Consider the following 230,686-nt stretch of genomic DNA (forward strand, 5'->3'; position numbering starts at 1 on the left):
CCAAGAAGGTATTTGGGAGCGTAAATTTCTAAGATATACGGAAGATGATGGCATGGAGCCTTTGGAGGCCATTGACAAGATTATCGAATACTCTACCATTCCAGGGACGAGCAGACATCATTGGGGTACCGATATTGACATTATAGATGGATACCGCAAGGTGGAGGGGGATGTCCTTGATCCTTCCAAGTTTGAAAACAACGGTCCCTTTGTCGATTTGAAAAAATGGATGGACGAAAACTCCAATGACTATGATTTTTATTTGGTCTACACGGACAATCCCGGGAGAAGAGGTTTCAAATATGAACCTTGGCACTACAGCTACGCCCCCATATCCATCCCTATGTTGACCGAATTTCGAAGAAAGAATATTTTAAAATTACTGCAAGAAGAAGATTTTATAGGAAGCGAGCATTTCACCAATGGGTTTATCAAAAATTACGTCCAGGATAATATTCTGGACATTAATCCAACTCTTTTATAAGTTTTTTGGTATCTTGAAATTGAGATAGGACACTAATCATCATGAGAAGGGGAAGTTGGAAAATTCGTATTTTCATTGGTTTGGCCATTGTGGGCTTTGCCTTTATCCAGCGCTGCAACAACAAAGAAGAAAATCCGTATACAGGAAGGGTACAGACCATTGACATGACCGCGGAACAAGAAATTGCCATTGGACTGCAAAGTGCTCCCGAGATGGCCCAACAACACGGGGGGCTTTATCCTGATGAACGCCTACAGTCCTTTGTAGATGCCGTTGGCACCAAACTCATAAGCAATAGCATAGCGCGGGAGACACCCTACAAATATGATTTTCATCTCTTAGCAGATGACCGTACCATAAATGCCTTTGCCCTGCCCGGGGGGCAGATATTCATTACCTATGCCCTTTTCTCAAAATTGAACGAAGCCCAATTGGCCGGTGTTCTTGGGCATGAGATAGGCCATGTAATCGGTAGGCATTCAGCGGAAAGAATCGCGGAAAGTAGCTTCTGGCGGACTGTTTCCATGGGAGCATCAGTTGGAGCGGATGCAGGGGGAATCGTGGGCAGTATTGGGCAAAACACCCTTTTAAAAAATGGAAGGGGCGATGAATTGGAAAGTGACGAATTGGGTGTATTATTCATGATTCGGTCCGGGTATGAACCTAGGGAGATGATCAAGGTAATGGAAATCCTAAGAGACGCTGCCGGATCTAATCGAACACCAGAATTTCAAAGTACCCATCCCGATCCCGAGAATAGGATTCAAAAGATAAAGGAGGCCATCCAGAAGTACGAAGGACGGTAATAATGCCACTTCAACCTTAAGAAAGGTTAATTCAACCTGCAAGCCTAGGTTTTCACATCTGTTTTGTTATATTTGTTTCACAAATCTTTCCTGCCTCAGATTTAACCCCTTATAGCTTTAATTTAATAACTTGTGCTGGATTTGTTTCAGCATTTAAATGAAACTATATGGGAACACTTACACATTTTAAGAACCTTTACACGGAAGCTTTTGAGAATTGCAAGCCCGAAATAGTGGTGGTACTTCTTAAGGTATATTCCGTTTTTTGTGCCCTTATGATCCTTATGGCGGTATATGCTTTTATGCACAGAGCCTTAAATGGATTTGAATTTTAAACCCGGAATTTATTTGCTCTTTTACGTGAACACTATTTGAAGTAAATAATGGGAATTAAAAAACCCTTCGGCCTGTCGGCCGAAGGGTTTTTTCTTTTGATTGATGAATTATCTTAGCTTCCCATGGCTGCCTCAATAACGGCCAAGGCATCAGTGGCCTTTGAAAGTTGTGCATATTTTTTGGCGGTATAACCTTTGTCACTTTTTAACCTTAGGTTAGCTCCATTTGCAATAAGTAATTCAAGAATCTCCGCTTTATTGTAACGGGCGGCGAATATGGCCGGGGTCATTCCCAAAGATTTTTTGTTTACATCCTCGCCGAGCTCTATTAAGCGCTTAACGGTATCAATATCCCCTTGCATGATAGCTTTGCAAAAGGCACTGACTTCAACCTTGGCCACTACATTAGGGGTGGCTAGATTTGTTTGATGGGTTTCTGATTTGGCATTCGCGGTTGCGCCTACTAGCAATAATGCAGAGGCAAAGGTTAGAATTGTTTTTTTCATGATGAATACATTTAATTGATGAAATAAATTTTGATTATACAAAGATAGACTGCTCTTATGCCCTTTTGTTACGTAATTAACAGTTAATTAATTAAACTTTAACAAATTCAAAAAATCCTTTATGGATTTTTTCACATTCAATAAATCCGCTTATTTTCCTAGGGTTCATTACTTTATACATACAAAGCTCCACATTGGTTGCAATTTATGCAATCCGTTTATTGCGCAATTGTACATTTTCAAAACCATTGATCAGGTATTTCTTGTCCTTGCCCCAACCATATCCGCCCATTTCGCCCGTTTCTCTGATTACCCTATGGCAGGGTATCAAATAAGCAATAGGGTTCTTTCCTATGGCAGTTCCTACCGCGCGTACCGCATTGGGTTTGTTTATGGCCTTTGCAATATCCCCGTAAGCTACAAATTGAGCAGAGGGAACGGAAAGTAGAGCTTTCCAAACACTTACTTGGAACGGCGTGCCCCTAAGATCTAATACAATTTGTTTTTCCGGAATTTTCCAATTGGTAAAGTAATCCCTCACCATCTGGCCGTAGGTTCCCAATTCTTGACGAAAACAGGCTTCTGGAAATATGGACTCCAAAAGTTCAATAGGTGAAGTATTTTCCTTTAAAAATTCCATTTGGGTTATCCCCAAATCGGATTCCGCAATGACCAATTTACCAAAAGGAGAATCGATTACCTGATATTTCAAAACTAGTCCTTCTCCTCTTTTTTGAAACTCGCCTGGGGTACAAGATTCTATTTTAATGAACATGTCGTGCAAACGACCATTTCCCGAAAGTCCTACTTCGTAAGCAGTAGCCAGGGTAGATTGTCCTTCGTACAAGCACTTTTTTGCATGTTCCACCGTAATATATTGCAAAAACTGCTTCGGCGTAACGCCGGCCCATTCATGAAACAATCTTTGAAAATGATATTTACTTAAATGAACATGTTTGGAAACCTCCTCCAAACTGGGCTGAGACCTATAATTTTCTACGATATAGTGGATTGCTCTTTCTATGATATGTCCGTGATATGTTTTTTCCATGTTTCAAAAGTAACTGAATTGGCCGCGTTGCACAATCCGTTTCTTGCTACTTCATATAGGTAAAAAAGAAGGTCGTATTATTGGCAATTCGTACCAGATCATACTACTTTTGAAGCTCCTATAAAAATCGAGAGATGAACAAAAAAGTGATACTAATGATTTTGGATGGTTGGGGAAAATCCCCGGACCCCAAAGTCTCTGCCATAGATAATGCAAATACGCCATTTATTGATGGTCTTTATAAAAAATATCCCAGTGCCAATCTTCTTACCGATGGCATGAACGTAGGACTTCCCGAAGGCCAAATGGGTAATAGTGAGGTAGGCCACATGAATTTGGGTGCAGGAAGAATTGTATATCAGGATCTCGCCAAAATCAATTTGGCCGTAAAAGAGGATAAGCTTAAGGAAGAAAAAGTGTTACAAGAGGCATTTGCCTATGCTAATGCAAATAATAAGGCCGTACATTTTTTAGGGTTGGTGAGTGATGGAGGAGTACATAGCCATATATCCCACCTAAAAGGTTTGATCAATGCCGGGGAAAGTTACAACGTGCAAAATATGTATGTTCACGCCTTTACCGATGGAAGGGACGTTGACCCCAAAAGTGGTAAAGGGTTTTTACAGGATCTTGTGGATTTCTGTTCAGATAAAAATGCCTCATTGGCTTCTGTAATTGGCAGGTATTTTGCCATGGACCGCGATAAAAGATGGGATCGCGTAAAACAGGCCTATGATTTAATGGTTCATGCCAAAGGGGAAAAGTCGTCCCAAATATCGGTAACCGTCCAAAAGAGTTATGATGACGGTATAACCGATGAGTTTTTAAAGCCGATAGTAATGGTCGATAAGAACAATGCACCCCTAACCAAAATTGAGGAGGACGATGTTTTGATTTTCTTCAATTTCAGGACGGATCGCGGGAGGGAGCTTACACAAGTGTTAAGCCAACAGGACATGCCCGGACACCAAATGAATAAATTAAACCTGTATTATGTTACGTTAACCAATTATGACGATTCCTTTAAAGGTATCAAGGTGGTATATGACAAGGATAATATTAAGGAAACCCTTGGGGAGACCTTGGCGTTGGCAGGAAAAAAACAGATTCGTATTGCTGAGACTGAAAAATACCCACATGTGACTTTTTTCTTCAACGGTGGTCAGGAAGTTCCCTTCGAAGGGGAACAACGGATTCTATGCCCTTCACCCAAAGTGGCTACGTATGATTTAAAACCGGAAATGAGTGCCTATGAAATACGTGACGCTATTATACCTGAATTGGAAAAGATGGAAGCGGGTTTTATATGTCTAAACTTTGCCAATCCGGATATGGTAGGTCATACCGGGGATATGAATGCGGCCATAAAAGCTTGTGAGACCGTAGATCAGTGCGCGGAATCTGTAATTACGGCCGGACTAGAGAATGGATATTCTACCATAGTCATTGCAGACCACGGCAATTGTGATACTATGATTAATCCTGACGGCAGTCCCAATACCGCCCACACTACAAATCCTGTGCCCTTAATTATAGTTGATGAAGATATTAAGGAAGTAAAAGATGGCGTGCTAGGTGATATAGCCCCGACAATACTTAAACTCATGGGTATTCCCCAACCTCAATTGATGACCCAAAAGCCCTTAGTTTAAAGAACTTATTGCATTTGTTTACCTTTGCGGCCTATGGTAAAAACAAAAACATCGGAAGAAATAGAATTAATGCGCGAGAGTGCATTGATCGTTTCCAAAACATTGGGTATGTTGGCCGGGGAAATAAAACCCGGAATCACCTCTTTACATCTGGATAAACTTGCAGAGGAATTTATTCGAGACCATGGTGCGGAACCTGGTTTTTTGGGTATGTACGACTTTCCCAATACGTTGAATATGAGCCCCAATGCACAGGTCGTCCACGGTATCCCGAATAATGAGCCATTGCGGGATGGCGATATTATTTCAGTAGACTGCGGCGCACTTAAAAATGAGTTTTATGGCGATCATGCCTATACCTTTGAAGTTGGGGAAGTTGCCGTAGAAACCAAAAAGTTGTTGCAGGTCACTAAGGAATCCCTTTATATCGGTATTCGCGAGTTCAGGATGGGAAACAGGGTTGGGGATGTAGGTTTTGCCATCCAAAATTACTGTGAAAGTCACGGCTATGGTGTAGTCCGCGAACTGGTCGGCCATGGTTTGGGCAAGAAGCTACACGAAAGTCCGGAAATGCCCAATTACGGAAAACGTGGGCGTGGTAAAAAATTTGTGGAAGGTATGGTCGTTGCCATTGAGCCAATGATAAATATGGGTACACGCAGAATAAAACAACTTAACGACGGATGGACCATTTTGACCGCAGACGGAAAACCCAGCGCACACTTTGAACACAATGTTGCCCTAGTGAACGGCAAACCGGAATTATTGTCTACGTATCAGTATATCTACGATGCCCTAGGGATACAAAGTGATGAAGAAGCCGAGTTTCGGAGACACGAATTTCACTAATTCCTCGAATTTCCGTTATGTCCAACATCATTTACAAAGATGAATCCTATTATATAATTGGCCTTTGTATGGATGTCCATAATGAATTAGGCAAGGGCTTTAGCGAAGCCGTATATAGCTCTGCCCTTGAAATTGAACTGAAGTCAAATGGTGTTCCCTATCAGAAGGAGGTAAAGTTCAAAATTGATTACAAAGGACAAACCTTGTCGAGTCATTATTATGCCGATTATGTAGTTGAAAACAAAATTATATTGGAACTCAAAGCTATAGAAAAGCTGACCAGTAGTCATGTAAAACAAACATTGAACTATTTGGCTGCATCAAAACTAAAGCTCGGATTGCTAATAAACTTTGGAGAAGATAGTTTGAGCTATAAAAGAGTAGTATTATAAAGCATAATGACAATTCGCGTAATTCGTGTCAAAATTTTTCAAATACATTCTCAACATCTTGCCCAGACCCCTCTTAATACAATTGAGTTATTGGGTTAGGCCTATACTTGCCTTTTTTATGAAAGGTAGTTCCTATGTTGATCCCATAGACCAAAAATCCTTTAGGACATTTCTTCCCTATGGTTATGAAAATCCGAGGGAAAATGTTTTATCGCCCTCAACACTATCCCTGGAACGTCACCGTTTGTTATGGTTGTTCTTGCAAAATAAAACGGACTTCTTTTCCAAGAAATATAGCCTACTGCATTTTGCCCCAGAGCAGGCATTTCACAAACGCTTTCAAAAACTAAAAAACCTGGATTATGTTACTACGGACCTCAACTCCCCCTTGGCCGATGTAAAGGCCGATATTTGCAATTTACCTTTTGAGGACAATTCATTCGATGTTATTCTTTGCAATCATGTTTTGGAACACATCCCAGATGATACCAAAGCCATGCAAGAGCTTTATCGGATTCTTAAACCCAAAGGGTGGGGTATTTTCCAAATCCCCCAGGATCTGAAAAGGGAAAAGACCTTTGAGGATAATTCCATTACCGATAAGAGAAAGCGAGCAGAAATCTTTGGACAATACGATCATGTACGTATTTATGGGAGGGACTACTTTGACAAATTGCGCGATGTCGGGTTTATGGTGGACGAAATAGATTATACGGCATCCCTATCCGATGAGGAAATAGAACGATATCGCTTGGCCAAAGGGGAAATCATTCCCTTGGTAAGGAAATGATACCCCGCGACCAGATTTTTTTTGGACATAACCTTATTCAAAGGTTTCAAGCTTGGTTTTCAATTCTTCGGCGGTGATATTTTTTGCAATAATCCTACCCTCTTGATCTAACAAAAAATTCGCCGGAAGCGATGATAACAAATACTGCTTGTAAATGGTTTGATCTTTGTCTAGGATTTGATTCCAAACAATTCCGTCTTTCTGGATGGCTTTTTCCCATACGCCTCTGTCCGAATCTATGCTGATTCCAATGATTTCAAATTTTACTCCCTCAAAACTTTTGTAAAGTTCAAGCAGTTTTGGGTTTTCCACCCTACAAGGTCTGCACCATGATGCCCAAAAATCCACAAGTATATAACTACCTTCATAATCAGAAAGATTTACCAAAACTCCCTCTTTGTTCGTAGCCTTAAAATTTGTCATTTTACTACCTATCGCAAGTTGAGCTGCTTTGTTTATCCGAACTTTTAATGACTTGCTCATTCCACTTGATGGATATTCCGCTTCAAATCTTGTCATCATCTCTTCAAAAAAGTCGCTGTTTTTATTAAGATCAAAATAGCCCAGGGCATCGTAAGCTTTGGCCGATGGTCCCATTTGCATCACCAGATTCTCCATGGATCTTATAAACTGCAATAAAACTTTGTCTTTCTCTTTTTCAAGCTCTGCTATCCTTTGCTGATTGTTTTCTTTCATGGCCTTATCAAAATCCTGAATCATCCCTGCAAAAAACTGATTGTTAAGATTTTCAATGCTCTTGTTGAAATCCAGATTAGAGGCGATCTTTGATTCCAGTTTTATCCCATCCTCCATTTTGATATGTACCATTCCGCCTTGCTCAACTGCTATTTTTATCCCTTTTCCCGTATTCAGTTTTAGGGCATAGATAGATGGTTCTAAAAACTCATCCGTTGTTTGGTAGGTTTTTTGGGGAATGAGATTATCCAAGGATTTCCATTCAACCATTTTCTCCAAATCATAATTATACTTGGAAATGGTAACCGAAGTGATTTCTTCCGATTTTACTTCAAAGGAAAATGTAATTTCCGGGCCTTGTTGGGATCTACAACCATTGCTAAAAATGCATATCAATACTAAAATCTTGATCGTCCTCATAACTGATGTATTTAAAGTTTGCCCCAAAAATATGTGGATGGCAAACGCTAGTCGTCTGAAAACGCGAATCCGAACCCTTTTTAAAAGGTGATAGAAATGTTATTTGAACTTAGATTTAAACTCCGAAGGTGTAATTCCAGTCTTTTTCTTAAAAGCAGTGTTAAAAGATGATTTTGAATTGAATCCCACCTCATACAATACTTCCAATATAGTTTCGGCATGACTTTTAGGATTCATAAACCTCTCCTTGGCACTATTAATTCGATAAGTATTGATAAAATCCACAAAATTTTGATCATAATGGTCATTTATCAATTCGGAAAGTTTTCTTTTGGGTATATCCATCTCCTTGGCCAAGGTGGCAATCGTTAGGTCATAGTCTTTGAAGGATTCGTGGGTAAGCATATGATTTTCCAACTTCGCTATAAGTTTTTTGTTTTCTCCCAGCGTAGTGTTGATTCGTTTACGAGATGTTAAGGCAGCAGTAAACAACAGATCTTCCTTGCTGTAACCAAAAGGTTTTCTAGAGGAGGTAAATCCATAGAAATAGAGTAAATTAATGGTCACAAGTATCAAGAGAAACACTGTATTCTCCAAAAAATACGTATTCAAACCCAAAAAGAACGCAATGAATTGTGCAATATCCGTAAGAACAATGAGGCAAAATACAATAAAGACCCCATGCAGCCATCCTACATTCAACCACTCCAATTGTGAATAGTTGACCTTCATTATCTGCTTATATTTTTTTACCTGAATAAAACATAAAAAGATGTAAAAAAGAATATGGACCACATATCCGATATAGGTTTCTGGACTACATATCTTCCCATTTGTAAACCAAATACCAAAACAAACGACAAGGAAAGGAAAAAAATGAAGGAAGTTCATCTTTGAAAAAACAAACTGTTTTTGGGTTATGCACCTGATATAAAAAAACAGTAAAGGCCCGTACAAAAAGCCATATGCACAATTAACACTCTGAAAGAAATCATTGGCGACACCCCTATTCACGAAGAAAAGTCCTAAAATCTGTACGGTAAGGGCCCCAATTATTGTAGCCAAAAGACGATCTCCCTTGCTTTTTTTGTTACTTGAGACCAAAATATAAATGGCAAGTAAGGTCCCTTGAAAAATGATGATAATATGAATTACATTGGTAAAGGAAAACATGCTAAATAGCCCGAGTAAATAGATTGATGAAGGCTAAATATACAAAGGGTGTTCTAGACTATTGAAAACACCAATGGTTTTTCACACTTTAATCATTGGGGTTTACTACCATGGCTTCAAAACCCTCCGTCATAAATTCTTGGGCCTCCCCTTGTTCATCCAGATAAACAATATAGCCATCTAGTTCTCGCTGCTCGGTCAAAAAATTACGGGCATCCGCGAGATCCATGGCCATAAAAGCGGTTGCATAAGCATCCGCTTCACCACAGGTACTTGCCAAAACCGTGGTTCCCAAAGTGCTTCCGTTCTTAGTGAATCCGGACTTTGGATCTACTGTATGTACATATTTTTTCCCTGTAATGGAATCTATTCGAAACTTTCTATAGTTTCCCGAGGAAGCCAATGCCCTATCTTTTAATTGTATCAGAATTTTAAGGCGCCTTCCTTTTTCAATTTGCGGATCATCGATACCAACGACCCATGGTTTTCCCTTTATCCGATTTTCACCTTTGCCTACAAGCTCCCCCCCCACCTCAATGAGATAATTGGAAATTTCCTTTTCATCCAGAAAAGCGGCCAATCGATCAATTGCATATCCTTTGGCTATGGCATTGAAATCTATGTAAATATTGGGATTTGCTTTTTTGATTCGATTAGATTCTGTCAAATCTATCTTTTCAAATCCAACAAAGGTCAGAAGACTGTCCACAGCTGTACTATCCATTACGATTGCGGAGCTTGGACCAAACCCCCATGCATTGACCAAAACCCCAACAGTTGGATCAAAATAGCCATTCGTGTTATGGTTTACCGTTTTGGAAAGCTCAAATACTTCCCTGAACATTTTATCCACCACTATGGTAGTATCTCCCTGATTGATCTTGGATATATCCGAATCCGGGAGATAAGTGGATAGGGATTTGTTGACCGCCTTGAATACAGAATCGATTTCTTTTTGAAAATTCTGTTTTTCTACAGACAAATAAATGATGCTATACGAAGTACCCAAAGCACCCCCGGCATTTCTGTTCTCCACCAATTTGGAGTAGTCCGGTGCGCAAGAAACCATAAAAACGGCAGATGCAAAGAGTAATCCAATCCTATTCATCACAAATTTCAATAAGTCCGTCATAGTCCACTATATAGGCTTCATTTAAAAATACCGGTAATTTTTGATTGCTTGCATTGGAAAGCCCCACTCCGGCATAATAGGTACGTGCCTCAAACTTTTCGGCATGTGTCCGTACCTTATGCATTAACTTCAAGTCATAGTCCTTGGGGTCATTGGGGTAATCCACATTTCGGACTACTACAAAGTGTAATTTTTTCTCCTTAAGACAAACAAATTGGGGGTTTTTCTTAGGTTTACTATTGACTCCCATGAATTCATAACCATCAGATTCTAGCTGCCTACCCACAATGTTCATGGCAAGGTTGTGAAGTTCCTGTTCCGTCAATGGTTTGCCCATGTCTCAAAAAATATATCAAAAAAAACCTGACCGGTCCAAGGAGTCGATCAGGCTGCAAATTAATTCATTTAGTATATCGGTTATCCTCCAAAGTCGTCGAAGCGGATATGCTCATCGGGAATACCAAAATCCTCGCCCATTTTCTGTACAGCCTTGTTCATTAACGGCGGGCCACAGAAATAAAGCTCAATATCCTCCGGAGAATCATGCTGGCTTAAATAATTATCAATGACACAATTATGGATAAAGCCTACAAAACCATCCCCTGGGGCATCCAAGTTTTCCTTTACCTTCCAATTATCCTCTTCCAAAGGTTCCGAAAGTGCCATATAAAATTTGAAGTTAGGGAATTCTTCCTCCAATTGTTTGAAGTGATCTAGATAAAATAATTCACGTTTGGATCGGCCACCATACCAATACGTAACTTTGCGGTTGGTCCTTAATGTTTTAAAGAGGTGGTATAGATGAGAGCGCATGGGTGCCATTCCGGCCCCTCCACCTACATATAGCATTTCTGATTCCGATTCATTGATAAAGAACTCACCATAAGGCCCCGAAATAACAACCTTATCCCCTGGTTTTTGCGCGAAAATGTATGAAGAGGCAATTCCCGGATTTACATCCATCCAGCCATTTTTGGAACGATCCCATGGCGGGGTCGCAATACGTACGTTCAACATGATTTCCCTACCTTCTGCAGGATACGAAGCCATAGAGTAAGCTCTTTCCACGGTTTCAGTATTTTTCATTGCCAAAGGCCATAGATTAAACTTGTCCCATTCAGCCTGAAATTTATCCGGTGTTTCATGTTCTTCTGGGTGAGCGGTAATATCTATATCGGCATATTTTATTTCGCACGGTGGAATCTCTATTTGTATATACCCCCCGGCTTTATAGTTCATATCCTCAGGGATTTCCACAACAAACTCCTTGATAAAAGACGCAACATTGTAATTACGAACCACTGTAGCGTCCCATTTTTTGATACCAAAGACTTCCTCGGGAATGGTGATTTCCATATCCTGCTTCACCTTTACCTGACAGGCCAAGCGAGCCCCCTCGTTCAATTCCCTTTTGGAAAAATGTGGTGTCTCCGTTGGCAAGGCTTCGCCACCTCCGGCAAGTACATGGCACTCACATTGTATACAGGTTCCCCCACCCCCACAGGCAGATGGTAGAAACACTTTTTGATTACCCAATGTAGATAACAAAGAACTACCCGAGGCGACCTCTATTTGCTTTTCACCATTTATGGTAATAGTCACTGGACCAGATGGAGATAACTTTTCCTTGGTGAACAATAATAAGGCCACCAATAAAAGTAACAGAATCAAAAATGCAACTACGGTGATTAATATGGTCCCTCCTATGCTTGTAGCTAAAATCATTTGTATTCTTTTACGGCATCGTTATAGGAAATCTCTTTCTCATCGATTTCCTCTTTGATTTCTTTTTCTTCTTTCTCGGTTTTTTGCGCTGTAGTCTCCTCTACCGGAGCGGCTCCGTCGTCACCTCCTGTCAACATGCCTCCAAAACTTTGGAAACCAATGCCCATCAATCCAGTAATTATAAACGTAATGCCCAATCCCCGCAACGGAGGGGGAACGTTGGAATATCGGATTTTCTCCCGAATCGCGGCTATGGCCAAAATAGCCAGAAACCAACCAATGCCAGAACTTATACCATAGTTCACGGCCAATCCCAGTGTGGCAATTTCCCTAGACTGCATAAAAAGGGATCCTCCCAAAATGGCACAATTCACAGCGATCAGAGGCAGAAAGATCCCCAATGAATTATATAGCGAAGGCGAAAATTTTTCTACTACGATTTCCACCAACTGTACCATGGTAGCAATGGTAGCAATAAATAGGATAAAGGATAGGAAGCTCAGGTTATAATCCGCATATTCCGGGCCCAACCAAACCAAGGCACCATCCCTTAACAAATACTGATCCAAAAGCCAGTTCAAGGGTACTGTTACGGCCAAAACAAAAATAACCGCAGCTCCCAAACCTACAGCTGTGGCAACTTTTTTGGAAACCGCCAAATATGAACACATTCCCAAGAACACGGCAAAAACCATGTTATCTATGAAAATGGATTTAAAAAACAGCTCAATATGCTCCAACATAATTTCCTTTTTTAACTATTCTTCTAATTATCCTCTATTAGGGCCGTATTACGTGATCGTTGTACCCAAATTATGATACCCACCACAATTAATGCGGCTGGTGGAATTATCATAAACCCATTATTCTCATATCCCGTGGAATAAAGTCCAGTCATTTTAACAGGGTCGCCAAGTACTTTATATCCGAACAATGTACCAGATCCCAATAACTCCCTAAAAAAACCGACAATGATAAGAATTACACCATAGCCCAAAGCATTACCGATACCATCCAAAAATGATTTCCAGGGACCGTTACCAAGGGCAAATGCCTCGAAACGACCCATAATAATACAATTGGTAATTATCAACCCTACAAATACGGAAAGGGTTTTGCTCAGCTCATAGGCAAAGGCCTTGAGCACCTGATCAACAATGATTACGAGTGTTGCCACTACAATCAATTGAACAATAATTCGGATTTTTGAAGGAATAACGTTCCGCATCAACGAAATGACCACGTTACCCACCCCCAATACGAATATTACAGATATGGCCATGACCACGGATGCCTTTAATTCTGCTGTAATGGCCAATGCCGAACAAATACCCAAAACCTGAATAGTAATCGGATTATTGTCCGCTAAGGGATCTAATATAAGACTAGCATCTTTTTTAGTAAGTAAAGCCATAGTTATTTTGCTCTAATAGTTTCTAAATAGCCCTTGTATAGGTTCACGCTCTGGCTTATCATGGCGGATACCCCATTACCGGTAATTGTAGCACCGGCCAAGGCATCTACCTCGTTATCGTCCTTTGTGTTATTCAGCGGGTCGTTGTTTCCTTTGGCTACGGCAATACCCGAATATTGGGCACCATCTAAGATGGATTCTCCGGTAAAATCGTCCATGAAATAACGCTGTTTAATGTTGGCACCTAGACCAGGAGTTTCAGATTGATGATCAAAATATACCCCTTGGACTACCATTTGATCATCCAAGGCGGCAAAACCCCAAATAGGACCCCAAAGACCTTTACCATACAGCGGAATGATATAAAACTTTTTGTTCTCCTTTTCACCAATCAACAAGGGTAACCTTGGTGTTGTTCCATTCTTCATTTCGGAAAGCTGCTTTTTCATGTCGATAAGGTAGGCTTCATCATCCTGGGTAATTTGGTCTCCTTCAATGACCAATTGCTCCTTTATGTAATTGGAGAACTCCCCCTCTACCCTATCTGTCGGTATAAAATTCACACTTCCTTCGTCCTGGTTTTCATTTACCCCCATGGCATAAAGGATGTTCTGCTGTTTTTCAAAACGTTCGTTCTCCTTTATTTTATCACTTAGCGATGATGCCAAAAAAGCCAGGATAGAACCGACTACCACTACCATGATGCAGGCAAAAATTACGGTATACGTATTTTTTTCGGTATTAATGGCCATAATTATACTGTTTCAACTTTTAGTTCCTCTTCTTTACTATCTGAATCTTTTGGAAAAATAGTGGCGTTCTTCAACCGTTTCATTCGTCGTGCTACATTGCCCCGTATGACGTAATGGTCTATGGTAGGAGCAAAAACGTTCATCAACAATATGGCCAAGAAAACACCTTCAGGATAAGCAGGATTGAACACCCGTATCATTACGGAAAGGAATCCTATTAGGAATCCATAAAACCATTTTCCACGGTTGGTCTGTGATCCGGTTACGGGATCCGTAGCCATATACACAATACCAAAAGCCAATCCACCTACTATTAAATGTTTCCAGAATTCGAAACTCATCAGTCCATAAAAATTACTGGTCTCGGTAATCCATCCGGCATCCACAACTCCATTGAATATCAATCCCATGACCAAGGAACCGATAACGGCACTTAACATGATACGCCAGCTTGCTATTTTACTGAAAATAAGAAACAGACCCCCCAACAATATTAAAAAGGTAGAGGTTTCCCCAACTGAGCCAGGAATAAATCCGAAAAACATATCGGATATGGTATAGGAATACTCATCTACTTTATTCTGTGCGAGGTAGCCCAAAATGGTCTCCCCGGAAATGGCATCGGGTCCTCCAGCACGTTCTACCGCCTCATGCACCCAAACCTTGTCACCACTCATCCAAGTAGGATAGGCAAAAAACAAAAAGGCCCTAATGGTCAGAGCGGGATTAAGAATATTCATGCCTGTACCACCAAAAACCTCTTTCCCAATAATTACTCCAAAAGCCACGGCCACGGCCAGCATCCACAAGGGTGTATCCACAGGAACGATTAGAGGAACCAACATTCCGGTAACCAAGTAACCTTCTTCTACCTCGTGCCCTTTTATGACTGCAAAAATGAATTCAATGATCAAGCCTACTCCATAGGATACTATGACCAAAGGCAATACTTGGGTTATTCCAATCCAAAGGTTTTCCCAAGTGAAAAAATTACCCCATAGGGACAGTTCCCTTGCAACTCCATTGGCGGCATCGATGGCCGCATAATGTTGGTATCCCGTATTGAACATAGAGAAAAGCAATACTGGAACCAAAGCCATGATAACCGTGTTCATGGTACGCTTTAAGTCATCGGCACCTCGAATATGGGATCCGGAATGTGTTGTTTCATCGGGTGAGAATAAAAAAGTATGGAAGGCATTGAAGGCCGGTGCCATTTTCTTGCCCCTATACCTATGCTTTAAGATATGTAGTCTTTTCTTAAAGGTTAGTCTATTATCACTCATATTTTATCCTATTTCTTTATGTAATAAATCCAATCCTTCACGAATAATCCGTTGATGGGGCTGTTTTGATATGCAGACAAATTCAGTCAGGGAAAAATCCTCCGGAGCCACTTCGTAAAGTCCCAATTGTTCCATTTCATCCAGATCCTTTACCATACAAGCCTTCAATAACTGAAGGGGATAGATGTCCATGGGAAAGACCTTTTCATACATTCCCGTTACCACAAATGCCCTATGTTCTCCATTGGTATTGGTGTCCAGGTCATATTTTTTATTAGGCTGCATCCATGAGAATGTCAAGGCCCTAGTTGCGGATACCTTATTAAAAATAGGTTTGTTCCAGCCAAAAAATTCATAGTCGTCCCCTTCGGGAATTGCCGTTACTGTATTATTGTAAGAACCTAAATATCCATCAGGATTGCTTTTGGTCCCTGTAAGTACATCCCCATTAATGACCCTAAAATCATCGGAATTTACACCACTGGCATATAGAAACGTAGAAATCTCTGTACCTATTTTGGTTTTATAGTACTTCGGGGCCTTAATACAAGAGCCTGCCAAGGCAACGATGCGTTCGGGATTAAAAATACCGGTCAAAAGCAACTCGCCCATGATTACAAGATCTTGGGGAGTAACCGTCCAAACGATTTCCCCTTTATTTATGGGGTCTAATTTATTGATCTGCGTTCCGACCAACCCTGCCGGATGGGGCCCGGAAACTTTATGCAATTCAATTCCATGGAGTCCTGCCAAGGGAGAATTGGAGGATTTGCCAACCGAAACATGTATTTTTCCTGGAGTCATTTTGACCAAGGCGGTAATTGCCGTTTGTAGTTCCTTTTCCTTTCCTTGAAGTACAAAATCATAATCTGCCGCCAATGGAGCCGATGTGTAGCCTGATATAAAGATTGCTTTTGGAACAGTATCCGGATCGGCTATGATGTCATAAGGACGTTGCTTTATAAAAGGCCAACATCCTCCTTTTAGTAGATAAGCCTTTAGTTCTTGGGAAGAGGCACTGGAAACATCCAGGACATCGTGCTCCAAATTTTGTTGTGACTTATCTGCCAGTATCCTCAAGGTCAAAATGCGTCTTCGGGCACCACGCTCTATCTCAATTAGCTCTCCGCTTACAGGGGAAACAAACAACATGTCTTCCCTATTTTTATTATAAAAAAGCGCTTCGCCGGCCTTTATTTCGGCCTTTTCCTTTACCAACATTTTAGGTGTAATACCGTGAAAATCGTTGAGGTTTATCGCGTAAACATTGCTTAAAACGGCTTTGGAAATAGTTTGCTCTGCGGCACCGACAAGATTGATGTTCAAGCCTTTCTTAATCCGAATGTCTTTGGACATGTTATAGTAGAGCTTAGGTTAGCAAAATTAGGGGCAAAAATAGTATTTAAAAGAAAGTTTTCATAATAATTGCCTAGAAATTTGGGCATTACACCGATGTTAATTCCCTAGGCACGCTTTTTGTTTACCTTTGCCCAAAAAATAGCCTATAAATGCATTTAAATCTTAAACAGATTTTCTTGTTTTTTTTTGTGTCCTCCATGTTCGCTCAGGTTCAGGAAGAAATAGACCCGCCCTCAAATATCAAATCTATCATTTTTAAAGGGCCTACGGAAGATCAATTTCCCGTGGCCCAAATCGGTGAACCTATTTATTTGGAGTTTGATGACATCCTGGCCATTGAGCAAGATTACTATTATAAGATTGTTCATTGTGATTACGATTGGACCCCATCGGACCTATTAAAATCGCAATACCTCAGCGGGGTGGATAACCAGCGAATTATAGATTACGAGAACAGCTATACTACTTTGCAGCCCTATTCTAATTATCGCCTCACCATACCCAATGAAAATGTGCGCCTAAAAGTGAGCGGCAACTATCTTATAGAGATTTACAACAGCAGTTATGAGCTTCAATTCTCTAGAAGGTTTGTGGTCTACAAAGATCTGGTAAAGGTTGGAGGGACCATAAAACGTTCTCGCGACTTTAATTTTTTGAACGAAAAACAGGTAGTCCAATTCAATATCAATGCCGGTAATTTTCAATTGGTAAATCCTAAGAAAGAGGTAAAAGTGGCCATTATACAGAATTATTACTGGCCAACCACTTTATATAACATTAAACCGCAATTTACGATAGGCAACGAACTTGTGTACAAGTACGATCAGGAGACCAGTTTTTTTGGGGGAAACGAGTTTCTCAATTTTGACACCAGCGATTTAAGGGCGCCAAGCGCGCAGATATCGCGTATAGAAATCGGGGATTTATACCAGCATTATCTATTCAGTGATGATTATAGGTTTGACGAACCCTATACCTATTTTCCCGACATTAACGGGGATTTTGTGGTTCGTACCCTTCAGGGCACTGAAAATTCCCGTGAGGCGGAATATACCAATGTACATTTTAGCCTTCCTTACGACGCAATTTTGGAATTGGATGAGGTATATATTTTTGGCAAATACAACAATTACGCCCTGTTGGAAGAGAACAAAATGACCTACAACGAGGATACTGGAATGATGGAGGCCGAAATTGGATTTAAACAGGGCTTCTACAATTATAAATACGTATTAAAGCGGGAAGGCGGGATTATAGATTTAAACACAGTCTGTGGTAATTTCCACTTTACCGAGAACACATATCTAATTTTGGTATACTATCGAAATTTTGGCGATCTCTACGATAGTATTATTGGCGTAGGTTCTACAAACTCGCGCAATATCAGCAATTAACGTATATTTATTCTTCATTCCAAACCTATGATGAAGAACAAACCGGCCATCACTTCCAGAGGTAGATATCAACTTAAATATCGAGGAACCGAATGTTTAAACTGTGGACATCCGTTGGACCTCAGCGATAAGTATTGCCCAAATTGTTCGCAGGCCAATAGCACTAAAAAATTGACGATCAAGGATTATTTTGATGAGTTTTTTTCCAATATGCTGTCCTATGATTCCAAACTTCTAAAAACACTGTCCGCCCTATTAATTAGGCCTGGCAAAATTACAAGGGATTATGTGGATGGAAAAAGGATGTCCTATACCAATCCATTCCGATTTTTATTAAGCCTTGCCATTATCTATTTTTTGATTCAAAATTTTAGTGGAAATTTCTCGGAATTGGATAAATACGGGGTGGACAAACAGGCCAGTCCGATTGATTTTCAAGGTCCGTTTGGCATAGAGCTAGATGTTGGGGACGAGAATAGGGAAGAAGCAATAAAGGTTTTGGATTCCATAGGAATTTCAGAACAGTTGGATCGCGTAGTAGATTATAGGGATTCATTGATTATGGAAAATCCCCAGGCCCATTTTGCATCCCTAGATAGTCTAGATTTTAGTGATCGTTTCTACACAAAGGCAGAATTTTTCAATACGCTGATTCGAAAAGATGGGGTGTACACCCTTAAAGATGCTATAGGTAAATACCAAATTCCCGAATCTTTTGAGAATAAGATGTCCTTTGGTGCTGCAGCAGGTTTTGTAAGGGCCTCACGACAACCGGGAAGTTTTATCAGTTCCTTGATTTCCAAATTACCGTTTGCGGTTTTTTTCTTTCTTCCTGTGTTCACACTATTCATTGGGTTGGTATACATCAGGAAAAAATACACTTATACCGATCATCTGGTCTTTAGCTTTCACAATACTTCATTGTTATTTATATTGCTCATTATTAGCTATCTGATAGATTCTATACTCAACGTTAGCGGTAACTGGATTTTTATCACCGTATTTTCCATATATCTGCTAAAGGCCATGCGGAAATTCTATCAACAAGGCGCCTTTAAAACTATTGTTAAATATCTTTTTCTGAACGCGATTTTTTTTATTTTAGCAATGTTCGGTGTAGTGTTTCTCCTAGCGGGAAACATTTTTACATATTAGACAACTATGATTACTCAAGTAACCAAGGGAATAAAGATTTCGGTACATACTAGTTTTGAGGGTACTTTCTTCAAAAACTACAAAATGCATTTTGCTTTCGGTTATACCATCACCATAGAGAACCAAAGTAAGGATTCCGTTCAATTGACCTCCCGTCATTGGCAGATATATGATGCCCTTAACGATCTGGAAATTCTTGATGGCGAAGGGGTTATCGGCAAGAAACCCGTAATAAGGCCGGGCGAATCCCATACCTATAATTCAGGTTGTTTGTTGGCCTCCCCCATAGGTGCCATGAAGGGTCATTACAATATGGTGAATTTTAGTTCCACGGAGAAATTTAGGGTCTATATCCCTACCTTCAAATTTCATGCTCCCTTTGCGTTAAATTGAAACGTATATTTAAGTCTTTATTAGTTTTTAATCGACTTCCCATTTAGTACCTTTGCTGCGATTTTTAACACCTAAAAAATAGCATTATGGGCAAGGGTTTTTTTCAAGTACCTACAGCACTTAACGAGCCAATAAAAAGTTATGCTCCCGGCACTTCGGAAAGGGATGCAGTACTACAGCAATACCAAGCTTATTTTAACGGAAAAGTGGAAGTTCCGCTTTATATAGGAAGCGAAGAAATACGCACCGGAAACACCAAGCCTATGTCCCCACCTCATGACCATGGGCATAGTGTGGGCAAATATCATCTAGCCGAAAAACAGCATGTGGAAAAGGCCATCAAAAATTGTCTTGAGGCCAGAACCGCCTGGGCAGATCTGACCTGGGAACAGCGTGCGGCCATATTTTTAAAAGCAGCAGAACTTATTGCCGGACCCTATCGGGCAAAGATGAACACCGCCACCATGATCGCACAGTCCAAGACTATTCATCAAGCCGAAATTGATGCTGCCTGCGAATTGATAGATTTTCTAAGGTTCAATGTGGAATATATGTCCCAGATTTACGAGGAGCAGCCGGATTCTGCCGAAGGAATCTGGAACCGGGTGGAATATCGCCCTTTAGAAGGTTTTGTATATGCCATTACCCCTTTCAACTTTACGGCGATTGCCGGGAACCTGCCTGCGAGTGCAGCCATGATGGGAAATGTGGTAGTGTGGAAACCTAGCGATCATCAAATATTCTCGGCAAAGGTAATTATGGATGTCTTTAAGGAGGCAGGGCTTCCAGATGGGGTCATCAATATGGTTTATGGCGATCCTGTAATGATAACGGATACCGTTTTGGAAAGCCCCGATTTTGCGGGTATCCATTTTACCGGCTCCACCCATGTCTTCAAAGAACTGTGGAAAAAAATAGGGAACAATATCCATACCTATAAAACCTATCCAAGAATCGTTGGCGAAACGGGAGGAAAGGACTTTATTATTGCCCATCCCACGGCCAAACCAGAGCAAGTAGCTACTGCTATAACCAGAGGGGCATTCGAATTCCAGGGCCAAAAGTGTAGTGCAGCCTCCAGGGTATATTTACCAAAATCCACCTCAAAGGAAGTATTGGATTTGGTGAAGAAAGATATCGGGTCCTTTAACCAACCGGGTTCTCCAGAGGATATGTCCAACTTTATTACCGCCGTTATCCATGAGGGTTCTTTTGATAAATTGGCCAAATACATAGATGAAGCCAAAAAGGACGCGGAAGCCGAAATCGTTGCCGGAGGCGGATATGACAAATCCAAAGGTTACTTTGTGGAACCCACGGTTATTGTGACCTCAAATCCGCATTATACAACTATGAAAACGGAATTGTTCGGTCCGGTGGTCACCGTATATGTCTATGAGGACAAAGACTGGAGCAAAACACTAAAACTGGTAGATTCCACTTCGGAGTACGCGTTGACCGGGGCAGTTTTGGCAACGGATCGGTACGCCATCGATCAAGCTACCAAAGCCCTTCAAAATTGCGCGGGAAACTTTTATATCAATGACAAACCGACAGGTGCGGTGGTAGGCCAACAGCCTTTTGGAGGAGCACGTGCTTCTGGCACCAATGATAAGGCTGGTTCCGCCCAGAATCTATTACGTTGGGTTTCCCCAAGATTGATCAAGGAAACCTTTGTAACACCTGAGGATTACAGGTACCCCTTTTTGGGATAAGTCGGTCTAAAACGGTATTTCCAAATTTTATAGGAAATAGTGCTCGGTTTTTAATACCTTGTAAGCTACATAGTTATCCGCTATGTCTAGCGAACAATTTTTAACAACTCAAAACACTTAGAAAATGAAAAAATTAACTGTATTTGCTACGTTTCTGATGGTGGCCATGACGTATGCGCAAGATACTATGGTCCAAAGCACCATCCAGGGAATGCTTACCTACAACCAAGGGCAGGTAATATCACTTGCAGAAGCCTTTTCCGAGGAACAATACGACTGGCGTCCTGCTGAGGGCATTCGCTCAGTGGGAGAATCCCTTTTACATATTGCCGGAGCCAACTATTATTTGGCCTCCAAATTGGGTTTTGCCCCTCCAGAGGATGTTGATATGATGAACATTGAAAAAATCAAGGGAAAGGAAAATGTTTTGGCAGCCTTAAAAAAATCGAACGAGTTTATCCTTGAAAAGATGACCATGGTGGAGAATGACAAACTTAATGAGGAAGTTGATTTTGGTTTCGGTAAATTCAGCCGACTTTCCGGTCTTTTAATCGTCCTGGAGCACAATGGGGAGCACAAGGGGCAATTGATCGCCTATGCTCGATCCAATGACGTAACTCCTCCTTGGAGCAAATAACATAAATAAAAAGAATCAACTATTTAACCTCCAAGGGCATGGCCTTTGGAGGTTTTTTACGCAACCATTTGTCAGTAGGGTATCTACTATTAAAGAAAGATTCCCTATGAAAATAGCTCTAAATGTATTAGTCGCACTGCTTGTACTCCAGTCTTGTTCAGATGATGATGATATGATAAGACCGGCCTGTGGGGTGGACAATCCCGCAAAGGAGCTATCTTGGCTTAGAACAGAAATAGATAACAGGGAAGCCAACATTACCGAAGATACCAAATATTGCTACATTACCCAAGGTGAATACGAAGGGCAGACGGTATTTGTATATTGGGACTGTAACCCTTTGATTGACAAGAACATTCCTGTCTTTGACTGTGATGGCAATATGCTCGGTGGCACTCCGGAAAATCCAATTTCTCTTGATGATTTGGAAAATCAGATAATCATTTGGAAACCCGCTCTTTTTGTCTGTGAACCAATGCTCTAGTTTAAAGCGGATAAATCCATAGTTTTTAAAGAAGCAATGAAATTGCAAACTGTTATTGTGTTACTAAGTTGTTCGGTTATTCTGTAGGCTCGTCATAATAACTCAATAATCTTTAACTCAATAACGCTTAGGGCTAAAATGTTTATGGAAACTAAAGTAGCTGCAATGAAATTGCAGGGTTTTAACCCTTAACTAGAAAATAAATTTTTAGACGGCAAGATTTTGCCTGCATCCCCGAGCGGTATTCGATTTAAAACCGGCCGAAATAGATTCTTATTGCCCGGAAAAATCTTTGACAATGCGTTTCCGTACAATTTAAATGTAAATTTAACGTTAATTAATTGTAAATTAAAAGTAACTTATCTAATTTTATAATGCCTTAGACTTTGAATAATATGCAAGTAAAAAACAATCATAAAGCGAAAAATTCAGTATCCGATTCTATTTTTCAAAATATTTGGAACTACATGAAGAGTTACGCCAGAAAATGTAGGAACTCTTACTATCGCTTGTTAAGTCTATAGCCCGATTGTTGAACTTCAGCTGGAGTTATTTCGCTTATCGCATTGAAAAATCCCATTCAGAATTCTCCAACAATCCAAAAGTCTGCGCAATATTTATCCTTTCAATGCTTTTGACCATACTTCTCCTTTTTATCCAATAATACCACTATTTTTGAAGGCTAACACGTCACTTTTTTAGTTCAGAGAATAGAGTATTGCAAAATGATATAACCCATAGGGCTTACTTTCTTATCCCTCCTGAAGTTCAATTATTAGACATTGCAGGACCGATACATCTGTTCTATGAAGCCAATGAATACGGAGCTCAATTTGAGAACCATTATCTAAGTCTAAATCCCGGTACGGAGGAAATATCCAGTGCAGGTATAGCACTAGCCAAGTTGGAACCTTTTTGGAATTTCACTTTAGGTTCCCATGACTTGCTTTTTATTCCCGGTTTGGAGTCCCATTTATTTTTTGCAGAGGATTTTAAACGGAAAAACCAACATTTTTTTCGTTGGCTACGTGAACAGTGTCAAAACAATGCAAAAATCTGTTCCGTTTGTACCGGAACGTATCTCATGGCCTTTGCCGGACTTTTTGATGGAAAAAGCTGCACCACCCATTGGAAGTACTTCCGAGATTTCAAAACCCGCTTCCCCCAAGTGAAACTGCTATCGGACCGACTCATTGTAAAAGACGGTAATTTGTATTCCAGTGCCGGCGTTTCATCCGGTATTGATCTTGCTTTGTTTCTTTTGGAGGAAATATATGGTCCCGTTTTTGCGACCAAAATTGCAAAGGAAGTAGTCATTTATCTACGAAGAACAGAAAACGATCCACAACTGAGTGTCTTCTTGCAGTACAGAAACCATATTGACAATCGTATTCACCAAATACAGGATACATTGGCCCAAAACCTGGACAAAAAACTAAAAATCGAGGAACTTGCCGAAAACTCCCATATGAGTCCAAGAAATTTAACCCGGGTATTCAAAAAAACCACGGGTATTACCATCGGGGACTATTTGGCCAAGCTTCGTATTGAACATGCCCTACAATTACTTTCCAACGGTACAAAAGTGAACGCCGTCTCATTGGCATGTGGCCTACAAAGTAGTAATCAATTGCGGTCTTTGCTTAAAAAACATACCAAATCCCTCCCCTCCCAACTTCGGGAATAATTGTCCTGATGCTGCGTATTCTTGTCCTTTGCCAAATAGCATGGGCATGGTAGTTTTGAGGTAACATCAAAAATCAAAAAATGAACAGATTTGCAATACTAACCGCTCTGTTTTTTGGGACACTTTTTTCCTATGGACAGAGCGGTATCCAAGAATCCGGTGTATATGTTTGCCCGCCTTGCGGTTTAAGTTGTGATACTGACGAACATAATCGCCCTGGGAGGTGTTCATTTTGCAATATGGTACTCATGAAAAAAGAAGATGTGAAATCCATTGCTTTTTATTTACAGGACAGGGTTGAGGTTTTAGATTTCGCCGGGCCAATGGAAGTATTGTCCTATGCAGGTTTTGAAGTATTCACGGTCTCGGAAAAAAAGGAACCCATAAAGTCACAGGGAATTCTTAACATTATTCCGGATTACTCCATCGATACCGCTCCGGAAGCGGATATTTTGGCTTTTTTTGGAGGTAATACCTCGCCTACGGTAAAAAACCCAAAGGTCATGGAATGGGTCAAAAAACAAGAACATATCGAATATTATTTTTCAGTTTGCACCGGGGCCTTTATTCTGGCGGAAGCGGGCATACTGGATGGAAAAACAGCTACGACATTCCATAGCGCATTGGATGATTTACAAAACTCCTATCCTAAAATCAACGTAAATAAAAATGTACGTTTTGTTGATAATGGAAACGTAATCACTACGGCGGGAATATCCGCAGGAATAGACGGGGCCTTGCACTTGGTGGCAAAATTACATGGCCTTAAAGCAGCAAAGCGCATCGCCTATAATATGGAGTATGACAATTGGAAATTAGGCAATGGTCTAATTTTATCCAAGGACAACCCCTATACCGAAAAGGTTGAACCATCCTTTTTAAAACATTTTGAAGGCACCTATGAATACGGGGACAATTCACAAATAGAGTTGAAGTATGACAAAACGAAAGGCGATCTTTATGCCATGATAAACGAAATCGCTTATCCGGTTTATCATGAATATGAGGATGTATTTTCAAATATTGACCAAGAGCTTATCTTTTTCAAAAGGGACGAGTCCAATCAAATTAAGGGATATTCGCTTGCCGAGGACAGCACTTTTTCCAGAAAGCTGTGAGGTATCCAAATCTGTACCTCAATATATTTTTGGCCCTAGTTTACTTGGGTCTTATCCAAGCGCAACATACCACGGGGTATCGCTGTCCTCCATGCAATTCGAATTGCCATACCGTTCAATATGAAAATCCTGGGGACTGCCCTGTCTGTGCTATGCCCCTTATTAAAATCACAAACACACAATTTAAAGGATATGACAAAGAGGAAGTTGTTATTCAAAATGGGGGCATTCGGTTAAATGCCGCTTATTACACTCCCCAAAACAATAGTGAAATTCAAGGTGTCTTGGTCGTAGTTCACGGTTCCGCACCTTCAACTTATGAAGACGTAACATACTATACAAGAATTGGCACAAAACTGGTCATGGCCGTGCTTGCCTATGATAAAAGAGGTGTGGGTAAATCGGAAGGGCGTTATCAGTTCTTCAGTGTAGACGGAAGCGAGAAGTGGTTCAACCTACTCGCTTCAGACGCACTGGCCTGTGTATCCTGGTTAAAAAATAGGCCAGAACTTGGAAAGGCAAAACTAGGTCTTGTAGGAGGAAGTCAGGCTGGATGGATAATGCCCTTGGCTGCGTCAAAAAATGATACGATAAAGTTTATAATCATAGGAGAAGGAGTTGCCGTATCTGCCGGGGAAGAGCATTATTTTAGCCAGTTGACCGGCGATGGGGACGTAAAGAAGCTTACCATAGCCGAAGCACACTCAAAACTGCAATATTTTAAGGGGGCCAAGGGATTTGACCCAAGAAGTATCCTAAAAAACTTAAAGACCAAAACTCTGTGGATTCTGGGTACCAAAGATCCAGTAATTCCAGTAGATGCTACCATAAACGAGTTGAAACGGATAAATAATCCCAACTTTCAAATTCAATTATTGGAATACGGAAACCACGACTTTGTTAATACAAAAACCAGAAAATCTTATGATTTACTGGATTACCTAGTACCCTGGTTAACAGAAATCGGCGTTTTAAAATAGTAATAATGCCATGCCAAAACTACATGAACTTGTGCAATCAATGAACAAACCATTGAGGGCTCATTTAAACTTTTGAGGCAAATACACCACTTTTTTGGTCTCAAAAAATGCTTCTTCGAAATAATCGGTCAATTCAAAAATCTGGGCGGCCCTATATCCCTTTAGTTCTTCTTTAAGGTCACCGCCTTTAAGATAAAAAATCCCATTTCGCCTTTCATGTAAAGATTCCTTCTTGATTTTTCCCTTCACCCAGTGCACAAAAGTAGGCATTGCAGCCACGGCACGGCTTACTATAAAATCAAACTGTTCTTCCAGGCCCTCAACGCGCCCATTTATGGCCCTAACGTTTTTTAGCTCCAAACCTTCCACAACTTCCTGAACCACTTTTATTTTTTTTCCAATCGAATCTACCAAAGTAAAATGAACTTCGGGAAAAAGAATGGCTAGGGGAATTCCTGGAAAACCTCCCCCAGTACCTACATCCAAAATAGTGCTCCCAGGTTTAAACTTTTGGACCTTGGCAATGCCCAATGAATGCAAAACATGTCTCAAGTACAATTCAGCGATATCCTTTCTAGAGACAACATTTATTTTTACATTCCAATCCTTATAAAGTTCCTCCAACAATAAAAATTGCCTTTTTTGTATCTCGGATAAATTGGGAAAATATTTTAATACTATTTCACCACCCATACGTACATTTGTATTTCGTCAAAAATAGTATATTCACATCGCAAAGATTCCTTTTTAGTTGGATAGTAAGACTATTTAGGTTTGTATTTACGTTATATTTATCAAAAGATTGCATTACATGGATCAAAAGACCATTCGATTTTCACGAAAAGATTCCGCTCAATTTTTCAGGACGTTGAACAAGCGGGTGAATGATTATTTCCAAGAAAACAAAATAAAGAAGACCGGAAACTGGCGATTACACCTTAAAACGGTGATTATGTTCGCCCTATTCCTTACGCCCTACTTTTTGATCCTCACTTTGGGGCTTCCCAATTGGGCCAATCTGTTGTTGACCATTGTTATGGGCGTCGGTATGGCTGGGGTAGGTATGAATGTTATGCATGATGGCAACCATGGCTCCTACTCCAAGAAAAAATGGGTCAACAAATTAATGGGAGGTAGTATTTACATTCTTGCCGGGAACGTATACAATTGGCAAGTACAGCATAACGTGCTTCACCACACGTATACAAACATTCAAGACCATGACGAGGACATGGAAGCAGGACGTATTTTGCGGTTTTCAAGACATGCAGAATGGAGAAAACACCATAAATTCCAGCACTTCTACTCTATTTTTTTATATGGGTTGTTAACCTTCAATTGGGCCATCACTACGGATTTTCAACAGATGTACCGCTACATGAAGCGAAAGCTCAGTTATGGTAAGCTACCCAATCCGGTAATCAATTGGAGTACGTTGGTCGTTACCAAGGTACTTTACATCACCATATGGATAGTCCTGCCGCTTATTTTCATTGACATTGCCTGGTGGAAGGTGCTTCTGGGCTTTTTCATCATGCACTATGTGGCCGGGGTTATTTTAAGTGTGGTCTTCCAATTGGCACATATTGTAGATGAAGCGGAGACCCCATTGCCCGATGAAAGTGGAAACATGAAAAATACTTGGGCCATTCACCAGTTATTCACCACAGTGAACTTTGGTACAAAAAACAAAATTGTAAACTGGTTTACAGGTGGGTTGAACCATCAGGTAGAGCATCATATTTTTCCTAACATCAGTCATATACATTACACAAAAATTTCCAAAATTGTGAAACAGACGGCAAAGGAATTTAATTTACCCTACAACGAGTATAAAACTACCAGAAAAGCTATAATTTCGCACTTCAAACATTTAAAGGAATTGGGCAAAAGGCCCGCCCTACAGTACCAGTAAATTTATACCGCAAATGAGCAACCATTTATCCGAAAGAATCAACAGCATGTCTACTTCGGCCACTTTGGCTATGGCGGCAAAAGCTCGGGAATTAAGAAACCAGGGAAAAGATATTATTGGCTTAAGTCTGGGGGAGCCGGATTTTAACATCCCCGACTTCATAAAGGAAGCGGCCAAAAAAGCTATTGACGAAAACTATAGCAGTTATTCCCCCGTGGACGGGTATGCCGATTTAAAGCAGGCAATCTCCAATAAATTCAAACGGGACAACAATCTGGAATATGGATTGAACCAAATTGTGGTTTCTACAGGGGCCAAGCAGTCCTTGGCCAACATAGCCATGTGCATGTTGAACAAGGGCGATGAGGTAATTCTACCAGCACCGTATTGGGTAAGTTATAGCGATATTGTAAAATTGGCCGAAGGGGTTCCGGTTGAAGTGCCTACAAGTATCGAAACCGACTTTAAAATGACTGCAGCGCAGTTGGAGGCAGCCATTACGCCCAAGACCAAGATGCTCTGGTTTAGTTCACCTTGTAACCCTAGTGGTTCCGTATATAGTTTGGAAGAATTGGAAGGATTGGCCCAAGTATTACGCAACCATCCTAATATTTACGTAGTTTCCGATGAGATTTACGAGCATATCAATTTTCGTGGAGGACATGTGAGCATTGCCGGCATTGAAGGGATGTACGATCGTACCATTACCGTAAATGGAGTTTCCAAGGCCTTTGCCATGACGGGATGGCGCATAGGATACATCGGTGCGGCGGATTGGATTGCAAAAGCCTGTACCAAATTTCAGGGACAGAATACCAGTGGGGCCAATGCCATTGCGCAACGCGCCACGATTACTGCCTTAGAAGCGCCGATAAGCAAGATTCAGTTTATGATCGACAAGTTTCATGAACGCCGTGACCTAATCCTTGGACTTCTTGGGGAAATCGATGGTTTTAACCTCAACGTACCCGAAGGGGCCTTTTATGTATTCCCTGACATTTCCAGCTTTTTTGGAAAGACACTTAACGGGACCCAAATTGAAAATGCATCGGATTTTGCCTTGTATCTACTGGAAAATGCCAATGTAGCCACGGTTACCGGGCAAGCTTTTGGGAATCCCAATTGTATCCGTATTTCCTATGCCGCTTCCGAGGATGAGATTAGGGAAGCTGTAAAACGGATCAAGGCAGTGGTTTAAAATAAATCTTATTCAGATGAAACCCCTCCTTGATCAAGGAGGGGTTTTTTTGTACTCTAATGAAGGGCAAAAGATCAAAGTCTGGTCAAAAACTAGGGAATACTTATTCCCTTCACATATTTCAACAATGTTATTTTTTTGCAAAATGACCAAGGTCATGGTATGCGATTATTCTAGGATTTAGTTTTGGTTTTTAAATTAAAATGAAATTGGAAATAAGCATACGAGTTTCTTTTATGCTGTTTATGCCCATAATTGTGCTCGTTCAAAGTTGTACCATGGTAAAAATATCCATCAGCGAAAAAAGAAATCCGGCCCTCCAACAAATCAGCATAGGGGAAAATGCGGTGTTATCCACATGGGGAACGATTAAAGTGAACAAATCCCATTTCTTTCCCTCAAGCTTTCAACTCAGAACAAAGGATAAGGTAATTTACATTGACCCTGTTGGAATCGGAACCACTGAAAAAGCGGATTACATTTTGATTACGCATTCGCACCCCGATCACTTTTCCATCGAGGATATAGAAAAGGTTATCCAATCGGAAACAAAAATCATTTGTTCCAAGGGCGTCTCAAAAAAGCTAAAGGCCTATAATCCGCATTTACGGGTTATGAAACCCAGAGATGTCCTCAAATTTGAGAATCTAGATATAGAAGCTACTCCTGCCTACAATACAAAATCAGTTTTTCTATGGATAAAGGCTCACCCTAAATCAAAAGAGAATATAGGTTTTATCTTGAACCTGGAAGGAAATCTAAGGATATATCATGCCGGTGACACGGATTACATTCCCGAAATGAAAGGGTTAAAAGACATAGCGGTTGCTTTAATCCCTATAGGTGGTGATAACTTGACTATGGATGAAGAGGAGGCTGCCCAAATCGTAAACGAAATCGAACCTGAAAAAGTAATCCCCATACATTATGAAATTAAAAATAGGGAAATACTGAAACGTTTTGAAAGTCTAGTATCCTCGGGCACAAAAGTGGTAGTGCTAGATTAGTTAAAATAATATACCGCGCCTTAAATTGGGTTACGTACCTATATCTGCAATACTTTTAACAAACTATTACCAACACAGTAGCATACAAAATTAGAGGTCTACTCAACAAGCTGATACGTCTCCAGCTCAAACTTGATTTTGCCTTCTTTCATAAAGGCGGTCCATTGTACGGTAACCCCATCAAAATCCTTGCTTTCCATACAGGCCAAATGGGATTGCTGATTCTCCCATACGAGATAGGTAGATAAATGGGTTTCGTTCTCCGCTATCAATGATTTCATTTCGATCAATCCTGGTTGTTTCCTAAAAATCTCAGCGGATTCTTTGGACATCGCAAGAACATCCTCCTTTGAGGATTGATCTTCAATAATCGTTCTTGTAATCACATAATATGCCATAACTATTAAATTTACATACTCCTTTTTTCTACTTGGTACACCCAAAAGGTCATAAGAATGAAAAGTAAAGATACCGATCCAAATACTACCATCCCATTCATAAAAACCGCCAAGGAGGCAAGTACAAAGGTCGCCATCATAAGTAAGGCTCCATATTTCCTGGTTTGGACAGGGATTAACAATAATCCTCCCAATACTTGGACTATACCCAACCCAAATGTGAGTGTGGCGGTCATCCCCAATACTTTAAAAAGTTCAATATCCGCTTCTTGTCGAAGTATCTTGAATACCCCGGTGGCAAGACTCAATACAATGAGTAAGATCAAGTTAATTTTGTAGAGTAATTTCATGGTTTTTTACAAAAATGCAAGCTGTTGAGCGGAAAACCTTATCGAAAATTGCTATTTACTATAACGTCTTCTAAATTCAGAAGGGGTAAACGAGGTTTCTTTTTTAAAAAGATTGGAAAAGGAAGGTATACTCTCAAAACCGACTTGTGCACATACTTCCTTGATCGGCAAGCCTTTTCTGAGCAGTTTTTTGGCCTTTTCAACCCGCTTGCGTCTTAAGTATTGGTGAGGCGTAGTACCATAAGCTTCCTTAAAAAGCCTTAAAAAATGATATTTTGACAAATACACGCTCTCGGAAATATCACTGAGCTTTATGGGGTCGGAAAAGTGACGATCTATAAGGATTTTGGCATCCTTTATACGTTTGTACAAATAAATCTTCGGATACATGATACTCGCGAGTATAAATGATTTATCCCCAGCTTGGAAATGAAAATACTGAATTTCAACGAAAAACATATCGTAGAAAAGAAGGAATGCCAGCAAAGTCTATGTTAGATCCGCTTCCAGAAATAAGGGGTCAATAAAATCAATACCGTAAAAAGTTCCAATCGACCGGCAAGCATTAGAAAACCGCACCACCACTTTCCGGCATCGGGCAAGCCATTAAAATTGCTTACCGGATTGAGACTGCCCAGAGCCGGCCCTACATTGCCCAAGGAGGAGGCTGCCCCACCTATTGCGGATACAAAATCCAGTCCCAAGGCCCCTAGGACCAAAGCGCCAATAACGAACAACAACATGTAAAGCACAAAAAAAGCAATGATATTATAAACAATATGCTCGCTTACGGTTTTGTTATTGTATCGTACCGGGATGATAGCGTTCATATGCAAGGTGCGCTTAAATTCCAACAAACCGTTTTTAATGATGAGCAAATGCCGCATTACCTTGATTCCTCCTGCAGTAGAGCCAGCCGATCCGCCCAAAAACATCAATCCAAAAAAGAAAATCGTTAAAAAGGGTGTCCAGGCCGTAAAATCCGCCGAAACAAAACCTGTGGTCGTAACTACGGCAATGACTTGAAACAAGGCATGCCGAAACGCGCTTTCGCCCTCGCCCAAAACCATAGGGTGATAATCCGATATGGGAACGTTCGCTTTAAAATAAACTACCAAAGCAGCTATAATCATGAAGAAGAAAATGAACGCCGTGTAGAACTTAAACTCCTCGTCCTTGATTACCCGTTGCACTTTCCCCTTAAAGGCGAAATAGCTTAGTACAAAATTAGAGCCTGCCAAGAACATGAAGAAGATTACAATATATTGGATCAATGGCTGATCGTTCCAATAGGCCAGACTAGCGTTCTTGGTAGAAAAACCACCCGTGGACAAGGTAGCCAAGGCATGGTTTATGGCATCAAAAAAAGACATCCCGGCCAACTTTAACAAAAGTGTTTCTGCAGCGGTATATCCAAAATAAATCAACCATAACCGTTTTGCCGTATCCGTAATCCTAGGATGCAATTTATCGGCGTTGGGACCAGGAGCCTCGGCAGCGAACAATTGCATTCCTCCAATCCCCAAAAGCGGTAGTATGGCAATGGCCAAAACAATGATACCCATGCCCCCTATCCAATGGGTAAGGCTTCGCCAAAAAAGAATGCCCTCGGGCAAGGACTCTATATCTTCTAAAATGGATGCACCTGTGGTCGTATAACCGGATATGGTCTCAAAGAAAGCATTGGTTATTCCCGGTATGGCCCCAGAGAATATATAAGGCAACATTCCAGAGATAGACATCACGATCCATCCGAAAGTGACTATGATGTATCCTTCTTTGCGTTTCACCTCTTTTTTATGGCCTCTGGTGTAAAACATGGCAAACACGCCACCGAACATCGTGGAGATAGCCGCCGTGGTGATTTCCAAGGTAACCCCATCATCATAAATACCGCTCACTAAAGCGGCCAAAAGCATAAAACCTCCGTTGCAGACCAACAGGAGGCCCATGAGATGAAATATAATTCTGGAATTAAGGGTCATTACAGGAACAATCTTTCTATTCTGGGAATTACATCAGGTAGGCAACACACTACAACGCGGTCACCTTCTTGGATTTTGAAACCTCCCAAGGCAATAATGCCTTCTCCGTTCCTAACAACACCACCAATTGTAGCCGACTTTGGAAAATCCAGCTCACGTATGACACTTCCGGTTACCCGGGAATTCGGTTTTACCACAAATTCCAGTATCTCCGCATTTAGGTTGTTAAGACGCATCAGGGCTACCACTTCTCCCTTCCTAATATATCTAAAGATATTATTGGCCGCCAAGAGTTTTTTATTGATTAACGTATCGATACCAATAGAGTGCGAAAGCTGAAAATAATCCATATTCTCCACCAAAGCGATAGTTTTTTTAATACGTTTGGACTTAGCAACCAGGCAAGACATTATATTGGTCTCTGAATTTCCGGTAACCGCAATAAAGGCATCCATAGAATCCAAACTCTCTTCCTCCAAAAGTTCCACGTTGCGGCCATCTCCATTAATGACCAGGGCATTGGGCAAATCATCGGCCAAATCAAAGGCCTTTTCCTTATTTTTTTCAATGAGCTTTACATTGAATTTTTTGGCGCAAAGATCACGGGCAGCTTTGAACCCCACCTTACTTCCGCCTAAGATCATTACATTCTTAATGTCCGCCTTTTTCTTTCCGGTGAGCTTATAAAGCTCGTCCACTCCTTCCTTGACCGTTATAAAATAGACCTGATCTCCTTCCTTAAAAACGGTATCACCTCTAGGTATGACCGTAAACTGCGTGCCCAAACGTTGTAGGGCTATAGGCATAAAATGGAGTTCAGGGAAAATTTTTGCGGCTTCCTTTACCATTTTTCCAACAAAAGGAGCCGTTTTGATCAGGGACACACCGATCATGATCAACTTGCCATCTTCAAATTCATAGGTATCATTAAATGCGGATTTGTTCAACAAGAGTTGTATTTCAGTTGCTGCGAGCTCTTCCGGGGAAATCAATTCATCGATTCCCAAGTCCGAAAACTTGATGATTTCCCTATTATCCATAAATTCGGTATTGGATATCCGAGCTATGGTCCGTTTACTTCCCAACTGCTTTGCCAACATACAAAGCGTTAAATTGGTAGTCTCCGAGGATGTTACCCCAATTACCAAATCAGAGTTTTCAACTTTTGCGTCACGAAGGACAGTTATGGAAGTGGCATCTCCTTTGAGTACACGTATATCCAAATGGTTATCCGCATAAACTAAGCTTTCTTTATTGGTATCTATGAGCGTAATGTCCTGGGATTCGTACGAAAGAAGTTTTGCCAAATGAAAGCCTACTTCACCAGCTCCTGCAATTATGATTTTCATTTAATCGGATACATTGTTGTCATTGGCAAGAATAAAACATAAAACCACCTGATCGAAAGAAATAACACTTTGAGTGTCAATGCACATTTGTATAACCTGCTTGCCAATTCTGATGTGCAAAATTACATAAATTAATTGTGTTGCCAGTAAAAATAAAGCTTCAAGTACTCAAAATAAGTTCATTTCTCCATATTGAAGGTCGCAAATAGAGCCACCTGATATGTATGCGTTATATTTGCCGAAAATTGCCTGGAATGCAGAAAAAAATCACTCCATATTCCGATTCCGGTTCCGGAAAAAAGGAGCAGGTTACTCAAATGTTCGATACCATTTCCAAAAACTATGATGGGCTAAATCGGGTTATCTCCTTTGGATTGGACGTAAAATGGAGAAAACGGGTCGTAAAGATTCTGCAGAAAAAAAAGCCCGTCCAAATTCTTGATATTGCCACGGGAACCGGTGATCTGGCCATTAGTCTGGTCAAGACCGGAGCCACCAAAATTATAGGTTTGGATATTTCCCAAGGTATGTTAGAGGTAGGCAAAAAAAAGGTAATTGCAAAAAATCTAGGGAGCACTGTTGAGATGATCATCGGGGACAGTGAAAATCTTCCCTTCCCAGAAAATACATTTGATGCGGTTACGGTAGCCTTTGGAGTACGCAATTTCGAAACTTTGGAAAAAGGGTTGAGAGAGATTCATCGTGTTCTAAGGCCGTCAGGTACTTTTGTGGTGCTAGAGACTGCAGTTCCGAGCAAAACACCTTTTAAGCAGGGGTACCATTTCTATTGCAAATACATGCTTCCTGCCATAGGCAAACTCTTCTCCAAGGACAAATCCGCTTACTCCTATTTGTCCAAATCCGCATCGGTTTTTCCACATGGTATGGACTTCAACAATATTTTACGCAAAACGGGGTTTATAGATGTAGCGAACAAACCCCAAACATTTGGTGTCGCCTCTATTTATGTTGCTACAAAATAAGCATATGAAATACCTCTTTTTGTTGTGCATGGGTCTGCTTTTTATAGGTATACCCGTCAATGCCCAATTTAACGAAAAGCCCATCCTAAATCTGGAAAATGAGGATAAGGCACTGCTTAATTGGGGATATTTTCTAGGGTTCAATCAGTATGATTTTAAATTCAACTATAAAAACGATCCTGGGGATACCGATATCCTGGTCAGTAAGTCCATTGGTTTTAATGTAGGGCTGATCGGCGAAATGCGAATCAATGAGTTTTTGGACCTTCGGTTTGAGCCAGGCCTGTTGTACAATGCAAGAACTCTGGGTTTTCCTGGATTTACCGAGGAACAGGATGCCATTAGGGAGGTAAAATCCACCTATATCAATTTCCCTCTTTTGATCAAAGCAAGTGCACGGCGTTTTGGCAATTGGAAACCTTTTTTAATCGGGGGCGCCTCTACCTCATTAAATCTGGGCAGTAATGAAACTGCATTGGACGATAACAGTTCGGGTACTTTTCGGATGAAGAAGTGGGTTTACAACTATGAATTGGGCTTCGGAATAGATTTTTATTTGGAGTACTTCAAATTTACACCCTCTATTAGAGGAGTTTTTGCCATAAGCGATGAATTGGTTCCGGACAATGACCCCAATAGTCCATGGACAGGCAACATAGATGGACTTCGCACAAGAGGATTTTTTATCAACTTTACATTTGAGTAGTTGGGTTGATGGTTGATGGTTGATGGTAAAATGCAAAATTCAACAACCTTAAAAAATCAGACTCTTAATTATCCCTTCTCAGCTCATTTAAGAAAACAGCCGTAGCCGTAGCCACATTGAGGCTTTCTGCCGTCAACTTGCCAAATTGGGGGATACCTATCTTTTTATGACATACGGCTTTGATTTCTTGCGAAATCCCATGGGCCTCATTGCCCATGACCAAAATTCCGGTACCGGGCAACTTTTCACCATAAACACTTTGCCCATCCATGAACGCACCAAAAATCTGTTGTTTGGATTCCCTTAAAAACTGCAGTAGGTCCGTATAAATAACTTGTACTCGAGCAATGGAACCCATGGTGGCTTGAAGTACTTTGGGGTTATAACAATCCACGGTGTCCTTGGAACATACCAAATGGGATATCCCGTACCAATCACACAGCCGAATAATGGTTCCTAAATTTCCAGGATCGGACACATTGTCCAGGGCGAGGATCCAATCCCTAAAATCCACTTCCCGAGTTTGAGGCTTATAAAACACCCCGAGTACGGTGTTGGGGGTTTTTAGAGAACTCATCTGCTTGAGCTCCGATTCGGAAATCAGGATCTGGGAATCATGCCTGCCCTCCAAAACAGAATCATCCGTGGTAAATATCCCGTAGACTCCCAAGCCGGAATCCAAGAGTTCCCTTACAGTCTTGATTCCCTCGACCAAAAAAAGTCCATGTAAGTTTCGGCCTTTTTTTTGATGTAGACTTTTGATAAGTTTTATTTGGCTTTTAACAACCATGCAAATAATGTATTTTTGGCGTCTATGAGGATGTATTTGGGCACTACCGGAACCTGGGCTAAAATAAGCCTATTATCGATAGGTTTCGCAATCACTTCCTGTAACACCCTCAAAAGAGTTGGTGAAGATGAGCTTCTCCTTGTAAAAAACACTATTTACGCGGATAGTCTAAAAGTTACCGATGAAGATATAGAAAGCCTTATCGTCCAGAAACCCAATAGCAGAATATTAGGGTATCCACTTCGATTGAACCTCTATAATATTGCAAAAAAAAATCCGGATTCCTCCTATCAGGACTGGCTCTACAGAAAGCCAAAACGAAAAGATAGATTGGATAATTTTTTATCCGAAAAGCAGGTGGAGCGGCTTGGAGAATCTTTTTTGGTAAAAGGGCTAAGTGTTTGGCTAAAACGAATTGGGGAGGCACCGGTAGTTATTGATACTTCCAATACAAGAAAAAGCTTGGAAAGACTCAGCGTTTATTACGGGAGCAAAGGCTATTTTAATAACAACACCACATTTGAAATTGATAGTGTATCCAGAAAACAAAGAGCAAAAATCAACTACAAGATTTCGCTGGGAGAACCTTATATGGTAGATTCCATATCTCATTCAATTGCTTCTAGCGCTATAGATTCCCTTTATACACTGCATTCGGAAGAATCCTTCGTGGAACAGGGGAAACAGTTTGATCTTGTGGATTTCAATGCCGAGCGTGAACGTTTGGCGAACATTTTTAGAAATTCCGGTGTTTATGACTTTCAAGAAAGCTCCATAAGCTACAACATCATCCGGGACACTACAAAACTGGGTGAAGACCGTAAAATGGACGTGGAGCTTAATATCGATAATCTTAAAAGAAGAAGCGATACCACCTTGACCACCTCGGAATATAAAATCCATAGGTTTGATAAAATAAACATCTATACGGACTTTCTGTATAGCGAGCGTGACAGCGAACAACGATTTACACGGTATGGCGATTACACCATATTTTATCATGATAAGCTGCGCTTTAAGCCCAAAACATTAGCGGATGCCATTTTTTTTGAGAAGGACAGTATTTATAGGGATCTGGATAGGACCCGGACCTATCGTCAGATAAACAACCTCAACGTTTTTAAGTATCCTACCATTACTTTTGAGGAAGATAGTACACGAACAAAACTAACCACCAATGTTTATTTGGCCGCAAGACCAAAATATTCCTTGGGAATGGATTTTGACGTTACCCATTCCAATATTCAACGTGTGGGCCTTGCCTTTAGTCCCTCCCTACGGGCCAGAAACCTCTTTAAAGGCGCCGAGAACTTAAGCCTTACCGGTAGATTGAACGTTGGCTCATCCAGCGATCCTACCATTCTGGATAGCCGTTTTTTTAATATTCTGGAATTTGGGGCGGATATTAATTTGGACTTTCCCAGAATCTGGTTTCCCTTTATAAACACGAACAAAATTATCCCTAGTTACACTTTGCCAAGGACTCGAATATCCCTTGGGAGCAGTTTTCAGCAGAATATTGGTTTGGACAAACAGACCTTTAATTCCATCTTGAGCTATAACTGGACCCCGTCGGATTTTAGAAGAAATACCGTAGAACTTTTAAATATCCAATTCGTTCGTAACGTAAACACCGATCGCTTCTTTAACGTCTACAGGAATTCCTATGACAGATTGGACGAGGTAGCCGATGATTTTGAAGGAGACCCCACCTTGACCGAATTTTTCGAGACTCCGGATGGCTCAACCGACCCCCAGCTAATAATTCCCGAGGGGACCACAGGTTTTACCCAGGCCATATTGAGCAATGCGGTGACATCCACGGACGAACAATTGCAAGAGGTAAATAGTATTGAGGAACGTAGAATACGGCTCACGGAGAACAACCTCATCTTTGCCAGTAATTACACCTTTCATAAAAACAACAGGAACGGCCTCACCGACAATAACTTTTTTCAATTTCGATGGACTTTGGAAAGTGCGGGCAATCTGCTTTCCGGCTTGGCCAATTTCATCCCCTTCAACAAAAATGATGACGGTGATCTTTTGGTTTTTAGTGTTCCTTATTCCCAATATGTCAAGACCGATATCGATTTTGTGAAGTACTGGGATCTTTCTCGTTCAAAGGTATTGGCCTTCCATACATTTATTGGAATTGCCGTTCCTTACGGAAACTCTACCAACATTCCTTTTGTACGCAGTTACTTTGCCGGGGGATCTAATGACAATCGTGCCTGGTTTCCATATTCTTTAGGACCTGGAAAGACGAATGCCATAAATGATTTTAACGAGGCCAATTTTAAATTAGCGTTCAATTTGGAATATCGGTTTCCCATTGTAGGTGATATTAAAGGTGCCCTGTTTGCGGACGCTGGAAATATTTGGAATGTTTTTGATGACCAGGAAGACCCCGATGCCGTTTTTGATGGTCTTGATGATTTGGGAGATATTGCCTTAGGAACCGGATTTGGGCTCCGATATGATTTTACCTATTTTCTATTTCGCGTAGACCTGGGCTTTAAAACGTACAATCCAGCGGAAGAGCCGTCCAAAAGATGGTTTCGGGATTATAATTTCGGTAATTCCGTACTCCAAATTGGTATTAACTATCCTTTTTAGTACTTTAATATCGGTACTAAATGTAAAACATTCAACATCTGCAATGTGAAATTCCCCCTTAGTCTTATATTGGTTTTCTGTTGTGGCCTTTCAATTGCCCAATCTTCATTGATCGATCGATTACATTCGATGCAAATAGATTCTCGATTGAAAGAAAAGGTCTATGTCCATACCAATAAAACTTCTTATTTCCCCGATGATATCATTTGGTTTAAGGCATATGTTGGTGATTCTATTAATTACCCATCAACGAGAACCAAAATTTTGGAAGTAAGGTTATTTGATGAAAATGGTGATCAAATGTTTGCTAGGACTATTTCAATAACGGACGGGACGGGTTTGGGCCAATTTGAGCTAAATGATGCGATTGCCCCCGGCACCTATTACCTTCAAGCCCGCACCAACTACATGCGCAATTTCGGCGAAGAATACCAATACTTGCAAGAAATTACGATTCTAGGGGAAAAATCATTCAATATATCCAAAGAAGAAAGTCTTAAATACGACATACAATTATTTCCTGAAAGCGGCAATTTGGTTGAGGACATTGAAAACACTCTGGGCATAAAAGCCCTATTGAACGGTAAGAGTATTGATTTTCAAGGAAGTATCATCAATGGAGAAGGAGAAACAATAACCACTTTCCAAAGTGAACATGAAGGACTGGGACGATTTAGCTTTGTCTACAAAAAAGGTGAAACATACAGGGCAAGAATAAAGGTTAAGGATACAGTTCTTGAGCAAGCGGTCCCTGCCGCATCCGAAAAAGGTGTGGTATTAAGTATAGACAATTCAGATGAAGAGTTCCTACAAGTTAATTTAAAAGTTAATGAAGCAACTTTCTATAATCAAATCTATTCCAATTATACGTTGTTGTATCATCAGGATCGTCAGCTCTTCCAGCTCTATTCCGTTGCTCGATTGGATTCGGTTACCTCATTAATTAAGACCAGAAAAAACGTTTTTTTAGATGGTGTGCATACCTTAACCCTTTTTGCGGATGACCGACCTATAGCCCAACGAAAATTCTACATCGAAACGGGTCGAAAAAAGGCATTGATTTTTTTGGAAAAATCGAAAATCGATGCCGACTCTGTTTCGTATCGCCTTTTATCAAGGGGAAGGAAGAAAAATTTAAACGCCGATTTAAGTATTTCAATACTCCATAAAAAATCGAAGGCTGTACATCTAAAAAATACCATTAAAAGTGCCTTTCTACTAAGACCCCATGTAAGGGGTTACATTGAAAATCCCGCTTATTATTTCAACATTGAAAATGAAAAAAGAAAGGAACACCTGGACCTTTTATTACTTACGCAAGGCTGGACGGGGTACACTCTGGATGAAATAATCAAAGAGATCAACCCTATCGAAAAATACGCTTTTAAAACTGGTTTTGAACTTAAAGGGAAAATTAGTGAGGAGACCAAACGGAAAAAACTGGTACTAATTCCTGATGACCTACGTATTATTGACAAGGCCAAATTGCAGGATAAATCCACATTTGTTTTTCAAGACCTAAGCGTATTCAAAGGTGACACGGTAAGGGTAGCCTATCAAAATTGGTTGGGCAAAATCAGTAAGCCCTTAAAAATCGAATATGATACGGCCTCCAGTAGAAATAGATATAGGCTTTCAATTGCCGCCAATAAAAACTACAAAGCCGACCACTCTGGCAAAACAGCACAAAATGGAGTAACCGATTGGACTAATGACACCCCTTTCGGAAATGTGGATGGAACTATCGACTTGGATGAGGTAATAGTAACCGAAAGAAAACGTAGCGAACAATACGTACGAAGAAGAAAAACCATTGAGAAATATGAACCCTTGGTCAGCGATATTGGAAAATACTATGACTTACCTATTTCTCAGGTATTGAATAATTCCAGTAGCTATTTAATGGACTTCTTCGTTCAACAAGGTTATCATTTAAGAACGAAAGACAATGTAAATTACTATCTACAAGGCCTGGGTGGAGTGGGTTTCTTATTTATTAATGGCAGACCCGTTAGATCAACGGAATTGCTAAGCGTACAATTGCAAATGAAAGACATTGAAAACATCATGGTCAACAACCTTGGTTATAAGAATGGTACAGGCATTAGCTTTTTTCAAGTTTTCACATCGGATACTTTTGGTGAAAATAAAAATACACTTTTCAACAAATTCGTGATTAAAAATGGTTTTGACCGGGCCAAAAAGTATTATACACCTATGTATGCCTCTGAGCGGTCTAGGCCTATTGATTTCATGGAAGTTGACTGGAAACCCAATTTAATAACGAATAATAAAGGTGAAGCTAGCTTTAAAATCGCAAGAAAAGATTCGGAGAATGGTTTACTTTTTAAAATACAGGGTTTTTCAAGTGAAGGTCATTTGATTTCGAAAACAATACTGACCGATTAATTCATTTTTACAAAACTGCTTTTTTAAGCCTTGTTTATTTTATTACTTTTGTCCCGTTCAATACTAAACTAACAGACCAAAATTATGGCCCACAACATTAAACCGGGGGTTGCCACCGGAGACGAAGTCCAGGAAATATTAAACTACGCCAAGGAAAAAGGGTTTGCCCTACCTGCAGTAAATGTTATTGGTTCCAACACCATAAATAGTGTACTGGAAACGGCAGCCAGTTTAAATTCTCCCGTTATCATTCAATTTTCTAATGGGGGCGCCCAATTTAATGCCGGAAAAGGTTTATCCAATGATGGACAACGTTCCGCTATTTTGGGAGGAGTTGCTGGGGCCAAACATATTCACCAGTTGGCCGAAGCCTATGGGGCAACCGTTATCCTACACACGGATCATTGTGCAAAAAAATTACTGCCCTGGATCGATGGGCTTTTGGATGCCAGTGAAAAGCATTTTGCAGAAACCGGAAAATCCCTTTTCAGTTCCCATATGATAGACCTCTCCGAGGAACCTATTGAGGAAAATATTGAAATCTGCAAGGAATATCTGGCCCGAATGAGTAAGATGAACATGACCTTGGAAATAGAATTGGGCATCACCGGGGGCGAGGAAGATGGCGTAGATAATTCGGATGTTGATGATTCCAAGCTATATACCCAGCCCGAGGAAGTGGCCTATGCCTATGAAGAACTTTCCAAAATAAGCCCTAGGTTCACCATTGCTGCGGCATTTGGCAATGTCCATGGTGTGTATAAACCAGGTAACGTAAAGCTTACCCCAAAAATTCTAAAGAATTCCCAAGAATACATTTCAGAAAAATACGGTGTGGAGCATAACCATATTGATTTTGTCTTTCATGGAGGGTCGGGTTCTACTGTCGAAGAAATCCGGGAAGCTATTGGTTATGGTGTCATAAAAATGAACATCGATACCGATTTGCAATATGCCTTCTTGACCGGGGTACGGGATTATGTACAAGACAAAAAAGACTATCTTCAAGCTCAAATAGGCAATCCGGGAGGAGCGGACGAACCCAATAAAAAGTTTTATGATCCCAGGGTATGGCTCAGGGAAGGTGAAAAGACATTCGTTGAGCGCCTAAAGAAAGCTTTTGAAGATTTAAACAACGTTAACACATTGTAGTTCCGAAGATTACCTCTATTTAATATGGAAGATATGACGGCTTGGTTTAAAAGAAAGGAAAAGGGAATACAGACCGCCACGGAGCAAAAGAAGGATACGCCAAGGGGATTATGGTACAAATCGCCTACCGGAAAAATTGTGGAATCCGAGGAGTTGGCCAAGAACTTTTATGTAAGCCCGGAAGACGATTATCACGTAAGGATAGGAAGCAAGGAGTATTTTGAAATCCTTTTTGATGATAACAAGTTCACCGAACTGGATCCGAAACTTTCCTCAAAAGATCCGTTGAGGTTTGAAGACACCAAGAAATATTCCGATCGATTAAAGGCGGCACAAAAAAAGACAGGTCTAAAGGATGCCGTAAGAACGGCCATAGGTAAATCTATGGGCAAGGATTTGGTAGTGGCCTGTATGGATTTCAGTTTCATAGGGGGCTCCATGGGAAGTGTTGTTGGAGAAAAAATTGCCAGGGCCATTGACCACGCCATAAAAAAGAACATTCCTTTTGTAATGATATCCAAATCCGGGGGGGCAAGAATGATGGAAGCCGCCCTTTCCTTGATGCAGTTGGCAAAGACATCCGCTAAATTGGCCCAACTGGCCGAAGCAGGCATTCCTTACATTTCCCTGTGCACCGATCCGACTACCGGGGGCACTACGGCCTCCTATGCCATGTTGGGGGACATCAACATTTCAGAACCTGGTGCCCTAATCGGGTTTGCCGGGCCTAGGGTGGTAAAGGAAGCTACGGGCAAGGAACTTCCACCAGGATTCCAAACCGCGGAATTTGTACAGGAACACGGGTTTTTGGATTTCATTGTCCATAGAAGGGATTTGAAAAAGAACATAAACCTATACATAGACCTGATCCAAAACAAGCCGATCAGAAAATAAAAAGCCCCGACCAGATAGCCGGGACTTTTTAACCAAATCAATCAAAGATTCATCAATTCCTAAAACGTCTAAGGAAGATTTCCTCTGTGCTGCCGTCAGCATATGTTAAAACTCCTTTGGCATCACATTCCCCGTCCCCAAAATCCAAACTGGCGGTGAGGTCGTTCCGGGTAATTTCCAAAATACCGCTAACGATAAAACGACAGGACCATTCCCTGCGTAAAGGGGTTATGGTTTCCTTGATGAATACATTGCCCTGAGGCCCGGTATAGGTCCTTTTACCTGTAATCAAAAACACATTATCGCCCCAAAAGCCACTGCCATAACCTTCAATCCATTCACGTGTGCGGTTGCCGGTAAAATTCGAAGTGCTACCATCCGGCCAAGTACCATTGAATATGCCTGTGGCGTCTGCCTGCGGATTGCCATTTTTATTGGACCGCACCCTTTCTATTGTGGCCCCACCTTCCACAGCAACTCCATTAAATGTAAAATCTACCAAAGAAAGCGTAATAGTTTTCGTGGCCAACTCCATATCCTTTTCGTAGGAAAGAAAAATAATTCCACTGAGGACATTTCCGTTGGGCAATTCACATCCAAGACCGAAATCGATGGTTTTTTCCTTAGTGATATCGGTGACCACAGTGGTTATGGTTACACAATCCGGCAAGTAATCCGACCGGTACGAAGCTTTGGAAATTGTACTGATTTCATCTACGGAATATACATCCTCCGCCACAGTAATGACTTCCTCCGAAATAAGTTCAGCTTCATCACTAGCCGTTAATGCAACTACATCCAGACTTTCCTCGCCTTCCATACTGGGCGATTCCTCTTTGTTACAGGAAAAAAACAGCATTGTTGCCATCCCGATGGTCATCGGAAGTAACCTTGTAAAGTTCATTTTTTTGAGACTTTTCATTTTTTTAATTTTTAAATGGTTTAATAGGTAAAATGTAATTTGCCATTAAAGATTTAGTCCAAAACCAACACTCAAAATGGCTCATTTCACACTAACATTTTTTTAACATTACCTTCCTAGGACTGGAGTATGCCCCAAAAGGTTTAATGGAGCTCAAAAAAATAATCGACTTGGTTCAAAAAAGTCACTTAATCTAAAAATATTTCTATCTTTGCGCACTGATTGAAAATCAATCAAATACATAAAAATCATTTAATATAATATTGGAATGTATTTAACCAAGGAAATTAAAGCTGATATTTTCAAAAAATACGGCGGAAAAGACAGTAACACAGGCTCTACGGAGGGGCAGATAGCTTTGTTTACACATCGTATCAACCACCTTACGAAGCATCTCAAAAAAAATCACAAAGACTTTAATACGGAAAGATCTTTGGTACGTTTAGTAGGTAAGCGAAGAAGCCTTTTGGACTATCTAAAGAAAAAAGATATTGTAAAATATCGTGAATTGATTAAAGACTTGAATATTAGAAAATAAAAATAAAAGGGGAGTAATGCTCCCCTTTTTAATATGCCAGATTAGTTTTGGCATCCTTTTATGTTTAGAAGACCCTGAAACGATTTCAAGGTTAAAAAAGCTGCACACAGTTTTTCATTGGTCAACACACAACAACAACACAACCCTGGCCGTCCGGTAAGACGGTAGACCATTGTTTAACAAATCCACCACAGGTGGATTAAATCTAATGTATGATTCCAAAAACTTTTAAAGAGGTCATTGACCTCGGTGACGGTAGGGAAATCTCTATCGAAACCGGAAAATTGGCAAAACAGGCCCATGGGTCCGTTGTTGTCCAGTCTGGAAAGTGTATGCTATTGTGTACCGTAGTTTCCAATTACAAACAAAGTGATGTCGATTTTTTGCCCCTAACGGTAGATTATCGCGAAAAATTTGCGGCCTCGGGCCGTTATCCCGGTGGATTTTTCAAAAGAGAGGCCAGACCCAGCGATGGTGAGGTCTTGACCATGCGATTGGTAGACAGGGTACTACGCCCACTTTTTCCAAAGGATTACCATTCGGAGACTCAGGTAATGATTCAACTTATGTCCCATGATGAGGATGTTATGCCCGATGCCATGGCAGGATTGGCGGCATCCGCCGCTATTCAACTTTCCGATTTTCCTTTTGAATGTGCCATTTCCGAATGTCGTGTCGGTCGTATTAATGGGGAGTTTATCATAAATCCGACCCGAGCACAGTTGGAAGAAAGTGATATTGATATGGTCATTGGTGCCTCCGCGGATTCAGTAATGATGGTGGAAGGTGAGATGAAAGAAATCTCCGAGGAAGAAATGACCGAAGCCATCAAATTTGCCCATGAGGCGATCAAAGTGCAATGTGCCGCCCAAATACGGTTGGCCGAGGCATTTGGCAGAAAGGAGGTACGGGAATACGAAGGTGAGCGGGAAGATGAGGAATTGGCCCAAAAAATACACGACCTTACGTATGACAAGGTTTATGCCATAGCCAAAGCAGGTTCCGCCAAACAGGAACGGAGTGCTGCCTTTGATGCCATCAAAGAAGAGGTGAAAGCTACGTTTACAGAAGAGGAATTGGAAGAAAACGGCGATTTGGTTTCTAAATATTTTTATAAGGCCGAGAAAGCCGCGGTTCGTGATCTTACCCTAAATGAAGGTTTGCGATTGGACGGTAGAAAAACCGATGAGATCCGACCCATTTGGTGCGAAGTGGACTATTTACCTTCCACTCACGGCTCCGCTATCTTTACCCGTGGGGAAACCCAGGCATTGGCCACGGTAACTCTGGGAACCTCCAGGGAGGCCAACCAAATAGATATGCCTTCTTACGAAGGCGAGGAGACTTTTTATCTGCACTACAACTTCCCACCATTTTCAACCGGGGAAGCAAGACCTATACGTGGAACATCCCGTAGGGAAGTAGGCCATGGTAACCTGGCCCAACGTGCTTTAAAGGGTATGGTCCCAGAGGATTGTCCCTATACTGTTCGTGTAGTTTCCGAGGTATTGGAAAGTAATGGTTCATCATCCATGGCTACCGTTTGTTCGGGAACTATGGCCTTGATGGATGCCGGGGTACAATTAAAAAAACCGGTTTCAGGAATTGCCATGGGATTGATTTCCGATGCGGATAGTGGAAAATATGCAGTGCTTTCGGATATTTTGGGAGATGAGGATCATCTGGGCGATATGGATTTTAAAGTCACCGGTACAGCCGACGGTATTACGGCTTGTCAGATGGACATCAAAGTAAAAGGCCTATCCTATGAAATCTTGGTAAAGGCCTTGAAACAAGCCAGTGATGGTCGTCTACACATTTTGGAAAAATTAGTGGATACCATTTCCGATCCAAGACCGGACGTTAAACCGCATGCACCCAAAATGGTTACTACGGTTATACCAAACGAATTTATCGGTGCCTTGATCGGTCCTGGTGGAAAAGTAATCCAAGAATTGCAAAAAGAGACCAAGACAACAATCGTTATCAACGAGGATCCGGTAACCGAAGAAGGTATCGTAGAAATTTTAGGTACCGACCAAAATGGTATAGATGCCGTTTTGGCAAAAATCGATGCATTGATGTTCAAGCCGGAAGTTGGTAGCGTTTATGAAGTAAAGGTTATCAAAATGCTCGATTTTGGAGCCGTTGTAGAATACAACGATGCCCCAGGCAACGAAGTATTGCTTCACGTTTCGGAATTGGATTGGAAACGTACCGAAAATGTTTCCGATGTAGTGAACATGGGCGATGTTTTTGATGTAAAATACATGGGAACAGATCCAAGGACCCGTAAGGAAAAGGTTTCCCGAAAGGCCTTGCTTCCAAAACCGGAAGGTTTTGTGGAAAGACCTCCAAGAAACAATGACCGTAACCGTGGAAGGGACGACCGGCGTCGGGATAATCGGGATAGGAAGCCCAGACGCAATTAAGTTCTTTTATGGAATAAATTAAAAACCTCAACCTAGCAGTTGGGGTTTTTTTGGTTTTTAACGCAACCTTTTATCATCATTACGGACTACCAAATAAAAACATATCCCAATGAAAAAAATCAATGTACTACTACAAATGGCCTTTATCGGTTTTCTTTTAGTCTCTGTATCATGTTCCGTTGAAAGCGAACCAATTCTAACCGAAAACCTCCAGAATCCCGTACCAAAACCTGAGACAACTGCTGTAGGCGGTTCGGAACCCCAAGGCATTCATAGGTCCGTATCCTATAAATTATCCGGTAATTTTTCGGGAAAATTGGACGTAACCTTTCTTTCCAGTGATGGCTTTACTCCTCCAAACCCTTTTTTGGGTATGGAAATACCATGGGAAACGGAGTATGATATTCCGGGGCAAACCTATGCTATCGGTGGCTATGCCAATGGACTATACGGGGATGGAAATCCAGAAGAAACTGCTTCCCTACAAATGTTCCTGGATAATAAGCTCTTGGAAACCGTCATAAGAACGGCCGATGATGACGGATATATAACCCTGCCTCTAGAATCCTATAGTCTAGAATATGACACTTCGGAAAAAACCATTTCAGACAGTAATATCGGTAAAGAAATAACCTATAAAGTTGATGGCGATTTTTCGGGAAAAATCATATTGGTCTACAAGGTAGCGGACGGAAGCCGGGAGAATATTGAAATAAACACCCTTCCTTGGGAGTATACTTTCGAAACCACGGTGAACTCGGCAAGAGTGAGTATTTACGGATTGGGTACCCAAGGAATGAAAAACGAAAAAATCCAATATAGCCTATCTTTGAATGGCACGGTAGTAGATTCAGGTAACGTGGAGGCCTATGAAGATGGAAGCATATCCCTAACACCTGAATTCTTTATAGACTTCGATTAAAAATTCGAATTACTTGATACAAAATCGAATGGAACAATTCTAAAAATCCAACTTTTTTGAATTTAGACCAACTTATAAAAAGTTGCATCAAAAAAAATAGAGGGGCTCAGGAAACGCTTTATACATTATATGAAAAAAAGCTATTTCCCGTATGCCTTAAGTATTGTCGTTCTTATGCCGAAGCAGAAGATCACTTGCACGATGTATTCATTGAAATTTTTGAAAACATACAGAAATATAAGGGCAAGGGCTCTTTTGAGGGTTGGATAAAACGAATAGCTATCAACAAAGCCATAGACAAATACAAAAAAAATACTGTATTTGATTTAAAGGACTTCGAAGAGGAAAAAATCACCGAAGAGATTACTATTGTCGAAGATGATCTTCCTCCTTCCTTTGAAAGGTTGATTAAACTTATTCAGCAGTTGCCGGACCAATATCGCATAGTTTTTAGTATGTACGAATTGGATGGTTATTCCCATAAGGAAATTTCAAAATCGTTAAGAATAAGCGAGGGTACTTCCAAATCCAATCTACATCGCGCAAAGGCTATTCTAAAGAATAGGATCATACAGTTTAAAAAGGGGGCGAAACAAATTAAAAAGAGTCATGAAAGCTGAGAAAGACTTAGGAAAGCTCATAAGAGAACGCTTGGCGGACACTGAGGTAGCACCCGGATCCAACCTGTGGAACGCTATTGAAAAATCCTTGGAACGCAAAAGAAAAAGAAGATTTGGTTTCCTATGGTCTTTGGGGCTTTTGCTATTACTTTTGGGAGCTTTTTCGGTTCTACGATTTTCCCATGAACCCGAGATTCAAAAGCAACATATTAAGAATACCGATACTAGGATTCTACTGGAAGATTCCGTCAAAACCCATCCTTCAGACAGTGAAAAAAAAGGACTATCGTTTCCCCAAGCTTTCGAGAAAAACAAGGAAAGGGATAGCGTGCATTCATCATATACAGAGAAGGACAATACCCAAGGTACAAGCTCCCACAATCCTAAAATTGGATTATCCGAAGTACCCACGGAAAAATCAGACCCCACTTCCCAGGAGAATCCCAATGAAATTGATAGAAGACGTTCAAAGAGCAAATCGGTTAGAGAAAATGATGCGAACAAACCATCTTTATTTCCGGACAATTCAAAATCGGACAATGCTTCAGACGTATCAAATCCAAATCCTAAGATTACCGATATTGAAAAAAAACAGCCTAAGGGAAACTATCAACTTGATGAACCGCATCAAAATATAGTTGTTGACACATCTAAAATAAATGGAGCAAAAAACACAGCTCAAGATAATCCGTTTGTGGCCTCCAATGAAAATGAAAGTGCTACTTCCGAATCTGATGAAGAAGGCGTTCGGAAAACTACCAAAAAAGATTCCGTACCCTTGAAACGAGAAGAAACCTACTCGCAAAAAAAATATTACATCCATCCCTTTTTGAACTCATCCACCTATGGAGGACTTTCGGGGGCCTCAGCTATTGATGAACGACTTGACGGTAACCGAAGGTCAAATAATCTAAGTTACGGTTACGGCCTATATTTTGTCTTTAAACCAAATGAAAAATGGGGGCTTCGTGTGGGTGCGGCCTATAGTCAAGTAGAAAAAAATACTTTTGACGTACCTATACGGCCCAATGATTTGAGCACTAATTATTATAGGGACATTTCTTTTCAAAACGATCTCTCCTACTTAGCCCTATCCAATACCTTCTCACAATCGGAAAACATTACCCTACAGGAAAGATTATCCTATCTTCAGGTACCATTGGAAGTGACCCGTATGCTTCTAAAACGGGAAAAATTCGAGATTGATGCCATTGCCGGAATAGGTGTCATTTATCTAAAAAAGAATGAAGTAAGCGTTCTCCGAACGACGGGAACCACTATTGAATTGGGAAAAAATGACAACTATTCAGAAGGAAGTTTTGGAATACACTTCGGGTTTGGCTTAAATTATGAGTTAAATCAGTCACTTAAAATTCAATTGGAACCGATTATTAAACCCCAGATCGGATTTTATGAAAAAAGTATCGGGAACAAGCCTTTTATCTTCAATATACAATTGGGTGTGCTATACAGGTTATAAAAGCCTAAGGGAATCCACAAGCATCTAAATTAACCGAAAAATCAAGTTTTTTTGACCCAATTGTAACATTTCCATCTTTTTTACGTATAAGTATATGCAGCTTATGCGCAATGAACTTAACTAGAAAGGAAAATTGTAGATGAGACAACTAAAGATTACAAAACAGGTTACCAATAGGGAAACCGCCTCTTTGGACAAATATTTGCAGGAAATTGGTAAGGTAGACCTTATTACTGCGGACGAGGAAGTAGAATTGGCACAACGCATCAAGGCAGGCGACCAGATCGCTCTTGAAAAACTCACTAAGGCCAATCTTCGATTCGTGGTTTCCGTGGCCAAGCAATACCAAAATCAGGGTCTTACCCTACCTGACCTTATTAATGAGGGTAATTTGGGGTTGATTAAAGCGGCCCAACGTTTTGACGAAACACGGGGTTTTAAATTTATATCCTATGCCGTTTGGTGGATCAGACAATCCATTTTGCAGGCCTTGGCGGAGCAATCCCGAATCGTTCGATTGCCCTTGAATAAAATTGGTTCTATTAACAAAATCAACAAGACCTTTGCCTTTTTGGAGCAGGCGCATGAACGCGTGCCCTCTGCGGAGGAAATTGCAAAGGAATTGGATATGACTGTTGAAGACGTGAAGCAGTCCTTGAAAAATTCAGGACGGCACGTATCTATGGATGCCCCTTTGATCGATGGTGAGGATTCCAACCTCTATGATGTACTTCGTAGTGGGGAATCTCCAAACCCCGACAAGGATTTGTTGCACGAATCTTTGCGTACCGAAATTGAGCGTGCTTTGGAAACATTGACGCCGCGGGAAGCGGATGTTATCCGTCTCTATTTTGGTTTGGCAGGACAACATTCCATGACCTTGGAAGAAATTGGGGAAACCTTCGATCTTACCAGGGAAAGGGTGCGTCAAATCAAGGAAAAAGCGATACGAAGGTTAAAGCATACCTCCAGAAGTAAGATTCTAAAGACCTATCTTGGTTAATTATTTGATAAAATAACACGTTAAATATTCCATAAATTGGATTTATGGCATATAAATTGTAATTTTAAGGTTAACAACAGTTTATCATGACTGTTCGTTTTTTGATTGATGAATAAACTCCGGCTGATTACCGGAGTTTTTTCATTTAGACAGTTTCTTTTCTTTCAGAAAAAGCTCAATGTTTGTGGGCACCAAAAGCATCTAAAGATGTGATTTCCCCAAAAACTGAAGAAAAACGTACTGGCTACCGTACCGGATTACGTACCGAATTTGAAAGCCCAAAAAGACTATTCTACATAACTATATATTACAATGGTGTTATAGATTCCCGGAGCAATCTTAATATGGGGTAACAGAAATATATCTGATGCGGTATGGGTACGTAGGAATGATTTGCGAATTATTTGCCTTAAAAATCCGGATACTGTTAGTAGGTTTATTATAGACCTACTTGCTCTTGGAAAATGTGAAAGGCCTAAGGGATATTTGGAAAAAGATTAATATTAAAGAAAGTCAAAGATGACATCATTCAGAATCAATGATTTCAACAATTTTAGCTTTAATGGTTATGCCATACTCCATATTTGTTCCGGAAGGAGATTGATTAAATACCTTGCAAAGCACTTCCTTTCCATTTCTGAACTTAAATATCAACCTTACTTCTACTTTGGGATCACCATCTAATCCAGAGAAAGAACTGAAATTGTCGAAACTTGGGTTTTCCTTTCGCAATTTATCAATACGCGAACTCGAAGGTATAAATGTTGCATATCGCCTCGTTGGTTGTAATTTCCTTAAAGAAAATTCAAGGGTATCCCCAATTTCTATTTCATTGACCCCAAATTCCAATCTTAGAGCATTAAGCAAATAATTAACATGTACTACTTGCGGGTTGCTTTCCTCGGCTCCATAAAGATATGTCCCTGCATTAAAAAAATAGTCTTTCAATTCCCCAACATTTGGATCCACTTCGTCACTTATCCATATAAAGGTGTTATTATCCGAGACAAACTGGACAATTGAACCTTCTGGGGATTTTATCCTCAAGGAGTAATAATTGTCGTTTGTTAATAGATACATAAGGATATTAAAAAAAATGTGACGCTTGTCATTGGCTATTGCATTCTTATGATGAAAAGAGTATTTTGTTCGGACTAAAACTTCTTGATATTCTAAGTGATTCCCCAGTTTTTGGGTGGCTACTTCCAAAAGTTCGATCTGATTGGAAGTTTTATCGGCAAGGTCTTGGGCTTGTTGAATTATAGTGTCTACCGCGCCATCGGTTTTTAGTAAAAGGGTGTCAGTAGATGTTTTAAGTTCTTCTACTGTCTTCTGGACTGCTTCTTTGACTATAGAATCGGTTGCTCTAGTAATTTCTTCTTTGGTCCTTTTTGCACTTCTTTTTTCACCATATTTTACTAGCAAAAAGGTCAATCCCGTTAGTATTACTGCTATTATAAGATAGTAGTTCAATATAAAATCCATCACTCTTTTGAAATAAAATAATACTTTCCCCACAATACCAGCATGAAAATTTATCAAATCTTAAATGAAGATAAAACAAATCGAAGTTTTTCAAAAAATAATAAAGAACTAAAATCTGCTTCCTGCCCATTGATGAACCCCCAAAAAAAATTGAGGAAACTATCGCATTTATAGAGTATTCCATGGAACAAGTGGAAAATAAAACAGATTTGGTTTGGGTAATCTTAAACGAGGGTTTGTTTGCAGGTTGCTGCGGGATACATGGAATTCCCACCAAACAACCACATTTTGGGCTTTGGATCAAAAGTGGACAGCAAGGAAAAGGCATTGGTAAAAAAGTGGTCAACCATATGCTTCCATGGGGAATATCCAATTTAGATATCGAATTTATCAAGTACCCCGTTGATAAGCGAAATCAAAAGAGTATTCATCTCATATCCCAGCTAAACCTGAAACTTTCGGACAACTATGAAATGGGCAACCAAAAAAAGTTGGACGTGGATGAATATCGTTTGTATAAGATACCTCCCACCCATTAGAACAAAGGTACTAGGGACCCTTAAGTTCGGAACGATAACCTGGTGGGGTAAAACATACCACTATTGGGAGGAACATAAGCAAGTCCACTTAACATCCGCTTTGATCCTTTTTATAACTCGTACCAAAAGGCATCGCGTAGCAGCTCCAGGCCTTTAGGAACCGCGGTATCCGGAGATTCATTGCCCTCAAATTCCAATGAGATGTATCCCTTATAGTTGTGCCTCCGCATCATTTCCCCAATTTTGGGATAATCGATATCCAAGGTATACCACTTCCCGCCCCCGTAATAGGTTTTGGCTTGTACCAGATAGGTTTGGGGTGCCAATAATTCCATCTGCGCCTCCCTATTCTCCAAAAAATTTCCGGTATCCAAGGTTACCTGTAACCAAGGGCTGTTGATAGCATCTACAATACGTTTTACCCCTTCCGCCGTACGCCCCAGGCCCCAGTGGTTTTCCAGTCCCAGAACCACTCCACATCGTTCGGCGGTAGGTATACATTGTTCTATGGCATCGATGACCCATTTAAAACCATCTTCATCGGTGTATCCTTCCAAAGTGGGTTCCATTCCCTTATTCGCCATTAAATCATCAAAGGATTTGGAGGTTCCCCAACGCCCCGTATTCAAACGCATGGTAGGAATACCCAATTTGTAGGCCAATTCTATTTGGTGCAGGGTTTTTGAAATATTTTGTTCCCGATATCTTTTTTCCGGGCTTAAATAGCCTTGATGGGTAGAAAAACCCATAAGATCTAATCCGGCATGAAAGGCTTGTTTCTTTAATTTTTGAAGATATCCATTGTCCTCGGAGTTCATTTGCACCAATAATAATTCTATCCCATCAAAACCCATGGCTGCCGCCTTTTCAATACAAAGTTCCATAGGAACATTTTCCTTAGGCCCATTGAATTGCCAAAAAGAATACGTGGACACCCCAATGGGATTATGCTTTATTTTTTTGGGTTTCGGGGTAGAGGTCAAATCTGATGGTGAAAATCCGGAAATAACGGAACCTGCACCCAACATTGCGGCTCCATTCATAAATTTACGTCGATCCATATCTAAAAAGTCGTTTGAAGTGGTTTATCCCAAATATAACCATTTACGCACAGCTTGAAATCCCATAGCAATTCCTTACTTTTATACGGAACCCGATAAAAGTTTTATAAAATGACCAAAATCAACATCGCAGCCTATGTACTTCTGGTAGGCTGCCTTATCCTTTCCTGCACCAAAGAAACTTCAGTAAGCACAGAAAAAGAGATTGAATTCAATCTCCCGGATAATTTTGTCCTGGAAGACCTGTATAGACCCAGCATTCATGGGCAAGGATCCTGGGTGGCCTTGGCACAAGGGCCGAACGACCGGGTATACGCCTGTGACCAGAGGGGAAAAATCTATTTCTTCCAAGCTCCAAAGGAAGGTAATGTCATCAGTGCTTCTGAGGTTGATAGTGTTGATCTCAAAATCGGGGAAGCCCATGGACTCTTATGGGCCCATAATAGCCTTTACGTTTCGGTAAACAAGAAATGGGACGATGAAGTTCCGGACGAGGAGGAAAACGGTAGCGGGGTGTACCGTTTAACCGATACCGATAACGATGGTAAATTGGATGCATTGGACATGCTGTTGAAGCTGGAAGGACAGGGGGAACACGGTCCGCATAGTTTTGTACCGAGCCCAGATGGGAAAGACATCTATTTCATCGCTGGAAACCATACTTTAATTCCGGAATCCCTATTGGAGAATAGTCGGCTTCCCGCTAATTGGGATGAGGACAATCTGTTTCCACCCTATCTTGATGCTCGGGGTCATGCCAATGACATTAAGGCACCAGGGGGTTGGATCGCCAAATTCAATCCCGAGGGTACGGATTGGGAAGTTATATCTGCGGGGTACAGAAATCCCTTCGATATTGCCTTTAACCAAGATGGTGAGTTGTTCACCTACGACGCTGATATGGAATGGGACATAGGCATGCCCTGGTATCGGCCCACACGCATCAATCATGCAACCAGTGGGAGTGAATATGGCTGGCGGACCGGTTCCGGTAAGTGGCCCGCCTATTACCCGGATAACCTTCCGGCCGTACATAACTTGGAACAAGGTTCCCCTACGGCGGTTCTTTCCGGTGCCAAACTCAACTTTCCCGCTACCTACAAAAACGGACTTTTGGTAATGGATTGGAGTTTCGGTACGGTGTATTTTATCGATTTAAAACCAAAAGGAAGTAGCTATATCGGGGAACGGGAAGAATTTCTGTCCGGTACTCCCCTACCGCTTACAGATATGATCGCCGGTTCCGACGGCCATCTGTATTTTGCCACGGGAGGCCGTGGATTAAATTCCCATTTGTACCGTTTACGCTATACCGGGGAAAATATGGGAACCGCAGAAGTGAAACAGGATGCAGAGGCCAAAGCACTTCGGGAACTGCGCCGATCTATAGAAAAATACCATACCCAAGAATCCGAGGAGGCCATACCCCTTGCCTGGGCCAATTTGGGGCATGAAGACCGATTTATACGGTACGCCTCCAGAATGGTTTTGGAACACCGACCAGTAGACCAATGGCAAAATCTCTTTTTTAATGAAAAGGATGTGACCAAAATTCTGGAAGCCGGTATTGCATTGGCACGGCAAGGAGGTAAAAACCTACAGGGACGTATTCTGGACAAGCTCTATCAATTTAAATTGGAGCAACTTACCAACCAACAACAGATTGCACTGTTGCGAAGCTATGCACTAGTATTTATCCGGATGGGCGAACCCGATGAGCAACATAGAAGAGCAACGGCCAAAAAATTGAACTCCTATTTTCCACATGCCAACAACACCGTAAATCGAGAGCTGGCCCAATTACTGTTATATCTAAAAGCCGATGGAGCCACTGAAAATATAGTGCAGCTACTGGAAAAGCACGCCAGGGAAAAAACCATTACAGAGGGTGTGGAGCTGCTTTCCGAAGAGGCCACGCAACGCAGTGAACAATATGGGCCGCTGATTCGGGAAGTTATTGCTAAGATGCCCCCAAGTGAGTCCATTTACTACGGTCTTCTCCTGAGCCATGCTAAAGAAGGTTGGACCAATGACCTCCGTGAAAAATATTTCCTCTGGTTCTATGATGTATTGGGCGCCAAGGGCGGGATGAGTTTTAAGGCCTACATGGAAAATGTGCGTCTACAAGCCATGACCAATGTGCCTGAAAACAAAAGGGAATATTTTCAGGAAATATCCGGTGTGTACTCACCATCAACTGCCGTGGCCGACTTACCACAACCCATCGGACCTGGAAAGGAATACTCCGGACGCGATATGAGCCAAATCCTTTGGGGGGGCGGTCTACAAAACTATAGTGGTTCCTTTACGGACGGAGAGCGTGCCTACCAGGCGGCTATGTGCGTATTATGTCACCGTATGCGGGGTGAAGGTGGCGCTGCCGGACCGGATTTGACACAGGCCCATACCAAATTTAGTGATTATGATATGCTTTTCGCGATTTACAGTCCACATGACGAAATCTCGGATCAATACGCAAACACGCTTTTCCATATGACGGATGGGAAGAAAATTGCGGGACGTATCAAAGCGGAGGATGATAGGACCATTACCCTTATGCCCAACCCGTTCAATGAAAGCTATACCGTAGAACTGGCTACAAGCGATGTGGAAAAACGGGAACTCTCCCCTATTTCCCCCATGCCTCCTGGACTTTTGAATCGGTTAAACGAGCAGGAAGTACTGGATCTGTTCGCCTATTTGAAATCCGGAGGGGATGAGAATCATGAGATCTATGAGGGAAAGGCCATGGAGTAATACAAGAACGTTTACATTTCTCTACCTTTGCATGAAATTATTTTAGTTTATTGGCATGCGTAAAACCAAAATAGCCCCTTCCCTCCTGGCAGCCGATTTCGGCAACCTACAACGCGATGTGGAATTGGTAAATCAAAGTGTAGCGGATTGGCACCATATTGATGTAATGGACGGTGTTTTTGTACCTAATATTTCCTATGGTATGCCTGTTGTGAAGTCCATTGCGAAACATGCCACCAAACCCTTGGACGTTCATTTGATGATCGTGGACCCCAACAGATACATTAAGACCTTCTCAAGTTTAGGTGCCTCAATACTGACCGTTCATTATGAGGCCTGTACCCATTTGCATAGAACTTTGCAGGAAATAAAAGCGGAAGGTATGCAGGCCGGGGTAGCCCTGAATCCCCATACCAACATCAATGTCTTGGAAGATACGATCAACGATATTGACCTAGTATTGATTATGAGCGTAAACCCGGGGTTTGGAGGGCAATCCTTTATAGAACGTACCTATGCCAAGATACGAGACCTAAAAACATTGATCCAGGAGAGGAAGGCCAATGCCTTGATCGAAGTTGACGGCGGTGTTAGTTCGGAAAATGCAAAGGCCTTGGCGGAAGCCGGTGCGGACATCCTTGTGGCCGGAAGTTTTGTCTTTAAAAGTGAAGATCCCAGCGCTACCATACGGGAGCTTAAAGAAATTGCAGGATAATGGATTTGTACGATGTTGTTATTGTGGGCGGAGGTCCCATTGGAATAGCTTGTGGTTTGGAGGCCAAAAAGAATGGGCTTTCCTATCTTATTGTTGAAAAAGGGCCTATTGTAAACTCGCTTTTCAACTACCCCATAAACATGCAGTTTTTTTCCTCCTCCGATTTATTGGAAATTGACAACATTCCTTTTATCAGCAAGGAGGCCAAGCCCAAACGGAACGAGGCATTGGAATACTACCGAAGGATAGTTACCTCAAATCAATTGAATATTCATCTTTTTGAGAAAGTTACCAATGTAAAAAAGAACCATAATCTGTTCAGTGTAACTACCGAAAAAGACAGCTATACCGCCAAAAATATTGTGGTGGCGACCGGGTTCTATGACATTCCCAATCGCATTGGCATTCCAGGCGAGGATCTGCCCAAAGTTTCCCATTATTATAAAGATCCCCATTTTTATGCCAGTCAGAAGCTTATCGTCGTCGGTGCCAGCAATTCGGCCGTGGATGCCGCTTTGGAATGCTACCGCAAGGGAGCCGATGTTACTATGATCGTGCGCGAGCCTGAAATTGGGCAAAGGGTCAAGTATTGGGTACGGCCGGACGTTATCAACCGGATCAAGGAAGGTAGTATACAGGCCTATTTTAATTCGAATGTAAAGGAGATTCTAGAGGATGCCGTAATCGTAGATACTCCTGAAGGCACTATCCGTATTGAAAACGATTTTGTTCTGGCCCTTACGGGCTATATGCCCAATTTTGAATTTCTGGAAAAACTCGGGATTCAGCTATCCGATGATGAAAAACGGCTTCCCAACTACGACCCGGAGACTATGGAAACCAATGTAAACGGACTGTATCTTGCCGGGGTTATCTGCGGTGGTATGGAAACCCATAAGTGGTTTATAGAAAATTCTAGAATCCATGCGCCCATTATTATGGGTTCCATATTGAAAAAAGCGGCCCAAAACGTAAACGTTTAGATTTTTCTGCGACCAAACGGATATACAGCGTTTGGCAACACTGTCCAAAGTCATTTGGAATTGTTGCTAGGACCTTACCCATTTAAATGTGTTCCGTTTGTCAAGATTTTATCTATTTTATTGGGGACTCTTATCATGTGTCTTTCTAAACGCTCAAGAAGGTCTTATGGGCGGTGGGGGCCCTTCCTTTGAACTTGACGAAAATCTATTCGGGATAAACGCCAGATTGTTTTATGGTACGGACCCAACTTTTTGCTTCGGTCCGGAAGTTACTTTTTTCCCCTATCAGGAAATCGACGAGGAATACGAATTGAGCGTAATCGATTTAAACGCCAATGCCCATTATATTTTTGAAATCTCCCATAAATTGGGCATTTATCCCTTGGGCGGAATCAACTATACCATCGAAAAAGAACGGCTGATTTCGGATACCGATGACATGGAAGAAGTCAGTGAGTTCGGCCTCAATTATGGTTTGGGGGCACATTACAATCTTCATCATTTTTTCATTTTCGCAGAATTTAAAGGAGTTGCAGGCCAGCTCAACGACGAATTCTTTACTGCAGGAATCATTTTGCCTTTAGGGAAATCAAACGAACAAAATCATGAGTAACACAATGATACAACAAGTACATCTCGCCGCACAGTATCTGGCCATGGCCGGAAAAAGCTTTCTACCTCCAAAAGAGGATGACAGCCATACTAACATCGGATTTATACCAGAAACCGAAACGCTGGAAACGATGCCTTTACACCCTTCTGGACAAAAGTTGGTTTTTGACTATTCCGACTTTAGCCTAAAGTGGGAATCAAATGTGACCCATTCCTTTCCATTGGATGGAAAATCGCATGAGGAGGTAATTGTTTGGATCAATACCATGGTCGCTTTGAGTCCTTTGACCCAACGGTACGTTTATGAACTGCACTATGAATTGCCCTACTCGGCCTTGGGTGATTTCAAATTTGAACTTGCCGACCCTTCGCAACTCAAAGAACTGCTGCGCTTACGAAAGCTGGGCCATGCGGTTTTACAATCTTTTTTAGAACAGGAAAACTTGCCATCGGATATTTGTATTTGGCCTCATCATTTTGATACGGGTGCTTTTATGCCTCTGGATGATGGTTCGGGAAAATCCATTGGTCTAGGCCTGGCAATCCCTGATTCCATATGTGATGAGCATTATTTTTATATCAGCGGCTATTTAGGTCATAATGCCTTGGACGTCTCCAACTTCAACGCATTGACGCATGGGACATGGGACCCAAAACAGTTAAAGGGAGCCCTGCTTCCAGCTTCGAATAGGGATACCAAAGGTGCGGCCCAATTTTTCCGGGAAACGTTAAGGGCCTATACCCGTTGATCTCATGGATTGGTACGTTCCTATCACCATTGTTCCCGGAATTGGATTGCTATTATTATCCACCTCCAATCTCTTGATTGCACTGAGCACCGAAATCAAGGAGCTAATAGGGAAGCAAAGCGATGTTCAGACCATTTTATCGCGAAAATTAAGGCAGCTTAAGTTACTGAACAATGCCATGGTATTTCTGTATGTCGCCGTGGCCAGTTTTGTGCTTTCGGGACTAATAGCCGGTCTTTATGAGAGCACTCACATTATGGGTGCCGAAATACCGATTTATTTTACGGTAGCGGGCATCCTTAGTGCCTTATTGGCCCTATGTATCCTTATTGTGTATTCCTTTAGGGCCGTAAAAATAAGGCAGGATCAATTTGATGCTCAAATTAGTAAGGACTAAATCAAATCGACATCGGTGATAATCTCCAAAACCCCTGTGCCCGATTCCTCGAAAAGTTCTTGCATTGCACTTTTCAGCTTTGCCTGATCGGTGACGCGCTTTCCCCATGCTCCGCAGGACAGGGCAAAGTCGGCAAAATTAGGGTTGGAAAGGGACGTTTTCCAAACATCGAACTCGCCGGCGCGCTGCTCCTTGGATATCTTACCCAACTCATGGTTGTTTAAAACGATAAGCTTTATCGGCATCTTGTACTTCACCAAGGTAGTGATTTCGGCCAGATATTGACAAAGTCCTCCATCACCGGCCACCGCGACTACGGGTCTTGTATCACCTACGGCCGTCCAGGCACCAATGGATGCCGGGAGGGCAAAACCAATGGAACCCAAGTAACCGGACATTAGGAAATCATGGTTCTTGGATTCAAAATAACGTCCAAAGGAATAGGCATTGTTGCCCACGTCAACGCACATGACCGCATTTTCCGGGGTCAATTTGTTCATCGCATCAAAAACGGCAATGGAACTTATCCCCTTCTCCGAGGTTTCCTGGAGTCGTTTTGCCTTCTCTGCCTTCCAAATCTTCCAGCGCTCCGCAATTTCGGGGCGTTGATCCAAGGTGTCGGTCTTTCCCTTAAGTTCCGCTTCAAATATTTCCAAGGTCCTGGATATCTCTCCCCAAACGGCCACTTCCACCTTGTGGAACTTGCTTAGGGCCAGGGGATCAAAATCAACTTGAATAATGGGTTTTTTAGGAGTAATCCCCGTATGGTTGGAAAATGAGGCCCCGAAAACAATCAGCAAATCGGACTCGTTCATAAACCATGAGGCGATAGGTGTTCCACTTCGGCCCAATACCCCACCACCCAGGGGATGATTATCCGGTATTAATCCTTTTCCTTTAAAGGTGGTTACTACGGCGGCATTTAAACGTTCGGCGAATTGTACAACGCGCTTTTTATGGGTCCGGGCTCCATGGCCCATAACGATTACAGGCCGTTTGGATTTCTTAATCAACGCTATGGCATCTTCCACCGCCGATGCCGGTGGAGCGATTTCCAGGGAGGTCATCCGTTTCTCCGGAGTCTTTGCCCTTGCTCTAGGATTTGCTTTCTTTTCCTGTACCTCATCGGGAAAGGTCAGATGGGAAACGTCGCGTTTTAGAATGGCATGCTTAACCGCCAAGGACATCAGTTCGACATGTCGGCTATCACTTTGCACCCTATGATTAAATTCTGCTACGCTGCCAAAAGCCTGTACCAAGTCCACTTCTTGAAAATTTCCGGTCCCGACAACTTGTGTGGCCACTTGGCCGGTTAAGGCCAATAAGGGGGCACGGTCTACCTTGGCGTCCCACATGCCGGTATACATATTGGTAGCTCCCGGACCCGCAATAGAAAAACAGGCCGCCGGTTTTCCGGTCAACTTCCCATAAGCCGAAGCAGCAAAGGCGCCGGCTCCCTCATGGCGGATACCATAAAAATTGAGATTCCCCTGTTGCTCCTGCCGTTTCATGGCATCGGCAAAACCTAAATTGGAATGGCCCACCATCCCAAAAACAGTGGTTACCCCCCAATTGATCATGGTTTCTACCATAAGGTCGGACACTGTGGTATCATGAGGTGCCTCCGCTTCCAGACCTACATAGATAGCGCCGTCCTCTTCCTTTACGGCAAAGGTTTCCACCCCATCGTCATAACCTCCTGGCGGCAAACCGGTACATGGATGAAAATCCCATCCGTGCCAAGGGCAGCGCAACAACCCATTTTCGATGGATCCTTCTCCCAAGGGGCCACCTTGATGCGGACATTTGTTGTCCAATGCCGAAAATTTCCCTTCAAAATGGGTCAGGCATATGCCTTTATGGGCTGCGGTAACGGTTTTAACCCGCCCTTCGGGCAAATCGTTCTTATTATCCAATACTTTGTGCCAGACCGTATTCTCCTTTGCCACTTTTCTAAAGTTTAGTTGTTTTTCCGTAAACCAATATAACGATTGGTAGAGGATTCGCGAAGCGTTTTCGCACTATCTTTTGTGTTCCGGGCTATCAAATCCTGCTTTACAACCAGCATCCCATTCATCGGGGAGATTGCCATAGGCGGGTACGCCGCCATTGTCCTTTAACATTCGGGCCAGATGCAGGCAATTCCATACCAGGAAGGTGGTATTTCGATTCGTAAAGTCATTATCGGGGCCACCGGAACCTTCATCCCGATATGAAGGTCCGGGACCGGCTTCGCCCATCCAACCGGCATCCGCCTGAGGGGGAACCGTATACCCAATATGGGAGAGGGAGAAGAGGATATTCATGGCGCAATGCTTTACGCCGTCCTCATTACCGGTAATCAAGGTAGCGCCTACCTTTCCATAATCCCGATACTGCCCCTTGGCATTAAACTGATGGGTATAGCCGTACATACGTTCCAGGGTACGATTACATACGGAGGATTTTTCGCCTAGCCATACGGAGGTACAAACGATTAAAATGTCGCAAGCATCGATTTCTTGTTGAATCTGAGGCCAATCATCCCGGTCCCATTCCGGGGTCTGGGACATATCCAGACCCAATCCGGCCGGAATTACATAGTCTACCGGGCGAATTACTTTTGTGGTTGCACCATTGGCCTCAAAGATACGTTGGGCTACTTGGATCAATCCCTCGGTATGGGAAAGTACCGGGGTTCTATTTAGTGTACAGTTTAGAAATAGAACGCTAAGATCATCGTACTTCGCGGGTGGATTGTCGCAGTGTTTTTGGGTCAGTTCCTTTAGTTGTTCTGTCATTTTAATGTGTTTATTGGATTAGGTGGAGTTTGGGAAATCCCATACTATGTATGGATATGGGTTATCCGTCAAGAGTTGTTCCCTTGTTCTCCATTCTTGGGTCGATGAACCTTGACGTTCATTACAACCGTAATGTATGAAAAAAAGAACAATACAGGTATTCGTTGGGCACTCGGCATCTCTGTTCAAAACATTCCATTGTTATGACTCTTAGTTTCCCAAAGGCAATGGAAATTCACGGCCACGTAGCGAAAAATCTTCTTTACTACATAGAAGATCTCTTATCTTAGTTCCACCTATAAAAAGGTATAGATCATTAATGATCTATACTCCTACGTTGTATGTCATTTGAAAAAAACAAATGAAAGAAGATGTAAAACCGAAATACGAGATTGTTTACAGTGATTTAAAAAACCATCTAATTGGTGATTTTTTAGTTTCTAGAGACTTTAAAATGGTAATGTCTCAAAATGGAGTTTATGAATGGTGGCAAAATATTTATGAGCAAGTCAAAGAAAATAGAACCTATGTTTCATTAGGATATGACCATAATAGAGGAGATAATATTGATACTCTTGCCATCGTTTTAAATGCTATTGAAGAAAACGAAGAAATTGAAAAAGTTTTTACACTTATAACCGTATCATTTATAGAATCCAAAAAGACAGATGAAGACTTTTCAGATATTATAGAAGCCATGACAGTAGCCAATTTTTCGAAAGATTCAATAGGCGAAGTAGAAAAAGCATTTGAAAAACATAAACAATTAAAGTTACCCGAAAAAGAAGTTATAACATCAACTCGTTTGAAAAGAGCATCAAATACCAAAAAGAATAAAAAGGACATTTTTATCGTTCACGGTCACAACGAAGAATTAAAAGAAAAGGTAGCAAGAACAATAGAAAAACTGAAGTTAAGCCCTGTAATACTTCACGAACAAAGTAATGAAGGACAAACAATAATTGAGAAATTCGAAAAACATTCGAATGTGAATTTTGCAGTAATTCTTCTGACTTATGATGATTTCGGAAACGTAAAGTCTGACAACAATCATAATAAAAGAGCAAGACAAAATGTTATTCTCGAATTAGGGTATTTTATAGCTAAAATAGGACGTGAAAATGTTATGCCTTTATATGAAAAAGGAGTAGAACTTCCAAGTGATATTTCTGGAGTTCTTTATACATTAATTGACGAATCTGAGAATTGGAAATTTAGATTAGTAAAAGAATTAAAATCTGCTGGATTTAAAGTAGATGCTAATGATATAATTTAAACAGAATCAAACTTAAGATGACTATAAGTAAATCATACGCAACTAATCATACCCAAGACCATTAACGGTAATTTGAAAAACACTTAATATAATATGAGTAGACCGGAAATTGAAAACTTAAGAACTTGGCCACGAAATTTGAGTACAAGTTTAGGTGGCGGACTTTCAACTGCCTTGGGTGGCGGAATGTCAACGGCATTGAATGGTGGAGCATCCACAGCAATTTATGGTGGTCTATCCAAAGCATTGTACGGTGGTATGTCAACTGCTCTTTATGGAGGGTTATCTACTGGACTATATGGCGGTCTTTCAACTGCACTTTACGGAGGATTATCGACCGCGTTATACGGAGGACTTTCAACTGCACTTGGCGGCGGATTATCTAAAGCAATTGGAGGTGGAATGTCGACTTCACCCTCAAATGTTTATAGAAGCAACATACCGCCTTGGCCGTATTTTGTCAGAGAATTGGAAAAACGTGGTTATGATTGGGCAGTAGAGAGAATAAAAAATCATTTACCGGACTTTTTATGGCCTGAGAATTATTTTTAAAAATGACTTTTAAATTGAAAAAAGAAAAAGCTGCCTCTAATAATGATTTTAATTCATAGTTGTTTTCCTACTAATTCAAAACTATTAACCATGAGCAAAGCGGGATGTCATACAGAAAAGCCCATCACGTCAAACCTCTAACTTGCTACGTTTGATGTGACGAAGCCATACATGAGACCGTTAGCTATAAGACCAAAAAATTGAAGCTAGTACAAAAACATCGCGGAGAAAGAAGAACCTTCCTTATTCAAGCAAACGGACTAAAAATTTCGGAGGATAGCTCGTTTGGCACAAGCAGACGTACAATCCCTTTTGAAAATATTACTAACGAATTCGTTTCATTAAAGTTTAACCCCATTCATTACTTGGTAATTATTGTACTTGGTGTTTTGGTTATTTTTTCCTTTTTAGTCTTAAAAATGTATAACATAGATGACCTAGGTAAAATTTATAGGTGGATTCTAATATTTCTCGTTGGTGGGATCTTTGGAATATATAACTTTAAAATGGCATCAACAGTTCTTAGATGTATAGATTTTGAAGGAATTGAGTTCTATAAAAATGAACCTTCTAAAAAAGAAATGGATTTGTTTATTAAAGAATTATTCAAACGTAGGAATTTATATCTAGAAGAGCGATTTGAAAAAGTAAATCCAAATTTGAATTATGAATATCAATATGGAATGTTTTATCATTTACATTCATTGGAAATAATAGATTCTGAAAAACTTGACAAACTGATTTCTGAGCTTGATAAAGCATTTGAAGGTGAATTTATCACATTTAGTAAAAATTAAGGCCAGTGACTAACACTGTGTATAACTAATTGCGAGCGGAATTTCCAGCTGGAATTTCTAGCAATCAATTACCTTTAGTCTCAGGTGGGCATTTTCCGTTTAGGCCAGCGCGCCAACTCGCCCGCTACTGATGCAGACGGCGTGCAACTAATCGTACACATGACCGTTAGTCAATAAAAAGAAGCATAGTGCACAAACTAATAACAATTATGTTACTTGGATTATTTGCATGAATAGTTAACAAAGACCTGAGAATATGGGACTATTTGACAGATTTAAAAAGCAAAAACCAGAACATAACGACTTAGAGATTCGATTTGACTTGTCTGACTCTAATTTAGAAAAGTTAAAAGAAATTGAAATTGGAAATGTCAATTTACCGACTGGAAAAATAATCGCAAGTGATCCTTTTTTTACTCATAGCACTAAACCATTTTCTCGATCAGTTGATTCAGGGACATATCCCGTGAAAATATATATAGCTAAAATTGAGCCTGAGCATTATAGAATAGCTTTTGCCAAAATAAAATTTCGACCTGAAACTGCTACAAATTGGATACTAGCGTTGTCAGACGACATGAAAATTGAAGATTTGATTAGATTAAAGGAAGGTGAGTATTTTGGCTTTCCTGTTGATGCTGGATTAGGTTGTTTCGTAGATGAGAAAACTAATGAGAATTTTTTAAGCAAAATAGATAGGTTCTACAGGGAAAATCCTGATAAGAACTATTATGATGATTTATTAGCAGCTGAATTTGATAAATATTCCTCTGGAAACAAATATTCAAGAGATTTAGGAGACTGGAATAACCATATCCTAAATGACACATCTGATTTGAATGTTATTATGTTTGCATCAGGATGGGGTGATGGTTACTATCCAACTTATTGGGGATATAATGACAAAAAGGAAACGGTAGAGCTTACCATTGACTTTTTGATAGACTTAGATGATGAATAATTAATTACTACAACAATACATATACAAAATCGGCATGATAGTAGTAAATTCAAGGATGTAACCCGCTTCAAAATTGTAACCGTTTGATGAGTTTGAAACCAGCAATCGTCCATACTGCATATACTCACCGTTAGGTAATATTATTACATGAAAGTTTTACTCTACTTATTAACCCTAGGGTTTGTCTTATCTTGTTCTACAACAAAAAATCTTCGCGATGAAAATAATAAGCTTTTCAAAGCAATTGCTGAAGCTGAATACAGTGCCAAACGTAAAGGAGAATTGACCAGGGAAGAAGCCTTAAAAAAATTATCAAAAAGAAAATTTTATGACAACCAAGGCATATTGGTGGGGTACTGGAACTATGAACTGGATGGAACTATTTACGAACAAACAAAACTCCTTAAGAACAAAAAACATAAATTAATTAAGAGTAGCACTTATGATAGTCAAGGAAATCTAAAAAGATATATAATAACCGAATCTGATGAAAAAGGTAATATTATTGTTTATCGAACTTTTGATTCTAATCATAAGGCCATTTCTATCCAAAAGAATGAGTATGACTCAAATGAAAATGTGATTTCAATGTCCAGAACAAGTGTTACTGCAAACAAAAGTTCCAAAACATCGAGCAAATACAATTCAAAAAATCAGTTAATTGAAAAAACTGAATACAAACCAGATGGATCAATTAAAGATGTAAGAACTTACAAGTATGATAAAACGGGAAATGAAATAGAATCTGATTTGAGAAGGCCCAATGGTTACTACACAAGATTTATCTCAGAATTTGACCAGAACAATAATTTGACCATTCAAAATTGGTATGATGAATCTGGCAAACAAACTCACAGAACTTCATTCTCGCATGAATATGACAAAAACAATAATTGGATAACCAGAAAGAGATATTCAAATGGGAAGTTAGGTTATGTTTGGGAGAGAATAATTGAATATCATTAAAACGTGGCCTAACAAAAGCTAAAATTCATCACTACTTCCAAGTTCCTTTAAAATATTCCTACATTAGAGTAACAAAAATTAAGGAGCTTGATTAGATTATTACCAGATCGAAACCATAGCCGGGACCGTTATAAACCACATCAAAATTCAAAGTAATGCAAAACCTGACAAAAATTTATTTTACAGTTATGCTATTGGTCTGTTTCCAAAGCGGTTTTGGGCAAAGCAGTAGTACGAGCAAGATGTTCCAAGCCATGGCGGAATCCGAATCCGATTTGCTGATTCGCATCAACAACAACATGAATGAGAAGGAGTTACAATCCCGAATCGCTATTTTACATCATCTGGATAAGGCCATTACCATTGACTATTCCCGGGATGCATCCGGAAACATCACAACGCTTTCTAGTTCAGGAGGCAAAAATAAGGGCTCCTGTGAATCCGATGATTTTGGATATCTTATCATCTCCTTACAGAATAATCGTTGGAGGAATTGTATGATTTCCGATAAGGAATAAATCTCTTCTGCTTATTTGAACAACAAAATCTGTAATATATCGCAGAGGATTCCCGAACGTTTGGGTCGGATGGGGAAATCCTTGTTTATTCGCTAACTTCGTGTTAGGACGGGAAAGTCAGCTTTGACATTATAGCCAAGAGCATTGTGCCTAGCTTATAAAAATCCAAAAACCAACATGAATTGGACATAAAACAAATTATAAGTTTTATAAAAAAATACTACTGGATTGCCATGATTCCTGTTGCTATTTTTGCTTTTATCTCTCTGGAAGAGGAAAAAAAAGATATCGATCAAAACAAATCTATCACTTACGGAGTTGTCAAGCGCTCAAGGCCTATAGCAAAACAGTTTAGCAAAAGACATTATGACTACGACTTCTACGTAGACGGACAAAGATTTTCAGGAAGTTCAATAGGCTGGTTAAGTGATGACATTGATCAAGGAAATTACTACGTCGTAGAATATTCCATTAAAAATCCGGAGCATAGTCGTATGGACTTTGAAATTCAATATTCGCCTGTAGTTCAAACTAATGAGTTGGGAAAAAAGGACACCACTTACATACGCGCAAGTGAAATGAAAATGAATATTCCTGAGGAATATAGGAGCCGAATCGAAAACCTAAAAATAGATGCGGAAATGGAAAACTGAGCTGTAACAGACTAAGCCCAACAAAGCCTAAAGGTAATACGGACTAAAAGGGAAAACCGAAAGGTCTGTGTATATTTATGGAGGCACTAAGACGAAAACTTTTCTTATTTGTTCACTAAGCTGGCGGAACGCAAAATCAACTAAAAAATTCAACATACATCTAAATATGAATATAGCCGTAGCTCAATTTCAACCCAAAGACGGAGATAAAGCATACAACTTATCGGTAATTCGAAAACTTGCGGAAAAGGCAAAATCCAACGGAGCGGACTTGATAAGTTTTCACGAAATGTCCATTACCGCATACACCTATACCAAGGATTTAACCCTGGAACAGCTAACGGATTTGGCGGAGGACGTTCCCAACGGAAAGAGCACGAAGGAGTTAATCGCGATTTCCAATGATTTGGACATTCCAATTTTGGCAGGTCTTGTGGAAAAATCGGACGGAAAAATTTATAATACCTATATCTGCGTTGCGGGTGATGGAGTAGTTGCCAAATACCGAAAAATACACCCTTTTATCAACCCATATATGTCCGCCGGGGACGAATATTGTGTATTCGACCTACTCGGTTGGAAATGTGGAATTTTAATTTGCTATGACAACAACGTCATAGAAAACGTGCGGGCAACTAGCCTTTTGGGGGCAGAACTGATTTTCGCTCCCCATGTGACTGGCTGTACACCATCTGCCATGCCACATCGAGATTATGTAGACGACAAATATTGGCAGAATCGTGCAAATGACCCAGTTTCATTACGAATGGAATTTGATGGCCCTAAAGGTAGGCGGTGGTTAATGCGCTGGCTACCTGCAAGAGCCTATGACAATGGAGTTTATTATGCGTTTACCAACCCGATCGGCTATGATGGCGAACATCTTAAAAATGGGAATTCGATGATCATCGACCCTTATGGAGAAGTTTTGTCCGAAATAAAATCCTTTGAAGACGAAATCACGATTTCAAAAATCACAAAGGAGAAAATCCAACTTTCGGGAGGTTGGCGCTACAAAAATGCAAGAAGACCGGAATTGTACAAGCATATCATCGGTGGTAATCACAAATCGGAAACAACCCCTGTGTGGATGAAGGAGAAAACGGCCAAAGATTAAGAAAATGCCTGTGCCTAATGATTGCTATTGCAAATAGTCATGTTCCTTTTTACCGATGTGGCGGTGGTGGTCCACCTCGTCCTGGGCCCGGAGGTCTAAGCGCTCGGCGAACGATACGCTTGAGCTTTCTTTTTTGTTCGGCATCGCACATACGCTCCAGTGTATTGAAAAAGGAGAAGATTTCCTTTTCCCTTTCCTGGCTCAAATTGCCGATAGTGGAGGTTATGGAATCCAGTTCTTGGTCTGAAAAATCGGTTGAGCCCAAATTGGAAAAAAGCAATTCCTTCAATTCCTGGGTACGCTCATCAATGGCTCGCATTTTACGATGGTGTTCCGCATTCACCTCTTGAAACTTCATCTGCTGTTCTTCGGTAAAATTCAATTCCTTGAAAATAAAATCCCGAGGTGGTCTTGGTTTTTTGTTCGGTTCCTTAAAAGTCAAATAAAGCAGTACACCGTTCATGACCATTAGGAAAATCAATAACAGGGTAAGGAGTAGATTTTTCTTCATAACGGTCAATTTAGCATAGATTCATCTTGAGCCGATGACAGGCCATAGGCCTCGGCAAAGGTTTGAATTTCTTCTTCCCGGTTGGAATCGCTATAGGTATAGAGCACGAGCCCGTTTAAAAGGATAAAAAGGAAAAGGGCCGCCATCTGATATTTAGGCGTAAACCAAGGGAGCCAACCCAACTGTGGTTGGGAATCCCGGGTTTGGGAAAGCCTGTTCAATACCTTGTCCTTAAAAAAGGGAGGTGTAGAAACCGCCTCGATACCCGAAGCCGAGTCTATAAGTTCATCAATGCGTTGGGAAGTATTCTTTTTCTCATTCATGGTTATTGGTATTCCTAGATTTAGATGCCGATTTGCAACAAAACTTGCGTTACCGGCCTTCTTTTTTGTAATATGTTGTTAAAATTTTTCTTAGGTTCCTTTTCGCCCTAAAAAGCAGGGACTCCACAGAGGAGATACTTTTTTGGGAAATTGCACTGACCTCCTTATAGCTTAATCCGTCTATATTATGCAAGGTAAACACTATTCTTTGGGCTTCGGGCAATCGATCTATGGCTCGGAACAAGATTTCCTTTTTTTCCTTTTCCTCCAACTGTACCCCCGGATGGTCGAACTCCGTAAAATACCTAGATTTGTCCAGAGGAACCTTATTTCCGGTAAGCGATTGCTTAAAGCCAAATCTTTTTTGGGTATTTTTCCTGCGAATAAATTCCAAACTTTTGTTTACCGAAATCCTATAGATCCATGTGGAAAGCGTAGAATTCCCCTTAAACTTTCCAATGGAATTGTAGACCTCCACAAACACCTCTTGAGCAATATCCTCGGCATCCTCAACATTGGGCACAAAAGAGAGACAGGTATTAAAAACCTTCTTTTGATATAGGTCCAAAAGTCGGGCATAGGCGGACTGCCTTTGTGCCTTTAACTCCATTAAAAATTGACTTTCGTCCAAAAGGAAATAGGTGCGTTAGTGTGCCTACAAAGTAACGAGATTTAAAAATAATGACTCCAAGCGCAAGTTTTTTTGGGATTCCTCATCTAAACCTAAAAACAAACAATAGAAGAATATGAATCGTAAACATGTAAAACTAGGAACCGCACTGATCGCTTTGGGATTCTTAAGCGCTTATTCGCTGGAGGCCCAATCTAGGGAAGGCAGGCGCGAAAATAGAACCCCGCCCACCATAGAACAACTGTTCGAGGATCTGGATGCCAACGAAGACGGGAAGCTTTCCTCAAAAGAAGTAAAAGGACCTCTAAAAAAGGATTTTGCCAAAATAGATGCCAACGAAGACGGCTACCTGTCCTGGGAAGAATTGGAAAAAGCGCCCAAACCAGAAAGAAACGGATCCCAAAAAAGAGAGTAATCCCTAAAAAAACAATCATGAAAAGAAATCCCATTGTATTAGGCACAGCATTGTTATTCATTGTTTTTATCGCCTGTAGCTCGGACAACGATACGACTATAGACGATGAAGGCATAGACTTGACGGACGACGATGGTTTTACCGGAGACGTAACCTTGAGTGCGGCATTCGCCGAATTTGATGAAGATGAGACCGATATTTATTTGGACGGCTCCAATGTGGTCATTGAAACCACGGGTTTTCCCAACCATAGGTCGGTATATTGGGGAGAGGGCCATCCGCTATATCAAGAGGAGCCCGGCGTAGCCCTCACTCCAAGTATTATCCCCAATTTTGACGGTTCCGCTACCTTGACCGTTCCGGCCAATCCCGAATTGGCAGCGACCACTACCTCTACCAGTTTGGGTGCCATCGGTATCGCGGTCAGCGGCGCGGCCATTTTTAACGATCAGGAGGGAAACGGTCCCTTGCAAGGTGCCGCGGCCAGTCTGGATTATACCGGTGCCCATATAGGCCCTTCGGTATATCACTATCATTTGGAGCCTACCGCATGGTCCGAGGATGATGAGGCGTTGATCGGTATTTTAGCCGATGGCTTCCTTATTTACGGGAGAAAATGTAATGCTACGGGGGCCTATCCTACGGATTTGGATGCCTCGGGCGGCCATACCTCAATTACGCAGCATTCCGATGAGGCCTTGTACCACTATCATATTGAAAACGAGCTTTATTTGAATGCCTACTATATTATTTTTCCAGGAGATTATCAAGGAACGCCCAATGCCATCAATTAAGGCTTTTAATTGGCTTCTGCTCCTTTTCATTTTCTTGGCGGGCGGTAATAAAAATAACGGTAAGGCCATCAAAATTTTGGATTTCGAGGTACACCAAAGTGAATTACGATTATACCCCAATACCGGGCAATGGTTGTATAAAGGCCATCCCTTTAATGGTTTTGCCTTGGCCTATCACCCCAATGGGGCACTTGCCGAAAAAATCGGGTTCCACGAGGGAAAAAAGCAAGGTATAGCACTAAAATGGTATGCCGATGGTGCTTTGGCGGGTAAAAAAAACTATGTGGAAAATCGTTTGGAAGGTGTCACCAGAACCTGGTGGCCCAACGGTGCATTGAGCTCGGAATCCCATTATGTAAACCGACAACGCCATGGAAAGCAGATAAAATGGTACCCAAGCGGACAGATGGCCCGAATGATGCATTTTGACCAAGGGAAGGAAGAAGGCTTACAACAGGCCTGGTTGCGGACCGGAAAATTGTATGCCAATTATGAAGCCAAGAACGGGCGTTTTTTTGGCCTTAAACGATCCAATCTATGTTATCAATTAGAAGATGAAACCATCCAGAGATAAACTAATCTTGCTTTTGGCATTGATCTTCGCTACGCTGGGATGCCGTACCGAAACCAAAAAAGAAGTCGTTAGTCGGGTTGAAACCCTACCCTATTATGATAACCCTTCATTTACCCCTAAATGGTTGCCCCAGAACAGTGATTCCATCTTTGGGTTGCATAAAGTGGCCCCTTTTCAATTGGTAAATCAATTGGGGGATACCATTACCCAAAAGACCTTTGCCGACAAAATTTATGTAGCGGACTTCTTTTTTACCTCTTGCCCAGGTATCTGTCCCAAAATGACTGCGAATATGGCCCTGGTACAGGAAGCATTTAAAGATGATAAGGGCATTTTGTTATTGTCCCATTCCGTTACACCGGAATATGATTCGGTTCCCGTTTTAAAGAAATATGCAGATACCAAAGGGGTTATCCCCAATAAGTGGCATTTGGTAACCGGGGAACGTAAAACCATCTATGACCTGGGACGTTATGCGTATTTTGTGGAGGAAGATCTAGGAGTTCCCAAGGGAGGGGACGATTTTTTACATACGGAAAACTTTATCCTTGTGGATAAAAACAGGCATATCCGTGGCATTTACAATGGGTTGAACAAAACGGCCATAGCGCAATTGATCGCCGATATCAAAACATTGCAGGAGGAGGGGTAACAGTGTTCTTATCCCTAAAAAGCTGATTTTTCATTTGTTATTGTATGGCCCTGCCACCCACTTATGGGAATCTGTGGCGTTGGCTTGAGGCGTATACATGTACTATCAGGACCTGGTTAGAGCAAAATGACAGAAATACATCCCCAAGTGGTAATAAATACTTTTGAAAACCCCAAAAATCCGGTAGATTAGCAGTACTAACCAGTACGAGATATAGGTACGTTAGGCACATTAAAATCAACTCGTATCTTTGTATCAAACCGTTAGAAATGACAACAAAACAGATTAAATCGAGAATACAGAGAGCCCTTGACAATGTCCCGGAGAATGTTCTAGAGGAAATTCTAAATTACCTAGAGGAAATCCAAGGAAAGTCGGCGGATAAAGTTGTCATGTCCCAACGAATTCGTAAAATTCTTTCCGAGGACAAAGAGTTACTCGAAAAGCTTGCACAATGATAGACCTAAAGCAGGCTTTAAGTATTCATCAAATACTAATAGAAAGATTTGGGGGAGCCGATGGAATCAAAGATCAAGGTGGATTGGAATCAGCTTTGAACAGGCCATATGCCACATTCGACCAAAGAGAGCTGTACCCTACTCCAGTTGAGAAAGCAGCGGCTGTTCTGGAAAGTATTTTAATTAATCATCCTTTTGTAGACGGCAATAAGCGCACCGGTTATGTATTAATGAGGCTTACCTTAATGGAAGGAGGTCTGGATATTGAGACAAGTCAAGCCGATAAATATGAATTTGTCATAAAGGTGACGGAAGGAAAACTTGACATCGACCAAATCAAGGGTTGGATTTCAAGCCGACTTAAAAAATAATGTGCCCTAACAATGCCTACATTCAGCTTGTCCCCTATGCTTAAGAAGAAGAAAAATCCCTAAATTCCAACTTAAAATAATCCGGAAAGGAATTCCGGCTTCGGCCCAACTCGCCGAAAAATCCAGCCAAAGGCGGACAGGTACACTGGCCAACGTCGTCGTATACCAGCCGTCAAAAAACTGAAATCGCAGCAGGCGGAATCGTCGTCTGCAAACGAAAGACAAAATGTACATAAACATAGAAACGGAAAGGCTTAGAATAAGACCAATCAAATTGATAGATGCAGAATTCATTATGCAATTGGTGAATTCCGAGGGGTGGCTGAGATTTATTGGAAACAGAAACATCTCCAATACAATTGATGCTAAAAAGTATATTCAAAAGATACTTGACAACACAAAAATTTTTTACAATGTTTTTGAACTAAAAGAATCGCAAAAGGCCATAGGAAGTGTAACCTTTCTTGAGCGAGAAGGTGAAAGATTTCCCGATATCGGTTTCGCCCTATTGCCCGAATTCGAAAAAAATGGATATACCATTGAAGCGAGCAAAGCGTATCTTAAGGAAATTGATACATTAAATGAATACGAGAACATCATTGCAATTACGCTACCCGATAATCAAAAGTCGATACGTGTATTGAGGAAACTCGGTCTAAAATATCAAGGTGATTACAAAAAAGGGTTGAAACCTTATCATACCATAGTCTAAAGAAATTAAAGGAAACCAATTGGTAACAAAGTGTGCGGTATTCATAGCTGGTAAAAGCTGTTACGCCTCACATACTTAACGTTAAGGTTTACTATTTAAAAAATGATAATTAGAGTTTTTAAGGCATCATACCTAAGGAATTGTACAGTGAATTTGAAATACAATTCAAACAAATAGACCTTAACGATTGATGGTGCACATTAAACCCAACAGTGGCCGTAATCATGTTGATAACATATGTTGGGACGGGCAGCGGTAAGAACGGTTGGCTATCTTCTATAACCTGAATTGGCAAAAATGAACGATAAGGACTATTTTTTGAATTTATATGAAATAGCGAGTCACCTAAATAAGGAATTCTCCCTACACTCCGCACTCCGTAAATCTTTAGAGAAGACTGTGGAAATCCTTGATTTGGAAACAGGTTGGTTCTGGCTTACCGAACCTGATAACAAATCCGTTTATCTAGCCGCTTCCCACAATCTACCACCAGCTTTAGGCAATCATCCGGAACGCTTATCGGGTTGGTGTTATTGCATAAAACAATATTTGGCGGATGATATTGACCAGGCGATGAATATCAGTGAGATTACATGTTCCAGGTTAAAGGATATCGGCACAGGCACAAAAGGGTTGAAATTTCACGCCATAATCCCAATAACGATTAACGGCCAAAAGGTAGGGCTTATGAATTTGCTCAGTAAGGAGACGCGGCAACTAAACGAAAAGGAATTGGCCATTCTTAACACCATTAGTGAGTTGATCGGAACTGCAATTCAGCGTACTAGATTGCAACAATCCCATAGTAGTAAGGTCATTGGAGCGGATACGGCCATAAGCAAAGTGTTGGAGCGGGTTTTTCATCCAAAAATAGAGGCCCTAATTTCTTGCCTCGATAATCCCCGGCAGGATAAGGACAAAATAAATAAGGCACTCAATAAAGCGAAGGAACTTCAGCAGCAACTAACGATGCTATGTAAAGAAACGAAAAAACATGACAGAGCCGAGGCTAATGTAAAGGAGTTGCTATATCCTGACCTGCCCTTAACAAACCGCGAATTGGAAGTACTTGGCGCTATAAAAAAAGGGCTTACCAACGGTCAGATCGGCGAACAACTATTCATAACCGAACGTACCGTAAAATTTCACGTTACAGCAATTCTCTCCAAACTTAACGCAAAAACCAGAACCGAGGCCGTTGATATCAGTTTGAAGAGAGGTTTTCTGGGTATGTGACCCTATTTGGGCCTCTTGCTTACCTGTACCATGGTACAGTGGCATTTCTGTACTTAAGCCCGTTTTATTGCTCCTACGCTATTCTGATATTTGTTTCAAACTAAAAACAAAATAGTATGAAAACACAGCATATATATTTGGAACATGCCAATATTACGGTAAATGACCTACAGGAAGCCATCAAGTTCTTCCAAACCGCTTTTCCCCAATTCAAGATAAGAGGTGGTGGCAAAAATATTAGGGAATGGGTCCATTTTGGTGATGACCATACTTACATCGCACTTAATCAGGCTACACAAAATGATGTAAAAACTAAAAAAAACTATGACAAAGCTGGAATAAATCACATCGGTTTTGTTGTACAAGATGTAGAAGAGATTGCCAATAACCTTTTAATGAACGGATACAAACGAGACTACCCAAAACAAGTGGGGCCATTTAGGATTCGGGACTATTTTGCCGATGCCGATGGTAATCAATATGAATTCGTGCAGTACCTTAGCGAGATACCAGAAGAAAAAAACAGTTACAACGATTAAATACATATCTAAAAATGGGAAAAAAAACAGCGGCCTTTATTTTATTGATTACAGGGGTATTCCTTTTTTCATACCTCATTACCGTAGGTACCAATAAGGTGACATTCGATTCAAAGCGTATTACAGCTATGAGCGTTCCAAGTCCTGAATTTAAATCTTTGGTTTGGTCGGATGAATTTGCGGGTAGCGGAGCAATTAACCCCGAAAAATGGTTTCATCAAACACAACTGCCGCCAGGAGGTAGTTGGTGGGGCGGTTTGGTACAGCATTATACAGACAGAGCTTCTAATTCTTACGTAAAAAATGGTTATTTGAATCTGGTCGCCAAAAAAGAAAAATTCGAGGATCAAGGCGAGATTAAAAATTATACCGCGGCCAGGTTAAACTCAAAATTTGCCTTTACTTATGGGCGAATAGAAATTCGTGCAAAACTACCAGCAGGTACAGGTACTTGGCCGGCCATTTGGTTGCTCAACAAAAATATTGACGAAGATGGCGCGTATTGGGACAATCAAGGTTTTGGGACGACCAAGTGGCCCATATGTGGTGAGATAGACATATTGGAACATTGGGGCAAGAATCAAGATTATGTATCAAGTGCCGTTCATAATGCATCCAGCTATGGGAGCGAAGTCAAAAATCTTGGCGGTCAAAAAATAGATGACGTTTCAAATGAGTTTCACATATATACTCTTGATTGGACTAAGGAAAAAATGGTATTCACTGTAGACGGAGTGGAACATTTTCAATACCAACCGTCGCTTAAGAATTCTGATACCTGGCCTTATGATTCCGATTATTATTTACTATTGAATATAGCTATAGAACCGGATATTGACCCTAATTTTGTTGAAAGCCCAATGGTAGTGGATTATATTCGGATTTATCAATAGTCGATGAATTACATCTTAAAAATAAAGGTAAGATAGGTAGTGTACGGCTTCCAAATATCTGCCAGTCCCTCATATCCTATCATTGGAAACAAATGGCACAAAATGACCGAAATTATTTTGATAAATCACATAAAGACTTATCTAACCCTTTCAGAAAAGGAGTTATCCGAAATTGTACTTTTTTTCGATTGCCATTCGTACAACAAAAAGGAAACACTGCTTTTTGCAGAAAAACGGTGTGATAGGTTGTTCTTTGTTGCAGATGGGTGTCTGCAACTATACTTTATCGATAGTTTGGGCAACCCAAAAACCTCTCAATTCGCTATAGAAAATTGGTGGTTGACCGATTTTTTGGCATTTCAAGACCAGAGACCATCCAACTTCTACATTGAAACCGTTGAGCGCTCAACGGTTTTATCCATTTCTTTTTCAAAGTATCAGGAGCTTTTGGATAAATTCCCCAAAATGGAAAAGTACTTTAGGATTATTTACGAAACGGCTTACGGCTCGGCATTAATGCGCTTAAAATACGTACACAGCCTTTCCAAAGAAGAAATGTTTTTTAGGTTTCGCGATAGTTTTCCCGAATTTGTACAACGCGTACCGCAATATCTTTTGGCCAGCTTTCTGGGTCTGACTCCCGAATATCTGAGCGAAATTAAGGGAAAGCAGCTTTCTTAAACCAGTTTAATTTTTGCTACAATCGATTTGACCACCTTTGTTCCATAGTAAATAAAGGGCTGGTTCAACTATGATCTAGGTAATAAGAACACTGTATAACTACAGGCCAATTACCATTTTAGAATGATGGTCAAACCAACCAAAGGGAATAACGAATAACACTTGGTCATGAAAAATTTAAGGATTATTACGACACTATTTTTTGCAACCTTTTTTATTGGTTGTACTACCGAGAAATCAAAAACCAACCAAAAAACTGGAAATGCCAATCTTGTAGCCTCACCATCTGACACGCTTACAAAACACTTAAAACCGTTCAGGCCGGAATTACCCACAATAGGCCTTCTAATGTTCAATGGCGTCCTGCAAGGAGAAGTTGTAGCTACATCCGATGTTTTTGGGAAACCTGATAAAAACATGGAACAAATCTTTAACGTAATCACCATAGCAGGAACGGAAAAACCGATCACAACCGAAGAAGGTATGCGATTTATCCCCGATTACACTTTTGAGAATTGTCCCAAGTTGACCGCTTTGTTCGTGCCGAGTGGCTATGATATGTATGCCCAGGTCCATAACGAAAAAATGGTGGAATTCATTAAAAGGAAAAACCAAGAAACCGAATACATTGTGAGCAATTGTGCCGGGGCACAGCTTATTGGGAAGTCCGGAATAGCAGATGGACATAAAATCGTGACCTATATTGGTGGTGGGAAACAACTGCAAAAGGATTATCCCAATCTAAAAGTTCAAGATGATAGTTTAGTAACCTTTGTGGAGGATGGAAAATTTAGTTCATCCAACGGAAACTTAACGAGCTACATTTCGGCCCTCAATTTATTGGAAAAAATGACGAGTGCCGAACACAGAAAATTTATAGAGAGTTATTTGTATATTGACCGACTTCAAAATTGGACAAAGTAAATATGGTGCCAACTACATATCCCATGAAAAGCTTTTTTCAAATCTCCCAGACCTACAGGAATTCAGATATCTATTTTTTATCCTTGAATTAAGTAACTTGTTTATGAAAATTGGTACTCAAAAACGGCTACTATACAAATACGAAACCCTTAAAAACAAGCAGATAACACATTGCAGGAGGAACAATACAAAATGTTAATTGTTCAGCTATAGACAAAAAAAATTAAATTCATGTCCAATTTCCAGGTTTTCAATCATTATGTATATGAACGTTTACTATTTATTCATTAAAAACAAAAGACATGAAAGATTTTATGATGTTATTCCACAGCGAACCCGATCCCGATTTTAACCCTACTCCCGATCAAATACAGGAGGAGGTGAAAGCTTGGCAAGATTGGATGGAAGGAATTGGTGCACAGGGCAAACTCAAAAATCCTGGAGAGGCCCTGGGCTTTGAAGGAAAGACCATGCATGCCAATGGATCCATTACGGACGGTCCATATGCCGAAATCAAAGAAATTATAGGAGGTTTTATTATCGTCTCTGCAAATTCCATCGAAGAAGCTATCCAACTAGGCAAAGGTTGTCCCGTATTAGCCAGCGGCGGCAAAGTAGAAGTGCGGGACATCATGATTTTTGATGGCATGTAACATTCCGTTTAGCTCGGAAACAGGGCAGATGACAGACAACTTTCCGAGATAGTTAAGTTGGAGTATAGCAATCAGTATGCTATACTCGAACTTATCATGGATTGACCGATTTGCAATTCGCTGAGGACATTATTGAGCAAAAGACTATTCCGAAATCACCTACTTTACCTATATTCACCATTGCTCTATTAAGGAACAAATAGTATCACCAAATGAAAAATTTTGAAGATCGACTTAAGGGTGGACATCCAAACTCATTGGGAAATACCGTAGAAGTCGTTGAAGCCGTATTAGCGGAAAATGGGCTCTTTAACGAATTGTTCAATTGCTATTTTAGTGAGGATGAAGTGGTACGATTACGAACTTCAAATGCCATGAAACGGATTTGCAAATCGAAAAAGCAAATTCTAATCCCATACATTGACCGATTTCTGACCGATATTGCCGAAATTGACCAAGCATCCACCCAGTGGACCTTGGCCCAACTTTTCGGAATGATGGAAAAAGAAATGACCGAAAAGCAAATTGAACAGGCGAAAAAGATCATGAAGAACAATCTTGCATGTCATAATGACTGGATCGTGCTTAACCAGACCATGGATACTTTAGCAAATTGGTCTACAAAAGATTTGGATTTGAAAGCATGGATACTACCACATTTGGAACGTTTATCTTCGGATGAAAGGAAATCGGTTTCAGGTCGGGCGAAAAAGATGATCAACAAATTAACCCAATGAAATCCCAGTGTGCTGCCTATGGGCAGCCAAAACCCTTCAGAATGACCCGGATGAGCTGTCGGGAATTGCCAAAAGTGGCAGTCAAAACGAGGAATTTATGTGTAGCCTATAAATGAATGGTACACCTAACCGTTGAGCGTAATCTGAATGAACGAAAACCAAATCATAACATGGTTGCTTAAGGGTGATATTGCGCTACAGTATCAAGTCCACCGTGATTTGTTGGGGGATGACCGCAAAGATCTACAGCAGTGCATAGCCCTAACGGGATGGGCCAAACAGTTTTTGTCCAAACGTAAACCAAATGGCCATTGGGGGGATCGGTTCTATCAGCCCAAATGGATCTCTACCCATTACACGCTGCTCGATCTTCGCAATCTGAATCCAGACCCGGATAATGAAACGATAAAAGAGACGATTGAATTGGTTTTGGATATGGGAAAAGCCGAGGATGGAGGTATTCCATTGGGACCTTCCACAGTAAAGCATAGCGACGTTTGCGTAAATGGCATGTTTTTGAATTATGCTTCATATTTCAATACCGCGGAAAAGAGATTGTGCTCCATTGTGGATAGCATTCTCAATGAGAGAATGCCCGATGGCGGTTTTAACTGTAGAACAACGAGAAGTGGTGCAAAACATAGTTCCTTACACTCCACCATCTCCGTACTTGAAGGATTGTATGAATTTCGGAAATCGGGATATAGCTATCGATTGGATGATATTTTAAATGCCAAAGGGAGTGCCGAGGAATTTATTTTGCTACATCGGTTGTTCCTTTCGGACCGAACAGGGGAAATCATCAACAAGGACTTTTTAAAGCTGTCCTACCCAAGCCGATGGCGATATGATATTCTTCGTACGTTGGACTATTTTCAATATGCCGGAAAAAAGTGGGACGATAGAATGAAGGAGGCTTTTGATGTAATCCAGAAAAAGAGAAATAAGAATGGTACATGGAATATGCAGGCGTCACATCCGGGGCAAGTACACTTTATAATGGAAAAAGCCGGTAAACCAAGCCGATGGAGTACGCTAAGGGCAATGCGGGCAATAAAACATTTTGAAACAGAAAAACAACCATAAAAAGGTAATGCATATTAAAAGATGCCGTATCCAAACCGTTGTAACAAAACAAAAAAAAGCTTACATGAAAAAAATAACACTTCTTTTAGTACTGATTTTTGCTTTTAGTTCCTACTCACAAGATTCGAAAATTACCGACGAACAAAAAATCAAACATGTAATATATCAATTTTTTGAATCCCTGGAAAAAAAGGACGCCGCACTTATGCAAAAGGCCACAATGGATGAAGCCCAAATCTGGCGTAGGTATAACAATAAAAAACCTATTGAAATGGACATGCGCTTTTCAAAGGACGACCTTCCGAAAATGCAGGCCTTACCTGATGTAAAGGAGGTTGCCCTGCAATTTGAAATTTCCTTGGGAGATGGAATTGCCACGGCATGGGTACCTATGAATTCTGGGTAGAGGATAAGTTTTCGCACTGTGGTGTAGATGCCTTTACCCTGTTTGAAGTGGACGGAAAATGGAAAATTATCAGTGCGGCCTATACCGTGGAAAAGCAGAAATGTAAAAGATTAACCCAGAAAAAATAGAGCTCATTAAGAAGAAAATGAAAATAATATCGGTAAGGGAAAACCCAAGCTATAAAAACAAGGCCATAGCTTATTTTCAAAGAAGCTGGAAAAGTGTCCTCCCGATCATATATGAAGATTGCATTACGCATAGCATAGGCGCAAGGAACTCATTACCCCAATGGTATGTATTGGAAAAAAACGCTGAGATCATAGGTTGTGCCGGACTTATAACCAATGATTTTATAAGTAGAGGAGATCTATATCCCTGGGTTTGTGCATTATTTATTGGAGAGAAGCATCGAGGCAACGCCTATAGTTCACTACTGTTGGAGAAGGCAAAGCAGGATACCAAAAAAGCAGGATTCGAATATTTATATTTATGTACGGAACATATTGGATATTATGAAAAGTATGGGTTTAACTATATCGGGCAAGGATACCATCCTTGGGGAGAGGAATCCAGGATTTATGAATTGAAATTAGATTAAATGAAGGTAGTCGTAATTGGGGGCACGGGTCATATTGGCACCTATTTGGTTCCTCGGTTGGTCCAGGCAGGCCATGATGTTATCTGCGTGAGTCGCCAGCGGGGCAATCCATATACTGCCCATGAATCTTGGAAACAAGTCAAGCATGTTGATATTGACCGACAGAAGTCCGAACGAAATGGGGATTTTGGAACTCAAATTGCATCCCTTGGTGGAGATATCGTTATCGACCTAATTTGCTTTACACCTCAAAGTGCCCAAAAGCTTGCCGAAGTACTTAAGGGAAGGGTACAACATTTTCTGCATTGTGGAACTATGTGGGTCCATGGTCATAGCGAACAAGTGCCTACTTCTGAAAATCAAAGGCGAAATCCATTCGGTTTATATGGTATCAACAAGGCCAAAATCGAGACATATCTACATGCTATTTATCAAGAAAACGGATTTCCAATCACCATACTACATCCCGGTCATATTACCGGACCTGGCTGGTTGCCCGTTAATCCCGTTGGGAATCTTAATCCAGAAATATTTGTACGATTGTCCAAAGGAGAAGAAATTACCTTGCCCAATCTTGGAATGGAAACCGTTCATCATGTCCATGCCGATGATGTCGCTCAAGCCTTCGTTAAAGCCATCGAAAATCATCAAAATTCTATTGGAGAAAGTTTTCATGTGGTTTCGGAACAGGCACTTACCTTAAGGGGTTATGCGGAAGAAATGGCAAGGTGGTTTGGAAAGGAACCTAAATTAAGGTTTCTTCCTTGGGAAAAATGGCAAAAGAACGTTACCCAAAGAGACCAGGAATTAACTTGGGATCATATAGCGCATAGTCCCTGTGGAAGTATTGCAAAAGCGAAACAATTACTGAATTATACCCCGAACTATAGCTCGTTACAAGCCGTTCAGGAATCTATAGAACATTATTTCGAAAAGGAGGGAATACCGGTCAATCGCTTATAACCGGTATACCAATGACCCAATCTCATTGATGATTTTTTCGACCAATTTCCTATCTTACAATTCTGATACGTTAAACACGCCACACGGCAGTGATTATATAAAAAAGACCGATAACTTTCTTGGACAGAGACTATGAAAAAGACTTTTTATTTACTAATGATTTTGTTCTTGGCAAATGCCTGTATGAAGCCCAATGAAAAAGGGACATTTGGTCATGATCTACATTTTTTGAATACGAACAAAAAAACAATTGTACTTAAAAACAATAACGACAAATGTCAATTGGTAGTCATACCCGATTATCAAGGTCGGGTAATGACAAGTACTTCCAACGGTTTGAATGGGAAGAGCTACGGATGGATCAATTATGACCTCATTGCATCCCAAAAATTCGAGGAACAAATCAATGTTTTTGGAGGAGAGGATAGGTTTTGGCTAGGGCCTGAAGGAGGGCAATATTCAATCTTTTTTGAAAAAGGGGACGAATTCACAATGGAAAATTGGTCTACGCCAAAATCAATTGACACGGAACCCTTCTCGTTAGTTGAAAACACGGAAACCTCAGCTGTGTTTAACAAGGACATACAATTAACCAATTATCAGGAGTATGAATTTAGCATCAACATAAGAAGAGAAGTATCGCTACTAGATGAAGCGCAAATCAAAAAGAACCTAAAGCTCGATTTTGATGATGAAATGTTATTCGTAGGATTTCAATCCGAAAACACAATGACGAATACAGGTCCCTCGGCTTGGACGAAAGCTAACGGACTACTTTCCATTTGGATACTGGGTATGTTTACGCCATCGGAAAATACAACGGTTATCATCCCATATAAAGATTCCCTAAAACTCAATACCGATTATTTCGGAGAGATCGATCCGGATAGATTAAAAATTAACGAAAAGACCATACTTTTCAAAGGAGATGGAAAATATCGATGTAAGATCGGGGTTCCTTTTCAAAATGCCCTACCTATTTTTGGCAGTTATGATTCGGAAAACAATGTTCTTACCCTAGTGGAGTATTCTACAACGGAGGTAACTTCTTATGTAAATTCCTTATGGAAACATCAAGATGACCCATATGAAGGTGATGTTATCAATTCCTATAATGATGGCCCTTTAGAAACCGGTAAGCAAATGGGGCCATTTTATGAGTTGGAATCGTCATCCGCGGCCAAAGAATTAGAACAGGGGGATTCCATCCAGCATGTCCATAAAACCTATCACTTTGAAGGAGCATATGAAAGCCTGAACAGCATAGCCAAACAAACCTTGAATATAGACCTTGATGAAATTAAGTTTTAACACCAATAGGTGAAAATCAATACTATAGGAACAGTATTAAAGCACCGTTTAGCCCCAACCTTTCCATTTTAATCCTTGGATTCTCCTATCGCCCATTACATTCAAAGCATTGTAGTCAATACCGCAAAAAAATACTATCTTTCAACAAATCATTAAATTCCAACAAAATGAAAACCAAAATTATTGCTTTGATCCTTGGTGCGGTAATCCTCACCGCTTTTCAGCAGAATACCTCTGCCGACGCCAAAACCAAAAAAGGAATGATAAAAGTAACCATCCTATATCCCAACGGTGATGGGAAAACGTTTGACATGGACTACTATTCAAATAAGCACATGCCCATGCTCAAGACCTTAATGGGCGACTCGCTAAAACTGTTGGAAATAGATAAGGGAATTTCGGGCCGGACACCCGATGAACCCATTCCCTATTTGGCTATTGGATATTTATACTTTGATAAGCTTTCGGCCTATCAAAATTCCTTTGGACCAAATGCGGAGAAAATTGTAGGTGACATCCCGAACTATACCAACATTCAACCCATAGTGCAAATTAGTGAGGTATTGCAATAATGACAAATGAAGTATTGTGTTCCCCTCATTTTGTTATTGCTTTTCTCGTGTACTACCAAAAAGAATCACGAGGACCAAAGATTTAAATATTTGGGGCAAGAAACCCCGGATACTATTCCTCGAGTTTTTGGAGAAGGTATCATATCTGTCAAGGGCAGATTCGATATGGGTTTGACTATTTCCCCAGATGGTAAGAGCATAGCCTTTGGGGTAGCCCATGAATCCGATCCCGAGGAAACCTGTATCTACCTTATCAATTATGTAGACGGAAAATGGAGCTCTCAGGATAAGTCCTTTCTTCCAGAGAATAGCAATACCTTCTTTCCAATGTTCGGTCCTACCGGAAAGGAACTCTATTTTGCAAAATCGGTGAATAACTCGGAAACGGATTTATGGGTCGCTCAATTTTTGGACAATAAGGCAATAAACCCAAAATCTCTGGATTCTATAATTAATTCCAAATCCAGGGAGGCCGGACACGGTAAGGCAAAAAGTGGATCTCTGTATTTCACCTCCAACCGAGATGATCAAAACCAATGTTGTGGCGACATCTATTTCTCTCAACTTAATTCGGATGGGTATTCATCAATTCAAAAATTGGATGAATTAAATTCTAGTTCAGACGAGGAAAGTCTGTTTTTGTCCCCCAACGAGGATTATATCATTATTCAGGCATGGAAAAACGAGTTCGAATCCAAACATGACCTATACATAAGTTATCAAACTAAAGAAGGATCCTGGACGATTCCAGAAAGGCTAAACACCAACATAAACGGTAAAGAAATTGAGCAACGACCATTTGTATCCCCGGATAATAGGTTCTTGTTTTTTAGTAGAATGCATATAACCCAAGAAAAAGGGAAGGATATATATGATTCCGATATCTATTGGGTAAGTACAAAGTCGATCTTTAAGCCTTATGCCTATAATACCAAAATTGAAGCTACGGTAAAATACAATAAAAAATTTGAGATAAACTTTCCGCACGATTTATTTAAGGACATCGATGATAGTAAGTTGTTATATGAGGTATCTATGGAAAATGATTCCGAATTACAGGAATGGATCAAATTCGATTCCAGTAGTTTAGCCCTAAATGGGGTTTGGAAATCCAAAGTGCCCTTAACCATTAAGGTGACCGGAACCGATAGTTCGGGGAATTCAGGAGCATTTAAAATTAAACTCGGGGAAAAAGATAATTAATCCCATATTTGGACATGGCCGTTAAGAGCGGCTGCATCCCATACCTATGCTTCATTGGGCTTTACTTAGAAAAAGACAGAATATGTCCCTATCATTCTATCTTTTCAAATTGTATCTTCAGTGATTCGGAGCTCTTTCAAATCTAAAAAGGGTAACCTATTTTGATTTCCCTAAAATTAAGAAAAAGAATTCTGTATAACTTCCCGCGTTGTTCGGAATATATGTCCATTTAGATCTAGCCATACACAACCATAAGGGTTTTTCCATCCACCAATCCGAGATTCAAATATTTTTAATCATTGAATGTTCTGCATTCTATTCAGACATATTTAAAGATGAAAATTCATTTCCTTCTCGCACTGGTAGTACAGACTATGCTATTAGGCACATGTTCCAAGTCCAGCAAAGGTTCCATGGTTCAAAAAAACGAAGCCGATCTGCTTATAGATAGCCTTGCCAACACCGATTTACCTAAAAGTGACAAGATCAGTTCCATTAGGAACGCAGGTTTCTCCTATTACTATAACGGTGATATCGATTCGGCCCATACAATGTTCACGTATACTTATCAGCAAGACTCTACCGACATTGAAAACATGTATGCCGTAGCCTTGGTCAATTCTATCCATGGTAATTATAACAGGTCCTTGGAGCTTTTAAACAAGATTATACACAGGGATTCTCTCGCCAAGTTGAGTGCCTATGGATCCGTGGCATTGATCTATTCTTTTAGGGGCGAGGAGGAAAAAGCTAGAAACCTTGTCGATACGATGCTAAAAAGCAATCACGACAAAATCCGAAGGGAAGCCTATTCCATTGCATCGGTTTTATCTATTAAAAAGGACTCCATAGCCCAGGCCATAGATTTCATGAAATTAAGGATTCCCGTATCCAAAAAACTATATACCCCATCTTCCCCAAGATTGGAACATCCATATTGGGATTATCACTTGATCGGAAATATTTACCTTACTGAGCACCTACCTGACTCGGCGGCACGGTACTTTGACGAAGGCCTCGCGTCGGTGGATCCAACCGATAAACCGAAGACCATAGACGTCATCAAAGATGATTATACCTACTTTAAGAGCATGTATCTTCTTCAAAAAGGATCCTATGACGATTCCTATACTAATTTCAAGCCGGACTTTGAGAGCAACAAAAATGGATATGGCGGAATTTGGGCACGAATACTAATTGAAAAGAACCTTCCGGATAGCGCATTAACCATATTGCATACGTATAGCCGTAATGGGTACTATAAAAAATTTCTGGAAGGAAAAGCATATCTCAAGTCGGGTAAGTTTAAAAAGGCCGATACTTTTTTTAAAGAGGTCCTTGGATTCCATCAGGTGGGCGAATGGTATTGGCAACATGAATATGCATTGATCTGCAAAGAAATACGAGATGTCTACTCCGATTCCAAGATAAAACGTAACGGTTCGCAGAATTGATTATGCTCTGAATGATACCAGTCCCTTGAACCAATCAGATGAAGCAACAAACCCATGCAATATGACTCATTTAGTATCCCAACTTTCATACGTGTTACCCATGGCAAAATACAATGCAATAATCATCCTGTTATTGGTGCCGACACTTTTGGGATTCCGGGAGGTTCGTGCACAAAAAAAAGCCCCTGAAGTATTTAATGGCCGTCCGGCATGGTCGCCCGATGGAAAAAAAATAGCTTTTGTATCCCGAGGTAAGGTGGATGTAAAGGTCAATGAACTATATGTAATGAATGCCAATGGTACCGATGTAAAACAATTGACCAGTGACGGGTACTACAAAAAAGGGGTTTGTTGGTCCCCGGACGGTAGGTGGTTGGCCTTTGCGGGGGGTAAGGATGACCAATGGCAACTATTTATGATACAATCCAATGGATCAAAGCAGACACAACTTACCACTTTTGATGGCCATGAACCCAGTTGGTCCCCAGATGGTAAAAAAATTATATATAATTCCTCACGTAACGGAGATGCGGAATTGTTCATCTATGATTTGGAAACCGATAGGGAGTCAAAATTTAAGACCGGTAGGCCCAATTCATGGGAGCCCACATGGACCAAGGACAATAAAATTCTCTTCATCTCCCCATTGTTTACCGATAAACAGGAATTCTACCTCATCGACTTGAAGAACGAAGACCTAGAACAAATAACCCATAATGGGATAAGGGAATTTGGCGGAACTTTCTCTCCCGATCAAAGCCAGTTGGCCTATGCCTCCCAGAAAAATGGCAACTGGGACATTTATGTGCTAGATTTGGAAACCACAAAAGAATGTAGACTAACTTTCCATGAGGACAATGATATATATCCTGACTGGTCGCCTGATGGAAAAAAAATAGTTTTTCAATCGGACAGAGGCCCCGGAAGAAGTATTTTCATTATCAATCCTGATGGTACGGATTTAAGAAAAATTGACAATTAACCTCTCATCTATAGGGTGAAGCTGGTAAACCTATTCCATAGCCCAGTACGGTAAATTTCCAAAACTACCGAGCCGGGAAATCCAATACAAAAAGGCTATCTTAGTGTTATAACGGAATAGACCGTTGGTGGTAATTTCCAAAACTACAACTATGAAAACATTAAAATTATTTACTGGACTCTTAGTCATTTTTGTAACATTTGGTTGGAAAACGAATAATCCCAACTGCAAAAACAGTACTTACATCCTAAACCAAGTACAAGAAAAATACGATAGTAACCAGAAATGGGGAACATCCGAAATAAAGTTACACATCCAGGAACCTCGGGTAAACAACCCGCAAAGATATACCAAATTGAACCTTAAGAATTCAGATGACTATTTTGAAATGGAAAGGTTCAGGGAAGACGGAATCGTTAAAAGGATACTAACCGGAAATGGGGAAAGTAAAATATTCCTCAACGGAGAGTCGGAGCTCTCCAAAGCTATTATAGAGCAATATAGGTTAAATGTAGAGAGAAGTTTAGGACATAAAAAATTTTACAAGTTAATGTACGGCCTTCCAATGTCCCTATCCAATAACTTCTGGGAGCAGATAAGACCGGCCCAAAAAGCGGAATATAAAGGTAGGGACGTGTATAGGGTTGCCATGGAATTAAAAGATGAAATGATAAGCAAACATTGGACATTAATAATTGAGGTCGAAACGTATACTTTATTGGCCATTGAATTTAATCATCCCGAAGATCCGGGAAAAGAAGAAGAGATCATTACGTTTGAAGGTGAATTTGATATTAATGGAATGAAGATTCCTAGAATTAGAAATTGGTATATAAAAGGAACCAATGAATATCTGGGAACGGATATCATTGTAGAAGAGTTGAAATAAGTACAACTGCCAATAAGGGCTAAGACTTCAATTGCCCCATGATTAGTCACCATACCTGACAAGACCATTACACCTGACATAAATTATGGAACACGTTAAAAATCAGGATTACTTCTTAATATCAACGGCCATTTGTTCTTTCCTCGGAGCTCTGACCACGGTCTTGCTCATCTTTCTTCCCAATCCGGATGCACCTGATTTTGAAACCAGGTCGTCCCTTTACGACAACGGCCTTTACCTCGGCAAACTATGGATTCTTTTTATCCACCCACAGGTAAACATATTGGCCAGCCTTGGAGTGGCCTATTTGCTATTCAAAAAATACCCTTTACAAATAGTTTTCGGAACACTTTTCCTATTGGTCTGGGCCTATACGGAAATGGCCCAACAATCGCTATTAATAGATACGTTGAACCAAATTTGGCGACCAGGATATGTGGAAGCGGACAATGAAGTTTCAAAAAACATGTTCGAAACCTTGATCAAGGCCGCAAACGGCATCTCCGATAGCCAATATTTTTTGGTCATTTATGGTTTTGGCCTCGGTTCCTTATTTTATGGGTTGGCATTGGCACAGGAGGGTGGATTGGGAAAATGGATAGGAATAGCCCTATTGTTTATTGGTATTCTTAGTTTGTCCTCATTTGCAAGATACTATCTAGGGGTAACATCCCTTAATGAAATTGTCAACTGGTCCTATAAATGGATTTATACGTATTTACAACCCTTGGTCAGAATAGCCATCGGGGTTTGGATTTTAATGGAAATCAAAAAAAGGTACAACACTACTACGTAGAATTCCGCAATAACATGTCAAAATACACCTTATCTGGATAAGCACACTGTTGTGTACATTCTTCCATTCGAACATCCCAAATTGAATTCAAGCCAATAAAAGAATTACATTGGTGAAAATCCAAATCCATGGTCAGTGTCAAAATCAATCAAATCTTTTTCGTCATCCTTTTGGTAAACGGATGTCTGACATCAGGACAGGAATGTGATCTTAGCGAAAAATCCTATTTTTCACCAAGGTGGTCCAAAGACGGAAAGTGGATAGCATTTCATAGCAATGTAACGGGCAACCGGGAAATTTATCGGTTTGATTATGTGCAATCCAAAGTTGAAAGACTTACAACTACGGCACATCAAGAACGGGTACCGGTAATTTCACCTGATGGAAAAAGCGTTCTCTTCTTCAGAACTGAAAAGGGCAAAAAATATTCGGCATTGTTTACTATGAATCTGGATAATCAAAAGGAAGTGCCCTTAACAGATTTACAGGGCAAAAATTTAGATCCGGATTGGTCCCCGGATATGGACCGATTGACTTATGTTTCAACTTCGGACGGAAACTGGGAAATTTATGTTATGGACCAAAATGGCGCTACCAATACAAGGCTTACGTATAACGATGTATTGGATTATTCCCCACATTGGTCTCCCAATGGGCAACAAATAGCCTTTATTTCAGGGGAATCCGGTCAGGAGGATATTTGGCTCATGAACTCCGATGGGACGGAAAAAAGGAATCTTACTCCGGATAACAGGGAGGAGATTTCCCTTAGTTGGTCTCCGGACGGTAATCAAATCGTGTTCTCATCAAGAAAGTCCAAAACAGAATTTTCAAACACAAGCGAAAAGGAAAGATCAAAAAAATCCAACAATAGTTCTGAGATATTCATTTTAGATTTAAAATCGGGCCAAACAAGCCAAATCACATCCAATACCCATTTAGATGTATATCCAAGTTGGTCGCCGGATGGAAGTAAAATCGTATTCTGTAGTTGTAAAAACGGCCATCTGGAACTTTATACCATGAAGGTGGATGGAAGTTCCCAAACAAAGTTGAACCTAAACTAGTTTTCGCTATGTGAAGGGTACAAATTGCCATTAAAGCCAATACTTCACCCCCTTTTGAAAACCGGAATTTGCCTACCTTTAAACCTCGCTATTTCCTATCTTGAATATATGCCTGTAAATTTGGGAAAAAACGTGGTCCTGTCCTTTGGTATTCTGATAAAAAAAGTCCATTTACCTAATGAATTTAATCTTTGAAAATCGAATAATACAATGAAGGCCTTTACTAAAAATAGTTACGGGGGACCTGAAATTCTGCAGCTGGAAGAAGTCGAAAAACCCGTCTTGAAGGAAAATCACATTTTGGTTAAGGTAATGGCAAATTCAGCGAATCCGGCAGACTGGCATATTCTTCGTGGAAAACCTTTTTTTGCACGATTCTCCTCAGGTTTGTTTAAACCCAAAGACAAAATTCTAGGGGCTGATTTTTCAGGTATCGTAGAAGAAATAGGAAATAACGTAGCCCATTTTAAGGTGGGGGACTGCGTATTTGGTGAGACTCTTATGGGAGGTTCTTTTGCAGAATACATTTCTGCACCATCAAGTGTTTGTGCCATCATGCCCAAAGAAACGGATTTTCCTATAATGGCAAGTGTCCCCATAGCCGGATTAACGGCACTGCAAGCACTTGTGGAACATGGACGACTTAAAAAGGGAGAATCGGTTTTGATCAATGGTTCCTCAGGAGGTGTCGGTCATTTCGCGGTCCAAATTGCAAAGGCATATGGCGCCAAGGTAACCGCTGTCTGTTCTGATAGAAACATCGACTTCGTAAAAGGTTTGGGTGCCGATAAGGTTATTGCCTATGACAAAGAGAGTATTCATAAACATGATGGCAAATACGACCTTATTGTGGACACGAACGGTAACCTTTTTTTACAGGATTTTGAACGTATGGGAAAACGAGGAGTGCTCGTAGGTTTTACCACTTTGAAACATATGATATGGTTGCTCATAAAAGCAGGTTTTAGCAAATTCCCCTTAGTTCAATTTACGGCCGAAGCCAATACCAAAGACCTAGAGACATTGGCAACTTTGATACGGAACGGAAAAATTAAGGTCCATATTGACAAGACCTACCCATTTCATAAAATTCCGGATGCCATAGCATATATTGAAGCGATGCGAACCAGAGGAAAAGTGGCTATGGTTTGGAAAAGTGTTGATGGGAAAGAAAATAGCAATTAAATGGACAAACGTTAAATAGTACTGGTTTAAATAAAATGGGGAACGATCATTAACTAGTGGTTGTTCTACAATTCTAAAAAATCCCCCAGGGATTTTCCCGATCGATAAACCTCTTGGATCATTTCTTCAGGAAGGAAACTATCGAGAATAAAAAAATCGTCTATCCTTCCTTTGAATCCGAGACCAATACGGATTTCCCAATCATCTATGTTCCAGTCCAACGTATGATCGAAGCCTTTGACCTCACCGACAAGGACACCATCAAAATACACATGGATCACTCCCTTTTTACCAGAACTGTTCAGGTTTTTCCAAGTGCCTACAACATGATGCCAGCTATCGCCACTGAAATCGATATGCGGAACGGTTACCACATATTCTTTGTTTGGGCCACCCCTACTCCCAGGCAAGTCGCGACGCCCAGTGGTACCAAAACGGAAAATTGGGGTGTCCGGCAGCTCGCTGGTTACAAAATCCATCCAAATTTTACCATTGTCACGGTCGCTCTCCGCAAGCAAATGGACCGGATCCAACCAGATGAGCGAACGTTCTTTTAGATTTTCCATATCAATTTGTAGCCACATCCCAATAGCACCGTCAAATGCCTCCCCACGGTTATAGGGAAAATTTCCTTTTGCCGGATAGCGTACAACATCCTTTGTCCAAATCGTTTCCAGTTTATCTTCATAAATGAATTCCGCGGCCTCTCCAAATTTGCCCTTGTTCCCAGAAGTAATGAACGGCCCATACCGATCCACTTCTATTTGGGCTTTCCCGTTTCCTACACTGAAAGTTGCATTGAACGACTCGTCAAAATCTGCATAAAACAGAAGAGAGGCAAGAATAAGTGCAATTTCAGCGGATGGATTTATCATGATATACTTTTCCTTTGTTTGAGTCGCACTTTCCATGGAGTCATGAAGATATTCCGGAAAATGAAATTTAAACCTAATATACCGAAAATTGGATTCATACTAAAGAGGACAAGCGAATGGCCGGAGGAGAAACCGATGTATTTGGATTTATGCAGGTTTACCAATGGACTTCACAAAGATAACCGCAGGTTTCTTTAAAAATATGCTTATTTTCAAGCATGGAAGAAAATGCATGGACTTGGCTGTTTCAATTATTGGGTCGGCTACACCCGTTAATCGTTCACTTTCCTATAGGGCTATTGGTCGTTGCACTCTTTTTGGAAGTACTTACTATAAAGGGAAAGCGACCTGGACTTCGGGAGGGAATCAACTGGATGGTTTATCTCGGGGCCCTTTTCGCCATATTGGCTACCCTCTTAGGTTGGTTGCTCCGAACGTTTGATGATTATTCCGGAGAACTGGTACAGATCCATCAGAATTTGGGCATACTTACGGCTGTGCTAAGTCTCATTGCCGCCTTCCTCTTACGGCAGACACTAGCAGGAAAATTAAACAGCTTAGTGGCCTATCGATCCGTCTTGCTACTATCCGTTATTGCCCTCTCCATTACGGGTCATTTGGGTGCCAGCCTTACGCATGGTGAAGATTTTTTGACCAGTGCCCTCCCCGGAAACCGGAATTCTTATGACGATAGCAAGGCTGAGGCATTATTGGCCCAATTGAATCAACAGGACTCGTTATCAGAAACCCAACTGGACGATCTTAACTTAGAGGTACGTGCCATTTTTGCACACAACTGCTATCAATGCCATAGTGAAAACAAGCAAAAGGGGGAACTGGTCCTGGAAAACAAAAGAGGCGTCTTTAAAGGAGGGGAATCCGGAGCAGTGATTATTGCGGGAAAACCCAAAGAAAGCGAAATCTATAGAAGAATAACCTTACCTCCCAATGCGGACGGGGTAATGCCAAAAAAGGGAAAGGTATTGAAGGGCAATGAAATTGCACTAATTCGGTTATGGATCGAAAAAGGGGCACACTGGTCCGATCGGGCACTTAAAGTATTCCCTGAGGCACCCCTAGCCTTGACCAAACCGGATTTACCAAAATCGACTGGGGAAGAACATCCTATAGATAAGTGGGTCGATGCCTATTTTGAAAAAAATGCTGTTGACTGGCCACAGGTAGTAGATGATAAAACGTTTATACGGAGATCCTATTTGGATATTATTGGACTACTCCCCCAACCAGAGTCAATTGACCGATTTGTGACCAATTTAGATCCGAACAAACGAAGTAACCTGATTGATAGCCTGTTAAACGATACCCATAATTACACCCAACACTGGTTAAGCTTTTGGAACGACTTATTGCGTAATGATTATTCGGGGACCGGTTTTATTACTGGTGGAAGGAAACAAATTACGGATTGGCTCTACAAATCCCTATTGGAAAATAAGCCCTACGATACCATGATCAAGGAATTGGTAAATCCAACTCCCGAATCCGAAGGGTTTATTAAAGGCATACAATGGCGGGGAGTTGTAAATGCCAGTCAACGGACCGAGATGCAGGCTGCCCAGAATATTGGTCAATCCCTAATGGGAGTAAATGTTAAATGTGCTTCGTGTCATAACAGCTTTGTAAGTAACCTAACCCTAGATCAGGCGTATGGCTTCGCCTCCATATTTGCCGATTCTGTATTGGAACTAAATCGATGTGATAAACCTATTGGAAAAATGGCCAAGGTCAATTTCCTGTATCCAGAGTTGGGATCAGTGGAAGCGGATAGCTTAGAGGGACGCTTATCAAAACTTTCAGAACTTATGGTAAAGCCCGAGAACGGGCGATTGTACCGCACTATTACCAATAGAATTTGGGAAAGACTCATGGGAAGGGGCATTATAGAGCCGTTGGATGAGATGGACAATACACCTTGGGACGGGGCTTTGCTTGACTGGTTGGCTGCGAATTTCATCGATTCAGGATATGACCTGGAACAGTTGATAAGAACCATTATGACCTCAAAAACTTATCAGTTACCAGGTGTAAACTATAAAAAATTGGAACAAATAAAATCCCCCGAATATGTATTTAACGGGCCAGTAATCCGGCGAATGAGCGCCGAACAATTTACGGATGCCGTAAGCCAGATTATAGCCCCGGTATACTATGCCGCGGCCTATGACCCTGTTGAAGAAGAGGTGTCATCAAATAGAATCTGGCATAGGGAAAGGAAGTCGGAACGAGATGTACTCCCAGATCCCGGTAAACGATATTTCCGTCACACCTTTACCCTTGCCGATAATGAAATCATAAAGGCCAAAACTTTAATTTCCGTTGATCATTCCTATACATTTTATCTAAATGGCCAAAAGGTCTCTTCGGGCACAGATTGGAGAAAAGTGGACAAACTGGAGGTAACGCGGTTCCTTAATCCCGGAAAAAATGTAATCGCCATAGAGGGGTCCAATGAAGGGAATATTGCTAACCCGGCCGGAATATTGTTCCAAATGAGAATCCATCAAAAGGATAGTCTTGAAACCATGGTAGAATCCGGCAATGGCCAGAACTGGAAAAGTACAGATACAGCTCCACATGGAGATTGGCGGGACAAAACATTTGATGATGAACATTGGGAAGAGGTACGGAATTACGGTTCCAAGCATTGGGATATGTTGTTGAGTTTCAAGTTTGGGGACAGTATCCCTTCCTTTGCCCGAGCCAGTTTGGTTAGACAACATCCTTTTATGAAGGCCCTAGGACGCCCAAGCAGGGAAAATGTGGCTACCTCTAGGGATAATCAGGCTACCTTATTACAAGCTCTTGAACTTACCAATGGAGCCTATTTTAACAAGGTTTTGGAAGAAGGTGCAGGCACTTGGTTGGCGGAATATGACACGAATACAGAAAATATGGTAACTTCCTTATATCTAAAATCCCTTGGTAGAAAGCCCACAAAAGAAGAAAAGGATATTATGGTAGCTGCCTTGGGAAATTCACCGGATAAAGAAGCAGTACAAGACCTGTTTTGGGCCACTTTGCTTTTGCCTGAATTTCAGTTCATCTATTAAGAATTTAAAGGTTATGGAAGAGCATATGGAAAATTCGCGTAGGGAGTTTATGAAGAAAATGGGAGCGGCCAGCCTGGCAGCGGCGGCCACAAGTATTCCCACTGCTAGTTTCTTGAGCTCCTGTAACGGTGCCCCCAAAATTACATCCAAAGCGGACACCGTAATTCTACTTTGGATGGCCGGAGGCATGGCACATACCGAAACTTTTGACCCCAAGGCCTATGCCCCTTATGAAAAAGGAATGGAGAGCAAAAGGGTCTTGAGTTCATTTCCCAAAGTTCCTACCGTTGTGGACGGTCTGGATTTCTCCAAAGGCCTAGAATCCATAGGCAGCGTTATGGACAAGGGAGCTATTATTCGATCTTATAAATCCGCTGATCTTGGCCACATCCTTCATACACGGCATCAATATCATTGGCATACATGCTATGAACCGCCACAATCCGTTCAAGCTCCGCATATTGGAGCTTGGATTGCCAAGGAACTGGGGTCTGTAAATCCGGTTATCCCTCCTTTTATTGCCATGGGCCAACGTTTTACCGTTGGAGAGGGCGAGGAGTTGAAAGCCTTTCATTCCGCTGGATTCTTAGGTAGCGAGTACGGCCCATTTTTGATTCCAGATCCGTCAAGCGGTCTTGATAGTGTAAGACCACCTCAAGGCATGTCCGCCAAAAGGTTTGAAGCTAGATATAAACTCTATACCGAATTGGCCAATAAGAACACCATAATGGAACAAGGCAGTGATTACCAGAGAGAATCCTTAATGCGGTCCATGGAGCAATCCTATCGGTTGTTGAATTCACCCGAGTCCCAAGTATTCGATCTTACACAAGAACCCAAAGAGAAGTATGATATTTATAATACCGGTAGATTTGGTTTGGGGTGCCTCACCGCCAAAAGGTTGGCCATGAACGGAGCCAGGTTTGTTAGCGTTTCTACGGAATATGAACCATTTCTTGGATGGGACACCCATGAAAATGGACATACCCGGGTAGTAAAAATGAAGGAACTCATAGACGGTCCCGTAGCCCAACTCGTTAAAGATTTGGATGAATCGGGACATTTGGAAAGGACGCTTATTGTGTTGGCAAGTGAATTTAGCCGAGATGCCCTACTCGAAGGTCGTCCCGGGAAAAAAGTGAAAGATCAAGTAGATCAACCGGATATTATCGAGGACGAAAAATTCTATGGTATGCATAGACATTTTACCGATGGTAGTTCCATATTACTATGGGGAGGCGGAATCAAAAAAGGGCTGGTCTATGGGAAAACCGCGGATGAAAGGCCATGCTCCTCCATAGAAAATACTGTGGTAATCGATCAGGTACATCAATCCATATACCATGCTTTGGGCATACACCCTGAAACAAATTATGTCATAGAAGGAAGACCTTTCTATACCACTCCGGATGGGCAAGGAAAACCTATCTTGGATTTGTTTGCGTAAACCCGCTTTTTTTGAATGAATTTGAGATTAAAAATAGTAGTTAGTATCCCACCTAAATCAGTATTATAGGTTTAGGAGAAGTGCCAAGAAAATTGCGGACAAATGGATAAAAACCGGGACTTGCTCATAAATTTCATCCTGAATATTGTTTCCATTTCAAGGGAAGATGCCTCGGAAATTGCCAACTCCTTTCACCCATTGCGGCTTAAAAAAGGTGAACTTCTGGTAGTGCAAAATCAGACTAGCGATGATTATTTCTACCTCCAACAGGGATTAATGCGTACTTTTTTGTACGATTTAAAAGGTAATGAAATAACTACGGATTTTTTTACGGAGAACAATGTAGTTTTTGAGGTCACCTCGTTCTTCAACCGTATTCCATCAGAGGCAAACATTCAAGCCGTTACGGATTGCTTTGGATTTAGGATTTCCTACCAAGAGCTCAATGGGCTTTTTCATAACAGGGTTGCTTTTAGGGATTTCGGACGAGCGATTTTGGTAAAGGAATTCATCTCCTCCAAAAAAAGAAATTATGGGATGATCAACCGTACTGCCGAACAACGCTACCAGGATCTATTGTCTTCAAAACCAAAAATTTTACAATATTCGCCATTAAAATATGTAGCTTCCTATTTGGGTATTACAGATAGCACATTGAGTAGATTGCGAAAAAAATTGTAACCCTTCCCATTTCTTGCCTTTTGTCAATTGACAACTATGAATTTCATCGGAACTTTGCCTTAAAATCATGAGATGGCAGAAATATCAATTTTCATAACAATTGGGTTTATTCTTACCACCATAGCCACTATCTGGTTATTTTTTAAGGCATCAGGAAATAGAAGGGTGGTACTATTTATTCTTTTATGGAGTAGTATCGTTGGCATTTTAGGACTCAATGGTTTTTATCAAAAATTGGATGCTGTGCCTCCTCGGTTTATTTTCCTACTGGGACCGGTACTTCTTTTTGTGCTGTTACTGTCCATGACCAAAAAAGGCAAAAAGTTTATGGGCAGTCTGGATTTAAAATGGCTAACACTGTTACACTGCATCAGGGTACCGGTTGAATTGGTATTGTACTTTGTATTTCTAGAAGGTCTCGTACCGGAATTGATGACCTTTGAAGGCTATAATTTTGATATTCTTTCTGGACTCACGGCACCGATATTGTATTACTTGGTTTTTGTAAAGAAGAAAGTGGGGGTCAATGGTCTTTTGCTTTGGAACATAATTTGTTTAGGCTTACTACTGAACATCCTTACCATTGCCGTTCTAAGTGCGCAAACACCGATTCAAAAGATGGCCTTTGATCAACCGAACATTGGGGTGACCTATTTTCCATTGGTCTGGCTTCCAACGGTTGTCGTTCCTATTGTATTCCTCTCGCATTTGGCAAGTATTGCGCAAATTCTATCTTTACGCAAGAAAAATTAGTAGAACCTGGTTAAGCGATTGGAAACCAGAATACAAGGGAATCCAAAATAGGGATGGAAAGAGAATATTATAAAACCAAGGAATCCGTTGAGGAATACATCCGTTTGGCAAAGGATGTTAATGGGAGGCAACTTATTGAAAAACTTAAACAAGTTTTAGCACCCAAATCCACTTTACTAGAAATAGGTTCAGGTCCAGGATCGGATTGGAAAATCCTGAATAAATCCTTTCAAGTTATGGGATCTGATAACTCCATTGAATTTTTAAATCACTTGAGGGCCGAAAACCCGAACGGAAAATTCCTAGAGCTGGATGCAATTACCCTACAGACTGATAAAAAGTTTGACGGCATATATTCGAACAAGGTACTGCACCATCTAAATGACCATGAATTAGTCAATTCGATCAAAAAGCAATATGAAGTTTTGAATACCCAGGGTGTAATCTGTCATTCCTTTTGGAAAGGGGAAGGTTCAGAAATTTTCAAGGGTCTTTTTGTAAAGTATCACACCGAAAAAAGTCTTAAAGAAGTCTTTGGGCAGCACTTTAAGATTCTTTCTATTGAAAGTTATGCCGAATTTGAGCAAGGAGATTCCCTGCTATTGCTCGGTATCAAAAAATGATATGGAAGAACATACTCCCAAAGGGAATATGATTTTTAAGAAAATTATAGGGAGTAGGATCCGGTCATAATCTCGACCAAGTTTTCAATTTGAAGGGGTTTTTGAACAAAGCCCTTTACAAACTGGGGATACTTTTCCGCTAAGATTTTATCCGCATACTCCGTTGAAGAGGTCACCATAATGACATCAATATTCAACGGAAATTCTTCGAGGGCCATGAATTCCAAAAATTCAAACCCGTTCATTTCCGGCATATTAATATCCAATAATACCAGTTTTGGTGCCATGTTTGATTTGTTGAACCGCAAATCGTCCAAAGCTTCTTCCGGATTTGTAAAGGACTTTACCTTATCCTCCAGATGAAGCTGACGTAAAAGCACTTGATGCATTAGGTTTGTCATTTCTAAATCGTCTACTAAATAAATTTCTGAGTACATTGCTTTGTAGTTTTATGAATTTGGATTACAAGGTAAAAGAGCAAAGAACGGCAAGAAAATACTTGTTGCAAACCCTTTGTTTTTTATGGTAAAACAAAAAGAACATGTGGTTTTTATTTTATAATTTGAACGAATCCTCTTATTTAAAACGTATGTTATACGTCTTCAAGTATAAATGATTTCTTAATTTTTCTGAAGTATTTTTGAGTATCGCTCTCAAGCTTGGGGCTCTGGGGGTATTCTTTAAATAGTGGGTTTGCCCCTGATTATAACTCAAAGGAGATATTCGTCATCATAAACGCTACTTAATAAAAAGAAGGTTCCCTAATCGTCTACATCCTCGAACTTGGTGTCGGCAGTACCAATTTTCGCATCTGGGGTAAATTGCCTAAAATCCCTCTTTTTGAAGTCTTGGCCGTTTCCATCAAAATCGAAAATGGCCAAATTTTCCCGCATGGTATTGATGTTCTTAAGGTCGAAAACATCCAAAAGGTTACGTTGAACCTGTAATTGTGCAAGTTGTGGCAATGATAAAATCCCTTCGGGAATTCTACCGGAAAATTCATTTTCCGAAAGAACCAGGGTATTGAGATTTTTAAGTTTGGCCATGTTCTTAGGAATACCTCCTTTTATATGGTTGTCCGAAAGTTCCAAACGTTCCAATGATTCCATATTTCCCAATTCATCGGGAAGCGAACCTCTGAATTCGTTATTCGAGAGATAGAGCCATTTCATTTTTTTCAACTTTCCCAAGCCCTTGGGTATTTCTCCGGAAAGCGTATTGTCAAATAGGTCCAATACCTCTAAATTTGAAAGAGTTCCGATAGCCTTGGGTATGGTGCCTGTAAAGTGGTTCTTTCCCAATCGCAGTACCTTTAATGCCTTTAAATGCACAATGTTCTCCGGAATAGTTCCTCCAATATGGTTAAAGGCCAGATTCAATACTTCCAAATGCTTCAGTTCACCCAAGGAAAGAGGCAAGGTTCCTCCAAGGTTGTTATTGAAAAGTGAAAGGGATACCACTTTGTTGTTCTTTAATTCTACACCCTGCCATGTAGAAACCGGCTTGGATAAATCCCAGTTGACCATCCAGTTTTCGCCTTGGGTACTCTTGTAAAAATCGATAAGTATTTCCTTCTCTTTTTTGGAGACCCCGGCAAAAAGTGTTGCAGAAGTACATATCAAAGCTAGTACGAGGTAGAGACGTTTTTGCATAGGCTAAGAAATATAGGTTCTAGTACTAAGGGCAAAATATAATTTTGTACAGAATTTACTTACAAAAAAGTTATGTTTTCGGAAAAAGTACAAAATTAATCGATGAAATGCAGTTCAAAAGTCTCCTTTTGTTGTGAAACCAAAAGATATTGTGGTGAGGAAACAGTTGTCATATCTCGGCATTGTTGCATCCTCGAGAATAAGAAAGAAGGAAACTTATTTGATTTCAAGAACTTCATTTAGCTTTTCCCCATCAAAATAGTTGTGTCCGACCTTATTTCAATTTGGAATTCTTTAGTATTTTTTACCTCCAAAGTATGTTCAGGGCAATGCAGCACTTTTCAACATTAGACGCCTATTGTAAAGGCATAGGTATCTCAAGGCCAAGGTGGGATTCTTTTGATATCCGAAGTTTTGAGGAGAATATGGGAAAGGTAAAGTCACAAATGCCTGGTTTTAAGCACGAATTTTATGCCCTGGCCCTTAAACTGGGCGGCGGCGGGTACGCCAAATCAGGAAACTATACCACGGAAAACAAAAAGGCAACGTTATTTTTCAATTCGCCCTACCAAATCATACAATGGGATATAGCGCCCAATTGGGAGGGTTTTTATATCATTTTTTCAGAAGACTTCTATCGTGGGACCCTTTCCAGAAAACGTATAACGGAAACTTTTCCCTTTCTGCTTATAGACAATACTATTCCCATAGAAATAAGCGAGTCAGATGCGCATTTGTTTGTGGATCTTTTTAAGGATATGTATAAGGAGCATCGCTCGGATAAGGCCAATGCCGAGGAAATCATTAGACACTACGTTCATATTGCATTGCATAAGGTAGCTCGACTTTACGACTATTCCGTGGACAAATCCTTGGTAACTATGGCGCAGCGCTCACAGGACTTGGCGGTATTTAGTCGTTTTAAGACAAAATTGGATCTTGCCTTTCATCCCGGACAACACTATCCCCACGCTTTGCCCAGCCAGGTACAGTTTTATGCCGAGCAACTGAATTTACATCCCAACCATTTTAACGCGATAGTAAAACGGATTACAGATCGGTCGGCATCGGATATCATTTATGCCCATGTTTTAAACCTTGCCAAATCCAAGCTTTCCCATACCGATAAGAGTATAAAGGAGATTGCCTTTGATCTGTATTACAACTATCCCAATCATTTTGCGAACTTCTTTAAAAGCAGAATGAAAATGACCCCTTCGCAATTTAGAAAAACCTTAAAAGAGGGGTAAATCCCATCTATTTTTCCAACTCCTTTGAATTCCGTACTTCTTACTTCGAATTCCGTAGTACACTAGGCTCCCAACGCCCATAGTTTTGTGGTATCAAATTAAAAAAAACAAGAAATACTATGAAAACATGGATACTCGCAGGATTGATAATGGGATTATTGGCCTGCACGAACGGAATTCAAAAAAGTAAAAATGAAAAAGTTATGAATACCACAGAGACACAACAAATGGATATAGCAAACGAAAAGACGGGCATCCAAACCGTAGCGGAACGTCTTTTTAGTGCCACAGATCAGAGGGATTGGGAAACGGTAAAATCTGTTATGACGGATTCGGTATACGTAGATTATACCTCTTTGGGCGGTGACGCCGGATTTAAAACCCCAGACACCATTGTCAACGGTTGGCAACAATTATTGCCTGGTTTTGACAAAACCGTACACCAGATACACAACTTTGCGATTTGGATTGCGGGCAATCGGGCCACGGCTACTTTTGATGGTATCGCCATACATTATTTGGAAAACAGGGATTGGACCGTCTTTGTAGGCTATGATACCGAATACATCAAGGAAAATGGGGCATGGAAATTGGCACGTATCGATGTCTCGCTCTATGATCAGGCCGGCGATACCTTGTTACCGCAATTGGCCCTAAATCACGTTCAGGAAGGGAATAGCAATGCTTTTGCCAAGGCAGACCCCCAAAGGATAACTGCAATCCAAGACTTCTTTAGAGCACTTGAAGCCCGAAAATTGGAAAATGTCCTATCCTCCTTTACAACCGATGCAGCGCAAACAATGCCCCTGGCTCCTGGCAATTTTCCAAAGCAACTGACGGGAATAGCTGCCATCAAAAATCAGTACACTGGCGTAATGGGTTATGAGCAGTCCTATGATATCGAATATTTCACCACTCAAAATCCCGATGTTTACATAGCCAAGTATCAGGGCACCATCACCACCAACGAAGGCAAACCCTACAATAATAGCTATGTGGGGATATTTACCTTGGAAGATGATAAAATCGCGAACTTTGTGGAATACTTCAATCCCAATATTCTCCTCAACGGATGGCCCGGATTAAAGCCTGCACATTATTCTGTACATCAAGCGGGTGCCGCCTCGGACAGCGGGGTAACCTTGAAGGAAATCACCTTTAATAGTAACGGTGCAAACTTGAAAGGGCATCTATTCCTACCCCCCAACTTTGATGCTACCCAAAAATACCCAGCGGCCATAGTTGCCGGAAGTTGGACAAGTATCAAGGAACAAATGCCCGATGAATACGCAAGTGTAATGGCCAAGGATGGTTTTATTACCATGACTTTTGATTTCACTGGATTTGGTGAAAGTGAAGGGCAGCCTAGGCAAGTTGAGGATTACCGTCTTAAAATAGCGGATATTAAGGCAGCCGTAGATTATTTGGAGACCCACTCCAATATTGATATGGATAAACTATCCGCCCTAGGTGTTTGTGCCAGTTCCGGGTATATGGCACATGCTACTGCCCAAGATACCCGTATTAAAAAATTGGTGTTGGTAGCTCCTTGGTTACACAACCCGGCCATAGCCAAAAGCATCTACGACATGCGTCCTGGGGGCACCGCTGGTTTACTGGAAGCTTCCAAAGAAGCAAAGCGGAAGTACGCGGAAACCGGTATAATGGAATATGTTCTGGCCGCCAGTGAACTAGATTCCCTAAGCGCCATGTATGTTCCCCAAGGTGCCTTTGATTACTACTTGAGCCCCGCCAAGGCCGCCGGACCAAAATACGATAATCGTTTTGCGGTGAGCAGTTGGGAACCCTGGTTGACCTTTGACGGTATCTCCATAGGTAAGGACATTACACAACCAGTGTTCATCGTACATAGCGAAAGTGGTGCAGTACCCCAAGGAACCAAGGAGTTCTATGAACTGATAAAAGGGGAAAAGGACATTAAATGGCTGAATGAATACAACCAACAACAATTGTATTTTGAGGAAGACGCCGTACAGGCCGCTATGAACGAAGCTGTAAACTATTTGAAATAAAAATGAATAACCTTAAAAATTAAAAAGATGAACTATAAATTATTGGGAAATACAGGATTGCGCGTATCGGAAATCGCCTTGGGAACCATGACCTTTGGTACAGAGGCAGGCTGGGGTGCGGACAAGGAAACAAGCCAACAGATGTATGATGCCTTCATAAAGGCGAGTGGAAACTTCATTGATACGGCCAACGAAATATACACCGGAGGAACCAGCGAGAAATTTGTTGGTGAGTTTATTAAAAGTGAGAGGGACTCCATTGTATTGGGCACCAAGTATACGGACGCTATGCCGGGAACAGACCCCAATAGGGCCGGAAACAGCAGAAAAAGTATGATGCAGTCCCTACATAGAAGCCTTAAACGCTTGGATACTGAATACATAGATATCTTTTGGCTTCACTCCTGGGATTTTATGTCCCCGGTGGAAGAGGTTATGCAATCACTGAACGATATGATACGACAAGGTAAGGTATTGTACCTAGGAATTTCGGACGCCCCCGCCTGGGTTATCAGCAAGGCCAATATGTATGCAAGGCAAAATGGATTGACCCCATTTGAAGCTTCCCAGATCGAATACAGTTTAATACAACGAACCGGGGAACGTGAATTGTTGCCCATGGCAAAGGATGAAGGGATGACCACCTTGGCCTGGTCTCCCTTATCCTCCGGAATCTTGACCGGAAAGTACAATACGGATGATGAGAAGGGAACCCGGAGGTTGGATGTGTCGGAATTTGCCGCACTTTCCGAACGCAACCTGGGCATAGCTGCAAAGGTCATCGAAATTGCAAGAAAAAATGAGGTAAGCCCAGCAACTGTGGCCATAAGTTTTGTAAAACAACAAGGGCTGATTCCCATCTTGGGTGGCACCAAATTACGTCATATCGAATCAAATTTGGAAAGCATCGACTTTGAGCTCAATTCCGATGACATAGCCTTACTTCAAGGGGAAAGCACTATTGAAATGGGATTCCCCCACGACTTTCTGAAGGCGACACAAGCCGTGACCTATGGAGGCCAATTGGAAAACATAATTCATACCAGGCCAAATATCTATTAAGTTTCGTTAAATCACTTTTATAAAGTAGGACCGCTTACTGCGGTCCTACTTTTTTCTGGATACCGAAAAAGGATGTCTTTAACAAAACCGTTGGTAATTAACCCTAATCACCTAAGATCGCCATAGGGCTTGATAACCAAGGAAAAAGTGTAAATTAGGCTGGATATAAAACTTTTGTCAACATCCAAGAAATCAAAGTTACAAATAGGGTGTTGTAAGAGCACAGGCTACCATGCCACGCCGAAATGGTTTGTCATGCTGGCATTCGGTAAATTGGAAATCAAGGACACGATTATTATCGTTATTTCAAAAATGAACAATAAAAAGATACTACTCATACTACTGTTGCTAACAAGCCTTCCTACGATGGCCCAAAATCTATTTAGAACAACATGCCAGGGAAATCTGGATAAATTGGATTCACTGCTTGCCCATCAAGACGTTAATCTACAAGATGATAGGGGCAGGTCGTTACTACACTGGGCCCTAGGCTGCAAAAAGAAAGAAGCTTTTGACTTTCTAATCGAGAAGGGAATTGACATCAACCTGGAGGATAATGAAAAACGCACACCGATGTACGTTGCCGTTAATTTCAATGATGAATATTCTTTTGATCGACTTCAAAAACTGCAACCCAATAACTCATGGATCCAAAACTATGGAACGGCACTTTTGGAACGTGCCGTATTAAACAAGGATACACGGTTCGTTGAAAAACTGGTACGATTAGGTATCGATAGCAACACAAAAAATGAACGCGGAAGCACCCCATTGGAAATAGCAAAACGATTGGGTGCAGATGATATCTATGGATTGTTACTGTCCTTAGGTGCCGATGAAAGCGAAGTACGAAGTATTGTAATAAAGGGTGAATATATGGGGCAAAAACCTCCGGGAACCGTACCGAAGTTGTTTGCCCCGAATTTTATATCGACCGAAGAATCCGAATTTGGTTCTGTTTTTAATACGGAGGGTGCCGAATTTTATTTCGGGGTAGATGTAAACGGAAAAAGTGAGATTCGGTATTCCAAAGTGACAAACAATCAATGGAGCAAACCCGAAACCATATTCTCGCACGAGCGATACGGTTACAATGACCCCTTTCTTTCAAATGATGAAAACAGATTGTACTTTATTTCCAAAAGGGCCTTGGACGGCATAGGGGAACCAAAGGACGTGGACATCTGGTATGCGGAAAAAGAAAAGAAAGGATGGTCGCAACCCATTAATGCCGGTACGAATATCAACACAAAAGGAAACGAATACTATATTTCCTTTACCAAGGAAGGTTCCCTATATTTTTCATCAAACGGCCACAATCCAAACAAAACAGACTACGATATCTATTATTCTAGAAATGTAAATGGTACCTATCAAAAACCGGTTGTATTAAATGACAATATCAATACAGCGGACTATGAAGCGGATGTGTTTGTTTCACCGGATGAGTCCTATATCATTTTCTGTTCCACACGCGTAAGTGGATATGGACGCGGCGATCTCTATATAAGTTTTAAAGACGAAGATGGCACTTGGACAAAGGCTGTAAATATGGGTGAAGCGATAAACACTAAAAATTATGAATATTGTCCTTTTGTGACCAAGGACGGGAAATATCTATTTTACACCAGCAATCAGGATATTTACTGGGTGAGCACTGAAGTGATTCATGAAATCAAAGAAAATAGCAGGTAATACTCACAAGGGGCAATCCAGCTTTTACCCATAATTGCATACAAACAACAATGTAAGTCATTACAGAAACAGGTACGCTAAACACATGATGAAGAAAAACTATGAAAGCTATCTTAATTCCTACCTAAAAAATTTGAGTCATTCCACTCCTCGGGAAATCGATGCTATTAGACCTGATCTTACGATCAAGGAGTATCGCAAACGGGATTTTTTCCTAAAACGAGGCGACGTCCAAAAGGAAATGGGGTTCATTTCTGTGGGTTTGGTTCGCAGATACTACATTAATGAAAAAGGCAATCAAATAACAACTGGCTTTGCCAAGGAGAACGAATATCTTACGGACTATCCGGCGTTTATAAAACAGAGGCCGACCAAATACTTTCTGCAATGTATAGAGCCCTCCGTAATCATTGGTGTACCCTATAGCATTATTCAGTTAAGCTACGAGAAATTCACGAACGGGCAATTATACGGTCGATTGATGGCCGAACAGACCCTCACGATCCTAAACGATCGCATTGAGGGCTTTCTATTCAATACCGCAGAAGAAAGGTATTTGAAATTCGTTAAGGAGCATCCGGAATTAATGAATCGCGTAAGCCTTACGCATTTATCTTCCTTCCTGGGAATTGAAAGGCAATCCTTGAGTAGAATTAGAAAAAGAATTACCAAAAAATGATTTTGTCACAAAGGTGTCAGGTTTTGGTCAACTTAGAAAACCATCTTCGCATTATCTTCTTACGTACTTAAAAAGGCATGTTATGAATTGGAAAAAAATATGGAAATACATACTTATGCTGCTAGCCGTAGGATTCGTACTCCTTTGGTATTTTTCAGAACGCAAAATAAGTAGAATATATGGAGATCTCACAGAGAAAGTCGGCGCTGATAGCTTCCTCCTTGATGCACAGCCTGTCTTGATCAAAAATATCAGTGTCCTCTCTCAAGATGGAAAACGATTTGTACCCCATCAATCCGTATTGGTAGAAGAAGGCTTAATAGTTTCCATTGACTCAATTATAGACGATTCCCCAGACGTAAAAATCATCAACGGAGCAGATAAATTTTTAATCCCCGGCCTTATAGACTCCCACGTGCACTTGTTGAAGAGCCCTAACGACTTATTGCTATATATCGCCAATGGGGTTACGGAAATTCGAGAAATGATGGGTGATGAAGTTCATTTGCAATGGAGACGAGAGATTGAGCAAGGGAAACGGATCGGGCCGGACATGTACATTGCCTCACCAAGAATAGGGAGCTTTGGAAAGGTTGAGGGCTGGTTTATGAATTGGACCCAAGGATTTGAATCGGTCAAGAATGAAAAAGAGGCAAAGCGGCTTGTTGAGGAGATGGCAGAAAAGGGTTATGATGGCATTAAGATTTATTCTCAATTAAATGCGGACGGTTACAAGTCTATAAACGAGCTCGCACCAAAAAGCGATCTGGATGTTATAGGCCATATTCCGTTTAGTGTGGACCTTGAGGACTTTTTAATGTCCAACCAAGAGGAAGTAGCCCACTTGGAAGAACTCATGAAACCGATACTGTGGGAAAATGGGGGGTTTGATGGCATAAAGAACCAAACAGACGCCAATGATTTTCTAGCCGCTGTGGACAAAAAGACCAAGGAACTTGCGCCAGGGTTGGCTGAAAAAGATATCGTCGTAACCACTACCCTTTGGCTTATGGAAAGCTTTGTAAAACAAAAATTCAGTATAGACCAGATCTTAAGCGAAGTAGAACTGACCTATGTAAATCCCGGTTTAAGTGAGTGGGACGAAAATATACCCGGCCTGGGATGGTTACCGACCGTGAATCGGTATCGAATCTTAGATGTCGAAACCTTTACTCCCTCCCAGTTGGAGCGAATAAAAATCTTTTGGGCAGCTTATGCCGAGGCATGCAGGATTACACTACGTAACCTAAATGAAAACGGCGTAAGAATACTGGCCGGAACCGATGCAAATGTACCTTGTGCGGTACCGGGCTTTTCGCTACATGACGAATTAGTAAGTTTAAGGGACGCGGGAATGTCCCCCGCCGAAGTACTGCAATCCGTTACAAGCACACCAGGGGAATGGCTAGGTAAAAATACCGGTATACTTAAGCAGGGGGCCAAGGCCAACCTGATTATACTGGATAAGAATCCCCTGATGGACATCGCCAACACCCGAAGCATAAACTCGGTTATGGTCAATGGGCGGTATTATAAAAAATCGGTACTAAACGATATGCTCAATGCTGTCAAAAACAACAACGAAGCAAGCAGGACGGTAGATATTACAAAATACACGAAAGAATAATCTAGGGTACATTAAGGCACATGATGAATTAATAGCCGGATTTCCAACGAGAAATTCCGGCTATCAGTTATCTTTACAAAGGCTTTAAAACCGGCCGACATTTTTCCAGAAACCAAATGAAGTCTTCAATTCAGCTCGCCAATCGGTTCAGGGAAGTAATTCTGAACGGAAAATGGATTGCAAATACAAACGTACAAGATCAACTCCGTAATGTCACCTTGGAACAGGCCGTGACCGAGATTGACAACTTGAATACTATTGCCAAACTAACATTTCACTTAAACTATTATATTTCCGGGGTATTGAACGTATTTGAAGGAGGTAATCTGGAAATTCGGGATAAATTTAGTTTTGACCTCCCAAAAATGAATTCGGAACAGGAATGGAGCGACCTTACCACTAATCTTTTTTCAAATGCGGAAAAATTTGCAAACCATGTTGAACATATGTCGGAAGAAAAACTCAATGCGGAATTTGTGAATACGGACTATGGTGATTTTCGAAGAAACATTGAAGGTATGATCGAACACTCTTACTATCATCTGGGGCAAATTGTATTGTTAAGGAAAATGCTTGACCAATAAAATGCTGCACACGGCAAAGTGTATACCTAATTGTGCCTAAACTGCCGAAATCTATACCCGCGTGGCAAGAACCTCGTTCAAAGGGATCCAAAATCTCTTATCTTAGTTCTGCATATAAAAGAAATAAACGTACCTAGGTACGTTTATACAATTGTTATGTGTAATTGAGGAAAAGCCGATAAACCAAATGAATAAACCCAAGATAGAAAACCGTCAATTAAAAAATGATTTTTTGGACGAACACATCTTTGTTGGTCTAAAAAACCTGAATGATGGATTTGACACTGAATCAATTAAATATTTTTCGGAATCAGACTTTCGTATTGTACTAGAACGTGTTGAAAAATTTGGATTGGGAATTTATGGCATTGAACCTTGGCAAAATGGAACTTATTATGACGTGTATGGTTTTGAAGATTATGCGAAAACTCCAACAGATTCGAGATGGTATAATACAGCATTTGACGACTTTATTGCATCAGGTGAAGAGCTTCTTTATACAGCAACTTATCATATGCCAAAATATGATGATCAATTATGAAAGAATTATGGTGTTGGAGATGTAAAATGACGGTTCCCATGCTTGATAAAGACGAGTTTGAGATTGCGAAGAAATTATATAACCAAGGATTTAAAACCAACGGAATCAATATAAAAGAAAGATTTAAACCCTTGCTAGATTATTATACCGGATTGACTGGGTTTGATGAAACCGTGCCAAACGCTATAATGCATCATGCTATTCATCAATACGGACCACCATGCGGAAAATGTGGTAAACCATATAGAACGCCAAAAGCATCATACTGTCCAGCTTGTGGGAACAAACGAAAAGAAAACACATAACACTGTATATGAAATCATAGCACCCTGCGGTATGCTACGCTTCATATACTGACCGTTGTAGCACATTAAAAGAATGAGGCAATCGGTGGAAGTTAAAAACCTAATAACAAAAATATTTTTAACGTGTTCAGATACATGGGATGAATAAAAGGGCTTTTAAAATTGTTGGACTTTATTTAGTTGGCTTAATCTGTATTTTCTGCCATTACTTGATGAACAATAACAACATAATAAATGTACTCTTTCAAAAAACGAATAGATTTCCTCAAGATGGATTTGTAGTACTTCTTGTTGCAGGATTATTTCAATACGGATTATTAACAGTGGGAATATCCATAATCGCAATTCTGAGTTTTTTCTTAATCAAAAAAAGGAAAACACCTAAAAAATATAAAAACAAACATGGAAATGAAATTATTGAAGAAGGACATGAATCTTATATGATTCCTGACGAATATTTGAAAACTGGAGCTTCATATAAAATATTTCTATGGAATAACACAGACAAAATTGTAACTATCAAAGATAAATTTACCTTGAGGCCAAATGAAGATAAAGTATTCCAGTTTGTAGATACAGACTCTATTTCATTTGACATAGGACCAAAAATTTATTTCGGAGAATTTGGACTTGAAATCAGCGACAAAAAAAGCCAAATAGCTGGAATTGGAGGAGAGTATTGGGAAAAGTATAACGTTCCAAATAATGTGGAATACGGATTTGTGATAGTACCACCAGGTGAAGGTGATATTGCTACTAAATAAAACGTGCTACAACAATGGCTATAACCCATGCCTATCGCTTGGCCATTTTTTCCTAACTTGAATGTAATAAAAAACGTCCGGCGCTGGCCACGGGGCCATAGCCGGGACCGTTGTGCATAATTGAAGAAAAATGTGGTTCCAAAAGAAAATTAAACCCGAAAAAATAAAGGATAGGAATACAAAGCAATTGCGTTCGAACGGAATTGAGGTAATTGAACATTTACCTTATTTGGACAATCCTGAGTTTAGAGAACCAGAAGAAATAGCTCGTAGAACAATGGTTCTAACTGCATTATTTCAGTTACACCTTCAAGCACCAAGAGACATAATCAAAAAGTATCTTGAGGAAAATAGACTTATAGACTATTTGAACGAAGAAGAATTGGAATATTTGGAAACGGAATATTCGGAATTACCTGAACAGAATCAAATAGACATTTATTGGTATGTAGAAGCCATTTGGACTTTTGCTTGGATTGGCGGATTTCACAATAATCTGACTTTAAATACTGGCGTGGAAGATTCACTTGCTTCGTTGATTCCGAACATTGCGAAAAATGAATCAGCCGAAAAATTCATATCTGAATTCAAATTGAGAAATCAAGTAGAAATATTTGAAATGTTGGATAAGTTCTATCGTGCTCATTGGTTCGCTCGAAATAACAATTTGACTGGAAAACAAACGGATAAAGTTGATTTGGACATAATAATGGAAAGAAGAAAAGCATTGGAATATACAGTTTACAAAGAATTTGACTGGAATGAAATTTCACTTGACACGTAAAAAACAACTATGCACAACAATGTATAACCGCAATTACGGCGGATTCGACTACGTCCGAATCCACTCGGAATTGCTAAAGTCTGTGCTAAACCGAAAATTAAAGCATATTAACCCGTAACTGATGGTTATACGAGACCGTTACCACCAATTGGAAAAAATGAAGAAGCTAACAAAACTTTCACTTCTGATACTAACCATATCACTTCTTACAAGCTGCGATTTCATTAATAACGCTTTTACTTACAAAGACACTACTGAGGGGTTTGTAGAAGCTCTGATAGAAGAAGATTATGAAAAAAGCTTAACCTATATGGCAACCGAACACGATGGATTCAAAAACACAAATCTTGACACTCTGAAAGTGGGTTTAGCAAATTTCCGTCAACTAATTGTAAAAAATTTTGGAATTGAATTGGACTACAAGTTTATGACCGCGAATAAGACTTTTTCAACGGTCGAAGGAGAAAGTACACCTCCTAATACAACTAAAGCCCAAATCGAATTCTCTAACGACACAGAGTTCGGAGTTTTCGAAATAATTTTTGACGACAATTCAAATAAGATATACAACATCCAAACTCTTGATATAAAAGAACCAATTCCGAATATGATGATATTTTGGCTATTTGGAATATTAGCTATTTGTGTACCTGTCTTCAATATTTGGATAATTAGAAAAATAAAAAAAAGTGATCTAAAGAAAAAGTGGTTGAAATATATTGCTGTCATTTGCCTTAATGTACCCGCTATAACTTATAGTGCTGTAAATGGACTTTCATTTAGCCTATTGAGTTTTCAAATCCTATTGGGTATTAGTTTTAGTTATATGGGCTACCTGAGTTCAGCTTGGACCTTTGGAATACCATTAGGTGGTATATATTGGTTATGGAAACTTAGCACGAGAACAGTTGACAAGGAAGATGTAGAAAATGAAATTTTAACTGAATAAAAAAAGGTGGTAACACTGTATATAGCAAATAAGGCGTTCGGTGGTTTGCGAAAGTTCAGTGCTATTTACTAACACCGCCAAATCGTTGATTTGGCTCAGTACAAACTTGAAAGGATATCGCTTTTTTCAGCCCTACTTGCCATATACTAATCGTTAGCAATAATTATGAAAAAGAAATTGTGACTAAGGAAAAACCTCTGTTTCGGACTATATTTCTTGCTTCAGTTATTCTACTGCTGATTAATGACCTTTACCTTAAATACGAGTATCATAACTTTTTTACTGGGAAACTATCCGATTTCGCCGGACTATTTGCCTTCCCTTATTTTTTTAGTTGTTTCTTTTCAAAAAGGATAAAATCTATTTACATTTTTAGCGGAATTTTGTTCATAATCTGGAAATCGGAATATTCACAGCCGTTTTTTGATTTTGCTCACTCATACGGAATTGGGATTGACCGAACAGTTGATTATACGGACTTAGTTTCTCTACTAATTTTACCAATTTCATATGCATACTGGAATTCAGAATTTAGACAATTGATTCAACCAAAAAAGATTCTCAAACCATTCATAATCGGTATTTGCTGTTTTGCATTTATAGCGACTTCGGTTCCAAATAAAGAAGGAGCTCTTAATTTAAAATCCAATTATCGAGTTGAATTAAAATCCGATTTAAAAAAAGCTCGGGCTGCTGGACTTATATATTACTCTTTGGAAAATGACAAGTATATTTCAATGTTAAGGATTCCTGAGAAAAATGCAGAAATTGAATTGTCTTTAATGGTTAAAGAAAAAGAGAAAGGTATTTTGAGCATCAAACTTGATAGTATTCTTAACTACTATGTTGAAGGGAGTACATTCATTTTCTCGGGCGGTGTTGACGAAGATGATGTGAATTTCGTAAAACAAATGACCTTGGAAGACTTTGAAAAACTGTTTGTGGAACAAAAGATTAAGCCACTTATGGAAAAATAACTATTGCTAACAATACCTATAAATAATACGGGCTTAGCTACTTAAGTTATAAACCCGGAATATCAACGAACACCGCCAAATCTTTTGGATTTGGCATTAAATAAACAAAGAAAAAGCAAAACAAAAGGGTTTGGCTATTTGTCTGGCGGAAAGTAAACGCCAGTTTGCCCCCGTACTGTTCATAGCTCTACCGTTGTAGGTAATTAAATAAATGAATAAAATAGTATACTTATTTGGAGCAGGTGCAAGCAGAAATGCTTTGCCAATAGTTGATGAAATTCCTGATAGAATTCAAGAACTGATTGAATTGCTTAAATCAGACGATTTGCAACTATCTAACAAAGACAAATATGATGATTTAACATCTAATGCTCCTGAAAGTAAAAGCCACTACCAATTAGAATTGATAAAGAATCTTGAATGGCTATTAACTGAAAGCTCTAATCATGCAAGCGTTGACACATTTGCGAAAAAATTAACGATTAAAGGAAATCGTAAGGAACTTGAAAAGTTGAAAGTTGCTTTATCAATATTCTTTGTATTTCAACAGGCACTGAATAAACCCGACAAGAGGTATGACACTTTTTTTGCTTCGATTCACAATAGTTTATATCGCTTCCCAGACAACTTAAGGATACTTTCGTGGAACTACGACTATCAATTTGAACTTTCGTATTCGGAGTATTCAAGTCAACAAGATGTATCATCTAATCAAAGTTCACTAAATGTTAAACATAAATATGGAGATAATGATACAGATGAAAGATTTGGGATTTATAAATTAAACGGAACGACTGGACTTTATTCTGATGGTGGTTGGCGACAATATATGTTTGCTCCTAACCTCAAAGTTCCAGTAGATTTATCTTTCGTTGATCGAGTGGTGAGAAACTTTACAGCTGTAACATACTTTGGGAATCTATACTCTAACTTTTCTTTTGCTTGGGAAAGAGAAAATCCAGATAAAAGCATAGTTGACTTGGCTATTAAAAACACCGAGGATTGTTTAGCATTGGTAATAATTGGCTACTCATTTCCATTCTTCAATCGAGATATTGACAGGAAGATTATTGGGGCAATGAAAAATCTTAAATCGGTTTACTTCCAGGCACCTGACGCTGACGTTCTTATAGAAAGATTCAAGGCTATTAAAGACAATACAAGTGAAATCAATTTGATACCTAAATATGATACAGGACAATTTGTTTTACCAAATGAATTATAAAAAACTACCTACAACAATGGCTCCTATGAACAGCCCTGGTCCAGTCCTTTAAACCTGCCTACGGCAAGCAGGCTATGTGTAATCCGCCCTTTTTGGGGTTCACCAGCATCAGTATGATCATACGTTATAAAAACTTGGCCACTTGCTATAAACATGTTGTCCGTCTCCTTTACGGGGCCACAAACGTTGTTTTGTGATACGGTTCTTGCCGGAATTGTGGGGTTCAACAGTTTTTAGTACATCGGCGCTCAATCACCTTGTTTCCCTTGAAATGAATAGTAAGGTCAAATCTGGATTTTAGCCTGCGCCACCTACGCATAGGATGATTTTTTATGATATAGTGTCCCAATCCCGGAGCAATTCTATTGATGGACAACAAATACACCTCAAACTTACCAACTGCAATTTGCTTTCTTTTCTTTTGCAATCCTTTGATAATATCCTGGGCACATTCAGCAGGCGTCATACCCAAGCGATGGGAGGTCTCTACCTTACCATAGGGGGTTCCATCACCACATAGTCCCTTGGCCGTTATAGCTGTATTGATAAAGCCCGGGAGGATAAAACTGACATTGAGCTTACAACCCATGTGCTCCGCCTTTAAGGATTCGAAAAAACCATGTAGCGCATGTTTTGAAGCCGAGTAGGCCGATCTTCCGGGGATGCCCATGACACCGGCAAAACTCGAAACAATTCCAAACCCACCATAGCCTTGTTGCAAATACATGGGCATGATTGCCTTGGTCAAAGCTACCGTACCGAAATAGTTGGTTTCCATAACCTTACGATCTACATCCAGTTCAGTTTCAATGACCAATCCTTTTTGGGCAATACCGGCATTATGGAGGACCAAATCCAAGCGACCCAGTTGCCGAACCTGCGCCACTGATTTTTGGATAGATTGCGAATCTGTAATGTCCAAGGGAAGTACCATAAAATTTTGAAGATCAGCACACTTCTCCCTTAACTCGATTAATTTTTCCGTCCTTCTTGCTGAGGCAATTACGGTTGCTCCCAAGTTGTTCAATTGCATGGCCAAAGATGCACCGATACCAGAGGAAGCCCCCGTAATCCATATCACCTTGCCCTTGAAATTCATTTTTCTCATAAACCTAAATTTTAGTAAGGAAACTCGATTATAAATTGTTGAACCAAACCTATCCGAAAAAAATAGGTTGGATGTCCGAAATCCCGTATCCTAGATAAATCCGGACACCTTTTATGTTACTATAGAAGAAGGACTACCTAATATTGTGGAAAGGAAAGGTCCGTGCCGTACACCTGTTTCAGCGTCTTATTTTTTAGAGTTGAATCGGGTATGCCGAAACGGTACCGTCGGACCCTTTGGGAAAGCTGTGCATACCATTGGCTCTAAGTACATAGAATAGACTTATAAAAGGTCTCCAGATAGGAGGTCTTTGGTCGGTGATCGAGAAAGGATTTGCGAACGTATATCCTTCAATGCTCCGCTTTGAAAATAGTTCAAACAAAAAATGCTCAAGCATGCTTGGCATTTTTTCTTGTCGAACTATTCATTCGTGACCGCGGAGGGATTATCTTCGATTTTCCCAACAACGCTCCGCGTTGAAAATCAAAAAGCCGCAATTACAAATTCAAGCAAACTTGTTTTGCCATACGACTTTTTGATTCATTCGTGACCGCGGAGGGATTCAAACCCCCAACCCTCAGAGCCGAAATCTGATGCGCTATTCAGTTGCGCCACGCGGCCAAAGTAATTTTAGCATACTGCTAAAAGCGCGCTAAGATAACTTATTTTTCACTATAGTAGAAATGGTTTTTGCATCTGCCTGTCCGGCCAATTCCTTGGAAACGATTCCCATGACCTTTCCCATATCCTTCATCCCCGAAGCACCGATAGCATCTATGGTCTGTACCACCACTTTTTCTATTTCTTCCTCGGTCAGTTGTTCCGGAAGGAATTGTTCAATAACAGCGGCCTGTGCCAGTTCCGGTTCGGCCAAATCCTCCCTACCTTGTTCCGTATAAATGGATGCGCTATCCTTGCGTTGCTTCACCAACTTCTGTACCAGTTTTATTTCATCGGCTTCCGAAAGATTACCTCCTGCCCCGCTTTCGGTCTGTGCCAATAACAAGGCCGACTTAATGGCCCTTAGAGATTCCAAAGCTACCGAATCCTTGGATTTCATAGCCGTTTTCATTTGCTCCATTACCTGTTGTTGTAGGCCCATAACTTCTGATTTTTTCGAAATGCAAAGATAAAAAATAAACCCGAAAATAATGGTTATTTTCGGGTTTGGAATGTTTGGGGAAAATGGCAGCTAATCCACGTTATCATTTAAAAATGAATTGTTGGAGCGTAATTGGATCTCTCCATTACTATCTTCACTTAGGCTGGTTCTAGAAACCTTGGCCTGTCTTGGGTTTTCGTTCAAATCCACACCTTGCCGCTTATAGGCCGGTTCTTTTTCTATCTCATCTATGTTGCTGAGACCGTTCTGGAATTTATAGTTGAAATCCTTTAATTTTCTTCTTCTTTCATCTGCCCTTGCCTTTAACAATTCCTCAATAGGAATTTCCATGGGGTCTATTTCCTTGGAAGGGTTTTTCGGTTTTAGGTCCCTATCCTTATCGGATATCGTCTTTTTCTCAAAAACTAGCTCATCCTCAATTATTTTGGGGTCATATTCCTCTGCTTTGGACTTGGCTCCGGTAAGTTTATTCTCCAGTTCCATATAATCGTCCAAACTGTAACGGGTTTCACCATCTTTATTGTATTCCAATACGGGGACTACTTCAATATGGTCGTTTACATCTATTTCCTTAACCTCTTCATCCAAACTAAATGTGATTACATTTTCTTTTTCTTCATCTTCTTCACTGGACAAAGGCATATCAAAACTCATGGCAATCTGTTCCTTTTTGGACGAGACCACTTCAGGGTCGACCACTTCAATGTCATTAAGGGTATCCTTGGAATCTATAATGATAAAATCGTCCTCGGAAACTTCTCCTGGTACCACGCCTTCGATTACCTCTTCATAAAAGACATTGAAATTTTTGATATAGTTGGTGGTAGGAATCAAATCCATTCCCAATTCCTCCTCTTCTGGAAGACTATAGGTTTTTTCGGGTTCTTCGCTCTCTTCTTCCAGCAATTGATGTACAACGGGCTTTGAGGTCAAATCCTGTTCAGCCTTCTGTCCTTCTTCCAAGTTATGGATGATTTTTTTGGATTCCGTATTTACGATATCATCTTGCTGATCTACATTAAACCCCGTGGCGATAACGGTAACGGCAATAGCCTCGCCTAAATTTTCATCCTCTCCGACTCCCATAATGATATTGGCTCCATAACCTGCCTCTATTTGGATGTGGTCATTGATTTCGCCTATTTCATCAATGGTAATCTCCTGGGAACCGGAAACAATCAACAATAGTACATTTTTGGCCCCAGTAATTTTATTGTCGTTCAGCAAGGGAGAATCCAGGGCCTTTACAATGGCTTCATGAGCTCTGGAGGAACCCGATGCCATTGCGGATCCCATAATAGCCGTACCACTATTTGAAAGTACGGTTTTGGCATCCCTAAGGTCTATATTCTGAGTATAGTGATGTGTAATAACCTCTGCAATACCTCGGGCTGCAGTGGCTAAAACCTCATCAGCCTTGGAAAAACCAGCCTTAAAACCTAAATTTCCGTAAACTTCACGTAATTTATTGTTATTGATAACTATGAGCGAATCTACATTGGAGCGTAATTTTTCAATCCCAACCTGAGCCTGTTGGCAACGCATTTTACCTTCAAACTGAAAGGGCATGGTCACTATGCCCACGGTAAGCACGTCCATTTCCTTTGCTTGTTTTGCAATGACAGGAGCGGCACCAGTACCCGTTCCTCCGCCCATACCGGCGGTAATGAAAATCATCTTTGTTGTGGTATCCAGCATACCCTTAATGTCCTCCATACTTTCCAATGCGGCCTGCTCTCCCACCTCAGGATTGGCTCCTGCACCAAGTCCTTCCGTTAAGGAAACGCCCAACTGGATCTTATTTGGTACGGCACTGTTCTGAAGCGCTTGTTGATCGGTATTGCAGATAACAAAATCCACTCCGTTTATGCCGGCCTGGAACATGTGATTAATGGCGTTGCTCCCACCACCACCTACGCCAATGACCTTTATAACGTTACTTTGATTTTTGGGCAAATCAAAAGCTATGTTTTCAAATTCCGTGTTCTTGCTCATATTCTTTTTATTACTGGTTATTATATTCTTCTACTATTCTATTTCTATTCCGCGTTGTCCAAGAAATCCTTTAGTTTTTCCGACCATTTATCAAAAACGGATTTTCTTTCTTTTTTGACCTTGGTGGCTCCTACAGTCTCTGGTTCATGACCTGCATAGGCCATTTCTTCTTCATTTTCAATGTTTTGAGATACTGATTTCTCCTTATACTGATTTTTTAAGGCATTCATTAAAAGACCAACTGCGGTGGCATACAAAGGGCTGGCAATAGCTTCTTCCGAGTCTCCGGCAAGGTGTTCATTAGGGTAGCCGATACGGGTATCCATGCCGGTAATGTATTCCACCAATTGCTTCAGGTGCTTTAACTGACTTCCCCCTCCAGTAAGCACGATACCTGCAATGAGTTTCTTTTTCTGCTCTTCATGCCCATAGTTCTTTATCTCAACATATACCTGCTCAATAATTTCGACTACCCTGGCATGAATGATCTTGGAAAGGTTCTTTAGGGTAATTTCCTTCGGCTCCCTACCGCGAAGCCCGGGAATGGATACAATTTCATTGTCCCGATTCTCCCCCGGCCATGCCGAGCCAAACTTTATTTTCAGTAATTCTGCCTGCTTTTCTATAATGGAACACCCCTCTTTGATATCCTCGGTTATAACACCTCCTCCAAATGGAATTACAGCGGTATGGCGGATAATGCCATCCTTAAAAATGGCCAAATCCGTGGTTCCCCCACCAATATCAATTAGGGCAACTCCCGCTTCTTTCTCTTCTTGGCTCAATACGGCATCTGAAGAGGCCAAAGGCTCCAAAGTAATATTGCCCAAATCCAGACCGGCGCTCTTTATACACCTCCCCACATTTTTTATGGACGAAACCTGCCCGACCACCACATGGAAATTAGCCTCCAAACGTCCTCCGTACATTCCTATGGGTTGCTTGATCTCGGCCTGCCCATCTACCTTATACTCCTGTGGCAATACATGAATAATTTCTTCCCCGGGCAGCATAACCAGTTTATAGACCTGATTACACAATTGATCCAAATCATCTTCATTAATTACCTCTTCCGAGTCCGAACGCGTAATATAATCGCTATGCTGAAGGCTTCTAATATGCTGGCCTGCTATCCCAACGACAACCGAGGCGATTTTTAGTCCGGAATTGGCCTCGGCCTCCTCAACGGCCTGTTGAATAGACTTAATGGTTTGGGTAATATTGTTGACCACACCTCGATGTACGCCCAAACTTTTGGATCGTCCAATACCGAGAACCTCAATTTTTCCATATTCGTTTTCCCTACCGATTATGGCCACGATCTTGGTTGTCCCTATGTCCAACCCTACTGAATAGCTACCTTGTTCCATTGTTATCCCTAAATTTTGGTGCATACTACCTGATTATTAAATTCCAAGTTTACCATGGCATATTCCTCCAACGTTTTGTCCCGATTTGCTTTGGCATAGAACGCCTTGAAATTGTTAAACTTCTCTTCTAGATTGTCTATACCGCCCAAATGGACTACAAACTGTTCCATCCGAAACTTCAATTGATATCTTTCCTCCTCCTCAATATGGATACCAATTACATTTTTACGGAGAAAATCGTCCTGGTTTATATACTTCAGAATTTCATAAACATCCTCTAAACCTTTGCCTGTAATCTTACCTGTGATTATAGGAACCCTAGCAGAATGACTCATGGACAACGGCATACGTTTCCCTTCATCATCTAGATAAAACTTTGAATTCCCCTCTATGCGTCCGATTGGCTTGCGTTGAACAATTTTAGACGTAAGTTCACCATTTACAGTAAGATAAACTTGGGCACTTTTCACCATTTCATTGGCCTCGATGACCTTTTCTATAGTATTCAAAACTAATTTTTCTTTAGGCACATTTATGATGGGCCCATAATTTTGTATTAACAATTTATTAACCACGCTTTGTGTAATATAGAGATTTTGATCTCCGACAAATTCGATGTTAATACCTGCCACTTTTCTCTTTTCGTTCCTTTGGTTGGAAAATGCGTAAAGCCCCATTAATACAAGGCTAAGCGCACCTATCTTGATGTAGTTCCAATTAATTCGCATACTCCAGTTCGCTTTTAATTTTAGATACTTCCAATCCTATATCCCCAGCTCCCAGGGTTACGAGGATCTCAGGATTTTGATCTCTTATTTCGTGAATTAAATTTGATTTTTTAATTAATTTTTTGTTTGGATTTTCAATTTTCCCCAGTAACCACTCCGAAGAAATTCCCGACATAGGTTTCTCTCGTGCCGGGTAAATATCCAGAAGTAAAACCGTGTCGAATTTAGACAGGCTTTCCGCAAAATCATCCGCAAAATCCTTTGTCCTTGAAAACAAATGAGGTTGAAAAACGGCGGTAATACTTTTTCTTGGGTGCATTTCCCGAATCGCATCGTAAACCGCATTGATTTCCGTAGGATGATGTGCGTAATCATCAATAAATATGAAATCCTTCGATTTGATCTGATATGAAAACCTTCGCTGCACGCCTTTAAAGGTTGCTAATGCCAGTGCCAATTCATCCAAGGAATTTCCGGACTGTCCCGCCATGGCAAAAGCCGCCAATCCATTAAGCAAATTATGCCTGCCGGGCTTGTTGAACTTAACTCCCGTAATCGTAGTAAGGGGAGTTACTACATCAAATATATAGGTCTCCCCCTCTATCCGCAGATTACGGATACAATAGTCCGACCCATCTTCAATACCATAGGTAGTGCCCTGTAAGGGAAGGCCATTCCTTATGAAAAGTTGTCCTCCGGGCTTTAAACGCTCCGCAAATTCTTGAAAGGATTTCCGTAGCGAGGCACTATCCCCGTAAATGTCAAGATGATCGGCGTCCATTGAGGTTACACAGGCCACATCCGGATACAGCTTAAGGAAGGAACGATCAAATTCATCCGCTTCTACCACAGAATATTGCGCTCCACGAAACAAAAAATTACTGTCAAAATCCTCCGATATCCCACCTAAAAATGCAGTAAGCGGGGTTCCGGTTTCATTGAGCAAGTGGGCCAGAATACTTGATGTTGTAGTCTTGCCATGTGTACCGGCCACAGCGAAACAAAAGGTATCCTTGGTAATAAGACCCAGGACCTCGGAACGTTTTTTTATGTCAAAACCTCTCTTTAGAAAGTATTGATACTCGGAGTGCTCCGAGGGAACCGCGGGCGTATAGACCACAAGGGTATTCTCCATTTCCAAAAACAAGTTGGGAATTCTATTCGTATCATCTTCATAATGTACCGATATACCCAAATTTTCCAGTTCCTTGGTCAAAGGCGTTTCCGTTTTGTCATACCCCGCCACGTTCTTATGGATGAACTTGAAATATCGCGCCAAGGCGGACATGCCTATGCCTCCTATTCCGATAAAATAAACGTTATGTATGTTCGTCAAGTTCAAAATTATATTTCAGGTTTGTTTTGATATATTATGTGTCCAATGTCCCTAACAATTTTTCTATTTCGTCCACAATATGCTTTGTTGCATTGGGCATAGCCTCATTCTTTAGATTTGCACCCAGCTCTTCTTGCTTATCCCTGGATTGATGCAAGTCCGAAAAAACGGTTTCAAACCTCTCATCCAACTCGGTTTCCCGTAACATCAAAGCGGCATTTTGTGTGACCAAGGCCACAGCATTTTTGGTCTGGTGATCCTCCGCCACATTGGGCGAAGGAATAAATAGCGTTGGTTTGCCTACAATACACAGTTCGGATACCGAACTGGCTCCTGACCTTGAAATGATGTAGTCCGCAGCCGCATAGGCCAAATCCATTTTGTCCAAAAAATCAAAAACCTTGACGTCCTCCTTTGCGTGATTTTTATACTGCTCAAAATACAGTTTGCCACATTGCCATACTACCTGTAGGTCTTTGGATGCAAAATATTCCAGTTCCTTTTCAATCAACTCATTAATACGCCTTGCTCCCAAGCTTCCACCTAAAACCAGAACTACCTCTTTCTTGGGATCCAACTGAAAAAAGGTCTTTGCCTCGGGTCCCGTTACCTCCGTATTCACTAAATCTTCCCGTACCGGGTTGCCGGTCTTTACAATTTTTGAGACCGGAAAAAACCTTTCCATACCATCGTAGGCCACGCAGATTTTAGCCACTTTATCCTTCAGCAGTTTGTTGGTAATACCCGCATAGGAATTCTGCTCTTGAAGCACACAGGGAATAGCTCGTCCAGAAGCCACCTGTAGCAATGGCCCACTGGCAAACCCTCCTGTTCCTATGACGACATCAGGTTTAAATTGGGATACTATTTTTCGCGATTTCAGCAAACTACTTATCAATTTAAAGGGAAACATCAAATTTTTAAGGGTTAGTTTCCGCTGTAACCCGGTAATCCATAATCCTTCAATTTTATATCCCGCTTGGGGTACTTTCTCCATTTCCATTCGATCCTTTGCGCCTACAAATAAAAAATCGGCTTCCGGAAACCTCCTTTTCAATTCATTGGCTATGGCAATGGCCGGATATATATGTCCTCCGGTACCGCCCCCGGAAAGTATGAACCTATAATTGCCCACTCAACACTTGTAAAGGGTTTGAATCATCAATATCCAATGTCTTCCTTTCTATGTCATTGTCCTTATTGCTTGCACTTAATATGATGCCAATGGCCAAACATGTCATCCAACTGGAAGTCCCGCCACTACTTATCAAGGGTAGGGTCTGGCCTGTAACAGGAAACAGTTCAACCGCAACCGCCATATTGATCAAAGCCTGAAAAACAATCGGCAGACCGACTCCCAAAACCAACAATTTTCCAAAAATGGTTCCATTGCCATTGGCCACAACCACGATTCGGAACAGTAAAAACAGATAGAAAAACATCAAAACAAAGCCACCCACAAGACCATATTCCTCAACAATTATGGCATAAATGAAATCCGAGGAGCTCTGGGGCAAAAAATTCTTCTGTACGCTTTTGCCAGCCCCTTTACCGACAATTCCTCCAGAAGCAATGGCAATCTTGGCCTTCTCTATTTGATAATCAGCTTCGGTATCCTCAGGATTCCAGAAACTCTCTACCCGACTTATCCATGTATCCACACGATTGGGAAAAAGATCGGGTGCGGCTTTTGCCGTGAGTATAAAAAATGTAAGGCAAACCATTCCTGTACCTACTATTCCAAAAATATATTTCAAGGGATATCCCCCTAAAAAACAAAGCAAAAGCACCATGGAAAATAAGATGGCGGCCGTAGAAAAATTGGCAGGTAATATCAATAGAACTACCAAAAAAACAGGAACCCATAAGGGCAGGATACTTTCTTTAAACCTAATGGTCTTATCCTTGATCTTGGTCAAATACCTGGCAACATAAATCATTAGGACCACCGTAGCTAGGTTTGAAGTTTGGAACGTTATGCCCACAAAAGGAATCCGAATCCATCTACTGGCATTGGCCCCCGCAATAGTATCGCCTTGCGCCAGGGTAAAAACCAATAACACAAGAACTATGGGCATAGCTATAATAGATAGCCCTTTAAAAAAATGGGAAGGAATCCGGTGCACCCCGAAAATAATCCCAAAACCTAAAAACAAAAGCAAAGCGTGTTTGATCAAGTGTCCCGTAGTGGTGCCATTGCCCACAACATAGACCAAGTTACTACTGGCACTGTAAACCGGCAGAAAGGAAAATACGGCCAATAAGGCCACGACGGCCCAAATAGCTTTATCTCCTTTGATATTTTTAAACACCCGTAGCATGGTCATAGATTCTTTATAGCTTCCTTAAATTGATCGCCCCTATCCTCATAATTCTTAAAAAGATCAAAACTGGCACAGGCGGGAGACAGCAAAACCGCATCCCCGCGTTCGGCAATTTTATAGGCCACCTTTACCGCTTCCTCCATGGCAAAAGTCTCCACCATTAAATCCACCACATTGCCAAAAACATCCTTAATTTTTGTATTGTCCAGACCTAGACAAACAATAGCCTTTACTTTTTCACGCACTAAGGGCATCAAGGCCTTATAGTCGTTTCCCTTATCAATGCCCCCTACGATCCATACGGTAGGAGCACTCATGCTGTCTAGCGCAAAATAAGTAGCATTAACATTGGTAGCCTTTGAATCGTTGATGTATTGCACATGATGTATTTTTAACACCTTTTCCAACCGATGGGGAGCCCCCTGGAAATTGGCTATACTTTCCCGAATGGTCTCCTTTCGGATACCTATAAGTTTTGCGGCCATAGCAGCAGCCATGGTGTTCTTTAAGTTATGCTTTCCTTCCAGTGCCAAAGTGTCCGTTTTCATCGCGATTGCATTGTTTTGTGTACGAATTTGTATTTCGTTATTCTCTATATAAGCACCTTCCTCCAACTCTTTTTGAATTGAAAAGGGTAGTAATCGGGATTTGACCGGGTGCTCGGTTAACCAATCCATAATCGTATCATCGTCCGCATCATGGATGAAATGATTTTCCTCACCTTGGTTTTTGGTAATCCTGAATTTTGAGGCGACATAATTTTCAAACTTATAATCGTAGCGGTCCAAATGATCCGGTGTTATATTCGTAATCATTGCAATTTCCGGTCTAAAATCCACTATACCGTCCAGTTGAAAACTGCTGATTTCCAAAACGTAATATTCATAATCATGTTCGGCTACCATCCTCGCGAAACTATCCCCAATGTTACCGGCCATGCCCACGTTAAGCCCTTCTTCCTTAAGAATATGGTAGGTTAACATGGTGGTGGTGGTCTTTCCGTTGCTTCCGGTAATACCAATAATCTTGGCATCCGTATAGCGTGCAGCAAATTCAATTTCCGAAATTACCGGGATGCCCTTCCCCCTTAATTTTACTACCAAGGAAACGGTATCCGGAATACCCGGACTTTTCATGACCAAATCTGCGTTTAGGATAGCTGCCTCGGTATGACCGCCTTCCTCCCAATCAATCCCAAAATGTTCAAGAGCGTTTCTATATTTTGTCTTTATTTTTCCTGAATCGGATACAAAAACCCCGTATCCTTTCTGTTTTCCCAAAATTGCGGTACCGATACCGCTCTCACCACCACCCAACACGACCAATCGCCCCATGCTAGCGCACCTTTAATGTCACAAAGCTTACTATGGCCAACAATATTCCTATAATCCAAAAACGGGTAACTATCTTGCTTTCATGGTACCCTTTCTTTTGATAATGATGGTGCAGGGGGGCCATCAAAAAAATGCGCTTCCCTTCACCCAATCTCTTTTTGGTGTATTTGAAATAACCGACCTGTAACATCACGGAAATGGATTCGGCAAAGAATATTCCACAGAGTATGGGAATAAGCAGTTCTTTCCGTACAATGATGGCGATTACGGCAATGACCCCTCCAATCGTTAAACTTCCTGTATCTCCCATGAAAACCTGTGCCGGGTACGCATTGTACCATAAGAAACCTACCAAAGCACCAACGAAAGCAGTTATAAATATTAAAAGCTCACCCGCTTTCGGAATGTAGAAAATATCCAAATAGTCGGAAAAAATGATGTTCCCGGAGACCCATGCAAAAATTCCCAGTGTCATGACTATAATAGCCGAAGTACCGGCAGCCAAACCATCAATACCATCCGTTAGATTGGCACCATTGGATACCGCAGTTATGATAAAAATTACTATAGGGATAAAAAGCAACCACGCATACTTTTCCGCGCCATCACCCATCCAGGAAACAAAATCGGCATAATCCAGCTCGTTATTCTTAAAGAAGGGAATATTGGTCTTAATGGATTTTATCTCCTTGCCCTCTACCTCCATAACTTCATATTGTTGTGTTATAAGGGTATTGTCCTTTTCCTTCATGGTAACCTCTGGGTGAAAATAGAGTGTGGCCCCTACAATAAGGCCCAGGACTACCTGTCCCAAAACTTTAAATCTGCCCTTTAGGCCTTTTTTATCCTTTTTGAATATTTTGATATAGTCATCCACAAAACCGATAATGCCCATCCAAATAATGGTGACTATCAGCAGAATAATATAGATGTTTAGGATATCGGCGAATAACAACACAGGAACCAAAGTGGACATGATAATAATCAATCCGCCCATAGTAGGGGTTCCGGCCTTTTGCTCCTGCCCCTCCAAACCTAAGTCACGTATGGTCTCCCCAATCTGTTTGCGCCGAAGAAAAAGTATAATGCGCTTCCCATAAGTGGTGGCCAGGATCAGGGAAAGCAGTACCGCCATGGCCGCCCTAAATGTTTGGAATTGGAAAAGACTGGCACCGGGTACCTGATATTCTTTTTCCAAATATTCAAACAAATAATATAACATGGTCAGGTTTTGGGTTTTTAAACTTTATTTGTCCATACTGTTCAATGTATCCTTTACCACTTTAAAATCATCAAAGTCTATCCGCTTTCCATTGGTTTCCTGATAAGTTTCATGCCCTTTCCCGGCAACCAAAATGATATCGTCCTTAACGGCCAACTTACAGGCTGTTTTAATCGCCTGCTCCCTATTTTCTATGGACAAGGTTTTTTTTTTGTTTTGAGGTTCCACCCCTGCTTCCATTTCTTTAATGATTGTCTCCGGGGGTTCCGACCGGGGGTTGTCCGAAGTGAAAATAGCGGTGTTGCTCATGGCCGATGCGATATAGCCCATTACCGGACGCTTAGACTTGTCTCTGTCGCCACCACACCCCACAATAGTGATGACGTTTTCATTTCCAGTCCTCAACGTGTTGATAGTATCAAGCACGTTTTTAAGTGCGTCCGGCGTATGGGCATAATCAACAATGGCCGTTATATTTTTTTTTGATTTATAATATTGGAATCTCCCATTTACATTTTCCAATTCGCTCAATAACCGAAGTGTTTCCAGTTTCTCCAGCCCCAAAAGATCCGCTGTAGCATATATGGCGAGCATATTGTACGCGTTAAAATCACCAATAAGCTTGGACCATACTTCGTTATCCTCAATTTTTAATAATTGCCCATCAAACTGATTCTCCAAAATCTGGGCCCTGTAATTCGCATAGGTCTTTAGGGCATAGGTATATTTTTTGGCCTTTGTGTTCTGTAACATGTATAGACCATTTTTATCATCAATATTGGTCAGGGTGAATGCCTTTTTGGGCAGGTCATCAAACAATTTTTTCTTGGTATCCCGATATTCCGCAAAAGTCTTGTGATAATCCAAATGATCGTGGGATAGGTTAGTAAACAGGGCTCCCTCAAAGACCAGTCCTTCCGATCTTTTTTGATGGATACCGTGTGAACTGACCTCCATAAAACAGAATTCCACCCCCGCATCGTTCATATAGGCCAAATGCTTGTTTATCGTAAGGGCGTCCGGGGTGGTCAAGGAAGTAGGATACTCCTTATCATCCACCATAATTTTAATGGTAGAAATCAATCCTACTTTGTAACCGGCCTTTTTGAACAATTGATACAAAAGGCTGCTCACGGTAGTCTTTCCATTGGTACCCGTAATTCCTACCAGTTTCAGGTTCTTGGATGGGTTGTCAAAATAATTGGCCGCCATTATGGCCAAAGCACTATTCCCATTTTTTACCTCCACATAGGTCACCTCATTGACGATATTCTTGGGAAGCTCCTCACAGATTATGGCTCGGGCACCGGCTGCCAAGGCTTTATCAATAAAGCGATGACCATCCACGACTGAACCCCTAATAGCGACAAAAACATCATCTTTACCTACTTTCCTGGAATCAAAGCAAATAGCATTGACTTTAATATGGGTACTTCCACTAACTGCCGTTAGCCCTACTCCGTACAATATGTCTTTAAGTAGTTTCATGAAAGTTCCAACACTATTTTATCCACTGTATTTAGGTCTGTACCCTGGGAGACGGATTGCCTCTTAACCTTCCCGTTCCCTTTGACCTCTACTTCTATTCCCAAGTTTTCCAAGATGGACACGGCGTCCATTCCGCACATACCTTTTACATTGGGCACTTTGTTATACTTTTTTTGCGCTTCCGCGAAGTACTTTTGATAGGACTTTTCTAAAGTTTGATCTTCTACCTTTTCCATATCCACCTCATCGATCAATGGAGAGGAAGTGTAAACCTTTTGGGCAATGGATTTGAATACCGGACCGGAAACATCGGCTCCATAGTAGCCCACACTTTTATCTGGTTCGTGTATCACTACAATGCAGGAGTATTTGGGGTTTTCTGCCGGGAAATATCCAGCAAAGGAGGAAATGTAGCGAAGCTTATCCGGATCTTTGGACGCGTAATTCTTTTGTGCCGTACCCGTTTTTCCCGCCATGGAAAAATTGGTGGAATACAACTTATGGCCTGTACCGTGTTTTTTTGACACTACATTGGCCAGTAGGTGTTGTACTTTTTCAACAGTTTCCCGGGAACATATAGCGGGATTTATGACTTCTTTATCAAACTTTTGAATGGTCGTATTCCACTCCTTTACTTCTTTTATCAATCGTGGCTTTACCATTTCTCCGTCATTGGCAATGGCGTTGTAAAAGGACAGCACTTGCAATGGTGTCATTGAAACCTCATAGCCGTAGGCCATCTGGGCCAAGGAAAGGCCAGACCAGCCTTTTTCATCAGGATATCTAATTACAGGGGTGCCCTCGCCCTTTATAGGCAGCCCCAATTCCTGGTTTAATTGCATACTATATAATCGATCCACATATTTTTCCGGGTTTTCCTTATAACTTTCGTGAACCATTTTGGCAAAGGCCGTATTGGAGGAGACCTCAAATGCCTTGGCCAAGGAAATTTTGCCATACCCTCCCCTTTTGGAATCTTTGATCCTATGTCTATAAATGCGCCAATATCCTCTTTCGGTGTCATAAACGTCACTGGTATCGATGACTTTATCCTCAAGTCCCGCAACCAAATTCATTAATTTGAAGGTTGAACCTGGTTCATGGGACTCTCCAATGGCATAGTTTAGGCGCTCATAGTATTTTCCGGCCTCCGTTCTCCCTAAATTGGAAATAGCCTTAACTTCTCCCGTCGCCGTTTCCATAACAATGACACAGCCATGATCGGCCTTATATTTTTCCAATTGGCCCAAAAGGGCATGATGGGCAATATCCTGTATATTGATATCAATGGTAGACACCACATCATAACCATCCTTGGGTTCTACGATGTTATCAAAGCCGATAGGCTTCCATTGTCCTTTTGCTATTTTCTGCTTAAGGCGTTTCCCTTCCACCCCGCGGAGGTATTGCCCGAAGGCTCCTTCCAATCCTACACGGGTATAATACCCGTTTTCATCCACACGCTCATAGCCCACACTACGCTCGGCAATTTTTCCCAAGGGGTGTTCACGCACTATTTTCTGCTCTATAATCAATCCCCCTTTGTAAGGTCCCTTCCGAAACAATGGAAAATCTTTTACGGCCATGTACTCGGAATAATCCAAATTCCGAGCTATTAAGGCATATCTGTTCTTGTTGGCCTTTGCCTTTCTTAAAAGTTGTTGATAGTGGGAAGATGTCTCACCCAATAATTGAGCAAGGGCATCGGACAAGGGTTTTACATTTTCCTTGAAATCCGCATCTTTTACGGTAAGGGCATCAAAGCGAATGGTGTATTTGGATACCGAGGTGGCCAACAAACTCCCATCGTCCGAATAGAGGTTGCCTCTATTAGGCTCAATGGTAAATAGTTTTTCCGTGCGTTTATGGGCCAACTTCCTATACTTTTCGCCTTGCACCATCTGTATGTTCACCAATTTGAACAATACAGCGCCTGCAAACAGAAAAAGAAATCCTGTTACAAAATATAGTCGTTTAAGTATGGTCTTATCGGTTACGGCCACTAGTCTTCTTTAAGGGAGGTTACCTTTATTTTTTTTGGTGGGACTTCTGATGGATAAAGCTCTTTCTCCTCTACGATGTTCATTACCGTAGATTCCAATTTTAGGCGTTGTACATCGGACCGAACATCCACAAACTCGCTTCGTAATTCCTTTACTTCTTCGTTCAATGCGGCAATCTGATGCACCTTTTTATCGGCACTATGGGAGCTTCCGATCATTACCGTAGCTAGGAAGGAGGCAAAAATGATGAATAGCCAATTCTTTGGCGCGTCACCACTTACTAAAAATTTCCCTTTTAATATGTCCAGTATTCCTTTTTTCATCAGTGTTCAATAAATTCTTTTCTATGAATCAAATTCTTTCCGCTATTCGTAATTTGGCACTCCGTGCCCTATTATTCATTCTAATTTCTTCTTTGGATGGAACTACCAGTCCTCCTACTTTTTTAAACGGCTCACTTGTATTGCCATAAAAATCCTTTTCAGGATCTCCTTCAAACAGCCCGGCACGAATAAACCGTTTTACCAGACGATCTTCCAGGGAATGGTAACTAATAATACTCAACCTTCCCCCTTTATCCATTATTTCCGGAGTTTGCATCAAAAATTCCTTGATCGCCTCAATTTCTTGGTTCACTTCAATGCGAATGGCTTGATAAATCTGTGCCAGAATCTTATGCTCCTTATGTTTGGGCAGGAATCCTTGCAAGGCATTTTTTAATTGTGCCGTGGTATTGATCGGTTCCATGCGCCGGTACTCGATCAAAGTACTCGCCAAGGCTTTGGCATTTCTCAAATCGCCATATTGAAACAATATCCTTTGCAATTCCGACGAATCGTAAGTATTCACCACATCATGGGCCGTAAGCCGGTTGCGCGTGCTCATCCGCATATCCAAATCCGAATCGAAGCGCGTTGAAAACCCGCGCTCGGCCTGATCAAATTGATGTGAGGAAACCCCAAAATCCCCAAGAATTCCATCTACTTTCCGAATGCCATAGAACTTTAAAAACTGTTTGATATACCGAAAATTCTCATTGATCAGAACAAATCTTTCGTCATCGATCCTATTCTCCAAAGCATCCTCATCCTGATCAAATGCAAACAGCTTTCCCTCATCTCCCAATCTTCCCAATATTTCCTTGGAATGCCCTCCGCCACCAAAGGTTACATCCACATATACCCCATCTTTTTTAATACGGAGTCCATCTACGGACTCCTTTAACAGAACCGGATTATGATACATCGTCCTTGGGCTTTTCATTGCCCATGACCTTTCTGGCCAACTTTGCATTCTCCTCTGAAGGCGCCTTTATGGATTCCTCGTACAACGCCTTGTCCCATATTTCCAAGTTCTTGTTTATGGAGGCGAGTACCACCTCTTTCGTAATCCCCACGGTGGTAATCAGATTTTTAGGTATCAATAACCTTCCGGCACTATCTATCTCCACCGGCCTTAGTCCGGCCGTATACTTTCGTATGAACTCCAAATTTTCCGGTTCGTACCTGCTCTTGGTATTCAATTCCTTCATGACCGTATTCCATTCTCCCATAGGATATAATTCCAAACAGTTATCGTACATGGAACGCTTAATAACAAAGCCCTCGTTGCGTATGGGTGTCATCTGGCTCAAAAGGGTAACTGGGAGCTTTACCCTACCCTTGGCGTCTGCCTTGCAATCATATGTTCCAAAAAAATAAATATCCAAAGTATGGCCGGTTCTACTTTTTAATAACTCAAATATATAGAAATTATTACCACAATTTACCACAAAAAACCACTTTGTTAATAAAATCGATGTTTTTTGGAGCAAAATGAGGCTCTTTAAAAGCAATTCATTGTAAAAAAGGGGAATAGGCCGTCGCGGCACGGTTTAAAAAGTGGAAGCGTATTTTATCAGAGAAAGCTGTATTTGGAAGTTTTATTCCAACTTCTAGTGGATTTTGAAGCAGCCGACCGCTGTTTTTGTTAAGCTACACTTTTTATGATGTGTTTATGAATAAATAGTCTATATTTAAAATAATAAGCATGGGCAATCCGAGCTTTACGATTTCTATTTTTATAAAGCATGTGCTTCCTTCATCCCAATCATGATTTCTTTTATAGTACATTGTTAAAAAATGGTGGTTTTCGGATGATTATTATTCCAGCCATTCTCATACTGCTACCTTTTACCAGTCCTGCACAGGCCGAAAAGGATTTAAGCTCCCACTACAATTGGTTCGATTCTCTTATCGGCATTGAAAATTTGGAAATGCATTATGGCGCCGTTTATGTGGAAAAGCATAGGTCAAAAAGCAAAAAATCCAAGTTTTTTCCTTCCCCATATTTTTCACGGGGCCATGTGGTCATTGATAATCTACCTTATTATTCGCTAAACCTGAAGTATAATATCTATGAGGATGAGCTTTTACTGCAAGTTGCAAACGAGTTTGGGGGGAAAGTGTTACAGCTCTATAAAGAAAAGATCAGCAATTTTACCATTGCCGATTATACATTTATAAGAATTGACGGTTCCGAAATTAATAATGACGCAATTGATTCCGGTTTTTACGAAGTGGTCTTGGAAAAACCTTTATTTACTTTATTAAAGAGGTATCGAAGGTTATTGACAGAGCAATTGGGTGCAAATTTGATTTTTTATGAATTCGAAGCATTGGATCCTGAATTTGTGGTTCATTATAATACGGCATACCATCGCCTTAAAAAGATAGATGATGTAAAAGCGCTATTTCCACAAAACACGGTACAGCTAAACAGTTTTATAAAAAATCAACCTTCGGGTTTAAGTTTTGAAAATCAGTTGAAATCCACATTCCTATTTATAGACTCCCTATCGAATAAAGAAAAGGATAAAGCCATGGACGAATGAAGTTTTTATTCTTTTCCTTATTTGCATTGCTATCTTTTCAATGGTTAGCGGCGCAGACCGATACCACAAAAATAGACCTTGTTTTTACTGATGCTTCCAGAATGGAGGTTTTGGAAAAGCTAGAGGAAGTTTCGGGATATCATTTATTCTTTGTAGAAGAATGGTTGGGCAACGATTTAATTTCTGGGTCCTATCAAAACTCTTCGGTGACCACCGTCCTTCAAGATGTATTTAAGGAAACCATTATCAATTTTTTTGTTCTGGACGATAGCAATATCATATTGACCCGCAATACTATAATACGGGATGAGCTGCACCCTAGTTTTCATGAAGGGACAACCTCAACGCAAGAAGACACAACAGAATTATCCGAGGCTCCCTCCTACTTTTACCTGGAAGAAAAACAAGATACGGGGCCGGATATAGAAACCGTACGCATTGGAAGGGAGCGGAAAAACATTGGCCGCCAAACGTTTACCCTATCCGGCCGTGTTCGGGACAAAACCACTGGTAAGCCTATTCAAAACTTGGCCATCGTGGTAAAAGGGGGCTCCAAGGGAGTAAGCACGGACGCCAATGGGTTTTATAAAATAGAGCTTCCCGCCGGGGTAAACCTGCTCCAAACCAAAGGTATTGGTATAGAAACCTTGGAAAAAAGGATTATTATGTACAACAATGGCCAATTGGACTTTAACCCCGGTGAAAGTGCAGAGCAGTTGGATGAGGTAGTCGTAGAAAGCAATCGGTTGAGAAATGTAGAAAAGGTAGTTACAGGAGTGGTCGAAATCGATATCGCCGAAATAAAAAGTATTCCCCTAGTGCTCGGGGAACGGGATATTCTTAAAACGGCCATAACGTTGCCCGGGATTACCAATGCCGGGGAAGGTGCCGCAGGATATAATGTACGAGGAGGAGGCACGGATCAAAATCTAATTCTTTTGGATAATGCCGTTCTTTATAATCCAGCTCATTTCTTTGGTATTTTTTCCGCCTTGAATCCCTTTACCACGGGTGCGGTTACCATTTATAAGGGAAGTATCCCTGCGGAATATGGAGGGCGCCTGTCCTCTGTCTTTGATATTACCACCAAAGACGCCAACACCAAAAAGTTTTCCGGAGAAGCCTCCTTGGGGCCGGTTACCAGTAATCTTGTCCTAGAGGTGCCTATTGTAAAGGATAAATCCGGTATTCTGGTCGGGGGGAGAACCACCTACTCCAACTGGATATTGAGATCTTTGGATGACGAATCGCTAAGAAACAGCCAGGCATCATTTTATGATGTCATCGCAAAATATAACGACCGTATCAATGAAAGGAACAACATTTCGGCCACCGCTTACTTTAGTAGGGATGCCTTTAGTATTACATCGGATTCCATATTCAGCTATAGCAATCGATTGATATCCTTAAAATGGAACCATCAAATCAATGAAAAAAACTCCGCCAATGTATCGCTTTCCAATAGCGAGTATGGTTTCGGTATTGATTTTGAGAATAATTCCGATAGGGATTTCGATTTGGGCTATCGGATCAACGAGACAGAACTCAAATTGAACCTGCTAAAACTTGCAGGAAAATCACATAAGGTCAGCTATGGCCTGTCAAGCAAGTTATACCTTGTAGACCCTGGGGATATCGACCCTGTTGGTAGCCAGTCTATTATTGAACCCCTTAGTTTGCAAAGGGAAAAAGGATTGGAATCCGCCTTGTTCATTTCGGACAATTTTACGGTAAGTCCAAAATTGTCGTTTGATATAGGCCTACGCTATTCTTTCTATGCTGCACTTGGAGCATCGTCCCAAAGGATTTATGAGGCCGGATTACCTAAAAGCGAGGGAACCCTGGTAGAAGTTCAGGAATTTGGAAACAATGAAGTCATCAAAACCTATGGCGGTCCGGAAGGCAGGGTGTCCGGTCGTTACTTTTTAACCCCGGATTTTTCCGTTAAGGCCAGCTACAACAACACGCTTCAATACATACATACCTTATCCAGTAACACTACGGTATCGCCCACGGATACGTGGAAGTTGTCGGACATTAATATTGAGCCGCAAAGGGCCAATCAAGTTTCGTTGGGTTTGTTCAAAAACTTTGATGATAACCGGTATGAATTGAGCTTGGAGGGTTATTACAAAAGATCAAAAAATATTCTTGATTATAAGGTAGGGGCGCAATTATTGCTTAATGAATCCATTGAGACCGAAGTATTACAGGGTGAGGGAAAAGCCTATGGTGTTGAATTTCTATTGAAGAAAAAGGAGGGCCGTTTAAATGGATGGTTGGGGTATACCTATTCCCGTTCCTTTATAAAGTTGGATAGCGAATTTCCCGAAGAACGAATCAACAATGGAGAGTACTTTCCCGCTAATTTTGACAAACCCCATGATATTAGTCTGGTAACCAATTACAAGCTGACCAAACGCTTCAGCTTTTCAGCAAATTTTGTATACCAAACGGGAAGGCCGGTTACCTTTCCAATAGGTTCATACTTTCTGGATGGTGCGGAATATGCATTGTTCAGTGATAGAAATAAGTTTCGGATTCCAGACTTTTATAGACTGGACCTAAGTTTTAATGTGGAAGGGAACCATAAGATCAAAAAATTCGCCCATAGCTTTTGGAATATATCGGTGTATAACGTACTGGGTAGAAACAATCCATTTTCAGTCTTTTTTGTCACCGAGGATGGGTCGTTACAGGCTTTTAAAAGCTCCATTTTTGCTATTCCGGTGCCTACCATAACGTATAACTTTAAATTTTAAACGTACTACATCTATGAACGGGGAGCTCCTAAAATATAGCCAGATGATTTTTACCTTGCTTTGGGCATATATCATTTTGGAGGGCTGTACCGAACCTTTCTCACCGGATATACCTTTTTCGGATAGTCTTCTAGTCGTAGATGCCACGATTACCAATGAATTAAAAACTCATGAGATTTTTTTGAGCAGATCCACTCAGGGAAATGAGGAGTCACAGGTAGAATCCAATGCCACGGTCCGTATTGTGGATGATAGCCAACGACAATTTCCATTTACGGAAACGGAACCGGGCACCTACGTTTCAGACGTTATGTTCGAAGCCGAACCTGACCGATTCTACCGCTTGTTGATTTCAACGGCCAGTGGCCGAGAATATGCCTCCAGCCCTACTGTGTTACCTCCCCAAACCGCGGAAATAACTGATGTTTATGCAGATAGGACTACAACCGATAGTGGTCTGGATGGTATGGGCATCTTTGTCAATAGTTTTGACCCTACAGGGAATTCGATCTATTATAAATATGAGTATGAAGAAACCTACAAGATCATCGCACCAAAATGGAGTCCTAGCCAACTGGTGGCCGGTTCTGAAGAAAGTCAATCGGTGCTTGTGGTAGGAAGAGATCCGGACAACGAGGAACGAACCTGTTTTGCCACGGAAAAATCAAATACCCTTGTTATTACGAATACTTCTGGGGTTGGAGAAGATCGGGTTACAGATTTCAATGTACGATTTATCAATAGGGACAATTTTATAATATCGCACCGGTATAGCCTACTGGTAAAGCAGTTTGTTCTATCCCGTGAGGTTTTTGAATTTTATGAGAAGCTGCAGGATTTTTCCGGTGTCGAAAGCTTATTTTCGGATAGTCAACCCGGTTTCATTGTAGGAAACATTTCTCCCCAGGACAACGGGGAGGACGAAGTCGTAGGTATTTTTGAGGTATCATCCGTTTCCGAAAAAAGGGTCTTTTTCAATTATTCCGATTTTTTCCCGGATGAGGATCTGCCTCCCTTTGTTAATGAGTGCGGTCAGGTTACTTTTCCGAGCGGGTTTACTCCGACATTATATGATTTGGTCAAATCGAACAGGGTAAGCTATACGAACGAGGTTCGTAACGAATTAGGAGCCTTGGAAGCATATATTGTTGTCCCTAGAATATGTGGTGATTGCACATTATTAGGGAGTAATGTTATACCTGATTTTTGGAAAGAATGAATACAAAAACGGTCACACAAAAACTATTTCCCCTTTGTGCGCTATTATTTTTGGCGCCAAATTTTAACCATGGGCAATACCAAATAAGTTCCAAAGAGGAAATCGAAGGCTTTAAAAGTATTCCCGGCGAGACTGTTTTTATCCATTACAATGACCCTTTATTGCTGGTAGGCGAGTATTTGTATTATAAATTGTACTGCCTAAAGGAAAACGACTTAACCCCCAGCCCTATTAGTAAAATGGGTTATGTAGAATTGGTGGGCGAGGACAAAAACTTGGTTTTTAGGCATAAGATACCGCTTACCTCTGGCATGGGGCAGGGAGATTTCTTTATCCCTACTACTGTCCCTACAGGGAATTATAAATTGATCGGCTATACTCAATGGATGTTCAATGCCGACCATCAGGATTTTTTCACCGCCGATATTAATATCATAAATCCGTATCAAGAACTTCCCAAAACCAAATCCTCCCCAATGGAGATCAGTAGACTTGACCAAAGCCCAAATGGACCCAACACTTCGGATTCATCCAAAGCACAACTGAAATCTACTTTTTTAAAAATCGAATCGGACAAGGAGAAATATGGGAAACGGGAAAGAGTATCCTTAAGAATTAGTACTGGAACGGCTCCTGATCATGGAGATTACTCGCTTTCCGTACGTAAAACGTACGCTGAAATACCTAGTGCCAAAATCACGGCGGCCCAATTCTCCCTTAATGCCGATACCAGTAAAAAATCGCATGGTATGGCACTAAATAATCGGATTTATTTGCCAGAATTACGTGGTGAACTCTTATCGGGCCGAGTAGTTTCCAAAGTTGACAACACTCCTATGACCCATGGAAAATTGAGTCTTTCTTTTTTTGGGGACCATCCTGTCGTACAGATCGTAAATACAAACGGGAAAGGTGTTTTTCATTCCAATCTTAACCAAATTGACAGAAGCGATCTTACTGCCTTACAGGTCTTGGGAAATGACAAAGAGCAATGGCTCATACTGCTAGACACCGTTCCCCGGCCCAACTATGACGAACTCGATTTCAAGGAATTTTCCATTTCCCAAAATCTAAATCCTTTGATTCTTGAGCACAGCATTCACAATCAGGTTGAAAACGCCTATTTTGAACAAAAGGCGGACAGTACGGTGCGTATCAACCTAAAATTACCCGTTTACCATGCACTGGAGGAGACCTATATTTTGGATGATTATACGCGCTTTCCAACATTAAAGGAAACCGTAGTTGAAATAATCAATGGCGTACTGCTCAGGAAGGTCAAAGGTAAGTTCAAGTTTTTGGTAAGGAGCGATGAAAACTATCTTCTTGGCTCCGATGATACCCCATTGGTCTTAGTGGATGGCCTGCCATTGGAAGATCTTTCTAGCCTGGTGGCCTACGATGTTAACGGAATTGAACGAATTGGTATTTCCCGACACGAATATTATATAGGTCCGCAACTTTATAAGGGTATTGTGTCCATCAGCACCAAGGAAAATGATTTTTTATCCAAAACAAACCTAAATCATGTGCAGCAAGTAAAAATAGCAAGCCCCATTTCCTTAAAACAGTATTACTTTCAGGATTATGCGGACCAATCGGAAACAAAACGATTGCCCGATTATAGGCACCAATTGTTCTGGAAACCTAATTTGGAATTGAAAAAAGAAGAGACTACCTTAATTTTCTATACCTCTGACAATACGGGTGAATATGAAATATCGCTCGAGGGGTTCACCCAAGAGGGAAAACCTGTGTCAATTTCAGAGTACATACTTGTAGAATAATCAACTAAAATGACGCCTCTTAGTTCAAATATTTAGAATACAACAAATAAAGCCCCTTAATGAACCAGTTTGGTTAGAGCTAAACTTGGAGAAAATCATAAAATCGGATATTTTACTCATAACAATATATCCGAGAGCAACATTTTAGATAGTAATAAGGCATTTTCAGGGAATGTCGAGTACAGATTGCCGAAATTACGTATGAGTTCTGTTTTAGTAATTCTCTAGCCCATCTTAACCCATAGCTTTAAATTTTGAATCGCACCGTAGTAATGAACAGGGGACCCTCAAAATATGGCAAAATGATTTTTACCTTTTTTTGGGTATACATTATTTTTGGGGGATGCACGGAACCTTTCTCACCGGATATACCTTTTTCGGACAGTCTATTGGTAGTAGATGCCACGATTACCAATGAACTAAAAAACCATGAGGTTTTTTTAAGCAGATCTACCCAGGGAGACGAAGAGCCAGACTTAGAATCCAACGCAACGGTCCGTATTGTGGATGATAGCCAACAACAATTTTCATTTACGGAAACGGAAACGGGCACTTATGTTTCAGACGTTATGTTCGGTGCCGAACCCAACAGGTCCTATCGTTTATTGATTACAACCGCCAGCGGCCGTGAATATGCCTCAAGCCCTGCTGTGTTACCTCCCCAAACCACGGAAATAGCAGATGTTTATGCGGAAAGGACCACCACCGAAAGCGGTTTGGATGGTATGGGTATCTTTGTTAACAGTTTTGACCCTACTGGGAATTCAATCTATTATAAATATGAATATGAGGAAACCTATAAAATTATAGCTCCTAGATGGGTACCTTTTGGGTTTGCCATAATCAACGAGAATCCCCTTATCGTAGATGTTCGTTCTAGGCAAGGACAGAGAATCTGCTTTGCATCGGAAGAATCAAATACCATTATTTTAACCAATACTTCTGGGGTTGGGGAAGATAGGGTAACCGATTTTAATATCCGATTTATCAATCGGGACGACTATATTATTTCGCATCGGTATAGCGTACTGGTAAAACAGTTTGTTTTGTCAAGGGAAGCTTTTGAGTTTTACGAAAAACTTCAGGATTTTTCAGGTGTGGAAAGTCTATTTTCAGATAGCCAACCGGGCTTTATTGTAGGAAACATCTTCCCTCAGGACAGTGGAAATGATCGGGTAGTAGGTATTTTTGAGGTTTCGTCCGTTTCGGAAAAAAGACTCTTTTTTAATTATTCGGATTTTTTTCCTGGTGAAGACCTTCCTCCTTTTGTTGATGACTGCCCTCCTGGATCTACTTCTGCCCCTGAATCCGAAGAACTTCTTCGATTAATCAGGGCAAACACTATAAGTTTCAGTAATTTCAACCAAAATCCTTCTCCGGGACAAGGGAGATGGTTTGTGCAGCCCAGGGTATGTGGGGATTGTACGGCATTGGGAACCGAAGCCATACCCGACTTCTGGGAAGAATAAGAAAATATGGATCAAGGGTTTGTGAAAGGGGGAAACGGATATTCATTTCCAAGTACTTCTTTGTAGAGTAATCGTTGTAGGGCACATTGTTATTCGCTCTTTTTAAAATTCCTTTTTTACTAAAAAAGTGCTTCCCCATTTTTTATATTTGGTAGGAAATAGGCAATGGTGCTAGAAAATTTAAGTTGGAACTTAAAAATCGTCGGCATACATACATATTCATAGCTATTGTAGGGAAATGTCTATATTTGCCAGCAAGCACCTGAAGTATCCTGAATGGAAGAAAAGCTTACAACAGAAGGAAAATACCGGTATATCGAAGTAGGGGAAGGTGCCCCTATTATTATATTACACGGTCTTATGGGAGGGTTGAGCAATTTCCATGGTGTTACCGACCATTTTCCCAAAAAAGGATATAAGGTTTTGGTTCCCGAACTACCTATTTATGATATGCCGCTTCTAAAGACCAATGTAAAGCAGTTTGCTAAATTCTTAGAAGGATTTATCGAATTTAAGGGACTAAAGGATGTAATTCTGCTCGGGAATTCATTGGGCGGCCATATAGGCCTCTTATATACTAAATTGTATCCGGAAAGGATAAAAGGATTGGTGATTACCGGAAGTTCCGGACTTTATGAAAGTGCCATGGGCGATGGTTATCCCAGGCGGGGAGACTATGAATTCATTAAGAAGAAGGCCCAGAACGTGTTTTATGACCCGGAAGTAGCTACCAAGGAGATTGTTGACGAGGTCTTTGCCACGGTCAATAACCGAAATAAGATTATAAAGACCTTGGCCATTGCCAAAAGTGCCATACGCCACAATATGGCAAAAGATCTTCCAAAAATGCATACCCCTACCTGTATCATATGGGGAGAGGACGACAACGTTACACCACCAAACGTAGCCGAGGAATTCCATGAGCTTTTACCGGATTCCGAGCTATTCTGGATCAAACAATGCGGTCACGCCCCGATGATGGAACATCCGGAGGAATTCAACAAGATTCTCGACGCCTGGCTGGAAAAACGCGATTTCTAAAAGTTTTACCCGATGAAAATAAAATCGGCCCATTTTGTGATGAGCAACTCCAAGGTGGCCCAATGTCCCAATGAACCCTTGCCGGAATATGCTTTTATCGGACGGTCCAATGTAGGCAAGTCGTCCTTGATCAATATGTTGGTACAACGAAAAAGCTTGGCCAAGACATCCGGACGGCCCGGCAAGACCCAACTGATCAATCACTTTAAAATCAATGACAATTGGTTTTTAGTAGATCTTCCCGGTTATGGTTATGCCCGTGTATCCAAAAAGGAAAAGAAGACCTTCCAGAAATACATTACGGACTACTTTCTTAAGCGCAAACAATTAGTCTGTGCCTTTATATTGATCGATATTCGCCATGACCCCCAAAAGATAGATTTGGAATTTATGCAATGGATGGGGGAACATGCCATCCCCTTTGCCATCATTTTTACCAAAGCGGACAAATTGAAACCACAGGACCAAGAGTCTCGAGCCGATGCCTATCTACAAAAGCTATTGGAGGGCGTTTGGGAAGAAGTACCTACCCATTTTATCACTTCGTCTACCAAAGGAACAGGGCGGGAAGCTGTTTTGGCCTATATTAATGCTATAAACGAGGAATTTAGGGAGCAGGTGAAGTAGGATGGTTGATAGTTAAGGTAACCATTTGCAAAATAACAACTACCGCCAACTGACAACTAGCAACTGACAACTATTTTCTCCTTTCCGTTATCAACCCAATCAACACCCCTGCATCTTCCAACGTGTTCAATTCCTCTGTCTTTATAAAAACCTCCAGGTTTTCATCTACCAAAGCCAAGACAATGGGAAAAGTAAACTTATAACCAAACTTTGACCGATATGCCTTGGCAAACTCGTCCCGATGCAAAAACTCAAGGTCCAAATCGGATTGTTTTCTAAATTCCTTCCAAATCTTATTTTCGGTAAAGGCCCCATAGGTAATATCGCAGAGGTTGCATTCGTAGGTAGCCGGACTTAATATCTTGTGCGCCCCGTCTATCAATTGGTTACGTAATCCGGAATCGGCATTGTAAATAAAGATGAGTTTTTCAAGTTTCATAGCATTCGAATTGAAGGGTAAAGATCTATATTTATAGCACATAAATTATTCTTTTCATGTACCGGAAATCCTTTTATGCACTTTTGGTTGTCGTCTTGGTATTTGTCCATGGTAGGTCACAAAAAACAACCGCTGCTTACAGTTCGGAAAATTTAAAGATAATTCCCTTAACGGAACATAGCTTTGTCCATATTTCGTATCTGAACGTACCTGAATATGGCCGAGTAGCGTGCAATGGTGCAATTTATATGTATTCTGGCGAAGCCGTTGTTTTTGACACCCCTGTTGATGATGCCGTTTCCCGGGAGCTCATCCAATGGATTACGGAAACAAAGAAGCATCAGGTAACCGCTGTGGTCATCAACCATTTTCACAATGATTGTGTCGGAGGGCTGGCGTCTTTCCACGATTTGGATATTCCTTCTTATGCGAACCAACAAACCTTGGTTTTGGCGAAGCAAGAGGGCCGTACGGTCCCAAAAGTAGGTTTTGAGAATACGATGGAGCTTAAGGTGGGTAACCAAATCGTAATAAACCGATTTTTTGGTGAAGCCCACACGCGAGATAACATCATAAGTTATGTTCCCAGTGAGGCGCTCCTATTTGGGGGCTGTGCTGTAAAGTCCATGGGCGCAGGCAAGGGAAACCTTGAGGATGCCAATATCGCGGAATGGAGTGCTACGATGGAAAAAGTAAAAAAGGCCTATCCCAAGGTACAAACCGTGATTCCAGGACATGGGAATCCTGGTGGAATCGAACTACTGGAATATACCCAAAACATGTTTAAAAAGAAATGAATCTCATGATGAACAAATTATTCGTTACCTTAACCCTAGCCTGCCTGTTGTTTTCCTGTGCCGAAAAACCCAAAGAACAAATTCCGCCCGTGGAGGCACCCTTTTCCGATGTGGACACCCTGGCCATTAATGATTGGTGGAATCGGGGGGATAATCCCATCATCGATTTAAAGGTGGGCCGGGATAGTGTGGTCGCTTTTGGCATCTATACCGTGCACAACAAGGTTCTAAAATTATCGGCCCAGCTATACCCTTTATATCCTGAGGAGACCCGCGAGGTACGCTTGGAAATAGCCAAAAATGGAAAATGGACAGAAATCCAGAAACAACAGCTAAACGATATCGGTTGGTCCGCTTTGTTTCGCGTAGCCGATTGGGACGACACCCGGGACATCAAATATCGGATTCGTCATGGGGAAAAAGCCTTTTTTGAAGGGCTGGTCCGTAAGAATCCAACGGACAAAACGGAGATCAGTATTGCCGCCCTTTCCTGTAACTCCAATAAGGACCGGGGTATGCGCGAGAATTACGTACGAAACATCAACCACCAGGATCCCGATATTATCTTCTTTGCGGGGGACCAGTCCTATGATCATACAGAACATACGGCGGCGTGGTTAAAATTCGGCCTACAGTTTAAGGAAACCTTTCGAAACCGGCCCTGTGTTGCCATTCCAGATGATCACGATATTGGCCAAGGCAATCTTTGGGGCGAAAATGGTAAGGTCTCCACCTCCCCCGGAGGCCCGGATGGCGGCTACACCTACCACCCAGAATATGTAAAAATGGTGGAACGCTGCCAAACGGCCCATTTACCGGACCCTTATGATGCCACGCCCATAGAACAGGGAATCGGGGTATACTATACCCATTTGATACTGGGAGGCGTAGATTTTGCCATTATCGAGGACCGCAAGTTTAAGTCGGGGCCCGAGGGGAAAATCCCGCAACAAGGCCCACGGCCCGATCACATCCGCAACCCGGACTATGATCCAGCCTCCATAGACCTTCCAGGACTTACCCTTTTGGGCGATCGCCAGCTAAAATTTCTGGACGAATGGGGCGACCAAAACCCGGAGACCTTAAAAGTGGTACTTTCTCAGACCGGTTTCTGCGGTGGTGCGCATATCCATGGCTCCCTGGACAATCGCCTCCATGCCGATCTGGATAGTAACGGCTGGCCGCAAACGGGACGTAACAAGGCTTTACGATTGATCAAAAAAGCCGGGGCGGTTCATATTGCGGGTGACCAGCATTTGGCCACGGTAATCCAACAGGGGATCGACGAATTTGGGGACGGCCCCTGGGCCTTTGTAGTCCCTGCCATTGTTAATGACTACTATAGCCGCTGGTGGTGGCCGGAGGACGAAAAGCCCGGAGCCCACCCCAACCCGGATACTTCCCTCCCCTGGACCGGGGACTATCTAGATGGGTTTCACAACAAGATACGGATGATGGCCTATGTAAACCCGGAAAGTTCCTCCAGAGGAGGAGGCTATGGCCTGATCCGTTTCAATAAGACGGACCGAACCGCCACCTTTGAATGCTGGCCCCGTTATGTGGACGTAACCCAAGCGGACGCTGATCAGTTTGAGGGCTGGCCCATCACCGTTTCCATGGAATAGCCTGTACTATCAAAACGTATCCCGATTTCCGTTTATAGTCGTTTGTAAATCCTTGTTTTCGTTCCCACCCGAGGCGGGCAAGTGTAAACAAGTACATCCAGTTTTTAGATGGGTATACTTGATTTTATGGAAAAATTGTAGGAATTTTATAGTATTGTTTATAGCCCTGTCGTTGCAAAGGAAAAATTACTGAATGAATAGCATAATAATAGGAAATGGAATAGACATTCAGTTCGGTGGATTTGAATATACAAACAGAAGCATAATTGAAAGAGCTTTACTCTACTTAAAAACTGGCGATTTTTCATCCGAAGTTTATACAAAAGAAATTGAAACTTGGATTTATATTCTACATTCAGAGGTTCCAAATTTTTTAAATGGACATTATGACCAATTAGCTGTATTAAATGATGAGAAAGAAGAATTAGAAAGTTTCAAAAGAAACTACTCAAAAAATGTCTCTATTTCGGATATAGGTTTTGAATATTATTTTCTACTAAATGAATTACATTGTCGGAAAAATAAAATCACAAATCCAGAACGATATTATTTTCAAGAGTTTTTGCGGAGACTTTTTTTGGACTCTATATTTAACAAAGGAGAAATTAATAAGCTCTATTTAAAGTTCCCTGCCAAAGTTGTTAACTACATCAGTTCTTTTGATAATGTTTTTACAACAAATTATGATAGGAATGTTGAGTTAGCAACCGGTAGAAATGTATTATATCTACACGGAGCATTCCACGTACTTGACCCAGTTTATGATTCTAATAGTTTTAGAAATCGATTATCTGATAAGCCTGCTGAACAAACACCAGTAGTTAAGGGATTTGAGCATACATTTTCCAATGCAATAACTGGAAGTTCAGGAGCGTTTAAACTTTTTGCAGCAAATCAACCTGAATTAGCAAATTCGGCAATAGATAAATTTGCAAAAGGAATGCAAGAAAACCCAGAAATTAGTAGTCAAATTGAAGAATGGAGAAATTCAGATAATGATATTGTAAAAAAACTTTATGAAGCTATTATCCTAAAGACACAAGAACCTGATTTAGAATTTTCAATTGATTATTCTGTTAATAAACTTAAGTCTGTAGAAGGGAAAATAACATTTATTGGTTTATCACCGAATAATGATTCTCACATAATGAAAGTAATAAAAGGAAATATAAAAGTGGACACTATTGAATTCTATTATTTTGACAAACGAGAATCTAGAGATATTAACCAGTTTTTCAATAATAAGAATGTCGTAACCGAAAGTATAGTTGACTTTTGGAATGAAAAAGCCAGCACATAATAATACTCAAAGCAAATAAGGTGGTAAGTGCTGAATGCAATGACTTTAGCATGTTTGCTAAGTCCAACAAATCTTTTGGATTTGGCTTTTAAAATGAGAAAGATGAAAATACTAGTACAATTGATATTCGTTCTCACCTTGGGCATTTCCTCCTGTACCGCACCTCCTAAAAGACCTAATATCATCCTGGTCATGACCGATGACTTGGGCTGGTATGATGTAGGATTTAATGGGAACACTGTAGTAAAGACCCCTTGGTTGGATTCCCTGGCCTCGCAGGGGATAATTTTGGACCGATTTTACTCCGCTTCTGCGGTCTGCTCCCCCACCCGGGCCAGTGTGCTTACGGGAAGAAATTCGTTGCGGATGCATATTCCCACTGCGAATTCCGGGCATCTAAAGGACGAGGAAATCACCCTTCCCGAACTGCTCAAAAAAGCAGGCTATACCACAGGACACTTTGGTAAATGGCATCTCGGTACCTTGACCCAATCCGTTCTCGATGCCAATCGGGGCGGTCAGGAAAAGTTCCATTCCGATTATAGTATTCCTACCCAACATGGCTATGATAACTACTTTTGTACGGAATCCAAGGTGCCTACCTTTGATCCCATGGTCCTTCCCCTAACCTATGAGGCCGGGGAAAGCAAACGCTATGGTTGGAAAGCCGTCAAACATCCGGATTCCACCCAAGCCTATGGTACGGCTTATTGGACTGGGGAAAATCAAAGGGAGACCCGGAATCTAAAAGGTGATGATTCCAGCATCATTGTAGATCGCGTACTTCCGTTTATTGAAAATGCCCAAGAGGAAAATAAACCGTTCTTTACCACCCTTTGGTTCCATACGCCTCATTTACCCGTTGTTAGCGATAGTGTACATCGAGCCTATTATCTCCAAAGCAATCTGGCCGAACAATTGTATTATGGGACCCTAACGGCTCTGGACGAACAAATGGGAAGATTATGGCAAATGCTGGAAGCCACAGGTGTGGAACAGGAAACCATTCTATTTTTTTGTAGCGACAATGGTCCCGAACGGGGAACGCCCGGAAGTGCCGGTGTTTTTCGGGAACGCAAAAGAAGCCTTCATGAAGGCGGGGTACGGGTTCCGGCCTTTGTCGTTTGGAAAAACGGTCTGGAAGGCGGGGAACGGATGGACTTTCCCATGGTCACCAGTGACTATCTGCCGACCATTCTGGATATTCTGGACATTCCCTTTCCCGATGACAGAGCCCTTGATGGCATAAGCGTTTTAAAGGTATTGGAAGGCAAAGCGGACAAAAGGTCCAATCCTATTGGATTTATCTATGGCTCCCAAATATCCTGGGTAACGGACCAATACAAACTCATTGGTAATCAACAGCTAGAAAATTTGGAACTGTACGATTTGATTCGCGACCCATCGGAAAAAGAAAATGTGATTCAGGAATATCCCAAAATTGGGGAGCAATTGAAAGCGGATTTATCGGCCTGGCTAAACTCTGTTGAAAACAGCAAGAAGGGGATGGATTATCATTGAACAAAATACCTGAAAATTGATGGAATACTCGTAAATTCAAGTTTTAGACATACATTGTATTTTAGACAACAAACGCTTCAAAATTATGAGAACGCTAGTCCACCTTATCCTTATTGGCTTCTTCCCCGCACTGTTTTTTGCACAGGATACCCCGGTTGTCACTTCGGGGGAATTGATCAAGACCATCATCGAAAAAACGGGTTCCGCAGAGGTGCCCAATACCGTTGATGTCATTAAGGAGGGGGATCCGGAAACACCGGTAACGGGTGTAGTTACCTGTATGTTCGCTACCATGGAGGTTTTGCAAGAGGCCGTGGAGAAAAATTGCAACCTCATCATCACCCATGAACCCACCTATTACAACCATTTGGACCAAACCGAACAATTTCAGGAAGATTCCGTTTTCCTGGAGAAACAAAAATTTATCAAAGACCACAAACTGGTCATTTGGCGGTTTCATGACTATATCCATCGTATTCAACCTGATGGTATTGTTACCGGAATGACCGAGAAATTGGGGTGGGAAGAAAATAGGGACGCCGATAACCCCTATAAATTTACCTTTCCCCAAATCACCCTAAAAGAATTGTTGAAGAACATCAAACGGACATTTCCTGAAAACGGTTTTCACGTGGTAGGCAATCCTGAAATGAAACTGTCAACCCTAATGTTCGTTCCTGGGGCATCCGGTAGTAGTGCCCATATTCGGCAATTGCGAAAGAAAGAGGTTGATGTGGTGGTGGCCGGAGAAGTACCTCAATGGGAAACCTATGAATATGTGAGGGATGCCAATACCCAAGGGAGAAAGAAAGCGATCGTGTTCATTGGGCATATTTACTCCGAGGGAAGCGGAATGAAATTTTGTGCCGATTGGATGCGCGAATTTGTTACGGATATTCCGATCCATTATATAGATTGTGGTTCTTCCTACTGGACTTACTGATTCAAAATGGAATAGCCACGCTTTACACTTAGGATTAGGATAGTGCATATTAGAACAGGAAGTTTTAATTTTGCCGGATGCCTATGGAATTGGACTACATACAAAGTGCCATCAAGCAGTTTGAATACTATAAATCCGTTGGGGAACGTACGTTTGACCAGCTCGATGAAGAAGACCTTTTCTGGCAATTCAATGCCGAATCCAATTCCATTGCCATAATCGTCAATCACCTGTGGGGAAACATGAAGTCGCGATGGACCGATTTCCTAACTTCCGATGGGGAAAAAGAATGGCGGAATCGGGATATGGAGTTTGAGTCCGTTATCCATACCAAAACAGAAATGATGACTAAATGGAATGACGGATGGGAATGTCTGTTCAGTGCATTACATTCGGTGAATACGGAAAACTTCAATACCGAAATTTTTATTAGAAATCAGGCACATACCATCGTGGAGGCCATTAATCGGCAACTGGCACATTATGCGTATCATATTGGACAAATTACCTATATCGGGCGAATGGTCAAAGGGAACGCATGGAAAAGCCTGACCATCCCCAAGGGAAAATCGTCCGATTTCAATAAGGCCAAGTTCTCCAAAGGCAAACATGGCGGTCATTTTTCGGACGATGTTAAGTAGCTATTAAAATGAGATTTCAAAAATTATGAGAAAAAACCTGTTCGTTCCAATACTTTTTATCGGCATAGTATTTTCCTGTAAAAGAGAACCTGATTTTTCGAAGACGCTCCAAGAGTACTACGACTTTGGATTACCTAAAATCGAAAGAAAGTGGTCCTATGATGAATTGGAGGGTTCGGCGAAACTCTTAGGAAGGTTGAAAGAAAAGGATTCCCTGCCACTTCCTAAACTGAACAGTAAAAAGTCCGGGAAGTACTTCAAAAGAATAATCTCCGCACTACCACGGCTAACCAATGGCGATTCGCTAAGCTACAAGCGTAAGACCCGGGATTTCTTTTTCTTTCAAAAAATTATAAAACGGTTGGTTTTCGTTTACGGCACTTCCGAAAAAGAACAGGAATACTATAGTAATGAACTGATAGAATTCAATAAGCTTACCCTGGAGGAAGTAGCAAATATGACCCTGCTCTATTACGATACCATCGAACAAGGATCCGTAGACTATGCGGATCAACTGGAAAGTAGTAGTGGACAGTTTCAAAGAAGCGTGCTTACCGTTCTGGAAGCTTCACTTCAAAACCATGAAAGTCATATGAAATACAAATCTGATGACAAAATAGAATTGGCAAGGACATTCTCCGAAAATGTTGCCAAGATTTGGCATCTTATCGATATCGATTCAAAGGAAAAGATTTTGGTGCAAGTAGTTAGTATAGCCGAGCAAAATGAAATAGGCAAAGTGCAAAGCATTTATTCAGATTTCCTAGAAACTATTGAATCCAAAGACCGATGATGTCCAACAACATATGGCATCTGTTAATAATAGGCAGGTTCACATTACCGGCACTACTTTTCATCTTTTTACGGCCAAATCCAATATTGGGTCAGGAAACCATCCCCACGGTAAACGGATCGATCCCTATAGAGCATTTGGGTTTTACTTTGACCCATGAACATATTATGTCCAATTTTGGGAAAGATCAAAGTGAGACATCTCTGTATAATGAAGATGCATTGTTTGAGCAAGTTGTTCCCTACCTAAAGAAACTGAAGTCCTTGGGCGTGAACTCTATTTTTGATTGCACCACGGCCTATTTTGGAAGGCGCATAGACCTATTGCAACATATAAGTGATTCCACAGGTATTCAATTGATTACCAACACCGGTTTTTATGGAGCAGCCAATGATCGCTATATACCTCCATTCGCTTATGAGGTCAGTGCCAAAAAAATCTCAGAAATTTGGATTGCTGAATTTCAAAAGGGCATTGACGGTACGGAGGTAAAACCGGGTTTTATAAAACTGGCCTTTGACGAAGGGGCCCCTTCTGAAATAGATACCAAATTATTTGTTGCCGGTATTTTGACCCATCTGAAAACTGGACTGACCCTTGCCGTGCATACAGGGGACAATCCTGAAGCCGTAGATCAACAACTTAAGCTACTAAAAAAACACAAAGTAAGTCCAAGGGCGTGGGTATGGGTGCATGCCCACAAGGTCGGGGATATAGACCGATTGCTCAAAACGGCCGAACAAGGGGCTTGGATATCATTGGATGGAGCAAACACTTCCAATATAGTCCAATTTACGGAGACCCTAGTCCGGTTTAAATCCCAAAATCTTCTTCATAAAATTTTGCTCTCCCATGATGGTAACGGTTTTCCCCGGGGAGGTGAAATCAGGCAATTTGAAATCATCCCCAAGGCATTGATCCCGGCCCTACTTGCCCACGGCTTTACGAAAAAGGAAATTGATCAAATCATGGTGCAAAATCCCAAAAACGCATTTCGGATAACGGTTAAAAAAACAGATTGACCTTAGGAAGGAATAGGTTCTCTTGGTTCCTATTTTAAATTAGGTTGGTATGTACTCGCACTCCTTTTCTTGGACATATTCGGGCCTATTGCAATGGATTATGGATTGCGATACACATTAACTTTTCGTAAATAAATTGGGTAGAATAGTTTATCCCCCTATTTTTGCGGCAAAAAAGAAATCTATGGTAGCAACGGAAACCCTTTCAAAATATAGTACTTGGCACCATCCCTATACCCCCGCCAAGGAATTCAATAAAAGAACGGCCTACTTTAGCATGGAGTTTGCCATCCATCAAGGTCTTAAAATATACTCAGGTGGACTAGGTTTTCTGGCAGGCTCCCATATGCGATCCGCCTATGATTTAAAGCAGAATATTGTAGGTATCGGTATGTTGTGGAAATATGGGTACTATGATCAGGGAAGAAATAAGGACCAGACCTTACAGACCAATTCCATAGAGAAAAATTACAATTTCCTGGAAGATACCGGATTAGAGGTTGAAGTAGAAATCAATGGCAATTCCTCTGTAAAGGTAAGGGCCATGGTATTAAGACCGGATACGTTCCGCTCCGCACCTATCTATCTTTTGACTACCGATGTGGAAGGCAACGATTATCTATCCAGGACCATTACGGATTATTTGTACGATGCCAATGAGCAGACCCGTGTTGCCCAAAGTATTGTGTTAGGTATCGGTGGTGCCAAAATCGTTGAGCTTTTGGGAGGTACGGATGTCTATCATCTTAATGAAGGTCATGCCCTGCCCGCTTTCTATTATTTGAGAGATCGAGGTATAAAAAAATCGCAAATGGTCTTTACCACCCATACTCCGGAAAAAGGGGGAAATGAAGAGCGCGATGGATATCATTTAAATCATTTTGGGTTCTTTGGACGAACACTTTCCGAACCCGAACTTCAAAAGGAAATGGTGAACGGGAATATGATCAACTATACCATATCCGCCCTACGGATGGCGAAAAAGGCAAATGCGGTGTCCAAATTGCACGCCAAAGTGTCCAAGGCCATGTGGAACGGACATGGTGGTGCAAACAAGATTATTCCCATAACCAATGCCCAAAACCTAGAATTTTGGCAGGACAAAGATTTCCAAAAGGCTTGGAAAAAGAAAGATACCAAAGCTTTTGTTAAACGAAAAATAGCCCTTAAAAAAGAGCTTTTCGAGCTAGTTTTGGACCAAACGGGAAAACTTTTTGACCCGAAAATATTGACCATTGTATGGGCAAGGCGCTTTGCAGGGTACAAAAGGGCCGATTTGTTGTTGTACGATATGCAACGGTTTCAGAATATCCTGAAAAACCAGAATTATCCCGTACAGATTATTTGGGCCGGAAAACCTTATCCCATGGACTTTTCTGCTATCGACACTTTCAATCATTTGGTAAGTTTCAGCAAAAATGTGTCGAATTTAGCGGTATTGACCGGGTATGAGATAGAGCTCTCCAAAAAGCTCAAAACAGGTTCCGATGTTTGGCTGAATACCCCTAGGATAACCAGGGAGGCCTCGGGTACCAGTGGAATGACCGCGGCCATGAACGGCTCCGTTAACCTAACGACCAATGATGGGTGGATTCCGGAATTTGCCAAGGATGAGAAAAATAGTTTTGTACTACCCGAATTGGAACACACGTTACCCATAGAGGAGCAGGACAAATTGGATAGTCAGCACCTGTATGCAGTTTTAGAGGATAAAGTACTACCCATTTACTATGAGAAACCGGAGGTTTGGCAGGAAATCGTTTTCCAAGCCATTACGGATGTAGTCCCGGAATTTACAAGCGAAAGGATGGCTCGCCAGTACTACAAAGAGCTGTATTAAACATTGTTAAAGCGAAGAATGAACAAAAAATCCAAAAATTATTCTATTTAGTTAGTTTAACTTACTATATTTGACCTGGCAATAGTGCCATAACTAAAATTCATAAAAATGAAAAAAGTAACATTTTACCACGCAGGTTGTCCCGTTTGTGTAAGTGCCGAACAGGAATTTTTAAACTTGGTAGATACTACCTCCGTAGATGTAAACATTGTCCATTTAGGAGAACAAAAGGACAAAATTTCAACTGCTGAACGTGCAGGTGTCCAATCCGTTCCCGCTTTGGTATTGGATAATGGCCATGTATTGCACATTAACCATGGTGCTACCTTGGAAGAGGTACGGTCTTAAAAAATTTGAGTTATATTGTTAGTTTAACTAATTATTTAAGGAATGAAACTTATATACATAGTATGCGGACTAGTTTTTGGTACAATGGTCTGTAAAGGTCAGGTGATGAACGAATCTGCTGAATTCAAGGATTCGGAAAACCTGATGATCCAAAGTGCATCCGTTCTGCATGACACCGAATTGCAGCAATTGATATTTACGATAACGGTAAAGGGCCTTGCCGGGGTCAGTGTTCCTGAAAAAGTAGGTCAGATGGACGGCGCTCCGGTTTTAGGGTATGTCTTTCCGACCAACCTCTCCTCTACGGACGTTGGATTTTCCCAAACGGATGGCATTGTAGCATTGGCGTTGACCTCCCATCCCGATTTTGATGATACGCCTCTTTGGGATGAAAATGCAAATGCCATTTATGATGACGATGGGGTGGTTTGGCATCCCCATTGGGTCATCTTAAAGGAAGATAAGCGTGTCACCGGTGGATTGAGTGTAAAACAGTTCCAGAAGGAAGATCCAAAGGTAAAACTGCCTCCTACCAATCCGGGTATGCCCATGTATATGGATTCCCCGGGTTTTCCTGTAATTACCAAAGGAAAAACCATAAAAGTGGTTGTTCCCCTTTACCGGATGAACCACCGTAAACAATTTAATTATGATGCGGTTACTGCATATATGCAGGTCAATACCTCAAAGATGGATGCTCCCTTGTTAGGTGTGTATTCCGTATACAGTATAGCTTCGGGAGACCTATCCTTGCCCTATACAGTATCCAACAACTAGTTTTTGCCCCAGGTAGTTAGGTAAACTAATTTCTTGGGGCTATTTTTGTTTCATGGAGACTTTTGACCCAGAATACCAAAACCAAAATATTGAGGGCAAGATCGTGGTTGCCCTGGAGCGTATTTCCGAGGCCTTCAAAGTCTTACTTTGGCAAAAAGGCAAGGAAAATCAGCTTACACCCATCCAATTGCAAATCTTGTTGTTTGTCAATTTCCATTTACCTGAGAAGTGCAAGGTCAATTATTTGGCCAAAGAATTCAATGTAACCAAGGCTACAATTAGTGAATCCATACGGCTATTGTTGAAAAAGGATCTCATTCTTAAAGAGACCGACCCTTCCGATACCCGAAGTTACTTTATCTACCTTACCGAAAAAGGAAAGGCCACAGTGCTAAGGACAAGTTCTTTTGCCCAGGCCATTGAAAAACCTATCCACTCCTTCTCCGAGGATCAAAAAAAGATACTATTCCAAAGCCTATTACAACTTATCGAAAAACTGAATAAAGCGGACGTCGTCAATGTGCAGCGTATGTGTACCTCCTGTCGCTTTTATGAATCCGGATCGGAAAACGATTATTGCAGATTGCTGGAAGAGAAGCTCTACCAAACGGATTTACGCATCGATTGTCCCGAACATCAAACGGTATTGTAGCTTTTCATGTAATCCGTTCCCTAAATTTAGGTAAACCCCTAAAAACTTGTTAACCCATTAGAAAGGGTTGACCCGTACTTTCCAATACGGCGAACCAAAATTCCCCCTCCAAGTCTATTTTCTTACGTCTACTGGTGACTTCGGATATGGGCAAATACACGAATTTATTGTTCAACCTACCCACAACGAATTTCGTCTTTCCCGCCATTGCCCCATGAATGGCGTAATGGGCCAACCTGCTACAAAAAATACTGTCGCCTGCATTGGCCGGGGCACTACGGATAATATAACTGGGATCTATATATTTAATGGTGACCTGCTTATCCATGGTCTTGAAATAGTTTCCTATTTCCGATTTTAGGAACGGGCCTATATCCTTGTGTTTTACATTGCCCGAGGCGTCCTTGGTTTCCGCACCATCCTCCGCAAAGAGATGTTGACCCGCACCTTCGGCTACCACAATGACCGCGTGATGTTTTGTCTCCAACCGATCTCTAAGGCTTTCCAAAAAACCGTTTTCACCATGTAATTGGAATTCCATTTCCGGCACCAGGACAAAATTTACCACGGGCATGGACATGGCGGCACAGGCCGCAATAAAACCGCTATCCCTTCCCATTAATTTTACGATCGAAACCCCGTTGTAAGCGCCCGTGGCTTCATTATGGGCATCCCGAATAATGGGACTGGCCATGTCAAAAGCCGTTTCAAACCCAAAGGATTTGTCTATTAAATTAATGTCATTGTCAATGGTCTTGGGAATGCCGACTACTGAAATTTTTAGACCTCGTTTTTGAATTTCCTCACCTATGGCATTGGCCCCTTTTAAAGTTCCGTCACCGCCAATGGCAAAAAGCATATCCACCTGATTATCTTCCAGGGTATCCACCATATCGGAAACACTCTGGCCCCCTCGTGATGAGCCCAAAACCGTACCCCCGAACTCATGAATGTCCTTTACAACATCGGGCGTCAAATGCTTTAGTTTATGTCCATAGGAAGGAATAAGCCCTTCGTAACCATAAGGTATGCCCAATATGTTCTTTACCCCATAAAAGTAATAGAGCCCCATGACCAAGCTACGGATAACGTTATTGATACCGGGACATAGTCCTCCACAGGTAACGATGGCAGCCGTGGTTTTTGGAGGATCGAACAATAACTTTTCCCGAGGACCGGCCTTCTGCAGGCAAAGGGGTTCATCATTTTCGGTCACACATCTATTAAATTCGCTTAGGGAAATGTTATAGAGCAGTCGATCTTTGTCCTGGACAAAATTAAAAACTTTATCACCCTTTGTCTTACTCAAATGAAGTGGGGAGGGGAAAGTTGCCGTTCCCAAGTTTTCAATATCAAATTTTTTAGTGGAAGCCATAAAAAGTCTCGCTTTACTAGCATTTAGGACGTTAAATTTAAGGCTAAATCCATGAGATAAACAATGAAATTTGGGTGAAATGCCAAATGTTCATAAACCTACCGTATCAAATAGCAATACACCAACAAATGAAGTCTATTTTTTTAATTCCAGTTTTTCCGCAAAGTAGTCGCAGAAATCTTTCATAGTGGCCGTCATTTTTTCATCCTGTGTCGCTTTCATAAAAGTATCCGACAAGGAAACCAAAGTTTGATGAAAAAAAATCTTCATCTCATCCACAGGCATATCCTTGGTCCAAAGATCAATCTTTAGCGATTCCTTATTCTTACTGTCCCAAACCGACAGTAACATAGCCTTGGCCTCCTCATTATGGATACCTCCATCCTGTGCCGACCAGGAGAGTTCCTCTGGAACCCGGTTTTCATCCAGCCCTACTTTTAGTGTAATTTCCGAAGTGTGGAGTTTAGGCATAATTATTTTTTGGGTTTGTAGTTACTTTTTTTGAATATTTCCTCAGCTGGCAAACTGAGCATCTGTTGTAGGGAAACCTCGTTCCGTTCCATAAAGGCCCGTACAATCTGCCAACCCAAATAGCGGCCTATACGTCCCGGGGACTCATTGTCCAATTCCAACCCGAACTTGGAGAAAGGCGCGGAATCCAGAAAACGTAGGCCTAGTTTATTATCCGTGGCATAGAGCAACTCACGTTCAATAAAATAGCGCCACATGGGCTCTTCGTTAAGATGTGCCCAGTCCAATTCTTCTTGGGAATAGCCAATGCGCTGGGCCTCCGATAAAAATGGAATCAGCCTGTCCTTTACATATAATTCCTTCCCATAATAGACCACTTGGGCCAAAAAGGTCCGGTCATCCGGCCTGGGCACCACTCGCTTTGCAAAAGCACTGGCTACATCACTTACCAAATACTTTTTATCCATACCCGCTGAAATGTAGTTGGATATGCGCTCGTAGAACTTATGTCCTGGGCCCAGGTAGTTATCGAGTCCTAATAAAAGCAAGCTATCTGTAAGAATGACACGGTTCTCGTAATCCACGTCGGACGTAACCGTAACGATTTTAGGAATATTGAACCGGGGAAAATAATATTTAATATGTTTAAAGAGTAGTTCTAAATCGGCTTCTTCTTGTTCGAAGTTGGAAAATTCATGGTCTACTTCCTCTAAAAGTTCTATTTGAATAGTATCCTTTAATTTAGCTACCCATACGCTATCCGAATATTGAGCAGGAAAGAGATAGGGATATGTCTTTTTGAGCAGTGGCAAATCCGATGGTTCCGCCTTGGCAAATTCTTGGTCAAAACGGGAGATTTCTAAATTTAGGTCTATTTTATTGACCGCCTCCGTGATTTTTGCATTGTCATTACAGCCTAAAAGAAGGGAAGAAATTAAGAAAAGGGTAAAAATGTACTTTCCCATATGAAGTAATCCTGTTTCCATTTTCTTTTTAGACATCTAGGCTTTATTTTTATCGGGCAAAGTTAATCGTTTCGTTAATAAAGAACAGCATGCAGACCGAAAAGGTAATAATCCATATTGTACAGTGGTTAAAGGATTATGCTACAAATGCCAAAATGAAGGGTTTTGTAATTGGTGTATCTGGAGGTATAGACTCCGCCGTAACATCCACCTTATGTGCCAAAACAGGCCTAGATGTTTTATGTCTGGAAATGCCCATCCATCAATCCTCAAAACAGGTGAGCAGGGCAAACAACCATATTGACTGGTTGCAGGAGCATTATTCCAATGTGCAAAGACAACCGGTAAACCTTACGTTGGTATTCGATAGTCTTATTAAGGCACTTCCGGATGTGGCCGATGAAGAAAGTCGTTTTATGTCATTGGCCAATACCCGCGCACGCCTACGCATGACCACCTTATACTATTTTGCGGCCTTAAAGGGTTATTTGGTGGCAGGCACAGGTAATAAGGTTGAGGATTTTGGAGTAGGCTTCTATACCAAATATGGGGATGGTGGAGTGGATTTAAGTCCCATTGCTGATTTATTGAAAACGGAAGTCTATGAAATTGCAAATTACTTGGGCGTTAACGAGGAAATTATCCAAGCGGCCCCAACGGATGGCCTGTGGGGCGACAACAGAACTGATGAAGATCAAATAGGCGCTTCCTATCCAGAATTGGAATGGGCTATGAAAATGGATGATGAAGGAAAGGTAGTGACTGACTTTTCTGGCCGTGAAAAGGAAGTTTTTACTATATTTAAGAAATTAAACTCGGCCAATCAACATAAAATGAAGCCGATACCCGTATGTGATATTCCGGAAATGTTAAAATAAACCACTCAACTAATAATCAAGTAGATAAATCGAATAATATTCAAAAAATAAGGCTTTTTAATAAAAAAAAACCATTTTTGTTTACGAATTCAGATAATTAAACCTTACATTGCATGTCAGTTTTTTTGGACTTCTGCATATTTGGGTATATTTATAGACTAAAACTAGCGAAATGATCAAAGTATTAATTGCTGACAACCACCCTATCATTCGGATGGGTGTAAAACATGTATTGGAATCTGCCTCAGGTTTTGAGGTAGTTGAAGATGTTTCCACTACATCCGAGCTTTTTGAAAAACTGGAACGAATTACCCCTGATGTCGTTATGCTGGAAATGGATATTCCAGAAATAAACGGCATCGCTACCTTGCGAAGGATTAAGAAAGAGTATCCCGATGTGAAAGTGTTGATGTACAGCGGGCAGTCCGAAGACGTATACGCACTGAGTAGCATTAGGGCCGGTGCATTCGGTTATTTATCAAAAGCCTCGGATATAGATTATATTATTTCCGCAGTGCGAAAAGTAAGCGAGGGGAATATGTTCATCACCAATGAACTTGCTCAAAGGCTGGCATTTGACGAAGGAACTCAAAGACCAAGGAGGTTCTTTAGGAAACTTTCTACCCGAGAGGTGGAAGTTCTTAAACTATTGGCCAGCGGAAAACGAAATAAAGATGTTGCCATTGGCCTTAACTTAAACGAAAAGACCGTAAGTACCTATAAGGCACGTTTAATGAAAAAGTTGAATGTGGATAACATGGTAGACCTTTTACAACAGGCCAAGGCTTTAGAATTGTATTAGAGAGCGGTAAACATCTATAACAGAGGCCCCAAAAGGAAAACTTTTGGGGCCTCTGTTTTTTTATGATAGTACCCGATTCAATTTTTTATTCAGCAATTTGTTCAATTGCAGGTAGTTCATAATTTCCTCCAAGGTCTCATTATTGTTACCGTTATTTTCATGGGTATTGTTCTGAAGGGCCTCCATCCGTTTTTTGATCAAATAACATCGTAAGGTCAAAATGGTCTCGCTGACCAATTGGCCCACTCCGGTCTTTTTATCCTTAGGGTAGATGTCCTTTCGCTCCCAATTATGTAGGGCGTACTTTTCCTCTTCCATGAGTATGGATGAAATCTCTTCTACCATTTTCTGATCAAGATCCGAGATAAAAGTACGTATTGAAAAATCCTCATTTTCATTTAACTGTTCTATCAATTTGTAGTAGATGTTTCGAAACTGTTCGTTGGTGAGTTCTATTTCATCTTCCTGAAGGTCCAAATAAATCTTTTCATAGACCTTGGCCTCCAAGGACTCCGGTTCCAATATCAAATCGCCCTCCTCGTTTTCCTTTAGGACCAAATCCTCAAACTCTTGCTGGTCGTTCCCATACAGCAAAAGCATTTCAATAATCTTCCGTTCCAACTCATATTGTACATCTACCTTTTCAACCGTAACCTGATTTTTTACAACATCAAAGGCCTTTTGTTCCGGTTTGGCCTTTTTTGCGGCATCAGCCACCTCTTTTTTACCGATTTGGGCCAACGTACTGAACAGAACGTTCTCGGAAACGTTCATAATCTGGGCGCATTCCTGAATATAGATCTCCCGTTTTATGGCATCAGGGATCTTTGCTATGCTATTGACAATATCCCGAACCGTCTCTGCCCTTTTTATGGGATCATTGGAAGCTTCTTCGGCCAATAAATTTGCCTTAAATTGAATGAAGTCCTTGGCGTTTTCCTGCAAGTATTGCAAGACCTCCTCCAACTCATTGTTCTTAGCAAAACTATCTGGATCTTCACCCTCCGGAAAGGTACAGATCTTTACATTCATACCCTGCTCCAAAATCAAATCGATACCGCGTAGGGAAGCTCTTAATCCCGCGGCATCCCCATCGAACAGAACAGTGATGTTTTTGGTGAGCCGATTGATCAAACGGATCTGTTCCGGAGTAAGGGCGGTACCACTAGAGGACACCACATTGCGAATGCCCCTTTGATAAAACTGAATAACATCTGTATAGCCCTCTACCAGATAGCAATTATCTTCTTTGGCGATGGCTTGTTTGGCGAAGTAAATGCCATAAAGCACTTTGCTCTTATGATAAATTTCACTTTCGGGCGAGTTTAAGTATTTGGCCGCTTTTTTATCATTGGTTAAAATACGCCCCCCAAAACCAAGAACTCGCCCACTCATGGAATGGATTGGGAACATGACCCGTCCCTTAAATCGATCAAATTTTTTGGGAGTATTAGGGTTTTGGGCATCTTCTTTAACAATGGTCAATCCGGTCTTTTCCAAATACCCCAACTTATACCCATTTTCAAGGGCAGCTTTGGTAAATCCGTCCCATTGATCCAGACAATAGCCCAAACAGAATTTTTTAATAGTCTCATCGGTAAAGCCACGTTCCTTGAAATAGCTTAGCCCTATAGCCTTGCCCAATTCCGATTCCCAGAGCATTTCCGAAAAGTGTTTCTGGGCAAATTCGGAAACCAGATACATGCTTTCACGTTCATTGGCCTCTGCCTTCTGTTCGTCTGTGCGCTCGGTTTCCTCTACTTCGATATTGTATTTTTTGGCCAAGTATTTTATGGCCTCAGGATAGGTAAAATGCTCGTGTTCCATTAAAAAGGCCACAACATTGCCTCCCTTACCGCTGCTAAAGTCTTTCCAAATCTGTTTTACCGGTGAAACCATAAAGCTCGGAGTACGCTCATCGGTAAAGGGACTCAGTCCTTTGAAGTTGGAGCCCGACTTCTTTAACTGCACAAAATCACCGATGACCTCTTCCAAACGGGCGGTCTCGTATACTTGGTCTATGGTAGATTTTGAAATCAAGGCAAAATAAGTCTAGCAGGCAAATATAGCCCGTATCCATAAATATAAGCTAAAATGTAGCTTTATAAAAGTCGACCTTTTATTTGCCCTGTGGAACTTTAGCCACCTGCATTCCCACAGTCAAAAGCCATAGGCAAATACCAATTTCCCCAATGGCAGAAGGAAGACCTACAATTGTAGCCCCCAAAGTATCTCCATAACTTTCACAAAGAAAATAACCCAAAAAATCAATGAGATATCCGAAGCAGCCCAACATCAACATGATTCCCAAAAATTTCGGAAGAAATCCTGATTGGTACACCAAATACCCAAAGGGAAACAACCATAGTCCCCAAAATATGTGGGCCACCAAATCTCCATTGTTACTGGATTTTAGAAGTAGCATTACTTTTGCATATAGCTCGTCCGAATTAAAAGCCTTCAAGGATTCCGGATCATGAATCAAAGTAAGTACATCTATTTTGTACGCTATACTAATATATGAAATGGGCACGCTGACAAGGGCTAGGACCACCATTAGCACTGCATGATTTTTGTTGACCTCCTGAAACAATTTGTACAAAGTCAGCGGTAGGAATATAAAACATGTAAAGCATACCAAACCACTTAGTATCCCCAATCGGAAAAGGTTTTCTGAGGCCTTGATATTTTCAACGGTCCTCCCTGCATTGTCCCAAACAATAAGTTCCGAGGGTACATAAAGTAAACTAAACATGCCGCTTAATATGAGAACGAGGTAAAATGCCCCGGCAATTCTTGCCGTTTTTTTAGTAGATTCCATTTGCCACTATTTTTATTTACTTGCTAAATCAATTTGTTATTCTTCCAATATCTTTGTTGAAGATTCTTGTGTTATGATACTTTTTTTTGGTACTCGTCCTGGAAAAACCAAACTAAAAAGCCTGTCAGGTGTTCGGTGCCCTCATTGTGATCAGACCGGAACTTTGACCGTTTCCATAGTTTCAAACTATTTTCATTTGTTTTGGATTAAGCTATTTAAAATTTCCACTTCAAAAATTGCGGAATGCTCCCATTGCAAACGTGTTTATTATAGGAATGAATTTACCTTGGAAATGGAAAATGCCATGGGTATGAATCAAGAATGAACGGTTAAGATCCGCCTCGGATAAAAGAGGCGAACCTTATTTCACCTCGTCACAAGTCGCACCGAAGGCCCAAAGAAATGTTTCGTTGCTCTACTATAGCATCTTTAAAAATCGGGTTCAAATCGTATTTTATATAGAGCAGTACGCTATCGAACCCAGCATAGGCGCTAAGCCCGTACACAAAATTTGTAGTATTATATCCCCTTTTCAGCTTGTCTTTTACATTTTCCCCAGCTCGGTCGTATTTCAACTTTTGGCGGGTACCCAAATTAAATCCTCCATACCCACCAATACCCAGTCGAAATTGGTTTTGCACGGAGTATCGAATGGTATTTTCCGTTTGCCTAAACCTCGATGGGCCAAATTCAAAATGAACGGGAAAAACCAGATTGTCCATACGGAATTTTGATTTTCTAAGCTCAAATTCAAATTCCTGCAACTCTGCTTGACCTTCATCATTGATGACAAAATATTGATTGTCCTTGGGTTTTAGACCGTTGAATTGAAAGGAAAGTCCATAGGTGAAGCGCATAAAATTAGAGTTATCGAAAACTCTCGTACGCCATACCCATCCCATTTCAAAAAATCGGCTCCCCCCCATTTTATAGGGTGAATCGTCAAGGGATTGACCATCTATAATGGCATTGTTAAATCCTACAGCGATTACTGGATCGGAATATGTACGACGGTCATATTTTGGAGGTTTATTATTCTTCTCGAAAACATGCCATGGTTTCCCATCTACGTTAATGCTGATTCCCGTTCCATCATCAATAATGGAAAAGCCTTTTTCCTCCTCGAGCACAGCACCCTGATTACGTTGCAAAAGGGCAATTTTGTTATCGATAATGGCATGTTTGTTTTCAATATTCAATGCTCTTAATTTTGCGGCATTTTCCTTTAGGACCCTTGCTTCTTCCGCTGTTAGGTTGCCATTATCCAATCTTCTGTTAATCTCCTCCACCTCTAATTTTAAGGCTTCCTTTTCTTGTTGGGTAATCTTGATCTTTTGCTCTTTCAGAGCTTCAATTTTTTCCTCATTCCATTCCTGGGCGACAACATGGTTCATAACCAAGGAAACTAGAATTAAGGTCAAATAAAAAACAATGGTTCTCATACTTGTTTGTTTTTGAAATGTCCCTCCCCTGTCTCCCCGACAGTTGCGGGGAGAGAAGAAGGAAATCTATTAATGATTGATGAATTAATTATTCCGGTCCGCTACGGCCGTGCGCACCTTCATAAAACCGGTTTTTAATTTTTCGAAAATCTGATCCCTAAAGGATTGATCTAGCTCATCCTCTACCTGCGTCAACAGGGCCATGGCATCCACCCTTCCATTATCCCGGAAAAGCTTTTCAGCAATTATTTCCCGTTGTGCCTTCTGCAACAGCGAATCTAACTCGGAATCCGAGACTGTTCTATTTTTTTGTTCCAATACATCTACCCGCGCCACGACTTCCGCTATTTTGGTATTAATGATATCTTCCGAATCTTTACTTAAAATTTCACTTTCAACTTCTTTGTCTCCCTGTGTATTTGTGGAAACCATACTTGTTTTTACATCCTCCAAGGTTTTTTTCTTGATTGTTTTCTGTTCGTTTGGAAAATTCACGGATTCTTCCAAAGACTTTTCTACGACCAAATCCTCATTCGTATCGACTACCCTATTCCCCTCTCCGAAGGTCTTTTCATCCGTTGCTTTTTTTAACGTATCCTCAACTTTGTCATTTTCACTATCCGTATTTACGATTTCAATATCAGGATTCACCATAGGTCTTTGAGAGCCCAAATACACCAAAGAGACTATCAAAAGACCCATAAAACTCGCTGCAACACCATACCAAAGAAAACGATTTGATTTTGGTCTTGGAGCTCCTTCCAAACGATCGACCACCTTTTGCCAGGCCTGGGATGATGGTTGTAGTTCCCTTTGCTCCAATTGTTTTTTGATATGCTTTTCAAAATTATTCGGTTCCATATCCTATGATATTTTGTTTCTTTAAACTCTGTTGCAATAATTTCCTGGCCTTGAATAGTTGTGATTTTGAAGTACTCTCCGTAATGGAAAGCATTTCAGCTATCTCTTGATGCTTGTACCCTTCTACCGCGTACAGTACAAAAACGGTCCTATAGCCTTCCGGTAGGGCATCGATCATGGTTTGTATATATTCGATGTCCAATTTTGAAGAGGCATCAGAGACGGATTTTCCACCATGCCTTTCGTATACCGTATCATCATAGACTACAAATTGTTGTTTCCGTAAATAGGAAATACTCTCCCTAATCATGATTTTTTTTATCCATCCTTCAAAACTGCCTTGGTGACGGAAAGTTTCGAGACCTTGAAAAACCTTAACAAAACCATTGACCATAACGTCTTCCGCAAATTGCAGGTCTTTAATGTATCTTCTACATACCCCGAGCATTTTGGGTGCAAATTTTTCATAAAGGCGTTGTTGCGCATCCCGATTGCCGGAGGCTGCCCTTTCTATAAGCTGCTTTTCGTTTTTATAAAAAGAAATGATTTTCAATTTTATAAAAGGGGTTTTTGGTTGTCTACTATTTCTATAGACGATTTAGTAAAGGAAAACGTTGCCTGGAAAGTTGATTTTTTTTTTGAGGTCTTTCATGCAAGGCCCTTAATATGAAAATTTCATATCAAAAACAGAGCCATTCCACTTTACTTTTTTCTATCCACTACATAATTTACCATAAGCTCAAGGGAGCTTTTGTAATCCGAAGATGGGTATGTGTCCAAAAGTTTCAAAGCCTCTTCCTTAAAATCGAGCATTTTTTGTACGGCATATTCCAATCCGCCTCTTTCCTTTACGAAAGCGATTACTTGCTTCACCCTCGTTTTGTCTTTATTGTGATTTTTTACGGAATTGATCAACCATCTTTTTTCCGATTTGGAGCAGTTGTTAAGGACATAAATTAGAGGTAATGTCATCTTTTGTTCCTTAATATCTATCCCGGTAGGTTTCCCAATTTTCTCTTCTCCATAGTCAAAGAGATCATCCTTTATTTGAAAGGCCATGCCACAGAGTTCCCCAAATTTTCGAAAGGTTTCCACATCCGGTGAATCGGGTTTTACGGAGCACGCACCCAGACTACAACATGCAGCAATTAAAGTAGCCGTTTTTTGGCGGATGATATCATAATAGACTTCTTCGGTAATGTCTAGCCGTCTTGCCTTTTCGATTTGCAACAACTCTCCCTCACTCATTTCCCGAACGGCTACGGAAATAATCCTGAGTAGGTCAAAATCTCCATGGTCAATGGACAATAACAATCCTTTTGATAATAGATAATCGCCGACCAAAACAGCAATTTTATTTTTCCATAATGCATTAATGGAAAAGAACCCGCGCCGTTTGTTACTTTCATCCACAACATCATCATGCACCAAAGTAGCCGTATGAATAAGTTCTATAACGGAGGCACCCCTATATGTTCGTTCATTTACCTCGCCCTTGTTCAATAACTTTGCGGTCAAAAAAACGAACATAGGCCGCATTTGCTTGCCTTTTCGGTTTACAATATAATACGTAATGCGATTAAGGAGTGCTACCTTGGAGGACATGGCAGTATGGAACTTTTTCTCAAAAAGTTCCATTTCACTATCTATAGGTTCCTTTATTCGGGATACTGTTTTCAAGAAGTTTGGTTTCTATCGCGTTGGATTTGGAAAGATAAAAATAAAATAAGGAAAAGAAGAGGAGTTCTGTGGGCAGTTGCAGTATTCGGTGGGCATAGGATTATTTTTGTAAACCTTCAAGTTAGACCATTTAACGCCTTGAGTGAAAACGAGGGTTCTCTACATTGTACTGAAAATCGCCAACTGCAATTGCTTATTCTTTCAGCGTTTATTTGCCAATTGGCCACATGCCGCATCAATATCCTTCCCCCTGGAACGTCTAACGGTAACTACAATTCCGTTTTGCTCTAAAGTGTCCACATATCTCTCCAGTGCGGCATTTGAAGCTTGCCGAAACTTACCATCATCGATTGGATTATATTCGATAAGATTAACCTTGGAGGGCGCAAATTTGCAGAAGTCTACCAAGGCATCCACATCCTTTTGTGTATCATTGATACCTTCCCAGACCACATACTCGTAGGTGATTCTACTTTTGGTCCTGGCATACCAATATTGCAAGGATTCCCGTAGGTCGGTTAAAGTAAATGTGGCATTAAAGGGCATTATGGATGTCCGTATTTCATCAATGGCAGAATGAAGGGATACTGCCAAATTGAATCTAACCCCATCGTCTGCCATTTTTTTTATCATTTTGGGAACTCCCGATGTAGAGACTGTAATGCGTCTTGGGGACATTCCGAGCCCAGTGGGGGAGGTTATCTTATCGATAGCCTTTAACACATTGTTGTAATTCATCAAAGGTTCGCCCATTCCCATAAATACAATGTTGCTCAACGGTCGGTCAAAATATAGCCTACTCTCGTTATCAATGGCCACCATTTGGTCGTAGATTTCATCAGGATTCAGATTGCGCATCCTTTTTAAACGTGCCGTAGCACAGAACTTGCAGTCCAAACTACAACCTACCTGGCTGGAGACGCATGCCGTGGTCCGATTTGCCGTAGGAATTAAAACAGATTCCACCACCAACCCATCATGCAATCGTACAGCATTTTTTATGGTACCGTCCTTGCTGCGTTGCATTTGATCTACGCGAATGTGATTGATTACAAAAAACTCCTCTAAAAGTTTTCGGGTATCCTTGGAAAGATTTGTCATCACATCAAAGGAGTGTGCGGATTTCTGCCAAAGCCATTCATAGACTTGATTGCCGCGGAAAGCTTTATCACCTTGGTCCGTGAAAAAACCGCGTAATTGTTCCTTGGTAAGGGCTCGTATGTCTTTCTTTTTTGTTTCCAATACGTGAAAAGATAAAAAATCCTGCCGAACCGATGATTTGGTAGGCAGGATTCCTATAATTTGTTCGAACCTTCCTATATAATCAACATGGCATCTCCATAGGAATAGAAACGATATCCCTCCAAAATAGCTTCTTTATAGGCCCTTTTCATGAGATCGTGACCAATAAAGGCAGACACCATCATCAGCAATGTAGATTTGGGTAAGTGAAAATTGGTAATCATACAATTGGCGATACTGAAATCATAAGGTGGGAAAATGAATTTGTTGGTCCACCCGTCAAACGTATTTAGCGTTTGTTCGGAAGAAACCGCACTTTCCAATCCCCGCATTGCCGTAGTACCCACTGCGCATACTTTTTTTCTTTTCTCCTTGGCCCGGTTCACCACTTCTGTTGCCTTTTCGTCTATGATCAATTCTTCGCTATCCATTTTATGTTTGGAAAGATCCTCTACCTCAACGGGATTAAAGGTTCCCAAACCAACATGCAAGGTCAATTCCGCAAAATTTACCCCTTTGATTTCCAAACGCTTTAATAAATGCTTGGAAAAGTGAAGTCCAGCCGTCGGAGCTGCCACAGCTCCTTCATGTTTGGCATAAATGGTCTGATAACGTTCCTCATCCTCCGGTTCCACACCCCGCTTAATGTATTTTGGCAAGGGCGTTTCCCCCAATTCCCGAAGTTTCCTTCGAAAATCGATATAAGCCCCGTCATATAAAAAACGTAGGGTCCTTCCCCTGGATGTTGTATTGTCAATAACTTCGGCTACCAGGCTTTCGTCATCCCCAAAATATAGTTTATTGCCTATTCGGATTTTACGTGCTGGATCTACCAAAACATCCCACAGTCTTTGTTCCTCGTTTAATTCCCGTAATAAAAATACCTCGATACGGGCTCCTGTCTTTTCCTTATTTCCGTATAACCTTGCCGGAAAGACCTTGGTGTTGTTCAGGACCATAACATCGCCTTCGTCAAAATAATCGATAAGATCCTTGAACATCTTGTGCTCTATTTTGCCAGAATCCCTATGGATTACCATTAATTTGGACTCATCTCTATTTTCAGTTGGGTATTCTGCCAATAGGTCCTTAGGAAGTTCAAAATTGAAGTGCGATAATTTCATGTAAGTGAATTAAGTTAGTCATTTTTGCGGCTGCAAATATACAATGTGGCCATAGGGGTTGTCAAGTAAAACAAGGATTAAATACGAATTATGATTTTCGTATGGTTAGACCCAGTATTTCCAGGTCTTTCCAAAAATCAGGATAGGATTTAGAAACCACTTCGGCATCGTTTACATATATTGAAGTTTTCATGGCCAAAGGTGCAAAGGCCATGGCCATTCTATGATCATTATAAGTGTCTATAGCCACATCCTTGTTCATTTGGTATGACGGACGCAATATCAAATCCTTATCCGATACGATTATATCCGCACCCAATTTGGAGAGCTCCGTATCCAAAGCTACCAATCTATCGGTTTCCTTTATTTTTAGGGTATGCAAGCCTGTAAGATGACATCCTACTCCCAATCCAAAACACGTAACCGCAATAGTCTGCGCGGTGTCCGGAGCATTTGAAAGTTCCAGATTCAAATTTTCAGGTTTTAAGTCTGCCACCTTTCTTAGGCTGATTTCATTTTCCCTGAAATCGGTGTCCACCCCCCAATTTTTGTAAATCCCCGCAAGCACACTATCACCCTGCAGGCTATTTTTTTTATAAGATGATAAGATAACTTCGGAACCAACAGTACTAAGGGCAACTATACTGTAGAAATAAGAGGCAGAGCTCCAATCTGATTCCACCACCAGGGTTTTTGAATTCACGGACTCTTCCGGATATACCTTGATCTTATTTCCTTCAAAAGTGGTCCGTACTCCAATTTGCTCCAATAAGGCCAAAGTCATCTTTATATAGGGAACAGATGTAATTTCCCCTTTCAAGTCCAATTCCAGACCATTTCCCAGACCCGGTGCAACCAGCAACAATGCAGAAATATATTGGCTACTGATATTGGCAGGAAGGCTTACTTTATTTCTGGTCAGTTTTTTCCCTTTAATTCTTATTGGTGGATATCCATCGTTCTTTTCATATGCAATCTCGGCCCCTAATTTGTGTAGCGCATCCACTAGAACTTTTATGGGACGCTCGGTCATACGTCGTGAGCCTGTAAGAAGAACTTCCTTGCCTTCCTGTGAGGCAAAGTAGCCTGTAAGAAATCGCATGGCCGTACCGGCATGATGGATATCCACAACACCCTTACTTGTATTCAGTCCTTTTTGCATGACTTGGGCATCATCGGAATTGGATAGGTTGTCAATCCCGATATTAGGGTACAACGCTTGTAACAATAACAAACGGTTGGACTCGCTTTTTGAGCCTGTAATCCGAATATTGGATTTTAGTAATTTGGTTGCAGGAGGAGATAGGTGTAGTTTCAATCTTATGCGGTTCTAGTGCTAAGGTGCAAAGATAGTACTATTTGAGCTTTTTGTTGTTTTGGTGTCTGTCATGATCCCGTTGGGTCTTCAATGCCAATTTTTCATCGAAAGCTTTCTGCAAATCTACATTCGTCTGATTTGCCAAACAAAGGACCACAAAAAGGACATCTGCCAATTCCTCTCCTAGATCTCTTTCCTTATCGGATTCCTTTTCGCTCTGCTCTCCATACCTTCGGGCAATGATACGGGCCACCTCCCCTACCTCTTCGGTAAGTTGGGCCATATTTGTAAGTTCGTTAAAATAACGTACGCCGTGCTGTTTTATCCAATTATCTACTTCCTGCTGGAGTTTCTTGAGAGCCATTTGCCGTAGTTTTGGATAAAACTACTTTTTCTGCTTCTTTTTCCACTATCTTTTTGTAGAATTCTTTTAAATTGTGATAATCTACGGCAGGAATAATGGCCGCATTCATCTTCAAATCTGCCAAAACCTGGATCTTATTACCTTGAGCTATCACTTTATAAATAAAACTTGCCGTTTTATTGGGTAAGCCTAACTTTATATCTGCCGGTAATGTCTCGATTTCGTATCCCTCCGGTATGGAAATATTGACCACCATTTTTTCTTCCCAGGGATACGCATAATCTATAGGGTAATTTCTTTCGTCCAATTTAAAGGGGTTTTCGGTCATAGTACTAGTAAACAAGGGGTTAAAGTACATTTTATCCCCTACTTTTGCTATCTGACCTTCCATAGTAAAACTCATGTTTTCCATAATGGCCTTGCCTATGGTCTCGTTATTTTTCACCGCGTATTCCCCGATTTCCATACCTACATTGGAGGATTCCAATTTTTCCAGATAAGAATCTTCTTGTACGCCATTGAACTTGTTCCTGAACTCGTATGCCTTAAAATCGGTGTATGTCTTACGCATCCTGCCTTTGATCCCGCCATTTTGGTCTAGGGCAACGGTACAATTGGAATTCTCCTTGGAAACTATTTTGGGCATTACTGAGACGCTATTGAAGCTTCCATCTTTTTTTATCAACTTTCCATACCAGTTCAGCGCATGTACAGGTAATACGTTAGGTTTGGTATATTTGTTGGAAGCATCCAAAAGCACAATGTTGTCATTCAAGGAGACGGAAGCTACCACATAATTAAAGCCTCTTCGTGTGGGAAACATGGGCACTCCATGGTCCCTAGTGCTTATGAGCACGGGATTGGCCTCTAGACCTGCTTCGTTAAGCATGGCGGTCAACATCAGATTGATGTCCGCTATGTTACCGCTGCGATCTTCATAGGCCTTTTTAACACCTTTATCGGTATAAAACCCCGCCATACCATTCCAATTCATATGGTTTTGAACATACTGAAAAATAATCGCTGCCTTTTCCACCTCATCGGTTCTATCCGCAATAAGGGTCTGAAGATCTTCCTTGAAATATCTTTTTTGGGCAAGTTGACCCCCAAAATTACGACTTTCATAAATTGTCTTGATTACCTTCTCCCAGGTAGTGGTATAACTTTTTATAGGGGATTGTGGAAACTTGGTATACTGCAATTCATACAACACAGCGCTTCTATAGTTGTTCATGTTATTAACATGAGGTTCCTCTTTTAGGGCAGGCACATCTTGCATTGTATAGTTGGTAACATTAATAATATAATTCAGGTTGGAATTGCTGAAGGTGGTAGTTGTGTTATATTTTCCTCTTCTCTGCTTATCGGTAAAGGTGATGGTCCCACCTTCGGTACCCGTTTGAGGATTAAGAGGCAGATATCCTTTCATGGTGGGTTTAAAAACAAAGTATTCCGGGGCCCTAATGGAAATCTCCTGATATTTGATGGGGATGTCATATTGCATGGCTATTTCATCAATAATCCAATAAAAGGGGGAGTGGATTTGGTATTCGTATTCAACTACACTACCAACTTTTACGTTGGGCATGGTAAATTTTTCTTCGTTGTAATACTCGTTCAGTTCGGTTGTAAACTCTCCTTCTTTGGACAATTTATGCTTTCTAATTTCCCCATTTTCCAAACTATAGGTAAATGCCTTCAATCCACTGATGGTCTCCTTGTCCCCATTGTCCTTGGACAATTTTTCTATTACCGTGGCATATTCAAATCCTTCCGATTTATAAATTTTTACTCGCTCATGGATAGAGGTAACCAATTTAAAACCAAGGGATTGCTTGTATTCAAAACGAATATTTTTATATCGATACAATACCGCGGCAACGGCAGAAGAATCTTTTTCATACACTTCTTCCCTAAGTTCGGCTTCCGATACTTTTCCAAATTTAACTTTCTGAGCCAAGACATCGTTGGCAATTAGGGCGACAAAAAGACATAGACTGATTTTGAGGTTTTTCATGATTAGAAGTTTTGAGGTTTCGGGGTTTAAAGGTTGGTTTTGACAATTACTACTTGGGCATTGTCAGCTGAAGCAATCTTCTTTCTAAAATTGCGGTAGTTGGCATATTCCTCCTTGGGATGTGTTCCTTTTTTGAGGAAAAAACTGCGTTTGTAATTTAAGGTATTGGTTTCTGAATTGTAATCAAGTTCCATGGTATAAGTGCCGAATGGAGTTTCAAGCTTTGTATTCTCTGGAAGAGCTTCAACTGCATATCCATTGGGCATAGCTATCTCAAATGCATCCTCATCCAAAAAACCTCGTTGTATTTCCAAGGGTAATTTCCGATTTCTATAACGTTGGGGCACATAGCTATTCTTATTGAAGGCATTGGGAGCAAACAGAATTCTCTCCCCACTGATGGAAGCATAGTTTTTTGCAGAGACCTCTACCACCTCTGTAAATCGAATTTCCTCACGATCATTATCAAATTCGTAGCTGTGAAGATTAAGGTTATTCACCTCGCTCCAATAATCCTTATAATGCTTGCTAATCTTGTCCTTTGATTTTTCCTCAAGGGTAAAACGATTGTCATACTGCACGCCTTCAGTAGCAATAACCACTTTACCGGATATTGAGCCATCTTCCAAAACATTAAACTTTGCCTTGGTCGATTGATGGTTCTGTTTGTTATTATAGGCCACTGTGGATACGAGTTCGCCTCCTTCCGGCTTTACCACAAGAACCTTACGGTCATCCGTAAAGTCGCCCACAAAACCAAAAGGATGAATTTGGGAAGTGCAATCTATCCAATAGTATTTGTCCTCATATGGAATGGCCAAGATAACATGGTTGCCCTGTCTCAGGTCGGCAAAGTCTTCCTCAAAATCCACTTTTCTTGGGCCTGCTTCCACTACCGTATAATAGGAATCCACGCCCACTGCCTCCAAAAGAGCTTTGGTATAGTTGGAGAGACCTTTACAATCCCCATATTTAACACGGTCCACCTCAATGGCACTAATGGGCCTAAAGCCTCCAATACCTATCTGAACACTGATATATCTTGTGTTGTCCTGTACATACTTATAAATCACTTTCGCTTTTTCCAAATCATCCTCAATACCGTTCACCAGATTTCTGGCCATGGTTCGGGTTGCTTCCGAAAGTTCCGTACGTCCTTTTAAAAGTGAATTGTTGACCCATGACCCCAATTGGTTCCAGTCATCCACGTCTCCATCAAAGCCTTTATAGTGAAAATGTTCCAATCGTACCAAAAGTTTTGGTCCCATGCTACTATAATCCGGACTATGTACCTCACTTTTTACGGCAGGAAGGTGTTGGGCGGTATAAATGATACGACCTTTCCTTTCTTCTTTTTCAATAGGAAAATCATCCAAATTGTATTCCTTGATGACCGGTTTCAAGTCGCTTGAGGCGTAGGTAATCTCATAATGGCTCTTTTCCACACTCGCCAAATATCCCGATAAAAAATACCAAGAGGGAAAAACACCAGTATCACTGGTCTCCACTTCATAGGAAAATTCCATAGTGTAAGGATATTGTATTGGGGTATAGGAATACGTAAGCAATCTATCATCTATATAAAGGGAAATACCATCCGCAGCACTAACATCCCGAAAATCCCTTTTCTTTAGGTGTTCTATTTCTTTCCCCATTTTATCGTACACATAGGCTTCTATATGCTTTATCTTTTTGTCACTGTCATAGAAAACACGGGGGCTGGCATATCTGTTGCCCATTTTGTTCAAAACCGTTACCACTTGTTTTACGGTATATACCATTCTATTCCTGGCTTCCACGTGTATTTGCATTTCATCTAGGCGAACCACGGCGTTCGCATTTTCCACAAGGGTTTTATCCAATAAAAGGGCTTGATAGTTGGATTTTTGTCCAGAAACGATACATACCAGAAAAAAGGATGTAAGGAGGAGTAGGCGCATTGGTTTAGGTCGGAGGTTAAGTACTTACAACGCAAAGTACCAAAATTTCTTACATTTATCCATTACAAAATCGATAAATGTCCTTTATTCCCTGTTCTTTGTATCTATAACGATGGTAACGGGACCATCATTCAATAAATCTACTTTCATATCGGCACCAAAAATTCCTGTTCCCACTTTTTTATTTAAATCCATTTCCAATTGTTGCACGAATTTTTCATACAAGGGAATGGAAATATCAGGTTTTGCGGCTTTTATGTAAGATGGTCTATTTCCTTTTTTGGTAGATGCATGTAAGGTAAATTGACTGACCACTAGAGCAGTGCCATCGATATCTAGTAATGAGCGATTCATTACCCCTCCTAAGTCGTTAAAAATACGGAGGTTTACAATCTTTCGTGATAGCCATTCAATATCTTCCTTCCCATCGGCGTCCTCTATTCCTAATAATACAAGAAGACCTGCCTCGATTTTTGAAACCTCGTTTCCTTCTACGGTTACACTGGCCTTAGATACTCTTTGAATCACTGCGCGCATACTCCAATTCTAAACCTTCCTTCTAAAAAAGGCATATTTGGTCTAATCCATTTTTCCATAATTATCCATTCTGTACGTATCATCTTGGCCAGTAACCATTTGCACATAACTTCGATACCTGCTCCAAGATACCTCATCCTTTTCCAAGGCCTCCTTAACCGCACATTTTGGTTCGCCCAAATGCAGGCAATTATTAAATTTACAATTGTTCTTGATCCTAAAAAATTCCGGAAAGTAGTCCCCTATTTCGTCCTTATCCATGTCCACCATACCAAAACCCTTTATTCCTGGTGTATCAATAATGCGTGCATCGAAACTCAGATCAAACATCTCGGCGAATGTAGTAGTGTGTTGTCCTTGAAGGTGTTGTTCGGATATTTCGGCAGTCTTAATGCTCAAAGAAGGTTCCAATTTATTGATCAAGGTAGATTTGCCCACTCCTGAATGACCCGAGAACATGCTGGTTTTATCGAGCATCAATTCCCTGACCTGATCGACATTTCTTCCGGTTTTTGCAGATATGCCGATACAGGTATATCCCACATTTTGGTAGAGGTCGATCAAATATCTTACCTCGGCCGACTCTTCCCTGCCATAACTGTCCATCTTATTGAACAACAAAACGGTTGGAATGTCATAAGCTTCGGCAGTCGCCAAAAAACGGTCTATGAAAATGGTGTGGGTTACAGGGTTGTTCAAAGTAATTATCAAAAAGACGTGATCTAAGTTGGCGGCAATGATATGGGTCTGTTTGGAGAGGTTTACGGATTTTCGAATAATATAATTTTTCCGGTCTTCGATTTCAGAAATAATTCCGATGGTTTCGTCCCCAATTAGTTCTATCTCGAATTTCACCTTGTCCCCGACCGCAACCGGATTTGTGCTTTTGATACCTTTAATGCGAAATTTTCCTTTAATCCTACATTCATAGAACGCTCCGCTATCCGTTTTGACGGTATACCAGCTCCCTGTAGATTTATACACAACTCCCGTCATTACGTCTAAAAATTCATCATGGATAGTTCGGGCAAAAATACCGATTTTTCTTTTTAAGATTCGCGGTATCTTTGGGCCAATTCTAACAATTAAATCATATTGAAAATGAAAAAAAATCTATGTATTATCTGTCTGGCCATCTTTGCTACCTTTGAAATCCACGCCCAACAATATAAGATAATAACCAGTGTAGAATCCATTGTGCCAAGCGGAATAGGCCGGTCTCGAATTATCGACGCCCAAGAAGAAAAGGATTTTGCGGAATACACTTCAGAACAGACGGAGGAGGATAACACAAGGAACAAGTCCAAGCGAGGGAATATTCGGGTAAAAAACTTTGAGGAAACGAAGCTTCTAAATTTTTACAATATCGCTGGAATCCGTTTTCAGAATATTGCGGCCAATGATGCGGTCACCTCCTCCAAATTAACGGCAATGGCAGCTGATGGTTGGGAATTGGTATTTGTATCGAGTGCCGTTGAATCCGATGCAGGGGATAAGGATGGCCAAGGTATCTTTATTACCCGGTATGTCTTTAAAAAGGATTAATAAACTTTTGGGGAAATACAATGAAGTATAAGGGCAAAGCAATCTGTTCGTTTTAAACACCAAATGAACAGATTGCTTCACTCGCCTTTGACTGTTTTAGGCATTGATGATCTTTTCCTGATGGTTTATGGATTCCTGATGGATGGCCTTGAACATTTTTAGTACAAATTCCTCACTCAATCCTTTGGATTCACCTTCCAAAATCATTTTTCCTAAAATGGAGTTCCACCGATTGGTTTGAAGCACCGCTACATTGCGTTGCTTTTTAAGTTCCCCAATGCCATCTGAAACTTTCATGCGTTTTCCAAGCATATCAATCAACTGATTGTCGATAATATCTATTTGGGCCCTTAGGTTATTCAACCGACTATTGTACTCTGCCTCCTTATCGGTCTCCTTTCTAATTTTTAGATCTTCCATAATTTGTACCAATCTTTTGGGTGTCACTTGTTGCGCTGCATCACTCCATGCATTGTCCGGGTCATAGTGCGTCTCGATCATCAATCCATCAAAATTTAGATCCAGTGCGGTTTGGGAAACATCAAAGATCATGTCCCTCTTTCCGGTAATGTGGGATGGGTCGTTGATAATGGGCAAGTCCGGAAATTTGGTCTGCAACTCAATGGCCAATTGCCACTCCGGAATATTTCGATATTTGGATTTTTCATAGGTCGAAAAACCACGGTGGATTACCCCCAGCTTTTTAATGTTGGCCGTATACAAACGTTCCACGGCACCCAGCCATAAGGAAAGGTCGGGGTTTACCGGATTCTTTATCAAAACAATCTTATCGGTACCTTCCAGGGCATCGGCAATGTCCTGTACAATAAATGGGCTCACAGTAGAACGGGCACCTATCCACAACAAATCAATATCATGTTCCAGGGCCAGCTCCACATGGTTTCTGTTGGCAACTTCAGTGGCCGTTTTTAACCCGGTTTCCTCTTTTACCTTTTGCAACCATTTTAGGCCTAATGCACCTACACCCTCAAAATTTCCAGGACGCGTACGAGGTTTCCATATACCTGCACGATAATAATTTACATCCGTATCCTTCAGATCATGGGCAATCCTTAATACTTGCTTCTCAGTTTCCGCACTGCAGGGTCCGGCAATCACCAATGGATGTGGAAGTTCCATATCGTTCAACCATTTTCTCAATTCCTTTGTATTCTCCATGTTATTGTTTGTTAAGTGGTATTCCTTTTAGTATTTCCTTTATTTTATTCGTATTGTCCATTTCAGTATAAATGCCCTTGTAATCATTCTCCAAAAGGAGCTCTTTGAACGCTTCCAAGTTTTGGATATAATCCTCCAATATTTCAACTACATTGTCCTTGTTCTGTTCAAAAATAGGCGTCCACATGGCCGGGGAACTTTTGGCCAGACGCACCGTACTTTCAAATCCACTACCGGCCATATCAAAAATATCCTTTTCGTTCTTCTCCTTTTCAATTACCGTTTTACCTAACATGAATGAACTGATATGCGATAAATGTGATACGTACGCAATATGGCGGTCATGTGCCAGCGGATTCATATATCGTATTCGCATACCCATTTCCTGAAATAGTCCCAGAGCCCGTTCCTGCAATTTAAAAGCAGTTTTTTCCACTTCACAGATAATATTGGTCTTACCGTTGTATAAGCCTTCCATAGCTGCTGATGGGCCGGAAAACTCCGTTCCGGCAATGGGGTGACAGGCCAAAAAGTTCCTACGTTTGGGATGGTTCTCCAAAGTTTTGCAAATCAAACTTTTGGTAGATCCACCATCAAAGACTACACAATCATCGTTAATGGCATCCAAAATTTCCGGTAATTTCTCTGCCAGGGCATCTACTGGAATACTCGCAATGACCATATCCGCTTGCGTTAAATCCTGATAACCGGATTTTACATCAATTATACCCAACGATAGAGCTTCGTCTAGATGGGACGTATTGGTATCCACTCCGAAAATTTTCGAGTCGGGACGTAATCTTTTTATATCCTTTGCAAAGGAGCCTCCAATTAAACCTATACCTATAACGAATATGTTCATTTTCTAGCTGTTAGACTTTTCCAAATCAATACAGGAAAGTTCCATTTTTCCATTTCTAAAACCGATCTATTGCCTCCTTAATCTTATCTTCTTTTACACAAAGCGAAAACCGGATATAACCTTCACCGTTGCTCCCAAAAATGGTGCCCGGTGCTATAAAAACACCATTATCGTACAACACCTCATCAATAAATTCCTCGGAAGATTTGCTTCCTTCCGGCAATTTGGCCCATACAAACATACCCGCAGCATTCTTATCATAGGTACAGTTTAACTTATCCACTAAGTCGAACATCAATTGACGTCTGGATGCATAAACGGCATCCAATTTTTTGAACCATTCATCTCCGCTTTGCAATGCCGTCACCGCCCCTTGTTGAATTCCATAGAACATTCCCGAATCCATATTGCTTTTTATCTTCAACACGGCATTTATATGCCTTTCGCTGCCCATTACCATACCCACACGCCAACCTGCCATGTTAAAGGTCTTGCTCAATGAATTAAGTTCCAAGGCAACCTCCTTGGCTCCTTCTACCTGTAAAATACTTGTGGGGTGTTCGTTCAACACAAAACTATATGGATTGTCATTGACCAACAGAATCTGATTTTCCTTGGCAAACGACACCAATTCCAGCATTTTTTCATGTGTTATGGTAGCTCCTGTAGGCATGTTCGGATAGCTGATCCACATTAGCTTTACCTTGGAGAGATCCTGACTTTCCAAAGCTTTCAAGTCCGGCAACCATTCGTTGGCTTCTGTCAGGTCATACTTCACGGGAACGGCACCTACCAGTTTAGTGACGGAAGTATAGGTAGGATATCCGGGATCAGGTATCAATACTTTATCCCCAGTGTTCAAAAAAGCCAGGCTAATGTGCATTATTCCTTCTTTGGAACCCATCAATGGCAAAATCTCGTTTAATCCGTCCAGGGAAACCCCAAATTTGGATTGATAAAAATCGGCCATGGCATTCCTTAATTCAGGTAATCCCTGATAACTTTGATATTGATGCGCACCAAACTCCCCCAACACATTCTGAAGTGTGTTCACCACCTCTGGCGAGGGATCTAAATCGGGACTCCCAATACCCATGTTGATAATAGGTCTGCCCTCTGCTACAAGTTGACGTACCTCTCGCAACTTCTTGGAGAAATAATATTCCTCAACCGTTTTTAATCTTTCCGCTGTTTGTATCATAATCGGGCATTTTTATATTCCCCTATGACCTTAAAATTTTCGGACATAATCTCCAAAAGCGATTTGGCCTTGGCAAAATTATCATATTGTTCAAAAGTAACGTCCACGAAAAAAGCATATTTCCAAGGGGTCTCTATTATGGGCAACGATTGAATTTTGGTCAAATTAAGGTTACAATCGCTCATCACATTGAGGACCGTTGCCAAACTGCCTCTTTTATGGTCGGTTTCAAATCTTAGGGATGCCTTATTTATTTCGTCCTTGGGGAGTTCCTTGTTCTTGGTTTTTACAATGATAAATCTTGTAGCATTGTTCTTTATGGTCTGTATCTCCTTGGCAATAATCTTTAAGCCATATAGTTCGGCGGCTACTTGAGGCGCAATGGCAGCGATACCCTTTAAATTATGCTCCTGAATTTGCTTGGCCGTTTCGGCAGTATCCACATCTTCCACCATTTTAATATGGGGTTGCGTCTTCAAAAACTCCCTACATTGTAACAGGGCCATAGGATGGGTACGAACTTCTTTTATATCTTTAATTTGCTGACCTTCCAAAGCCATCAAATGGTGGTGAATGTTCAAATAATGTTCCCCTATAATATGCAAGCCGTTGTCATATACCAGCGCATAATTGGGAATAATAGATCCTGCTATGGAATTCTCAATGGCCATAACACCTTTGTCTGCAGAACCATCCAACAAGCGGTCTACCAATCCGTGAAAGGAAAGACACTCCACTAAATCCACACCACCCTGAAAGTATTCCCTTGCTACCTGATGGTGGTTGGATCCCTTTATTCCCTGTATGGCTATTTTCAAACTCATTTTACACTATCTGACGATTCCCTTGGCCCATTCCTGGCATTCTATTTTCATGAAAAATGGGAAATAAAAAAGTCCCGTTTTTCACGGGACTTCATATTATATTTTTGTTTTCAATATACTACAACAGTCCCTTTCCTCCTTTAAAAAAGAAGTAAAAGTAAAAACCGTTCCAGAAATATTGTTTTGTCATTATGCTATAAAACTTCGGCTAATGTACTAATTAAATTTAAAAATCAGGTTTATGCCTCTTCTTTTTTTGATTTTCTAAGAATTAACGTCAATCCTTGTCCATTTATTTTTCAAAATCTAGTTTTAATGCGAATTATGCACGTTATACAAACAACAAGGATAAGGCAGGAATCCTTGTTTTTAACCCTAAGTACGTGTTTTTTCAATAATCTTCATAGATATACGGAGGTCTTAATGCTATTTGCTATATTTTTGAAAAAAATCAACGAAACCAGTGTCCATTGTCGTAAAAAACATTACCAAAACGTTCGGGAACCAAAAAGCCTTGAACGATGTCTCCTTCGATGTGAAAAAAGGTGAAATCGTAGGGTTTTTGGGGCCAAACGGTGCGGGGAAATCTACTTTGATGAAGATTTTGACTACCTACCATGAAGCAGATGAAGGGGAAGCCATGGTAAATGATTTTGACGTTCGTACTGATAAGAAATCTGTCCAAAGGAGTATTGGGTACCTACCTGAACACAACCCCTTGTATTTGGAACTATATGTAAAAGAGTATTTGGCCTTCAATGCCGATGCCCATAAGGTGGACAAGAATCGTATAAAGGAAATTATTGAACGGACGGGACTGCAACCGGAGGCTCATAAAAAGATAGGTCAACTTTCCAAAGGATATCGACAACGGGTAGGTTTGGCAGCGGCACTATTGCACGACCCGGATGTACTCATTTTAGATGAGCCCACTACGGGGCTGGATCCCAATCAACTGCTAGAAATCCGAAAACTTATAAAGGAAATTGGAAAAGAAAAGACCATATTGTTGTCCACCCATATCATGAAAGAAGTAGAGGCTGTTTGTGATAGAGTATTAATTCTGAACAAAGGGGTCCTAGTCGCCGACAAGAAGCTGAACGATCTACGAGACGAAGAGCAACAGGTCATCGAGGTAGAATTCGACTACCGTGTAGAAGAAGCTTTTTTACAAAAACTTCCGCATGTTTCCCTGGTTAAAAATACAGGAGGTTTTGTGTATGAAGTTACTTTTAGTACCTCCAAGGATATGCGTCCGGCCATTTTCGATTTCGCTCATGACAATCAGCTCAAAACATTACAGTTAAGCCGAAAGAACAGAAATTTGGAAAGCTTGTTTACCGAACTGACCGCATAAACACCCTATAGGAATTTCTACCTGCCTCCAAAAACCTAAAACTTTAAGGCCAATCCAATCCCATACTCATTACTGGTAGGAGCTAAGAATAGAGATGTTTTTTTCCCTAGACTATCATTATATTCCAAAATGGCCATCTTTTTATTTTTCATTGCCGAATGAAAAAAAATAGAGCTGATTATTCCGGTACCGGCAGTGGCAATTAGTGGTCCCGTAAGCGGCTCATTATCATCCAAATTTGAAAGTAGCCAAATAGCAGAACCAAAATTTGCTGTCCCGGCAATCAATGCACCCACCATATTTTTCTTGGATTTTTGCCAATGTAAGGCCGAGGCCTGGTTCTCCTTCATAATAGCATCAATCTCCTTCCAGGTTAGCGGTTCTTTGTCCTGATAAAACTTATCGCCCCACATTCCAGGAAAAACGGTGATTTCTTGCGCGGATAGGTTTGTGGCACAGATACTCAATATAAACAAACAAAGTAATAGTCGAAAAGTTTTCATTCTTTTTTTGTTTAAAGATATGTATTTTTAATTAAACAAAAAATGAATTAACCTTGATCTAACAAATCAGAAAACCTACTTACATATCCATTAAATTCCAAAGTTTCGTTTTCATAGATTTCGGAGTCTCCATTTTGCTCAAGAATATCCAGGAGCCTCTGATGGGCTTGCAAATCTGCAAGTGCCTCTTCTATATTATCATACTTTTCTTCTAAGGGTAATGCCAGATTATATTTGAACCTTTCCTGATAAACAGTTTTTAGCTTATGATACAGTTTCCGGGCTTCTTGGGTGTCCCCCACTTTGTAGTAACCATCAAGAAATGGTTCCACAAAAGTGTAATATCCAAAATGTTCCATTGGAACATTGGTCATCGCCATATCAATGATTTCCTTCGCCTTTTCAAATTTATTCTCCTCTAATAGATTTTCCAATAAACGGGCCAATACGATACGATGGGTTACTCCAAACTGTTTTCGGGTCTGTGGATCATGATAAATATTTGGGCTTCCAGAATTGCCCCACTCCCATTTCTTGACAATAGTGTACATTAATTCGGAATCCAGCCGACCTTTCTCAAAAATACTTTCGTTTTTGGTCCTTATTGGTACCAGCTTGTAGACAAGGCCGTCCAACTGAAGATAATCACTCATCCAGATATACTCCTCTTCATCAAAACTTCCCCCGGAAAAATAAATAGGCCGCTCCCAATCGTTATTGGCCAGGATATCCAACATGATTAAATTACTTTTTCTGATGCCGGTCTCGGGAAGGTCAATGTCGATATAATCGACTATCTGTGAAGAGTCTTTTACCTTGACCAACCCAGCAGCCAAGACCTTTTCCTTATTTACCGGAATTCGTATTTTGTTCGTAGGATAAAATACGGCATCCAAATATTCCTCAGAAAAATTGCTAATATCCCTTCCTTGTTTTTCAAGCAACTTTTTCACTTTGGTTTGTGGGTGGTCGCTAGCTACCCATTTCAAAAAATCTTGGATGGGCCATCTTTTGTCCGTTATTGGGGCATAATAAATAACTTCCCTGGAACCATAGGTATAGTTATCATGGGTCAGTTGGGAAGGAATTGGGTCACTTTCGTAGGCCTTGCGTTTCATTTGATCGATATACCATGAAAAATTTAAGTACCCAGATATAATCGTGCGGGTATCCGTTCTATAATTCTCAATTTCCTGGGTGTACCAAAGCGGAAAAGTATCCATATCTCCTATGGTGAATAGGATTGCCCCTGCATTTTCCTGTGTAGAATCAAGATAAGCCTTGGCCATGGCCAATGCCGTATATCGATTGGAACGATCGTGATCGTTCCAATTCTGTTGTGCCATGAGTATGGGAACTGCCATTAAGCAAATAACGAGGAGAATGGGAAGGCCAACTTTTGGTTTAACAAATTTTCTAATTTCCTCAAAAAGGCCGTATACCCCTAGACCTATCCATATAGCAAAAATGTAAAAGGAACCCACTAGCGAATAATCCCGTTCCCGAGGTTGAAAAATAGGTGGATTGGTATAAAATTGGATGGCAATTCCAGTGAACACAAAAAAAACGAACAACACCCAAAATTGCTTGGGGTCTTTGGAAATCTGAAATACAAGCCCAATGATTCCTAAAAGGAGCGGTAAAAAGAAATAGGTGTTTCGGCCCTTATTGTATAGGTCTTCCGAAGGAAGGTTTTCCTGACTGCCTAAGCGGAAACTATCAATTGCCTTGATTCCACTAAGCCATTCCCCGTTACCATCAAAACGACCCTGTTCATCGTTCTGCCTTCCTACAAAATTCCACATGAAATAACGCCAGTACATATAACCTAACTGAAAGTGGAATAAATACTTGATGTTTTGCCATAAGGTGGGAGGTTTCACAATAATCCAATTGTCCATTTCCCTTAGAAAACGTACATATTGGTCAGCTTCTATGAGTCCGTCGGCATTTTTCTTTCGAAAATCGCGAACCACATCCCTCAATTCAACATCAGTCTGGAATTCAGGTTTTATCGTAAAATCCAATACCCCATAGTAACGTATGTAGTTCTCAGCATTCTGCTGGCTCCACATTCTAGGCAAAAAACCTGTGTGATCTGGACTTGAACTTTGCGAAGCACCTTTATACTGATTAACAACTTTATATTTTCCCAGTTTCTCATCGCGTTCGTATTTTGGACTATCGTCCTTGGGAGGATGGTCAGAAGCGAACATATCCGAATAATAGGCCCCATAAAAAGGACTATCGGTACTCGGATATTGTTCCCTATTGTAATAGGCCAGCAGTGAACGGGCATCCGAGGGATCGTTTTCGTTGATTACCACATCCTCACTTGCGCGAATGGGCAATAGTAACCAGGAGGAAAAGCCAAGGGCCAAGAATAGGATAGAAAGTATACTAGTATTTGCAGACCTATATTTCCTTCTTTGGGTGTACCTAAGGGTAAAATAGAAAAAGAACGCCAAAAGTATTCCCATAATAATGCTCCCAGAGTTAAAAGGCAACCCTATAGAATTCACAAAGAATACCTCGCTCCATCCAAATAGTTTCAACATATAGGTTAATAAAAACTTAAAGACCAATAACAATATGACCACCGCGAGGACATTGGCCAGGATAAAATTCTTAATTGTAATGACTTTATATCGTTTAAAATAAAAGAGTAGTACAATGGAAGGAATAGCCAAAAAACCCATAAACTGAATACCAAAGGTCAGGCCCGTTATAAACGAAATTAGAATAAGCCACTTGTCGCCCCTTGGCGTATGTAAACTGTCCGTCCATTGAATCCCCATCCATAGCAACAAGGCCATAATCAAGCTGGCCATGGAATAGACCTCTGTCTCGGTCGCATTGAACCAAAAACTATCCGAAAAAGTAAAAGCTAGGGATCCCACCACTCCACAACCCAAAATACCGATATATTGACCTTTAACGGTCACAGCGGTTTTCAAGACCAGCTTTTGGGCAAGATTCGTAATGGTCCAAAAGAGGAACAGTATAGTAAACGCGCTGGATACAACTGAAACATAATTCACCATAAGCGCTACTTCATCGGGAGCCGTTGCAAATAATGCGAAAAATGATCCAATCATTTGAAGGAGAGGTGCACCTGGAGGGTGGGCAATTTGTAATTTGGCTGAAGTGGCTATATATTCACCAGCATCCCAAAAACTTACGGTAGGTTCAACGGTAAGTACATAAACACTAAGGGCGATACCAAAAAGAGTCCAACCCAGAAGGACGTTCCACGTATCAAATTGCTTTAGGGTCATCAAAGAGTTTCCTACAAAGAACCTTCAGAAAAGAATAGAATGGTATTTGAAATAGTCGGATTTAGGTACTAGTACCCGTGCTAATTTTGTAGTTTTTGTAACAACTCTTCACGACCGGATACATGTAACTTGCTGTAGATATTGGTAATATGTGTTTTGACGGTGCTAATGCTAATAAAAAGTTCGTTGGCGATTTCCTTGTTGCTCTTGCCTTGTAGGATAAGGCCTTGAATATTCCTTTCCTGTCTGCTTAAACCTACTATTGGCAAACCTTTTCTTTTACGTTGCATCCAAAGAACAACTAACACTAGCCCAATACTAACAAATCCCAGCAACCCAATGACCAGTTTACTGTTCCTGTATTTGTTTTCCACTACTTCCGTGGTCAAAAAGGCCAGTTTGTTTTCCAAAAAGAGGTATTCCGAGCGATTTATATTGCTTTTCTTAAGTTTTGTAAGAAGAGTCATATAGTAATCCGGGTTTTCGGTAATATCCAACTCAAGCAGGTTTTTATCTTCCAAAATTTTGAGCGCCAGTAATTTCACCCTCAATATTTTGATCGAATCGCGTGCGTAATCCCTAAATTCCGATTCTTGCACTTCTTGAGTAGATGTTGAAGCATTTAACCGTGTTTCGAAGTGTTTTAATTTCTTCCATTCCCCGATTTCAAGATTGTCATAGTCGTCTCCAATTCCTTCAATGTAGTTATCCAAAGGCACAGTATCTGTCTGGGCGTGTAAATTTATCGTTGCCCAAAAGCAGAAAACCAGTCCGTATATAGTTAAAATTCTCAAACCCCTAATTGATTTGTTTAAATTTCTATAAAATCCGGGAAGCATGCAAATTTGATAAAACATCTATCACCTTATCCAGCTCGGTTTGTACCTTGGGATCTGTGCAGTTTATCAAAATGGCAAACACCATCTGCTGCTCCGGGTAAACAAAAAAATTGGAATATCCACCCACTCCATTGCCCCTATGACCATAAAAATGTCCGCCGCATTTATCCTCACTTACCTCCCAGCCCAAACCATAATATGTAGAATTGCCATTAATTTTTCCTGAGTTTAAAAATTGTGATACTATTTCTTTATCCACAATCTTATCATCCAAATACGCCTGGCCCAGCTTTGCAATATCCTCCGTAGTAGAAAGGTAACCCCCTCCTGCCATTTTGTAATAGTTATTCACTGGAATAGACTTTCGAAAACCCTTGCGGTTTTTGGAGTAAAACGTGGAAAGGTCGAAGTTGACAGAAGTCCTTCTTCGGTTCATGTCCCAAAAACTGTGGTCAGGTGGGTATTCTGCAAAAGTATGGTCCATTCCTATGGGTAAGAGTACTTTTTGTTTTACATAATCCTCAAAGGCCATACCACTGGCCTCTTGCATGGCAAGTGAGATCAACACCCAATCAAAACTAGTATAGTGATAATTTGTTCCGGGTTGGAAGAGTAGATCATCATCCTTAAAAATTGAGATACTTTCCTTTATGGAATACGATTCGTTGAGTCCATACTCCTTTCCGCGATACCCACGAACGCCTGCAGTATGGCCCGCCAATTGACGAATGGTAAAATCCCATTGTTTTTTAGGGAAGTACGGCACATACGCATAAAATGAGGTATCCAGGTCCATAATGCCCTCATTGACCATATGGGTCAAGGCAGTTGCGGCTATGGGTTTGGAGACACTAGCAATACGAAAAATGGTCTTTGTAGGCTCTACTCGAGTTTTTTGGTCCAAATCGGCATACCCATATCCTTTTTGTAACAGGACTTCACCTTGTTTTAAGACAGTAATGGAAATACCTGGTACCTTGCGTTCATTGACCAAGGCAGCTAAAATGGTATCTGCTTTGGACAAGCCTTGCAATTCACTAACGTTCCCAACCACCTTTTTTCGTGACATGAAATTTTTAAGGAGTTTGAGGATAGGGTTCATTCAGTGGTTATTGAAAAATCAACCGTCCATTAAAAATCTCCTCCATAGCGACCTCTGTAGGTCGGTTAAAACTAATAACGTCTCCCGTACCCTTAATTACTCCCGTCAGGGACAATTGTGGGTTGATGAGCATATCATTGGAACCCCTATGGTTCAAATCGATATTCTCTGCTATTAGGTTTTCTGCCTCGATTCTGGAATCTCCCGCTGCAATATTGAGGTTAAGGTCTTGCACTGCTCCTCTTAATCTGAAATAGGCAATGCCATTAGCGGCCACACTGACGTTTTCAGAATTCACTTCCAAATCAAATTCGCCATCCGTGGTTTCCGTTTCAGGGTTTACAAAGCTCTCGGACAATAAAGTAAGACTTGGATAGGCCAGTATCCCATCGCTCCGAATAGGAAAACCCGTACTGCTTCGAATCTCGGAAATATTGGGAGAGGTAACGTATACCGTAGTCAATCCATATTCTCGAAAAAAGTTACATCCGTTTTCATTGCGCAATAGTAATCGGTCGCCTTCCAAGGTAGCCGTCACCTCTTCCCGAAGAAATTCACCGGTTTCTATTTCTACCTTTTGGATATCACCTTGCTTTAGTACCATATTTATATTTTCAAAAACGGTAATTTTAGAAAAGTTGGGCAGCGTAACTTCTTCTCGGATAATATCACCTGCGTTTTGAAGGCAATCCGGGGCGTTCTCACTGTTGCAACCTAAAATCAGAATACTGCATAATACCCGTATTGGTGAATACATACTCGCCCATAGTCGATTGAAAAAAATTAAATTCCAAATCCTAAATTCCAAAACTTCTGCCTTTTCTATTTCTTACTTCCCACTTCATTTCTTACTTCCAACTTCGTACTTTGTATTTTACAACCGTATGCCTACACCAAATTCCAATGCTTCGGCCTTGGCTCCGTGGGATTTTAGCGTTAACGCACCAAAAACTTTTCTTCCAAAATAGCGTTTTAAGCCTATTCGATTGTACATACGTCCTTCAAAATCGAACGGATAGTATATATAATACCCCAATTGGGTAACCACGGACATTTTATTGATAAAAAGCTCATGTCCCAAAAACAACCCTGCCCTTTTATAATCTGTATTTTCTGCAACTTCCATTTCTGGAAAGGAAGTACTTTGAAACCTAATCAATTCCTTAAGGAAATTGGAAAAGAAGATATCCCCCCCGAATTGGATGGCACTCTTTCTCCCAAGTCGTTTATCTACATAACCCGAAAAAATAAAGAATCCGTATTGGCCCAAATCGATAACATCGCTTTCATTGAGTCCCATGCGAAATGCAACATTGTAGCGAATGGGTTCCGTGACTTTCTCTTTTTCCCTTGGAATGTATTGTACTTCTCCGTCATCACCAAAGGTATATGTAAGTCCGGCATTAAAAGCCAGAGTATTGGTAGAGGTATTGGGTGCCCTAAAATTGGCATTGGAATAATGTAGAAGGGAAATCCCTGCCTTAAAACCCAACCTCTTAAATATGTTTTCCTTATTATAATTTAACATTAAGTACGTGGAACTCAACAAGTGGGATCCGTACGCATTGTTACGAAAGTTTTGATTTTTATCGTAGGGGTTTGTATTGTAGGCAATACCCTGTCCTATTCGAAGTTGTAAGTTCCGCTTGAAAAAATAGAAGTTATAGTGGGCATATAAGCCAAGATTCTCACCTAAAGTACTATTGTTCATATTCTGGTATACAAAGGAGTACCCGATATCCGGATAATTATAGAGTTGCTGCCATTCTTTGTCACCAAAGGTTTTTTGATTGAATCCGACAATAAAACCCGTGGGATGTTCGGTTATTAAATGTGTAATATCAGGATTATGTAGTAGGATAGAACCATAAAACGGGTCAACATCCAAGGTAAATCTTTTAGGACCATCCGTATCTTGAGCGAACGAAAACGAGGCCAAAATCAAAAAAATGGGGAATAACCTTTGGTTCATGGAATGTAAAGGTAAACACGAAATAGGAAATACGAAATTTGAACAGGAAATAAGAATAGCGAAGAACAACGAAAAAGTATAAAAGTGGAAGTGCCAAGCCGAAATCAAAAATCGGTATAGGGACTAAAAAGGTAAGCAGTAAACCGGTGCAGCATTAGCTTTCAATACCACTACCCCTATATTCTAAATCTCAGCATCCCACATCCAATATTGAACAAACCTAAAACACAGCCTCGGCGATTGCCTTTATATTGTCCGATTTTCCCATGGAGTAATAGTGTAATACCGGAACACCCGCCGCTTTTAGTTCCTTGGACTGTTCTATAGCCCATTCTATGCCAACGATCCGCACCGCCTTATTATCCTTACAGACCTCCACGGCATCAATAAGATCCTGAGGCAAATCTATTCGGAATATTGGTGGTAATAGCTGTAAATGCCTTTTTACCGCAATGGGTTTAATTCCGGGGATTATCGGGACATCAATACCTATTGCCCTGGCTTGCTTAACAAATTCAAAATACTTTTTGTTGTCGAAAAACATCTGGGTTACCACATAATCTGCCCCTGCATCCACTTTTTCCTTTAAGCGCTTCAAATCGGTTTTTAGGGATGGGGCTTCCAAATGTTTTTCAGGATAACCGGCTGCACCAATACAGAAATCGGCACAATGATCCGTTTCTACAACTTCATGAAGGTATTCCCCACAGTTGAGGTTTTGGATCTGTCTAATCAAATCAATTGCATAGGGATGACCCCCTTTGGTAGGTTCAAAATATTTTTCCTCCTTCATGGCGTCTCCTCTCAATGCCATTACATTATCTATCCCCAGATAGTGACAGTCTACCAAAAGGTATTCCGTTTCCTCTTTGGTGAACCCTCCACAAAGCACATGGGGAACCGTATCCACGTCGTATTTATGCTTTATTGATGCGCAAATACCAACGGTACCAGGACGCATACGGGTAAGTTTTTTGTCCAACAATCCATCACGATCAATGTATACATATTCCTCTCTAGATGTAGTTACGTCTATAAATGGAGGCTCAAATTCCATTAACGGGTCAATGTTGTTATATAGTTCTTGAATGCTCCGTCCTTTTACCGGAGGTATGATTTCAAAGGAAAATAGAGTGTTCCCGTTTGCTTTTTTGATATGATCTGTGACTTTCATTTTAATTGGTTGTCACCCTAAGCGCTCGCCTGTACACTTTGTCCGGCAGGCAGTCGAAGGGCTGTTTCAGTTATATTTAGTTTCCGTTATATTTTGCATCGGTGTTCCATTGTTCTAAGACAGGGTCAAAGGCTTTGCTATAGTCCTACAAAGACATTTCTAGGGGACTATTTTTATATTAATCATCTGCTATGTTCGGTGCGAGCCATTTGCTTGCTTCTTCAAATGATATCTCCTTTCGTTCAGCAAAATCCTTTACTTGATCTTCCTTTATTTTTCCAAGTCCAAAATATCTTGCTTCTGGATGCCCAAAATAATATCCGCTGACCGATGCTGCCGGCCACATGGCCAAGCTTTCCGTTAACTTTACCCCGATATTTTTTTCAACTTCCAATAGTTTCCAAATCGTTAATTTTTCCAGATGATCCGGACAGGCGGGATAACCTGGTGCAGGGCGTATCCCTTTATACGATTCCTTAATCAATTCCTCGTTGCTTAAATTTTCGTTATTTGCATAGCCCCAATATTGGGTTCTTACTTCCTTGTGCAAGTATTCTGCAAAGGCCTCCGCCAAACGATCGGCCAGTGCCTTCACCATTATTGAACTATAATCGTCATGCTCTTCTTCATAGGCCGTAGCCAGTTCCGAAGTACCGAATCCGGTACTTACGCAAAAACAACCCATATAATCTTGTTTGCCGATTTCTTTGGGAGCAACAAAATCGGATAAAGCAAAATTAGGAACGCCGGCCCGCTTTTTTAATTGTTGCCTTAACGTCCTAAAAATAAATTTTTCGCCCTTGGTCAATACTTCAATATCATCGGTATTGATGGTATTCGCCGGAAACAATCCAAAAATCGCTTTTGCCTTTAACAATTTTTCATTTACAATTTTTCCCAACATTTCCTGGGCATCTTCAAATAACTCGGTTGCTTGTTCACCAACCACATCGTCTGTAAGGATATTAGGATACTTTCCGTGTAAATCCCAACTTCTGAAAAAAGGCGTCCAATCGATATAATCTATTAAAAGAGATAGATCCAAGTTCTCGATAATCTGTACGCCCTTATGGTTAGGCTCGATCAATTCGGTTTCCGCCCAATCGATTTGGAACTTATTTTCTCGTGCTTCATTTAGGGTTAAATACTCTTTTTGCTTGGTGCGTTTTAGAAATTTATTCCGGAATTCCTCATAATCTTCCTTAATACCATTCTTATAGGTTTGCGAAGTCTCCTTCTGAAGTAAATCGCCTACAACCGTAACGGCACGTGAAGCATCGTTGACGTGTACTACCGCATTCTTGTACTGCGGATCTATTTTTACAGCTGTATGTGCCTTGCTGGTTGTGGCACCTCCAATCAACAAAGGAACCTTAAAATCCTGACGTTCCATTTCCTTGGCGAGATGCACCATTTCATCCAGTGACGGCGTGATTAATCCGCTTAACCCTATTACGTCGACCCTTTCTTCAATTGCGATCTTAATTATCTTCTCTGGCGGTACCATTACTCCCAAATCAACTATTTCATAGTTGTTACAAGCCAAAACTACACTTACAATATTCTTCCCGATATCGTGCACATCGCCTTTGACCGTCGCCATTAATATTTTTCCAGCTGAATTGGAATCCCCAACTTGAGGGTTTTTTAATTTCTCCTCCTCAATAAATGGAAGAAGGTAAGCAACCGCCTTTTTCATGACCCTTGCCGATTTTACTACCTGGGGCAAGAACATTTTTCCGCTCCCAAAAAGATCACCGACCACGTTCATTCCGGTCATCAAATGACCTTCGATTACTTCAATAGGTTTATCGACGCTTTGTCGGGCCTCTTCCACATCGGCTTCTATGTATTGGTCAATTCCCTTTACCAACGCACGTGTAATCCTATCTTGTAAGGACTCCTCCCGCCATGATAAATCTACCTTGCTTTCCTTGGCCTTGCCAACAACAGTTTCGGCAAAATCCAACAAACGTTCCGTGGCATCGTCCCTCCGGTTTAAAATGACATCCTCCACGCGCTCTAACAAGTCTTTGGGAATATCGTCATAGACCTCGAGCATTGTTGGATTTACAATACCCATATTCATCCCGGATTTTATGGCATGGTATAGGAACACGGAGTGCATTGCTTCCCTAACCGGGTTATTGCCTCGAAACGAAAACGAAACATTGCTGACCCCTCCGCTAACACTGCAATAAGGAAGGTTCTCACGCACCCATTTGGTAGCTTCGATGAAATCCAATGCATTACGTTTGTGTTCGTCCATTCCCGTAGCGACTGGGAATATATTGAGGTCAAAAATGATATCTTCCGGGGGAAACGCCACCTCGTTTACTAAAATATCGTACGATCGCTTGGAAATTTCAATACGACGATCATAATTATCGGCCTGCCCTACTTCATCAAAAGCCATTACAATGACAGCAGCTCCATAACGTTTTATCAATTTTGCATGCTGAATAAACTCGGCCTCTCCTTCCTTTAGGCTAATGGAATTCACCACACATTTTCCCTGAACTACCTGTAGGCCAGCTTCTATGATATCCCATTTGGAACTATCAATCATAATAGGTACACGGGCAATATCAGGTTCGGCAACTATGAGATTGAGGAATTTTACCATAGCCTCCTTCCCATCGATTAGTCCGTCATCCATGTTGATGTCTATAATCTGGGCACCGCCTTCCACCTGATCTCGAGCCACATCCAAAGCTTCTTCAAACTTCTCCTCCTTTATCAATCGAAGAAATTTCTTAGAACCTGCCACATTGGTTCGCTCCCCAACATTAATGAAATTGCTCTCCGGAGTTACTACTAGTGGTTCAAGACCACTTAATTTTAAGTACTTGGTTGCCTGTTTTCCGTTGTCGGTTGTTGATATGTTGGATTTACCCAATGACATCAATTATTATTTTTATAATATTTGATAAATCCGTTTATAAGTTTTTTGCACTTCAGTATTTGTTTGAGAAACGCCTCAAAATCCTTTTCCTTTAAATATTCTTGGTCCAAAGCTATATACAGTTGAGTTTCCAACTCATACGAAGAACCCCTTGCAATATGTAGAAATTGAATCGTATTGGCCGAAGTCCTTCTCCCGCAACCCTCTGCTATATTCGAAGGTACTGAAATAGCACATCTGCGAATCTGAAGTGTTAACCCATATACTTCGTTCTTTGGAAAATCCTTGGATATCCTATAAACCCAGTTGACTAAAACCCTAGCCTCTTTCCAAACTTCCAACTCTACGTATTCCATACATAAAAACTAATGAAGCATTACCTAAAAATTATCAACCGACAACCATCAACCTCCTTGGTTCATAATCCTTTACCAACTCGGCAATTGCCGATATATGCTCCGGGGTGGTCCCACAACATCCGCCCACGATATTTACAAGTCCTTTTTCCACATATTCCTTAATCTGGGCGGCCATTTGTTCCGGGGATTCATCATACTCACCAAAAGCATTAGGTAGGCCAGCATTGGGATGAGCGGAAATAAAGTGTTCCGATCTACTAGAAACAACTTCAAGGTGAGGCACCAATTGACTGGCTCCCAAGGCACAATTGAACCCAACGGATAAAATGGGAATGTGCGAAATAGAAATTAGAAAAGCTTCGGCAGTCTGCCCGGATAATGTTCTTCCGGAAGCATCGGTAATAGTTCCGCTTACCATAATGGGAACTTCTATCTTTCGTTCTTCCTTTACTTCTTCTATGGCAAACAGAGCTGCCTTGGCATTGAGCGTATCAAAAATAGTCTCTACCAAAAGAATATCCGATCCTCCGTCCAATAATGCCTCAACTTGCTCTTTATAGGCAAGGCGAAGTTCGTCAAAGGAGATCGCTCGAAATCCGGGATCATTTACGTCCGGGGACATACTGGCCGTCTTATTTGTGGGACCAATACTCCCAGCAACGAAACGTGGCTTATGTGGTTCCGAACTGGTAAACTCCTCAGCTACTTTTTTCGCAATTTTGGCCGATTCATAATTAAGTTCATAGACCAATTCTTCCATATGGTAATCGGCCATGGCAATGGTAGTACCGGAAAACGTGTTGGTCTCCACAATATCGGCTCCAGCTGCAAAGTATTTTCGATGAACTTCGGCAATGGCTTCATGCTGGGTCAAAGACAACAAATCATTATTGCCTTGTAACGGATGTTTCCAATCCTTAAAACGCTGTCCCCGAAAATCCGGTTCGGTAAACTTATAACGTTGGAGCATTGTACCCATAGCTCCGTCCAATACCAAAATGCGTTCTTGAAGTATATCCTGAATTTTTTTCATATCAAATATTTAGTACGATGTATAAAATCGCACATAAAAAAAGTTAGCAAGGAAAGGAAATAAATATTGGACAAAAGCTATAGTCCTTGTTATCTGTCACGACATTGTCGTGATAGAATGTAGCACCTTCTTTACGGGAAAGGGTTGCTAAGGTTTCATAGGGTCTAGTCCCTCCACCTTTCTTGATAACGATTTCAATTTTTTAATGAACTGGTACAAAGTAACGCTAAGGGACCCTTAAATGCAAGTAATCCCACGTTTTTTTAACATAAAGCGTTTAGGAAAAACCCTCTAACAAAATAGTTAGAGGGCTAGAAATTCAAATAAGAATAGAAAGACCAATATTATAAAATGCTCTGCACTACTTCTCTTTTGGCTTCCTTTTTGGTGCCGTCAAAACCTTGAACTCCGCCTACAGTGGTATATTTCATTACGTAGCGCTTATCCGGGTTTATAATCTGATAAGCATATTGACACATGACGGCGGCCTCATGAAAGCCTGACAGGATGAGCTTTAATTTGCCCTCATAGGTGTTAACATCACCAATTGCAAATACCCCAGGAATGTTGGTCTGGTAGTCCTTGGCATTATTTACCTTAATCGCATTTTTTTCAATTTCAAGGCCCCAATCTCCTATGGGCCCTAACTTTGGCGACAGGCCAAACAAAGGGATGAAATTATCAGTCTCCACATAGGTTTCGCCTTTGGCCACATCATTATGCTTTATTACTACAGCTTCTAAGTGCTCATCTCCGTAAAGTTTTTTCACTTCGGCCTCCGTATAGAGTTTTATTTTTCCCAATTTGGCCAACTCCGAAGCTTTTTCGACAGAATCCAGAGCTCCTCGGAATTCATTCCTTCGGTGCACCAATGAAACTTCAGAGGCTACATCGGCCAAGAAAATAGCCCAATCCAATGCAGAATCACCACCACCGGCAATCACTACTTTTTTATTGCGATATACTTCAGGGTCCTTAACAATATAGGCAACGCCTTTGTCCTCAAAATCCAATATATTTTCAATGGGAGGTTTGCGGGGCTCAAAAGATCCCAATCCACCCGCAATAACAACTACAGGTGCCTGATGTTTTGTTCCTTTGTTTGTGGTGACAATAAACGAACCATCTTCTTGTTTATCTAAAGTCTCCGCTCGTTCGCCCAGGGTAAATCCGGGGGCAAAGGGTTTAACTTGTTCCATGAGGTTGTCCACCAATTCGCCAGCCAAAATTTCCGGAAAAGCCGGAATATCGTAAATGGGTTTTTTAGGATAGATTTCGGAACACTGGCCTCCAGGTTGTGGCAACGCATCAATTAGATGGGTCTTAAGCTTCAACAATCCGGCTTCGAATACCGTGAATAGTCCTGTGGGACCTGCTCCTATAATAATGATATCTGTTTTAATCATACTTCTAAACTTAATTCGTTTATATTACCTAGGACAACTTTTTGAGTGAATGCCCTATGATTTACAACTTCACCAATGATAATAATGGCGGGATTGGCTAATTTCTCTTCTTGAACTACGTCCACAATGGTATCAATTGTTCCTATGCCAATTTTTTCATCTTTTCGGGTTCCATTTTGGATAATTGCTACAGGAGTTTCCGATTTTCCCTCCTTTTTAAAAAGTGCAACAATTTCAGGGAGTTTGGACATCCCCATTAAGATGACTACAGTTGCACTGGATTTTGCAGCCAGATGCACATCTTGGGACAATTTATGTTCCTTGGTAGTCCCTGTAATTACCCAAAAGCTTTCAGCTGAATTTCGTTTTGTAACTGGTATATTCTGTGCTGCTGGTACGGAAATACAGGAGGAAATTCCAGGTATCATAGCTGTTTGTATCCCATAGTTTGCAGCATGTTCCATCTCCTCCGCGCCTCGACCAAAAACAAAAGGGTCTCCTCCTTTTAATCGTACCACATGCCCATGGGTTCTGGCCCGAGTAACGATCAATTCATTTATCTGTTCCTGTTGATAGGCATAACATCCCTTACGTTTGCCCACAAAAATATGCTCTGCCTTTGTGGCATATTCCAGTAATTCCGGATTTACCAAAGCATCGTATAGAACTACGTCGGCCTTGCTCAATGCTTTGATAGCTTTTAAAGTTATAAGCTCCGAGTCTCCGGGACCCGCACCTATCACAGTGAAAAAGGGTTTCCCTTTACCATTTGAAGAAATTTTGGTATAGCCCTTTTTTGATATGTTGTTTTCCAAATTCATTTTTTGGCTATACTTCAGCAAGTTCCAATTTCCTTAACTTCTCTACCGCTTTCAAAAATCCTTTGGCATCTTCCAAATAATTTTTGGCAAAGGCTTCGGAAGGCTCCTTTTGATTCAATTGTAAAACTAGTTCCTCAAATCCCTTACCCAAATCAATTCTTCCTGATGCTACAAACTTTTCATCAAAATCCATAATGATACCGGAATGAGTATTAACCTTTACATTCTCGGCAGTAAGTAGGGCTTTTGCTGAATTGACCATGGAGGAATAGGAATAGTAGATACTTGCCGCCCATTTCCCTTCGTTAAAAGTGTCTCCAGCGCTTTGAATTTTCTCTTCGCTTTCAAAAAGTAAAGTAGCAATCAAGTCAATGACTACCCCTGCACATTCGCCTATGCCGATAGCCTTTTTGTAACGTTCCGTTGTTCCCCAATCAATAAAATCTTCCGGGGCAAGGTTATCTATCTCGGTCAGGGGCTTCAAAAAATCATAAAAATATATTTGTCCCTTCTCTTCATAATAATCAGCATAAGTAGCACCATTGCCATTTGCGTTATAATCATCTAGAATCAACCTAAGTGCCTGTGGGCCTCTTTTGCTGGGTATTTTAATCACTTTGTCGGCAAAACGTCCATTGCCATTGCCATCATTTCCGCCGCCTAACAATACTTGCAAAGCAGGCGCAACCAATTTATCCTTGGTACGGATACTCATCCCTTGAAACCCTATGTTTGCCATATTGTGCTGACCGCAAGCATTCATACAACCACTAATCTTAATGACCACATCCGGATTCTGAATATAATTGGGATACTCTTTTTTTATTACTCTTTCCAGCTCTTCGGCTATACCTGTACTACTTGCAATGCCTAAATTGCAGGTATCCGTTCCCGGACAAGCCGTGATATCTGCAGCCTTATTGTAACCGGCCTCCGTAAACCCTAATTTTTCCAACTCCGTGTAGAAAAATGGTATTGATTTTTCCTTTACATAAGGAATCAGGATGTTTTGACGAAGTGATAATCGAATTTCGCCGGCTGCATAATTTTCAACCAAATCCGCCAACAACCTTGCCTTATTCGTATAAAAATCACCCAACAATACCTTGATACCAATAGCCACATAGCCTTTTTGCTTTTGGGAAACCAAATTGGTAGATTTCCACTTTTCAAAGGCAGCTTCATCTTGCACTACCACTTCCGGTACCGATTTTTCCGAAATAACGGTTTTGGGATAGGCTTGGGCATCAATGGGATACGACGTATGGGGAACCGCTTTTTGTTCCTTCTGCAACAATTCCTTAAATCCATCCAGGCCGATATCCTTCAATAAGAATTTCATCCGAGCCTTGGCCCTACTTTTACGTTCACCGTAACGATCAAAAACCCGGATTACACCGTCCATTAACGGGATGATTTTATCAGATGGGAGAAACTCGAACAATACATCACCATGCCTTGGTTGAGAGCCCAATCCACCACCAATCAAAACTTTGAAACCTCTAACCCCGTCTTGAATTTTTGCAATAAAACCAAGGTCGTGCATATAGGAAAGCCCCGTATCGGCATCACTAGCCGAAAAGGAAACCTTGAACTTACGTCCCATTTCCTGACCTATGGGATTTCTAAGAAAATACTCAAACAAGGCATGGGCGTATGGAGAAACATCGAATGGCTCGTCTACATCTATTCCCGCAGTTTCACTGGCAGTAACATTCCGTACCGTATTCCCACAGGCCTCGCGTAGTGTAACATCATCTCTTTCCAGCTCTGCCCATAGCTCAGGTGTACGTTCCAAATCGACATAATGTATTTGAATATCCTGGCGGGTCGTAATATGCAAACGACCTCTGGAATATTCATCCGAAACATCGGATATCCTGCGCAATTGATTGGAAGTTACCTTTCCATAGGGCAGTTTAATACGTACCATCTGAACACCTTGTTGTCTTTGACCATAGACGCCACGTGCTAGGCGGAGACTCCGGAATTTCTCTTCATCCAGGTTCCCTTCCTTGAACTCCCTTATTTTTCTTTCCAGTTCTATGATATCCTTTTCTACTACTGGATTCTCTATTTCAGTTCTAAAGCTTTGCATATTTCGAATTCTGATCTTTGTATATTCTAATTTGAATTTATTTCCATTTTGCCTATAGGATTTATAGGAATTAAGACTGTTTTTATTAATATTTCACAATAAACCTCTCCCATAGCAATTTCCTTTCTAATCAGGAAAAATCAGCTTTTTAATTAATAAATCCTACCCCGGCGGTATTATTGGTCCGGGTATCCAGCAAGATAAACGAACCGTTGGTCCTATGTGCCTTAAAAGCATCATAAAAAATTGGTCTGTTCAATCTAAACTTTACCCGAGCGATATCATTCATCCCCAGTGCTGTCACTCCTTCTTCTATCCCAGAATAATCCGGAAGAATTTTGTGTTCGATACTGTCCACTTTTGCCAGCACCTTGTTTATACCATGCTGAACAATATATTTACCCCCGGCCGTCAACTTCTCGGAATCCATCCATGAAACCGTTGCGGTAAATTGCTTATCAATAGTGGGTAAATCACCGACCTTTGCCAACATATCCCCTCTGCTTACGTTTACTTCGTCTTCCAACGTAATGGTCACCGAGGAACGTCTTGGTGCAGTTTTGTATTTTTTATCGTAAAAATAAATGCCCTTGATTCTGGATTTGGTCATCGATGGCAAAATGACTACCTCATCACCAACGCTGAGTTCCCCTCCATAAACTTTACCTGCAAATCCCCGAAAATCATGGAAATCATCCGTTTTAGGCCGAATAACATATTGAACCGGGAAACGTGGTGTCCCTATGTTATAAATATCCTGCAAGTCCAACTCCTCTAAATGTTCCAAAAGTGTCTGTCCGTCATACCATGGGGTATTTTCGGAATGATTCACGACATTGTCACCCTTAAGAGCACTTACCGGAATAAAGGTTATTTTCTGATCTTCATAATCCCTTTTTTGCATCAGTTGCTCAAAATCGGATTTGATTTCATTATATCTTTCCTCCGAAAAATCTACCAAATCCATTTTGTTTATGGCAACCACCACATCTTTTACCCGTAACAAGTTATTGATAAAAAAGTGTCGATTGGTTTGTTCTATAACCCCTTTTCGGGCATCGATCAAAATAATGGCCGCCTGTGAAGTGGAAGCGCCTGTCACCATGTTCCGTGTATATTCCACGTGTCCAGGCGTATCCGCAATGATATAACTTTTAGATGCCGTGGAAAAATAGATATGGGCTACATCTATGGTTATGCCCTGTTCACGTTCGGCCACCAGGCCATCCGTTGCCAAAGAGAAATCCAGATAATCATAACCTTTAAGTTTACTGGTTTTTTCTATGGCTTCCAGCTTATCATCCGTCAACGATTTGGTATCGTACAGCAATCTTCCGATCAAGGTACTCTTACCGTCATCCACACTTCCTGCCGTTGCTATTTTTAGTACTTCCATTTTCTAGTTGATAGTCTATAGTTACCCATGCATTAATACAATGAACTAAAGACAATTTTAAAAATATCCTTGTTGTTTTCTCTTTTCCATAGCTGCTTCGGATCTCTTATCATCTATACGAGCTCCTCTTTCGGAAATCTTGGAATCTCGTATTTCCGATACCACTTTATCGATGGTGTCAGCATATGATTCCACGGCCGCCGTACAACTCATATCCCCGACAGTCCTAAAACGGACCATGCGTTCCTCTACGGTTTCATCTTCCGCGCGGAAGACTACATCGTCCTCAGCAGACCAAATAAGCCCGTCCCTTAAAAAAGTATTGCGCTTATGTGCAAAATAAATGGATGGAATCTCAATATTCTCCTTCTGGATATAGCTCCAAACATCAAGTTCGGTCCAATTACTTATGGGAAATACCCTTACATTTTGCCCCATTTCAATCTGTCCGTTCAACATATCGAACAATTCGGGGCGTTGGTTTTTTTCGTCCCACTGGCCAAAATCGTCCCGTACGGAGAAAATGCGCTCCTTGGCCCGAGCTTTTTCCTCATCCCTTCGGGCACCTCCTATACAGGCATCAAATTTGAACTCTTCAATGGCATCCAAAAGCGTTGTGGTCTGCAAAATATTTCGACTGGCGTATTTACCGGTTTCTTCCACTACTTTGCCCTGGTCTATGGAATCCTGAACATTACGCACAATAAGTTCCACACCCAATTCCTTCACCAATTTATCACGAAATTCAATCGTTTCCGGAAAGTTATGGCCCGTATCTATATGCATTAATGGAAAAGGAATTTTAGCAGGCCAGAAAGCTTTCTGTGCCAAACGCACAAGTGTTATGGAGTCTTTCCCCCCAGAAAACAACAACACGGGTCGTTCAAACTGCGCGGCTACTTCCCGCATAATGTATATAGCCTCGTGCTCCAGGGCATTCGCATTGGGCCTATCCCCGCTTTTAAATGTTCCTGTGGATTGTATTTCTTCTAGTATTGTTTCCAAATTAACTCTTTTAGAGACCCCTTGATTTCGCTAGAGGTAACATTATGTATTTTTAATTATGTATGTAATCCACATTCCCGGTTTTCCAAAACCTTGGTAGGATCAAAATATTTATGTTCGTTGGGTAAATCCCTCTCATCCAAATAGGCATCTAATTGGGTGTCGCTCCAATAGTAAAAGGGACTCACCTTTAAAACCCCATCTTTGCTCAAGCTCAAAATATCCAAACTATCCCTGAGTGCCGTCTGTCCTTTTCGTAAATTTGTAAACCATACATCGGGCTTATGTGCCTCCATAGCCCTCCGGAAGGGTTCCAATTTTACTTGCTCAGTGAATTCACGGTGTTTTGGATCGTCTATTTGAGGAATCCCCATAATGACGTCCCGATGTGCCGAAGTCTGTTTTGGAACATATAAATCGATATGTAGTTTAAGCCTATCTATCAATTCCTCCGCATGTTTATAGGTATTTGGCGTGTTATACCCAGTGTCACACCAAATTACGGGAATGTTATCCTTTACCTCGGAAACAGCATTAAGGATAGCAACTTCATAAGGGCGAAAATTGGTGGTCACTACAGGCCTCTCGGCATTCTTAACGGCCCAGGAAATAATTTCTTCCGGGGGAATGCCTTTAAATTGCACATTAAGATTCTTTATTTGTTGTTGCGTAAAAGCCATAATTCTTTAAAATTACTTACCCCAACCGATCCGGTTCCAAATCCTTTCATGAAAAAAGTACAAAAACATTTTGGTCACAAAGTCAATAGAGGCAATAGATGCCGCCAGGACCACCTTTCCTGTGAACAGGTATGAGACCAAAAGGGTATCTAAAGTACCAATAACACGCCAACTTATAGCCTTTGCAATACTTCGTATCGGTTTCTCCGATTTTTTGTCCTCCTTATAGTTGCTCTTAGTGGACTTTTTATCTAAAATCAATTGATCTGCAATCATGAAAAAAACTGTTTTCGAATTAGTCTAGTGATTTAATAGGAATTCAAAAATAAGATTATTTCTTTAACTAAGACGTTAAAAGTTGCTAAATATTACTTTTACCCTATCGATTTAGTAGATTATTTGTTATTTGCTACATATATTGAAGAAATTCAGATCATTTTATGGAAGTTTTGAGAATTTAAAATGAAGAGATATTGGTTTTCCTTTATTATAAAAGAATATCTGCAAGGGTATTGTTACGGTATACTTCCAGATTAGCATCCCTTACCTGCAACATCAGTTTATTTACAGAGCAAGCGTTCTCGTCCGGGCAATCCGAACATTTTTCATAAAAATTAAGGCTAACACAGGGGACCATGGCAATCGGGCCTTCTAGAATTCGCATTACATCGGTCATCAGAATTTCAGAAGGTTTTTTGATCAAATAATAACCTCCTCCTTTTCCTTTTTTAGAACCCAAAAATCCTGTCTTTCGCAAAGTAAGCAAAATACTTTCCAAAAACTTTTGTGAAATGTTCTCCTGTTTCGCTATTTCGGCAATCTGAACCGGACTATTGTCCTGTTGGGATGCCAAATATGCCAGTGCTTTTAGTCCGTATTTGGTTTTTTTGGAGAGCATTGTACGAAGATAGGGAAAATTAACATTTTGGAATTTCCTGGGCCTAATGGGTTAAGGTTGAGGAAGAAGTCAATTTGCCCTTAGTTTTATCCCAATGCTTGATCAATATCGGAAATGATATCGTCTATGTGCTCTAATCCAACGGATATCCTCACCATACCATCTGTAATTCCCGTTTCCAAACGCTCTTCACTAGAGAGCTTGCTATGGGTGGTAGAAGCGGGATGGGTAATTATACTCCTAGAATCTCCCAGATTAGCCGACAACGATAGTAATTCAATAGCATCAAAAAACTTTCGACCTGCTTTTAATCCCCCCTTAACTTCAAAGGCCACAACACAACCCCCTGCTTTCATCTGTTTTTTAGCCAATTCATGGTTAGGATGCGATTTTAGAAAGGGGTACTTTACCCAATTCACTTTTTCGTGTCCTTCCAAAAATTCCGCTAGTTGCAATGCATTGGAACAATGCCGATCTACCCTTACCGCCAAGGTTTCCAAACTTTTGGACAATACCCACGCATTGAAAGGGGAAAGAGCCGGACCGGTTATTCTTGAGAATTGATAAATCCTATCTATAAATTCCTTTTTTCCAACTGTTATCCCCGCCATTACCCTTCCCTGACCGTCCATAAGTTTGGTGCCGGAATGGATGACCAAATCCGCCCCAAATTGAATGGGGCGCTGTAAATAAGGTGTAGCAAAGCAATTATCTATAACAAATATGAGATTATGCTTTTTGGCAATATCTCCCAATACTTCCAAATCCAAAATATCTACCCCGGGATTCGTCGGTGATTCGGCATATATCAGTTTAGTCCTTGGGGTAATTAATTTCTCAACCTGATCTAATTCATCAAACTTGAAATAGCTATGGTCTATGTTCCATCTTGGGAAAAAATTAGTGAAGAGGGAATGGGTTGATCCAAAAATACTTCGAGCAGAAAGAATATGGTCTCCACTATTCAGCAAAGCGGCAAAAGTAGAAAAGACGGCGGCCATACCGGATGCAAAAGCAAAACCGTCCTCGGCGCCTTCCATTTGGCATACTTTATTTATAAACTCCGATGAATTGGGATTGGCATATCTAGAGTAAATATTTCTATCCTTTTCCTCCGCAAAGGAAGCCCGCATGTCCTCGGCATCCTCAAAAACAAAGCTTGAGGTCAAGTATATAGGATTGGAATGCTCCAGAAATTGTGAACGCTCTATCTGTGTTCGGATAGCAGTGGTCTCAAATTTTTTTTCCTTCATTTTAGCAACTCTCATTCATTGGTTCATCCTTTTTCGGCAATGCGCAAAATATCTCCAAAAACCCCCCTTGCAGTAACCGCCGCACCAGCTCCGGCGCCTTGTATTACCAATGGGTGTTTCCCATAGGACTCCGTATAGATCTCTATGATGGAATCGGAACCTTTAACCTGGCCCAGGGCGCTCTCCTTGGGAACGGAAATCAGTTTTACATCCAAAATGCCTTTTTCTTTCTGCAAGTCTCCGTGTAAATCCCCTACATAACGAAGTACGTGGCCTGGTTTCTGATTTTTCTTTATTTCATTAAATTTATCATCCAACACATCTAAATTCTTCAGAAACTCTTCTACGGTTCCTTTTTGCAATACCGTAGGAATTAGATTTTGGATCTTGATATCCGAGAACTCATTGCTCAATTCAAGTTCCCGTGCCAAAATCAGGAGTTTTCTACCAACATCGTTGCCCGAAAGGTCCTCCCTTGGATCCGGTTCGGTAAAACCCTTGTGAATGGCGTCTTTGAGGATATTCGAAAATGGAGCTTTAACATCAGAAAATGTATTAAAAATATAACTCAAGGAGCCCGAAAAAACTCCTTTGATACGGGTAATGTTTTCCCCGGATAAGTGCAATAATTTTATGGTGTCGATGAGTGGGAGACCGGCACCTACATTGGTCTCATATAAGTATTGCTTTTGGTTTTTGTCCAGTTCTTCGCGTAGCAGTTGATAATAATCGAATCCGAGCGTATTCGCTATTTTGTTTGATGAAACCAAATCGAAGCCATTGTCCACAAAATCGAAATAATTCGCTACAAAATCCTCACTTGCCGTATTGTCAACAGCAATCAAATTTTCTAAATGGTTTTTTTTGGCGAATTCGAAAACATTGGACAGTATGTATTTTTGACCTTTTTCCTTAACTGCGGTCTTCCAATTTTTTGGTGCACCATTTTTGTTTAATAGAATCTTTCGGGAATTGGCTACAGCAAAGACATTCAAATCAATCCCTTTTCGTTCCTCGATTTTTTTGGAGGATTTTAAAATCTGATCGATCAAGGTTCCCCCGACATTGCCGTGTCCAAAAATGGCCAGATTAACTTTTTTACTGATTCCAAAAACTTGACCGTGCATTACATTTAGGGCTTTGTTCAAGTCCTGTTTTTTTACAACCAGACTTACATTCTTTCCAGAAATAGTATTATTGAACAGAAGCGGGACAATTTGGTTTTTGATCAGTGCGTTATAGGGTTTGTGGAATGTGCTTAGATCCTGACCCACAATGGAGACAACCGAAACATCATCAACCACGGTTATCGTATTGATATCCTTGGACTTGTAATCACTCTTAAACTCTTCATCCAAGGCCTTCTTAGCCCTTTGTGCCTTATTCCTTTTAACCACTAGACCAATACCTCTTTCTGAAGATCCCTGGGAAATGATACTTACATTGACATTGTGCTGTTCCAAGGTTTTGAAGATACGCGCATCTATTCCTATTTTTCCCAAAAGACCCCTACCTTCTAAATTGATAAGTGAAACATCCTCTATTACGGAAAGTGATTTAATTCCTTCCTTGCTAGATTTGGCACTAATTAGCGTTCCCTCATTATCATCGTTGTACGTATTGAGGATACGTAACGGAATATTTTTTTCAATTAACGGAATAATAGTCTTGGCGTGTAAAATTGTGGCTCCAAAATTAGCTAATTCATTGGCCTCGGAATAGGAAAGGTTGGCAATTCGTCTGGCTTCCGGGACCAAATCCGGGTTAGCGGTAAAAATTCCGTCAACGTGCGTATAATTCTGAAGTTCCTCCGCATCTAAAAAATTGGCCAGCAAGGCAGCGGTATAATTGCTTCCGTTCCTTCCCAAAGTCGTGGTCTCCCCATCAACAGTCGATGCAATAAAACCCGTAATAATAGCCACACTCCCATAATCTAATTCCGAAAACCGAAGAAGTACGTTTTCCCTTGAGACATCCTCCAATAGTTTAGCGTCACCAAAGGTGTCGTCCGTCTTTATTAAGGATCTAGAATCAAGCAACTGTGCATTCACTCCCTTGCCAATGAGCAACTTGGTTATCAATTTGGCGGAGATTAATTCTCCATACGCTAATACCTCATCTTTAATTTTGGCACTATAGTCCCCTAGAAGCGAAACTCCTTCGAACAACTTGGCTAATTCCTTAAATTCAGAGGATAAATTTACATTGGCAAATGTATGTTTTTGGTATTTTTCAAAGGCTTCAAAATCCTTATGGTAATCTATATTGTTGGCGGCCTTCTCCAAAATAGTCTCCAATTGATCCGTGGCTTTTTCTCTTGCGGAAAGTACCACGGCAACGTTTTCACCGGCCTTTACTTTAGAGGAGATAATTTCCAATACGCGTCCCAAACCTTCACCATTACTCAAGGACTTACCGCCAAACTTGAGGATTTTAATTTTTTTTGATTTGCCGTTCTTGATAAAGATTCCACGGAGCAGTTTTTGCATCTGTTCGAACTCTATCAAAAAAGCATCATGTCCGTGAAGCGATTGTACTTCTCCATAGGTGACATTACTATTGGCCTGGGCCAAACGCTTAAAGGTCTCTTTATTCTCCTTGGCCGTAAAGAACAGATCAGAATCTACCCCGACGATATGAATGTTGGTCTCACTGTTCTCCAGTTCTTTGAAGGCCTTATCATCGTTACGGGTAATATCTATGGTCTTCAATAACTGGTTCATTAACTTATAGGCCGATAATTGAAATCGTTCCTGCAGTTTCTTTCCGTGGTGCATTAACCAGCTTTCCACATTGAAGACCTGAAGCTCTTCATTGGTACTTCTTTGAAACCGTTCTTTAAAAGACTCCGGAGTACGATAGCAAAGCATAGCGTGCATACGTGCATCATGTACAGGTTGCTTGGAGTTTACCAAAAACTGTTCTTGAATCTGGCAATTGGCAATAAGCCAGTCCGTAGACTTCCAATCGGAAGCAACCGGGATTAGATGCTCAGTAATACTAGGGTCTATCGCAGCCATTTCCCAAGCGATGCCACCACCCAATGAACCACCGATAATAGCATACAATTTTTTTATTTTGAGCTGTTCCAGGCCCATTAGGAACATTTGGGCAACATCCCCAGCCACAAAGTCCTTGTAATTGTCAATTACAAATCCGTCATAACCGTTTCCTGGAATGTTGAACGAAAGTATGGTATAGGTAAGTGTATCAATACATTTCCCTTCCCCTATAAGGGCCGACCACCAACCATCATCACCGGTTACATTGGAATTGCCCGTAAGTGCATGGTTGACCAGGACAACAGGCGCCTCGTGCAATGGCTTTCCAAAGAACTGATAGGATAGTTGAATCTCCTGGGAGACACCGCTGAGGGTAGTGAATGTACTTAACTTTAAATGCTTTAGCATAGGAAAGCCTTGGTCGTTACTATTTGGGTCTTTGTTTTAAATTTTTGGAACTTCCATGATAATAAATTGTAGCACCTTCCATTACATCTAGGAGGTGCTACAATCCTATCAATATCTAAGCTAAGACCGATTCATCAATAGCGGTAAAGGCCTGTTCCAAATCTGCTTTTAAATCATCCAAATCCTCCAATCCAACGGACAGTCGAATCAAATCCTTGGTAACACCGGTAGATTCTTGTGCGGCATCATCCAGCTGTTGATGTGTTGTACTGGCCGGATGGATAATCAGGGACTTTGTATCCCCGATATTGGCCAATAAAGAGAACAATTTTGTTTCATCAACAACTTTTTTGGCCGATTCGAATCCACCCTTTACTCCAAAAGTCAGGATTCCGCTTTTGCCATCGGGAAGATATTCTTCAGCCAAGGAATTGTATTTGCTCGAGTTAAGCCCAGGATAATTTACCCAACTCACTTCTTTTCTATCCTCTAACCATTGGGCCAAAGCCAAGGCATTTTCACTATGTTGTTTCATTCTAACGGATAAGGTTTCCAGCCCTTGGAGAATCTGAAAGGCATTAAATGGGCTTAATGCCCCACCATAATCACGTAATCCCTCTATCCTAGCCTTGATAATGAATGCTATCGGGCCAACCGCATCATGATAAATTAAACCGTGATACCCTGCTGAAGGCTCCGTAAATTCTGGAAAATTCCCATTGGCCCAATCAAATGTCCCGGCATCGATAATTGCCCCACCAAGGGCCGTTCCGTTTCCATTTATGTATTTTGTTAATGAATGGATTACGATATTGGCTCCGTGTTCAATAGGTTTCAATAATGCTGGAGTCGCCACCGTATTGTCAACAATAAAGGGGATTTTGGCTTTCTTTGCTTCAGCAGAAATTGCCTTTAGATCCAATACGTCTAATTTTGGGTTTCCTAGTGATTCTACAAAAATGGCCCTTGTATTATCTTGTACTGCTTTCCCAAAGTTGGTGGGGTCCGAGGGATCAACAAAGGTTGTTGTTATTCCCAATCGGGGCAAAGTAACACTTAAAAGGTTATAGGTACCCCCGTATAAACTGTTGGAAGCCACAATATGATCTCCGGTTTTCAACAACACGAGAAGCGTATTTGCTATAGCTGCCGTACCAGAAGCCGTTACCAAACCCGCAACACCACCTTCCAACGCTGCTAGACGTTGCTCCAAAATATCATTGGTCGGATTATTTATCCTTGTATAAATATTTCCAAATTCCGCCAAGCCAAAGAGATTTGCCGCATGGTCGGAATCATTGAATACGTAAGCTGTACTCTGATAAATGGGAACAGCCCTTGTACCGCCATTAATTGTTGTGTCATGTCCAGCATGTAATGCATTGGTCGAAAACTTTTGATCGCTCATGATTTTAATTTTTTAGTTATTATTAGGTCAAATTACAACACTAAAATCCATTGCCAATTTTGCAATCAGATGCCATCAAAGAGTTAAGAAGAAAGAAAAATTACGGAAGTAATCATTCGAGTTATCTGCCAAGATGCCGAAACAGGTTCTGCACAGGTAGAATTTAGCACCTTCTTTGTTACGAATAGTACTTGGGGAACAAAGGGTTGCTAAGGCTTCAAAGGGTCTATTCCCTCCACCTTTCTTGATAACTTTTCAATACGTGTTTGAACTTTTGAAACACAAATATAAGGAGGGACTTTTAGATTTTCCTAATATTTAAATAAAAATTATAAATCGAAAGCCGATTTTATCTCTTCAATCTTATCCAATTTTTCCCACGTAAACAGTTCCACCTCCTTTTCTACCCTACCGCTATAAGGCGATTCGAAGATTTTGGTTACCGTTTTGGGCTGTTTGCCCATATGCCCATAGGCCGCGGATTCCAAATAAATCGGGTTCCTTAGCTTTAGCCGATCTTCTATGGCAAATGGGCGCATGTCAAACAAACGGGATACTTTTTCCGCGATTTCCCCGTCTGTTAGATCAACGTTGGCAGTACCATAGGTTTCCACGAATATTGAGGTAGGTTCTACCACCCCAATGGCATAGCTTACTTGTACCAAAATTTCATCCGCAACACCGGCAGCCACCAAGTTCTTTGCGGCATGTCTAGCGGCATAGGCCGCACTTCGATCTACTTTGCTAGGGTCTTTACCACTAAATGCACCGCCTCCATGGGCACCTTTTCCACCATAGGTATCTACAATAATCTTTCTTCCCGTTAATCCGGTGTCCCCATGTGGCCCTCCAATGACAAACTTTCCGGTTGGGTTTATGTGATATTGTATTTGCCCATCGAATAGTGTCTGTATTTCCTTTGGTAATTGACCTTTTACCTCTGGTATTACAATTTGGACGATATCATCCTTTATTTTGGCCAACATTTTATTGTCGTCGTCATCAAAAGCATCATGCTGTGTAGAAACAACAATAGTATCTATCCGTTGTGGCACGTTTTCATTTGAATATTCAATGGTTACCTGTGCCTTAGCATCCGGACGTAAATAGGAAATCTCTTTACCCTCCCTTCGAAAATCAGCCAACACTTGCAATATTTTATGCGAAATGTCAAGGGCAAGGGGCATATAGTTTTCAGTCTCCTTGGTTGCATAGCCAAACATCATTCCCTGGTCTCCCGCACCCTGCTCTTCTTTTGTCTCCCTATCTACCCCTTGATTAATATCCTGTGATTGTTCATGAATAAGAGAAATGACTCCACATGAATCTCCGCTAAATTGATATTCGCCCTTAGTATAACCAATTGTATTGATTACCTCTCGTGCAATATTCTGTACGTCCAAATAAGTATGACTTTTAACTTCCCCTGCCAAAACTACTTGGCCTGTGGTGACCAAAGTTTCACAAGCTACCTTGCTTTCTGGATCAAAAGCCAAGAAATTATCCAACAATGCGTCACTAATTTGATCTGCAACTTTATCGGGGTGCCCTTCACTAACGGACTCCGAAGTAAATAAATATGACATGTATATAATCTTAAGTCGGAGGAGAGATGATTGTAACCATACCAGAAGACATAAATATCTTGACTCAAAGTATTTTTCTGTTTTAGCATTTTTACCCCTAAAACAAGTTTGGGATCTGGAGGTTGCAATCAGTCAAATCTTTCCTCTTTGTTTTCGAATGCGAAAATAGTAAAATTGTTTCGTCAGAATGGCAAACTGATAAAGAATTGCAAAAAAACATTAAATCACACGCGCGAGGCTCAGTACTAGGAGGGGTACAAATTAGATTGCTAGTTTCGACGGGTATTTCAACAACGATTTCTTTTGCAAACCTTTTATACTTTGTATATTGTGAGGCGTTACCTTTTAAAAAGCCTAACCGAAATCGCGATTTAAATGCACATTGCAGTAGCAGGAAATATAGGTGCCGGAAAGACTACCTTAACCAAATTATTGGCCAAACACTACAAATGGGAAGCCCATTTTGAAGATGTAGTGGACAATCCCTATCTGGACGATTTTTACACTCAAATGGAAAGATGGAGCTTCAACCTCCAAATTTATTTCCTAAACCACAGGTATAGGCAAATTTTAAAAATCAGGGAAAGTGGCAAAAAAGTAATCCAAGACCGTACCATTTATGAGGATGCTTATATTTTTGCACCCAACCTACACGCAATGGGCTTGATGACAAATCGCGATTTCACCAATTATCAGAGTCTTTTCGAGTTGATGGAAAGCTTAGTGCAGCCCCCAGAGCTCCTTATTTACTTACGCAGCTCCATTCCTAATTTGGTGGAACAGATACACAAACGCGGACGTGAATATGAAAACTCAATTTCCATTGACTACCTCAGCCGACTCAATGAAAGATATGAGGCTTGGGTACATGGCTATGAGAAGGGAAACCTACTTATTATTAATGTGGACCAACTGAATTTTGTGGATAGTCCGGAGGATCTAGGACACGTGATCAATAAAATAGATGCGGAAATCAACGGATTGTTCTAGAGTTCATTTTTTAATGAATCCATTCTGACGCGCGTGCACCATGGCCTCCTCACTTTTACGGACTACAAGTGTGGGTGTATCCTTATAATTTTCAAGTAATTCGCCAATGCGTTGCATTCGTTTTCTATCAGGCACACTTTGAAGGTAGATAGCCATAATACGGTTAGGATAGCTCTGGGCGATATTAATATAGATATCAGCATCACGCTCACCGCTATCACCAATTAAGATAAATCTAAGATTTGGATATGTCTCAAGAATATTTGTAATCTCCTTTTGCTTTTGGGGCATACGGGATTTCGATTTCCGATAACCAAAACTGGACATTCTTCGTAAAACAATTGGGCCCTTGGGAAATTTGTTGATCCTAAGAAATAATTCCAAGTACCTGTACAAATTCCATGGACTATGGCTTACATAGAAAATAGGATTGGCTTTTTTTCCCGACTTTCCCCGGTGTAAAAGATGATAAAAATCCGCAGCACCTTCCAAAGGTTTCCTATGGACGGCATTCCTAAAAACCGTATTCAAAACAACACGCCATTTTAATGAGGAAACCACCCCGGTATGAAGTATGGTATCATCAATATCACTGATAACCCCAAAATCAGCGTTTTTGGAAGGAATCAACATTTCCCCCGGGAACTGGTTTTGATGTAATATTTCCCTTTTCAGGGCAGTATCGGAATAGGATATCCTATAGCTGAGCCACCCCTCAGCATTGGCCAAATGTCTTAAATTTTCCAAGGCTTCGTCAATAAGATAATAGCCCTCATTATCTGTCCTCCCACTAATTATTCTTTTATCGGCAAATGTTATGGTTATTGGCGTGTTACGGATTTCATCGGTCTCAAAGCGTTTGTAAGTGTTCCACAATAGGCTAAGGAATCCTTTTTCAGAAAGATCTATTTCCTCATCTTCCAACGCCCTGCCCCTAGCGTATAGATGCTTGTTAGTACCATAGGTCTGAAAGGCCATAATCTGAAGCTTGTCCTTTTTTATAAATGGGACCATAGCTCAAAAATAAGTAATATCCGTTCGGCTTAAAACTTATTCATAAGCAAATGGAGGGGTTGTGTATTTTTTTTGGATTGAATTCACATAGGCTTGGAAACAAAAGTTCATTTCACTCAATCAAAGGTGGCTTTCACGCATTGGTCCTTTTAAAAGTAATGTCAGGCAGGTAGATTTATGGAAACTTAAAATGGAATATGATGAAACCAAAAAAGAACCCAAAAATCGATTTAAACAAAGACAGGGCAATGTATTTTGTAGCCGGTCTTACCCTAGTTCTATTAATAACGTACGTTGCTTTGGAATGGAAGAGCTATGACACAATTGACTATGTTTCAACTGGAATGAATGTAGAAAACGAGCTAATAGAAGAAGTGCCTCTAACAGTACACTTTACACCTCCACCCCCTCCGCCGCCGATTGCTCCTCCGGTGATAGAAATAGTAAATAACAAAGTGGATATCATCGAAACGGAAATTATGTCCGATGAAACAAACCAAGACACCCAGGTGATGGAAGTAAAGGAGATCGAAGTAGCTGAAGTTGAGGAAGATGTAACGGTTCCCTTTATTTTGATTGAGGATGTACCTATTTTTCCCGGATGTGAAAACGCATCCGACAAAAGGGCCTGTTTTCAAAAAATGATGCAAAAGCACATAAATAAAACTTTCCAGTACCCCAAACTGGCAAAAGAGTTAGAAATTGAAGGAAGAGTCCACACCATGTTCGTTATTCAGAAAGATGGTAGTATTGGGGATATAAAAATGAGAGGGCCGGATAAAATCCTAGAGGTCGAAGCGGCAAGAATTATTGGCAAACTTCCAAAAATGACTCCCGGTAAACAACGTGGCAACCCGGTTAAGGTTCCTTTTGTGGTACCTATCACTTTTAAACTTCGATGAGATAAAAACAAAAAAGGCAAACCATTACAGTTTGCCTTTTGTTTATTTATGGAAGGTAAGTGCTATTTCTTTGCGTCTACCTTTTCAATCGTAATCTTGGTACTTTTCCCTTCTGATTCGATAGTTACATTTTCGAAATCTTCCAATTGGGCCTCTACTTCGGCCTGAGTTCCCGTAAATGTTTTTTCTTCAGTAACCTTTTCACCGTTTATCACTGTCGTGTAGGCAATGGTTGCTTCTGCCAAATCCGCACTTTCAGTGCTCATTTCCAATTTTATTTCCTTCGCATCCGCCGTGCTCGCCATTCCACTAACATTCAGGGCAATACTTGGCGCAATGACCAAGGCCACAACGGACATCAACTTCAAAAGAATGTTCAAAGACGGTCCTGAAGTATCCTTAAAAGGGTCACCGACCGTATCTCCAACAACTGCCGCTTTATGGGCATCTGTACCCTTGCGTCCCTGCTCTTCGATCATTTTCTTGGCATTATCCCAAGCACCACCGGCGTTGGATTGAAAGATGGCCATCAATACTCCAGCCGTGGTTACTCCTGCTAAAAGGCCTCCCAACATTTCCGCTCCACCAATAAATCCAACGGCGACGGGAACCGCAATAGCCAAAAGACCGGGCAATACCATTTCCTTAATGGAGGCGGTAGTTGAAATAGCGACACACTTGTCGTACTCGGCAAGGCCATCAGCTTCATCAAAAACAGCACGTTGCTCCGGAGTAGCTTTGGACATATCGGAATCCACCGCACGCATTACTTCCAAAGCTGCCTTTAATTGAGGAATATCCCTAAACTGGCGACGTACCTCTTCGATCATTGCCATAGCTGCGCGACCAACGGCATTCATGGAAAGAGCCGAGAATACGAAAGGAAGCATTCCACCAACCAATAATCCGGCCATAATATTCGGTTTTGAAACATCAATGGCGGTTACATTGGCCGTTTGCATAAAAGCAGCAAACAGTGCTAATGCCGTCAATGCAGCGGAAGCAATCGCAAAACCCTTGCCTATTGCGGCGGTTGTATTTCCAACAGCATCCAATTTATCGGTACGCTCACGGACTTCACTTGGCAATTCGGCCATTTCGGCAATTCCTCCAGCATTATCGGAAATCGGTCCGTAGGCATCTACGGCCAGCTGAATCCCCGTATTGGCCAACATCCCAACAGCAGCTATGGCAATGCCATATAATCCCGCAAAATGATGTGATACCAAAATAGCGCCTGCAATCAATAAAATAGGAAACATTGTGGACATCATGCCAACACCTAAGCCTGAAATAATATTGGTAGCCGCTCCAGTCTCAGATTGCCTTACAATGGCGTTAACCGGTTTTGTTCCCGTTCCAGTGTAATATTCCGTTACCTTCCCTACGGCAAGACCTGCAATTAATCCGGCAAGGACCGCCAAGAAAACACCCATCGATGTATATTCACTTCCTCCAAAAGTCCAACTTTCAGGAAGCATTTGTGTAATAATAAAATAAGAAGCCACCAACATGAGACCGGCAGAACCAAACTCCCCTATGTTCAAAGCCGTCTGCGGATTTCCACCGTCCTTTACCTTGACAAAGAACGTACCAATAATGGACATTATGATTCCTACCGCTGCCAAAACCAGTGGAAGATAAACAGCGCCCAAACCATCAAAAGCACCAGCAAACGCCGGAATTTGAGTAAATGCGGCACCCAATACCATTGTACCTATAATTGAACCAACATATGATTCAAAAAGATCGGCTCCCATCCCCGCAACATCACCTACATTATCACCTACGTTATCTGCTATAGTAGCAGGATTAAGAGGGTGATCTTCTGGAATTCCGGCTTCAACTTTTCCTACCAAATCGGCACCAACATCAGCGGCCTTTGTATAAATACCACCACCTACACGGGCAAAAAGCGCTATTGAGGACGCTCCCAAGGAGAACCCCGAAAGTACGTTCAGGACTTCACCGATCTCCCATCCTTGTCCACTATAAGCCATAAAAAGGGCACTAAGACCCAGAACACCTAACCCTACAACTCCCAATCCCATAACAGCTCCACCGGCAAAAGCAACCTCAAGGGCCTTTCCCAAAGAAGTTCGGGCGGCCTGCGTAGTTCTTACATTTGCTTTTGTTGCAACTCGCATCCCTATGAATCCAGCTAAAGCGGAACAGATGGCACCAACTATAAAGGACACGGCGACCATTCCATTGGAACCTTCCTCACTGCTCCCCTTAAAGAAAAGAAGTACGGCGACCGCAGCGACAAAAATCGCAAGAATTTTGTATTCAGCCTTTAGGAATGACATAGCTCCGTCGGCAATATTTTTAGCGATTCGTGCCATTTTGGCGTCGCCAACCTCTTGTTTGGAGACCCACATATTTTTAATAAACACAAATAATAAGGCCAACATGCCAAAAACAGGCAAAAACTTCACGATTAATTCCATCTTGTTTAGTTGTTTATAATTTTTTAGAACGGGGGCAAAAGTAGTAAAATAGAACAGAATAAAAAAGCAATATCTTCTAACGGATATTGCTATTATTTAAGGAGTTATAAAGTGTAGTTTTCATTTAATGCTGACCTCCTTTGTAGGAACATCACTTTTTGTAAATCTGTTGATGCACTTAGCCACGATGTCCTTAGCTTGGTCCACATTGCCCCAACCTCCTACATCTACTTTTTTCTTCTCCAGATCTTTATAGACCTTAAAAAAATGTTCAATTTCTTTTATTAAGTGAGGATTTAAGTCGCTCAAGTCTTTGGTTTTGTTCCCAATGGGATCGGAAATGGGAACACAAATAACTTTTTCATCAGGGCCTTTTTCGTCGGTCATATGAAATACCCCAATGGGTTTGACCTCCATAACACATCCTGGAAAAGTAGGTTCGGTAACCAAAACCAGGACATCCAAGGGATCTCCGTCCAAAGCCAAGGTTTCAGGAATGAAACCATAATCCGCAGGATACATCATTGAAGAAAATATCATTCTGTCATATCGGATTTTTTTAAGCTCAAAATCATATTCATATTTGTTGCGGCTTCCCTTGGGAATTTCAATCAATACATCAAAAGAAGATACTTCTTCGGCTTTCATAACAATATTGGTTTTAGACTTACAAAATTACGCAAATGGATTTCCTCTGGGAGAGTTAAAGATGAAAGGAATTTTAGAAATTAAACCCAAAAGTCCCGGTAACGCTAAAAGGTCGTGCATTGGGACTGTCCAAATAATTTCCGCGAAAGTTAAAATCGATTCTAAAAATCTTAAAGATATTCCCTATTCCCACGGAATATTCATAATATATTTTTTCGTTGGGTGCCCGTAATGGGATATTCGTTGGGGCGCTAAGGGCTATATTTTCATCCGACAGTTCTCCCCAGACTCCACGTAAGCCCACAATTTCCCTTAGGTTCCATTTTCGTAATAAAGGTATTCTGGAAAACAAACGGCCATTAAAATTATGTTCAAGGTGAACAGATGCGTAGGTATCCGTTACAAATTCATAAAAGTCCAGATTGGGAAAGGTGTTATATATGGAAAACAAGGTTTGGTTACCGGGCACAACATTTAATAGCCCCAATGGGACCTCTCCAAAGGTCTTCCCTATTTCAATGGTACTGAACAATCTTCCAAATCCTCCCAATTGCCAGGGCTGGGTATACGAAAATTGAATTTTACTATAATTGAAATCGCTCTCCAAAAAACCGTCGATTCCTCGAGTATAGTTCAAAAGCAAAGTACTATAGTTATCATTGATATCCTTACGCTCCACCCCATAACCTATAGTCCTTTTTCCAGGGGTGTAAATGAGAAGGGTACTTAGATCAAACTGTTTTATTTCCGATGAAATTCCTGTTGGGGATTCGCTATCCACATACTCCAAGCTAAAGGCATCCGGTAGGGCCGAGCTCAATGTTCGAAAAGAACTGCCCAAACGTATCCTAAAATTGGTCAAAGGTTCTATTTCCAGATTGAATGTACTCAGGTTAATATTCGTTAACCTGTCATTGGCACCTACCGTAAAAATAGCGGACGATGCCACACTTCTACCTAAAACATCATTAGTGGAGGTAAGGCTGATGCCCAGTTGTTCAATATCCCTTCTATTTCCGCCCGAAATTATCAACCTACTTTTCTTGTCCAACAAAAACTTGGCCGAGAATCCGTGCTTTACTTTTTTGTCCGAAAAACCATAGGCCATATATCCTTCTAAGCGCCATGGATCGTTCTGACCAAAATAGGTGCGTGCACCTCCTCTTAATCGAAAACCTTCCGCATCGTTAAAACCAAAAATGCTGTATACATCCCCAATATCCAGATTCCACTTATCAATTTCGATATATCCAGATCCCAGTACACTCACCAGATTATAGTAGGTCTTAAACTTGGGAACCGTTTTCAAGGTGTCCAATAATTGATAGATGCCTTTTTCATCCTTATTAAGGGCCTCTAACCTGCTATTTTTCCAAAACACACTGTCACGGTCCAAAATTTGTGGGTCAAAAGGATTGCCTTCCGCTCTATAAAAACTCTTTGGTTTTGAAATATCGAATACATAATTATCGTAAACCGTTGTTCGCTTTCCATAAATTCCCCGGGATTCCTCTTTTTTCTGAAAACTAAAATCGCTTAGCATATAATCCCGTTTTAATAAGAATACGGAATCGTTTACAACATCAAAATCCTGTTCAATGTAGATTTCCTTTACCCAATTGATATTGGCGCTTTTGGTGACCTCAAGATTTATGTTTTTTATGGCGTAGGTAGAATCGTTTACCCAAAAATCTCCCTTAAAGGTAAGCTCATTCTTCCTTCTGGGGTAGTATACAATATTGTAACACCATTTATCCTCTATAAAGGCACTATCCCGAAGGACATAGTTATAAGTGTCCACACCTGTTCTTGATAGAGGACTGGTGAAGCTCTTATCAAAGAACTTTAAGTAATTGTCATAAATATCGTAGTTCTGATAGAGATCCTTTACAAATGCTATGATGGCCTGATTGTTATCAAAACCCGAATTTTTATTTCCCAGGACCACTTCCTTTTCTTCGTCCAATAGATTATCACCATGGACCTTGGAAAATGTTTCGTTCAAAAAAATGGGAAGATAGGTCTTACCTGTAATGCGAGAGGTATCCAAATCTTTAAAAACAAACTCCAGCCCCCTAAAAATCTTACTTTCCATAAGGGCACTATCTATGGTATTGAGGTCGAACTCTATCTTTTCATACTTATCATATTGGTATTGTTTGAACTTTCGAACACCATTTTCCCGTTTTTTGGCCCAAATCTTTTTCAGTATCTCTACGGCAGGATTATTCTTTTTTGATTGTTTTCCAGAATATACCACTACCTCATCCAATTGTTCCGTGGATTCCTTTAAAACAACCTCCATATTATAACTGACCCTGGAAGTCAACGGAATCTCCTGTGTGTCATATCCAATAAAGGACACAATTAAAACATCATAATCATTATCGGACTCCATATAAAAACGACCATTGTCATTGGTAATGGTACCTTCGGAAGAGTTCTTGAACAGCACATTGGCAAATGCTACCGGTTTTCCGGAATCGTCCAGGACAACGCCCCCAACTTTGGTTTGTGAAATAGCGACAAAGGAAAAAAGAAAGAGTAGTAGGAAAAGGTTTTTTTTCATGCAGTGAAGTATTCTCAACTGTTCCGTATGCAAATAGCGTTCCAATAAAAAAGCTTCGCCGGCCTTTGGTCGGAGAAGCTAATATACCTTTACAATATGGTTTACCTTATTTATATAACACTTTTTTAACGGCCTCGATGACGTCCCGGTGATTGGGTATCCATTCTTCCAACAAAACTGGTGAGTATGGTGCCGGAGTATCTGCAGTATTAATTTTTACAATAGGAGCGTCCAAGTAATCAAAAATGTTGGATTGCACTTGATAGGTAATTTCCGTGGCCACATTGCCAAAAGGCCAGGCTTCCTCAAGTACGACCAATCTATTGGTCTTTTTCACGGATTTAAAAATGGCTTCCGAATCCATAGGTTTAACCGTTCTCAAATCGATGATTTCACAACTGATATTCTCTTTGGCAAGTTCATCGGCGGCCTTATCCGCTTCCTTTATGATTTTTCCAAACGAAACAATAGTTACATCGGTTCCTTCCCTTCTAATATCAGCCACCCCTAACGGAATGGTATATTCTCCTTCCGGCACTTCTCCTTTATCACCGTACATCTGTTCGGATTCCATAAAAATGACAGGATCATCATCCCTTATAGCCGATTTTAGCAACCCTTTCGCATCATTTGGATTGGAAGGCACTACCACCTTAAGACCCGGGCAGTTGGCGTACCAACTTTCAAAAGCCTGGGAATGTGTAGCCGCCAATTGGCCTGCGGAAGCAGTAGGTCCACGAAATACAATAGGGCAGTTAAATTGACCCCCAGACATTTGCCTGATTTTCGCAGCGTTATTGATTATCTGGTCTATCCCGACAAGTGCAAAATTGAAGGTCATAAACTCTATTATCGGCCTGTTTCCGTTCATGGCAGATCCAACTCCTATCCCGGAGAAACCCAATTCCGATATAGGCGTATCTATAACCCGATCAGGACCAAACTCATCCAACATCCCTTTGGATGCCTTGTAAGCGCCATTGTATTCCGCGACCTCCTCACCCATTAGATAAATAGTTTCGTCCCTGCGCATCTCCTCGGACATGGCTTCGGCAATAGCTTGCCTAAACTGTAATGTTTTCATTAAGTCAAATTTCAAATGCAAGCAAAAATAGGAAAATATATGGCAAACCAGGGAACGTTGGAATCAAAAAAAGAAGTAAATATTTACTATGCGCGCATAGTAAATTTGGAAATTAATATGTATCTTCGTGCGCATATTTAAAATGCCCTTTACGAATGAAAATTTTAGTCTGTATTAGTAATGTTCCCGATACCACTTCCAAGATAAATTTCACGGAAGATGACACCAAATTTGATACCAATGGGGTTCAGTTTGTAATTAATCCGAATGATGAATTCGGGTTAACACGAGCCATGTGGTTCAAGGAAAAGCAAGGAGCCACAATTCATGTTGTTAGTGTTGGGGAGGTTTCCGTGGAGCCTACGTTAAGAAAGGCATTGGCCATAGGAGCGGATGAAGCAATACGCATAAATACAATTCCTACTGATGGCCTGTTCGTTGCCCAACAATTGGCAGAGGTAGTTAAAAATGGGCAATATGACCTGATTATAGCTGGTAGGGAATCCATCGATTATAATGGAGGGATGGTACCGGGCATCCTTGCCACTTTGCTTGATATAAACTTCATAAACACCTGTATAGGTTTGGAAATTGAAGGAGACGCCGTCACCGCTATTCGAGAAATAGATGGCGGCAAAGAAACATTGGCCACGACCCTGCCCTTGGTGGTGGGAGGACAAAAGGGATTGGTTGAGGAAAGTGAGCTTAGAATACCCAATATGCGGGGTATTATGATGGCCAGAAAAAAGGTTTTGAATGTGGTAGAACCTACAGATTCCATACGAGGCACAGAAGATGCCAAATTTGAAAAACCTGCTCCCAAGGGTGCCGTAAAGCTTGTAGATTCTGATAAAATTGAAGAGTTGATAGATTTATTGCACAATGAGGCCAAGGTAATTTAAATGGTATACCTGCCAGTTGGAATTGGAGTTTAAGAATTGAAATTTGATAAAAATATGTCAGTCTTAGTATATACCGAATCAGAAAACGGAAAATTCAAAAAAAACGCCTTTGAAGTGGCTTCTTACGCAAAAGTGGTAGCAAGTCAACTAGGTACTTCGGCAATAGCCCTAACATTTAATGTACAGGATGATGAAATTTTAGGCGAATACGGAATTTCAAAAGTGTTGAAGGTTTCTAACGACCAGCTCGCTACATTTAGTGCAAGAGCCTTTGCGGATACTATTTCCCAAGCCGTGGAAAAGGAAAAGGCCAAAGTTGTAATTGTTAGTTCCAGCGCGGATACCAAGTTTATGGCTCCTATATTAGCCGCCAAGCTCAAGGCCGGATATGTGCCCAACGTAGTTGCATCCCCAGAAAATACGGAGCCCTTTACGGTAAAGAGGACAGCCTTTAGTAATAAGGGCTTTGCCCATACGCAAATCAATACGGATATTAAAATTGTAGGTGTGTCCAACAACGCATTTGGCCAGCACAAAAACAAAGTGGCTATTGAAATAGAGGATTTCAACCCCAATATAGATGACTCAAGCTTTTCCGTAAAATCCGTTGAAGTGGATAAAGTAGTAGGAAAGGCAACCATTGCAGATGCAGACATTGTGGTTTCCGGTGGCAGAGGGTTAAAAGGTCCTGAAAATTGGGGCATGATAGAGGAGTTGGCCGAAGTTCTCGGTGCCGCTACGGCATGTTCCAAGCCCGTATCCGATATGGGATGGAGACCTCATGGAGAACATGTAGGCCAAACCGGCAAGCCAGTGGCCAGCAATTTATACATTGCCATTGGAATTTCAGGGGCTATACAACATTTGGCCGGCGTTAGTGCCTCCAAGACCAAAGTGGTTATCAATACAGACCCTGAAGCTCCATTTTTTAGGGCAGCGGACTATGGAATAGTCGGGGATGCCTTTGAAGTAGTTCCCAAACTCATCGAAAAATTAAAGGATTTTAAGGCGCAAAACACTTAATTTTTGTTAATTTGTGACCCTTAAAGGGCTGTTCAAAACTAGGTTGCCCCTTTGTTTGAACAGCCTTTTATGGCTTAATGACCATTATGAGTCTAGTTCGGTTAAAAATAAAGGGAATATCATATAGCCAGACGCAAAATGGGGCCTACGCCCTAATTTTGAATGAAGTTGAAGGTGATCGTAAGCTGCCCATTGTTATTGGTGCCTTCGAGGCACAATCCATTGCCATAGCTTTGGAAAAGGAAATAAAACCTCCAAGGCCTCTGACACATGATCTTTTCAAAAATTTTGCCGATCGGTTTGATATTGTAGTTAAACAAGTCATTATCCACAAGTTGGTAGATGGGGTATTCTATTCCAGCATTATTTGTGAACGAGATAAAATAGAAGAGATTATAGATGCCCGTACCAGTGACGCCATTGCGCTCGCACTGCGATTTAATGCGCCTATATTTACCTACAAGACCATTTTGGACAAGGCGGGTATTTTCCTGAAATTCTCGTCCAAGGATAAGGAAAAGGACGAGAATGATGATAGCATCATGGTTGATGAAATCCTGCAGGAAGGGGAGACTGTGGAAATAGATACTGGTGCTTCTGAGGCTTACAAAGAACTTAGTTTGGAAGAACTGCACAAGGAGCTTGATAAGGCGGTAACCAACGAGGACTACGAAAAGGCGGCCAAGCTACGGGATGAGATTTCCAAAAGGAACCGATAAAACCCCTCCATGAGAAAAAGTTGTTGGGTACTTCTGTTTGTCTGTCTCTACACTTTCCCTTCATTTGCCCAACACCTTGCTAACCAAGATACAGTTACCTCAGTTTTGGACACCACTCTTGTGAATGATGTCGTGTCCAAGGAAACTATGGATATTATCCCAAATCAGGGATTCACATTTACTAGTTTTTTACGGGGAGTTTTGGGAATGTTGGTGCTTGTTTTCATCGCCTTCCTATTTAGTTCCAACAAAAGAGCTATTAATTGGAAAACGGTCGGCCTTGGATTGCTGGCTCAATTTCTCATTGGTATAGGAATATTAAAAGTACCTTTTATACGTATTATTTTTACCTTTTTGGGAAAGGCCTTCAATAAGGTCTTGACCTTTACGGAAGCAGGGACAAGATTTCTGTTCAGTTCATTTACCACGAACGAAATTGAAAGTCCGTTGGTCACTTTTGCCATAATGATCCTACCTACTATTATTTTCTTTTCCGCACTGACCTCAGTGATGTTTTATCTGGGAATTATTCAAAAAGTAGTGAAAGGATTGGCATGGGCACTTACCAAACTCCTAAAAATTTCCGGGGCCGAGAGTCTAAGTGTCGCAGGTAACATTTTTTTAGGGCAAACGGAATCGCCATTAATGATCAAGGCATATCTGGAAAAAATGAACCGATCCGAAATCCTGTTGGTAATGATTGGTGGAATGGCAACGGTAGCTGGAGGCGTTTTGGCAGCCTACATTGGATTTTTAGGGGGTACGGATGAAGCATTGCGTTTGGAATTTGCAAGACATTTGCTCGCTGCATCGGTAATGGCAGCCCCCGGAGCAATCGTAATCTCCAAAATATTGGTCCCTCAGACAGAAAGTATCAATACGGATGTAAAGATTTCCAAGCAAAAAATAGGTTCCAACATCCTAGATGCCATGGCAACGGGAACTACGGAAGGATTGCGACTTGCTGCCAACGTTGCCGCCATGCTATTGGTGTTCGTCGCTTTTATAGCCATGATCAACTACGGCCTTTTAAAATTAGGCGCCATAGGGGATTTTAACGGCTGGATCGATCAAAACACGCCCTATAAAGATCTTTCCTTAGAGTTGGTATTAGGATATCTGTTTGCCCCATTAATGTGGCTTATAGGAGTGGCCAAAGAAGACCTTGCCTTAATGGGACAATTGTTAGGTGTAAAATTGGCTGCAAGTGAATTTGTAGGTTACATACAGTTGGCAGAACTAAAAAATCCAAAAAATCCGCTACATTTCACCTATAACAAATCCATAATCATGGCGACCTATATGTTATGTGGGTTTGCCAATTTTGCTTCAATAGGTATTCAAATCGGGGGAATTGGATCATTGGCTCCCGGGCAGCGCAAAACACTTTCCGAGTTTGGGATGAAGGCACTCATAGGCGGCACCATAGCTTCGCTACTCTCCGCCACGATTGCCGGAATGATTTTGGGATAGAAAAGGTGAAAGGTTAAAGATTTTAAGAGTAAAGGAAGTTTTAAATTAACATGAGGAATTTCAGGGAATTGAAAGTTTGGCAAGACTCTAGAAACCTGGTAAAAGAGGTTTACAGTTTGACCAAAAAGTTACCTGAAACTGAAAAATATGGTTTAGTTTCACAAGTGAACAGATGTGTTGTGTCTATTCCGGCAAACATAGCCGAAGGATGTTCTAAATATTCTCAAAAAGACTTCATACGTTTTCTACAAATAAGCTTAGGTTCTTTATTCGAATTAGAAACTCACATAATCCTTTGTAGGGATTTACAATTTATTGAAGAAAAGGAATCGACTCAAATCATTGAAAAAATTCAAACGCTACAGAAACGAGTAGCATCGTTGATAAAATATAATAAAACCTAATCTCCAGCACTTGACCCTTTTTCCTTTACCCTTTATCTTTATCCCACTATGAAACAATATCACGATTTACTGAAGCATGTTCTGGAAAACGGAAATCAAAAACAGGATAGGACAGGAACCGGGACTATAAGTGTATTTGGTTATCAAATGCGATTCGACTTGAGTGAAGGTTTTCCCATGGTCACTACCAAAAAACTGCATTTGAAATCGATTGTACATGAACTCCTTTGGTTCTTGAAAGGTGATACCAATGTTGGATATCTTCAAGAGAACGGGGTTCGCATCTGGAACGAATGGGCCGATGAAAATGGAAATCTAGGTCCGGTCTATGGCCACCAGTGGCGTAATTGGAACGACGAGGAAATAGACCAAATCAAGGAAGTTGTCCACTCGTTAAAAAATAACCCGGATAGTCGGCGCATGCTGGTTTCTGCCTGGAACCCCAGTGTGTTGCCGGATACGTCAAAATCATTTTCCGAAAATGTGGCCCATGGCAAGGCCGCCTTGCCCCCTTGTCATGCATTTTTCCAATTCTATGTGGCAAATGGAAAACTGTCCTGTCAGCTCTATCAGCGTAGTGCAGACATTTTTTTGGGGGTACCTTTTAATATTGCCTCCTATGCCCTGTTTACCCTTATGATTGCGCAAGTTTGTGGTTATGAACCTGGTGAATTTGTTCATACGTTTGGAGATGCCCATATTTATACCAATCATATGGAACAGGTAGAACTTCAGTTAAGTCGGGAACCGCGTCCCTTACCTAAAATGGTATTGAATCCTGAAGTCAAGGATATCTTTGATTTTACCTTCGAAGATTTCACATTGCTGGATTATAATCCACATCCTCATATTAAGGGGGCTGTGGCGGTTTAGAAGTAATTTTTACCGGAATGGTGGCAAAGGCAAAACATCATATTTTGTATCTTTAGCATTATTCATTTACTATGCTACTTACCGACACCCTTCTAGATTTTTTTCTAGAAACCCGAAAACATACTGAAACTCTCTGCGTACCTCTTGAAATTGAGGACTACGTGGTACAACCTGTTGTAGATGTCTCCCCGCCCAAATGGCATTTGGGGCATTCTACCTGGTTCTTTGAGGAATTCATCCTAAAACCTTATGCCAAGGGTTACCAAATCTTTGATGACGATTTTGCCTTCGTCTTCAACAGCTATTATGAAACCGTGGGAAAACGGGTAATCCGTTCGGACAGGGGCAATCTCTCAAGGCCGTCCGTGGAGAAAGTGTATGATTATCGCAGATATGTGACCAAAGCCATAAAAATTCTATTTGAAGAAAATCAAAGTCCGCAATTGTATAGTTTACTTGAAATTGGTATCCACCATGAAAAGCAACATCAGGAACTCCTATTGACCGATATCAAATACATTTTAGGAAATAACCCGTTACTTCCGGTATATTCGGCCCATTTGGAAGAGCATAAGACAGAAGTGCATACAAAGGAATGGATTCCTATTGAAGAGGGCATTTACGAAATAGGCCATAACACCAATGACTTCTGTTATGATAACGAGTTGGGAAGGCACAAGGTGTACTTGCATCCTTACCAAATATCCAATGTACTGACCACTAATTCTGAGTACTTGGAATTCATAGAGGCCGGAGGGTATAAAAAATTTAACCTTTGGCATGCTGAGGGCTGGGACTGGGTAAATCAGAATACTATTTCCGCTCCCCTGTACTGGCATAAAATAGATGGCGAATGGTATCAGTATACCCTTAATGGGCTACAAAAAGTAGATTTAAATGCGCCTCTGACCCATATCTCCTATTTCGAAGCCTTTGCTTTTGCCCAATTTAAAGGCTGTAGACTGCCCACAGAATTTGAATGGGAAGTTGCTCAGGAGTGTTTTCCCTGGGGCAACCGTTGGGAATGGAC

The 230,686-nt window shown here is 40.9% G+C and carries 220 protein-coding genes, 1 tRNA gene and 2 riboswitches (2 of these 223 only partly in view); of the genes, 126 read left to right on the forward strand and 95 right to left on the reverse strand.

Annotated features, from left to right (window positions below; all coding sequences use genetic code 11):
- From D7Z94_RS19550 to D7Z94_RS25795, 3 genes are all read left to right on the forward strand, one after another.
- On the forward strand, positions 1-484 hold the 3' portion of the coding sequence (locus D7Z94_RS19550) for a M15 family metallopeptidase (RefSeq protein WP_120713320.1). It extends 251 nt beyond the left edge of the window; the window shows 484 of its 735 coding nt (coding positions 252-735); its start codon lies off the left edge, out of view; it ends in the stop codon at positions 482-484.
- A gap of 41 nt (positions 485-525) precedes the next feature.
- Complete coding sequence (locus D7Z94_RS19555) at positions 526-1,290, forward strand: M48 family metalloprotease (protein ID WP_120713321.1); 765 nt, start codon at positions 526-528, stop codon at positions 1,288-1,290.
- A 167-nt stretch (positions 1,291-1,457) separates the two neighbouring features.
- On the forward strand, positions 1,458-1,625 hold the full coding sequence (locus D7Z94_RS25795; protein ID WP_170158856.1) for a DUF6747 family protein: 168 nt from the start codon (positions 1,458-1,460) through the stop codon (positions 1,623-1,625).
- Positions 1,626-1,738: 113 nt separating this feature from the next.
- Here D7Z94_RS25795 and D7Z94_RS19560 read toward each other — a convergent pair whose 3' ends face one another.
- Complete coding sequence (locus tag D7Z94_RS19560; RefSeq protein WP_120713322.1) at positions 1,739-2,131, reverse strand: ankyrin repeat domain-containing protein; 393 nt, start codon at positions 2,129-2,131, stop codon at positions 1,739-1,741.
- A gap of 205 nt (positions 2,132-2,336) precedes the next feature.
- The gene (locus tag D7Z94_RS19565) at positions 2,337-3,182 is read right to left on the reverse strand and encodes a bifunctional helix-turn-helix domain-containing protein/methylated-DNA--[protein]-cysteine S-methyltransferase (protein WP_120713323.1); all 846 of its coding nucleotides are present in this window, start codon (positions 3,180-3,182) and stop codon (positions 2,337-2,339) included.
- 134 nt (positions 3,183-3,316) lie between these two features.
- Between D7Z94_RS19565 and gpmI the strand changes: the two genes are divergently transcribed.
- Genes gpmI through D7Z94_RS19585 form a run of 4 tightly spaced genes read left to right on the forward strand, consistent with a single transcriptional unit; the run spans position 3,317 to position 6,865 of the window.
- Positions 3,317-4,834 carry a 2,3-bisphosphoglycerate-independent phosphoglycerate mutase gene (gene gpmI, locus D7Z94_RS19570; protein WP_120713324.1) on the forward strand — a complete coding sequence of 506 codons (1,518 nt, stop codon included), beginning with the start codon at positions 3,317-3,319 and terminating at the stop codon, positions 4,832-4,834.
- 33 nt (positions 4,835-4,867) lie between these two features.
- Complete coding sequence (gene map / locus D7Z94_RS19575; protein ID WP_120713325.1) at positions 4,868-5,683, forward strand: type I methionyl aminopeptidase; 816 nt, start codon at positions 4,868-4,870, stop codon at positions 5,681-5,683.
- 17 nt (positions 5,684-5,700) lie between these two features.
- Positions 5,701-6,075 (forward strand): GxxExxY protein, encoded by a 375-nt coding sequence (locus D7Z94_RS19580; protein WP_120713326.1) that lies wholly within the window; start codon positions 5,701-5,703, stop codon positions 6,073-6,075.
- Positions 6,076-6,100: 25 nt separating this feature from the next.
- Positions 6,101-6,865: a class I SAM-dependent methyltransferase gene (locus tag D7Z94_RS19585; RefSeq protein WP_120713327.1), complete on the forward strand. Its 765-nt coding sequence runs from the start codon at positions 6,101-6,103 to the stop codon at positions 6,863-6,865.
- Between the two features lie 33 nt (positions 6,866-6,898).
- Here D7Z94_RS19585 and D7Z94_RS19590 read toward each other — a convergent pair whose 3' ends face one another.
- The 10 genes from D7Z94_RS19590 to D7Z94_RS19635 form a co-directional block, all read right to left on the reverse strand.
- The gene (locus D7Z94_RS19590; RefSeq protein ID WP_120713328.1) at positions 6,899-7,981 is read right to left on the reverse strand and encodes a TlpA family protein disulfide reductase; all 1,083 of its coding nucleotides are present in this window, start codon (positions 7,979-7,981) and stop codon (positions 6,899-6,901) included.
- 99 nt (positions 7,982-8,080) lie between these two features.
- A complete protein-coding gene (locus D7Z94_RS25685) occupies positions 8,081-8,713 on the reverse strand; it encodes a helix-turn-helix domain-containing protein (protein WP_158594690.1) in 633 nt (210 codons plus the stop codon).
- A 529-nt stretch (positions 8,714-9,242) separates the two neighbouring features.
- Positions 9,243-10,286 carry an FAD:protein FMN transferase gene (locus D7Z94_RS19600; protein WP_120713330.1) on the reverse strand — a complete coding sequence of 348 codons (1,044 nt, stop codon included), beginning with the start codon at positions 10,284-10,286 and terminating at the stop codon, positions 9,243-9,245.
- The gene (locus D7Z94_RS19605; protein ID WP_120713331.1) at positions 10,255-10,623 is read right to left on the reverse strand and encodes a Na(+)-translocating NADH-quinone reductase subunit F; all 369 of its coding nucleotides are present in this window, start codon (positions 10,621-10,623) and stop codon (positions 10,255-10,257) included. The genes D7Z94_RS19600 and D7Z94_RS19605 overlap by 32 nt, the downstream gene beginning before the upstream one ends.
- Positions 10,624-10,703: 80 nt before the next feature.
- Entirely contained in the window at positions 10,704-12,011 is a 1,308-nt protein-coding gene (nqrF, locus tag D7Z94_RS19610) for an NADH:ubiquinone reductase (Na(+)-transporting) subunit F (protein ID WP_120713332.1), read from the reverse strand.
- Entirely contained in the window at positions 12,008-12,754 is a 747-nt protein-coding gene (gene nqrE / locus D7Z94_RS19615) for an NADH:ubiquinone reductase (Na(+)-transporting) subunit E (RefSeq protein ID WP_120713333.1), read from the reverse strand. Before nqrE ends, nqrF begins: the two co-directional genes overlap by 4 nt.
- 23 nt (positions 12,755-12,777) lie before the next feature.
- Positions 12,778-13,425 (reverse strand): NADH:ubiquinone reductase (Na(+)-transporting) subunit D, encoded by a 648-nt coding sequence (locus D7Z94_RS19620; RefSeq protein ID WP_120713334.1) that lies wholly within the window; start codon positions 13,423-13,425, stop codon positions 12,778-12,780.
- 2 nt (positions 13,426-13,427) lie between these two features.
- Entirely contained in the window at positions 13,428-14,177 is a 750-nt protein-coding gene (locus D7Z94_RS19625) for a Na(+)-translocating NADH-quinone reductase subunit C (protein ID WP_120713335.1), read from the reverse strand.
- Positions 14,178-14,179: 2 nt separating this feature from the next.
- On the reverse strand, positions 14,180-15,463 hold the full coding sequence (locus tag D7Z94_RS19630; protein WP_120713336.1) for an NADH:ubiquinone reductase (Na(+)-transporting) subunit B: 1,284 nt from the start codon (positions 15,461-15,463) through the stop codon (positions 14,180-14,182).
- Positions 15,464-15,466: 3 nt separating this feature from the next.
- A complete protein-coding gene (locus D7Z94_RS19635; RefSeq protein WP_120713337.1) occupies positions 15,467-16,819 on the reverse strand; it encodes a Na(+)-translocating NADH-quinone reductase subunit A in 1,353 nt (450 codons plus the stop codon).
- Between the two features lie 152 nt (positions 16,820-16,971).
- Here D7Z94_RS19635 and D7Z94_RS19640 point away from each other — a divergent pair, with 152 nt between their 5' ends.
- The 9 genes from D7Z94_RS19640 to D7Z94_RS19680 all read left to right on the forward strand — a co-directional run bounded on the left by D7Z94_RS19640 (position 16,972) and on the right by D7Z94_RS19680 (position 26,385).
- Positions 16,972-18,216, forward strand: coding sequence for a type IX secretion system plug protein (locus tag D7Z94_RS19640; RefSeq protein ID WP_245967259.1), 1,245 nt, complete (start codon positions 16,972-16,974; stop codon positions 18,214-18,216).
- A 27-nt stretch (positions 18,217-18,243) separates the two neighbouring features.
- The gene (locus tag D7Z94_RS19645; protein WP_245967260.1) at positions 18,244-19,371 is read left to right on the forward strand and encodes a DUF3667 domain-containing protein; all 1,128 of its coding nucleotides are present in this window, start codon (positions 18,244-18,246) and stop codon (positions 19,369-19,371) included.
- Between the two features lie 6 nt (positions 19,372-19,377).
- Positions 19,378-19,764, forward strand: coding sequence for a Co2+/Mg2+ efflux protein ApaG (gene apaG / locus D7Z94_RS19650; RefSeq protein ID WP_120713339.1), 387 nt, complete (start codon positions 19,378-19,380; stop codon positions 19,762-19,764).
- 86 nt (positions 19,765-19,850) lie between these two features.
- Complete coding sequence (pruA, locus tag D7Z94_RS19655; RefSeq protein ID WP_120713340.1) at positions 19,851-21,479, forward strand: L-glutamate gamma-semialdehyde dehydrogenase; 1,629 nt, start codon at positions 19,851-19,853, stop codon at positions 21,477-21,479.
- A 124-nt stretch (positions 21,480-21,603) separates the two neighbouring features.
- Positions 21,604-22,116: a DinB family protein gene (locus tag D7Z94_RS19660; protein ID WP_120713341.1), complete on the forward strand. Its 513-nt coding sequence runs from the start codon at positions 21,604-21,606 to the stop codon at positions 22,114-22,116.
- A gap of 106 nt (positions 22,117-22,222) precedes the next feature.
- Positions 22,223-22,600, forward strand: a complete 378-nt coding sequence (locus tag D7Z94_RS19665; protein ID WP_120713342.1) for a hypothetical protein — start codon at positions 22,223-22,225, stop codon at positions 22,598-22,600.
- Positions 22,601-23,318: 718 nt separating this feature from the next.
- A complete protein-coding gene (locus D7Z94_RS19670) occupies positions 23,319-24,287 on the forward strand; it encodes a GlxA family transcriptional regulator (RefSeq protein WP_120713343.1) in 969 nt (322 codons plus the stop codon).
- Positions 24,288-24,367: 80 nt separating this feature from the next.
- Positions 24,368-25,405, forward strand: a complete 1,038-nt coding sequence (locus tag D7Z94_RS19675; RefSeq protein ID WP_120713344.1) for a DJ-1/PfpI family protein — start codon at positions 24,368-24,370, stop codon at positions 25,403-25,405.
- A gap of 29 nt (positions 25,406-25,434) precedes the next feature.
- Complete coding sequence (locus tag D7Z94_RS19680; RefSeq protein WP_211341817.1) at positions 25,435-26,385, forward strand: prolyl oligopeptidase family serine peptidase; 951 nt, start codon at positions 25,435-25,437, stop codon at positions 26,383-26,385.
- 60 nt (positions 26,386-26,445) lie between these two features.
- On the opposite strand, the gene rsmG is transcribed toward D7Z94_RS19680, so the two are convergent.
- Positions 26,446-27,078: a 16S rRNA (guanine(527)-N(7))-methyltransferase RsmG gene (rsmG, locus tag D7Z94_RS19685; protein WP_120713346.1), complete on the reverse strand. Its 633-nt coding sequence runs from the start codon at positions 27,076-27,078 to the stop codon at positions 26,446-26,448.
- Positions 27,079-27,196: 118 nt separating this feature from the next.
- Between rsmG and D7Z94_RS19690 the strand changes: the two genes are divergently transcribed.
- The 3 genes from D7Z94_RS19690 (at position 27,197) to D7Z94_RS19700 (ending at position 30,505) form a co-directional block, all read left to right on the forward strand.
- Positions 27,197-28,300, forward strand: coding sequence for a fatty acid desaturase family protein (locus D7Z94_RS19690; RefSeq protein ID WP_120713347.1), 1,104 nt, complete (start codon positions 27,197-27,199; stop codon positions 28,298-28,300).
- A gap of 13 nt (positions 28,301-28,313) precedes the next feature.
- On the forward strand, positions 28,314-29,498 hold the full coding sequence (locus tag D7Z94_RS19695) for a pyridoxal phosphate-dependent aminotransferase (protein WP_120713348.1): 1,185 nt from the start codon (positions 28,314-28,316) through the stop codon (positions 29,496-29,498).
- A 203-nt stretch (positions 29,499-29,701) separates the two neighbouring features.
- Complete coding sequence (locus D7Z94_RS19700; protein WP_120713349.1) at positions 29,702-30,505, forward strand: MBL fold metallo-hydrolase; 804 nt, start codon at positions 29,702-29,704, stop codon at positions 30,503-30,505.
- 98 nt (positions 30,506-30,603) lie between these two features.
- Here the strand turns inward: D7Z94_RS19700 and D7Z94_RS19705 are convergent, their stop codons facing one another.
- From D7Z94_RS19705 to trkA, 5 genes are all read right to left on the reverse strand, one after another.
- Positions 30,604-30,903 carry a hypothetical protein gene (locus D7Z94_RS19705; RefSeq protein ID WP_120713350.1) on the reverse strand — a complete coding sequence of 100 codons (300 nt, stop codon included), beginning with the start codon at positions 30,901-30,903 and terminating at the stop codon, positions 30,604-30,606.
- 11 nt (positions 30,904-30,914) lie between these two features.
- On the reverse strand, positions 30,915-31,253 hold the full coding sequence (locus D7Z94_RS19710; RefSeq protein WP_120713351.1) for a DoxX family protein: 339 nt from the start codon (positions 31,251-31,253) through the stop codon (positions 30,915-30,917).
- A gap of 51 nt (positions 31,254-31,304) precedes the next feature.
- Positions 31,305-31,643, reverse strand: a complete 339-nt coding sequence (locus D7Z94_RS19715) for a helix-turn-helix domain-containing protein (RefSeq protein WP_120713685.1) — start codon at positions 31,641-31,643, stop codon at positions 31,305-31,307.
- Positions 31,644-31,747: 104 nt separating this feature from the next.
- Positions 31,748-33,238: a TrkH family potassium uptake protein gene (locus D7Z94_RS19720; RefSeq protein ID WP_120713352.1), complete on the reverse strand. Its 1,491-nt coding sequence runs from the start codon at positions 33,236-33,238 to the stop codon at positions 31,748-31,750.
- Positions 33,238-34,587, reverse strand: coding sequence for a Trk system potassium transporter TrkA (trkA, locus tag D7Z94_RS19725; protein WP_120713353.1), 1,350 nt, complete (start codon positions 34,585-34,587; stop codon positions 33,238-33,240). The genes D7Z94_RS19720 and trkA overlap by 1 nt, the downstream gene beginning before the upstream one ends.
- Before the next feature lie 254 nt (positions 34,588-34,841).
- Between trkA and ubiE the strand changes: the two genes are divergently transcribed.
- Both ubiE and porT read left to right on the forward strand, forming a co-directional pair.
- Positions 34,842-35,570 carry a bifunctional demethylmenaquinone methyltransferase/2-methoxy-6-polyprenyl-1,4-benzoquinol methylase UbiE gene (gene ubiE, locus D7Z94_RS19730; RefSeq protein WP_120713354.1) on the forward strand — a complete coding sequence of 243 codons (729 nt, stop codon included), beginning with the start codon at positions 34,842-34,844 and terminating at the stop codon, positions 35,568-35,570.
- A gap of 4 nt (positions 35,571-35,574) precedes the next feature.
- Positions 35,575-36,276, forward strand: a complete 702-nt coding sequence (gene porT, locus D7Z94_RS19735; RefSeq protein ID WP_120713686.1) for a type IX secretion/gliding motility protein PorT/SprT — start codon at positions 35,575-35,577, stop codon at positions 36,274-36,276.
- A gap of 64 nt (positions 36,277-36,340) precedes the next feature.
- On the opposite strand, the gene D7Z94_RS19740 is transcribed toward porT, so the two are convergent.
- Positions 36,341-37,066, reverse strand: coding sequence for a TrmH family RNA methyltransferase (locus tag D7Z94_RS19740; RefSeq protein WP_120713355.1), 726 nt, complete (start codon positions 37,064-37,066; stop codon positions 36,341-36,343).
- A gap of 24 nt (positions 37,067-37,090) precedes the next feature.
- Between D7Z94_RS19740 and tamL the strand changes: the two genes are divergently transcribed.
- From tamL to accD, 4 genes are all read left to right on the forward strand, one after another.
- Positions 37,091-39,685: a translocation and assembly module lipoprotein TamL gene (tamL, locus tag D7Z94_RS19745; protein ID WP_120713687.1), complete on the forward strand. Its 2,595-nt coding sequence runs from the start codon at positions 37,091-37,093 to the stop codon at positions 39,683-39,685.
- A gap of 147 nt (positions 39,686-39,832) precedes the next feature.
- On the forward strand, positions 39,833-42,094 hold the full coding sequence (locus D7Z94_RS19750) for a hypothetical protein (RefSeq protein WP_147415941.1): 2,262 nt from the start codon (positions 39,833-39,835) through the stop codon (positions 42,092-42,094).
- Between the two features lie 84 nt (positions 42,095-42,178).
- Positions 42,179-43,246 carry a class II fructose-bisphosphate aldolase gene (gene fbaA, locus D7Z94_RS19755; RefSeq protein WP_120713357.1) on the forward strand — a complete coding sequence of 356 codons (1,068 nt, stop codon included), beginning with the start codon at positions 42,179-42,181 and terminating at the stop codon, positions 43,244-43,246.
- Positions 43,247-43,279: 33 nt separating this feature from the next.
- The gene (gene accD, locus D7Z94_RS19760) at positions 43,280-44,140 is read left to right on the forward strand and encodes an acetyl-CoA carboxylase, carboxyltransferase subunit beta (RefSeq protein ID WP_120713688.1); all 861 of its coding nucleotides are present in this window, start codon (positions 43,280-43,282) and stop codon (positions 44,138-44,140) included.
- 52 nt (positions 44,141-44,192) lie between these two features.
- Here the strand turns inward: accD and D7Z94_RS19765 are convergent, their stop codons facing one another.
- Positions 44,193-45,062: a hypothetical protein gene (locus D7Z94_RS19765; RefSeq protein WP_120713358.1), complete on the reverse strand. Its 870-nt coding sequence runs from the start codon at positions 45,060-45,062 to the stop codon at positions 44,193-44,195.
- A gap of 268 nt (positions 45,063-45,330) precedes the next feature.
- On the opposite strand from D7Z94_RS19765, the gene rpsO reads away from it, so the two are divergent.
- The 6 genes from rpsO to D7Z94_RS19795 all read left to right on the forward strand — a co-directional run bounded on the left by rpsO (position 45,331) and on the right by D7Z94_RS19795 (position 52,057).
- The gene (rpsO, locus tag D7Z94_RS19770) at positions 45,331-45,600 is read left to right on the forward strand and encodes a 30S ribosomal protein S15 (protein WP_120713359.1); all 270 of its coding nucleotides are present in this window, start codon (positions 45,331-45,333) and stop codon (positions 45,598-45,600) included.
- 212 nt (positions 45,601-45,812) lie between these two features.
- Positions 45,813-48,032 carry a polyribonucleotide nucleotidyltransferase gene (locus D7Z94_RS19775; protein ID WP_120713360.1) on the forward strand — a complete coding sequence of 740 codons (2,220 nt, stop codon included), beginning with the start codon at positions 45,813-45,815 and terminating at the stop codon, positions 48,030-48,032.
- A 109-nt stretch (positions 48,033-48,141) separates the two neighbouring features.
- On the forward strand, positions 48,142-48,954 hold the full coding sequence (locus D7Z94_RS19780) for a hypothetical protein (protein WP_120713361.1): 813 nt from the start codon (positions 48,142-48,144) through the stop codon (positions 48,952-48,954).
- 56 nt (positions 48,955-49,010) lie between these two features.
- Positions 49,011-49,574 (forward strand): RNA polymerase sigma factor, encoded by a 564-nt coding sequence (locus tag D7Z94_RS19785; RefSeq protein ID WP_120713362.1) that lies wholly within the window; start codon positions 49,011-49,013, stop codon positions 49,572-49,574.
- On the forward strand, positions 49,564-51,054 hold the full coding sequence (locus tag D7Z94_RS19790) for a hypothetical protein (protein WP_120713363.1): 1,491 nt from the start codon (positions 49,564-49,566) through the stop codon (positions 51,052-51,054). Before D7Z94_RS19785 ends, D7Z94_RS19790 begins: the two co-directional genes overlap by 11 nt.
- Before the next feature lie 139 nt (positions 51,055-51,193).
- Complete coding sequence (locus tag D7Z94_RS19795; RefSeq protein WP_120713364.1) at positions 51,194-52,057, forward strand: sigma-70 family RNA polymerase sigma factor; 864 nt, start codon at positions 51,194-51,196, stop codon at positions 52,055-52,057.
- A 525-nt stretch (positions 52,058-52,582) separates the two neighbouring features.
- On the opposite strand, the gene D7Z94_RS19800 is transcribed toward D7Z94_RS19795, so the two are convergent.
- Positions 52,583-53,542 (reverse strand): hypothetical protein, encoded by a 960-nt coding sequence (locus tag D7Z94_RS19800; RefSeq protein ID WP_147415942.1) that lies wholly within the window; start codon positions 53,540-53,542, stop codon positions 52,583-52,585.
- 149 nt (positions 53,543-53,691) lie between these two features.
- On the opposite strand from D7Z94_RS19800, the gene D7Z94_RS19805 reads away from it, so the two are divergent.
- On the forward strand, positions 53,692-54,081 hold the full coding sequence (locus D7Z94_RS19805; RefSeq protein ID WP_262696937.1) for a GNAT family N-acetyltransferase: 390 nt from the start codon (positions 53,692-53,694) through the stop codon (positions 54,079-54,081).
- A gap of 110 nt (positions 54,082-54,191) precedes the next feature.
- On the opposite strand, the gene D7Z94_RS19810 is transcribed toward D7Z94_RS19805, so the two are convergent.
- Positions 54,192-55,142, reverse strand: a complete 951-nt coding sequence (locus D7Z94_RS19810) for a sugar phosphate isomerase/epimerase family protein (RefSeq protein WP_120713367.1) — start codon at positions 55,140-55,142, stop codon at positions 54,192-54,194.
- Between the two features lie 111 nt (positions 55,143-55,253).
- Here D7Z94_RS19810 and D7Z94_RS19815 point away from each other — a divergent pair, with 111 nt between their 5' ends.
- From D7Z94_RS19815 to D7Z94_RS19840, 6 genes are all read left to right on the forward strand, one after another.
- On the forward strand, positions 55,254-57,899 hold the full coding sequence (locus D7Z94_RS19815; protein ID WP_120713368.1) for a c-type cytochrome: 2,646 nt from the start codon (positions 55,254-55,256) through the stop codon (positions 57,897-57,899).
- Positions 57,900-57,954: 55 nt separating this feature from the next.
- A complete protein-coding gene (rpe, locus tag D7Z94_RS19820; protein WP_120713369.1) occupies positions 57,955-58,614 on the forward strand; it encodes a ribulose-phosphate 3-epimerase in 660 nt (219 codons plus the stop codon).
- Positions 58,614-59,597 (forward strand): YpdA family putative bacillithiol disulfide reductase, encoded by a 984-nt coding sequence (locus tag D7Z94_RS19825; protein WP_120713370.1) that lies wholly within the window; start codon positions 58,614-58,616, stop codon positions 59,595-59,597. Before rpe ends, D7Z94_RS19825 begins: the two co-directional genes overlap by 1 nt.
- Positions 59,598-59,694: 97 nt before the next feature.
- Positions 59,695-60,210, forward strand: coding sequence for an outer membrane beta-barrel protein (locus D7Z94_RS19830; RefSeq protein ID WP_147415943.1), 516 nt, complete (start codon positions 59,695-59,697; stop codon positions 60,208-60,210).
- Complete coding sequence (locus D7Z94_RS19835; protein ID WP_120713372.1) at positions 60,203-60,958, forward strand: hypothetical protein; 756 nt, start codon at positions 60,203-60,205, stop codon at positions 60,956-60,958. The genes D7Z94_RS19830 and D7Z94_RS19835 overlap by 8 nt, the downstream gene beginning before the upstream one ends.
- A gap of 4 nt (positions 60,959-60,962) precedes the next feature.
- Positions 60,963-61,355, forward strand: a complete 393-nt coding sequence (locus D7Z94_RS19840; RefSeq protein WP_120713373.1) for a DUF2721 domain-containing protein — start codon at positions 60,963-60,965, stop codon at positions 61,353-61,355.
- Here the strand turns inward: D7Z94_RS19840 and D7Z94_RS19845 are convergent.
- Both D7Z94_RS19845 and D7Z94_RS19850 read right to left on the reverse strand, forming a co-directional pair.
- Complete coding sequence (locus D7Z94_RS19845; RefSeq protein WP_120713374.1) at positions 61,352-63,304, reverse strand: thiamine pyrophosphate-binding protein; 1,953 nt, start codon at positions 63,302-63,304, stop codon at positions 61,352-61,354. The genes D7Z94_RS19840 and D7Z94_RS19845 overlap by 4 nt on opposite strands.
- Before the next feature lie 72 nt (positions 63,305-63,376).
- The gene (locus D7Z94_RS19850; protein WP_120713375.1) at positions 63,377-64,135 is read right to left on the reverse strand and encodes a flavodoxin family protein; all 759 of its coding nucleotides are present in this window, start codon (positions 64,133-64,135) and stop codon (positions 63,377-63,379) included.
- Positions 64,136-64,496: 361 nt separating this feature from the next.
- Between D7Z94_RS19850 and D7Z94_RS19855 the strand changes: the two genes are divergently transcribed.
- From D7Z94_RS19855 to D7Z94_RS19890, 8 genes are all read left to right on the forward strand, one after another.
- Positions 64,497-65,411, forward strand: a complete 915-nt coding sequence (locus D7Z94_RS19855) for a TIR domain-containing protein (protein ID WP_245967261.1) — start codon at positions 64,497-64,499, stop codon at positions 65,409-65,411.
- A gap of 93 nt (positions 65,412-65,504) precedes the next feature.
- Complete coding sequence (locus tag D7Z94_RS19860; RefSeq protein ID WP_120713376.1) at positions 65,505-65,963, forward strand: hypothetical protein; 459 nt, start codon at positions 65,505-65,507, stop codon at positions 65,961-65,963.
- A 200-nt stretch (positions 65,964-66,163) separates the two neighbouring features.
- Positions 66,164-66,760 (forward strand): hypothetical protein, encoded by a 597-nt coding sequence (locus tag D7Z94_RS19865; protein WP_120713377.1) that lies wholly within the window; start codon positions 66,164-66,166, stop codon positions 66,758-66,760.
- A gap of 256 nt (positions 66,761-67,016) precedes the next feature.
- On the forward strand, positions 67,017-67,721 hold the full coding sequence (locus D7Z94_RS19870; RefSeq protein WP_120713378.1) for a DUF4241 domain-containing protein: 705 nt from the start codon (positions 67,017-67,019) through the stop codon (positions 67,719-67,721).
- Between the two features lie 147 nt (positions 67,722-67,868).
- Positions 67,869-68,687, forward strand: a complete 819-nt coding sequence (locus D7Z94_RS19875; RefSeq protein WP_120713379.1) for a hypothetical protein — start codon at positions 67,869-67,871, stop codon at positions 68,685-68,687.
- A gap of 155 nt (positions 68,688-68,842) precedes the next feature.
- Positions 68,843-69,205 carry a hypothetical protein gene (locus D7Z94_RS19880; protein WP_147415944.1) on the forward strand — a complete coding sequence of 121 codons (363 nt, stop codon included), beginning with the start codon at positions 68,843-68,845 and terminating at the stop codon, positions 69,203-69,205.
- A gap of 182 nt (positions 69,206-69,387) precedes the next feature.
- Complete coding sequence (locus D7Z94_RS19885; RefSeq protein ID WP_120713381.1) at positions 69,388-69,858, forward strand: hypothetical protein; 471 nt, start codon at positions 69,388-69,390, stop codon at positions 69,856-69,858.
- A 166-nt stretch (positions 69,859-70,024) separates the two neighbouring features.
- A complete protein-coding gene (locus D7Z94_RS19890; protein WP_120713382.1) occupies positions 70,025-70,975 on the forward strand; it encodes a nitrilase family protein in 951 nt (316 codons plus the stop codon).
- A 49-nt stretch (positions 70,976-71,024) separates the two neighbouring features.
- On the opposite strand, the gene D7Z94_RS19895 is transcribed toward D7Z94_RS19890, so the two are convergent.
- Genes D7Z94_RS19895 through D7Z94_RS19905 form a run of 3 tightly spaced genes read right to left on the reverse strand, consistent with a single transcriptional unit; the run spans position 71,025 to position 72,419 of the window.
- On the reverse strand, positions 71,025-71,486 hold the full coding sequence (locus tag D7Z94_RS19895; RefSeq protein ID WP_120713383.1) for a Spy/CpxP family protein refolding chaperone: 462 nt from the start codon (positions 71,484-71,486) through the stop codon (positions 71,025-71,027).
- Between the two features lie 5 nt (positions 71,487-71,491).
- Entirely contained in the window at positions 71,492-71,809 is a 318-nt protein-coding gene (locus D7Z94_RS19900) for a hypothetical protein (protein ID WP_120713384.1), read from the reverse strand.
- Between the two features lie 49 nt (positions 71,810-71,858).
- Entirely contained in the window at positions 71,859-72,419 is a 561-nt protein-coding gene (locus D7Z94_RS19905; protein WP_245967262.1) for an RNA polymerase sigma factor, read from the reverse strand.
- 136 nt (positions 72,420-72,555) lie between these two features.
- Here D7Z94_RS19905 and D7Z94_RS19910 point away from each other — a divergent pair, with 136 nt between their 5' ends.
- The 28 genes from D7Z94_RS19910 to D7Z94_RS20040 all read left to right on the forward strand — a co-directional run bounded on the left by D7Z94_RS19910 (position 72,556) and on the right by D7Z94_RS20040 (position 94,591).
- The gene (locus D7Z94_RS19910) at positions 72,556-72,855 is read left to right on the forward strand and encodes an EF-hand domain-containing protein (RefSeq protein WP_120713386.1); all 300 of its coding nucleotides are present in this window, start codon (positions 72,556-72,558) and stop codon (positions 72,853-72,855) included.
- A gap of 17 nt (positions 72,856-72,872) precedes the next feature.
- Entirely contained in the window at positions 72,873-73,649 is a 777-nt protein-coding gene (locus D7Z94_RS19915) for a YHYH protein (RefSeq protein WP_120713387.1), read from the forward strand.
- Complete coding sequence (locus D7Z94_RS19920; protein ID WP_158594691.1) at positions 73,636-74,223, forward strand: toxin-antitoxin system YwqK family antitoxin; 588 nt, start codon at positions 73,636-73,638, stop codon at positions 74,221-74,223. Before D7Z94_RS19915 ends, D7Z94_RS19920 begins: the two co-directional genes overlap by 14 nt.
- Positions 74,204-74,875, forward strand: a complete 672-nt coding sequence (locus D7Z94_RS19925; RefSeq protein WP_120713389.1) for an SCO family protein — start codon at positions 74,204-74,206, stop codon at positions 74,873-74,875. The genes D7Z94_RS19920 and D7Z94_RS19925 overlap by 20 nt, the downstream gene beginning before the upstream one ends.
- 269 nt (positions 74,876-75,144) lie before the next feature.
- The gene (locus D7Z94_RS19930; protein ID WP_120713390.1) at positions 75,145-75,333 is read left to right on the forward strand and encodes a hypothetical protein; all 189 of its coding nucleotides are present in this window, start codon (positions 75,145-75,147) and stop codon (positions 75,331-75,333) included.
- Positions 75,330-75,704 (forward strand): type II toxin-antitoxin system death-on-curing family toxin, encoded by a 375-nt coding sequence (locus tag D7Z94_RS19935; RefSeq protein ID WP_120713391.1) that lies wholly within the window; start codon positions 75,330-75,332, stop codon positions 75,702-75,704. The genes D7Z94_RS19930 and D7Z94_RS19935 overlap by 4 nt, the downstream gene beginning before the upstream one ends.
- Positions 75,705-75,930: 226 nt before the next feature.
- Complete coding sequence (locus D7Z94_RS19940; RefSeq protein WP_120713392.1) at positions 75,931-76,416, forward strand: GNAT family N-acetyltransferase; 486 nt, start codon at positions 75,931-75,933, stop codon at positions 76,414-76,416.
- 297 nt (positions 76,417-76,713) lie between these two features.
- A complete protein-coding gene (locus tag D7Z94_RS26135; protein WP_120713393.1) occupies positions 76,714-77,652 on the forward strand; it encodes a LuxR C-terminal-related transcriptional regulator in 939 nt (312 codons plus the stop codon).
- Positions 77,653-77,768: 116 nt separating this feature from the next.
- Positions 77,769-78,191, forward strand: coding sequence for a VOC family protein (locus tag D7Z94_RS19950; protein ID WP_120713394.1), 423 nt, complete (start codon positions 77,769-77,771; stop codon positions 78,189-78,191).
- 14 nt (positions 78,192-78,205) lie between these two features.
- Positions 78,206-79,084 carry a glycoside hydrolase family 16 protein gene (locus tag D7Z94_RS19955; protein WP_120713395.1) on the forward strand — a complete coding sequence of 293 codons (879 nt, stop codon included), beginning with the start codon at positions 78,206-78,208 and terminating at the stop codon, positions 79,082-79,084.
- A gap of 102 nt (positions 79,085-79,186) precedes the next feature.
- Positions 79,187-79,765, forward strand: coding sequence for a Crp/Fnr family transcriptional regulator (locus D7Z94_RS19960; protein ID WP_120713396.1), 579 nt, complete (start codon positions 79,187-79,189; stop codon positions 79,763-79,765).
- 168 nt (positions 79,766-79,933) lie between these two features.
- Positions 79,934-80,689, forward strand: a complete 756-nt coding sequence (locus D7Z94_RS19965) for a DJ-1/PfpI family protein (protein WP_120713397.1) — start codon at positions 79,934-79,936, stop codon at positions 80,687-80,689.
- A 302-nt stretch (positions 80,690-80,991) separates the two neighbouring features.
- Positions 80,992-81,342 carry a YciI family protein gene (locus D7Z94_RS19970; protein WP_120713398.1) on the forward strand — a complete coding sequence of 117 codons (351 nt, stop codon included), beginning with the start codon at positions 80,992-80,994 and terminating at the stop codon, positions 81,340-81,342.
- 212 nt (positions 81,343-81,554) lie between these two features.
- Positions 81,555-82,079: a hypothetical protein gene (locus tag D7Z94_RS19975; RefSeq protein ID WP_120713399.1), complete on the forward strand. Its 525-nt coding sequence runs from the start codon at positions 81,555-81,557 to the stop codon at positions 82,077-82,079.
- 147 nt (positions 82,080-82,226) lie between these two features.
- Entirely contained in the window at positions 82,227-83,165 is a 939-nt protein-coding gene (locus D7Z94_RS19980) for a prenyltransferase/squalene oxidase repeat-containing protein (RefSeq protein ID WP_120713400.1), read from the forward strand.
- Between the two features lie 64 nt (positions 83,166-83,229).
- Positions 83,230-83,571: a hypothetical protein gene (locus tag D7Z94_RS19985; RefSeq protein WP_147415945.1), complete on the forward strand. Its 342-nt coding sequence runs from the start codon at positions 83,230-83,232 to the stop codon at positions 83,569-83,571.
- Complete coding sequence (locus tag D7Z94_RS25695; protein ID WP_158594692.1) at positions 83,547-83,699, forward strand: hypothetical protein; 153 nt, start codon at positions 83,547-83,549, stop codon at positions 83,697-83,699. Before D7Z94_RS19985 ends, D7Z94_RS25695 begins: the two co-directional genes overlap by 25 nt.
- 17 nt (positions 83,700-83,716) lie before the next feature.
- A complete protein-coding gene (locus tag D7Z94_RS19990; protein ID WP_120713402.1) occupies positions 83,717-84,169 on the forward strand; it encodes a GNAT family N-acetyltransferase in 453 nt (150 codons plus the stop codon).
- Positions 84,170-85,132 carry an NAD-dependent epimerase/dehydratase family protein gene (locus tag D7Z94_RS19995; protein WP_120713403.1) on the forward strand — a complete coding sequence of 321 codons (963 nt, stop codon included), beginning with the start codon at positions 84,170-84,172 and terminating at the stop codon, positions 85,130-85,132. It begins immediately after the preceding gene.
- Between the two features lie 132 nt (positions 85,133-85,264).
- Positions 85,265-86,443 (forward strand): DUF6786 family protein, encoded by a 1,179-nt coding sequence (locus tag D7Z94_RS20000; protein ID WP_211341818.1) that lies wholly within the window; start codon positions 85,265-85,267, stop codon positions 86,441-86,443.
- Positions 86,444-86,610: 167 nt separating this feature from the next.
- Positions 86,611-87,015 (forward strand): EthD family reductase, encoded by a 405-nt coding sequence (locus tag D7Z94_RS20005; protein WP_120713404.1) that lies wholly within the window; start codon positions 86,611-86,613, stop codon positions 87,013-87,015.
- 6 nt (positions 87,016-87,021) lie between these two features.
- Positions 87,022-88,218 (forward strand): PD40 domain-containing protein, encoded by a 1,197-nt coding sequence (locus D7Z94_RS20010; protein ID WP_120713405.1) that lies wholly within the window; start codon positions 87,022-87,024, stop codon positions 88,216-88,218.
- 335 nt (positions 88,219-88,553) lie between these two features.
- Entirely contained in the window at positions 88,554-89,672 is a 1,119-nt protein-coding gene (locus D7Z94_RS20015; RefSeq protein WP_147415946.1) for a tetratricopeptide repeat protein, read from the forward strand.
- Positions 89,673-89,733: 61 nt separating this feature from the next.
- Positions 89,734-90,654 carry a TolB family protein gene (locus tag D7Z94_RS20020; RefSeq protein WP_120713407.1) on the forward strand — a complete coding sequence of 307 codons (921 nt, stop codon included), beginning with the start codon at positions 89,734-89,736 and terminating at the stop codon, positions 90,652-90,654.
- 151 nt (positions 90,655-90,805) lie between these two features.
- The gene (locus tag D7Z94_RS20025) at positions 90,806-91,543 is read left to right on the forward strand and encodes a DUF6503 family protein (protein WP_120713408.1); all 738 of its coding nucleotides are present in this window, start codon (positions 90,806-90,808) and stop codon (positions 91,541-91,543) included.
- Positions 91,544-91,628: 85 nt separating this feature from the next.
- The gene (locus tag D7Z94_RS20030) at positions 91,629-92,339 is read left to right on the forward strand and encodes a hypothetical protein (protein WP_120713409.1); all 711 of its coding nucleotides are present in this window, start codon (positions 91,629-91,631) and stop codon (positions 92,337-92,339) included.
- A gap of 128 nt (positions 92,340-92,467) precedes the next feature.
- Positions 92,468-93,406 (forward strand): DUF5050 domain-containing protein, encoded by a 939-nt coding sequence (locus D7Z94_RS20035; protein WP_120713410.1) that lies wholly within the window; start codon positions 92,468-92,470, stop codon positions 93,404-93,406.
- A 210-nt stretch (positions 93,407-93,616) separates the two neighbouring features.
- Positions 93,617-94,591, forward strand: a complete 975-nt coding sequence (locus D7Z94_RS20040; protein WP_120713411.1) for an NAD(P)-dependent alcohol dehydrogenase — start codon at positions 93,617-93,619, stop codon at positions 94,589-94,591.
- 65 nt (positions 94,592-94,656) lie between these two features.
- Here D7Z94_RS20040 and D7Z94_RS20045 read toward each other — a convergent pair whose 3' ends face one another.
- Complete coding sequence (locus D7Z94_RS20045; protein ID WP_158594693.1) at positions 94,657-95,466, reverse strand: LamG-like jellyroll fold domain-containing protein; 810 nt, start codon at positions 95,464-95,466, stop codon at positions 94,657-94,659.
- A 218-nt stretch (positions 95,467-95,684) separates the two neighbouring features.
- Here D7Z94_RS20045 and D7Z94_RS20050 point away from each other — a divergent pair, with 218 nt between their 5' ends.
- The 5 genes from D7Z94_RS20050 to D7Z94_RS20070 all read left to right on the forward strand — a co-directional run bounded on the left by D7Z94_RS20050 (position 95,685) and on the right by D7Z94_RS20070 (position 102,041).
- Positions 95,685-98,537 carry a DUF1549 domain-containing protein gene (locus D7Z94_RS20050; protein ID WP_120713413.1) on the forward strand — a complete coding sequence of 951 codons (2,853 nt, stop codon included), beginning with the start codon at positions 95,685-95,687 and terminating at the stop codon, positions 98,535-98,537.
- A 13-nt stretch (positions 98,538-98,550) separates the two neighbouring features.
- Positions 98,551-99,984, forward strand: a complete 1,434-nt coding sequence (locus D7Z94_RS20055) for a DUF1501 domain-containing protein (RefSeq protein WP_120713414.1) — start codon at positions 98,551-98,553, stop codon at positions 99,982-99,984.
- A 102-nt stretch (positions 99,985-100,086) separates the two neighbouring features.
- Positions 100,087-100,665: a Crp/Fnr family transcriptional regulator gene (locus D7Z94_RS20060; RefSeq protein ID WP_120713415.1), complete on the forward strand. Its 579-nt coding sequence runs from the start codon at positions 100,087-100,089 to the stop codon at positions 100,663-100,665.
- Between the two features lie 72 nt (positions 100,666-100,737).
- Complete coding sequence (locus tag D7Z94_RS20065) at positions 100,738-101,418, forward strand: hypothetical protein (RefSeq protein ID WP_120713416.1); 681 nt, start codon at positions 100,738-100,740, stop codon at positions 101,416-101,418.
- 53 nt (positions 101,419-101,471) lie between these two features.
- On the forward strand, positions 101,472-102,041 hold the full coding sequence (locus D7Z94_RS20070; protein WP_120713417.1) for a class I SAM-dependent methyltransferase: 570 nt from the start codon (positions 101,472-101,474) through the stop codon (positions 102,039-102,041).
- A gap of 44 nt (positions 102,042-102,085) precedes the next feature.
- Here D7Z94_RS20070 and D7Z94_RS20075 read toward each other — a convergent pair whose 3' ends face one another.
- Entirely contained in the window at positions 102,086-102,478 is a 393-nt protein-coding gene (locus D7Z94_RS20075) for a response regulator (protein WP_120713418.1), read from the reverse strand.
- Between the two features lie 324 nt (positions 102,479-102,802).
- On the reverse strand, positions 102,803-103,693 hold the full coding sequence (locus tag D7Z94_RS20080) for a leucine-rich repeat domain-containing protein (protein ID WP_120713419.1): 891 nt from the start codon (positions 103,691-103,693) through the stop codon (positions 102,803-102,805).
- Positions 103,694-104,022: 329 nt separating this feature from the next.
- Between D7Z94_RS20080 and D7Z94_RS20085 the strand changes: the two genes are divergently transcribed.
- The 14 genes from D7Z94_RS20085 (at position 104,023) to D7Z94_RS20150 (ending at position 118,168) form a co-directional block, all read left to right on the forward strand.
- Positions 104,023-104,943, forward strand: a complete 921-nt coding sequence (locus tag D7Z94_RS20085) for a helix-turn-helix domain-containing protein (protein WP_158594694.1) — start codon at positions 104,023-104,025, stop codon at positions 104,941-104,943.
- Positions 104,944-105,062: 119 nt separating this feature from the next.
- On the forward strand, positions 105,063-106,976 hold the full coding sequence (locus D7Z94_RS20090) for a nuclear transport factor 2 family protein (protein ID WP_120713421.1): 1,914 nt from the start codon (positions 105,063-105,065) through the stop codon (positions 106,974-106,976).
- A gap of 27 nt (positions 106,977-107,003) precedes the next feature.
- On the forward strand, positions 107,004-108,038 hold the full coding sequence (locus D7Z94_RS20095) for an aldo/keto reductase (RefSeq protein WP_120713422.1): 1,035 nt from the start codon (positions 107,004-107,006) through the stop codon (positions 108,036-108,038).
- Positions 108,039-108,293: 255 nt separating this feature from the next.
- Positions 108,294-109,733, forward strand: coding sequence for an ankyrin repeat domain-containing protein (locus D7Z94_RS20100; protein WP_120713423.1), 1,440 nt, complete (start codon positions 108,294-108,296; stop codon positions 109,731-109,733).
- A gap of 85 nt (positions 109,734-109,818) precedes the next feature.
- Complete coding sequence (locus tag D7Z94_RS20105) at positions 109,819-110,412, forward strand: Crp/Fnr family transcriptional regulator (protein WP_245967263.1); 594 nt, start codon at positions 109,819-109,821, stop codon at positions 110,410-110,412.
- A gap of 82 nt (positions 110,413-110,494) precedes the next feature.
- On the forward strand, positions 110,495-112,039 hold the full coding sequence (locus tag D7Z94_RS20110; RefSeq protein ID WP_120713425.1) for an amidohydrolase family protein: 1,545 nt from the start codon (positions 110,495-110,497) through the stop codon (positions 112,037-112,039).
- A gap of 116 nt (positions 112,040-112,155) precedes the next feature.
- Entirely contained in the window at positions 112,156-112,623 is a 468-nt protein-coding gene (locus tag D7Z94_RS20115; RefSeq protein ID WP_120713426.1) for a DinB family protein, read from the forward strand.
- 187 nt (positions 112,624-112,810) lie between these two features.
- Positions 112,811-113,164: a hypothetical protein gene (locus D7Z94_RS20120; RefSeq protein ID WP_120713427.1), complete on the forward strand. Its 354-nt coding sequence runs from the start codon at positions 112,811-112,813 to the stop codon at positions 113,162-113,164.
- Complete coding sequence (locus tag D7Z94_RS20125) at positions 113,161-113,469, forward strand: hypothetical protein (RefSeq protein WP_120713428.1); 309 nt, start codon at positions 113,161-113,163, stop codon at positions 113,467-113,469. Before D7Z94_RS20120 ends, D7Z94_RS20125 begins: the two co-directional genes overlap by 4 nt.
- Before the next feature lie 140 nt (positions 113,470-113,609).
- Entirely contained in the window at positions 113,610-114,233 is a 624-nt protein-coding gene (locus tag D7Z94_RS25870) for a hypothetical protein (protein WP_211341819.1), read from the forward strand.
- Between the two features lie 130 nt (positions 114,234-114,363).
- Positions 114,364-115,017, forward strand: a complete 654-nt coding sequence (locus D7Z94_RS20135; protein WP_120713429.1) for a DUF4272 domain-containing protein — start codon at positions 114,364-114,366, stop codon at positions 115,015-115,017.
- A 157-nt stretch (positions 115,018-115,174) separates the two neighbouring features.
- Positions 115,175-115,966 carry a hypothetical protein gene (locus D7Z94_RS20140; protein WP_120713430.1) on the forward strand — a complete coding sequence of 264 codons (792 nt, stop codon included), beginning with the start codon at positions 115,175-115,177 and terminating at the stop codon, positions 115,964-115,966.
- Between the two features lie 179 nt (positions 115,967-116,145).
- Positions 116,146-116,943 carry a hypothetical protein gene (locus D7Z94_RS20145; protein ID WP_120713431.1) on the forward strand — a complete coding sequence of 266 codons (798 nt, stop codon included), beginning with the start codon at positions 116,146-116,148 and terminating at the stop codon, positions 116,941-116,943.
- A gap of 211 nt (positions 116,944-117,154) precedes the next feature.
- Positions 117,155-118,168: a hypothetical protein gene (locus tag D7Z94_RS20150; RefSeq protein WP_120713432.1), complete on the forward strand. Its 1,014-nt coding sequence runs from the start codon at positions 117,155-117,157 to the stop codon at positions 118,166-118,168.
- A 223-nt stretch (positions 118,169-118,391) separates the two neighbouring features.
- On the opposite strand, the gene D7Z94_RS20160 is transcribed toward D7Z94_RS20150, so the two are convergent.
- From D7Z94_RS20160 to D7Z94_RS20235, 16 genes are all read right to left on the reverse strand, one after another.
- A complete protein-coding gene (locus tag D7Z94_RS20160; protein WP_120713434.1) occupies positions 118,392-119,276 on the reverse strand; it encodes an SDR family NAD(P)-dependent oxidoreductase in 885 nt (294 codons plus the stop codon).
- A gap of 547 nt (positions 119,277-119,823) precedes the next feature.
- Positions 119,824-119,897 (reverse strand) — tRNA-Arg (locus tag D7Z94_RS20165).
- Positions 119,898-119,928: 31 nt separating this feature from the next.
- Entirely contained in the window at positions 119,929-120,378 is a 450-nt protein-coding gene (locus D7Z94_RS20170) for a GatB/YqeY domain-containing protein (RefSeq protein ID WP_120713435.1), read from the reverse strand.
- Between the two features lie 90 nt (positions 120,379-120,468).
- A complete protein-coding gene (gene ftsZ, locus D7Z94_RS20175; protein WP_120713436.1) occupies positions 120,469-122,394 on the reverse strand; it encodes a cell division protein FtsZ in 1,926 nt (641 codons plus the stop codon).
- Between the two features lie 44 nt (positions 122,395-122,438).
- Positions 122,439-123,764, reverse strand: a complete 1,326-nt coding sequence (gene ftsA / locus D7Z94_RS20180; protein ID WP_120713691.1) for a cell division protein FtsA — start codon at positions 123,762-123,764, stop codon at positions 122,439-122,441.
- A gap of 8 nt (positions 123,765-123,772) precedes the next feature.
- A complete protein-coding gene (locus tag D7Z94_RS20185) occupies positions 123,773-124,492 on the reverse strand; it encodes a cell division protein FtsQ/DivIB (protein ID WP_120713437.1) in 720 nt (239 codons plus the stop codon).
- A complete protein-coding gene (gene murC, locus D7Z94_RS20190; protein WP_120713438.1) occupies positions 124,482-125,834 on the reverse strand; it encodes a UDP-N-acetylmuramate--L-alanine ligase in 1,353 nt (450 codons plus the stop codon). The genes D7Z94_RS20185 and murC overlap by 11 nt, the downstream gene beginning before the upstream one ends.
- Before the next feature lie 28 nt (positions 125,835-125,862).
- Complete coding sequence (murG, locus tag D7Z94_RS20195; RefSeq protein WP_120713439.1) at positions 125,863-126,963, reverse strand: undecaprenyldiphospho-muramoylpentapeptide beta-N-acetylglucosaminyltransferase; 1,101 nt, start codon at positions 126,961-126,963, stop codon at positions 125,863-125,865.
- Entirely contained in the window at positions 126,950-128,149 is a 1,200-nt protein-coding gene (locus tag D7Z94_RS20200; RefSeq protein WP_120713692.1) for an FtsW/RodA/SpoVE family cell cycle protein, read from the reverse strand. The genes murG and D7Z94_RS20200 overlap by 14 nt, the downstream gene beginning before the upstream one ends.
- A 2-nt stretch (positions 128,150-128,151) precedes the next feature.
- Entirely contained in the window at positions 128,152-129,486 is a 1,335-nt protein-coding gene (murD, locus tag D7Z94_RS20205; RefSeq protein WP_120713440.1) for a UDP-N-acetylmuramoyl-L-alanine--D-glutamate ligase, read from the reverse strand.
- A gap of 1 nt (position 129,487) precedes the next feature.
- The gene (gene mraY, locus D7Z94_RS20210) at positions 129,488-130,708 is read right to left on the reverse strand and encodes a phospho-N-acetylmuramoyl-pentapeptide-transferase (RefSeq protein WP_120713441.1); all 1,221 of its coding nucleotides are present in this window, start codon (positions 130,706-130,708) and stop codon (positions 129,488-129,490) included.
- A gap of 24 nt (positions 130,709-130,732) precedes the next feature.
- Positions 130,733-132,196 (reverse strand): UDP-N-acetylmuramoyl-L-alanyl-D-glutamate--2,6-diaminopimelate ligase, encoded by a 1,464-nt coding sequence (locus tag D7Z94_RS20215; protein WP_120713442.1) that lies wholly within the window; start codon positions 132,194-132,196, stop codon positions 130,733-130,735.
- The gene (locus tag D7Z94_RS20220) at positions 132,193-134,199 is read right to left on the reverse strand and encodes a penicillin-binding protein (RefSeq protein WP_120713443.1); all 2,007 of its coding nucleotides are present in this window, start codon (positions 134,197-134,199) and stop codon (positions 132,193-132,195) included. Before D7Z94_RS20220 ends, D7Z94_RS20215 begins: the two co-directional genes overlap by 4 nt.
- Entirely contained in the window at positions 134,199-134,522 is a 324-nt protein-coding gene (locus D7Z94_RS20225) for an FtsL-like putative cell division protein (RefSeq protein WP_120713444.1), read from the reverse strand. Before D7Z94_RS20225 ends, D7Z94_RS20220 begins: the two co-directional genes overlap by 1 nt.
- A gap of 28 nt (positions 134,523-134,550) precedes the next feature.
- Positions 134,551-135,462 carry a 16S rRNA (cytosine(1402)-N(4))-methyltransferase RsmH gene (gene rsmH / locus D7Z94_RS20230; RefSeq protein ID WP_245967264.1) on the reverse strand — a complete coding sequence of 304 codons (912 nt, stop codon included), beginning with the start codon at positions 135,460-135,462 and terminating at the stop codon, positions 134,551-134,553.
- A complete protein-coding gene (locus D7Z94_RS20235; protein WP_120713693.1) occupies positions 135,434-135,907 on the reverse strand; it encodes a division/cell wall cluster transcriptional repressor MraZ in 474 nt (157 codons plus the stop codon). Before D7Z94_RS20235 ends, rsmH begins: the two co-directional genes overlap by 29 nt.
- Before the next feature lie 426 nt (positions 135,908-136,333).
- On the opposite strand from D7Z94_RS20235, the gene D7Z94_RS20240 reads away from it, so the two are divergent.
- The 7 genes from D7Z94_RS20240 (at position 136,334) to yihA (ending at position 145,976) form a co-directional block, all read left to right on the forward strand.
- Positions 136,334-137,071: a hypothetical protein gene (locus D7Z94_RS20240; protein ID WP_147415947.1), complete on the forward strand. Its 738-nt coding sequence runs from the start codon at positions 136,334-136,336 to the stop codon at positions 137,069-137,071.
- Entirely contained in the window at positions 137,068-139,833 is a 2,766-nt protein-coding gene (locus D7Z94_RS20245; protein WP_120713447.1) for a TonB-dependent receptor, read from the forward strand. Before D7Z94_RS20240 ends, D7Z94_RS20245 begins: the two co-directional genes overlap by 4 nt.
- A gap of 13 nt (positions 139,834-139,846) precedes the next feature.
- On the forward strand, positions 139,847-141,052 hold the full coding sequence (locus D7Z94_RS20250; RefSeq protein WP_120713448.1) for a DUF4249 domain-containing protein: 1,206 nt from the start codon (positions 139,847-139,849) through the stop codon (positions 141,050-141,052).
- Complete coding sequence (locus D7Z94_RS20255; protein ID WP_120713449.1) at positions 141,049-142,839, forward strand: hypothetical protein; 1,791 nt, start codon at positions 141,049-141,051, stop codon at positions 142,837-142,839. Before D7Z94_RS20250 ends, D7Z94_RS20255 begins: the two co-directional genes overlap by 4 nt.
- Before the next feature lie 302 nt (positions 142,840-143,141).
- Positions 143,142-144,308, forward strand: coding sequence for a DUF4249 domain-containing protein (locus tag D7Z94_RS20260; protein WP_158594695.1), 1,167 nt, complete (start codon positions 143,142-143,144; stop codon positions 144,306-144,308).
- A 276-nt stretch (positions 144,309-144,584) separates the two neighbouring features.
- Positions 144,585-145,349: an alpha/beta fold hydrolase gene (locus tag D7Z94_RS20265; protein ID WP_120713451.1), complete on the forward strand. Its 765-nt coding sequence runs from the start codon at positions 144,585-144,587 to the stop codon at positions 145,347-145,349.
- A 12-nt stretch (positions 145,350-145,361) separates the two neighbouring features.
- On the forward strand, positions 145,362-145,976 hold the full coding sequence (gene yihA, locus D7Z94_RS20270; protein ID WP_120713452.1) for a ribosome biogenesis GTP-binding protein YihA/YsxC: 615 nt from the start codon (positions 145,362-145,364) through the stop codon (positions 145,974-145,976).
- A gap of 70 nt (positions 145,977-146,046) precedes the next feature.
- Here yihA and D7Z94_RS20275 read toward each other — a convergent pair whose 3' ends face one another.
- Positions 146,047-146,415: a GTPase gene (locus D7Z94_RS20275; protein ID WP_120713453.1), complete on the reverse strand. Its 369-nt coding sequence runs from the start codon at positions 146,413-146,415 to the stop codon at positions 146,047-146,049.
- A gap of 56 nt (positions 146,416-146,471) precedes the next feature.
- Between D7Z94_RS20275 and bla the strand changes: the two genes are divergently transcribed.
- The 12 genes from bla to D7Z94_RS20335 all read left to right on the forward strand — a co-directional run bounded on the left by bla (position 146,472) and on the right by D7Z94_RS20335 (position 158,674).
- Complete coding sequence (gene bla, locus D7Z94_RS20280; protein WP_120713454.1) at positions 146,472-147,212, forward strand: subclass B1 metallo-beta-lactamase; 741 nt, start codon at positions 146,472-146,474, stop codon at positions 147,210-147,212.
- Positions 147,213-147,217: 5 nt separating this feature from the next.
- On the forward strand, positions 147,218-148,837 hold the full coding sequence (locus tag D7Z94_RS20285) for an alkaline phosphatase D family protein (RefSeq protein ID WP_245967265.1): 1,620 nt from the start codon (positions 147,218-147,220) through the stop codon (positions 148,835-148,837).
- 193 nt (positions 148,838-149,030) lie between these two features.
- Complete coding sequence (locus D7Z94_RS20290; protein WP_120713456.1) at positions 149,031-150,137, forward strand: hypothetical protein; 1,107 nt, start codon at positions 149,031-149,033, stop codon at positions 150,135-150,137.
- A 102-nt stretch (positions 150,138-150,239) separates the two neighbouring features.
- The gene (locus D7Z94_RS20295; protein WP_120713457.1) at positions 150,240-151,658 is read left to right on the forward strand and encodes a sulfatase family protein; all 1,419 of its coding nucleotides are present in this window, start codon (positions 150,240-150,242) and stop codon (positions 151,656-151,658) included.
- 85 nt (positions 151,659-151,743) lie between these two features.
- Positions 151,744-152,601: a Nif3-like dinuclear metal center hexameric protein gene (locus D7Z94_RS20300; RefSeq protein WP_120713458.1), complete on the forward strand. Its 858-nt coding sequence runs from the start codon at positions 151,744-151,746 to the stop codon at positions 152,599-152,601.
- Positions 152,602-152,684: 83 nt separating this feature from the next.
- Positions 152,685-153,242, forward strand: coding sequence for a DUF1572 family protein (locus D7Z94_RS20305; RefSeq protein WP_120713694.1), 558 nt, complete (start codon positions 152,685-152,687; stop codon positions 153,240-153,242).
- A gap of 25 nt (positions 153,243-153,267) precedes the next feature.
- Positions 153,268-154,035 carry a hypothetical protein gene (locus D7Z94_RS20310; protein WP_120713459.1) on the forward strand — a complete coding sequence of 256 codons (768 nt, stop codon included), beginning with the start codon at positions 153,268-153,270 and terminating at the stop codon, positions 154,033-154,035.
- Complete coding sequence (locus D7Z94_RS20315) at positions 154,035-155,057, forward strand: phosphotriesterase family protein (RefSeq protein ID WP_158594696.1); 1,023 nt, start codon at positions 154,035-154,037, stop codon at positions 155,055-155,057. The genes D7Z94_RS20310 and D7Z94_RS20315 overlap by 1 nt, the downstream gene beginning before the upstream one ends.
- A 184-nt stretch (positions 155,058-155,241) precedes the next feature.
- On the forward strand, positions 155,242-156,897 hold the full coding sequence (glgP, locus tag D7Z94_RS20320; protein WP_120713461.1) for an alpha-glucan family phosphorylase: 1,656 nt from the start codon (positions 155,242-155,244) through the stop codon (positions 156,895-156,897).
- 108 nt (positions 156,898-157,005) lie between these two features.
- Positions 157,006-157,245: a thioredoxin family protein gene (locus tag D7Z94_RS20325; protein ID WP_120713462.1), complete on the forward strand. Its 240-nt coding sequence runs from the start codon at positions 157,006-157,008 to the stop codon at positions 157,243-157,245.
- A gap of 42 nt (positions 157,246-157,287) precedes the next feature.
- Positions 157,288-158,022, forward strand: a complete 735-nt coding sequence (locus D7Z94_RS20330) for a hypothetical protein (RefSeq protein ID WP_245967266.1) — start codon at positions 157,288-157,290, stop codon at positions 158,020-158,022.
- A 52-nt stretch (positions 158,023-158,074) separates the two neighbouring features.
- A complete protein-coding gene (locus tag D7Z94_RS20335; RefSeq protein ID WP_120713464.1) occupies positions 158,075-158,674 on the forward strand; it encodes a MarR family winged helix-turn-helix transcriptional regulator in 600 nt (199 codons plus the stop codon).
- 49 nt (positions 158,675-158,723) lie between these two features.
- Here the strand turns inward: D7Z94_RS20335 and D7Z94_RS20340 are convergent, their stop codons facing one another.
- The 3 genes from D7Z94_RS20340 to gldB all read right to left on the reverse strand — a co-directional run bounded on the left by D7Z94_RS20340 (position 158,724) and on the right by gldB (position 161,485).
- Positions 158,724-160,049 (reverse strand): ATP-dependent 6-phosphofructokinase, encoded by a 1,326-nt coding sequence (locus D7Z94_RS20340; RefSeq protein WP_120713465.1) that lies wholly within the window; start codon positions 160,047-160,049, stop codon positions 158,724-158,726.
- 135 nt (positions 160,050-160,184) lie between these two features.
- A complete protein-coding gene (gldC, locus tag D7Z94_RS20345; RefSeq protein WP_120713466.1) occupies positions 160,185-160,520 on the reverse strand; it encodes a gliding motility protein GldC in 336 nt (111 codons plus the stop codon).
- Positions 160,521-160,522: 2 nt separating this feature from the next.
- Positions 160,523-161,485 (reverse strand): gliding motility lipoprotein GldB, encoded by a 963-nt coding sequence (gene gldB / locus D7Z94_RS20350; protein ID WP_120713695.1) that lies wholly within the window; start codon positions 161,483-161,485, stop codon positions 160,523-160,525.
- Positions 161,486-161,574: 89 nt separating this feature from the next.
- Between gldB and nadE the strand changes: the two genes are divergently transcribed.
- On the forward strand, positions 161,575-162,363 hold the full coding sequence (nadE, locus tag D7Z94_RS20355; protein WP_120713467.1) for an NAD(+) synthase: 789 nt from the start codon (positions 161,575-161,577) through the stop codon (positions 162,361-162,363).
- A 172-nt stretch (positions 162,364-162,535) separates the two neighbouring features.
- Positions 162,536-163,165 (forward strand): response regulator, encoded by a 630-nt coding sequence (locus D7Z94_RS20360; RefSeq protein WP_120713468.1) that lies wholly within the window; start codon positions 162,536-162,538, stop codon positions 163,163-163,165.
- Positions 163,166-163,225: 60 nt separating this feature from the next.
- Here the strand turns inward: D7Z94_RS20360 and dnaG are convergent, their stop codons facing one another.
- Complete coding sequence (gene dnaG / locus D7Z94_RS20365) at positions 163,226-165,205, reverse strand: DNA primase (protein WP_120713469.1); 1,980 nt, start codon at positions 165,203-165,205, stop codon at positions 163,226-163,228.
- A 79-nt stretch (positions 165,206-165,284) separates the two neighbouring features.
- The gene (locus D7Z94_RS20370; RefSeq protein WP_120713470.1) at positions 165,285-165,986 is read right to left on the reverse strand and encodes a DUF4386 domain-containing protein; all 702 of its coding nucleotides are present in this window, start codon (positions 165,984-165,986) and stop codon (positions 165,285-165,287) included.
- Positions 165,987-166,059: 73 nt separating this feature from the next.
- On the opposite strand from D7Z94_RS20370, the gene D7Z94_RS20375 reads away from it, so the two are divergent.
- On the forward strand, positions 166,060-166,311 hold the full coding sequence (locus D7Z94_RS20375) for a zinc-ribbon domain-containing protein (protein WP_120713471.1): 252 nt from the start codon (positions 166,060-166,062) through the stop codon (positions 166,309-166,311).
- 49 nt (positions 166,312-166,360) lie between these two features.
- Here the strand turns inward: D7Z94_RS20375 and D7Z94_RS20380 are convergent, their stop codons facing one another.
- From D7Z94_RS20380 to rsgA, 12 genes are all read right to left on the reverse strand, one after another.
- Positions 166,361-167,428 (reverse strand): porin family protein, encoded by a 1,068-nt coding sequence (locus D7Z94_RS20380; protein WP_120713472.1) that lies wholly within the window; start codon positions 167,426-167,428, stop codon positions 166,361-166,363.
- 84 nt (positions 167,429-167,512) lie between these two features.
- Positions 167,513-168,289 carry a hypothetical protein gene (locus D7Z94_RS20385; protein ID WP_120713473.1) on the reverse strand — a complete coding sequence of 259 codons (777 nt, stop codon included), beginning with the start codon at positions 168,287-168,289 and terminating at the stop codon, positions 167,513-167,515.
- Positions 168,276-168,842: an RNA polymerase sigma factor gene (locus D7Z94_RS20390; protein WP_120713474.1), complete on the reverse strand. Its 567-nt coding sequence runs from the start codon at positions 168,840-168,842 to the stop codon at positions 168,276-168,278. The genes D7Z94_RS20385 and D7Z94_RS20390 overlap by 14 nt, the downstream gene beginning before the upstream one ends.
- Before the next feature lie 149 nt (positions 168,843-168,991).
- Positions 168,992-169,969: a polyprenyl synthetase family protein gene (locus D7Z94_RS20395; protein ID WP_120713475.1), complete on the reverse strand. Its 978-nt coding sequence runs from the start codon at positions 169,967-169,969 to the stop codon at positions 168,992-168,994.
- 201 nt (positions 169,970-170,170) lie between these two features.
- Positions 170,171-171,211 carry a 23S rRNA (adenine(2503)-C(2))-methyltransferase RlmN gene (gene rlmN / locus D7Z94_RS20400; protein ID WP_120713476.1) on the reverse strand — a complete coding sequence of 347 codons (1,041 nt, stop codon included), beginning with the start codon at positions 171,209-171,211 and terminating at the stop codon, positions 170,171-170,173.
- A gap of 74 nt (positions 171,212-171,285) precedes the next feature.
- Complete coding sequence (gene queA / locus D7Z94_RS20405) at positions 171,286-172,335, reverse strand: tRNA preQ1(34) S-adenosylmethionine ribosyltransferase-isomerase QueA (RefSeq protein ID WP_120713477.1); 1,050 nt, start codon at positions 172,333-172,335, stop codon at positions 171,286-171,288.
- Positions 172,336-172,423: 88 nt separating this feature from the next.
- The gene (locus tag D7Z94_RS20410) at positions 172,424-173,653 is read right to left on the reverse strand and encodes a 3-phosphoshikimate 1-carboxyvinyltransferase (protein ID WP_211341821.1); all 1,230 of its coding nucleotides are present in this window, start codon (positions 173,651-173,653) and stop codon (positions 172,424-172,426) included.
- Positions 173,654-173,690: 37 nt separating this feature from the next.
- Positions 173,691-174,017 carry a nucleotide pyrophosphohydrolase gene (locus D7Z94_RS20415; RefSeq protein ID WP_120713479.1) on the reverse strand — a complete coding sequence of 109 codons (327 nt, stop codon included), beginning with the start codon at positions 174,015-174,017 and terminating at the stop codon, positions 173,691-173,693.
- Complete coding sequence (locus D7Z94_RS20420) at positions 173,983-176,034, reverse strand: transglutaminase domain-containing protein (RefSeq protein WP_120713480.1); 2,052 nt, start codon at positions 176,032-176,034, stop codon at positions 173,983-173,985. The genes D7Z94_RS20415 and D7Z94_RS20420 overlap by 35 nt, the downstream gene beginning before the upstream one ends.
- A 26-nt stretch (positions 176,035-176,060) precedes the next feature.
- Positions 176,061-177,974, reverse strand: coding sequence for a DUF3857 domain-containing transglutaminase family protein (locus D7Z94_RS20425; protein ID WP_120713481.1), 1,914 nt, complete (start codon positions 177,972-177,974; stop codon positions 176,061-176,063).
- Positions 177,975-178,058: 84 nt separating this feature from the next.
- A complete protein-coding gene (gene dtd, locus D7Z94_RS20430; protein WP_120713482.1) occupies positions 178,059-178,511 on the reverse strand; it encodes a D-aminoacyl-tRNA deacylase in 453 nt (150 codons plus the stop codon).
- Between the two features lie 42 nt (positions 178,512-178,553).
- A complete protein-coding gene (rsgA, locus tag D7Z94_RS20435) occupies positions 178,554-179,507 on the reverse strand; it encodes a ribosome small subunit-dependent GTPase A (RefSeq protein WP_120713483.1) in 954 nt (317 codons plus the stop codon).
- A 105-nt stretch (positions 179,508-179,612) separates the two neighbouring features.
- On the opposite strand from rsgA, the gene D7Z94_RS20440 reads away from it, so the two are divergent.
- Positions 179,613-180,056, forward strand: a complete 444-nt coding sequence (locus D7Z94_RS20440) for a hypothetical protein (RefSeq protein WP_120713484.1) — start codon at positions 179,613-179,615, stop codon at positions 180,054-180,056.
- Between the two features lie 96 nt (positions 180,057-180,152).
- On the opposite strand, the gene D7Z94_RS20445 is transcribed toward D7Z94_RS20440, so the two are convergent.
- From D7Z94_RS20445 to D7Z94_RS20460, 4 genes are read right to left on the reverse strand one after another with little or no spacing between them, the layout of a single operon-like run.
- On the reverse strand, positions 180,153-181,235 hold the full coding sequence (locus tag D7Z94_RS20445; protein WP_120713485.1) for a bifunctional 3-deoxy-7-phosphoheptulonate synthase/chorismate mutase type II: 1,083 nt from the start codon (positions 181,233-181,235) through the stop codon (positions 180,153-180,155).
- Position 181,236: 1 nt separating this feature from the next.
- Positions 181,237-182,097 carry a prephenate dehydrogenase gene (locus D7Z94_RS20450; protein WP_120713486.1) on the reverse strand — a complete coding sequence of 287 codons (861 nt, stop codon included), beginning with the start codon at positions 182,095-182,097 and terminating at the stop codon, positions 181,237-181,239.
- 55 nt (positions 182,098-182,152) lie between these two features.
- Complete coding sequence (locus tag D7Z94_RS20455; protein ID WP_120713487.1) at positions 182,153-183,298, reverse strand: pyridoxal phosphate-dependent aminotransferase; 1,146 nt, start codon at positions 183,296-183,298, stop codon at positions 182,153-182,155.
- The gene (locus tag D7Z94_RS20460) at positions 183,295-184,122 is read right to left on the reverse strand and encodes a prephenate dehydratase (RefSeq protein ID WP_120713488.1); all 828 of its coding nucleotides are present in this window, start codon (positions 184,120-184,122) and stop codon (positions 183,295-183,297) included. The genes D7Z94_RS20455 and D7Z94_RS20460 overlap by 4 nt, the downstream gene beginning before the upstream one ends.
- 463 nt (positions 184,123-184,585) lie before the next feature.
- Here D7Z94_RS20460 and gldA point away from each other — a divergent pair, with 463 nt between their 5' ends.
- A complete protein-coding gene (gene gldA / locus D7Z94_RS20465; protein ID WP_120713489.1) occupies positions 184,586-185,479 on the forward strand; it encodes a gliding motility-associated ABC transporter ATP-binding subunit GldA in 894 nt (297 codons plus the stop codon).
- A gap of 35 nt (positions 185,480-185,514) precedes the next feature.
- Here the strand turns inward: gldA and D7Z94_RS20470 are convergent, their stop codons facing one another.
- The 22 genes from D7Z94_RS20470 to metK all read right to left on the reverse strand — a co-directional run bounded on the left by D7Z94_RS20470 (position 185,515) and on the right by metK (position 214,605).
- Positions 185,515-185,982, reverse strand: a complete 468-nt coding sequence (locus tag D7Z94_RS20470; protein WP_120713490.1) for a hypothetical protein — start codon at positions 185,980-185,982, stop codon at positions 185,515-185,517.
- A 47-nt stretch (positions 185,983-186,029) separates the two neighbouring features.
- A complete protein-coding gene (locus D7Z94_RS20475; RefSeq protein WP_120713491.1) occupies positions 186,030-189,260 on the reverse strand; it encodes a protein O-mannosyl-transferase family in 3,231 nt (1,076 codons plus the stop codon).
- 80 nt (positions 189,261-189,340) lie between these two features.
- Positions 189,341-190,054 carry a helix-turn-helix domain-containing protein gene (locus D7Z94_RS26140; protein WP_317125789.1) on the reverse strand — a complete coding sequence of 238 codons (714 nt, stop codon included), beginning with the start codon at positions 190,052-190,054 and terminating at the stop codon, positions 189,341-189,343.
- Positions 190,055-190,079: 25 nt separating this feature from the next.
- Positions 190,080-191,168, reverse strand: coding sequence for a serine hydrolase domain-containing protein (locus D7Z94_RS20485; protein WP_245967268.1), 1,089 nt, complete (start codon positions 191,166-191,168; stop codon positions 190,080-190,082).
- 40 nt (positions 191,169-191,208) lie between these two features.
- Positions 191,209-191,958: a head GIN domain-containing protein gene (locus D7Z94_RS20490; protein WP_120713493.1), complete on the reverse strand. Its 750-nt coding sequence runs from the start codon at positions 191,956-191,958 to the stop codon at positions 191,209-191,211.
- Positions 191,959-192,075: 117 nt separating this feature from the next.
- A complete protein-coding gene (locus tag D7Z94_RS20495) occupies positions 192,076-193,173 on the reverse strand; it encodes an acyloxyacyl hydrolase (RefSeq protein WP_120713494.1) in 1,098 nt (365 codons plus the stop codon).
- 220 nt (positions 193,174-193,393) lie between these two features.
- On the reverse strand, positions 193,394-194,347 hold the full coding sequence (gene metF, locus D7Z94_RS20500) for a methylenetetrahydrofolate reductase [NAD(P)H] (RefSeq protein ID WP_120713495.1): 954 nt from the start codon (positions 194,345-194,347) through the stop codon (positions 193,394-193,396).
- A 178-nt stretch (positions 194,348-194,525) separates the two neighbouring features.
- On the reverse strand, positions 194,526-197,252 hold the full coding sequence (gene metH / locus D7Z94_RS20505; protein WP_120713496.1) for a methionine synthase: 2,727 nt from the start codon (positions 197,250-197,252) through the stop codon (positions 194,526-194,528).
- On the reverse strand, positions 197,252-197,608 hold the full coding sequence (locus tag D7Z94_RS20510; RefSeq protein WP_120713497.1) for a four helix bundle protein: 357 nt from the start codon (positions 197,606-197,608) through the stop codon (positions 197,252-197,254). Before D7Z94_RS20510 ends, metH begins: the two co-directional genes overlap by 1 nt.
- A gap of 34 nt (positions 197,609-197,642) precedes the next feature.
- A complete protein-coding gene (locus tag D7Z94_RS20515) occupies positions 197,643-198,644 on the reverse strand; it encodes a homocysteine S-methyltransferase family protein (protein ID WP_120713498.1) in 1,002 nt (333 codons plus the stop codon).
- Positions 198,645-198,730: 86 nt separating this feature from the next.
- A riboswitch (SAM riboswitch) is annotated at positions 198,731-198,836 on the reverse strand.
- A 152-nt stretch (positions 198,837-198,988) separates the two neighbouring features.
- Positions 198,989-200,050 carry an NAD(P)/FAD-dependent oxidoreductase gene (locus D7Z94_RS20520; protein WP_120713499.1) on the reverse strand — a complete coding sequence of 354 codons (1,062 nt, stop codon included), beginning with the start codon at positions 200,048-200,050 and terminating at the stop codon, positions 198,989-198,991.
- The gene (gene cobA, locus D7Z94_RS20525; protein ID WP_120713697.1) at positions 200,047-200,871 is read right to left on the reverse strand and encodes a uroporphyrinogen-III C-methyltransferase; all 825 of its coding nucleotides are present in this window, start codon (positions 200,869-200,871) and stop codon (positions 200,047-200,049) included. Before cobA ends, D7Z94_RS20520 begins: the two co-directional genes overlap by 4 nt.
- Positions 200,872-200,878: 7 nt before the next feature.
- Entirely contained in the window at positions 200,879-202,969 is a 2,091-nt protein-coding gene (locus D7Z94_RS20530) for a HEPN domain-containing protein (protein WP_120713500.1), read from the reverse strand.
- 148 nt (positions 202,970-203,117) lie between these two features.
- On the reverse strand, positions 203,118-204,365 hold the full coding sequence (locus tag D7Z94_RS20535) for a sulfate adenylyltransferase subunit 1 (RefSeq protein ID WP_120713501.1): 1,248 nt from the start codon (positions 204,363-204,365) through the stop codon (positions 203,118-203,120).
- Between the two features lie 57 nt (positions 204,366-204,422).
- Positions 204,423-205,361: a sulfate adenylyltransferase subunit CysD gene (cysD, locus tag D7Z94_RS20540; protein ID WP_394347462.1), complete on the reverse strand. Its 939-nt coding sequence runs from the start codon at positions 205,359-205,361 to the stop codon at positions 204,423-204,425.
- 65 nt (positions 205,362-205,426) lie between these two features.
- A complete protein-coding gene (locus D7Z94_RS20545) occupies positions 205,427-206,050 on the reverse strand; it encodes a phosphoadenosine phosphosulfate reductase domain-containing protein (protein WP_120713503.1) in 624 nt (207 codons plus the stop codon).
- A 12-nt stretch (positions 206,051-206,062) separates the two neighbouring features.
- On the reverse strand, positions 206,063-206,326 hold the full coding sequence (locus D7Z94_RS20550; RefSeq protein WP_120713504.1) for a DUF2061 domain-containing protein: 264 nt from the start codon (positions 206,324-206,326) through the stop codon (positions 206,063-206,065).
- A 211-nt stretch (positions 206,327-206,537) separates the two neighbouring features.
- Positions 206,538-206,948, reverse strand: a complete 411-nt coding sequence (locus D7Z94_RS20555) for an RrF2 family transcriptional regulator (RefSeq protein WP_120713505.1) — start codon at positions 206,946-206,948, stop codon at positions 206,538-206,540.
- 86 nt (positions 206,949-207,034) lie between these two features.
- Positions 207,035-208,201 carry a trans-sulfuration enzyme family protein gene (locus D7Z94_RS20560; protein ID WP_120713698.1) on the reverse strand — a complete coding sequence of 389 codons (1,167 nt, stop codon included), beginning with the start codon at positions 208,199-208,201 and terminating at the stop codon, positions 207,035-207,037.
- A 23-nt stretch (positions 208,202-208,224) separates the two neighbouring features.
- Entirely contained in the window at positions 208,225-211,611 is a 3,387-nt protein-coding gene (thrA, locus tag D7Z94_RS20565) for a bifunctional aspartate kinase/homoserine dehydrogenase I (protein WP_120713506.1), read from the reverse strand.
- Between the two features lie 115 nt (positions 211,612-211,726).
- Positions 211,727-213,019, reverse strand: a complete 1,293-nt coding sequence (locus tag D7Z94_RS20570; protein ID WP_120713507.1) for an O-acetylhomoserine aminocarboxypropyltransferase/cysteine synthase family protein — start codon at positions 213,017-213,019, stop codon at positions 211,727-211,729.
- Positions 213,020-213,137: 118 nt separating this feature from the next.
- A riboswitch (SAM riboswitch) is annotated at positions 213,138-213,273 on the reverse strand.
- Between the two features lie 75 nt (positions 213,274-213,348).
- Complete coding sequence (gene metK, locus D7Z94_RS20575; protein ID WP_120713508.1) at positions 213,349-214,605, reverse strand: methionine adenosyltransferase; 1,257 nt, start codon at positions 214,603-214,605, stop codon at positions 213,349-213,351.
- 375 nt (positions 214,606-214,980) lie between these two features.
- Between metK and D7Z94_RS20580 the strand changes: the two genes are divergently transcribed.
- A complete protein-coding gene (locus tag D7Z94_RS20580) occupies positions 214,981-215,595 on the forward strand; it encodes a deoxynucleoside kinase (protein WP_120713509.1) in 615 nt (204 codons plus the stop codon).
- Positions 215,596-215,598: 3 nt separating this feature from the next.
- On the opposite strand, the gene D7Z94_RS20585 is transcribed toward D7Z94_RS20580, so the two are convergent.
- A complete protein-coding gene (locus tag D7Z94_RS20585; protein ID WP_120713510.1) occupies positions 215,599-216,609 on the reverse strand; it encodes an App1 family protein in 1,011 nt (336 codons plus the stop codon).
- A 200-nt stretch (positions 216,610-216,809) separates the two neighbouring features.
- Here D7Z94_RS20585 and D7Z94_RS20590 point away from each other — a divergent pair, with 200 nt between their 5' ends.
- Positions 216,810-217,511 (forward strand): energy transducer TonB, encoded by a 702-nt coding sequence (locus tag D7Z94_RS20590; protein ID WP_120713699.1) that lies wholly within the window; start codon positions 216,810-216,812, stop codon positions 217,509-217,511.
- A gap of 62 nt (positions 217,512-217,573) precedes the next feature.
- Here D7Z94_RS20590 and D7Z94_RS20595 read toward each other — a convergent pair whose 3' ends face one another.
- The 4 genes from D7Z94_RS20595 to D7Z94_RS20610 form a co-directional block, all read right to left on the reverse strand.
- On the reverse strand, positions 217,574-219,961 hold the full coding sequence (locus D7Z94_RS20595) for a sodium-translocating pyrophosphatase (protein WP_120713511.1): 2,388 nt from the start codon (positions 219,959-219,961) through the stop codon (positions 217,574-217,576).
- A 120-nt stretch (positions 219,962-220,081) separates the two neighbouring features.
- On the reverse strand, positions 220,082-220,609 hold the full coding sequence (locus tag D7Z94_RS20600) for an inorganic diphosphatase (RefSeq protein WP_120713512.1): 528 nt from the start codon (positions 220,607-220,609) through the stop codon (positions 220,082-220,084).
- 73 nt (positions 220,610-220,682) lie between these two features.
- Positions 220,683-223,178, reverse strand: coding sequence for a DUF5686 family protein (locus D7Z94_RS20605; protein WP_120713513.1), 2,496 nt, complete (start codon positions 223,176-223,178; stop codon positions 220,683-220,685).
- 106 nt (positions 223,179-223,284) lie between these two features.
- On the reverse strand, positions 223,285-224,262 hold the full coding sequence (locus tag D7Z94_RS20610; protein WP_120713514.1) for a pyruvate dehydrogenase complex E1 component subunit beta: 978 nt from the start codon (positions 224,260-224,262) through the stop codon (positions 223,285-223,287).
- Between the two features lie 155 nt (positions 224,263-224,417).
- On the opposite strand from D7Z94_RS20610, the gene D7Z94_RS20615 reads away from it, so the two are divergent.
- The 7 genes from D7Z94_RS20615 to egtB form a co-directional block, all read left to right on the forward strand.
- The gene (locus D7Z94_RS20615) at positions 224,418-225,164 is read left to right on the forward strand and encodes an electron transfer flavoprotein subunit beta/FixA family protein (protein WP_120713515.1); all 747 of its coding nucleotides are present in this window, start codon (positions 224,418-224,420) and stop codon (positions 225,162-225,164) included.
- Positions 225,165-225,218: 54 nt separating this feature from the next.
- A complete protein-coding gene (locus D7Z94_RS20620) occupies positions 225,219-226,187 on the forward strand; it encodes an electron transfer flavoprotein subunit alpha/FixB family protein (RefSeq protein ID WP_120713516.1) in 969 nt (322 codons plus the stop codon).
- Between the two features lie 86 nt (positions 226,188-226,273).
- On the forward strand, positions 226,274-226,906 hold the full coding sequence (locus D7Z94_RS20625) for a bifunctional nuclease family protein (protein ID WP_120713700.1): 633 nt from the start codon (positions 226,274-226,276) through the stop codon (positions 226,904-226,906).
- Positions 226,907-226,915: 9 nt separating this feature from the next.
- Positions 226,916-228,379, forward strand: a complete 1,464-nt coding sequence (locus D7Z94_RS20630; RefSeq protein WP_120713517.1) for a NupC/NupG family nucleoside CNT transporter — start codon at positions 226,916-226,918, stop codon at positions 228,377-228,379.
- Between the two features lie 50 nt (positions 228,380-228,429).
- A complete protein-coding gene (locus D7Z94_RS20635; RefSeq protein WP_120713518.1) occupies positions 228,430-228,783 on the forward strand; it encodes a four helix bundle protein in 354 nt (117 codons plus the stop codon).
- A 48-nt stretch (positions 228,784-228,831) separates the two neighbouring features.
- Entirely contained in the window at positions 228,832-229,656 is an 825-nt protein-coding gene (locus tag D7Z94_RS20640) for a thymidylate synthase (RefSeq protein ID WP_120713519.1), read from the forward strand.
- Between the two features lie 71 nt (positions 229,657-229,727).
- On the forward strand, positions 229,728-230,686 hold the 5' portion of the coding sequence (gene egtB / locus D7Z94_RS20645) for an ergothioneine biosynthesis protein EgtB (protein ID WP_120713520.1). 202 nt of this gene lie beyond the right edge of the window; only the first 959 of its 1,161 coding nucleotides appear in the window; it begins with the start codon at positions 229,728-229,730; its stop codon lies beyond the right edge, outside the window.

Origin of the sequence: Ulvibacterium marinum (genome assembly GCF_003626755.1) — a bacterium.
In the GTDB taxonomy this organism is placed as follows: Bacteria; Bacteroidota; Bacteroidia; order Flavobacteriales; family Flavobacteriaceae; genus Ulvibacterium; species Ulvibacterium marinum.

Excerpts from the sequence above, each read along its gene's own strand:
- D7Z94_RS20060 (WP_120713415.1), top strand. The coding sequence starts at position 100,087 with ATGGATAAAAACCGGGACTTGCTCATAAATTTCATCCTGAATATTGTT.
- D7Z94_RS19835 (WP_120713372.1), top strand. The coding sequence starts at position 60,203 with ATGAGTAACACAATGATACAACAAGTACATCTCGCCGCACAGTATCTG.
- D7Z94_RS20510 (WP_120713497.1), bottom strand. The coding sequence starts at position 197,608 with ATGGAATACGTAGAGTTGGAAGTTTGGAAAGAGGCTAGGGTTTTAGTC.
- D7Z94_RS20290 (WP_120713456.1), top strand. The coding sequence starts at position 149,031 with ATGAATAGCATAATAATAGGAAATGGAATAGACATTCAGTTCGGTGGA.
- D7Z94_RS20335 (WP_120713464.1), top strand. The coding sequence starts at position 158,075 with ATGGAGACTTTTGACCCAGAATACCAAAACCAAAATATTGAGGGCAAG.
- D7Z94_RS19635 (WP_120713337.1), bottom strand. The coding sequence starts at position 16,819 with ATGTCCAAAGACATTCGGATTAAGAAAGGCTTGAACATCAATCTTGTC.
- D7Z94_RS19930 (WP_120713390.1), top strand. The coding sequence starts at position 75,145 with ATGACAACAAAACAGATTAAATCGAGAATACAGAGAGCCCTTGACAAT.
- D7Z94_RS19815 (WP_120713368.1), top strand. The coding sequence starts at position 55,254 with ATGACCAAAATCAACATCGCAGCCTATGTACTTCTGGTAGGCTGCCTT.
- D7Z94_RS19605 (WP_120713331.1), bottom strand. The coding sequence starts at position 10,623 with ATGGGCAAACCATTGACGGAACAGGAACTTCACAACCTTGCCATGAAC.
- D7Z94_RS19990 (WP_120713402.1), top strand. The coding sequence starts at position 83,717 with ATGAAAATAATATCGGTAAGGGAAAACCCAAGCTATAAAAACAAGGCC.
- D7Z94_RS25870 (WP_211341819.1), top strand. The coding sequence starts at position 113,610 with ATGAATAAAAGGGCTTTTAAAATTGTTGGACTTTATTTAGTTGGCTTA.
- D7Z94_RS19925 (WP_120713389.1), top strand. The coding sequence starts at position 74,204 with ATGAAACCATCCAGAGATAAACTAATCTTGCTTTTGGCATTGATCTTC.
- accD (WP_120713688.1), top strand. The coding sequence starts at position 43,280 with ATGACGGCTTGGTTTAAAAGAAAGGAAAAGGGAATACAGACCGCCACG.
- rsmH (WP_245967264.1), bottom strand. The coding sequence starts at position 135,462 with ATGAAAAGCCCAAGGACGATGTATCATAATCCGGTTCTGTTAAAGGAG.
- D7Z94_RS20095 (WP_120713422.1), top strand. The coding sequence starts at position 107,004 with ATGAACTATAAATTATTGGGAAATACAGGATTGCGCGTATCGGAAATC.
- trkA (WP_120713353.1), bottom strand. The coding sequence starts at position 34,587 with ATGAAAATCATAATTGCAGGAGCTGGTGAAGTAGGCTTTCATTTGGCA.
- D7Z94_RS20070 (WP_120713417.1), top strand. The coding sequence starts at position 101,472 with ATGGAAAGAGAATATTATAAAACCAAGGAATCCGTTGAGGAATACATC.
- D7Z94_RS20200 (WP_120713692.1), bottom strand. The coding sequence starts at position 128,149 with ATGCTACGGGTGTTTAAAAATATCAAAGGAGATAAAGCTATTTGGGCC.
- ftsA (WP_120713691.1), bottom strand. The coding sequence starts at position 123,764 with ATGGAACAAGGTAGCTATTCAGTAGGGTTGGACATAGGGACAACCAAG.
- metH (WP_120713496.1), bottom strand. The coding sequence starts at position 197,252 with ATGTCATTGGGTAAATCCAACATATCAACAACCGACAACGGAAAACAG.
- mraY (WP_120713441.1), bottom strand. The coding sequence starts at position 130,708 with ATGTTATATTATTTGTTTGAATATTTGGAAAAAGAATATCAGGTACCC.
- D7Z94_RS20170 (WP_120713435.1), bottom strand. The coding sequence starts at position 120,378 with ATGGGCCTACAACAACAGGTAATGGAGCAAATGAAAACGGCTATGAAA.
- D7Z94_RS20315 (WP_158594696.1), top strand. The coding sequence starts at position 154,035 with ATGTCCAACAACATATGGCATCTGTTAATAATAGGCAGGTTCACATTA.
- D7Z94_RS20580 (WP_120713509.1), top strand. The coding sequence starts at position 214,981 with ATGCACATTGCAGTAGCAGGAAATATAGGTGCCGGAAAGACTACCTTA.
- D7Z94_RS19795 (WP_120713364.1), top strand. The coding sequence starts at position 51,194 with ATGAGACAACTAAAGATTACAAAACAGGTTACCAATAGGGAAACCGCC.
- D7Z94_RS19645 (WP_245967260.1), top strand. The coding sequence starts at position 18,244 with ATGATGAAGAACAAACCGGCCATCACTTCCAGAGGTAGATATCAACTT.
- D7Z94_RS20640 (WP_120713519.1), top strand. The coding sequence starts at position 228,832 with ATGAAACAATATCACGATTTACTGAAGCATGTTCTGGAAAACGGAAAT.
- D7Z94_RS20630 (WP_120713517.1), top strand. The coding sequence starts at position 226,916 with ATGAGAAAAAGTTGTTGGGTACTTCTGTTTGTCTGTCTCTACACTTTC.
- D7Z94_RS19780 (WP_120713361.1), top strand. The coding sequence starts at position 48,142 with ATGAAAAAAATCAATGTACTACTACAAATGGCCTTTATCGGTTTTCTT.
- D7Z94_RS20425 (WP_120713481.1), bottom strand. The coding sequence starts at position 177,974 with ATGCGCCTACTCCTCCTTACATCCTTTTTTCTGGTATGTATCGTTTCT.
- porT (WP_120713686.1), top strand. The coding sequence starts at position 35,575 with ATGAAATACCTCTTTTTGTTGTGCATGGGTCTGCTTTTTATAGGTATA.
- gldB (WP_120713695.1), bottom strand. The coding sequence starts at position 161,485 with ATGGGAAAGTACATTTTTACCCTTTTCTTAATTTCTTCCCTTCTTTTA.
- D7Z94_RS20530 (WP_120713500.1), bottom strand. The coding sequence starts at position 202,969 with ATGCAAAGCTTTAGAACTGAAATAGAGAATCCAGTAGTAGAAAAGGAT.
- D7Z94_RS19840 (WP_120713373.1), top strand. The coding sequence starts at position 60,963 with ATGGATTGGTACGTTCCTATCACCATTGTTCCCGGAATTGGATTGCTA.
- D7Z94_RS19695 (WP_120713348.1), top strand. The coding sequence starts at position 28,314 with ATGAGCAACCATTTATCCGAAAGAATCAACAGCATGTCTACTTCGGCC.
- D7Z94_RS25685 (WP_158594690.1), bottom strand. The coding sequence starts at position 8,713 with ATGAAGGTCAACTATTCACAATTGGAGTGGTTGAATGTAGGATGGCTG.
- D7Z94_RS20375 (WP_120713471.1), top strand. The coding sequence starts at position 166,060 with ATGATACTTTTTTTTGGTACTCGTCCTGGAAAAACCAAACTAAAAAGC.
- D7Z94_RS20380 (WP_120713472.1), bottom strand. The coding sequence starts at position 167,428 with ATGAGAACCATTGTTTTTTATTTGACCTTAATTCTAGTTTCCTTGGTT.
- metK (WP_120713508.1), bottom strand. The coding sequence starts at position 214,605 with ATGTCATATTTATTTACTTCGGAGTCCGTTAGTGAAGGGCACCCCGAT.
- D7Z94_RS20560 (WP_120713698.1), bottom strand. The coding sequence starts at position 208,201 with ATGAAGGAAAAAAAATTTGAGACCACTGCTATCCGAACACAGATAGAG.
- D7Z94_RS25795 (WP_170158856.1), top strand. The coding sequence starts at position 1,458 with ATGGGAACACTTACACATTTTAAGAACCTTTACACGGAAGCTTTTGAG.
- D7Z94_RS20455 (WP_120713487.1), bottom strand. The coding sequence starts at position 183,298 with ATGATACAAACAGCGGAAAGATTAAAAACGGTTGAGGAATATTATTTC.
- D7Z94_RS20215 (WP_120713442.1), bottom strand. The coding sequence starts at position 132,196 with ATGAAACTACTTAAAGACATATTGTACGGAGTAGGGCTAACGGCAGTT.
- D7Z94_RS20570 (WP_120713507.1), bottom strand. The coding sequence starts at position 213,019 with ATGAGCGATCAAAAGTTTTCGACCAATGCATTACATGCTGGACATGAC.
- D7Z94_RS20055 (WP_120713414.1), top strand. The coding sequence starts at position 98,551 with ATGGAAGAGCATATGGAAAATTCGCGTAGGGAGTTTATGAAGAAAATG.
- D7Z94_RS19630 (WP_120713336.1), bottom strand. The coding sequence starts at position 15,463 with ATGAGTGATAATAGACTAACCTTTAAGAAAAGACTACATATCTTAAAG.
- D7Z94_RS19580 (WP_120713326.1), top strand. The coding sequence starts at position 5,701 with ATGTCCAACATCATTTACAAAGATGAATCCTATTATATAATTGGCCTT.
- D7Z94_RS20225 (WP_120713444.1), bottom strand. The coding sequence starts at position 134,522 with ATGAAAAAAGGAATACTGGACATATTAAAAGGGAAATTTTTAGTAAGT.
- D7Z94_RS20420 (WP_120713480.1), bottom strand. The coding sequence starts at position 176,034 with ATGAAAAACCTCAAAATCAGTCTATGTCTTTTTGTCGCCCTAATTGCC.
- D7Z94_RS20460 (WP_120713488.1), bottom strand. The coding sequence starts at position 184,122 with ATGAGTTTGAAAATAGCCATACAGGGAATAAAGGGATCCAACCACCAT.
- D7Z94_RS19900 (WP_120713384.1), bottom strand. The coding sequence starts at position 71,809 with ATGAATGAGAAAAAGAATACTTCCCAACGCATTGATGAACTTATAGAC.
- D7Z94_RS20470 (WP_120713490.1), bottom strand. The coding sequence starts at position 185,982 with ATGAAAACTTTTCGACTATTACTTTGTTTGTTTATATTGAGTATCTGT.
- D7Z94_RS20325 (WP_120713462.1), top strand. The coding sequence starts at position 157,006 with ATGAAAAAAGTAACATTTTACCACGCAGGTTGTCCCGTTTGTGTAAGT.
- D7Z94_RS19995 (WP_120713403.1), top strand. The coding sequence starts at position 84,170 with ATGAAGGTAGTCGTAATTGGGGGCACGGGTCATATTGGCACCTATTTG.
- D7Z94_RS19905 (WP_245967262.1), bottom strand. The coding sequence starts at position 72,419 with ATGGAGTTAAAGGCACAAAGGCAGTCCGCCTATGCCCGACTTTTGGAC.
- D7Z94_RS20115 (WP_120713426.1), top strand. The coding sequence starts at position 112,156 with ATGAAGTCTTCAATTCAGCTCGCCAATCGGTTCAGGGAAGTAATTCTG.
- D7Z94_RS19715 (WP_120713685.1), bottom strand. The coding sequence starts at position 31,643 with ATGTATCCGAAGATTTATTTGTACAAACGTATAAAGGATGCCAAAATC.
- D7Z94_RS19740 (WP_120713355.1), bottom strand. The coding sequence starts at position 37,066 with ATGGTTGTTAAAAGCCAAATAAAACTTATCAAAAGTCTACATCAAAAA.
- D7Z94_RS20585 (WP_120713510.1), bottom strand. The coding sequence starts at position 216,609 with ATGGTCCCATTTATAAAAAAGGACAAGCTTCAGATTATGGCCTTTCAG.
- D7Z94_RS20010 (WP_120713405.1), top strand. The coding sequence starts at position 87,022 with ATGAAGTATTGTGTTCCCCTCATTTTGTTATTGCTTTTCTCGTGTACT.
- D7Z94_RS20590 (WP_120713699.1), top strand. The coding sequence starts at position 216,810 with ATGAAACCAAAAAAGAACCCAAAAATCGATTTAAACAAAGACAGGGCA.
- D7Z94_RS20110 (WP_120713425.1), top strand. The coding sequence starts at position 110,495 with ATGAATTGGAAAAAAATATGGAAATACATACTTATGCTGCTAGCCGTA.
- D7Z94_RS20040 (WP_120713411.1), top strand. The coding sequence starts at position 93,617 with ATGAAGGCCTTTACTAAAAATAGTTACGGGGGACCTGAAATTCTGCAG.
- D7Z94_RS19910 (WP_120713386.1), top strand. The coding sequence starts at position 72,556 with ATGAATCGTAAACATGTAAAACTAGGAACCGCACTGATCGCTTTGGGA.
- D7Z94_RS20245 (WP_120713447.1), top strand. The coding sequence starts at position 137,068 with ATGAAGTTTTTATTCTTTTCCTTATTTGCATTGCTATCTTTTCAATGG.
- D7Z94_RS20275 (WP_120713453.1), bottom strand. The coding sequence starts at position 146,415 with ATGAAACTTGAAAAACTCATCTTTATTTACAATGCCGATTCCGGATTA.
- D7Z94_RS19640 (WP_245967259.1), top strand. The coding sequence starts at position 16,972 with ATGCATTTAAATCTTAAACAGATTTTCTTGTTTTTTTTTGTGTCCTCC.
- D7Z94_RS20150 (WP_120713432.1), top strand. The coding sequence starts at position 117,155 with ATGAATAAAATAGTATACTTATTTGGAGCAGGTGCAAGCAGAAATGCT.
- D7Z94_RS20265 (WP_120713451.1), top strand. The coding sequence starts at position 144,585 with ATGGAAGAAAAGCTTACAACAGAAGGAAAATACCGGTATATCGAAGTA.
- queA (WP_120713477.1), bottom strand. The coding sequence starts at position 172,335 with ATGAAATTATCGCACTTCAATTTTGAACTTCCTAAGGACCTATTGGCA.
- D7Z94_RS20550 (WP_120713504.1), bottom strand. The coding sequence starts at position 206,326 with ATGATTGCAGATCAATTGATTTTAGATAAAAAGTCCACTAAGAGCAAC.
- D7Z94_RS20600 (WP_120713512.1), bottom strand. The coding sequence starts at position 220,609 with ATGAAAGCCGAAGAAGTATCTTCTTTTGATGTATTGATTGAAATTCCC.
- D7Z94_RS20065 (WP_120713416.1), top strand. The coding sequence starts at position 100,738 with ATGGCAGAAATATCAATTTTCATAACAATTGGGTTTATTCTTACCACC.
- ftsZ (WP_120713436.1), bottom strand. The coding sequence starts at position 122,394 with ATGAGCAAGAACACGGAATTTGAAAACATAGCTTTTGATTTGCCCAAA.
- rsmG (WP_120713346.1), bottom strand. The coding sequence starts at position 27,078 with ATGGGTGGTGAAATAGTATTAAAATATTTTCCCAATTTATCCGAGATA.
- D7Z94_RS19560 (WP_120713322.1), bottom strand. The coding sequence starts at position 2,131 with ATGAAAAAAACAATTCTAACCTTTGCCTCTGCATTATTGCTAGTAGGC.
- cobA (WP_120713697.1), bottom strand. The coding sequence starts at position 200,871 with ATGAATTTGGAAAACAACATATCAAAAAAGGGCTATACCAAAATTTCT.
- D7Z94_RS19555 (WP_120713321.1), top strand. The coding sequence starts at position 526 with ATGAGAAGGGGAAGTTGGAAAATTCGTATTTTCATTGGTTTGGCCATT.
- D7Z94_RS19675 (WP_120713344.1), top strand. The coding sequence starts at position 24,368 with ATGAACAGATTTGCAATACTAACCGCTCTGTTTTTTGGGACACTTTTT.
- D7Z94_RS20045 (WP_158594693.1), bottom strand. The coding sequence starts at position 95,466 with ATGATAAATCCATCCGCTGAAATTGCACTTATTCTTGCCTCTCTTCTG.
- nadE (WP_120713467.1), top strand. The coding sequence starts at position 161,575 with ATGCAGACCGAAAAGGTAATAATCCATATTGTACAGTGGTTAAAGGAT.
- D7Z94_RS19880 (WP_147415944.1), top strand. The coding sequence starts at position 68,843 with ATGCAAAACCTGACAAAAATTTATTTTACAGTTATGCTATTGGTCTGT.
- D7Z94_RS20085 (WP_158594694.1), top strand. The coding sequence starts at position 104,023 with ATGCAGCACTTTTCAACATTAGACGCCTATTGTAAAGGCATAGGTATC.
- D7Z94_RS19665 (WP_120713342.1), top strand. The coding sequence starts at position 22,223 with ATGAAAATAGCTCTAAATGTATTAGTCGCACTGCTTGTACTCCAGTCT.
- D7Z94_RS20005 (WP_120713404.1), top strand. The coding sequence starts at position 86,611 with ATGAAAACCAAAATTATTGCTTTGATCCTTGGTGCGGTAATCCTCACC.
- D7Z94_RS19700 (WP_120713349.1), top strand. The coding sequence starts at position 29,702 with ATGAAATTGGAAATAAGCATACGAGTTTCTTTTATGCTGTTTATGCCC.
- D7Z94_RS20120 (WP_120713427.1), top strand. The coding sequence starts at position 112,811 with ATGAATAAACCCAAGATAGAAAACCGTCAATTAAAAAATGATTTTTTG.
- D7Z94_RS19765 (WP_120713358.1), bottom strand. The coding sequence starts at position 45,062 with ATGAAAAGTCTCAAAAAAATGAACTTTACAAGGTTACTTCCGATGACC.
- D7Z94_RS20140 (WP_120713430.1), top strand. The coding sequence starts at position 115,175 with ATGAAGAAGCTAACAAAACTTTCACTTCTGATACTAACCATATCACTT.
- D7Z94_RS19660 (WP_120713341.1), top strand. The coding sequence starts at position 21,604 with ATGAAAAAATTAACTGTATTTGCTACGTTTCTGATGGTGGCCATGACG.
- D7Z94_RS20025 (WP_120713408.1), top strand. The coding sequence starts at position 90,806 with ATGAAAACATTAAAATTATTTACTGGACTCTTAGTCATTTTTGTAACA.
- apaG (WP_120713339.1), top strand. The coding sequence starts at position 19,378 with ATGATTACTCAAGTAACCAAGGGAATAAAGATTTCGGTACATACTAGT.
- D7Z94_RS20535 (WP_120713501.1), bottom strand. The coding sequence starts at position 204,365 with ATGGAAGTACTAAAAATAGCAACGGCAGGAAGTGTGGATGACGGTAAG.
- D7Z94_RS19950 (WP_120713394.1), top strand. The coding sequence starts at position 77,769 with ATGAAAACACAGCATATATATTTGGAACATGCCAATATTACGGTAAAT.
- D7Z94_RS20555 (WP_120713505.1), bottom strand. The coding sequence starts at position 206,948 with ATGCTCTCCAAAAAAACCAAATACGGACTAAAAGCACTGGCATATTTG.
- D7Z94_RS20360 (WP_120713468.1), top strand. The coding sequence starts at position 162,536 with ATGATCAAAGTATTAATTGCTGACAACCACCCTATCATTCGGATGGGT.
- D7Z94_RS20185 (WP_120713437.1), bottom strand. The coding sequence starts at position 124,492 with ATGCGAATTAATTGGAACTACATCAAGATAGGTGCGCTTAGCCTTGTA.
- D7Z94_RS19620 (WP_120713334.1), bottom strand. The coding sequence starts at position 13,425 with ATGGCTTTACTTACTAAAAAAGATGCTAGTCTTATATTAGATCCCTTA.
- D7Z94_RS19985 (WP_147415945.1), top strand. The coding sequence starts at position 83,230 with ATGAAAAAAATAACACTTCTTTTAGTACTGATTTTTGCTTTTAGTTCC.
- D7Z94_RS19920 (WP_158594691.1), top strand. The coding sequence starts at position 73,636 with ATGCCATCAATTAAGGCTTTTAATTGGCTTCTGCTCCTTTTCATTTTC.
- map (WP_120713325.1), top strand. The coding sequence starts at position 4,868 with ATGGTAAAAACAAAAACATCGGAAGAAATAGAATTAATGCGCGAGAGT.
- D7Z94_RS20160 (WP_120713434.1), bottom strand. The coding sequence starts at position 119,276 with ATGAGAAAAATGAATTTCAAGGGCAAGGTGATATGGATTACGGGGGCT.
- D7Z94_RS19890 (WP_120713382.1), top strand. The coding sequence starts at position 70,025 with ATGAATATAGCCGTAGCTCAATTTCAACCCAAAGACGGAGATAAAGCA.
- D7Z94_RS20450 (WP_120713486.1), bottom strand. The coding sequence starts at position 182,097 with ATGAACATATTCGTTATAGGTATAGGTTTAATTGGAGGCTCCTTTGCA.
- D7Z94_RS20090 (WP_120713421.1), top strand. The coding sequence starts at position 105,063 with ATGAAAACATGGATACTCGCAGGATTGATAATGGGATTATTGGCCTGC.
- D7Z94_RS20385 (WP_120713473.1), bottom strand. The coding sequence starts at position 168,289 with ATGGAACCGAATAATTTTGAAAAGCATATCAAAAAACAATTGGAGCAA.
- ubiE (WP_120713354.1), top strand. The coding sequence starts at position 34,842 with ATGCAGAAAAAAATCACTCCATATTCCGATTCCGGTTCCGGAAAAAAG.
- D7Z94_RS19775 (WP_120713360.1), top strand. The coding sequence starts at position 45,813 with ATGATTCCAAAAACTTTTAAAGAGGTCATTGACCTCGGTGACGGTAGG.
- D7Z94_RS20330 (WP_245967266.1), top strand. The coding sequence starts at position 157,288 with ATGAAACTTATATACATAGTATGCGGACTAGTTTTTGGTACAATGGTC.
- D7Z94_RS20080 (WP_120713419.1), bottom strand. The coding sequence starts at position 103,693 with ATGCAAAAACGTCTCTACCTCGTACTAGCTTTGATATGTACTTCTGCA.
- D7Z94_RS20250 (WP_120713448.1), top strand. The coding sequence starts at position 139,847 with ATGAACGGGGAGCTCCTAAAATATAGCCAGATGATTTTTACCTTGCTT.
- rpsO (WP_120713359.1), top strand. The coding sequence starts at position 45,331 with ATGTATTTAACCAAGGAAATTAAAGCTGATATTTTCAAAAAATACGGC.
- D7Z94_RS19870 (WP_120713378.1), top strand. The coding sequence starts at position 67,017 with ATGGGACTATTTGACAGATTTAAAAAGCAAAAACCAGAACATAACGAC.
- glgP (WP_120713461.1), top strand. The coding sequence starts at position 155,242 with ATGGTAGCAACGGAAACCCTTTCAAAATATAGTACTTGGCACCATCCC.
- D7Z94_RS20620 (WP_120713516.1), top strand. The coding sequence starts at position 225,219 with ATGTCAGTCTTAGTATATACCGAATCAGAAAACGGAAAATTCAAAAAA.
- D7Z94_RS20105 (WP_245967263.1), top strand. The coding sequence starts at position 109,819 with ATGATGAAGAAAAACTATGAAAGCTATCTTAATTCCTACCTAAAAAAT.
- D7Z94_RS19705 (WP_120713350.1), bottom strand. The coding sequence starts at position 30,903 with ATGGCATATTATGTGATTACAAGAACGATTATTGAAGATCAATCCTCA.
- pruA (WP_120713340.1), top strand. The coding sequence starts at position 19,851 with ATGGGCAAGGGTTTTTTTCAAGTACCTACAGCACTTAACGAGCCAATA.
- D7Z94_RS19625 (WP_120713335.1), bottom strand. The coding sequence starts at position 14,177 with ATGGCCATTAATACCGAAAAAAATACGTATACCGTAATTTTTGCCTGC.
- D7Z94_RS19825 (WP_120713370.1), top strand. The coding sequence starts at position 58,614 with ATGGATTTGTACGATGTTGTTATTGTGGGCGGAGGTCCCATTGGAATA.
- D7Z94_RS19855 (WP_245967261.1), top strand. The coding sequence starts at position 64,497 with ATGAAAGAAGATGTAAAACCGAAATACGAGATTGTTTACAGTGATTTA.
- murD (WP_120713440.1), bottom strand. The coding sequence starts at position 129,486 with ATGGGGCGATTGGTCGTGTTGGGTGGTGGTGAGAGCGGTATCGGTACC.
- D7Z94_RS19970 (WP_120713398.1), top strand. The coding sequence starts at position 80,992 with ATGAAAGATTTTATGATGTTATTCCACAGCGAACCCGATCCCGATTTT.
- D7Z94_RS19600 (WP_120713330.1), bottom strand. The coding sequence starts at position 10,286 with ATGACGGACTTATTGAAATTTGTGATGAATAGGATTGGATTACTCTTT.
- D7Z94_RS20415 (WP_120713479.1), bottom strand. The coding sequence starts at position 174,017 with ATGGCTCTCAAGAAACTCCAGCAGGAAGTAGATAATTGGATAAAACAG.
- D7Z94_RS19915 (WP_120713387.1), top strand. The coding sequence starts at position 72,873 with ATGAAAAGAAATCCCATTGTATTAGGCACAGCATTGTTATTCATTGTT.
- D7Z94_RS20370 (WP_120713470.1), bottom strand. The coding sequence starts at position 165,986 with ATGGAATCTACTAAAAAAACGGCAAGAATTGCCGGGGCATTTTACCTC.
- D7Z94_RS20635 (WP_120713518.1), top strand. The coding sequence starts at position 228,430 with ATGAGGAATTTCAGGGAATTGAAAGTTTGGCAAGACTCTAGAAACCTG.
- nqrF (WP_120713332.1), bottom strand. The coding sequence starts at position 12,011 with ATGATTTTAGCTACAAGCATAGGAGGGACCATATTAATCACCGTAGTT.
- D7Z94_RS19860 (WP_120713376.1), top strand. The coding sequence starts at position 65,505 with ATGAGTAGACCGGAAATTGAAAACTTAAGAACTTGGCCACGAAATTTG.
- D7Z94_RS20125 (WP_120713428.1), top strand. The coding sequence starts at position 113,161 with ATGAAAGAATTATGGTGTTGGAGATGTAAAATGACGGTTCCCATGCTT.
- metF (WP_120713495.1), bottom strand. The coding sequence starts at position 194,347 with ATGAAAGTCACAGATCATATCAAAAAAGCAAACGGGAACACTCTATTT.
- tamL (WP_120713687.1), top strand. The coding sequence starts at position 37,091 with ATGAGGATGTATTTGGGCACTACCGGAACCTGGGCTAAAATAAGCCTA.
- thrA (WP_120713506.1), bottom strand. The coding sequence starts at position 211,611 with ATGCTAAAGCATTTAAAGTTAAGTACATTCACTACCCTCAGCGGTGTC.
- D7Z94_RS20300 (WP_120713458.1), top strand. The coding sequence starts at position 151,744 with ATGAGAACGCTAGTCCACCTTATCCTTATTGGCTTCTTCCCCGCACTG.
- D7Z94_RS20260 (WP_158594695.1), top strand. The coding sequence starts at position 143,142 with ATGATTTTTACCTTTTTTTGGGTATACATTATTTTTGGGGGATGCACG.
- D7Z94_RS19810 (WP_120713367.1), bottom strand. The coding sequence starts at position 55,142 with ATGGATCGACGTAAATTTATGAATGGAGCCGCAATGTTGGGTGCAGGT.
- D7Z94_RS20615 (WP_120713515.1), top strand. The coding sequence starts at position 224,418 with ATGAAAATTTTAGTCTGTATTAGTAATGTTCCCGATACCACTTCCAAG.
- D7Z94_RS20240 (WP_147415947.1), top strand. The coding sequence starts at position 136,334 with ATGATTATTATTCCAGCCATTCTCATACTGCTACCTTTTACCAGTCCT.
- fbaA (WP_120713357.1), top strand. The coding sequence starts at position 42,179 with ATGGCCCACAACATTAAACCGGGGGTTGCCACCGGAGACGAAGTCCAG.
- D7Z94_RS20485 (WP_245967268.1), bottom strand. The coding sequence starts at position 191,168 with ATGTCACGAAAAAAGGTGGTTGGGAACGTTAGTGAATTGCAAGGCTTG.
- D7Z94_RS20515 (WP_120713498.1), bottom strand. The coding sequence starts at position 198,644 with ATGAAAAAAATTCAGGATATACTTCAAGAACGCATTTTGGTATTGGAC.
- D7Z94_RS20135 (WP_120713429.1), top strand. The coding sequence starts at position 114,364 with ATGTGGTTCCAAAAGAAAATTAAACCCGAAAAAATAAAGGATAGGAAT.
- D7Z94_RS20625 (WP_120713700.1), top strand. The coding sequence starts at position 226,274 with ATGAGTCTAGTTCGGTTAAAAATAAAGGGAATATCATATAGCCAGACG.
- D7Z94_RS20020 (WP_120713407.1), top strand. The coding sequence starts at position 89,734 with ATGACTCATTTAGTATCCCAACTTTCATACGTGTTACCCATGGCAAAA.
- D7Z94_RS20295 (WP_120713457.1), top strand. The coding sequence starts at position 150,240 with ATGAAAATACTAGTACAATTGATATTCGTTCTCACCTTGGGCATTTCC.
- dtd (WP_120713482.1), bottom strand. The coding sequence starts at position 178,511 with ATGCGCGCAGTGATTCAAAGAGTATCTAAGGCCAGTGTAACCGTAGAA.
- D7Z94_RS19590 (WP_120713328.1), bottom strand. The coding sequence starts at position 7,981 with ATGAGGACGATCAAGATTTTAGTATTGATATGCATTTTTAGCAATGGT.
- gpmI (WP_120713324.1), top strand. The coding sequence starts at position 3,317 with ATGAACAAAAAAGTGATACTAATGATTTTGGATGGTTGGGGAAAATCC.
- D7Z94_RS20100 (WP_120713423.1), top strand. The coding sequence starts at position 108,294 with ATGCTGGCATTCGGTAAATTGGAAATCAAGGACACGATTATTATCGTT.
- gldC (WP_120713466.1), bottom strand. The coding sequence starts at position 160,520 with ATGCCTAAACTCCACACTTCGGAAATTACACTAAAAGTAGGGCTGGAT.
- D7Z94_RS20015 (WP_147415946.1), top strand. The coding sequence starts at position 88,554 with ATGAAAATTCATTTCCTTCTCGCACTGGTAGTACAGACTATGCTATTA.
- D7Z94_RS20310 (WP_120713459.1), top strand. The coding sequence starts at position 153,268 with ATGAGAAAAAACCTGTTCGTTCCAATACTTTTTATCGGCATAGTATTT.
- D7Z94_RS20035 (WP_120713410.1), top strand. The coding sequence starts at position 92,468 with ATGGTCAGTGTCAAAATCAATCAAATCTTTTTCGTCATCCTTTTGGTA.
- D7Z94_RS19790 (WP_120713363.1), top strand. The coding sequence starts at position 49,564 with ATGAAAGCTGAGAAAGACTTAGGAAAGCTCATAAGAGAACGCTTGGCG.
- D7Z94_RS20000 (WP_211341818.1), top strand. The coding sequence starts at position 85,265 with ATGAAAAAGACTTTTTATTTACTAATGATTTTGTTCTTGGCAAATGCC.
- D7Z94_RS20610 (WP_120713514.1), bottom strand. The coding sequence starts at position 224,262 with ATGAAAACATTACAGTTTAGGCAAGCTATTGCCGAAGCCATGTCCGAG.
- rsgA (WP_120713483.1), bottom strand. The coding sequence starts at position 179,507 with ATGACGGGAGTTGTGTATAAATCTACAGGGAGCTGGTATACCGTCAAA.
- D7Z94_RS19975 (WP_120713399.1), top strand. The coding sequence starts at position 81,555 with ATGAAAAATTTTGAAGATCGACTTAAGGGTGGACATCCAAACTCATTG.
- D7Z94_RS20285 (WP_245967265.1), top strand. The coding sequence starts at position 147,218 with ATGATGAACAAATTATTCGTTACCTTAACCCTAGCCTGCCTGTTGTTT.
- nqrE (WP_120713333.1), bottom strand. The coding sequence starts at position 12,754 with ATGTTGGAGCATATTGAGCTGTTTTTTAAATCCATTTTCATAGATAAC.
- D7Z94_RS20445 (WP_120713485.1), bottom strand. The coding sequence starts at position 181,235 with ATGGAGAATACAAAGGAATTGAGAAAATGGTTGAACGATATGGAACTT.
- D7Z94_RS19940 (WP_120713392.1), top strand. The coding sequence starts at position 75,931 with ATGTACATAAACATAGAAACGGAAAGGCTTAGAATAAGACCAATCAAA.
- D7Z94_RS19960 (WP_120713396.1), top strand. The coding sequence starts at position 79,187 with ATGACCGAAATTATTTTGATAAATCACATAAAGACTTATCTAACCCTT.
- D7Z94_RS20545 (WP_120713503.1), bottom strand. The coding sequence starts at position 206,050 with ATGGCTTTTACGCAACAACAAATAAAGAATCTTAATGTGCAATTTAAA.
- D7Z94_RS19895 (WP_120713383.1), bottom strand. The coding sequence starts at position 71,486 with ATGAAGAAAAATCTACTCCTTACCCTGTTATTGATTTTCCTAATGGTC.
- rpe (WP_120713369.1), top strand. The coding sequence starts at position 57,955 with ATGCGTAAAACCAAAATAGCCCCTTCCCTCCTGGCAGCCGATTTCGGC.
- D7Z94_RS19935 (WP_120713391.1), top strand. The coding sequence starts at position 75,330 with ATGATAGACCTAAAGCAGGCTTTAAGTATTCATCAAATACTAATAGAA.
- D7Z94_RS19850 (WP_120713375.1), bottom strand. The coding sequence starts at position 64,135 with ATGACAGAACAACTAAAGGAACTGACCCAAAAACACTGCGACAATCCA.
- D7Z94_RS20305 (WP_120713694.1), top strand. The coding sequence starts at position 152,685 with ATGGAATTGGACTACATACAAAGTGCCATCAAGCAGTTTGAATACTAT.
- D7Z94_RS20595 (WP_120713511.1), bottom strand. The coding sequence starts at position 219,961 with ATGGAATTAATCGTGAAGTTTTTGCCTGTTTTTGGCATGTTGGCCTTA.
- D7Z94_RS20340 (WP_120713465.1), bottom strand. The coding sequence starts at position 160,049 with ATGGCTTCCACTAAAAAATTTGATATTGAAAACTTGGGAACGGCAACT.
- D7Z94_RS20075 (WP_120713418.1), bottom strand. The coding sequence starts at position 102,478 with ATGTACTCAGAAATTTATTTAGTAGACGATTTAGAAATGACAAACCTA.
- D7Z94_RS19720 (WP_120713352.1), bottom strand. The coding sequence starts at position 33,238 with ATGACCCTTAATTCCAGAATTATATTTCATCTCATGGGCCTCCTGTTG.
- D7Z94_RS20030 (WP_120713409.1), top strand. The coding sequence starts at position 91,629 with ATGGAACACGTTAAAAATCAGGATTACTTCTTAATATCAACGGCCATT.
- D7Z94_RS20050 (WP_120713413.1), top strand. The coding sequence starts at position 95,685 with ATGGAAGAAAATGCATGGACTTGGCTGTTTCAATTATTGGGTCGGCTA.
- D7Z94_RS19800 (WP_147415942.1), bottom strand. The coding sequence starts at position 53,542 with ATGGATTTTATATTGAACTACTATCTTATAATAGCAGTAATACTAACG.
- D7Z94_RS19690 (WP_120713347.1), top strand. The coding sequence starts at position 27,197 with ATGGATCAAAAGACCATTCGATTTTCACGAAAAGATTCCGCTCAATTT.
- D7Z94_RS20475 (WP_120713491.1), bottom strand. The coding sequence starts at position 189,260 with ATGACCCTAAAGCAATTTGATACGTGGAACGTCCTTCTGGGTTGGACT.
- D7Z94_RS20490 (WP_120713493.1), bottom strand. The coding sequence starts at position 191,958 with ATGTATTCACCAATACGGGTATTATGCAGTATTCTGATTTTAGGTTGC.
- D7Z94_RS19875 (WP_120713379.1), top strand. The coding sequence starts at position 67,869 with ATGAAAGTTTTACTCTACTTATTAACCCTAGGGTTTGTCTTATCTTGT.
- D7Z94_RS20440 (WP_120713484.1), top strand. The coding sequence starts at position 179,613 with ATGAAAAAAAATCTATGTATTATCTGTCTGGCCATCTTTGCTACCTTT.
- D7Z94_RS25695 (WP_158594692.1), top strand. The coding sequence starts at position 83,547 with ATGGGTACCTATGAATTCTGGGTAGAGGATAAGTTTTCGCACTGTGGT.
- bla (WP_120713454.1), top strand. The coding sequence starts at position 146,472 with ATGTACCGGAAATCCTTTTATGCACTTTTGGTTGTCGTCTTGGTATTT.
- D7Z94_RS19980 (WP_120713400.1), top strand. The coding sequence starts at position 82,227 with ATGAACGAAAACCAAATCATAACATGGTTGCTTAAGGGTGATATTGCG.
- D7Z94_RS20605 (WP_120713513.1), bottom strand. The coding sequence starts at position 223,178 with ATGAAAAAAAACCTTTTCCTACTACTCTTTCTTTTTTCCTTTGTCGCT.
- D7Z94_RS19565 (WP_120713323.1), bottom strand. The coding sequence starts at position 3,182 with ATGGAAAAAACATATCACGGACATATCATAGAAAGAGCAATCCACTAT.
- D7Z94_RS19965 (WP_120713397.1), top strand. The coding sequence starts at position 79,934 with ATGAAAAATTTAAGGATTATTACGACACTATTTTTTGCAACCTTTTTT.
- yihA (WP_120713452.1), top strand. The coding sequence starts at position 145,362 with ATGAAAATAAAATCGGCCCATTTTGTGATGAGCAACTCCAAGGTGGCC.
- D7Z94_RS20255 (WP_120713449.1), top strand. The coding sequence starts at position 141,049 with ATGAATACAAAAACGGTCACACAAAAACTATTTCCCCTTTGTGCGCTA.
- D7Z94_RS26135 (WP_120713393.1), top strand. The coding sequence starts at position 76,714 with ATGAACGATAAGGACTATTTTTTGAATTTATATGAAATAGCGAGTCAC.
- D7Z94_RS20495 (WP_120713494.1), bottom strand. The coding sequence starts at position 193,173 with ATGAACCAAAGGTTATTCCCCATTTTTTTGATTTTGGCCTCGTTTTCG.
- D7Z94_RS19710 (WP_120713351.1), bottom strand. The coding sequence starts at position 31,253 with ATGAAATTACTCTACAAAATTAACTTGATCTTACTCATTGTATTGAGT.
- D7Z94_RS19955 (WP_120713395.1), top strand. The coding sequence starts at position 78,206 with ATGGGAAAAAAAACAGCGGCCTTTATTTTATTGATTACAGGGGTATTC.
- D7Z94_RS20520 (WP_120713499.1), bottom strand. The coding sequence starts at position 200,050 with ATGATTAAAACAGATATCATTATTATAGGAGCAGGTCCCACAGGACTA.